Source organism: Jongsikchunia kroppenstedtii DSM 45133 (genome assembly GCF_000380485.1).
Taxonomy (GTDB): Bacteria; Actinomycetota; Actinomycetes; order Mycobacteriales; family Mycobacteriaceae; genus Jongsikchunia; species Jongsikchunia kroppenstedtii.
In genome coordinates, this window is the sequence record NZ_AQYG01000051.1 from 285,862 (window position 1) to 516,547 (window position 230,686).

The 230,686-nt window shown below is 67.8% G+C and carries 206 protein-coding genes, 2 tRNA genes, 1 other RNA gene, 4 pseudogenes and 1 riboswitch (2 of these 214 running past the window's edge); of the genes and pseudogenes, 83 read left to right on the top strand and 130 right to left on the bottom strand.

The genetic code is table 11. The features are described 5' to 3' along the window. Both G341_RS0119335 and glmS read right to left on the bottom strand, forming a co-directional pair. Nucleotides 1–1,120: the 5' portion of an NAD(P)H-hydrate dehydratase gene (locus G341_RS0119335; RefSeq protein ID WP_018180828.1), read on the bottom strand. Its footprint begins 290 nt before the window's first position; only the first 1,120 of its 1,410 coding nucleotides appear in the window; the start codon lies at nucleotides 1,118–1,120; the stop codon falls past the left edge of the window. 16 nt (nucleotides 1,121–1,136) lie between these two features. Then, on the bottom strand, nucleotides 1,137–2,999 hold the full coding sequence (gene glmS / locus G341_RS0119340; RefSeq protein ID WP_018180829.1) for a glutamine--fructose-6-phosphate transaminase (isomerizing): 1,863 nt from the start codon (nucleotides 2,997–2,999) through the stop codon (nucleotides 1,137–1,139). Nucleotides 3,000–3,080: 81 nt separating this feature from the next. Here glmS and G341_RS0119345 point away from each other — a divergent pair, with 81 nt between their 5' ends. Then, nucleotides 3,081–3,926 carry a dienelactone hydrolase family protein gene (locus G341_RS0119345; protein WP_026303913.1) on the top strand — a complete coding sequence of 282 codons (846 nt, stop codon included), beginning with the start codon at nucleotides 3,081–3,083 and terminating at the stop codon, nucleotides 3,924–3,926. A 1-nt stretch (nucleotide 3,927) separates the two neighbouring features. On the opposite strand, the gene G341_RS0119350 is transcribed toward G341_RS0119345, so the two are convergent. The 8 genes from G341_RS0119350 to G341_RS0119385 form a co-directional block, all read right to left on the bottom strand. Continuing rightward, nucleotides 3,928–4,266 carry a hypothetical protein gene (locus G341_RS0119350; RefSeq protein WP_018180831.1) on the bottom strand — a complete coding sequence of 113 codons (339 nt, stop codon included), beginning with the start codon at nucleotides 4,264–4,266 and terminating at the stop codon, nucleotides 3,928–3,930. Continuing rightward, entirely contained in the window at nucleotides 4,266–5,348 is a 1,083-nt protein-coding gene (locus G341_RS0119355) for a hypothetical protein (RefSeq protein WP_018180832.1), read from the bottom strand. The genes G341_RS0119350 and G341_RS0119355 overlap by 1 nt, the downstream gene beginning before the upstream one ends. Beyond that, a complete protein-coding gene (locus G341_RS0119360) occupies nucleotides 5,345–5,587 on the bottom strand; it encodes a hypothetical protein (protein WP_018180833.1) in 243 nt (80 codons plus the stop codon). The genes G341_RS0119355 and G341_RS0119360 overlap by 4 nt, the downstream gene beginning before the upstream one ends. A 149-nt stretch (nucleotides 5,588–5,736) precedes the next feature. Next, entirely contained in the window at nucleotides 5,737–7,089 is a 1,353-nt protein-coding gene (gene glmM, locus G341_RS0119365) for a phosphoglucosamine mutase (protein ID WP_026303914.1), read from the bottom strand. 29 nt (nucleotides 7,090–7,118) lie between these two features. Continuing rightward, nucleotides 7,119–7,625 carry a 30S ribosomal protein S9 gene (rpsI, locus tag G341_RS0119370; protein ID WP_018180835.1) on the bottom strand — a complete coding sequence of 169 codons (507 nt, stop codon included), beginning with the start codon at nucleotides 7,623–7,625 and terminating at the stop codon, nucleotides 7,119–7,121. Beyond that, a complete protein-coding gene (rplM, locus tag G341_RS0119375; RefSeq protein WP_018180836.1) occupies nucleotides 7,622–8,065 on the bottom strand; it encodes a 50S ribosomal protein L13 in 444 nt (147 codons plus the stop codon). Before rplM ends, rpsI begins: the two co-directional genes overlap by 4 nt. Before the next feature lie 184 nt (nucleotides 8,066–8,249). After that, nucleotides 8,250–9,512, bottom strand: a complete 1,263-nt coding sequence (locus G341_RS0119380; protein ID WP_018180837.1) for a type VII secretion-associated protein — start codon at nucleotides 9,510–9,512, stop codon at nucleotides 8,250–8,252. Then, nucleotides 9,509–13,504 (bottom strand): type VII secretion protein EccC, encoded by a 3,996-nt coding sequence (locus G341_RS0119385; RefSeq protein WP_018180838.1) that lies wholly within the window; start codon nucleotides 13,502–13,504, stop codon nucleotides 9,509–9,511. The genes G341_RS0119380 and G341_RS0119385 overlap by 4 nt, the downstream gene beginning before the upstream one ends. 60 nt (nucleotides 13,505–13,564) lie before the next feature. Between G341_RS0119385 and eccD the strand changes: the two genes are divergently transcribed. Genes eccD through nadE form a run of 3 tightly spaced genes read left to right on the top strand, consistent with a single transcriptional unit; the run spans nucleotide 13,565 to nucleotide 17,356 of the window. Then, nucleotides 13,565–15,073 carry a type VII secretion integral membrane protein EccD gene (eccD, locus tag G341_RS0119390; protein WP_018180839.1) on the top strand — a complete coding sequence of 503 codons (1,509 nt, stop codon included), beginning with the start codon at nucleotides 13,565–13,567 and terminating at the stop codon, nucleotides 15,071–15,073. Beyond that, nucleotides 15,070–16,458 (top strand): type VII secretion-associated serine protease mycosin, encoded by a 1,389-nt coding sequence (gene mycP / locus G341_RS0119395; RefSeq protein WP_051092878.1) that lies wholly within the window; start codon nucleotides 15,070–15,072, stop codon nucleotides 16,456–16,458. Before eccD ends, mycP begins: the two co-directional genes overlap by 4 nt. A 31-nt stretch (nucleotides 16,459–16,489) precedes the next feature. Next, complete coding sequence (gene nadE, locus G341_RS22645; protein ID WP_018180841.1) at nucleotides 16,490–17,356, top strand: ammonia-dependent NAD(+) synthetase; 867 nt, start codon at nucleotides 16,490–16,492, stop codon at nucleotides 17,354–17,356. On the opposite strand, the gene G341_RS0119405 is transcribed toward nadE, so the two are convergent. The 4 genes and pseudogenes from G341_RS0119405 to trhO form a co-directional block, all read right to left on the bottom strand. Continuing rightward, a complete protein-coding gene (locus tag G341_RS0119405; RefSeq protein WP_018180842.1) occupies nucleotides 17,316–18,227 on the bottom strand; it encodes an SDR family oxidoreductase in 912 nt (303 codons plus the stop codon). The genes nadE and G341_RS0119405 overlap by 41 nt on opposite strands. Nucleotides 18,228–18,769: 542 nt before the next feature. After that, nucleotides 18,770–19,657: pseudogene (locus G341_RS24225) on the bottom strand (N-acetylmuramoyl-L-alanine amidase); the annotation flags it as partial. A gap of 245 nt (nucleotides 19,658–19,902) precedes the next feature. Continuing rightward, nucleotides 19,903–20,925, bottom strand: coding sequence for a CobW family GTP-binding protein (locus G341_RS0119415; protein WP_018180844.1), 1,023 nt, complete (start codon nucleotides 20,923–20,925; stop codon nucleotides 19,903–19,905). Continuing rightward, entirely contained in the window at nucleotides 20,925–21,770 is an 846-nt protein-coding gene (gene trhO / locus G341_RS0119420) for an oxygen-dependent tRNA uridine(34) hydroxylase TrhO (RefSeq protein ID WP_018180845.1), read from the bottom strand. The genes G341_RS0119415 and trhO overlap by 1 nt, the downstream gene beginning before the upstream one ends. Before the next feature lie 32 nt (nucleotides 21,771–21,802). Between trhO and G341_RS0119425 the strand changes: the two genes are divergently transcribed. Further along, nucleotides 21,803–22,540 carry a hypothetical protein gene (locus tag G341_RS0119425; protein WP_018180846.1) on the top strand — a complete coding sequence of 246 codons (738 nt, stop codon included), beginning with the start codon at nucleotides 21,803–21,805 and terminating at the stop codon, nucleotides 22,538–22,540. Between the two features lie 101 nt (nucleotides 22,541–22,641). Further along, nucleotides 22,642–22,714 (top strand) — tRNA-Ala (locus tag G341_RS0119430). Between the two features lie 110 nt (nucleotides 22,715–22,824). On the opposite strand, the gene G341_RS0119435 is transcribed toward G341_RS0119430, so the two are convergent. Beyond that, the gene (locus G341_RS0119435) at nucleotides 22,825–23,787 is read right to left on the bottom strand and encodes an alpha/beta hydrolase family protein (protein ID WP_018180847.1); all 963 of its coding nucleotides are present in this window, start codon (nucleotides 23,785–23,787) and stop codon (nucleotides 22,825–22,827) included. After that, the gene (locus G341_RS0119440) at nucleotides 23,787–24,647 is read right to left on the bottom strand and encodes an ABC transporter substrate-binding protein (protein WP_245557061.1); all 861 of its coding nucleotides are present in this window, start codon (nucleotides 24,645–24,647) and stop codon (nucleotides 23,787–23,789) included. Before G341_RS0119440 ends, G341_RS0119435 begins: the two co-directional genes overlap by 1 nt. A gap of 93 nt (nucleotides 24,648–24,740) precedes the next feature. Here G341_RS0119440 and G341_RS0119445 point away from each other — a divergent pair, with 93 nt between their 5' ends. Beyond that, entirely contained in the window at nucleotides 24,741–25,361 is a 621-nt protein-coding gene (locus G341_RS0119445; RefSeq protein ID WP_018180849.1) for a flavin reductase family protein, read from the top strand. 6 nt (nucleotides 25,362–25,367) lie between these two features. On the opposite strand, the gene G341_RS0119450 is transcribed toward G341_RS0119445, so the two are convergent. Next, entirely contained in the window at nucleotides 25,368–25,985 is a 618-nt protein-coding gene (locus G341_RS0119450) for a hypothetical protein (RefSeq protein WP_051092880.1), read from the bottom strand. Between the two features lie 133 nt (nucleotides 25,986–26,118). Here G341_RS0119450 and G341_RS0119455 point away from each other — a divergent pair, with 133 nt between their 5' ends. After that, nucleotides 26,119–27,957, top strand: coding sequence for an FUSC family protein (locus tag G341_RS0119455; protein ID WP_081622619.1), 1,839 nt, complete (start codon nucleotides 26,119–26,121; stop codon nucleotides 27,955–27,957). Nucleotides 27,958–27,972: 15 nt separating this feature from the next. On the opposite strand, the gene G341_RS0119460 is transcribed toward G341_RS0119455, so the two are convergent. The 3 genes from G341_RS0119460 to G341_RS0119470 form a co-directional block, all read right to left on the bottom strand. Then, complete coding sequence (locus tag G341_RS0119460; protein WP_018180852.1) at nucleotides 27,973–28,728, bottom strand: MgtC/SapB family protein; 756 nt, start codon at nucleotides 28,726–28,728, stop codon at nucleotides 27,973–27,975. Between the two features lie 59 nt (nucleotides 28,729–28,787). Beyond that, entirely contained in the window at nucleotides 28,788–30,515 is a 1,728-nt protein-coding gene (locus G341_RS0119465) for an NRAMP family divalent metal transporter (protein ID WP_018180853.1), read from the bottom strand. 505 nt (nucleotides 30,516–31,020) lie between these two features. Then, nucleotides 31,021–31,190: riboswitch (M-box (ykoK) riboswitch) on the bottom strand. Nucleotides 31,191–31,251: 61 nt separating this feature from the next. Continuing rightward, nucleotides 31,252–32,784 (bottom strand): acyl-CoA synthetase, encoded by a 1,533-nt coding sequence (locus tag G341_RS0119470; protein WP_018180854.1) that lies wholly within the window; start codon nucleotides 32,782–32,784, stop codon nucleotides 31,252–31,254. Between the two features lie 224 nt (nucleotides 32,785–33,008). Between G341_RS0119470 and G341_RS0119475 the strand changes: the two genes are divergently transcribed. After that, nucleotides 33,009–34,481: an FAD-dependent oxidoreductase gene (locus G341_RS0119475; RefSeq protein ID WP_018180855.1), complete on the top strand. Its 1,473-nt coding sequence runs from the start codon at nucleotides 33,009–33,011 to the stop codon at nucleotides 34,479–34,481. A gap of 44 nt (nucleotides 34,482–34,525) precedes the next feature. Here the strand turns inward: G341_RS0119475 and G341_RS22650 are convergent, their stop codons facing one another. Continuing rightward, nucleotides 34,526–35,284 carry a DsbA family protein gene (locus G341_RS22650; protein WP_162140727.1) on the bottom strand — a complete coding sequence of 253 codons (759 nt, stop codon included), beginning with the start codon at nucleotides 35,282–35,284 and terminating at the stop codon, nucleotides 34,526–34,528. A 155-nt stretch (nucleotides 35,285–35,439) separates the two neighbouring features. Here G341_RS22650 and G341_RS0119485 point away from each other — a divergent pair, with 155 nt between their 5' ends. The 4 genes from G341_RS0119485 to G341_RS23885 all read left to right on the top strand — a co-directional run bounded on the left by G341_RS0119485 (nucleotide 35,440) and on the right by G341_RS23885 (nucleotide 38,385). After that, a complete protein-coding gene (locus tag G341_RS0119485; protein WP_018180857.1) occupies nucleotides 35,440–36,180 on the top strand; it encodes a VIT1/CCC1 transporter family protein in 741 nt (246 codons plus the stop codon). Beyond that, nucleotides 36,173–36,826 carry an alpha/beta hydrolase gene (locus G341_RS0119490; protein WP_018180858.1) on the top strand — a complete coding sequence of 218 codons (654 nt, stop codon included), beginning with the start codon at nucleotides 36,173–36,175 and terminating at the stop codon, nucleotides 36,824–36,826. Before G341_RS0119485 ends, G341_RS0119490 begins: the two co-directional genes overlap by 8 nt. Continuing rightward, nucleotides 36,823–38,091, top strand: a complete 1,269-nt coding sequence (locus G341_RS0119495; RefSeq protein ID WP_018180859.1) for an alpha/beta hydrolase — start codon at nucleotides 36,823–36,825, stop codon at nucleotides 38,089–38,091. The genes G341_RS0119490 and G341_RS0119495 overlap by 4 nt, the downstream gene beginning before the upstream one ends. Before the next feature lie 150 nt (nucleotides 38,092–38,241). Next, the gene (locus G341_RS23885) at nucleotides 38,242–38,385 is read left to right on the top strand and encodes a hypothetical protein (protein WP_155827078.1); all 144 of its coding nucleotides are present in this window, start codon (nucleotides 38,242–38,244) and stop codon (nucleotides 38,383–38,385) included. 21 nt (nucleotides 38,386–38,406) lie between these two features. On the opposite strand, the gene G341_RS0119505 is transcribed toward G341_RS23885, so the two are convergent. Genes G341_RS0119505 through G341_RS22655 form a run of 4 tightly spaced genes read right to left on the bottom strand, consistent with a single transcriptional unit; the run spans nucleotide 38,407 to nucleotide 41,147 of the window. Beyond that, nucleotides 38,407–39,255 carry an aldo/keto reductase gene (locus G341_RS0119505; protein WP_018180860.1) on the bottom strand — a complete coding sequence of 283 codons (849 nt, stop codon included), beginning with the start codon at nucleotides 39,253–39,255 and terminating at the stop codon, nucleotides 38,407–38,409. Next, nucleotides 39,252–39,896, bottom strand: coding sequence for a class I SAM-dependent methyltransferase (locus G341_RS0119510; RefSeq protein WP_018180861.1), 645 nt, complete (start codon nucleotides 39,894–39,896; stop codon nucleotides 39,252–39,254). The genes G341_RS0119505 and G341_RS0119510 overlap by 4 nt, the downstream gene beginning before the upstream one ends. Before the next feature lie 4 nt (nucleotides 39,897–39,900). Then, nucleotides 39,901–40,311: a VOC family protein gene (locus G341_RS0119515; RefSeq protein WP_018180862.1), complete on the bottom strand. Its 411-nt coding sequence runs from the start codon at nucleotides 40,309–40,311 to the stop codon at nucleotides 39,901–39,903. After that, complete coding sequence (locus tag G341_RS22655; RefSeq protein ID WP_018180863.1) at nucleotides 40,308–41,147, bottom strand: helix-turn-helix domain-containing protein; 840 nt, start codon at nucleotides 41,145–41,147, stop codon at nucleotides 40,308–40,310. Before G341_RS22655 ends, G341_RS0119515 begins: the two co-directional genes overlap by 4 nt. Before the next feature lie 61 nt (nucleotides 41,148–41,208). Between G341_RS22655 and G341_RS0119525 the strand changes: the two genes are divergently transcribed. Beyond that, on the top strand, nucleotides 41,209–41,559 hold the full coding sequence (locus G341_RS0119525) for a VOC family protein (protein ID WP_026303917.1): 351 nt from the start codon (nucleotides 41,209–41,211) through the stop codon (nucleotides 41,557–41,559). A gap of 6 nt (nucleotides 41,560–41,565) precedes the next feature. Here G341_RS0119525 and G341_RS0119530 read toward each other — a convergent pair whose 3' ends face one another. After that, entirely contained in the window at nucleotides 41,566–42,588 is a 1,023-nt protein-coding gene (locus G341_RS0119530) for a fused (3R)-hydroxyacyl-ACP dehydratase subunits HadA/HadB (protein WP_026303918.1), read from the bottom strand. A 210-nt stretch (nucleotides 42,589–42,798) separates the two neighbouring features. Between G341_RS0119530 and G341_RS0119540 the strand changes: the two genes are divergently transcribed. The 3 genes from G341_RS0119540 to nirD all read left to right on the top strand — a co-directional run bounded on the left by G341_RS0119540 (nucleotide 42,799) and on the right by nirD (nucleotide 50,032). After that, nucleotides 42,799–46,995, top strand: a complete 4,197-nt coding sequence (locus tag G341_RS0119540) for a bifunctional nitrate reductase/sulfite reductase flavoprotein subunit alpha (protein ID WP_018180867.1) — start codon at nucleotides 42,799–42,801, stop codon at nucleotides 46,993–46,995. A 122-nt stretch (nucleotides 46,996–47,117) separates the two neighbouring features. Beyond that, the gene (nirB, locus tag G341_RS0119545; protein ID WP_018180868.1) at nucleotides 47,118–49,640 is read left to right on the top strand and encodes a nitrite reductase large subunit NirB; all 2,523 of its coding nucleotides are present in this window, start codon (nucleotides 47,118–47,120) and stop codon (nucleotides 49,638–49,640) included. Beyond that, on the top strand, nucleotides 49,637–50,032 hold the full coding sequence (gene nirD, locus G341_RS0119550) for a nitrite reductase small subunit NirD (protein WP_018180869.1): 396 nt from the start codon (nucleotides 49,637–49,639) through the stop codon (nucleotides 50,030–50,032). Before nirB ends, nirD begins: the two co-directional genes overlap by 4 nt. Before the next feature lie 114 nt (nucleotides 50,033–50,146). Here nirD and G341_RS0119555 read toward each other — a convergent pair whose 3' ends face one another. From G341_RS0119555 to G341_RS0119575, 5 genes are all read right to left on the bottom strand, one after another. Further along, complete coding sequence (locus G341_RS0119555) at nucleotides 50,147–50,626, bottom strand: GNAT family N-acetyltransferase (RefSeq protein ID WP_018180870.1); 480 nt, start codon at nucleotides 50,624–50,626, stop codon at nucleotides 50,147–50,149. A gap of 142 nt (nucleotides 50,627–50,768) precedes the next feature. Continuing rightward, a complete protein-coding gene (locus G341_RS0119560) occupies nucleotides 50,769–51,473 on the bottom strand; it encodes a sirohydrochlorin chelatase (protein WP_018180871.1) in 705 nt (234 codons plus the stop codon). Then, nucleotides 51,470–52,618: a uroporphyrinogen-III synthase gene (locus tag G341_RS0119565; protein ID WP_018180872.1), complete on the bottom strand. Its 1,149-nt coding sequence runs from the start codon at nucleotides 52,616–52,618 to the stop codon at nucleotides 51,470–51,472. Before G341_RS0119565 ends, G341_RS0119560 begins: the two co-directional genes overlap by 4 nt. 80 nt (nucleotides 52,619–52,698) lie before the next feature. Further along, nucleotides 52,699–54,108: a nitrate/nitrite transporter gene (locus G341_RS0119570; protein WP_018180873.1), complete on the bottom strand. Its 1,410-nt coding sequence runs from the start codon at nucleotides 54,106–54,108 to the stop codon at nucleotides 52,699–52,701. Between the two features lie 94 nt (nucleotides 54,109–54,202). Continuing rightward, complete coding sequence (locus G341_RS0119575) at nucleotides 54,203–54,733, bottom strand: SRPBCC family protein (protein WP_018180874.1); 531 nt, start codon at nucleotides 54,731–54,733, stop codon at nucleotides 54,203–54,205. A 220-nt stretch (nucleotides 54,734–54,953) separates the two neighbouring features. On the opposite strand from G341_RS0119575, the gene G341_RS0119580 reads away from it, so the two are divergent. From G341_RS0119580 to G341_RS0119600, 5 genes are all read left to right on the top strand, one after another. After that, nucleotides 54,954–55,664: a hemerythrin domain-containing protein gene (locus G341_RS0119580; RefSeq protein ID WP_081622620.1), complete on the top strand. Its 711-nt coding sequence runs from the start codon at nucleotides 54,954–54,956 to the stop codon at nucleotides 55,662–55,664. A gap of 35 nt (nucleotides 55,665–55,699) precedes the next feature. Beyond that, on the top strand, nucleotides 55,700–56,590 hold the full coding sequence (sigJ, locus tag G341_RS0119585) for an RNA polymerase sigma factor SigJ (protein ID WP_018180876.1): 891 nt from the start codon (nucleotides 55,700–55,702) through the stop codon (nucleotides 56,588–56,590). 29 nt (nucleotides 56,591–56,619) lie between these two features. Continuing rightward, nucleotides 56,620–57,321, top strand: coding sequence for an NAD(P)-dependent oxidoreductase (locus tag G341_RS0119590; RefSeq protein ID WP_018180877.1), 702 nt, complete (start codon nucleotides 56,620–56,622; stop codon nucleotides 57,319–57,321). A 72-nt stretch (nucleotides 57,322–57,393) separates the two neighbouring features. Further along, a complete protein-coding gene (locus G341_RS0119595; protein WP_018180878.1) occupies nucleotides 57,394–57,723 on the top strand; it encodes an ArsR/SmtB family transcription factor in 330 nt (109 codons plus the stop codon). Then, nucleotides 57,723–58,421 carry a cation efflux transmembrane domain-containing protein gene (locus tag G341_RS0119600; protein WP_026303921.1) on the top strand — a complete coding sequence of 233 codons (699 nt, stop codon included), beginning with the start codon at nucleotides 57,723–57,725 and terminating at the stop codon, nucleotides 58,419–58,421. The genes G341_RS0119595 and G341_RS0119600 overlap by 1 nt, the downstream gene beginning before the upstream one ends. A 56-nt stretch (nucleotides 58,422–58,477) precedes the next feature. Here the strand turns inward: G341_RS0119600 and ssrA are convergent. Continuing rightward, nucleotides 58,478–58,847, bottom strand: a transfer-messenger RNA (tmRNA) gene (ssrA, locus tag G341_RS23620). Nucleotides 58,848–58,976: 129 nt separating this feature from the next. Between ssrA and G341_RS0119605 the strand changes: the two genes are divergently transcribed. The 3 genes from G341_RS0119605 to G341_RS0119615 all read left to right on the top strand — a co-directional run bounded on the left by G341_RS0119605 (nucleotide 58,977) and on the right by G341_RS0119615 (nucleotide 62,299). Next, nucleotides 58,977–59,216, top strand: coding sequence for a hypothetical protein (locus tag G341_RS0119605; protein ID WP_018180880.1), 240 nt, complete (start codon nucleotides 58,977–58,979; stop codon nucleotides 59,214–59,216). Nucleotides 59,217–59,273: 57 nt separating this feature from the next. Further along, a complete protein-coding gene (locus G341_RS0119610) occupies nucleotides 59,274–60,407 on the top strand; it encodes an SPFH domain-containing protein (RefSeq protein WP_018180881.1) in 1,134 nt (377 codons plus the stop codon). A gap of 68 nt (nucleotides 60,408–60,475) precedes the next feature. Continuing rightward, nucleotides 60,476–62,299: an alpha/beta hydrolase gene (locus tag G341_RS0119615; protein WP_018180882.1), complete on the top strand. Its 1,824-nt coding sequence runs from the start codon at nucleotides 60,476–60,478 to the stop codon at nucleotides 62,297–62,299. A gap of 59 nt (nucleotides 62,300–62,358) precedes the next feature. On the opposite strand, the gene G341_RS0119620 is transcribed toward G341_RS0119615, so the two are convergent. From G341_RS0119620 to G341_RS22665, 8 genes are all read right to left on the bottom strand, one after another. Continuing rightward, nucleotides 62,359–64,710, bottom strand: a complete 2,352-nt coding sequence (locus tag G341_RS0119620) for an MMPL family transporter (RefSeq protein ID WP_026303922.1) — start codon at nucleotides 64,708–64,710, stop codon at nucleotides 62,359–62,361. A 180-nt stretch (nucleotides 64,711–64,890) separates the two neighbouring features. Next, nucleotides 64,891–65,361 carry an SsrA-binding protein SmpB gene (smpB, locus tag G341_RS0119625; RefSeq protein ID WP_018180884.1) on the bottom strand — a complete coding sequence of 157 codons (471 nt, stop codon included), beginning with the start codon at nucleotides 65,359–65,361 and terminating at the stop codon, nucleotides 64,891–64,893. Nucleotides 65,362–65,402: 41 nt separating this feature from the next. Further along, on the bottom strand, nucleotides 65,403–66,353 hold the full coding sequence (gene ftsX, locus G341_RS0119630) for a permease-like cell division protein FtsX (RefSeq protein ID WP_018180885.1): 951 nt from the start codon (nucleotides 66,351–66,353) through the stop codon (nucleotides 65,403–65,405). 54 nt (nucleotides 66,354–66,407) lie between these two features. Further along, on the bottom strand, nucleotides 66,408–67,094 hold the full coding sequence (ftsE, locus tag G341_RS0119635; RefSeq protein ID WP_018180886.1) for a cell division ATP-binding protein FtsE: 687 nt from the start codon (nucleotides 67,092–67,094) through the stop codon (nucleotides 66,408–66,410). A 61-nt stretch (nucleotides 67,095–67,155) separates the two neighbouring features. Beyond that, nucleotides 67,156–67,551, bottom strand: a complete 396-nt coding sequence (locus G341_RS23890) for an Rv3103c transmembrane domain-containing protein (protein ID WP_018180887.1) — start codon at nucleotides 67,549–67,551, stop codon at nucleotides 67,156–67,158. Continuing rightward, the gene (locus tag G341_RS0119645) at nucleotides 67,548–68,504 is read right to left on the bottom strand and encodes a mechanosensitive ion channel family protein (RefSeq protein ID WP_018180888.1); all 957 of its coding nucleotides are present in this window, start codon (nucleotides 68,502–68,504) and stop codon (nucleotides 67,548–67,550) included. Before G341_RS0119645 ends, G341_RS23890 begins: the two co-directional genes overlap by 4 nt. Nucleotides 68,505–68,507: 3 nt before the next feature. Beyond that, on the bottom strand, nucleotides 68,508–69,626 hold the full coding sequence (gene prfB, locus G341_RS0119650; protein WP_018180889.1) for a peptide chain release factor 2: 1,119 nt from the start codon (nucleotides 69,624–69,626) through the stop codon (nucleotides 68,508–68,510). An 11-nt stretch (nucleotides 69,627–69,637) separates the two neighbouring features. Beyond that, nucleotides 69,638–69,997 (bottom strand): hypothetical protein, encoded by a 360-nt coding sequence (locus G341_RS22665; RefSeq protein ID WP_043452163.1) that lies wholly within the window; start codon nucleotides 69,995–69,997, stop codon nucleotides 69,638–69,640. An 88-nt stretch (nucleotides 69,998–70,085) separates the two neighbouring features. Between G341_RS22665 and hisN the strand changes: the two genes are divergently transcribed. After that, entirely contained in the window at nucleotides 70,086–70,880 is a 795-nt protein-coding gene (gene hisN, locus G341_RS0119660; RefSeq protein ID WP_018180891.1) for a histidinol-phosphatase, read from the top strand. A 27-nt stretch (nucleotides 70,881–70,907) separates the two neighbouring features. Beyond that, entirely contained in the window at nucleotides 70,908–71,567 is a 660-nt protein-coding gene (locus tag G341_RS0119665) for an MBL fold metallo-hydrolase (RefSeq protein ID WP_018180892.1), read from the top strand. 76 nt (nucleotides 71,568–71,643) lie between these two features. Here the strand turns inward: G341_RS0119665 and G341_RS22670 are convergent, their stop codons facing one another. After that, on the bottom strand, nucleotides 71,644–71,934 hold the full coding sequence (locus G341_RS22670) for a hypothetical protein (RefSeq protein ID WP_155827079.1): 291 nt from the start codon (nucleotides 71,932–71,934) through the stop codon (nucleotides 71,644–71,646). Between the two features lie 310 nt (nucleotides 71,935–72,244). Between G341_RS22670 and G341_RS0119675 the strand changes: the two genes are divergently transcribed. The 4 genes from G341_RS0119675 to G341_RS24325 all read left to right on the top strand — a co-directional run bounded on the left by G341_RS0119675 (nucleotide 72,245) and on the right by G341_RS24325 (nucleotide 76,873). Continuing rightward, entirely contained in the window at nucleotides 72,245–73,612 is a 1,368-nt protein-coding gene (locus tag G341_RS0119675) for an acyl-CoA dehydrogenase family protein (protein WP_018180894.1), read from the top strand. Beyond that, on the top strand, nucleotides 73,612–74,802 hold the full coding sequence (locus G341_RS0119680) for an acyl-CoA dehydrogenase family protein (RefSeq protein WP_018180895.1): 1,191 nt from the start codon (nucleotides 73,612–73,614) through the stop codon (nucleotides 74,800–74,802). Before G341_RS0119675 ends, G341_RS0119680 begins: the two co-directional genes overlap by 1 nt. Nucleotides 74,803–74,815: 13 nt before the next feature. Then, nucleotides 74,816–76,036, top strand: a complete 1,221-nt coding sequence (locus G341_RS0119685) for an acyl-CoA dehydrogenase family protein (RefSeq protein ID WP_018180896.1) — start codon at nucleotides 74,816–74,818, stop codon at nucleotides 76,034–76,036. 423 nt (nucleotides 76,037–76,459) lie between these two features. After that, complete coding sequence (locus tag G341_RS24325) at nucleotides 76,460–76,873, top strand: transglycosylase family protein (RefSeq protein WP_051092894.1); 414 nt, start codon at nucleotides 76,460–76,462, stop codon at nucleotides 76,871–76,873. Nucleotides 76,874–76,966: 93 nt separating this feature from the next. Here G341_RS24325 and G341_RS22680 read toward each other — a convergent pair whose 3' ends face one another. Next, the gene (locus G341_RS22680; protein WP_245557062.1) at nucleotides 76,967–78,421 is read right to left on the bottom strand and encodes an MFS transporter; all 1,455 of its coding nucleotides are present in this window, start codon (nucleotides 78,419–78,421) and stop codon (nucleotides 76,967–76,969) included. Between the two features lie 148 nt (nucleotides 78,422–78,569). Between G341_RS22680 and G341_RS22685 the strand changes: the two genes are divergently transcribed. From G341_RS22685 to G341_RS23245, 5 genes are all read left to right on the top strand, one after another. Further along, nucleotides 78,570–79,172: a TetR/AcrR family transcriptional regulator gene (locus tag G341_RS22685; RefSeq protein ID WP_155827080.1), complete on the top strand. Its 603-nt coding sequence runs from the start codon at nucleotides 78,570–78,572 to the stop codon at nucleotides 79,170–79,172. A 326-nt stretch (nucleotides 79,173–79,498) separates the two neighbouring features. Further along, entirely contained in the window at nucleotides 79,499–80,065 is a 567-nt protein-coding gene (locus G341_RS24330; RefSeq protein ID WP_018180900.1) for a transglycosylase family protein, read from the top strand. A gap of 196 nt (nucleotides 80,066–80,261) precedes the next feature. Beyond that, nucleotides 80,262–81,743, top strand: coding sequence for a flavin-containing monooxygenase (locus tag G341_RS0119710; RefSeq protein ID WP_018180901.1), 1,482 nt, complete (start codon nucleotides 80,262–80,264; stop codon nucleotides 81,741–81,743). 178 nt (nucleotides 81,744–81,921) lie between these two features. Then, nucleotides 81,922–82,647 (top strand): hypothetical protein, encoded by a 726-nt coding sequence (locus G341_RS0119715; RefSeq protein ID WP_018180902.1) that lies wholly within the window; start codon nucleotides 81,922–81,924, stop codon nucleotides 82,645–82,647. Nucleotides 82,648–82,677: 30 nt separating this feature from the next. Continuing rightward, nucleotides 82,678–83,475 carry a hypothetical protein gene (locus G341_RS23245; RefSeq protein ID WP_155827081.1) on the top strand — a complete coding sequence of 266 codons (798 nt, stop codon included), beginning with the start codon at nucleotides 82,678–82,680 and terminating at the stop codon, nucleotides 83,473–83,475. Between the two features lie 68 nt (nucleotides 83,476–83,543). Here G341_RS23245 and G341_RS0119725 read toward each other — a convergent pair whose 3' ends face one another. The 3 genes from G341_RS0119725 to G341_RS24070 are packed head-to-tail and all read right to left on the bottom strand — an operon-like array spanning nucleotide 83,544 to nucleotide 86,437. Further along, on the bottom strand, nucleotides 83,544–83,927 hold the full coding sequence (locus G341_RS0119725; RefSeq protein WP_026303923.1) for a VOC family protein: 384 nt from the start codon (nucleotides 83,925–83,927) through the stop codon (nucleotides 83,544–83,546). 54 nt (nucleotides 83,928–83,981) lie between these two features. Next, nucleotides 83,982–84,971 (bottom strand): zinc-binding alcohol dehydrogenase family protein, encoded by a 990-nt coding sequence (locus G341_RS0119730; RefSeq protein WP_043452022.1) that lies wholly within the window; start codon nucleotides 84,969–84,971, stop codon nucleotides 83,982–83,984. Between the two features lie 59 nt (nucleotides 84,972–85,030). Then, nucleotides 85,031–86,437, bottom strand: coding sequence for an NAD-dependent epimerase/dehydratase family protein (locus tag G341_RS24070; protein WP_081622621.1), 1,407 nt, complete (start codon nucleotides 86,435–86,437; stop codon nucleotides 85,031–85,033). 48 nt (nucleotides 86,438–86,485) lie between these two features. On the opposite strand from G341_RS24070, the gene pdxR reads away from it, so the two are divergent. Continuing rightward, complete coding sequence (gene pdxR, locus G341_RS0119740; RefSeq protein WP_026303925.1) at nucleotides 86,486–87,886, top strand: MocR-like pyridoxine biosynthesis transcription factor PdxR; 1,401 nt, start codon at nucleotides 86,486–86,488, stop codon at nucleotides 87,884–87,886. A gap of 1 nt (nucleotide 87,887) precedes the next feature. Here the strand turns inward: pdxR and G341_RS0119745 are convergent, their stop codons facing one another. Then, on the bottom strand, nucleotides 87,888–89,408 hold the full coding sequence (locus G341_RS0119745; protein WP_018180908.1) for a molybdopterin-dependent oxidoreductase: 1,521 nt from the start codon (nucleotides 89,406–89,408) through the stop codon (nucleotides 87,888–87,890). Nucleotides 89,409–89,522: 114 nt separating this feature from the next. Further along, the gene (locus G341_RS0119750; RefSeq protein ID WP_018180909.1) at nucleotides 89,523–90,104 is read right to left on the bottom strand and encodes a winged helix-turn-helix transcriptional regulator; all 582 of its coding nucleotides are present in this window, start codon (nucleotides 90,102–90,104) and stop codon (nucleotides 89,523–89,525) included. Between the two features lie 109 nt (nucleotides 90,105–90,213). On the opposite strand from G341_RS0119750, the gene G341_RS0119755 reads away from it, so the two are divergent. Then, entirely contained in the window at nucleotides 90,214–91,380 is a 1,167-nt protein-coding gene (locus tag G341_RS0119755; protein ID WP_018180910.1) for a thiolase family protein, read from the top strand. A 125-nt stretch (nucleotides 91,381–91,505) separates the two neighbouring features. Here G341_RS0119755 and G341_RS0119760 read toward each other — a convergent pair whose 3' ends face one another. From G341_RS0119760 to G341_RS0119770, 3 genes are all read right to left on the bottom strand, one after another. Continuing rightward, on the bottom strand, nucleotides 91,506–91,736 hold the full coding sequence (locus G341_RS0119760; RefSeq protein ID WP_018180911.1) for a DUF2630 family protein: 231 nt from the start codon (nucleotides 91,734–91,736) through the stop codon (nucleotides 91,506–91,508). A 159-nt stretch (nucleotides 91,737–91,895) separates the two neighbouring features. Further along, a tRNA-Met gene (locus G341_RS0119765) sits at nucleotides 91,896–91,969 on the bottom strand. Nucleotides 91,970–92,137: 168 nt separating this feature from the next. After that, nucleotides 92,138–95,158 carry a UPF0182 family protein gene (locus tag G341_RS0119770; protein ID WP_245557063.1) on the bottom strand — a complete coding sequence of 1,007 codons (3,021 nt, stop codon included), beginning with the start codon at nucleotides 95,156–95,158 and terminating at the stop codon, nucleotides 92,138–92,140. 116 nt (nucleotides 95,159–95,274) lie between these two features. Here G341_RS0119770 and G341_RS0119775 point away from each other — a divergent pair, with 116 nt between their 5' ends. After that, a complete protein-coding gene (locus tag G341_RS0119775) occupies nucleotides 95,275–95,889 on the top strand; it encodes a PPA1309 family protein (RefSeq protein WP_018180913.1) in 615 nt (204 codons plus the stop codon). A gap of 23 nt (nucleotides 95,890–95,912) precedes the next feature. Here the strand turns inward: G341_RS0119775 and G341_RS0119780 are convergent, their stop codons facing one another. After that, a complete protein-coding gene (locus tag G341_RS0119780; protein WP_018180914.1) occupies nucleotides 95,913–96,953 on the bottom strand; it encodes a PDZ domain-containing protein in 1,041 nt (346 codons plus the stop codon). Nucleotides 96,954–97,072: 119 nt separating this feature from the next. Here G341_RS0119780 and G341_RS0119785 point away from each other — a divergent pair, with 119 nt between their 5' ends. From G341_RS0119785 to G341_RS0119815, 7 genes are all read left to right on the top strand, one after another. Beyond that, nucleotides 97,073–98,524: a zinc-dependent metalloprotease gene (locus tag G341_RS0119785; protein ID WP_043452185.1), complete on the top strand. Its 1,452-nt coding sequence runs from the start codon at nucleotides 97,073–97,075 to the stop codon at nucleotides 98,522–98,524. 23 nt (nucleotides 98,525–98,547) lie between these two features. Next, nucleotides 98,548–99,546 (top strand): hypothetical protein, encoded by a 999-nt coding sequence (locus G341_RS0119790; RefSeq protein ID WP_026303927.1) that lies wholly within the window; start codon nucleotides 98,548–98,550, stop codon nucleotides 99,544–99,546. A 115-nt stretch (nucleotides 99,547–99,661) separates the two neighbouring features. Then, complete coding sequence (locus G341_RS0119795; protein ID WP_018180917.1) at nucleotides 99,662–101,017, top strand: ABC1 kinase family protein; 1,356 nt, start codon at nucleotides 99,662–99,664, stop codon at nucleotides 101,015–101,017. A 159-nt stretch (nucleotides 101,018–101,176) separates the two neighbouring features. Next, nucleotides 101,177–102,496 carry an ABC1 kinase family protein gene (locus G341_RS0119800; RefSeq protein WP_018180918.1) on the top strand — a complete coding sequence of 440 codons (1,320 nt, stop codon included), beginning with the start codon at nucleotides 101,177–101,179 and terminating at the stop codon, nucleotides 102,494–102,496. Between the two features lie 248 nt (nucleotides 102,497–102,744). Next, the gene (locus G341_RS0119805) at nucleotides 102,745–103,554 is read left to right on the top strand and encodes a hypothetical protein (RefSeq protein ID WP_018180919.1); all 810 of its coding nucleotides are present in this window, start codon (nucleotides 102,745–102,747) and stop codon (nucleotides 103,552–103,554) included. Next, nucleotides 103,551–104,243: a hypothetical protein gene (locus G341_RS0119810; protein ID WP_018180920.1), complete on the top strand. Its 693-nt coding sequence runs from the start codon at nucleotides 103,551–103,553 to the stop codon at nucleotides 104,241–104,243. The genes G341_RS0119805 and G341_RS0119810 overlap by 4 nt, the downstream gene beginning before the upstream one ends. Before the next feature lie 7 nt (nucleotides 104,244–104,250). Further along, nucleotides 104,251–104,895, top strand: a complete 645-nt coding sequence (locus tag G341_RS0119815; protein ID WP_018180921.1) for an Rv0361 family membrane protein — start codon at nucleotides 104,251–104,253, stop codon at nucleotides 104,893–104,895. A 144-nt stretch (nucleotides 104,896–105,039) separates the two neighbouring features. Here the strand turns inward: G341_RS0119815 and G341_RS0119820 are convergent, their stop codons facing one another. The 3 genes from G341_RS0119820 to G341_RS0119830 form a co-directional block, all read right to left on the bottom strand. After that, nucleotides 105,040–105,333, bottom strand: a complete 294-nt coding sequence (locus tag G341_RS0119820) for a WhiB family transcriptional regulator (RefSeq protein ID WP_018180922.1) — start codon at nucleotides 105,331–105,333, stop codon at nucleotides 105,040–105,042. 418 nt (nucleotides 105,334–105,751) lie between these two features. Beyond that, on the bottom strand, nucleotides 105,752–107,845 hold the full coding sequence (locus G341_RS0119825; protein WP_018180923.1) for an ATP-dependent DNA helicase UvrD2: 2,094 nt from the start codon (nucleotides 107,843–107,845) through the stop codon (nucleotides 105,752–105,754). A gap of 60 nt (nucleotides 107,846–107,905) precedes the next feature. Further along, nucleotides 107,906–108,361, bottom strand: a complete 456-nt coding sequence (locus G341_RS0119830; RefSeq protein ID WP_018180924.1) for a PaaI family thioesterase — start codon at nucleotides 108,359–108,361, stop codon at nucleotides 107,906–107,908. A gap of 56 nt (nucleotides 108,362–108,417) precedes the next feature. On the opposite strand from G341_RS0119830, the gene G341_RS22700 reads away from it, so the two are divergent. The 3 genes from G341_RS22700 to G341_RS0119845 all read left to right on the top strand — a co-directional run bounded on the left by G341_RS22700 (nucleotide 108,418) and on the right by G341_RS0119845 (nucleotide 110,326). Beyond that, complete coding sequence (locus tag G341_RS22700; protein WP_018180925.1) at nucleotides 108,418–109,011, top strand: TetR/AcrR family transcriptional regulator; 594 nt, start codon at nucleotides 108,418–108,420, stop codon at nucleotides 109,009–109,011. A 49-nt stretch (nucleotides 109,012–109,060) separates the two neighbouring features. Then, the gene (locus G341_RS0119840; protein WP_018180926.1) at nucleotides 109,061–109,336 is read left to right on the top strand and encodes a mycoredoxin; all 276 of its coding nucleotides are present in this window, start codon (nucleotides 109,061–109,063) and stop codon (nucleotides 109,334–109,336) included. Nucleotides 109,337–109,426: 90 nt separating this feature from the next. Beyond that, the gene (locus G341_RS0119845) at nucleotides 109,427–110,326 is read left to right on the top strand and encodes an undecaprenyl-diphosphate phosphatase (RefSeq protein ID WP_018180927.1); all 900 of its coding nucleotides are present in this window, start codon (nucleotides 109,427–109,429) and stop codon (nucleotides 110,324–110,326) included. Here G341_RS0119845 and G341_RS0119850 read toward each other — a convergent pair. The 3 genes from G341_RS0119850 to G341_RS0119860 are packed head-to-tail and all read right to left on the bottom strand — an operon-like array spanning nucleotide 110,323 to nucleotide 113,204. Next, nucleotides 110,323–111,207, bottom strand: a complete 885-nt coding sequence (locus G341_RS0119850) for an arylamine N-acetyltransferase family protein (RefSeq protein WP_018180928.1) — start codon at nucleotides 111,205–111,207, stop codon at nucleotides 110,323–110,325. The two genes, G341_RS0119845 and G341_RS0119850, sit on opposite strands and share 4 nt — an antisense overlap. Before the next feature lie 34 nt (nucleotides 111,208–111,241). Continuing rightward, the gene (nudC, locus tag G341_RS0119855; protein WP_026303929.1) at nucleotides 111,242–112,156 is read right to left on the bottom strand and encodes an NAD(+) diphosphatase; all 915 of its coding nucleotides are present in this window, start codon (nucleotides 112,154–112,156) and stop codon (nucleotides 111,242–111,244) included. 1 nt (nucleotide 112,157) lies between these two features. Further along, nucleotides 112,158–113,204 carry a potassium channel family protein gene (locus G341_RS0119860; RefSeq protein WP_018180930.1) on the bottom strand — a complete coding sequence of 349 codons (1,047 nt, stop codon included), beginning with the start codon at nucleotides 113,202–113,204 and terminating at the stop codon, nucleotides 112,158–112,160. Between the two features lie 98 nt (nucleotides 113,205–113,302). Here G341_RS0119860 and G341_RS0119865 point away from each other — a divergent pair, with 98 nt between their 5' ends. Continuing rightward, entirely contained in the window at nucleotides 113,303–113,683 is a 381-nt protein-coding gene (locus tag G341_RS0119865; RefSeq protein ID WP_043452192.1) for a DoxX family protein, read from the top strand. A 3-nt stretch (nucleotides 113,684–113,686) separates the two neighbouring features. Here the strand turns inward: G341_RS0119865 and G341_RS0119870 are convergent, their stop codons facing one another. Continuing rightward, nucleotides 113,687–117,064, bottom strand: a complete 3,378-nt coding sequence (locus G341_RS0119870) for an ATP-dependent helicase (protein WP_026303931.1) — start codon at nucleotides 117,062–117,064, stop codon at nucleotides 113,687–113,689. Then, on the bottom strand, nucleotides 117,057–120,482 hold the full coding sequence (locus tag G341_RS0119875) for an ATP-dependent helicase (protein WP_018180933.1): 3,426 nt from the start codon (nucleotides 120,480–120,482) through the stop codon (nucleotides 117,057–117,059). Before G341_RS0119875 ends, G341_RS0119870 begins: the two co-directional genes overlap by 8 nt. Nucleotides 120,483–120,556: 74 nt before the next feature. On the opposite strand from G341_RS0119875, the gene G341_RS0119880 reads away from it, so the two are divergent. Both G341_RS0119880 and G341_RS22705 read left to right on the top strand, forming a co-directional pair. Further along, nucleotides 120,557–121,351: an alpha/beta fold hydrolase gene (locus G341_RS0119880; protein ID WP_026303932.1), complete on the top strand. Its 795-nt coding sequence runs from the start codon at nucleotides 120,557–120,559 to the stop codon at nucleotides 121,349–121,351. 1 nt (nucleotide 121,352) lies between these two features. Next, nucleotides 121,353–121,667 carry an MGMT family protein gene (locus G341_RS22705; protein ID WP_018180935.1) on the top strand — a complete coding sequence of 105 codons (315 nt, stop codon included), beginning with the start codon at nucleotides 121,353–121,355 and terminating at the stop codon, nucleotides 121,665–121,667. Here the strand turns inward: G341_RS22705 and G341_RS0119890 are convergent. Continuing rightward, nucleotides 121,653–122,135 carry a MarR family winged helix-turn-helix transcriptional regulator gene (locus G341_RS0119890; RefSeq protein WP_051092882.1) on the bottom strand — a complete coding sequence of 161 codons (483 nt, stop codon included), beginning with the start codon at nucleotides 122,133–122,135 and terminating at the stop codon, nucleotides 121,653–121,655. The two genes, G341_RS22705 and G341_RS0119890, sit on opposite strands and share 15 nt — an antisense overlap. Before the next feature lie 80 nt (nucleotides 122,136–122,215). On the opposite strand from G341_RS0119890, the gene G341_RS0119895 reads away from it, so the two are divergent. Then, a complete protein-coding gene (locus tag G341_RS0119895) occupies nucleotides 122,216–123,172 on the top strand; it encodes a quinone oxidoreductase family protein (RefSeq protein WP_018180937.1) in 957 nt (318 codons plus the stop codon). A gap of 13 nt (nucleotides 123,173–123,185) precedes the next feature. On the opposite strand, the gene G341_RS0119900 is transcribed toward G341_RS0119895, so the two are convergent. Then, entirely contained in the window at nucleotides 123,186–124,043 is an 858-nt protein-coding gene (locus tag G341_RS0119900) for a TIGR02569 family protein (RefSeq protein ID WP_018180938.1), read from the bottom strand. A 184-nt stretch (nucleotides 124,044–124,227) separates the two neighbouring features. Between G341_RS0119900 and G341_RS0119905 the strand changes: the two genes are divergently transcribed. Continuing rightward, nucleotides 124,228–125,934 carry a purine-cytosine permease family protein gene (locus G341_RS0119905; protein ID WP_018180939.1) on the top strand — a complete coding sequence of 569 codons (1,707 nt, stop codon included), beginning with the start codon at nucleotides 124,228–124,230 and terminating at the stop codon, nucleotides 125,932–125,934. A 75-nt stretch (nucleotides 125,935–126,009) separates the two neighbouring features. On the opposite strand, the gene G341_RS0119910 is transcribed toward G341_RS0119905, so the two are convergent. From G341_RS0119910 to G341_RS0119955, 10 genes are all read right to left on the bottom strand, one after another. Further along, entirely contained in the window at nucleotides 126,010–126,663 is a 654-nt protein-coding gene (locus tag G341_RS0119910; protein ID WP_026303933.1) for an urease accessory protein UreD, read from the bottom strand. Between the two features lie 31 nt (nucleotides 126,664–126,694). Continuing rightward, nucleotides 126,695–127,375 carry an urease accessory protein UreG gene (gene ureG / locus G341_RS0119915; protein WP_018180941.1) on the bottom strand — a complete coding sequence of 227 codons (681 nt, stop codon included), beginning with the start codon at nucleotides 127,373–127,375 and terminating at the stop codon, nucleotides 126,695–126,697. A 33-nt stretch (nucleotides 127,376–127,408) separates the two neighbouring features. Further along, nucleotides 127,409–128,041: an urease accessory protein UreF gene (locus G341_RS0119920; protein WP_018180942.1), complete on the bottom strand. Its 633-nt coding sequence runs from the start codon at nucleotides 128,039–128,041 to the stop codon at nucleotides 127,409–127,411. A 10-nt stretch (nucleotides 128,042–128,051) separates the two neighbouring features. Beyond that, nucleotides 128,052–129,800, bottom strand: coding sequence for an urease subunit alpha (locus G341_RS0119925; RefSeq protein WP_018180943.1), 1,749 nt, complete (start codon nucleotides 129,798–129,800; stop codon nucleotides 128,052–128,054). Further along, complete coding sequence (locus tag G341_RS0119930) at nucleotides 129,793–130,104, bottom strand: urease subunit beta (protein WP_026303934.1); 312 nt, start codon at nucleotides 130,102–130,104, stop codon at nucleotides 129,793–129,795. Before G341_RS0119930 ends, G341_RS0119925 begins: the two co-directional genes overlap by 8 nt. An 8-nt stretch (nucleotides 130,105–130,112) precedes the next feature. Continuing rightward, complete coding sequence (locus G341_RS0119935) at nucleotides 130,113–130,415, bottom strand: urease subunit gamma (RefSeq protein ID WP_026303935.1); 303 nt, start codon at nucleotides 130,413–130,415, stop codon at nucleotides 130,113–130,115. Nucleotides 130,416–130,500: 85 nt separating this feature from the next. Then, the gene (locus G341_RS0119940) at nucleotides 130,501–131,976 is read right to left on the bottom strand and encodes an MFS transporter (protein WP_018180946.1); all 1,476 of its coding nucleotides are present in this window, start codon (nucleotides 131,974–131,976) and stop codon (nucleotides 130,501–130,503) included. 22 nt (nucleotides 131,977–131,998) lie between these two features. Then, the gene (gene moeZ / locus G341_RS0119945) at nucleotides 131,999–133,171 is read right to left on the bottom strand and encodes an adenylyltransferase/sulfurtransferase MoeZ (RefSeq protein ID WP_018180947.1); all 1,173 of its coding nucleotides are present in this window, start codon (nucleotides 133,169–133,171) and stop codon (nucleotides 131,999–132,001) included. Between the two features lie 94 nt (nucleotides 133,172–133,265). After that, complete coding sequence (locus tag G341_RS0119950) at nucleotides 133,266–134,276, bottom strand: DUF3152 domain-containing protein (protein WP_018180948.1); 1,011 nt, start codon at nucleotides 134,274–134,276, stop codon at nucleotides 133,266–133,268. Between the two features lie 75 nt (nucleotides 134,277–134,351). Beyond that, nucleotides 134,352–135,341, bottom strand: a complete 990-nt coding sequence (locus G341_RS0119955; protein WP_245557064.1) for an alpha/beta fold hydrolase — start codon at nucleotides 135,339–135,341, stop codon at nucleotides 134,352–134,354. Between the two features lie 97 nt (nucleotides 135,342–135,438). On the opposite strand from G341_RS0119955, the gene fasR reads away from it, so the two are divergent. Beyond that, on the top strand, nucleotides 135,439–136,059 hold the full coding sequence (gene fasR, locus G341_RS0119960; RefSeq protein ID WP_026303936.1) for an HTH-type transcriptional activator FasR: 621 nt from the start codon (nucleotides 135,439–135,441) through the stop codon (nucleotides 136,057–136,059). A gap of 47 nt (nucleotides 136,060–136,106) precedes the next feature. Here the strand turns inward: fasR and G341_RS0119965 are convergent, their stop codons facing one another. Beyond that, entirely contained in the window at nucleotides 136,107–136,349 is a 243-nt protein-coding gene (locus tag G341_RS0119965; RefSeq protein WP_018180951.1) for a DUF3107 domain-containing protein, read from the bottom strand. Between the two features lie 106 nt (nucleotides 136,350–136,455). Further along, on the bottom strand, nucleotides 136,456–137,124 hold the full coding sequence (locus G341_RS0119970; RefSeq protein ID WP_018180952.1) for a ferritin-like fold-containing protein: 669 nt from the start codon (nucleotides 137,122–137,124) through the stop codon (nucleotides 136,456–136,458). A 219-nt stretch (nucleotides 137,125–137,343) separates the two neighbouring features. Here G341_RS0119970 and G341_RS0119975 point away from each other — a divergent pair, with 219 nt between their 5' ends. After that, entirely contained in the window at nucleotides 137,344–138,969 is a 1,626-nt protein-coding gene (locus G341_RS0119975; protein ID WP_043452198.1) for a DEAD/DEAH box helicase, read from the top strand. A gap of 9 nt (nucleotides 138,970–138,978) precedes the next feature. After that, nucleotides 138,979–140,316, top strand: coding sequence for an Rv3212 family protein (locus G341_RS22710; RefSeq protein WP_018180954.1), 1,338 nt, complete (start codon nucleotides 138,979–138,981; stop codon nucleotides 140,314–140,316). On the opposite strand, the gene G341_RS0119985 is transcribed toward G341_RS22710, so the two are convergent. Next, nucleotides 140,277–141,062 carry a ParA family protein gene (locus G341_RS0119985; RefSeq protein WP_026303937.1) on the bottom strand — a complete coding sequence of 262 codons (786 nt, stop codon included), beginning with the start codon at nucleotides 141,060–141,062 and terminating at the stop codon, nucleotides 140,277–140,279. The two genes, G341_RS22710 and G341_RS0119985, sit on opposite strands and share 40 nt — an antisense overlap. A 48-nt stretch (nucleotides 141,063–141,110) precedes the next feature. On the opposite strand from G341_RS0119985, the gene G341_RS0119990 reads away from it, so the two are divergent. Next, on the top strand, nucleotides 141,111–141,710 hold the full coding sequence (locus G341_RS0119990) for an acid phosphatase (protein WP_026303938.1): 600 nt from the start codon (nucleotides 141,111–141,113) through the stop codon (nucleotides 141,708–141,710). On the opposite strand, the gene G341_RS22715 is transcribed toward G341_RS0119990, so the two are convergent. Continuing rightward, nucleotides 141,695–142,135, bottom strand: coding sequence for a hypothetical protein (locus tag G341_RS22715; protein ID WP_018180957.1), 441 nt, complete (start codon nucleotides 142,133–142,135; stop codon nucleotides 141,695–141,697). The genes G341_RS0119990 and G341_RS22715 overlap by 16 nt on opposite strands. Nucleotides 142,136–142,309: 174 nt before the next feature. On the opposite strand from G341_RS22715, the gene G341_RS0120000 reads away from it, so the two are divergent. After that, nucleotides 142,310–143,257, top strand: a complete 948-nt coding sequence (locus G341_RS0120000) for a diacylglycerol/lipid kinase family protein (RefSeq protein WP_018180958.1) — start codon at nucleotides 142,310–142,312, stop codon at nucleotides 143,255–143,257. 402 nt (nucleotides 143,258–143,659) lie between these two features. Beyond that, a complete protein-coding gene (locus G341_RS0120005; RefSeq protein WP_026303939.1) occupies nucleotides 143,660–143,914 on the top strand; it encodes a WhiB family transcriptional regulator in 255 nt (84 codons plus the stop codon). A gap of 98 nt (nucleotides 143,915–144,012) precedes the next feature. Here the strand turns inward: G341_RS0120005 and G341_RS0120010 are convergent, their stop codons facing one another. Together G341_RS0120010 and G341_RS0120015 are read right to left on the bottom strand one after the other, a co-directional pair. Next, a complete protein-coding gene (locus G341_RS0120010) occupies nucleotides 144,013–145,518 on the bottom strand; it encodes a sensor histidine kinase (RefSeq protein ID WP_018180960.1) in 1,506 nt (501 codons plus the stop codon). Between the two features lie 60 nt (nucleotides 145,519–145,578). After that, nucleotides 145,579–145,794 carry a biotin/lipoyl-binding carrier protein gene (locus tag G341_RS0120015; protein ID WP_018180961.1) on the bottom strand — a complete coding sequence of 72 codons (216 nt, stop codon included), beginning with the start codon at nucleotides 145,792–145,794 and terminating at the stop codon, nucleotides 145,579–145,581. A gap of 163 nt (nucleotides 145,795–145,957) precedes the next feature. On the opposite strand from G341_RS0120015, the gene G341_RS24445 reads away from it, so the two are divergent. Then, nucleotides 145,958–146,032 (top strand): 50S ribosomal protein bL37, encoded by a 75-nt coding sequence (locus G341_RS24445; protein WP_369758845.1) that lies wholly within the window; start codon nucleotides 145,958–145,960, stop codon nucleotides 146,030–146,032. A 79-nt stretch (nucleotides 146,033–146,111) separates the two neighbouring features. Here the strand turns inward: G341_RS24445 and rsrA are convergent, their stop codons facing one another. Beyond that, a complete protein-coding gene (rsrA, locus tag G341_RS0120020; RefSeq protein WP_026303940.1) occupies nucleotides 146,112–146,414 on the bottom strand; it encodes a mycothiol system anti-sigma-R factor in 303 nt (100 codons plus the stop codon). Between the two features lie 20 nt (nucleotides 146,415–146,434). After that, nucleotides 146,435–147,190: a sigma-70 family RNA polymerase sigma factor gene (locus G341_RS0120025; RefSeq protein WP_018180963.1), complete on the bottom strand. Its 756-nt coding sequence runs from the start codon at nucleotides 147,188–147,190 to the stop codon at nucleotides 146,435–146,437. Between the two features lie 99 nt (nucleotides 147,191–147,289). On the opposite strand from G341_RS0120025, the gene ybaK reads away from it, so the two are divergent. Both ybaK and G341_RS0120035 read left to right on the top strand, forming a co-directional pair. After that, nucleotides 147,290–147,781 carry a Cys-tRNA(Pro) deacylase gene (ybaK, locus tag G341_RS0120030; protein ID WP_018180964.1) on the top strand — a complete coding sequence of 164 codons (492 nt, stop codon included), beginning with the start codon at nucleotides 147,290–147,292 and terminating at the stop codon, nucleotides 147,779–147,781. A gap of 14 nt (nucleotides 147,782–147,795) precedes the next feature. Beyond that, nucleotides 147,796–148,755, top strand: coding sequence for a Leg1-related protein (locus tag G341_RS0120035; protein ID WP_018180965.1), 960 nt, complete (start codon nucleotides 147,796–147,798; stop codon nucleotides 148,753–148,755). A gap of 16 nt (nucleotides 148,756–148,771) precedes the next feature. Here G341_RS0120035 and G341_RS0120040 read toward each other — a convergent pair whose 3' ends face one another. Next, on the bottom strand, nucleotides 148,772–149,554 hold the full coding sequence (locus tag G341_RS0120040; RefSeq protein ID WP_018180966.1) for an SOS response-associated peptidase: 783 nt from the start codon (nucleotides 149,552–149,554) through the stop codon (nucleotides 148,772–148,774). Nucleotides 149,555–149,733: 179 nt separating this feature from the next. Here G341_RS0120040 and G341_RS0120045 point away from each other — a divergent pair, with 179 nt between their 5' ends. After that, a complete protein-coding gene (locus G341_RS0120045) occupies nucleotides 149,734–152,805 on the top strand; it encodes an MMPL/RND family transporter (protein WP_043452209.1) in 3,072 nt (1,023 codons plus the stop codon). Here G341_RS0120045 and G341_RS0120050 read toward each other — a convergent pair. The 3 genes from G341_RS0120050 to G341_RS22720 form a co-directional block, all read right to left on the bottom strand. Further along, nucleotides 152,771–153,355 (bottom strand): TetR/AcrR family transcriptional regulator, encoded by a 585-nt coding sequence (locus tag G341_RS0120050; protein ID WP_155827085.1) that lies wholly within the window; start codon nucleotides 153,353–153,355, stop codon nucleotides 152,771–152,773. The genes G341_RS0120045 and G341_RS0120050 overlap by 35 nt on opposite strands. A gap of 81 nt (nucleotides 153,356–153,436) precedes the next feature. Next, complete coding sequence (gene soxR, locus G341_RS0120055; RefSeq protein WP_018180969.1) at nucleotides 153,437–153,910, bottom strand: redox-sensitive transcriptional activator SoxR; 474 nt, start codon at nucleotides 153,908–153,910, stop codon at nucleotides 153,437–153,439. A gap of 1 nt (nucleotide 153,911) precedes the next feature. After that, nucleotides 153,912–154,997 carry an FUSC family protein gene (locus G341_RS22720; RefSeq protein ID WP_245557065.1) on the bottom strand — a complete coding sequence of 362 codons (1,086 nt, stop codon included), beginning with the start codon at nucleotides 154,995–154,997 and terminating at the stop codon, nucleotides 153,912–153,914. A gap of 161 nt (nucleotides 154,998–155,158) precedes the next feature. On the opposite strand from G341_RS22720, the gene G341_RS0120065 reads away from it, so the two are divergent. The 4 genes from G341_RS0120065 to rsgA all read left to right on the top strand — a co-directional run bounded on the left by G341_RS0120065 (nucleotide 155,159) and on the right by rsgA (nucleotide 159,727). Continuing rightward, entirely contained in the window at nucleotides 155,159–156,052 is an 894-nt protein-coding gene (locus G341_RS0120065; protein ID WP_018180971.1) for a LysR family transcriptional regulator, read from the top strand. Between the two features lie 142 nt (nucleotides 156,053–156,194). Continuing rightward, nucleotides 156,195–157,379, top strand: coding sequence for an NAD-dependent formate dehydrogenase (locus G341_RS0120070; RefSeq protein ID WP_018180972.1), 1,185 nt, complete (start codon nucleotides 156,195–156,197; stop codon nucleotides 157,377–157,379). A 57-nt stretch (nucleotides 157,380–157,436) separates the two neighbouring features. Then, nucleotides 157,437–158,735: a 3-phosphoshikimate 1-carboxyvinyltransferase gene (gene aroA / locus G341_RS0120075; RefSeq protein WP_018180973.1), complete on the top strand. Its 1,299-nt coding sequence runs from the start codon at nucleotides 157,437–157,439 to the stop codon at nucleotides 158,733–158,735. Beyond that, nucleotides 158,732–159,727, top strand: a complete 996-nt coding sequence (gene rsgA, locus G341_RS0120080; RefSeq protein WP_026303941.1) for a ribosome small subunit-dependent GTPase A — start codon at nucleotides 158,732–158,734, stop codon at nucleotides 159,725–159,727. Before aroA ends, rsgA begins: the two co-directional genes overlap by 4 nt. A 4-nt stretch (nucleotides 159,728–159,731) precedes the next feature. On the opposite strand, the gene G341_RS0120085 is transcribed toward rsgA, so the two are convergent. From G341_RS0120085 to G341_RS0120105, 5 genes are all read right to left on the bottom strand, one after another. Next, the gene (locus G341_RS0120085) at nucleotides 159,732–160,946 is read right to left on the bottom strand and encodes a fatty acid desaturase family protein (protein WP_018180975.1); all 1,215 of its coding nucleotides are present in this window, start codon (nucleotides 160,944–160,946) and stop codon (nucleotides 159,732–159,734) included. A 116-nt stretch (nucleotides 160,947–161,062) separates the two neighbouring features. Further along, nucleotides 161,063–162,325 carry a fatty acid desaturase family protein gene (locus tag G341_RS0120090; protein WP_018180976.1) on the bottom strand — a complete coding sequence of 421 codons (1,263 nt, stop codon included), beginning with the start codon at nucleotides 162,323–162,325 and terminating at the stop codon, nucleotides 161,063–161,065. A 94-nt stretch (nucleotides 162,326–162,419) separates the two neighbouring features. Then, nucleotides 162,420–163,538, bottom strand: coding sequence for a ferredoxin reductase (locus tag G341_RS0120095; RefSeq protein ID WP_018180977.1), 1,119 nt, complete (start codon nucleotides 163,536–163,538; stop codon nucleotides 162,420–162,422). A gap of 173 nt (nucleotides 163,539–163,711) precedes the next feature. Next, nucleotides 163,712–164,299, bottom strand: coding sequence for a DUF6912 family protein (locus G341_RS0120100; RefSeq protein ID WP_018180978.1), 588 nt, complete (start codon nucleotides 164,297–164,299; stop codon nucleotides 163,712–163,714). Further along, nucleotides 164,296–165,711 (bottom strand): wax ester/triacylglycerol synthase family O-acyltransferase, encoded by a 1,416-nt coding sequence (locus G341_RS0120105; protein WP_026303942.1) that lies wholly within the window; start codon nucleotides 165,709–165,711, stop codon nucleotides 164,296–164,298. The genes G341_RS0120100 and G341_RS0120105 overlap by 4 nt, the downstream gene beginning before the upstream one ends. A gap of 118 nt (nucleotides 165,712–165,829) precedes the next feature. On the opposite strand from G341_RS0120105, the gene G341_RS23900 reads away from it, so the two are divergent. Continuing rightward, on the top strand, nucleotides 165,830–166,306 hold the full coding sequence (locus G341_RS23900) for an Rv3235 family protein (RefSeq protein ID WP_155827087.1): 477 nt from the start codon (nucleotides 165,830–165,832) through the stop codon (nucleotides 166,304–166,306). Nucleotides 166,307–166,416: 110 nt separating this feature from the next. Here G341_RS23900 and secA read toward each other — a convergent pair whose 3' ends face one another. The 6 genes from secA to mtrA all read right to left on the bottom strand — a co-directional run bounded on the left by secA (nucleotide 166,417) and on the right by mtrA (nucleotide 175,206). After that, a complete protein-coding gene (secA, locus tag G341_RS0120115) occupies nucleotides 166,417–169,227 on the bottom strand; it encodes a preprotein translocase subunit SecA (RefSeq protein WP_018180981.1) in 2,811 nt (936 codons plus the stop codon). A gap of 181 nt (nucleotides 169,228–169,408) precedes the next feature. Further along, nucleotides 169,409–170,125, bottom strand: coding sequence for a ribosome hibernation-promoting factor, HPF/YfiA family (hpf, locus tag G341_RS0120120; protein ID WP_018180982.1), 717 nt, complete (start codon nucleotides 170,123–170,125; stop codon nucleotides 169,409–169,411). 291 nt (nucleotides 170,126–170,416) lie between these two features. After that, on the bottom strand, nucleotides 170,417–171,097 hold the full coding sequence (locus G341_RS0120125) for a ComF family protein (RefSeq protein WP_018180983.1): 681 nt from the start codon (nucleotides 171,095–171,097) through the stop codon (nucleotides 170,417–170,419). 55 nt (nucleotides 171,098–171,152) lie between these two features. Further along, complete coding sequence (locus G341_RS0120130; protein WP_026303943.1) at nucleotides 171,153–172,898, bottom strand: LpqB family beta-propeller domain-containing protein; 1,746 nt, start codon at nucleotides 172,896–172,898, stop codon at nucleotides 171,153–171,155. Beyond that, complete coding sequence (gene mtrB, locus G341_RS0120135) at nucleotides 172,895–174,532, bottom strand: MtrAB system histidine kinase MtrB (protein ID WP_018180985.1); 1,638 nt, start codon at nucleotides 174,530–174,532, stop codon at nucleotides 172,895–172,897. Before mtrB ends, G341_RS0120130 begins: the two co-directional genes overlap by 4 nt. Beyond that, the gene (gene mtrA / locus G341_RS0120140; protein WP_018180986.1) at nucleotides 174,529–175,206 is read right to left on the bottom strand and encodes an MtrAB system response regulator MtrA; all 678 of its coding nucleotides are present in this window, start codon (nucleotides 175,204–175,206) and stop codon (nucleotides 174,529–174,531) included. Before mtrA ends, mtrB begins: the two co-directional genes overlap by 4 nt. 51 nt (nucleotides 175,207–175,257) lie before the next feature. Between mtrA and G341_RS0120145 the strand changes: the two genes are divergently transcribed. After that, on the top strand, nucleotides 175,258–175,896 hold the full coding sequence (locus tag G341_RS0120145) for a dTMP kinase (RefSeq protein ID WP_018180987.1): 639 nt from the start codon (nucleotides 175,258–175,260) through the stop codon (nucleotides 175,894–175,896). On the opposite strand, the gene G341_RS22730 is transcribed toward G341_RS0120145, so the two are convergent. Further along, nucleotides 175,883–176,917: a hypothetical protein gene (locus tag G341_RS22730; RefSeq protein WP_018180988.1), complete on the bottom strand. Its 1,035-nt coding sequence runs from the start codon at nucleotides 176,915–176,917 to the stop codon at nucleotides 175,883–175,885. The two genes, G341_RS0120145 and G341_RS22730, sit on opposite strands and share 14 nt — an antisense overlap. Nucleotides 176,918–177,059: 142 nt before the next feature. On the opposite strand from G341_RS22730, the gene G341_RS0120155 reads away from it, so the two are divergent. After that, entirely contained in the window at nucleotides 177,060–177,617 is a 558-nt protein-coding gene (locus G341_RS0120155; RefSeq protein ID WP_222836613.1) for an Rv0361 family membrane protein, read from the top strand. A 134-nt stretch (nucleotides 177,618–177,751) separates the two neighbouring features. Then, a complete protein-coding gene (locus G341_RS23255; RefSeq protein ID WP_018180990.1) occupies nucleotides 177,752–178,573 on the top strand; it encodes an Rv0361 family membrane protein in 822 nt (273 codons plus the stop codon). Between the two features lie 198 nt (nucleotides 178,574–178,771). Here G341_RS23255 and ahcY read toward each other — a convergent pair whose 3' ends face one another. The 21 genes and pseudogenes from ahcY to G341_RS24450 form a co-directional block, all read right to left on the bottom strand. Then, on the bottom strand, nucleotides 178,772–180,250 hold the full coding sequence (gene ahcY / locus G341_RS0120165) for an adenosylhomocysteinase (protein ID WP_018180991.1): 1,479 nt from the start codon (nucleotides 180,248–180,250) through the stop codon (nucleotides 178,772–178,774). An 89-nt stretch (nucleotides 180,251–180,339) separates the two neighbouring features. Beyond that, complete coding sequence (locus G341_RS0120170) at nucleotides 180,340–180,984, bottom strand: TetR/AcrR family transcriptional regulator (RefSeq protein ID WP_043452034.1); 645 nt, start codon at nucleotides 180,982–180,984, stop codon at nucleotides 180,340–180,342. A 20-nt stretch (nucleotides 180,985–181,004) separates the two neighbouring features. Further along, complete coding sequence (locus tag G341_RS22740) at nucleotides 181,005–182,240, bottom strand: NAD(P)/FAD-dependent oxidoreductase (RefSeq protein ID WP_018180993.1); 1,236 nt, start codon at nucleotides 182,238–182,240, stop codon at nucleotides 181,005–181,007. Then, nucleotides 182,237–182,419 carry a rubredoxin gene (locus tag G341_RS0120180; protein ID WP_187329195.1) on the bottom strand — a complete coding sequence of 61 codons (183 nt, stop codon included), beginning with the start codon at nucleotides 182,417–182,419 and terminating at the stop codon, nucleotides 182,237–182,239. Before G341_RS0120180 ends, G341_RS22740 begins: the two co-directional genes overlap by 4 nt. A 27-nt stretch (nucleotides 182,420–182,446) precedes the next feature. Then, nucleotides 182,447–182,611 carry a rubredoxin gene (locus G341_RS22745; RefSeq protein ID WP_018180995.1) on the bottom strand — a complete coding sequence of 55 codons (165 nt, stop codon included), beginning with the start codon at nucleotides 182,609–182,611 and terminating at the stop codon, nucleotides 182,447–182,449. Between the two features lies 1 nt (nucleotide 182,612). After that, nucleotides 182,613–183,848, bottom strand: coding sequence for an alkane 1-monooxygenase (locus G341_RS0120185; protein ID WP_018180996.1), 1,236 nt, complete (start codon nucleotides 183,846–183,848; stop codon nucleotides 182,613–182,615). A 194-nt stretch (nucleotides 183,849–184,042) separates the two neighbouring features. Then, entirely contained in the window at nucleotides 184,043–185,536 is a 1,494-nt protein-coding gene (locus G341_RS0120190) for an APC family permease (RefSeq protein WP_018180997.1), read from the bottom strand. 126 nt (nucleotides 185,537–185,662) lie between these two features. Then, nucleotides 185,663–186,622 carry a cation diffusion facilitator family transporter gene (locus G341_RS0120195; RefSeq protein WP_018180998.1) on the bottom strand — a complete coding sequence of 320 codons (960 nt, stop codon included), beginning with the start codon at nucleotides 186,620–186,622 and terminating at the stop codon, nucleotides 185,663–185,665. A 166-nt stretch (nucleotides 186,623–186,788) separates the two neighbouring features. Continuing rightward, nucleotides 186,789–187,073 (bottom strand): WXG100 family type VII secretion target, encoded by a 285-nt coding sequence (locus tag G341_RS23935; RefSeq protein WP_018180999.1) that lies wholly within the window; start codon nucleotides 187,071–187,073, stop codon nucleotides 186,789–186,791. A gap of 40 nt (nucleotides 187,074–187,113) precedes the next feature. After that, on the bottom strand, nucleotides 187,114–187,440 hold the full coding sequence (locus tag G341_RS22750; protein ID WP_018181000.1) for a WXG100 family type VII secretion target: 327 nt from the start codon (nucleotides 187,438–187,440) through the stop codon (nucleotides 187,114–187,116). Nucleotides 187,441–187,534: 94 nt separating this feature from the next. Further along, nucleotides 187,535–188,299 (bottom strand): ESX secretion-associated protein EspG, encoded by a 765-nt coding sequence (locus G341_RS23260; RefSeq protein WP_081622624.1) that lies wholly within the window; start codon nucleotides 188,297–188,299, stop codon nucleotides 187,535–187,537. Beyond that, nucleotides 188,296–189,276, bottom strand: a complete 981-nt coding sequence (locus G341_RS23265; RefSeq protein ID WP_018181002.1) for a PPE domain-containing protein — start codon at nucleotides 189,274–189,276, stop codon at nucleotides 188,296–188,298. The genes G341_RS23260 and G341_RS23265 overlap by 4 nt, the downstream gene beginning before the upstream one ends. A 60-nt stretch (nucleotides 189,277–189,336) precedes the next feature. After that, the gene (locus tag G341_RS22765; RefSeq protein WP_018181003.1) at nucleotides 189,337–189,630 is read right to left on the bottom strand and encodes a PE family protein; all 294 of its coding nucleotides are present in this window, start codon (nucleotides 189,628–189,630) and stop codon (nucleotides 189,337–189,339) included. A gap of 8 nt (nucleotides 189,631–189,638) precedes the next feature. After that, nucleotides 189,639–190,892 (bottom strand): hypothetical protein, encoded by a 1,254-nt coding sequence (locus tag G341_RS22770; protein ID WP_018181004.1) that lies wholly within the window; start codon nucleotides 190,890–190,892, stop codon nucleotides 189,639–189,641. Then, on the bottom strand, nucleotides 190,889–191,200 hold the full coding sequence (locus G341_RS0120235; protein WP_018181005.1) for a type VII secretion target: 312 nt from the start codon (nucleotides 191,198–191,200) through the stop codon (nucleotides 190,889–190,891). Before G341_RS0120235 ends, G341_RS22770 begins: the two co-directional genes overlap by 4 nt. A 73-nt stretch (nucleotides 191,201–191,273) precedes the next feature. After that, a complete protein-coding gene (locus G341_RS0120240; RefSeq protein ID WP_018181006.1) occupies nucleotides 191,274–191,588 on the bottom strand; it encodes a YbaB/EbfC family nucleoid-associated protein in 315 nt (104 codons plus the stop codon). Next, entirely contained in the window at nucleotides 191,585–191,896 is a 312-nt protein-coding gene (locus tag G341_RS0120245; RefSeq protein WP_155827089.1) for a hypothetical protein, read from the bottom strand. The genes G341_RS0120240 and G341_RS0120245 overlap by 4 nt, the downstream gene beginning before the upstream one ends. Nucleotides 191,897–191,956: 60 nt before the next feature. Beyond that, nucleotides 191,957–192,571, bottom strand: a complete 615-nt coding sequence (locus G341_RS0120250) for a DedA family protein (protein WP_018181008.1) — start codon at nucleotides 192,569–192,571, stop codon at nucleotides 191,957–191,959. 122 nt (nucleotides 192,572–192,693) lie between these two features. Next, a complete protein-coding gene (truA, locus tag G341_RS0120255) occupies nucleotides 192,694–193,557 on the bottom strand; it encodes a tRNA pseudouridine(38-40) synthase TruA (protein WP_026303946.1) in 864 nt (287 codons plus the stop codon). 5 nt (nucleotides 193,558–193,562) lie between these two features. After that, a pseudogene (locus G341_RS22775) lies at nucleotides 193,563–205,631 on the bottom strand (non-ribosomal peptide synthetase); the annotation flags it as partial. A gap of 114 nt (nucleotides 205,632–205,745) precedes the next feature. Continuing rightward, nucleotides 205,746–206,960 (bottom strand): annotated as a pseudogene (locus G341_RS24450) (condensation domain-containing protein); the annotation flags it as partial. 366 nt (nucleotides 206,961–207,326) lie between these two features. On the opposite strand from G341_RS24450, the gene G341_RS0120265 reads away from it, so the two are divergent. The 5 genes from G341_RS0120265 to G341_RS0120285 all read left to right on the top strand — a co-directional run bounded on the left by G341_RS0120265 (nucleotide 207,327) and on the right by G341_RS0120285 (nucleotide 212,683). Continuing rightward, nucleotides 207,327–208,397: a daunorubicin resistance protein DrrA family ABC transporter ATP-binding protein gene (locus G341_RS0120265; protein WP_026303947.1), complete on the top strand. Its 1,071-nt coding sequence runs from the start codon at nucleotides 207,327–207,329 to the stop codon at nucleotides 208,395–208,397. After that, nucleotides 208,394–209,236, top strand: a complete 843-nt coding sequence (locus G341_RS0120270; protein WP_018181013.1) for an ABC transporter permease — start codon at nucleotides 208,394–208,396, stop codon at nucleotides 209,234–209,236. Before G341_RS0120265 ends, G341_RS0120270 begins: the two co-directional genes overlap by 4 nt. 87 nt (nucleotides 209,237–209,323) lie before the next feature. Beyond that, complete coding sequence (locus G341_RS0120275; RefSeq protein WP_018181014.1) at nucleotides 209,324–210,796, top strand: carotenoid oxygenase family protein; 1,473 nt, start codon at nucleotides 209,324–209,326, stop codon at nucleotides 210,794–210,796. A 25-nt stretch (nucleotides 210,797–210,821) separates the two neighbouring features. After that, nucleotides 210,822–211,988 carry a sensor histidine kinase gene (locus G341_RS0120280; RefSeq protein ID WP_018181015.1) on the top strand — a complete coding sequence of 389 codons (1,167 nt, stop codon included), beginning with the start codon at nucleotides 210,822–210,824 and terminating at the stop codon, nucleotides 211,986–211,988. 14 nt (nucleotides 211,989–212,002) lie between these two features. After that, the gene (locus tag G341_RS0120285; protein ID WP_051092884.1) at nucleotides 212,003–212,683 is read left to right on the top strand and encodes a response regulator transcription factor; all 681 of its coding nucleotides are present in this window, start codon (nucleotides 212,003–212,005) and stop codon (nucleotides 212,681–212,683) included. Here G341_RS0120285 and G341_RS0120290 read toward each other — a convergent pair. Beyond that, on the bottom strand, nucleotides 212,657–213,268 hold the full coding sequence (locus G341_RS0120290; RefSeq protein WP_018181017.1) for a TetR/AcrR family transcriptional regulator: 612 nt from the start codon (nucleotides 213,266–213,268) through the stop codon (nucleotides 212,657–212,659). The genes G341_RS0120285 and G341_RS0120290 overlap by 27 nt on opposite strands. Nucleotides 213,269–213,358: 90 nt before the next feature. Here G341_RS0120290 and G341_RS0120295 point away from each other — a divergent pair, with 90 nt between their 5' ends. Then, nucleotides 213,359–214,909 (top strand): MFS transporter, encoded by a 1,551-nt coding sequence (locus tag G341_RS0120295; protein WP_018181018.1) that lies wholly within the window; start codon nucleotides 213,359–213,361, stop codon nucleotides 214,907–214,909. A 24-nt stretch (nucleotides 214,910–214,933) separates the two neighbouring features. Here G341_RS0120295 and helR read toward each other — a convergent pair whose 3' ends face one another. Continuing rightward, nucleotides 214,934–217,138 carry an RNA polymerase recycling motor ATPase HelR gene (gene helR / locus G341_RS0120300; RefSeq protein WP_051092885.1) on the bottom strand — a complete coding sequence of 735 codons (2,205 nt, stop codon included), beginning with the start codon at nucleotides 217,136–217,138 and terminating at the stop codon, nucleotides 214,934–214,936. 114 nt (nucleotides 217,139–217,252) lie between these two features. Next, nucleotides 217,253–217,852: a TetR/AcrR family transcriptional regulator gene (locus G341_RS0120305; RefSeq protein ID WP_018181020.1), complete on the bottom strand. Its 600-nt coding sequence runs from the start codon at nucleotides 217,850–217,852 to the stop codon at nucleotides 217,253–217,255. A gap of 124 nt (nucleotides 217,853–217,976) precedes the next feature. On the opposite strand from G341_RS0120305, the pseudogene G341_RS22780 reads away from it, so the two are divergent. The 3 genes and pseudogenes from G341_RS22780 to G341_RS0120315 all read left to right on the top strand — a co-directional run. Then, nucleotides 217,977–218,882, top strand: a pseudogene (locus G341_RS22780) (flavin monoamine oxidase family protein); the annotation flags it as partial. Nucleotides 218,883–218,892: 10 nt separating this feature from the next. Further along, nucleotides 218,893–219,324, top strand: coding sequence for a flavin monoamine oxidase family protein (locus G341_RS24335; protein WP_281171121.1), 432 nt, complete (start codon nucleotides 218,893–218,895; stop codon nucleotides 219,322–219,324). Nucleotides 219,325–219,415: 91 nt separating this feature from the next. Beyond that, on the top strand, nucleotides 219,416–220,474 hold the full coding sequence (locus G341_RS0120315) for an alpha/beta fold hydrolase (RefSeq protein WP_018181021.1): 1,059 nt from the start codon (nucleotides 219,416–219,418) through the stop codon (nucleotides 220,472–220,474). An 81-nt stretch (nucleotides 220,475–220,555) separates the two neighbouring features. On the opposite strand, the gene rplQ is transcribed toward G341_RS0120315, so the two are convergent. The 7 genes from rplQ to infA form a co-directional block, all read right to left on the bottom strand. Then, complete coding sequence (rplQ, locus tag G341_RS0120320; protein ID WP_018181022.1) at nucleotides 220,556–221,137, bottom strand: 50S ribosomal protein L17; 582 nt, start codon at nucleotides 221,135–221,137, stop codon at nucleotides 220,556–220,558. 60 nt (nucleotides 221,138–221,197) lie between these two features. Next, the gene (locus tag G341_RS0120325) at nucleotides 221,198–222,253 is read right to left on the bottom strand and encodes a DNA-directed RNA polymerase subunit alpha (protein ID WP_018181023.1); all 1,056 of its coding nucleotides are present in this window, start codon (nucleotides 222,251–222,253) and stop codon (nucleotides 221,198–221,200) included. A gap of 86 nt (nucleotides 222,254–222,339) precedes the next feature. Then, on the bottom strand, nucleotides 222,340–222,945 hold the full coding sequence (gene rpsD, locus G341_RS0120330) for a 30S ribosomal protein S4 (RefSeq protein ID WP_018181024.1): 606 nt from the start codon (nucleotides 222,943–222,945) through the stop codon (nucleotides 222,340–222,342). Between the two features lie 25 nt (nucleotides 222,946–222,970). Continuing rightward, complete coding sequence (gene rpsK / locus G341_RS0120335) at nucleotides 222,971–223,378, bottom strand: 30S ribosomal protein S11 (protein ID WP_018181025.1); 408 nt, start codon at nucleotides 223,376–223,378, stop codon at nucleotides 222,971–222,973. After that, nucleotides 223,378–223,749, bottom strand: a complete 372-nt coding sequence (gene rpsM / locus G341_RS0120340) for a 30S ribosomal protein S13 (RefSeq protein WP_018181026.1) — start codon at nucleotides 223,747–223,749, stop codon at nucleotides 223,378–223,380. The genes rpsK and rpsM overlap by 1 nt, the downstream gene beginning before the upstream one ends. 185 nt (nucleotides 223,750–223,934) lie before the next feature. After that, a complete protein-coding gene (gene rpmJ / locus G341_RS0120345; RefSeq protein ID WP_005207978.1) occupies nucleotides 223,935–224,048 on the bottom strand; it encodes a 50S ribosomal protein L36 in 114 nt (37 codons plus the stop codon). A gap of 30 nt (nucleotides 224,049–224,078) precedes the next feature. Next, entirely contained in the window at nucleotides 224,079–224,300 is a 222-nt protein-coding gene (gene infA, locus G341_RS0120350) for a translation initiation factor IF-1 (RefSeq protein ID WP_005187701.1), read from the bottom strand. A gap of 246 nt (nucleotides 224,301–224,546) precedes the next feature. Here infA and dtd point away from each other — a divergent pair, with 246 nt between their 5' ends. After that, nucleotides 224,547–224,984, top strand: coding sequence for a D-aminoacyl-tRNA deacylase (gene dtd / locus G341_RS0120355; RefSeq protein ID WP_018181028.1), 438 nt, complete (start codon nucleotides 224,547–224,549; stop codon nucleotides 224,982–224,984). On the opposite strand, the gene G341_RS0120360 is transcribed toward dtd, so the two are convergent. Continuing rightward, nucleotides 224,981–225,436 carry a MarR family winged helix-turn-helix transcriptional regulator gene (locus G341_RS0120360; protein WP_245557067.1) on the bottom strand — a complete coding sequence of 152 codons (456 nt, stop codon included), beginning with the start codon at nucleotides 225,434–225,436 and terminating at the stop codon, nucleotides 224,981–224,983. The two genes, dtd and G341_RS0120360, sit on opposite strands and share 4 nt — an antisense overlap. A gap of 80 nt (nucleotides 225,437–225,516) precedes the next feature. On the opposite strand from G341_RS0120360, the gene G341_RS22785 reads away from it, so the two are divergent. Then, nucleotides 225,517–226,224, top strand: coding sequence for a hypothetical protein (locus tag G341_RS22785; protein ID WP_018181030.1), 708 nt, complete (start codon nucleotides 225,517–225,519; stop codon nucleotides 226,222–226,224). 36 nt (nucleotides 226,225–226,260) lie between these two features. Here the strand turns inward: G341_RS22785 and G341_RS0120370 are convergent, their stop codons facing one another. The 3 genes in view from G341_RS0120370 to G341_RS0120380 are tightly spaced (at most 7 nt apart) and all read right to left on the bottom strand, a layout consistent with a single transcriptional unit that may run on beyond the window. Then, the gene (locus G341_RS0120370; RefSeq protein ID WP_026303951.1) at nucleotides 226,261–227,688 is read right to left on the bottom strand and encodes a phytoene desaturase family protein; all 1,428 of its coding nucleotides are present in this window, start codon (nucleotides 227,686–227,688) and stop codon (nucleotides 226,261–226,263) included. A gap of 7 nt (nucleotides 227,689–227,695) precedes the next feature. Further along, nucleotides 227,696–229,567: a DUF3556 domain-containing protein gene (locus tag G341_RS0120375; protein ID WP_018181032.1), complete on the bottom strand. Its 1,872-nt coding sequence runs from the start codon at nucleotides 229,565–229,567 to the stop codon at nucleotides 227,696–227,698. A 1-nt stretch (nucleotide 229,568) separates the two neighbouring features. Further along, nucleotides 229,569–230,686: the 3' portion of a class I adenylate-forming enzyme family protein gene (locus G341_RS0120380; protein ID WP_018181033.1), read on the bottom strand. 367 nt of this gene lie beyond the right edge of the window; 1,118 of the gene's 1,485 nt are visible here — the last part of the coding sequence; its start codon lies beyond the right edge, outside the window — the gene reads right to left on this strand; it ends in the stop codon at nucleotides 229,569–229,571.

The window sequence follows — 230,686 nt, forward strand, 5'->3', positions numbered from 1 at the left end:
CGCCCCAGGCCTGCGCAAGATCGCGGGTCGCGGCGACGCGATCGTCCGGCGCCGATCCCGTCAGCCGCGCGAACTCGCCGGCATGCGGGGTGAGCAGGGTCGGGGCCGGGCGATCGCGAACCAGCTCCGGCTCCGCGGCGACCAGCGTCAGCGCATCCGCGTCGACCAGCACCGGGACATCGTCGGCCAACACCCGATGCAGCCGTTCGCGGGCGGCCTGGTCGGTCCCGGCGCCCGGGCCGATCACCCATGCCTGCACGCGACCCACGGAATCGAGATCATCGGCGCTCACCACCTCCGGGTGCGCCGAAACCACTTGGGCGCGCGCCGATCCCACGTACCGCACCATGCCCGAGGTCGCGGCGACAGCGGCACCGGTGCACAGGATCGCCGCCCCGGGATAGCGATCGGAACCGGCCACCACCCCGACGACGCCCTGGGTGTACTTGTCGTCGTCGGGTCGGGGCACCGGCCAGCGGGTCGCGATCTCGCCATCCGTCAGCCGCCGCAGGGTCGGTTCGGTCGCCTCGATTCCGATGTCCACCAGCGTGATTCGCCCGCACTGCACCGCGGCCAGGGCGTGCGCGTTGCGCAGCACCCCGAAGGTGACGGTGGCGGCGGCCCGCACGGCATTCGGATGCACGAATCCGGTATCGGCGTCAACGCCGGACGGCAGGTCGACCGCGACGATCGGGGCATCCAGTGCGGCAACCATTGTCGCCGCCGGCTCGCGCAGCGGGCCCCGACCCGAGAGCCCGACGATCCCGTCGACGACCAGATCCACCGGGCCGAGCTCAGCCACCACCCGACCGCCGGCCTCGGTGAACGCGGCGAGTCCGGCGGCGTGCGCCCGTTCCGGATTCAGCAGCTGGGCGCGCACGCGGACGCCCCGCCGCCGCAGGAAGGCCCCGGCGAACAGCGCATCTCCGCCGTTGTCGCCCGACCCGATCAGCAGGCCGACCGTGCGCCCGTAGGCACCGCCCGTGCGGTGGCGCAGTTCGGCGGCAACGACATCGGCGACCCCGTGGGAGGCCCGCCGCATCAACACACCGGAGGACAGCAGCGTTCCGGTCGCATGCTCGGCAGCGCGGATCCGGTCGGCCGAGAAGTAGTCGATCATCCGCGTCGCACCCGGACTATTCGACGGTGACGGACTTGGCGAGGTTGCGCGGCTTGTCGACGTCGTAGCCGCGGCTCTGTGCGAGCGCGGCGGCGAAGATCTGCAGCGGCACCGTGGACACCAGCGGCTGCAGCAGCGTCGAGCACTGCGGGATCTCGATCAGGTGATCGGCCAGCGGCCGCACGGCGTCGTCCCCGGATTCGGCGATGACGATGGTCCGCGCGCCGCGCGCCTGGATCTCGCGGATGTTGCTGACCATCTTCGAGTGCAGGACGGCGCGTCCGCTCGGCGACGGCATGATCACGATCACCGTCAGGTCGTCTTCGAGCAGCGCGATCGGGCCGTGCTTCAGCTCGCCGGCCGCGAAGCCTTCGGCGTGAATGTAGGCCAGCTCCTTGAGTTTCAGCGCGCCCTCGAGCGCCACCGGGTAGCCGACGTGCCGGCCGACGAACAGCACCGTGTTGACGTCCGCCAGCGACTGCGCGAGATCGCGCACCGCCGGACCGGTCTTGAGCACCTCCGCCACCGCGTCGGGCATCCGCTCCAGGTCGGCGTACTCCCGCGCGACCTCGTCGGGGTACTTGGTGCCGCGCGCCTGCGCCAGGGCCAGGCCGACCAGGTAGGTGGCGGCGATCTGCGCAAGGAAGCATTTCGTTGAGGCGACACCGATTTCGGGGCCAGCGTGGGTGTACAGGACCGCGTCGGCCTCGCGCGGGATCTGCGCGCCGTTGGTGTTGCAGATCGCCAGCACGAGCGCCTTCTGCTCCTTGGCGTGGCGCACGGCTTCCAGGGTGTCGGCGGTCTCCCCGGACTGCGAGATGGCGACGACCAGCGTCGACCGGTCGAGAACCGGGTCGCGGTAACGGAATTCGCTGGCGAGCTCGACCTCCACCGGCACCCGCGTCCAGTGCTCGATGGCGTACTTGGCCAGCATGCCGGCGTGATAGGCGGTGCCGCAGGCGACGACGAAGACCTTGTCGATCTCCCGCAGATCTCCGTCCGACAGCCGCTGCTCGTCGAGCACCACGCGGCCGTTCTCGAAGTGGCCCAGCAGCGTATCGGCGAGCGCCTGCGGCTGCTCGGCGATCTCCTTCAGCATGAAGAAGTCGTGGCCGCCCTTCTCGGCGGCCGCCAGATCCCAGTCGATGTGAAAAGGCTTGCCCTGCTGGCTGACTCCGTCGAAGTCGGTGATCGTGTAGTCGTCGGCGGTGATCACCACGACCTGATCCTGACCCAGCTCCACTGCGTCGCGGGTGTGCTCGATGAACGCGGCGACATCCGAGCCGACGAACATCTCGCCGTCGCCGACGCCGACGACCAGCGGGGTCGACCGGCGGGCGGCCACGATGGTGCCCGGATGGTCGGCATGGGTGAAGACCAGGGTGAACGCGCCCTCGAGCCGGCGCAGGACTGCGTACGCCGACCCGATGAAGTCGCCGGCATGCTCGCCGCCGTCGTATTCGAGGGCCAGCAGGTGCACGGCGGTCTCGGTGTCCGTGTCGGACGAGAACTCGATACCGGCCGCCTCGACCTCGGCGCGCAGCGGCGCGAAGTTCTCGATGATGCCGTTGTGCACCACGGCGGCCTTGCCGTCGGCAGACACATGCGGGTGCGCGTTGCGGTCGGTCGGCCGGCCGTGGGTGGCCCATCGGGTGTGCCCCATGCCAGTGGTCCCGGCGAACGATCCCGCCGGGTGCGCGGCCAGCGCGGCGTCGAGGTTCTCCAGCCGTCCGGCCCGCTTGTCGACCATGAGATGTCCGGAATCGTCGACGATCGCCACGCCGGCGGAGTCATAGCCGCGGTACTCCATCCGCCGCAGTGCCTCGACCACGATGGGCAGGGCATCACGCTTACCCACGTATCCGACGATTCCACACATCTGTCAGGCTTCTCCCTCGCAACCATAAGATCCGGCCTCCGGCCTGCCCGGCCGGTGCCGGATCAAGGGTACTGTCATGCCGTGGCAAGCACGAAAAAGCTCGTTTCACAGTTGTCCCGGAGCGGTCCGCACAAAGTTCTGCGCGGCGATATGGCGCTGGTCGGAGTGCCCGGATCGGTGTACACGCCGGCACGCGGCACCGATTTGCCCGGTTTCGCCTTCGGTCACGGTTGGATGACCTCCGCAGGCCGGTATGAGCGCCTGCTGCGTCACCTCGCGACCTGGGGAATCGTCGCCGCCGCGCCCAATACCGAGCGTGGTCCGCTGGCGTCGGATGCCGGCCTGGCCGCCGATCTGGACACCACGCTGTCGGTGATCAGCCAGACGCGCCTCGGCACCGGCGACATCACCGTGCACCCCGAGCGGCTCGCCATCGGCGGTCACGGATTCGGCGCTGCCGCCGCCGTCCTGGCCACGCACGGCGCCGCCGCTGCGGTGCAGTCGATCGCGGCGCTGTTCCCCGCGCCGGCCAGCCCGAATGTCGAGGTCGCCGCGACGGCCACCGATATTCCGGCCCTCGTGCTCGGCGCGCCCGGCGAACTCGACACCGTCTCCTGGAACCCGCTGCCGATGCGCACTTGGCTCGGCGACACCGCCACGCTGCGGGTGCTGCCGAAGGGCAACAGCCGCGGCATCGTCGAGGGCCGCAGCGCCGCCGACTGGGTCCTGGACACCGGCGGCGACAAGAAGGTGCAGGCGGCCGTCCGGGCCGTGCTGACCGGGTATCTGCTGGCCACCCTCACCGGCGACAAGCAGTACCGGCCGTTCACCGATCCCGAGGAGGTGTTGGGCGGCATCGCGACGCTCGACCCCGCCACGGTCGAGGACGACGGCCTGGACCTGTTCTCCCGGCTGCTCAAGAGCTGACCTATCGGTCGGTCAACCACCCGACACCGAATCCCGGCTCGTCCGGCGGCATCGCCTGCGGGATCGGCGGCTCCGGTTGTGTCGTCGTCTCGGGATGCGCCCGGGACGACTCATGCGGGCTCGCGGCCGCCGACTCGGCGGGCATCAGCACGCGCGGCATGACGGCACCGTCTCGCTCGGCCGCGGCGATGAGTTCCTCGCGCGCCGCCCGGCGGTCGACTGCGTCGGGCTCGCCTGATGCGCGGTGCCGGGTGAGCGCATCGCGATAGGAGCGGCAGGCGGCATCCACGGCATGCGCCGACCGACGAACTATCGCGTCGATCTGGTCGGTCGGCCGCATCAGCCGTCCCCGAGCAGCGCCAGACCGGATTCCGGCGCATCCTGCGGCTGCGGCGGAACAACCGGTGGCGGTGGTGGCGCGGCCGCTCCCGCCGGATCGGCGGGCGGTGGGCCCGGATCCGCTGGGCGGGGCTCTGATTCGGCATCGGCGTCCGGGTGCGCCGGGTGCGGATCGTCGGCGATCGGCTCGGGCGGCTGCGGACCCCCCTCGTTCGGCGTCGTCGCCCCGTCGGGCTCGTCTTGCCCAGGCTCGTCTTGCCCCGGCTCGTCTTGTTGCGGATCGGCCGTCGGCTCCGGCGCCAGCGCGGCCGCGGCTTCGATGCCCGCGCCGAAGACGGACGCGACGTTCTCGGCGATCGATCCGGCGGCGGTCGCGACATGCAGCGCCGCATCGAGTACCGCCAGCTGGCTGGGATACCCCGAATCCGCTGCAGGAGTATCTATCCCACGAGTCAAGCTCATGTTGACGCGATCCCGGAAGGGCGCGGTCGGCACGGCATGGAAGCCCGACATCGCGGCGGCCAGAATCGATCGCACGTAGTCGCGGGTGTCGGCGGCGCCGGTCGCGACCAGCTCGACCACCGACCGGATCTCCGCCGACCACGCATCGGCCTGCCGCTGTTCAACGTCGCCGTCGTCGAATGCCCTGCGCACCTGCGGGATCGACAGTCCTCCGATCCCGGTGACGTCGACGGCGCCCAGCCGTCGTGCCAGACTCGCCCGCACCTCATCGATCCCCGTAGCGGCCGCGGCAAGAGTGTCCGCGACCGCCGCGGCACGAGCAAGATCGGCCCGGGCCAGGGTCGCACCGCACGCCGCGCGTCGCGCGGCACCGGCACCGCCGCTCCCCGACCACGCGGCCGACAATGCGGCGGCGGCCAGTTCGAACGCCGCCGGCGGTGCCTGCGCCCCGGCGATCCGGGCGCGCAGCAGATCCGAATCCGCCTGCAGCGCAGAGGAGTCGACATCGACGCAATCCTTGAGGTCCCGCGCCAGCGCGTCCACGTCGGCGGTGCGCAGACCCAGCTCCGGCACTGACCGGGCGACGTCCGCGAGATATCCGATGACGGCGGCACCGGTCATGTCGACGACGTCCTGTCGACCGACTCGATCATCGCCAGGTCCGCTCCGAGCGTCTCCGCCAGAGATTCGGCCTCGGCGCGCATGCCATCGAGCATCGCGGCGACGCCATCGAGCGCCTCGCGGTAGCCCGCCGTCTGATCGACGAAGGCGGGGCCGCAGGAGCGGGGCCCGAATCGCGGAGACAGCACGGAGTCGCCATCGATCTGCCGACGCGCATCGGTAAGCGCGGCGACGATCACGTCTACGGCCGGCCTATCGACCGAGAGGAACTCCACACTCCATTGGACGTGCGGCCCCTCGCGACGGTTCCGCGCGATGATGCAGAGTTCCGGCGACGCTGCAGCTGATTGATCCGCTGCACGATGACCGGATCACGGCATCGAGAGAATCAGACCGTCAGATCGCCCGCGACCACGCCGGCGATCCGGCGCGCAACAGAATCGGCGTGATCGGTGGTGCCGGCCTCGACCATTACCCGCACCAGCTGCTCGGTGCCCGACGGGCGCAGCAGCACCCGGCCCCGATCGCCCAGCTCGGCCTCGGCCTCGGCGACCGCTCGCTGCACCTCGGCTGCGGCGGCGACCGCCGTCTTGTCCTTGACCGGCACGTTCAGCAGCACCTGCGGCAGCGCCTGCACGACCGATGCCAGCTCGGCCAGCGGCTTGCTGGTCTGTGCCATCCGCGCCATCAGCGCGAGGCCCGTGAGCACCCCGTCGCCGGTCGTCGCGTAGCGCGGGAACACGACGTGGCCCGACTGCTCGCCGCCCAGACTGTAGCCACCCGACCGCAATTCCTCGAGCACGTAGCGGTCGCCGACGGCGGTGGTGCGCAACGAGATTCCGTTCTCGCGCATGGCGATGTGCAGACCCAGGTTGCTCATCACGGTGGCAACCAGCGTGTCGTCGACCAGTTCGCCGGCATCCTTGGACGCGATCGCCAGGACGGCCATGATGGCGTCGCCGTCGACCACGTGGCCGTCGGCATCCACCGCGAGACAGCGATCCGCGTCGCCGTCATGCGCGAGGCCCAGATCGGCGCCGTGCTCACGCACCGCGGCCTGCACCTGGTTCAGATGCGTTGAGCCGCACCCGTCGTTGATGTTCAGCCCGGTCGGATCGGCATTGATCGCGACCACCGTCGCGCCGGCCGCGCGGTACACCTCGGGGCCCACCGCATGGGCTGCACCGTGGGCGCAATCGACGACCACCGTCAGCGAATCCAGTTGCGCCGGAACGCTGGCCCGCATGTGCGCCAGGTAGCGCGCGCGCCCATCGTCGACGTCATCCACGATGCGGCCGATGGCGGCACCGGTCGGACGCTCATCGGGCGTGCTCATCGCCTGCTCGATCTCGTCCTCGACGGCGTCGGCGAGCTTGTGTCCGCCGGCGGCGAAGAATTTGATTCCGTTGTCCGGCATCGGGTTATGCGATGCCGACAGCATGACGCCGAATGCGGCGTCGTAGTCGGCGGTCAGGAAGGCGACCGCCGGGGTGGGCAGCACGCCCACGCGCAATGCATCGACTCCCGCCGACGCGAGTCCGGCGCAGACCGCGGCTTCGAGCATCTCGCCCGAGGCACGCGGATCGCGCCCGACCACTGCCACGGGGCGAGTGGCCCCGGAAAGATGAGAGGCACCGACGAGTACGCGGGCCGCGGCATTCGCCAAGGCCATTGCCAGTTCTGGTGTCAGATCGGCATTGGCCAGCCCACGCACCCCGTCGGTGCCAAACAGTCGTCCCACTTGAAGAAAGCTCCCCGAAAGGCTCGGTATCAGCGCTTGCTGTACTGCGAAGCCTTACGGGCCTTCTTCAGGCCGTACTTCTTACGCTCGACGGCACGCGGGTCACGGGTGAGGAAGCCGGCCTTCTTCAGGGCCGGACGATCCTCGGGGGTGACCTCGACCAGCGCGCGGGCGATGCCCAGGCGCAGGGCGCCGGCCTGGCCCGACGGTCCGCCGCCGACCAGGGTGGCGTGCACGTCGAACGACTCGACGCGCTCGACGGTGACCAGCGGAGCCTTGATCAGCTGCTGGTGCACCTTGTTCGGGAAGTAGTCCTCGAGGGCGCGGCCGTTGAGCTTGAACTCACCCGAGCCCGGCATCATGCGGACGCGGACGACGGCCTCCTTGCGGCGGCCGACGGTCTGCACGGGGCGATCCAGCTGCACCGGCGGACGCGGGGCCGAAACGGTCTCGGCCACGGTCTCCTCGACGGTGTAATCGTCGGCGCCGACCTCAGCAGTGACCTCGACGGTCTCGTTCACTTCGTTCTCGCTCACTGGGCCACCTGCTTGATCTCAAAGGGAACCGGCTTCTGCGCGGCATGCGGATGATTCGGACCTGCGTATACGTGCAGCTTGCCGATGATCGCGCGACCCAGCTTGGTGTGCGGGATCATGCCCTTGATGGCGTTCTCCACCAGGCGATCGGGGCGACTATCGAGCACCTCGCCGACCGTCCGCGACTTGAGCCCACCCGGGTGCCCGGAGTGGCGGTACAGGAGCTTGCCGTCAAGCTTGTTGCCGCTGATGGCGACCTTGTCGGCGTTGATGATGATGACGTAATCGCCACCATCGACGTTGGGGGTGTACGTCGGCTTGTGCTTGCCGCGGAGCAGCGTTGCTGCCTGCACGGCGAGCCGGCCGAGCACCACGTCGCTGGCATCGATGACATGCCACGTACGCGTGATGTCACCGGCCTTCGGGGTGTAGGTAGGCACAGTCGTTTCCTTGCTGTTGCATTCTGCCGGTCCAGCGCGTGTCTGGGCTGACCCCGGCGACCAGCTGGGACCCGGGACCCGTGTGTGACACACACCAGCGGACAAGAGTACCGGCGAGGCCGCTGGCCAGTCAAAACGCGGGTCCGCCGGGGGCGAAACGCGGCTCCGCCGGGGGTAGAAAGCGCTACGCGGGGCCGATGACCAGCGACTCGACCGCCTGCTCGCATTCGTGGGCGATGTCGGCCGTCGATCCGGCCTGGCAGCCGACCGATACCTGCAGCCGGTCGCCGGTCAGCACGTACCAGTCCACCGGCCGTCCCGACCCGGACAGCTCGCGATATCCGATGACGTCCCGGGCGCCGACCCGCCGATGCTCGCGGAAATCCTGCACGTCGCCGCCGCCCCGCTGGTCGATCCGGGCGCGCAGGCTCGCGGCCACGGTCTGCTGGGTGGCACCGACGCGGATCGCGAACTGCATGACGGTGAGCCGCCGGTCGTCGGCCGGATCGGCGAAGGTCGTGCGCGGCCAGACCGCCGGACTGTCGCCAGTGCGCGGTTCGCGCGTCTGAGTCCAGCCCGCCGGGATGGCGAGCCGTACCCGGCCGATCGCCACCTGCTCGGCCGCGGGCGCCGCCGATGCGTCCGGACGGGCCGGGGCCTCGCCTCGGCGATGATCGACGATCGCCAGCCCGGCCACGAGTACCGCGGCCACGATCGCCGCGGCGGCCAGCGCGGGCACGATGCGCCGGATCCTTCGACGTCCGGCGTGGTCGGCCGTGGGCACCGGCTGGGGTTCCGAGGTGACCGTGCGCCGGTCCGCGCCGAACCGGATCAGCAACCCACGGTCGACCGGGATCACGCGCCCGACCACGGTCTCCTGCTCGACCAGCTCGACGGCCGCACGCACCACCTCCGGGTCGGTCGCGTCCACCAGCACGGCCTCGATGTCATCGGACACCGACGCACCGAGCAGCGACCGCAGCGCCGATGGATCCGACTGACCCGCAAGCGAGTTCACGATCTCCCAGCTGCCGTCGTGGCCGCGGACGGTATGCACGTCCACGCGATCATCGAACGCTTCGACGACCGCATACCGGCCGGCGACGGCACCCAGATGCGACCGGGCGATCGCGATTGCGCGCGGCACCACCTGCACGTCCGAGCCGAGGCGACCGGCCGACTCGTCGATGATGCTGCGGCGCAACGCTCCCCAGCTGCTCGGATAACTCACGACGATGGCATCGGCAGAGCGTGCCGAGCGATTCGGCAGCACGGACCGCAGACGATCGGTGAGGTCGGCCACCACCGATGTCGATGGGGGCGCATCGAGATACGGCCGGTCGATCCGGCCGATCACCGACTCCGATTCACGACGCCCCGCGGGCCCGCGAATCTCGTCGCGCGCCACATCGATGACGAGGACGCGCGCCGCCCCGCCCGCGCTCACTGCGGTGGCAGGTTGGTCACCTGCACCATGTCGGTGCGCCGCGACCGGCTGATCAACTGGCCCCGGCCCGGCGGCAGCGCCTGCATCCGCGTCCTCCCGAAGAGGTAGCCCTCGTCACGATCGCCACTCATCAGGAACGCGTCGCAGGACAGGTCCTTCAGGCGCGCGATGACCGGATCGAACATCGCCCGACCGGCGCCGCCGGAGCGTCGGGCCAGGATCAGATGCAGTCCGATATCGCGGGCCTGCGGCAGTAGATCCACCAACTCGCTCAACGGATTCGCGCGGTCGACGGCGACCATGTCGTAGTCGTCGACCACCACGAACACATCCGGTCCCGACCACCACGACCGCTCGCGCAGCTGCTCGGTGGTGACATCGTCACCGGGCAGCCGCGCCTGCAGGAACCGGCGCAGCTCGGCGACCATGGCCGCGAGCGTCGGCGCCGACGTCGCGTACCCGGCGAGATGATCGGAATCGATGGCGCCCAGCATCGTTCGCCGGTAGTCGACCAGGATGATCCGGGTGTCGTCGGCGCTGCCGTTCTCCACCAGACCGGCGACGATGGAACGCAGCAGCGTGGTCTTGCCATGCTCGACATCGCCGAGGATCACCAGATGCGGCTGCCCGGCGAAGTCCAGAACGACTGGCGCCAAGTCTGATTCGTCGAGACCGATCGCCACGCCGTGCGGCCTCAGTGCGTCCGGTGTCAGCCGGTCCAGCACCGCGGCCCGCGGAATGTCGCCGGCCAGGGTGCGCACCGCGGGCGCCTGCCGTCCCGGATACGCGGCGGCGACCTGTTCGACCGACCGTGCCAGGCCCGCGGCGACGGTCGTGGGGTCGTCATCCTCGTCCAGCCTCGGCAGCGCGACCAGCATGTGCATCTGGTCCGCGGTCAGGCCGCGACCGGGCCGGCCGCGTGGCACCGATTCGGCCGTCCGCCTGTTGATCTCGGAGTCGAGCGCGTCGCCGAGCCGCAGTTCCAATCGGGTCCCGAGGAGATCTTTGATCGCCGGCCGGATCTCCGCCCACCGAGCGGCCGTCACCACCACATGCACGCCATAGGACAGACCCTGCGACACGATCGCGTTCACCTGATCCTCGAGTCCCTCGAACTCGCCGCGGATGGTCGCCAGCCCATCGATCACCAGGAACAGATCTCCGAAGAGGTCCGACCGCTCCGCAGCGGGACCGGTCATCGCCGCTCGATACGCGCGGTAGTGGCGCATCGATTCGATCCCCAGCTCGGCGAATCGTCGCTCCCGGTCCCGGATCAGCCCGGTGACCTCGGCGATGGTGCGCCGCACCACATCGGGCCGATTCCGGGTCGCCACCGAGCCGACATGCGGCAACTCCGCCAGCCCGGCGAGGGCGCCGCCGCCGAAGTCGAGGCAGAAGAACTGGATCTGCTCCGGCGAATGCGTCGCCGCGGCCGCCATGATGATCGTCCGTACCGTCGATGACTTGCCCGACTGCGGGCCGCCGACGATGGCGATGTTCCCGGCGGCCCCCGACACGTCCAGCACCAGCCGATCGCGTCGCTGGTCGTAGGGCCGGTCGACGATCGCGACCGGCAGCTGCAGCGTGCCCGCATCGTGCGGGCCGACCAGGTCTCGCACGGTCGGCGAACTGTCCAATGGCGGCAGCCACACCTCGTGCGCGGCCGGACCCCGGCCCGCCAGCCGCGCGACAACCGTCGCCAGCACCGAGACCTCCGCCGCCTGGACCTCATTCGCCGAATCCGGCTGCGCCCGATCCGCATCCGGCTCATCGACCGGATCGACCGGAACGAACGATGCGGTGAACGGCTTCACCCGACCGGCCCCCGAGCGTCCCGGTGCCCGCGTTCCGTCGGACGAATCCGGGGCCCGGTACGGACCGGACACGTAACAGGTGTTGAACCGCACCGGCTCGGCCGAATCGCACTTCAGGTAGGCCGACCCGGGAACGCTGGGCAGGTGGTACGCATCGGGCACGCCCAGGACCGATCGGGATTCGTTGGCCGAGAATGTCTTCAATCCGATTCGGTACGACAGGTGGCTGTCCAGACCGCGCAGCTTTCCCTCCTCGAGACGCTGCGAGGCCAGCAGCAGGTGCATGTGCAGCGACCGCCCCAGCCGGCCGATCGCCACGAACAGCTCCGCGAAATCCGGCTTCTGCGCCAACAATTCGCTGAACTCGTCGACCACGATGAACAACGCGGGCAGCGGCGCCAATGGCGCGCCCTGCGCCCGCGCCCGTTCATAGTCGCCGACATTCGCATAGTTTCCGGCCGAGCGCAGCAGCTCCTGCCGCCGATTCATCTCCCCGGACAGCGCATCACGCATCCGGTCCACCATCACCAGCTCGTCCTCGAGGTTGGTGATCACCGCCGACACGTGCGGTAACGCGTCCAGCCCCAGAAACGTTGCGCCGCCCTTGAAATCGACGAGCACGAGGTTCAGCGCCTCGGACGAATGCGTGGTCGCCAGCGACAGCACCAGGGTCCGCAGAAATTCGGACTTCCCGGATCCGGTGGCGCCGATGCAGAGCCCATGCGGACCCATGCCGCCCTCGGCCGACTCCTTGAGGTCGATCTCGATCGCTGACCCGGATGCCGAATACCCGACCGGCACCCGCAGCCGTTCCCGCGGGCTGCGCTTGCGCCACAACCGTTCCGGATCGACCTGTGCCGGGTCGGCGACACCGAGCAAGCTGAACAATCCCGGGTCCACCGGCGCCGCATCCTGTTCGAGGTTGATCAGCGTCGCCGCGGTCGCGAGCCGGTATCGGGCCATCGCGCGGGCGAACGCCTCCGCCTCGGCCGCCGACACCTGATCCGGCGTGGCGAACTCCTCGACGCCGTACACGCTCCGCGCGCCCACGGATTGGTCTGCGACCACCAGTTGCAGCCCACGGCGGACCGCGACCCCGTCCGACGGCGCCGACAGGTCGACGATTACCACCGACTCCGTGCCCGCGTCCGCGATCAATCGCTCATCGCCGCCGACATGTCCGTCGTCGATGAATACGACCAGCAGCGCACGACCGGCCACCGGCGGCGCCGTCCGGCTGAAGCGGCCGCGTTCGTTGAGGTCGGATCCCAGGGCCGATTCCAACTCGGCAAGAGAGCGAAAGATCATGCGCGCGGCGCCGATACCGTCAGTGCGCGCCGGATCCGCCACGTGCGGGAGCCATTTCGTCCACGACCACTGGGGAGACTCCGGATCGTCGGTGACGATCGCGATCCGCAGCTGATCCGGGCCGTGAAAGGCGCACAGCTGCACGATCATCGAGCGGGCCAGCCGCCGGGTCGCGGCCGGGTCGCCCTCGACGTTGATGGCCGGGAACCCGCGCAACGAGATCGAGGTCGGCAGCCCGTGCACCACCGAGTGTGTGCGGATGAACCGGCGCATCGCCACCGCCGACACCGGCTCCACATCCTCGAGCGGCGCCGTCTCCGGCGGCAGTAGGCGGCTGGCGAGCCGATGGGACCCGATGCCTACCCGCACATGGCCGAAGTCCGCGTCGGCCGGCCGCCGCTCCCACATCCGCCGACCGCCGACGATCCCCGCGAGGGCCCGCGGATCGGGGTGACTCCATTCCAGCGCGGCACGCTGGGCCGTCCCGGTCTCGCGCACCTCGGCGCGGGTCTGGGTGAGGTAGCGAAGGTAGTCCTTGCGGTCCTCGTTCAGTTCGGCGGCCTTCTTGCCGCCGGTGGCCGCACGGCCGGCGAACATTCCGACCATCGACATCAGCATCATCATCGGGAACATCAGCATGAGCGGATTGGTCAGCAGCTGCCGTCCGCCCGTCGCGATCATCAGCGCGACCATGCCGATCACCGCGACCACCATCACCACCGGCATCAACCGGGCCAGGACGTTCGGCGGGATCACCCGCGGCACCTCCGGCGGTGCCTGGACCGGCACGTCCCCGCCCGGCATCGGCGGCGGCGCGATCCGCGGACGGCGCACGAATCCTTCGGTCGTCGCGAGTGGCACGTGTGTCATCCTGTTCGCTAGGCATGTCCGATTTGCCCTATTATTGCCTGCTGTCGCCGAAGGAGCGCAATGACCATCGCCAAGATGCCGAGCGAGTCCGTCGCCAGTGACGTCGGCGCCGATCGGGAACCCGCCGACGCACTCGTGCCCCGCTTGGCGCGCGTCACGGTGCTGGGCGCGACCCGCCAGGTCGATGTCGGGCTGCCGGCTGATGTGCCGATCTCGGCGATCATGACCGACCTCGTGCAGCTGCTGGAGCCGGCGTCCGGGGACGAGTCCGCGAGCGCACCGCACGAGATACGCGATCGCTGGACCCTCGGCAAGACCGGTCGCCAACCGCTGCCGGCTGGGCACTCCCTCGCCGAAAGCGGTGTGTGCGACGGCGATCTGCTGATGCTCCGCCCGGCCGACGCATCGACGCCGCCGCCGCTCTTCGACGACGTCATCGAGGCGGTCGCCGAGGTGAACGCCGCGCAGCACCGGGCGTGGACCGCCGATACCTCTCGGCTCGCCGGGCAGGTCTTCGGCGTGCTCGCGGCGCTCACCGGCGCAGCGGCACTGGCGCTGTATCGCCTGCACGCGCCGGCGGTCTGGCCCGCCGCGCCGGCGATCGTGGCCGTCATCGCATTGATCACGGCCGCGACGATCGTGGCCCGGCATTTCGATGATCGGGCGACGGGCACCGCGCTGTCGTTGGCCGCCGCCGTCTTCGCGGTGCCCGCGGGCCTCCTGGTCGTCCCCGGATCGTTTGGGGCCGAACATATCCTGCTGGCCGCAGCTTTGACGGCCGCCGTGGCCACGCTGTCGTATCGGCTCACGAACACCGATCCACTGACACACTCGGCGCTGATCACCGCGAGTTCGTTGATTGCGGTCGCCGCACTGATCCAGCTGTTCTGGCAGCCCGATTCGCCGGCGGCGACGGGCCCGCTGCTCGCCCTGACCGGCCTGCTGACGATCGCCGCCGCACCCCGACTGACGGTGCTCCTCGCCGGGTTGCCCACGCCGCCGGTGCCGACCACCGGCGAAGCGCTGGACCCGGCGGACATCGCACCGCGCCCGACCATCGCCGGCGTCGGCGCGGTCGGCGCGATGGTGCTGCCGGCCGCCGACGTCCTCGCCGACCGGGTTCAGCTCGGTCGGCGCTACCTCACCGGGATGATCGTCGGGGCGACCGCGGCCACCACGGTCGGCACCGTCCTGGTGGCGCCGCCCTGGTCGGCGCTGCGCTGGCCCGCAATCCTTTTCGCCGCCGTCATCGCCGCGATCCTGATGCTGCGCAGTCGCACGCACAGCGACCGGGTGCAGGCGGCCGCGGTGATCGCGGGCGGCAGCGCGGCCGCCTGTATCGTGGCGATATCGGTCGCGGCGACCTCGGCGGGATGGGCGCTCGGCGCGGTCACCGCGTCGGTGCTGATGACCGTCGCCGCGTTCATGTGCGGCGTCTGGGCTCCGACCCAGCAGTTCAGTCCGGTGATGCGGCGAGCCTCGGAGATCGCCGAATACGTGTTGATCGCGGCCGTCGTGCCACTGGCGCTCTGGGTGATGGATCTCTACCAGCTCGTCCGGGATCTGTGACGGCCGCTCGAAGGCTCGGTCGCCTCGGCCTCGCGACGCTCGTGGCCTTTGTCGCCGTGGGCGCCGCGCCGGCGCTGGCGGTCGAGCCGCCGATCATCGCGCCCGGAGCCCTGCCGCCCGGTGGCGCGGCCGCACCGCCGGAACCGACGGATCAGAAGCTGTTGTGCGCCAAGCCGACTACCGCGCCCGGCACCGACTATCTCGAACCGAGCCCGGGCCAGGCGATGCTGGAGCTGGCGACCGCGTGGAAGTTCAGCCGCGGCGCCGGACAAACAGTCGCCGTGATCGACACCGGCGTCACCCGTCATCCTCGCCTCCCCCGGGTGCAGCCGGGCGGCGACTACGTCTCCACCGGCGACGGGACGGCCGACTGCGACGGCCACGGCACTCTGGTCGCCGGCATCATCGCGGCACAACCGAGCGCGTCGGACGCGTTTGCGGGCGTCGCCCCGGACGCGTCGATCATCGCGATCCGGCAGACCTCGGCCGCGTTCGAGAAGCGCTCGCCCGCACGCGGATCCGAGTCCGGCGCGATCGGCACCGGCTACGGCTCGGTCCGAACGATGGCGTCGGCGGTGCTGCGCGCGGTCGAACTCGGCGCCACGGTCATCAACATCTCCGAGGTGGCCTGCGCCGCGGCCGGCACCGATCTGCGCGACCAATCCCTCGGTGCCGCAATCAGATACGCCTACGACCACAACGTCGTGGTGGTCGCGGCCGCCGGCAATCTCGGCGCCGACTCCTCCTGCGCCACACAGAACCCGCCCGCGGTCGCCGGCCACGGCTGGGATGCCGTCGCCACGGTCGCGAGCCCGGCGTGGTTCGCTCCGCAGCTGCTGACGGTCGGGGCGGTCGATTCCCGAACCGGCCGCCCGGCCGGATTCAGCCTGCACGGACCGTGGGTGTCGGTGGCGGCCCCGGGGACCGGGATCGTCAGCCTGGACAGCGCGCCCGGGTCCGGCCACCTCGTCAATGCCCAGCCCGGCCGCGACGGGTTGGTGACCATCGACGGCACCAGCTTCGCGGCACCGTACGTCGCCGGCGTGGCTGCGCTGGTCCGGGCGAAGTACCCCTCGCTGACCGCCGCCGAGGTGATCGACCGGATCACCGCCACCGCGCACGCGCCGGGCACCGGACGTGACGATGCGATCGGCTATGGCGTCATCGATGCCGTCGCGGCCCTGACCGACCAGATTCCACGCGAGCACCGATCCGACACCGCAGGCCGGGCGATCGACCCGCCCGCACCGGCGACCGGGAACGGCGGAGTCGCCCGCGTGGTCGCGATATCCGGCGCCGTCGGCTGTCTTCTCGCCGTCGTGGCCGCGGTCGCGATCTCGGCTCCCCGGAACCGGCGGCGGCGCCTGCGGCCCGACGAGTACTGAACCGCGCGGCAATGCGCCCTACTATCGGTCCATGAGCTCCCTGCAGTCCCAGATCATCGCCGAACTCGACGTACAGCCGACCGTCGACCCCGACACCGAGATCCGCCGCCGCGTCGACTTCCTCAAGGACTACCTGCGCGCCACCGGCACCAAGGGCTATGTACTCGGCATCAGCGGCGGACAGGACAGCACGCTGGCCGGCAAGCTCTGCCAGCTCGCCGCCGAGGAACTGCGGGCCGAGGGCGTCGACGCCGCGTTCGTCGCGATGCGACTGCCCTACGGCGCGCAAGCCGACGAACACGACGCGCAGATCGCGCTGCAGTTCATCGCGCCCGACGAGTCGATCGTCGCGAACGTGAAGCCGGGCGCCGACGCCACCGCCGCGGCAGCCGAATCCGCGATCTCCCAGGAGCTCCGCCAGCTCGTGCGCGGGAATGTGAAGGCCCGCGAGCGCATGGTGCTGCAGTACGCAGTGGCCGGGCAACGGTCGCTCCTGGTGGTGGGCACCGACCATGCCGCCGAGGCGGTGTCGGGCTTCTTCACCAAGTACGGCGACGGCGGCGTCGACCTGACCCCGCTCACCGGACTCACCAAACGCCAAGGCGCACAGCTGCTCCGGCATCTGGGCGCACCCGACTCGGTGACCGCCAAGGTGCCGACCGCCGACCTGGAGGACGACCGGCCGGGACTCGCGGACGAGGAGGTCCTCGGGGTCACCTATGCACAGATCGACGACTACCTCGAGGGCAAGTCCGTCGATGCGGCCGCGGCCGAGCGGATCGAGTACCTCTTCGTCACGTCGCGGCACAAGCGGACGGTGCCGGTGACGCCATTCGATTCCTGGTGGCGCGAAGGGGTCAACTCCGAGCCGAATCCAGTCCAGCCGACGCACGGCTGATCTGCGCCAGCTTGTTGAACCGGTTGTTCGCGACGCGCATCAGCACCTCGTAGGGCAGCGCGAACTTGCGCGCCCACCAGTAGCCGAAGCGGATATCGAACGAGGTGTACACCAGATAGTGATTCTTGGTCACGCCCTTGAGGATCGCCTTCGCCGCCTTCTCGGGTGACGCGGCGACGCGCAGGAACTGGCCGGTGGCCTTCTGCACCGCCTTGTTCTCCCGGTCGACCCCATAGATCTCGACCGTCTCGGCCAGCGGTGTCTTGACGGCGCCCGGGCAGACCAGCGAGACACCGATGTTGTGGCGGCGCAGGTCGAACCGCAGCACCTCGGACACGCCGCGGATGCCGAATTTGCTGGCGCTGTAGGCCGCATGCCACGGCAGCGCCAGGAGGCCCGCAGCCGACGAGACGTTGACCAGCTGGCCACCCTCGCCCCGCCTAACCATCTGCGGCACAAAGCTTTCGATGATGTGGATTGGGCCCATCAGGTTGACGTCGACCATCTTCTTCCACACGCGATGCTCGAGGGTCTCGACCGTGCCCCACGCCGAGACGCCGGCGATGTTCATCACCACGTCCATGACGCCGACCTCAGCGTCGACCTGCTGCGAAAACCGCTGCACCCATTCGTAATCCGACACATCGCCGGCCTGATGGAACAGCACGTTGCCACCGGCCGAGGTGATCTCGGCGACCGCGAGGTCGAGCCCGTCGGCCCCGATGTCGGTGAGCACCAGCTGCGCGCCCTGCGCGGCGGCGGCGACCGCGGTGGCCTTGCCGATACCGCTGGCGGCGCCGGTGATCAGCACCTTCTTACCGGCGAACGACTTCACCGGCGGTTCCATCACGAACAGGTCTTTGACTGACATATTCAGTGAGCCTACTCACACGCTGTGCAATAGGCCGTGCCGCGGCTCGGTCAGAACGGCAGTTTGCCGCCATTGAGCTGGTAGACGGCGACCAGCATCACCCGCAGGATCTGCGAGGTCAGGTCCTCGGCCTGCGCGAATCGTTCCGATCCCATGATCTTGTTGATGTCGGGAAGCTTCCCGGCCTGCAGACCCGGAATCGACGTCGGGATCGGCAGATTGGGCGCCTGCGGCGCCGCGGCGGGCTCGCGTCCGGGCACCTCGGTCACCGGCTGCGCGACCTTGTTCGTGGCGAACAGCTGGGTCACCATGCCGATCAGCTCGGACAGGTTCAGGTTGCTCAGTCCTGGGATGCCCGCCTGCTGCTGCGTGGTCGTGGTGCCCGGGGTCGTCGGCGTGGTGCCGGGGGTCGTCGGCGTGGCGCCAGGGCTGGTGGGCGTGGTGCCGGGGGTGGTGGGTGTCGTCGGCGCCGTGTCGGCCGATCCGGTGAGCTTGTTGATGATCGTGCCGACCGGGCCGTTGGTGATCGCGGCCAGCAGCGACGACGAGTCGGTGATCGGCGCGGTCGTGGTCGGCCCCGCGGCCTTGTCGCCGTTCAGGTAGCGGACGATGCCGTTGCTGATCGCCAGGGCGTACTTGACCTGGCCCTCCTTGCTGCCCAACGTCTTCGCCTCGGTCGGGTTCGAGAGGTTGCCCATCTCGATGAAGACATCCGGCACCTTCGTCAGGTTCACGCCCGCGATATCCGAGCGGGTCTGCAGACCGTCGTTCACACCCGCATAGTTCGCCGGGGTGAAGCCGGCGGCCTTGAACGAGTCGCGCATCGCCTGCGACGCCTTCAGGCCACCGGTCGACTGGACCTGATTGACGGTGGCATCCGGGATCGGCAGCTGCGGAATGATCATGTGGAATCCGCGGTGGGTGTTGTCGGCGCCGTTCGCCGTGGAGTCGGCGTGCACGCTGACGGCGACGTCCGCGTGCGCGGCACTCGCCGCCGCGGCCCGCTCGTCGACGCAGCCGCCCCAGCCGGTGTCATTGGGCCGGCTCAGCACGACCTTGGCGCCGATGCCCTCGAGCCCGGTCTTCACCAGCTGTACGACGTCCCAGTTGATGGTGTGCTCGGGAACGCCGTCGACGCTGGTCGCGCCGGTCGTCTGGCAATCCTTCTTGCCGCCGCGGCCGTCGGGAACCTGCTTGTTGAGCGCGTGCCCGTCGGTGCCGCCCTGATGCCCGGGATCCAGGAACACGGTCTTGCCGGCCAGGTTCGCCGGTGCGGCTCCGTTGGGGGCCGGGGCGCTGGTGGTCGGGGCGGCGGGCTTCGGCGCCGGTGTCGGGGCTGCGGTCGCCAGGATCGGCACCGTCACGGCTGCGCTGACGGCGATCGCGATCGCCCCCAGCCCGGTCATCTGCTTGGTCCTCCGGCGCATCATCTTCGGACGCACAGCACTCACCCCTCAAAACACTTTCGTCACATCAGTCACATTTGCAACAGCAGTAACAGTGAATCAGGCATCAGCACGATTGGAAAACCGCAACCAGTCATCTCGGCAAGCTGTTAGGAAGCTGTGACCCGGCAGCGCCCGGATTTTCTGTTGCTGTGGGGCGAGCACAGACAATAATTGCCGTTCGACCGCAGATTCCTGACAGAAAATCGGCCCTCAGCGCCGATAATCCCTCAGCGCCGATAACGCAGGAAGCCCAGCATCCCCTGCTCGTCCGGCGAGTCCCCGGCACCCTGCTGACACGCCGCGAGGCTCGCCCGCACCCCATCGACGTCGATCCCGGCCCCGATCACCACCAGCTGCGTCGACGCCGGCGCATCGCGGCCGGCATCGGCGACCGTGATGTAGCTGCCGACGGTCTGCACCAGGAATCCGTTGCCGTAGCCGGGCACGCCGACGCCGAGGAACCCCTTGACCCGCAGCACGCCCGCCGGCGGTTGTTCCAGCCACGCCGTCAGCCGTCGCGGGTCGAACGGGCGCGGATCGGTGAAATCGACGGATTGGTACTGCGCGTGCATATGGTCGGAGTGGTCGTCGCAATCGTGATGATCCGCGCCGAGCAGCTCGTCGAAGCCCAACTGCTCCCCCACCACCGGCGCGCGTTCGGGAACGTCCACCAGCATCGCCGGGTCGAGGTTGCCGTCGACGCACGCCAACCGCGGCGCCGTCGGATTGGCCTCCGCCGCAAAGTCTTCCGCGGCAGCGCATTGCTCGTCGGTCGCGAGATCGCTCTTGGTGAGCAGGATCAGGTCGGCGTGCCGCAGATGCCGCACGACACCAGGATGGCGCGCCGTCGTGTCGGCGAGCCCGACCATGTCGACCAGGTAGACCAAGCCGCCGTAACGGATTCGCGGACTGTCGGCACTGACGATCATCCGGATCAGTGACGCCGGTTCGGCGATCCCGCTCGCCTCGATCACCACCAGGTCCAGCTCCGCGCCGGATACCAAGGCGGACAACGCATCGGCGAGCTCATCGCCATCGACCGCGCAGCAGATGCAGCCGTTGGACAGACTCACCGACCGGTCGACCTGACCGGCCACCTGCAGCGCGTCGACGTTCACCGCGCCGAAGTCGTTGACCATCACGCCGATTCGCAATCCACGTCGGTTGCGCAGCAGATGGTTGAGCAGCGTCGTCTTGCCCGAGCCGAGATAGCCGGCGAGCACGACGACCGGTACTGACGATGCTGCCATCATGCGGCCGCGCAGTCCGGGCAGATGACGACCAGCTCGCGGCCGTCCGCGTCCGGATAGTTCGCCACATTGCGGGTGGCGCCACCGCAGCGGCTGCACTCCCCGACCACGGTCGCCTCGTCGGAGAAGTCGACGGTCAGCCGCCTGTCGAAGACATACAGCGAACCCTCCCAGAGCCCGCCGTCGCGGAACTGCTCGCCGTAGCGCACGATCCCGCCGTCGAGCTGGTAGACCTCCTCGAATCCGCGGGCGCGCATCAGCGAGCTGAGCACCTCACAGCGCACGCCACCGGTGCAGTAGGTGACCACCGGCCGCTTCTTGAGGTCGTCATAGACGCCGCCGTCGAGCAGGCCGACGAAGTCGCGGGTGGTGGTGACCGGCGGGCGCACCGCCCCCTTGAACCGGCCGATCTCGGACTCGATGGCGTTGCGGCCGTCGAAGAAGACCACGTCGTCACCGCGTTCGGCGACCAGCTCGTTGACCTGCTCCGGTGTCAGGCGTGTACCGCCGCCGACCACCCCGGTCTCGTCGACGACCACCTCGTCCGGCACGCCGAAGGTGACTATCTCGGGACGCACCTTCACGCTCAGCCGCGGGAAGTCGTCGCCCAGCCCGTCGGACCATTTGATGTCGGCGTCGGCGAACGGCTGGTAGGCGCGGGTGCCCTTGACGTAGCGTTTTACCGAGTCGATGTCGCCGCCGACGGTGGCGTTGATGCCGTGGCCGGAAATCAGGATGCGACCGCGCAGGCTGTTCGCCTCGCAGAGGGTGTGCTGCCACAGGCGGATGGCCTCGGGATCCGGCAGCGGAGTGAACACGTAAAACAGAACGATCTTGGGCACCACGGTGACCAGGGTAGAGAGCGGGTCGAACGGCGATGACAGGGCTGGCGATCAGATGGCTGCGACGGCCGCTCCGCGGTGCCGCGCTGGCGGCCGCCGGCATCGCGATCGCCACGACGATCACCGCCTGCGGCGGGTCGGATTCGGGCAGCGCGAATCTGTCCGAGCTGCCGCCGACCAACGAGCTCTCGACCGAGCAGCCGACACCGCCCACGACGACCACCCGGGACCAGTCGACGACGACGTCGCGCACCGACAGCGGCGGCGGCCCGACCATCCTGGAGTCGATCCGGTCGGCGAGTGATGTCGACAGCAGCCAATACCATTCGGGTGCAACAGGTCCCGATGCCACGATGCAGACCACGGCCCAATTCCATTTCGCCACGCCCAGCCTGGACGCGTCGTGCTCCTCGGTCAATGCCGACACCCCGACACTGATCTGCGTCGGCAACAGCGACGACGCCGGCGCGCGGTCGCCCGGTGGCACCGGCTGCCCGGTGGGCGCGGGCCACATTGTGGTGCTGACCACCTCCGGGGCTCAGCAGGGCGAATGCACCGACGCGGCGAAGGTGCTGACGCGCAGCCAGATCCTGCCGTACGGAAACTCCCTGTCATTCGGCGACTTCATCTGCGCCGCAGAGGTATCCGGCCTGTTCTGCCTGAATAACACGGCGAACAGCGGTTTCGAGATGTCCGACGGCAGCTACCGTTCGGTCCAGGGTTCGCAGCAGATGCCCGATGCCGACGTGCCGGAATCCACCGGCGGGAACTGAGCGCGCCGCACAACGAGAACTGGGCGCACCGCACCAATGCGATCGCGCCGCGCGATTTGGTCGCCTGTTCGCCGATGGTGTACTTTCGATCGAGCAATCACGGGGCTATGGCGCAGCTGGTAGCGCACCACACTGGCAGTGTGGGGGTCAGGGGTTCGAGTCCCCTTAGCTCCACCGAAAACCCGCTTCGACACAGGTCGGAGCGGGTTTTTTATCTTCCGGCGGCGGCGATCCGATCACCTGCCGCGGCGGCCTGTCCGTTTCCCTGCGTCCGGGCTTCGCCGTCACCTGCGCGCGGCGTCGTGCGCCGAGCGGCTGATGGTCTCCAGGACCAGCTGGAAGGTCGGCGCGGACGGGTCGACGATCGACGGATGATCTGCGCCCGCCACCAGCACGAAACGCGCATCGTCGCCGGCTGCCGTCGCGGCCTTCACATAGTTCTGCGACAGCACCGGGGGCACCACCGTGTCGCGCGAGCCGGCCATCGCGATCACCGGCATACTCCGGTCGATGTTCTGGATCGGGTCGACCGACGCATACCGATCGGGTACCTGCTGCGGGGTGCCGCCCAGCGCCCCGACGATGCGGTCGTCCCCCATCACCACCGCCTGTCGCATGTCCAGCGGGCCCGCCAGCGAGATCGCCGACGACGGATCGAACTTCGGATCGGCGCCGACTTCGTTGGCGTGCAGCCGGTCTCGGGTCCCGGCCCACATCGCCAGCTGGCCGCCCGCCGAATGCCCGACCACCACCGCATGCCGAGCGTCGATCGCCGGCACCGCTTCCTCGATCTCGGGCACGAAATCGAGTGCCGCGGCAACGTCTTTGAACGTGGTGGGCCAGCCGCCGCCGGAGCCGACACGGCGATATTCGATGTTGAGCACCGCCAGCCCACGCTCGGCGAGCCGCCGCGCGAAAGTCACGAAACTGTCCGCCCCGATCTGCGCCTGCCAGGCACCGCCGTGCACCAGGATCACCAGCGGCACCGACTGATCGGGCAGCTCCCCCTTGGGTAGGAACAGGTCGGCCCAGTTCTGTTTGTCGTCCCGGCTGCCGGTCGTCGTCGGATACAGATAGCGCACCGCATCGACATTCGACGAGGCGACGACTTTCGCGAAATCGCCTGCCGCACCGCCGGCGTCGGCCGGTCGCACGGTCGAGCCACCGGACCCGCCGCAGCTCGCCAGCCCCGCACAGACCGCGCCGACCACCAGCAGCCGTATCCCCGCGCGGCGTATACGCCGCATCAGCTCGTCGCCCCGTTGACGGTGGACGTGGTGATCAATCCGTCCTGCACGCCCCACTTCTCGGCGATCCTCTTGAGTTCTCCCGAGTCGATGAGGCGCTGAATCGATTCCCGCAAAAACGGCCCCAGTGGTGACCCCTTGGCGACGGGGAATCCATACGGCTCGGTGTCGAATGCGCGGCCGGCCACGGCGAGCCGGCCGGCGGACTGCTTGACGGCGTAGAGGATCACGGGCGAATCCGCCGACACCGCATCCACCTCGCCACGTTGCAGCGCCGCCTCGGCGTCGGTCTCGATATCGATGGGCACCACGACGATCGGCGCCTGACCGGCGATCCGGCAGGCCTCGCTCTTGGCCGGCAGCTCCGTAACCGCCTGCACCGTACCGGTTTCGGCGGCGACCCGGTTGCCGCAGGCATTGTCCGGATCGACATGGGCGCCGGCCCGCTGCGCCCACATCGTCCCCGCGCTGTAGTAGGTGACCATATCCACCTGCTGTTCACGGGCTTTCGTGTCGAACAGCGATCGCATCACAATGTCGAACCGGCCATCCGCGACACTGGGCAACAGGTCCGCGAAGGGTGCCTGACGGTAATCGACCCGCAGCCCGAGGTCCTTCGCGATCGCGTTGACCACGTCCACGTCGAATCCGACGAGTCCGCCTCGGGGGTCGAGGAATTCGTTGGGCGCATAAGGGGTGTTCGTGCCGACGATCAGGGTGTGCGTCTGTCCGACGCGCCCCGGCAGCGGCCGCGCCGTCGTCACCCCGGTCGGCGACGTCGACGAACTCGATGCCGCGGTCGGCGTCGATGACCCGCCGCAGCCCGCGACGACCAGGCCGACGGCCATCGCGACGGACACTCCGATGACGGTTCGCCGCTTCCGCGATCGGGCCACGCGCACCCCCTTCAACCACGGTCATCGTAGTCATCCGAGGCGCACCGCTATCGTCGAATGATGAGCCGCATCGACTTCGATCCCGCAGAGATCGGGCACGGTCAGTTCTATTCGCTGTTGACCTCGGTGGTCGTTCCTCGACCGATCGCCTGGGTCTCGACGCGGTCGGCTGACGGAACCGACAACCTGGCGCCGCATTCCTTCTTCACGGTGTCGTCCTGCGATCCGCCGATCGTGCAGTTCACCTCGATCGGACACAAGGATTCGCTGCGCAATGTCCAGGCCACCGGCGAGTTCGTCGTGTCCCTCGCGCCCGCGCCGCTGAAGACCGAGGTGAACGCGACGGGCACCGATTTCCCTTCGGACATCAGCGAATTCGATGCCGTCGGGCTGGAGCGCGAACCCAGCTTGCGGGTCGGTCCGCCACGGGTGGCCGCGTCGCCGGTCGCGCTCGAGTGCACGCTGCAGACCATCGTCTCGTTCGGCCGGGACACGGTCGTGATGGGACGCGTCGTACACGCCGTCGTGTCGGAAACGGCACTGCGCGACGGACGTCCGGCCATCGACCTGCTCAAGCCGATCTCGCGCCTCGGCGCCAACGAGTGGGGGCATCTGGGCGAGATCGAGAAGATCAATCGAATCGCGTATCGGGATTGGCCTGGCGCCTCCCCCGAATGACCTGGGTCAGCTGGAGCCCAGCGATCCGAAATTCACGATTCCCAGGTGCAGCGAACCGGTGTTGGTGTTGCACCCGGTGACGACGACCGATTTCGCCGGCACCCGGTCGGCGGTCTGCGGACCGTTGTTGATTCGGAACCACACGGTGTAGGTGCCGTTGGCCGACGGCGCCGGCGGAGCCGGGTTCGTGGCGGTGGAGACATCGATGGTCGCCGTCGACACGAACCCGTCGGGCTGTGCGTCGGACTTGTAGGGCACCCCGCTGCCCCAGGACGGCACCCCGGGCCCGAGCTCGGAATGCAGCGGCGGATCGCCGATCCACCGCGCGAACGGCCAGTTCGTCCCGGTGCTGGGGACCGTCCGCCAGGGCGGGGTGAAACTCGCCGGGTCCGATCCGTTTGCGGGCGCCGGGCCCTCCTGGTCGAACCACCAATCGGGTTGGTAGTACGGGGCATTCGTGTAGTTGGTCAGCGTGAACTGAACCTTGCAGTGGCCGAGCGCGCTCGCCTCCAGGGCCGTGCCCTTCGTCTGCGCACCCGCGACACCGGCACCGGTCATGATCCCGGCCGCGACAGTCGCGGCCGCCACCCCGACTCCCACTGCTCTCACCGTCATTGCGGTCATGGGTCCTCCTGCGTTTTCCGGGCGGGCGAGGTACGCGCCGCTACGAACGGTACAAGAGCATTCCGCCCAGATGGCGCGTTCGCGACAAAGCGAGTGGAACCGCTGCGGCGGTTGTCCGCAATAATTCAGGGCTATGGCACGCGGGTGGACATCGCAGCAGGTGCGGCCATTGATGCGGCGACTGCAGACCGCACTGCGCACCCGCTGGTTGGTCGGCGTCCGCGCCGCGGTCACGCTCGGCCTGCCGCTGCTGATCGGAGTCGCCGTCGGCCACGCCTCGTACGGCGCGATCGCGTCGATGGGCGCCCTCGCCGGATTCTCCGTCGGCACCTCCCCGTGGGCGTACCGAGCGAAAGTAATTCCGACGGTGGGTGCCGCGACGATGGTGATCGTGCCCGTCAGCGGGCTGCTGTCGGATATCGCCTGGCTCGCGATCATCTGGGTCGGGTTCGTGGCGGTCGTGGCCAGCTATGTCTGTCTGGCCGCGCACATGGGACCGCCGCGGGAGTACCTGATCGTGCTGACCGCCTTGGCCGGCACCGGAATCCCGGTCGACCTGGACGGCGCCCTCCGCGAGGTCTGGCTGGTCGCCGCGGGCGCGGCAACCGCGTGGTTGGTCGCGCTCGTCTTCACCCTCATCGATCCCGCGCCGTCCCCGGCCCGGCAGGCGGTCGACCAGGCGCAGGCGGCGGTCGCCGGGATCCTCCGCGCCGCCGGCACCGACGATGCGGCCCGCGCGCGACAGTCGGCGGTATCCGCCGTGCACGCGGCCCGGGTCGCGCTGCGTCAGACCGGCAGCCGCGAGGCCGCCGATCTCGCCGGTCGTCAGGCCGCCATCGAGGTGCTGCTCGCGACGACGCTGTCGATCTCCATCGAAAGCACCGAGCCGCTCGACCCGGCGGCGGCGAACGCGGTGCTGGCGAGTCCCGACGAACCCGCCGACACCGCCGGACTGCCCGCCCCGCTGACGACCGCCCTCGCCACCGCCCGGACGCTGAACAGGGGCTACGACGCCGAACCCGGGCCGCCCGCAACCGGTCTCGGACGACTGCTCGATGGCCTCGGTTCCCGCGACGTCGTGTTGCCGACCGCACTCCGGATCGGCGTCTCGGTGGCGATCGGCACCGCGGTCGGCCGGCTGCTCGGTCTCGAGCACTCCTACTGGGTCGGGCTGACCTGCGCCGCCGCCCTGCAGGCGAACAACGTCACGATGCTCTTCCGGCGTTCGATGCATCGCTTCGTCGGCACCGTCACCGGTGTCGGGCTGGCCGGCGCGGTGTTCGCGTTCAGCCCGACCGCCGCCGCGGTCGCGGTGGCGGCGACGATCGCGCAGCTGATCGCCGAGATCGTCATCGTCGCGAACTACGCGGTCGCGGTCACGTTCATCACCGTCATCGCATTGTCCGTCTACGACCTCGCCGCCCCGCACGCGCAGATCGGGTCGACCATCGATGCCCGGCTGCTCGACACCGTGATCGGCGCCGCCCTCGTCGTGATCCTTCGGATGCTGTTGTGGCCCAAGACGAACTCGACGCGGCTCCCCGCCGCTCGCGCCGACACCGTGCGATCGATCGCCGACGTGCTGCGCATCCGCTGGACCAGCGGCGACGACAACACTCATCGGGCACCCGGACTCGTGGCGGCCCAGCATCATCTGCAGGAGCGCCTGCTGTCGCTACGCACTCTCGCCGACGACGCGACCGCCGACCGGCTGCTCACCGCCGGGTCCCGACACGATCGGGCGGTGACCCTGGCGGTCGAAGACCTCGCCGATCTCGCGCTCAGCATCCCGACGGAGCGGCCGCTCCCGGCGGCCGACCAGGTGCACGCGCAGCTCGCCCAACTGAACTCGATCGCCGCGGCGCTGGAGGGACAGTCCGAACCACCCGGGCCGCCGAACTATCGGCTCGACGGCTTTCCGCGCACCCTGGCCGCCACCCGGGTCCTCAGTTCGGCGCTCGACGTGTCGTGATTGCCGGCACCGGCATCAGCGGTCGTCGGCGCGCCCCACGAACGGGAACAGTTGCCGCTCATCGGGTTCGACCGGCCCGTCGGTGACCTCCCAGCGCACGGCCGAGACCGCCGGCTCCATCGACAGCCGGCTGACCGCGGATTCCAGGAGCGAATCGTCCCGTTCGGCGGCGAGGAGCTTGGCCACGACCCGAACGCGGCCGTCATCAAGGTCGAAGGAACGCACCGACCGGAGCGCGAACTCGGGCCGGCTCACCGATTGCACCGTCAGCGCGCGTACGTGGGCTTCGGAGCTGTCGGCGGCCGTGACCTCGAACGCGTATTCGGCGGGCGGCTGCTCGCGACCCGCGGTGGACGGTTGATGATCCAGGAGTCGCGCGACGGGCCGGAGCACCAGGTTGGCGAGAACGATGGCGGCGGTGCCGAATACCGCGACCCAGTACATTCCTGCGCCGGACAGCGCGCCGACCGCGGCCGTCGCCCACAGCGTGGCGGCGGTGTTCAGTCCGGTGATGGACGCCCCCTGCTTCATGATCACGCCGGCGCCGAGGAAGCCGATGCCGGAAACTATCTGCGCCGCAACCCGAGTCGGGTCGGCATCATGACCGTGGATCGCGTCGGCGCCGACGATGACGAACAGTGCCGCGCCGACACTCACGAGCGCATTGGTGCGCAGTCCGGCCATCCGCGCGCGCCACTGCCGCTCGATGCCGATCACGGCACCGAGCCCGAGACCGACGGCCACCCGCGCGATGATCTCCCAGTTGTTCATATCGAAGTTCCGTTCTGCCACACGGCATCAGAGGGTGCATCAGGACATTGCCCCGGTCCTCAGGAAATTGCTTGAGCCACCTTGATTCCCACCATGACCACGGCGACGAGCAGGTAGCCGCGCAGCGCGATCATGCCGGCCGTGCGCAGGGGTGACCAGGCCGGCCGCTCGAGCGTGTCCAGCGCAGGCGTGCGCCAGGTGGCGCGTTCCTGCTCCAGCACTCGGCGATGATCTCGTCCATGCCGCGCCGACAATTCGATGTCGGCCAGTTGGTGCGGGTCGAGCCCACCCAGATCGCGGGCCGCGCCCACCGCATCATGTTCGGCCCGGCGCCGATCCGTCCGGCGCCCGGCGAACACGATCGCCGCACCGCCGGCGACTCCCACCGCTGCCCCGCCGACGAAGAACCACTCCAATTGCCGAGTGGTCACGTCGGGAAAGAGGGTGGCGACGGTCAGCGTCAACGACAGGAGGACCAGCGCCCACACGATCACTCCCGTGATGAGGTTCTGCACCCGCGAATTGACCCACGGCCCCAGCACCTGCCGGTCGTTGCAGAGCAGGGCGAGGAATACCGTGGCCGACGGCAGCAGCACGCCGGCCAGCGCCTGCACGGCCTGCGTCAGCAGCCCGAGCACATGGTCCGGGCTGAATGCGACCGCCGCCGAGATCCCCAGCAGCACGGCGTAGCCGACATAGAACAGCGGTGCCTGACCGACGCGCCAGTGCAGCGAATGCCGGCGGCCGAGGGTGTCGCCGACGGCGTACGAGGTGGCCAGTGCCACCGCGTTCGCCCCGATCAACGACGCGTCGAGAAGCAGGATCGCGAACAGCGCACCGGCTCCCTGCCCTGCATGCTCGGACAGCAGATGCGCTACCCGGCCGGCGTCGGTGAAGTCGCCGCCGGCGCCCCGCGGCAGTCCGAATGCGGCCGCGGCCATGATCGCGATCGCGCCGGCCATCACCACCACGATCCCCACGCAGAGGTCGATACGTTCGTACTTGATCCACTGCGGCGTCAGCCGCTTGTCGACGACGTTCGACTGCTGGAAGAACAGCTGCCAGGGAGCCACGGTCGTGCCGACGATCGCCACGATCAGGAGCAGCAGCTCGGTGTTGAGCCCGCCGGGGAACGACGGCACCAGACCGCTCGCGGCGTCGTGCACCGATGGATGCACCATGAACGCCAGCGGGAACATCACGATGTTGACGGCGATGAGCCCGAACAGGAAACGCTCCCAGCGCCGGAACGAGCCGCCGGCGACGACGGCGAACAGCAGCACCGCGGCCAACGGGATCGAGATCGCCCGCGGGACACCGAAATAGCTGAGGGCCAGCGACACCCCGATGAATTCCGTGACGATCGTCAGCGCGTTGACGATCAGCAGATCGCCGACGCTGAACGCGCCCCAGAACTTGCCGAACCGGCTGAAGATCAGCTTCGCGTGGCCCACGCCGGTGACGGCGCCGAGCCGCACCACCATCTCCTGGTTCACGTAGAGCACGGGGATCAGCAGCACCAGCGTCCACAGCAGCGCCATGCCGTAGTTCTGGCCGGCCTGCGCGTACGTCGCGACACCGCCGGCATCGTTGTCCCCGACCATGACGATGAGCCCGGGGCCGATCACCACCAGCAGCATGCGGAGCCGCTGCCAGGGCGACCGACCGGTGGTGGTCTCGCCGACCCGGATGGTGCCGAGGGCGCCCTCGATGTCACCGACGTGCGCGACATCCAGCACCGCGCCGGGCGCCTGATTCTTACGGGGATCGCTCTTGAAACGGGCCATCGAATTAGTCCTCTGAATAGCTGGCGAATGTCCGCCATTCGCGTGATAAAGGCATGCCGAATTACCGCTCGCCGAGATAGTCAGACGACGTGCGGAATGGAATTTTTCGGCATTGTTCGGTCCCGCCGAAAACGACGGGATTGAACGGCCGAAATTATGGGTTGAAAATCATGGGTTGATCAGTACCACCGGGTGCGGACATTGTGTGCGAATACGAACATGACGAATTCCCCTTTCGGGTGCTGCCGGTCCGCTGGCGGCCGACGGCAGCCGCTGGGGCGCTAAGCACTCCGACGGCGCTGTTCAGCAGCGCGAGGAACCGGGAACGACTGGTAGATCACCTGGCCGGGCAATCGACCCGGACTGGAATACGGACTGTCACCGGATGGCATTGGCGTCCCCACCTCCTCTCTGCCGAAGCACTCGTCGTCGAGACACGTCTCGATAGCCGCCAGGACCGGCGCGACAAGAGAGGGAGCCGCACCGACGCGTGCGCGGTGCGAATGGCGTACCCCTCTCGTCAGGGCTTCGGCACTGCATGACGTGATCCCATTCGGGAAGCCACTTCGGATCACCCCTTAATCCGGAGAGATCTGTCCTAACCCTGGGCGTCTCTCGACGTCGTCGGATCAGTGGCCTGTATTCATGCAGGAGCCTCACCTAGCGAGGTACTGACAACGACAAGTATGTACCTGCGCACAAACACTGTCAACTCGGCGGTTTTCGTGTGCAGAATTCAGGAATTCAGTTGGTCGCGCAATTGAAATTTGAGAACTTTGCCCGATGCGTTACGCGGCAACGCCTCGACGAATTCCAGTCGCAACGGCAACTTGTATCCGGCCAGCCGATCGCGGGCGAACTCGCGGAGATCATCGAGAGTCAGCGCCGCACCGGGCGCCAATGCCACCACCGCCGTCACCGCCTCGCCCCACTTGTCATCCGGCAGGCCCAGCACGGCGACCTCCGCGATCGCCGGGTGGCTGTAGAGCACGCTCTCCACCTCTGCCGGATAGACGTTCTCACCGCCGGTGATGACCATGTCTTTGACCCGGTCGACGACATAGACGTAGCCGTCATCATCCATCTGCCCGACGTCACCGGTGTGGAACCAGCCGTCGGCATCGATCGCCGCGGCCGTCGCGGAATCGTTCTGCCAGTAGCCGGCCATCACCTGCGGCCCGCGCACACAGACCTCGCCACGGCCGCCCGGACCGACCTGCTCTCCGGACGCGTCCATGAGGCACACATCCGACAGCGGCAGCACGTGATGTCCGGCCGCACCGATCCGGTCGGCCGACTCGTCGATTCCCATCACCAGCGCCAGCGGAGCCGTCTCCGTCAACCCGTACCCCTGCGCGAATACCACGCCGCGTTCGCCGTACCGACGCATCAGCGGCTCCGGCACCGGCGCGCCGCCACAGATCAAGAACCGCAGACTCGACATGTCGGCATCGTCGAACCCCGGCGTCTGCGCCATGAACAAGAACATCGCGGGCACGCCGAACATCGTGGTGATGCGGTCCTCGGCGATGTGCCGCAGGGCCTGCTGCGGATCGAATGCCGGCATCAGCACGACGTGACCGCCCTTCTGCAGCGTGACCAGTGTGGTGACGTTGAGCCCGCCGATATGAAAGAGCGGCGCACAGACGAGCGATACGTCGGTCGACTGGGTGTCGAAGCTGAGGAGCGAATTGACGTTGTTCCAGAAGAGGTTTCCGTGCGTGAGCATGGCGCCCTTCGGCCGCCCGGTGGTACCCGAGGTGTACATGATGACCGCGACGTCCTCAGCGCCCGGATGACGCGGCCGGGCGATCGGCTGAGCCGCCGCGAGCACCTCGTCGTAGCTCTCCCAGTCATCGACCCGATCGAGCGCGATGAACCGCGACACCTCGATCTGGCCACGAACCGAGTCGATCGTCGCGGCGAGCGCGGCATCGGCGATCAACGTCCCGGCGCCGGCGTCGCCGATGATGTAGGCGAGTTCCGCGGCCGACAGCCGGAAGTTCAGCGGCACGAAGATCGCGCCGACCCGACTGCACGCGAACAAGGTGATCAAGAACGCCGGATGGTTCGCCCCGGCGTAGCCGACCCGATCACCCGGACGAACTCCACCCGCTTCCAAGGCCGCGGCCAACCGGTCGATCTCGTCGGCGAATTCGCCGAACGTGCGCGTGCGCCCCGCAAAGGTCAGCGCCGGTCGGTGCGGGTTGATCGCGGCCCGTCGAACGATCCACGAACCGAGGTCGATCGGCGGCTGAACTGTCGGCATCGTCAGGGCTCCCGATTGTGTGGCGTCCTCGAACCCACCGCGAGCGGATGGACGACGAGGCACAGGTGTGGTCGCACGATAACCGCCGCGAGCACGCGACGTGCCCCGATTACCCGTCCCGCTGGGCGGACCATTGCCCTTCCCGCCCTCTCCGACATTCCTAGGTTGGGATCAGATCGCCGTAACCCGACGTGAATTCAGTTCGCCACGAAAGGACTTCATCCATGGCCACATCCGTCGACCACACCCCCGTCGACATCGTCGACATCGCGAACTTCGATCACGAGGCCGATGTGCTGGTGGTCGGATACGGCTGCGCCGGAGCGGCCGCCGCGTTGTCGGCCACTGCTTCCGGAGCCGAGACGATCCTGCTCGAAAAGCTCACCGGCGGAGGCGGTTCGGCGGCGCTGTCCGGCGGCGAGATCTGTCTGGGCGGCGGCACCCCGATCCAGCAGGCGTGCGGATTCAAGGACACCCCGGAGGCCATGGAGAAATTCCTGAACGCGGCGCTGGGTCCCGACGCGGACGCCGACAAGATCCACGCGTACAGCCACGGCAGCGTCGACCACTACCGGTGGCTGGTCGATCACGGCGTGCCGTTCAAGGAGTCGATCTGGGAATCGCCCACGTGGGTTCCGCCGACCGACGACGGCCTGATGTGGATGGGCGAGGGCGCCTACCCGTTCGCCGGCATCGCCGCGCCGGCCCCTCGCGGGCACCGGGTCACCTCGCCCGGGTTCGGCGGCAAGGTGCTGATGGACGTGCTCACCCAGGCCGTCGCGGCCACCTCGATCTCGGTGCACACCGACACCGGCGCGCTGCGGCTGATCACCGACGGCGATCGGGTGGTCGGACTCGTGGCCCGGCATTTCGCGAAGACCGTCACCTACCGAGCACGGAAGGGCATCGTCATCACGACCGGCGGGTTCGCCGACAACAAGGACATGGTCAAGCAGCACGCGCCGCAGCTGGTCGGGCTCGGCGTCACCAGTGATGGTGGCGACGACGGCAGCGGCATTCTGATGTCGCAGGCGGTACGGGCCGCCGTGCGGCACATGTCGGCCGGCCAGGTCGGCATCGCGCTGATCCCCGGAATGATGGTGCGCGGCATGATCGTCAACAACGTCGGGCAACGCTTCATCAACGAGGACGTCTACCCCGGCCTGGTCGGTCAGGCCGCGCTGTACAAACACGACCTCAAGGTGTGGGTGATCCTCGACGAACGCGCCTACGAGGCGGTCCCCGAGGCCGAAAGGTGGGGTGTCACTCCGCATTTCGTGGCGGAGACGGTGGCCGAACTGGAGGCCGAGCTCGGCATGCCCGACGGCGCCCTGCAGACCACCGTCAGTGAATACAACCGGCACGCCGCAGCGGGCGATGATCCGTACTTCCACAAGGCCGCCCGGTGGCTGCGTCCGCTCGAGGCCCCGTTCGCGGCGATCGACGTGTCGCGCGGCATGGCACCGCCCGAGTACGGCGACGCGACCGGCGGCGCCGCAGAGGTCTTCACGATCGGCGGCCTGCACACCACGGTCGACGGCGCCGTGCTCGATATCGACGGCCGGCCCATCGCCGGACTGTTCGCCGCCGGCCGGGCCACCTCGGGCCTGCACTCATGGGGCTACATCAGCGGTACGTCGCTCGGCGACGGCACCTTCTTCGGCCGCAAAGCCGGAGCCGCCGCGGCAGCGGGCTGATCGCCCGCCGACGCGGCGGCTCCGGTGCTCGGGTCTTGACCGACCTACTTGGTCAGCTCGGACAGCCAGTTCGGGTCGGACTGGTACTTGGTGTAGACCTTGCCCTGATAGACGACCGACGGGGTGCTGACGTTCGACGCCCCGAGGAGATCGCTCATCTGCTTGAGCGAGTTGCTCGCCAGCGTCATCGCGTCGGCGACGTTGCCGGAATCGAGCTGCTGCGTCGCGATCGTCTGCTGGGTGGCCGGGCTGGCGCCGACGCTCGCCGCGATCTGCGCCAACTGCTCGTTGGACAGGCCGTCGGCATTCGTCTCCGGCGGCTGCTGGTCGTACAGCTTGGTGTGGAAATTCAGGTACAGGTCGAGATTGTTCTCGGCGGCGACGGCCTTCGCGGCGCCCGCGGCGCGCGACGAGTACTTTCCGGACCGGTCCAGGAAGTTCACCATGTGATACCGAACGCTCAGCTTGCCGTCGTTGATCGCCTGCACGATCTGCTCGCCGTACTGCTTCTCGAACGACTGGCAGGCGGGGCACTGGAAGTCCTCGAACAGATCCAGCGTGGCCGCGGGGGTCGCCCCCGGCTTGACGGCCGTGTACAGGGTGGTCTGGGCGAGCTGGTCTTGCGGCAGCGACTTGCCGGACTTGTCCTTGTCACTCGCGACGATGCCGATCGCGATGACCGCGATCACCACGACGATCGCCAACCCGGCGAGCACGTACGTGACGACACTCGACGTCTGACGGGGGTTCTTCGCCCCCGCGCGCACCGGTTTGACCTTCTTGGGCACCTTGTTGTTGCTCACCGAACTCCCTCCACCGCGATGGATCTCGCGGCGTGCGTGTCGCCGCATGAATCTGTCGATCAGCCAGAGTACCGATCGCCCGAAATAGCCCGACGATTCCCGCCGTCGGCCCTGCGTGACGCGACCCGGTCGGACCTGCGTCCTACCATGAACCGGTGACCGCCTCCGATGCTCAGCCGCATCCCACCGACCGCGGTGAGGATGAGATCGGGCATACCCATGCGGATGTCTCCGGCGGCCGGCTCCGGGCGGCGACCTTCGGCGCTATGGACGGGTTGGTCACCAATCTGAGCCTGGTGGCCGGCGTCGGCGGCGCCGGCGCGGACAGCAGGACGATCATCCTCAGCGGTGTCTCCGGACTTGTCGCCGGCGCGTTCTCGATGGCCCTGGGCGAATTCACCTCGGTGACCACCCAGAACGAGCAGGTCGACGCCGAGGTCGCGGTCGAGCGGCGCGAGCAGGTCCTCCACCCGTCCGCCGAACTGAAAGAACTGTCCGAGGCCTTCGTCGAGATGGGCATGTCCGCCGATACGGCCCGACGAGCTGCCAAGGAGATCCACCGCGATCAGGACCGGGCCGTCAACCTGCATATGACCTACGAGCTCGGCCTGGACCCGCAGGACAAGCCGTCACCGATCGTCGCGGCGGTGTCATCGTTCTTCATGTTCTCGATCGGCGCGGTCTTCCCGCTGATCCCCTACCTGCTCAGCTTCGATTCCCTGCTCGCCGGGCTCATCGTCGGCGGGATCGGGTTGATCCTCGCCGGCGGGCTGGCCGCCCGGTTCACCAATCGGCCGGTCTGGCAGGGCGCGCTCCGACAGCTGGTGTTCGGCGTGATCGCGGCGGCGGCCACCTTCCTGGTCGGCTGGTTGATCGGAGTCCCCGCCGGTGGTTGATACCCGCAACTGCACCGACGATCGACAGGGCGCCACCGGAATCACCGCGGTGGTGCTCGTCCTTCCGGGCGGCACAGACTTCAGTTACCAGCCCTTCCGCCGGACGCAGGGCTCGGCGCTGCGGATGTACCCATTCACCTGGTCGCTGCGCGCCGCCACCGTCGGCCGGGCCGTGGTGCGTCAGGTGGAGTACCGCGTCTACGGCTGGAACGGGGGTCAGGCCAGCCCACTGCCGTACGCCCGGGCCGCGCTGGATCGCGCCAAGGCCGATCACCCGGGCGCGGACGTGATCCTCGTCGGGCATTCGATGGGCGGTCGGGTCGCGGCGCACCTCGCCGCCGATCCGGCGGTCAGCGGCGTCCTCGCGTTGGCCCCGTGGTGGCAGTTCGCCGACTGGCGGCACATTCATGACGAGGCACGGGTGCACGCGATCCACGGCACCGCCGACACCCGGACCTACGCGCATCGCACTCAGCGCGGCATCGCCGAACTCCAGGAACGCGGCGTCGCCGCCAGCTACACCGCGATCTCCGGCGGCGGCCACGCCATGCTCGACCACGTCGGCCAATGGCACGGCGACGCAATCCGTTTCGTCCGATCATTGCTGTCCCCCGACACCGCCCCGGGTCGGGCGTCCGAGCGGTGATCATCCACCTGCTCAGCGGCTGGTTCTTCCCGACCGTGCAGGCAATCACCCTGATCGCCCTGGCGTTCGCGATCGGCTGGCGCGATCGGCGATGGCAGACGGTGTGGCTGCCGGCCGCCGCCGCGATCGGCGTCGGCGCGGCGTGGATCACCTACTGGTATCTCGGCTCTCAGCAGATGCTTCCCGACACGGCGCCGCTGATCTTCTGGGTATGGGTGGCGCTGCTCGGTCTCGCCCTGGCAGTTGCGGTCTTCGGCTGGCCGAAGACGCGATGGTGGCGAAAGCTGCTGTCGGTCATCGCGATTCCGCTGACGGTCTTCTGCGTCGCGCTCGCGGCCAATCAGTGGACGGGCTACTACCCCACGATCGACCGCGCCTGGGACGGACTCGTGTCCGAGCCGCTGCCCAACGAGACCGAGGCGGCCCTGCTGGCTCCCCTGCGTGGGACCCCGCAGCCGCAGGGCCGCACGGTCCCGATCAATGTGCCGAATCCCATCAGCCACTTCAAACATCGCGTCGAGTACGTGTATCTGCCGCCGCAGTGGTTCACCGGTCCGACGCCGCCACGGCTGCCGGTGCTCGTGATGATCGGCGGGGTGATCACCGCGACCCAAGATTGGGTGCGCAGCGGCGGTGCGCTCGACACCGTCACCCGATACGCGCGGACGCATCACGGCGAGGCGCCCATCCTGCTGCTGATGGATCCGACCGGCGGCTACAACAACGACACCGAATGCGTCGACGGCCCGCGGGGCATGGTCGACACTCGGCTCACGAAAGAACTTCGGCCCTATGTGGTTTCGACCTTCGGCGCCGACCCCGCGGCCGCGGGATGGGGCGTCGTCGGCTGGTCGATGGGCGGCACCTGCGCCATCGGATTCGTCACCAAGCATCCCGATCTGTTCAGCACCTTCCTGGACATCTCCGGCGACATCGGACCGAATTCCGGGAACAAGCAGAAGACCATCTCCACGCTGTACGGCGGCAACGCGGCGGCGTGGGCCGCCAATGATCCGTCGACGGTGATGGCCGCGCATGGCCCGTATCACGGTGTGGCCGGCTGGTTTCAGACCGAGGGGCACTGGTCGCGACGGCTCGGCGGCTACGACTCGGCACAGATCAGAGCGACCAAACAGCTCTCCACGATCGCCGAACAGAACGGCATCACCACCGTCGTGCGCACCATGAGGGGCACGCACACCTGGCCGTTCGCCGGACGCGCCTTCGCCGACGCGCTCCCGTGGTTGATGCAGCGCCTGCAGTGATCTCGCGACTGATCGCGGACCTCGCCAACCCCGGGTCGCCGGGACTCCGTCAGCGGTATCGTCGCTGGGCATGGGCCTGTTCCGGAAGAAGTTGAAGGACGGTGTGCCCGCCACCGCGCTCGTGGTCGGGGTGTCCGGAGCGCGGCCGCCATGAACAACCCGCAGCCGGACGGCGTGCCACTAGGCTGGCCGGGGTCGGCGAGCCACGTCCGCATGGACATTCCGCCGGATGCGCCGATCGTGGTGATCGGGCAGGCGATGGGCGGTCCGGTGGGCGATCTGTCCGGAAACTAGCCGGTCAGCCCGAGATTCCGGTCAGCCCGGAATCCAGTCGAAGACACTCGGGTTCGGCCCGCGCCGACCGTCCTCGCCACGATCCAGCCCACTGATCGCGGCCATCGACTCGGCATCCAGCTCGAAGTCGAAGATGTCGGCGTTCTCGGCGATTCGCTTCTCGCTCACCGACTTCGGGAAGACGATGTGGCCCAGCTGGATATGCCAGCGCAGCACCACCTGCGCGGTCGTGCGTCCGACCCGGCCGGCGATCTCCGTGATCACCTGGTCGTCGAGCACGGCGCCCTGGGCGATCGGCGACCAGGCCTCGGTGGCGATCGAATGCTCCGTGCCGTAGTCGCGGACCGCCGCGTTGGCGAAGTACGGATGCACCTCGATCTGGTTGACGACCGGCACGAGATCGGTTTCAGCGGCCAGCCGTTCGAGATGGTCGACCTGGAAGTTGGAGACGCCGACCGACTTGACCAGGCCTTCGGACTTGAACTGCGCCAGGGCATTCCACGTTGTCGGGTAGTCACCGCCATACAGGGTCGGCAGCGGCCAGTGGATCAAAAACAGGTCGAGATAGCCGATATCCAGATCGTCGAGCGAGAGCTGGTAGGCCTCGCGCGCCTTGTCAGGCTCATGAAATCCGTTGTTGAGCTTGGTCGTCACGTAGATGTCGTCGCGGGGTACGCCTGACTCGCGGATCGCCTGACCGACTTCTTTCTCGTTGCCGTACATCTCGGCGGTATCGATATGCCGATACCCGAGTTCCAGTGCGGTCAGCACCGCGGCTTTCGTCTCGGCCGGCGGGATCTGAAAGACGCCGAAGCCGAGCTGCGGGATGGAGGTGCCGTCGTTGAGCGAGATATCAGGAATGGAAGTCACTCGGCCAGGGTAGGCGCGATCCGGCGTGCCGTCACGAGCCGAGCCGCGAACGGCTCCTTGGCGATCAGCGTGTGGATCGCGGCGGGCGCGATCTCGACCAGCTCCCAGCCGTTCGCCGCGGTGAACGCCGCGCGAATGTCGTTCTCGCCGATCGGATGCGGCCCGATCGGCCCTCCCAGGTCACTGAAGCACAGGATGTGCGCGACGGCTCCCGGGTCGGTGACCGACGCCAGACTGGCGGCGTAGCGCGGACGTTCGTCGGCGCCGAGGGTGTGCAGCAGTCCGCAGTCCAGGACACTGGCGAAACGCCGGCCGAGCGGAGCGAGGTCGAGGGCGTCGCCGTCGACGAATTCGATTGTCAGGCCCCGATCGGCGGCCACCGCCCGCGCCTTCGCCAGCGCGGTGCCGGCGACGTCCACCCCGACCACGTCGTAGCCGCGAGCGGCCAGCGCCATCGCGTGCTCACCGGTACCGCATCCCGCGTCGAGGACCGGCCCGACGAACGCGCCCGATTCGATGAGCGGCGCCAAAGACGGCTGCGGCGCACCGATCTCCCACGGTGCCGGGCCGTGGCGATACGAGTCGTCCCACGGCGGGTGGACCGCCTGCTCGCCGCCGGTCGGTCGGCGCGTCGCAGCCATCGTACTAATCCTGCGGTTGCTCGCCCGCGTAGCTGCCGAACGACCAGAGGTTGCCCTCCGGGTCCCGAACGGCGAATTCGCGGGAACCGTACTCGGTCTCCTCCAGCGGCCGGATCACCTCGGCACCGGCATCGACGACGCGGGTGTACAGCGCATCCGGGTCGGCCGTGACCACATAGCAGCCGGCCGTACCGGGAGCGAGCGCCCACCCGGTGTCCGGGCGATGGTCGCCGAGCATCACGCCGCCGCTGCCTTCCGGCCAATTCAGCTGTGCGTGAGCGACTTTGCCGGAGTCATCGCGATAGCAGGCGGCCTGTACGAAGCCGAACGTTCGCACGAGATAGTCGATGAGGGCGCTGGCATCGTTTGCGCGCAGCGTGTGAAACAGCGTGGGATTGGTTGTCATCGTTTTCATGCTCTCGATAGTTCACCGTCAACGGCCTCGGCGGCTTGAACGTTTGCGAACTCTCCGTGCAGCCAGCCCTCTTCACGCATCCAAGCGGTCGGAGCAAGGCCGGCGAATCGCCGAAACTCCCTGGTCAGATGCGGCTGATCGGCGTATCCCGCCCGCGCCGCCACATCCGCAAGAAATCCCTGAGCACCGTCCATGATCGATCGGCGGATCAGCGCCGTCGCGCGCTCGAACCGCATCAATTGGGCGACGGTCCTTGGCGAGCAACCGAACTCGGCTCGGAACAGCGTCTGCAGGCGCCGCTCGGAGAAGCCCACCTCCCGAGCCGTCGATGCCACCGACCACCCGCGTTCCAGCAATCGCCAGGCCCGCACGATTTCCGGCCGCGGCAGCAGATCCGGGTTCCACGCCGCGACCAGGTCGGCATGCAGAAGGTCGAAGGACTCGCTCCAGTCGGAGGTTTCGGTCATCCTCTGGTGCAGGCGCGCGGCACGGGAACCGAGCTGATCGAGCCCCGAGAACGTGCTGGAAACGATGTCCGACGTCGGTAGGCCGAACACGGCTCGGCTCGCCAGCGGATGTACCGCCAACTGCACTCCGGCCTGCGCAACCGGCGTCAGCACCGTCGACGCCTCGGTGTGCATCCCACCGAGCACGACCGGGTTCGGCGGCAGCCCATCGGTACACACACCATCGTCGCGACTGACGATGAACACCAGCTTCGACGACGGCAATCCGCGATGCACTCCGCCAGGATCGGGAGCCGACTGGTACCCGACCATCGAGGTGACGCCGGGCGGCAGGCGCCCGGCGACCACCATTCGGTCGACCTCATCCATACGTCCAGGCTAACGCCGGGGCCCGGTGGGGATGTCCGACTTAACGTCTACCGTGGCGATCATGACCACTACCATCGCGATGATCACCGTCGACGCCACCGATGCGCTCTCCCTCGGGCGCTGGTGGGCAACCCAACTCGGCGGCACCATCGTCGCCGAGAACGACGGCTGGTTCGTCGTCGTGCAGCTGCCGTCCGGGCAGGCGCTCGGGTTTCAGAAGGTCGACGATCCAACACCCGGCAAGAACCGCATCCACCTGGATCTGACCACCGACGGAGACCTGGCTGCGCGCGTGCGCGATATGGAAGCCGCCGGGGCGCGCAAGGTCGCCGAACGCGAGATGGGCGACCTCAGTTGGGTGACGCTGGCCGACCCGGCCGGCAACGAGTTCTGCGTCGCGGCCGGACACTGACCTCCGTCAGCTGAACTGCACGGTGGCAGTGCACCGACCGAAGACCCGCTTACCGTTCAGCGACGCACCGAAGACGATGACGCCTTGCTTGGTCTCCGGGTCGAGCGACTTGATCTTGCCGGTGTACTCGACCACCGCCGGTTTGGTGGGCGGCACATACACCGGGCTGGTGAATCGGGCCGACATGTCGTAGACCGCCGCCGGGTCGCCGACGAAGCTGGTGATGTATCCGGCCGCCGTCCCCATGGTCAGCATCGCTTGTGCCACAACAGTTTTCAGACCGGCCTTATCGGCCAGCTCATCGCTGTGATGAATGGGGTTCGGGTCGCCGGAGACGCCGACGTAGTTGATGACATCGCCGCGGGTGAAGGGCACCGATCGGCCGGGCAACTCCTGGCCGACCGTCACCGAGTCGAATGGGACGGCCGATGACGGACGCGGATGGTCGTCGGGAATCTCGGCGGCCTCGCTGCGCACCAGCGGCAGCCGGTGCTTGTCACCGCCGGAGAACATGATGTCGTCGATGATCTTCTCGACCTCGGGCGTCATTGTGTCGCCGTCGACCTGACTCGCGAGCGTGGTGTACGACTCCTGCATGACGCCCTTGTCCAGCTCGCGCACCACCGTCTTGACGGTGAACAGGTCAGCAGCACCGGCAACGGTGCGATAGGAGTCGAGCGATACGTCGCAGATCAGGCGGTCACCGCAGACGACCGGTTTGTGAAAAATGAGCCGCTGATCGACCTGCAACACCCCCTTCTTGAGCATGTTGCCCGGCAGCACTTCCTCAACCAGCTGGAACTGCGCTTTGGCACCCATGATCGCGACGATCGTCAGCGGGGCGAGCAATCCGGAGTACCCGGCGGCGCGCGCGGCCTCGTCCTCCCAGTGCGCCGGGTGGTCGTCATGCAGCGCCCGCGCGAACTCGCGGATCTTCTCGCGGCCCACCTCGTAATAGTCGGGGGTGGTGTACACGTTGCCGACGACCTGCTCGAGCACTTCTGTCGGCGTCAATTCCCCGGTAGTCATAAGGCCCGACGTTAGCGGACGAGGCCGCGGATTCTGTAATCAATGGAGGTACTGGGCGCCCCATATCCGCTCCGGCGCCGTCATCAGGCGGTTTCCGGAGTCATCGACGCCATTCTTCACACCGAATGTGACGGCCTGCATAGGCGCCGTTGACATCGCCGTAACCGTCTCCGACACCATCGGCAACACCCCACGCGTTGCATCGGGGGCGTGAGCGAGGCACGCGGCGACGCCGGGTCTCCGACGCGCGGCGTCGGCGGCGGCCCAGTGGTGGACGCGACCGTGGTGTCGACCGCCTGCGGCTACTGCGGGGTCGGCTGCGGGATGCGGTTGCATATCGACGGCGACACCGTCAGCCGCGCCTCCGGCGACCCCGACCATCCGGCGAACCGCGGCCGGCTGTGCACCAAGGGCAACACCACCGCGGACATGCTGCGGGCCGGCGGGCGCCAGAGCACCGCGCTGGTCCGGCAGCAGCGCGCCGCGCCGGCCGAACCCGCACCTCTCGATGCGGCGATCGACGGTGTCGCCGCCCGGCTCGCCGAAATCCGCGATACGCACGGTCCGGACGCGATCGCCCTCTACGTCTCGGGCCAGATGTCGCTGGAGGCGCAGTATGTGGCGAACAAGCTCGCCAAGGGCTACCTGCGCACGCAATGGATCGAATCGAACTCTCGCCTCTGCATGGCCAGCGCCGGTACCGGCTACAAGCAGTCGCTCGGCGCGGACGGCCCGCCCGGCAGCTATGACGATCTCGACCATGCCGACCTGTTCGTTGTGATCGGTGCCAATATGGCCGACTGCCATCCGATTCTGTTCCTGCGCATGATGGATCGCGTCCGGGACGGCGCCAAGTTGGTCGTCATCGATCCGCGCCGCACGGCAACCGCGGCGAAGGCCGACATCCACCTGGCCGTCCGGCCGGGCACCGATCTGGCGCTGCTGAACGGGCTGCTGCATCTCGTCCGCGAACTCGGCGGCCTCGACGAGGAGTTCATCGCCGCGCACACCGACGGCTGGGACGCGCTGGACGTCCTGCTCGACGACTACCCGCCCGCCCAGGTCGCCGAGCTCACCGGCATCGATGCGGATCAGCTCGTCGAAGTCGCCGAACTCATTGTCGCCAATCGTAATTGGGTGAGCCTGTGGACGATGGGCCTCAACCAGAGCACTCACGGAACCTGGAACACCAACGCCCTGTGCAACCTTCATCTGGCGACCGGGGCCATCTGCCGCCTCGGCGCCGGCCCGTTCTCGCTGACCGGCCAGCCGAACGCGATGGGCGGCCGCGAAATGGGTTACATGGGACCGGGACTGCCCGGTCAACGGTCCGCACTGGATGCGGCCGATCGGGAATTCACCGAGCAGCGGTGGAATCTGGCACCGGGCACGATCCGGTCCGAGGCCGGCTCGGGCACGATCGACATGTACCGGAAGATGGTCGACGGCGAGATCAAGGCTGCGTGGATCATCTGTACCAATCCCGTTGCCTCCGTGGCCAATCGAGCTGCCGTGATCGAGGGATTGCAGCGGGCCGAGCTCGTGGTGGTGCAGGACGCGTTCGCCGAGGTGGAGACCGCGGCCTACGCCGATGTCGTGCTGCCGGCCGCACTGTGGGCCGAGGCCGACGGCGTGATGGTCAACAGCGAACGATCGATGACGCTGTGCCGCCCCGCGATGCGCGCCCCGGGCGACGCCCTCCCCGACTGGGAACTGATCTGTCGGGTGGCCCGCGCGATGGGCTATGCGGAGGGATTCGAGTTCGCCTCCGCCGCCGAGATCTTCGATGAGATCGCGACCTTCCACAATCCACGGACCGGCTGGGATCTGCGCGGGGTGGACCATGCCCGGTTGCGCGGCGGACCGGTGCAGTGGCCGACGGCACCGGACGGCGACACCCGAAACCCTGTGCGCTACCGCAACACCGGAGTCAGCCAGGCATTGTTCACGGCGCCCGACGGTACGGTGCCCGAGCTCGCATTCCCGACGCCGAGCCGGCGTGCGCAGTTCCTCGCTCGCCCGCATATGCCGACCGACGAACTCCCCGACGACGACTACCCCCTGGTCCTGACGACCGGCCGGGTCGCGCATCAGTGGCACACCATGACCAAGACCGGCAAGGTCGCCAAGCTCAACAAGCTCAACCCGGCGCCGTTCCTGCAGCTGCATCCCGACGACGCGCAGCGCCTCGGCATCGCTCCGGGCGACCGGGTCGAGGTCCGGTCGCGTCGCGGACGCGCGGTGTTGCCGGCGACGATCGACGACGCCGTGCGCCCGGGAGTCTGCTTCGCCCCCATGCACTGGAACGACATATTCGCACCGGATGTCGCGATCAACGCGGTGACCAACGACGCGGTCGACGCTGATTCGCTGCAACCGGAATTCAAGGTCTGCGCCGTCGCACTGACCGCCCTGGAGCCGGAGGATCCACCGGCTTCCACCACTCCTCTGGACAAGCGAGGCGATACCCCCATGACCGACATCGGATCGAGCGCCGGCTCCCGGCCCATCGACGCATTCGCCGCCGCTCTCGGTCCGCTGCCCGCCCTGGTCGACCTGACCGATGACGAACGCACCTATGCCGCAGGGCTGCTCGCCGGGCTGCGGGCGCACCCGCCGACCGGCGAGGTTCCGGTGCTGCCCGCCCACACACCCTTGCGCGCGCCCGCCCGGGCCTGGCTCGACGGACTGCTCGCGGGGGTGTTCTCCCGCGCAACCGACGCGGAAACGGCCGGGGCAGAGCAGCTTTCCGTCGCCGAGTCAGCGCCCGCGCGCCCGACGGCGACCGTGGTGTGGGCGTCGCAGACCGGCACGGCCGAGGAATTCGCCGACGGTGCGGCCGACATGTTCGCCCGGCACGGGATCGACGCCCGGATCCGCCCGGCCGACCAGGTGTCGGTCGCCGACCTCACCGGCACCGTGCTGTTCATCGTCGCCACCACCGGCGACGGCGACGCCCCGGACAACGGCATCGCACTGTGGGATGCCCTGGCCGCCGCCGAGCCCGGCGACGTCGACGGACTCGAATTCTCGGTACTCGGCTTCGGCGATTCGTCCTATGCCGACTTCTGCGGATTCGCCCGCAAGCTCGACGCCCGGCTGGACCACCTCGGCGCCCACCGCATCCACGAACGGATCTCCGCCGAACCCGATTACGAAGAGACGGCAGCGAACTGGGTCACGCGGGTTTCCACGATCATCGCCGACGCCGATGCCGCTGCCGCACCCGACGCTTCCGGCGACCAGCAGGCGTCTGGCGGCGTTGTCTCAGCACCCGCGACTCCGGTGTACAACCGGCGAAATCCGTTGCACACCAGCATCATCTCGAATGATTCGCTGTGCCCGCCCGACGCGGTACGCGACGTCCGGTCCATCTCGATCGCATTGCCGTCCGGCAGCCTGGAGTACCGCGCCGGCGATGCACTCGGGGTGTGGCCGCGCAACAGCCCGGATACCGTCGCGGAATGGCTCGACCGCACCGGTCTGCCGGGCTTCACCCCGATAACTCGCGGCGAAGACGAGGTCCCGCTGTCGGAGGTCCTGCCCACGCTCGACATCACCCGCATCAGCCCCGACCTGCTGCGATTCATCCACCGTCACCACCCGACCGACGAGTTGGCCGCAGCGATCGACGATCCGGCGCATTTCACCCAGTGGACCTGGGGCCGCCAAGCGCTCGACCTGCTCGCCGCGTACCCGGTGGACGCATCGGTCGACGAGTGGGCGGCGTTGCTGAAACCGTTGACTCCACGGCTGTATTCGATCTCGTCGAGCCCGCTGGAAGACCCCGAACGGGTACAGATCACCACCAGCGTCGTGCGCTACGAGTCCACCACCGCCGCGGCCGACGGCGCCGTGCGCAGCGGCGTCTGTTCGGGACTGCTCGCCGGCCTCGAACCGGGTGCCCAGATCGAGGTCTTCGTGCAGCCCACCAAACACTTTCGGCCGCCGGAGGACCCGGACACCCCGGCGATCATGATCGGACCCGGCACCGGCATCGCCCCGTTCCGCGGGTTTCTCCACGAACGCGCGGGGCACCGGCACGAGGGCGACAACTGGTTGTTCTTCGGCTCCCGCCACCAGGATTCGGAGTTCTACTATCGCGACGAGCTGGCCGAGCTCGGCAATCGCGGCGTGCTCACCCGGCTGGACACCGCCTTCTCCCGCGACGGCGACTCCACGGTCTACGTGCAGGACCGGATCGCCGAACACGGCGCCGACGTATGGAAATGGATCTCCGCCGGCGCGCATGTCTACGTGTGCGGCGACGCGTCACGCATGGCCCGTGACGTGGACGAGGCCCTGCGCGGGGTGATCGCCCAGCACGGCGGCCGCAGCGAGCGCAGCGCCGCCGCCTACCTGCAGTCGCTGTCGGCCGAGCACCGCTACGTCCGCGACGTGTACTAGGGCCTGCCTCACTCCCGCGGATCGTTCGCTGTGAGAAAGGCGTGACAGCGCCGAAACTGCGGCTACGGCGACCGGCAACACAGCCTCCCTAGCGTGATGGACGTACGAAAGGAGCTGGTCGAATGAGCACACGATCCGTCGCGGTGATCGGACACGGGATGGTCGGGCACCGATTCGTGGAGGCCCTGCGGGCCCGGGATGTCGCCGACGAGTGGCGCGTCCTGGTCTTCGGCGAGGAGGCCGACGCCGCCTACGACCGCGTCGGACTGTCGTCCTATGTCGGCAACTGGGACCGCACCGAGCTCGCGCTCGCCGGCAACGACTACCCCGGCGACGATCTCGTCGAGTCCCGGCTCGGCACGCCGGTCCGTTCCATCGACCGGCACGGCCGTCGCATCGTCACCGACGACGGCGAATTCGGCTATGACGCACTGGTGCTGGCGACCGGATCCTACGCGTTCGTACCCCCGGTGCCCGGCCACGACCTCCCGGGCTGCCACGTCTACCGCACGCTCGACGACCTCGACGCCATCCGTATTGACGCGGAGCGGTCGCTGGCCGGCGACCCGGACGCGGTCGGCATCGTGGTCGGCGGCGGGCTGCTCGGCCTGGAAGCCGCCAACGCGCTGCGCAGCCTTGGAATGAAAGCCCATGTGGTGGAGGTCAATCCACGCCTGATGCCGCAGCAGATCGACGAGGGCGGCGGTGAACACCTCGCACGAATGATCGGCGCGCTGGGCATCGACATCTCGCTGAGCTCGGGCACGACCAGCATCGAGAGCACCGGATCCGGTCTCCGCGTCACCCTGAAGGACGAGTCGGCGGTCGACGCCGGCCTGCTGGTCTTCGCCGCCGGTGTGCGACCGCGGGACGAACTCGCCCGGGACGCGGGCCTGGACCTGGCCGAGCGCGGCGGCGTGCTCACCGACATCACCTGCGTCACTTCCGATCCCAACATCTATGCGATCGGTGAGGTCGCCGCCATAGAGGGTCGTTGCTACGGACTCGTCGGTCCCGGTTACGCCACCGCGGAGGTCGTCGTCGACCAACTCCTCGGCGGCGATGCCGGTTTCCCGGGCGCCGACATGTCGACCAAGCTGAAGTTGCTCGGGGTCGACGTCGCCAGCTTCGGCGACGCGATGGGCACCACCCCGGGCGCGCTCGACGTCGTCGTCTCCGATCCGATCGGCGGCACCTACGCCAAGCTCGTGCTGTCCGACGACGCGCAGACGCTGCTCGGCGGCATCCTGGTCGGCGATGCCTCCAGCTACGGCGTGCTGCGGCCGCTGGTCGGGTCGAGCTTGCCCGGCGATCCGGTAGCGCTGATCTCCCCCAACTCGGCGTCCGGCGGCGCGCAGATCGGCGTGGGCGCCCTGCCCGACGAGGCCCAGATCTGTTCCTGCAACGACGTTTCGAAGGCCACGCTGTGCTCGGCCATCGCCGACGGGGCCTGCACCGTGGCCGACCTCAAGGGCTGCACGAACGCCGGCACCTCCTGCGGCTCGTGCGTGCCGCTGCTCTCGCAGCTGCTGACCGCCGAGGGCGTCGAGGTCTCGAAGGCGTTGTGCGAGCATTTTTCCCAGTCGCGGGCCGAGTTGTTCGAGATCATCCAGGCGAGCGGCATCCGGACGTTCTCGGAGCTGATCGAGCGCTACGGCAACGGCACCGGCTGCGACCTGTGCAAGCCGACCGTCGCCTCGATCCTGGCGTCCACCAGCTCCGACCACATCCTCGACGGCGAGCAGGCCTCGCTGCAGGACAGCAACGATCACTTCCTGGCCAACATTCAGCGCAACGGCACCTACTCGGTGGTCCCGCGGGTGCCCGGCGGCGACATCACCGCCGAGCAGCTGATCCTGATCGGCGAAATCGCCCGCGACTTCGGGCTGTACACCAAGATCACCGGCGGCCAGCGGATCGACATGTTCGGCGCCACCGTCGACCAGCTGCCGGAGATCTGGCGCCGGCTCGTCGAGGGCGGTATGGAGTCCGGTCAGGCCTACGGCAAGTCACTGCGCACGGTGAAGAGTTGCGTCGGGTCCGACTGGTGCCGATACGGGCAGCAGGATTCGGTGCAGATGGCCATCGACCTGGAGCTGCGCTACCGCGGCCTGCGGTCGCCGCACAAGATCAAGATGGCCGTATCCGGTTGTGCGCGTGAGTGTGCCGAGGCCCGCGGCAAGGACGTCGGCGTGATCGCCACCGAATCGGGCTGGAATCTGTATGTCGGCGGCAACGGCGGCATGACGCCCAAGCACGCGCAGCTGCTCGCCTCCGATCTCGACTCGGGGACGCTCATCCGCTACGTCGACCGGTTCCTCATGTACTACATCCGCACCGCGGATCGACTGCAGCGCACCGCGCCGTGGGTCGAGGCACTCGACGGCGGCCTCGATCATCTGCGCGAGGTGATCATCGACGATTCCCTCGGCCTGGCAGCCGAATTCGAGGAGTCGATGAGCCAGCACGTGTCCGGCTACAGCTGCGAATGGAAAGGCGTCCTGGCCGATCCCGACAAGCTGGCCCGGTTCGTCTCGTTCGTCAACGCCCCGGAATCTCCGGATCCGACAGTCGAATTCGGCGAGAAGCAAGGCCGCAAGGTGCCGGTTCTCATCGGCACCCCCACCGTGAGGAGCACGCGATGACCAGCACTTTCAACCTGCACGCCTGGCGCAGCGACTGGACACCGGCGTGCGCGATGAGTCAGCTCGAACGGCTGCGCGGGGTGGCGGTGCTGCTACCAGACGGCGCGCAGGTTGCGCTGTTCCGGCTGGCCGACGACACCATTCGCGCGGTCGGCAACATTGATCCAATCGGTCGCGCGGCGGTGATGTCGCGCGGCATCGTCGGCGACCGCGGCGGCTTTCCGGTGGTGCAGTCGCCGTTGAAGAAGCAGGCGTTCAGCCTGCTCGACGGGCGCTGCCTCGATGCCGAGGGCATCTACATCCCGGTGTACGACACCCGGATCACGTTGGACGGCACCGTATTCGTCGCCAATTCGCCGGAGATCCGCTTCGGCTACCGCCGGCCCGCCTGACCCGCCGACCGGACACTCATGCACGCCGAGTGGACTCTGATGTGCGTCGAGTGGACCGCTAGTCGACCAGACACACAAGTCTCGGGGCCCACAGTCGTTCGAGCTCGCCGCCGATCACCGGATCCGTTTACTCATATGAACCAGCGCGTAGCCACCCGGAGTCGGAGTGCGATGCGTCTCCTGGAAACCGAATCTCGCGTACAGTCGCAGGTTTCCGAGGCTGCGCTCACCTGTAAATAACTGCAACACAATAACTTCGTCGGACAGCGACCCTTCGACGAGCTCAAGTAGCCGGCTTCCCAGCCCGCGACCTTGCATATCAGGAGCCACGATCAACCGCCCCAATTCGGCAGCGCGTGTGGTCGCCGGAAGCATGTGGACGCGGACCGCGGCCACAAGACGATCGGCTTCATCGCGCAACCCGAATGCCACCACATCGGCCCTGGACAGCTCTGCCGTCAGCTCATCGAACGATTGAACCAAAGGTGGCAGGTTCAGATCGTCGTGCGCTCGTGCTTCCGTCACGTACGCGGCACGCTGCAAAGTAAGCAGCTCGCCGGCGTCACCGGCTGACAATGTCACAACCGATTCCATGCGTGACGACTATTCCAGGCCGGATCGCACGAGACCACTCATTATGTCCAGTCGACGCGCATGACAGTCCAGTCGATGTGCATGAGGGTCCACTCGGCGGATATGAAGGTCCGGTCGACGGGCGTGAGCGTCCAGTCGACGGTCAGGCCGATGCGCGATCTCGATCGGCGAGACCCGCGTACCGCCGACGCAGGCACGCCAGTCGGATCACCGCCGGGTGCAACCCCAACGGTTCGCCGACGACGTCCGCGCCCGCATCCCGCAATCGCTGCTGAAAAAGGCCTTCCGCCAACAAGTATGACGCCACGGCCACCCGGCGAGCGCCGCGCATCCGCGCCTTCCGGACCGCGTCCGCCACCAGTGGATAGTCGGAGCCGGTGCCGGCCGCGAAGGCGATCGATACCCGATGACCCACGATCGCCGAGAGCATCGCGGCCGCCGCACGGACCTCGCCCTGCGCGTTGCGATCGCTGGTACCCGCCGCCGCCAGCACCACATGATCGCCCGGACGCCAGCCCGATTCGAGCAACCGATCGACCATCGCCCGGGCCAGTTCCGGCGACGGACCGAGAGCGTCGGTGACGGTGACATCCGGATGCCGCGATGTCACAACATGTTCGGGCACATCCACCCGCACGTGATAGCCGCTGGAGAGGAATGCCGGCACCAGCACGACCGGCTCGCACCCGAGACCCGCCAGCACTTCGTCGGGTCGCGGTCCCAGCACGTCGACGAATGCCACCGGAACCCGCTCGCCCAGGCGATCCGCCATCGCCGCGGCGAGATCGCCGATCATGCTGACGCCGTGCGGATTACGCGTGCCATGCGCCACCAGGAGGGTTCTCATGACGAGACCCCCGGGTCGTCGATCGCCAGGCGGTAGCCCCGCTTGACCGCGGTGGCCACCAGTTCCTTGACACCCAGGGAGCTGCGCAACCGCGCCACCGCGGCCTCGATCACATGCGGATCCTCTGCGCCGAGCGTCTCCAGCATCACCTCACGGGTCACGATCGCCCCGGGATCGCGGGCCAGCATCTTCAGCAGGACCAGCGAATTCGGCGTCAGCATGATCACCTCACCGTCGACCACGGCGCAGCCGGCCCGCACGCCGAGCCGATGGCCGGCGACCGCCAGGTCCGGGCGCAGCCGCGGCAGCTCGTCGCCCACGATGCGGGCCAGTGCACCCAGCCGCATCCGCTCGGGCCGCACGCTTTCCACACCGATCCGGTCGAGCGGCCGGGCCGTGACCGGCCCCACGCAGAAGGGCACCACGTCGGTCGTCAACGCCCGGTGCACCGAGTCCTTGAGCGCCATCGCGTCCGCCCGCATCAGGAAGGATGCGACGGCCGGCGCCGAGGTGAAGGTGATCGCGTCGACCGAACTCAACGCGACCTTCTCGACCAATGCGTCGAGCGCCTGCAGATCGGTCGGCGGTTCCCAGCGATATACCGGGATCGGCACGACGGTGGCGCCCCGCTCGGCCAGCGTGTCGAGGAAACCCGGGACCGGATCCCAGTCGTCGACCGCGCCATGCAGCTGCACCGCCACTCGGCGACCGCGCAGATCGTCGACGGTCAAGTGCGCCAACACTTCTTCGGATGATTCCGATGCCGGCGACCATTCCTCGCGCAGGCCGGCGGCCCGCAACGCACCCGTCGCCTTGGGTCCGCGCGAGATCACCCGCGCCCCGGCCAACGACTGCAGCAGCGGTTCCGCGACACCCCAGCCCTCGGCGGCCTCGACCCAGCCGCGGAAGCCGATCCCTGTGGTGGCGATCAGCATGTCGGGCGGAGTCGCGATGAGTTCCTCGGTCGCGGACCGCAGATGCACGTCGTCGGACAGGGGGACCATGTGGATGGCCGCAGCCGACACGATGTCCGCGCCGCGACGCTGCAGGATGGCCGCGAGTTCGTCGGCCCGGCGCGCGGCCGTGATCGCGACGGTGAATCCCGTCAGCACCGCCGCACTCGAAGCCGCATCCGCGCTGGTCATACCGTCACTTTCAGTTGAACGATGCACTCCAGCCCGATCGGCCACGCGCCGGTCGGGCTGGAGTGCCAGTTTAGTCGGCGTCATGCCTTGATCGGCTCCGCGGCCGGTTCGGGCACATCGACCGGTGCCGGGACGTCACCGGCCGGGATCCGGACGTAGATGCGCCAAGTGACCAGGGCCGCAACCACATAGAAGGCGCCGAAGGCCCAGAACGCCGCCGTCGCCGTGCCGTTGGCCAGATAGGATGCGCGCAGCACCAGGTTGATCGCCACGCCGCCGAGGCCGCCGATCGCGCCCGCGATGCCGATCACGGCTCCGGACATCGCCCGCGAATACGCCGCCCGCGCCGCCTCATCGCCCGGCATGGATCGGGCGGCGGCGTCGAAGATCGACGGGATCATCTTGTACACCGAGCCGTTGCCGAGGCCGCTGAGGATGAACAGCGCGATGAATCCGACGATGTAGAGGGCCAGGGTCGTGCCCGACGTGGCTTTGCCGGCCACCGTCCCGGTGCCCGCGAGCAGACCGGCGCCGGCGATCATGCCGACGAAGACATACAGGCTGATCCGGCCGCCACCGATGCGGTCGGCCAGCTTGCCGCCGAACACCCGGGCGATCGAGCCGAGCAGCGGGCCGAGGAAGGCGATCTGCGCCGCGTGCAGCGATGCCTGGGCCGCCGACTGTCCGCTCGACTGATACGAGATCTGCAGCACCTGGGCGAAGGCGAACGAGAAGCCGATGAACGAACCGAACGTGCCGATATAGAGCAGGGCCACGAGCCAGGTGTGCCGGTGCGTGAGCGCGGCGCGCATCGATGCGGTGTCGACCGACACGATGTCGAGGTTGTTCATGTAGCGCGAGGCGCCGATCGCCGCGATCACCAGACCGACCAGGTAGACCGCGCATACCCAGTACGGCTGCCGGTTACCCGCGACCGCGATCACCAGCAGGCCGATCAGCTGGATCGCCGGAACGCCGAGATTTCCGCCGCCGGCGTTGACCCCGAGCGCCCACCCCTTGAGCCGTTGCGGATAGAAGGCGTTGATGTTCGTCATCGACGACGCGAAGTTGCCGCCACCGACGCCGGTCAACGCCGCGCAGACCAGGTAGACCCACAGCGGCTGCCCCGGATTGGCCAACACGACAATGGTCGCCACGACCGGCACGACCAGCACGATCGCGGAGAAGATCGTCCAGTTCCGGCCACCGAACCGCGCGGTGGCCATGGTGTACGGCAGTCGCAGCACCGATCCGACGGCGGTCGCGGTGGCCGCGATCAGAAACTTGTCCCCGGCTGACAGGTGATACACCGACGCCGGCATGAATAGCACCATCACCGACCACAGTGACCACACCGAGAACCCGATGTGTTCGGCGATCACCGACCACACCAGATTGCGTCGGGCGATCGCGGCACCGCCGTTCTCCCAGGCCACACGGTCCTCCGGATCCCATCCGGTGATGGTGTGCTTGCTCGTTGCTGACGTCATCGGGGCTCCTTCTGCGGGGGCTGTCACCCACAGAAGTTAGGAATCGGACGTTGCACGGACCTGCGCAGGCGATTGCGCAGTCGTGAAATCACCCTCACGTCGGGTCGGTGATCGCAGTGAGCCCGGCCGGCATGGGCCGCCGGCAGGCCGCCGACTGCGCCGCGGCCGCGATCCCCGCCAGCGTCTGGCGCATGCCCGCACGCATGACCTCGGTGAACTCGATCTGACCGCCCATGTATTTCTCGGTCAGGTCCAGTGAGTAGTCCGAGATCCCGTCCGGCGCCTCGCGCCGCTGAACGAGTGTCACCGTGTCGCGGCCGGTCCCCTCGATGCGGAAGGACCACACCACCCAGTTCTCCTCGATCCGGAACGCGATCTCCCGATTCGGCTCGAATCGGACGACCGTGCCGTGCGTGGTCCAGGTCAATTCGCCATGCCGGTTGTGGTTGGTGAACGCCACGCCCGACTCGACCTCAGTGCGACCATCGGCGAGCCGTGTCGACTCGACCTGCGGGCTCCACTCGGCCAACCGGCGCACGTCCCTGATCAGCTCCCAGACCACGGAGGCCGGCGCATTGATGTCGACGCGCTCCTCGAGGAGCCGTTCATAGGCGATTTCCGTCATCTCGTCTCCACTCTCCCTTCATCTCCGTTCCTACAAGAACCGTCGTTCATAAGACAGATCGGCATCCCCGAATGTGACAACCCGGCATGCGGCAACCCGGCCCGCCGATCGCGTGCGGACCGCCCTGCTCTGACGTCTCGTCACACTCGCTCCGCGAGATACGTCCTTGGAGTGACGGCATTTCGCGGCCCGAGACCGGGCCCGCAGGAAGGGAGCTCAGATGCCCGACAAGACAGACGATCTCACTATGAATGGGCGCACCACGAATAACCGCGTCGAGACGCGTGCCGAGGCCTGGTCCCGGCGTGGCCGCAGCCGCGGGCAGGTGGACTTCATGATGATGTACGCGGCTCACGATGCGTTCGACCGCGACCTGCACCGGCTGCAGAACGCCACGACAACGCTGCCCGGATCGCGAAAGATCACCGACGAGATGCGTGCCACCTGGGCGATGTTCGCCGAACAGCTGCATATCCATCACCACGCGGAGGATGAGATCCTTTGGCCCCCAATCGAAGCCACCGCCGGCCCGGCCGATCGCGGCGTCCTCGAGAGCATGGAGCGCGAGCATGCCGTTCTGGATCCGCTGATCGACGCCGTGAACGCGGCCGTATCGGCCGGCGACTCGGCGGCCCTGACCGACGGACTCACAACACTCCGCCGCAGTTTGTCGGAACATATGGCGCATGAGGAGGATGCCGCGCTCCCACTGGTCGAGAAGCATCTCGGCCAGGCCGGATGGGACAACTTCGGCAAGCAGATCCGTACCCGCGTCGGCGGGCTCTCCGCGGCAGCCCGTTATCTGCCCTGGCTCGTCGATGGGGCGAATGATGATGTGCGGGCCTCGGTCCTGGCGATCCTCCCCCTGCCCGCCCGCGTTCTCTACCGGCGGATGTGGGAGCCGAAATACCGGAAGGCGGCCCACCTGTGAGACCGCGTTCATGTGAATCGATTGGTGGCAGCGACATGACGGACGATATGACCGACGACGGCATCTGGTTCGCCGAACAATTCGAGCAGCATCGGCAGCGGCTGCGCGCGGTCGCCTACCGAATGCTCGGATCGCTGACCGATGCCGACGACGCGCTGCAGGAGGCATGGATCCGCACCACCCGATCCAATGCGGGGACGATCGAGAACATCGACGGCTGGCTGGTCACCCTGGTCGGGCGAGTATGCATCGACATGCTGCGCGCCCGCCGCGCCCGGCCCGACCACCTCACCGGGACCTGGCTGCCCGAGCCGGTCGTCGGCGACGATGCGGACATCGGACCCGAACAGTCGGCGCTGCTGGCCGACTCGGTCGGGTTGGCGATGCTCGTCGTCATGGAGAGTCTGGAGCCGGACGAACGGCTGGCCTTCGTCCTCCACGACATGTTCGGGGTGCCGTTCGACCAGATCGCGCCGATCGTCGATCGCACGACGGTGGCGACCCGCCAGCTCGCCAGCCGCGCCCGGCGCCGCGTCCGCGGCAGCGCCCCGATGCCCGACGCCGATCTCACCACCCAGCGGCAGGTGGTCGACGCCTTCCTGGCGGCGGCCCGCGCCGCCGACTTCGAGGGGCTGCTGGAGGTGCTCGACCCGGACGTCGTCTTCCGCGTCGACGCCGGCACCCGGGCCGGACTCGTGCCCGCGTTGCTCACCGGTGCGTCCGATGTCGCCGAACATGCGGCGAACGTCGGGCCGCGCTTCGCGACGCTGTGCGAACCGGCACTCGTCAACGGCGCGATCGGCGTGGTCGCCAAGACCGACACCACCGTGATGGCCGTCGTCGGCATGACCGTCACCGCCGGCCGGATCACCGAGATCAACCTGGTCCTCGACGCCGACAAGCTCGCCCACGTATCGATCGACTGACCGAATCAACCACCCCAGAAGGTAATTCAATGAAACTCGTCATCTTCGGCGCGAACGGCGGCACCGGCCGCCACGCCACCGATCAAGCCCTGGCGGCCGGCCATCAGGTCGCCGCCGTCACCCGCCACCCGGAAGACTTCCCGATCGCCCACCCCGATCTCGATGTCGTCCAGGCCGACGTCTACGACAAGGAACAGGTCTACAAGGCCGTCGACGCCACGGACGCGGTCGTGTCGGCGCTGGGCGTCCCGTTCAGCCGGGACCCGATCACGATCTATAGCGTCGGCATCGCCAACATCATCGAGGCGATGCACCGGCACGGGATCCGGCGGATCGTCGCGGTCAGCTCCAGCGCGCTGGACCCGCGCCCGCACGCCGAGGGCGGCTTCATGATCAACCGCGTTATGCAGCCGATGATCACCCGGACCATCGGCAAGACCACCTATGCCGACATGGCCGCGATGGAACGCAGTCTCGCCGGCAGCAACCTCGACTGGACCGTGCTGCGGCCGTCGGGCCTCTTCGACACCGACGACGTCAGCGAGTACCGCCTGCAGGAAGACCACGCCGACGGCGTCTTCACCAGCCGCGCGGATCTCGCGGCCTGCCTCGTCGCCCAGGCCGGCGATGAGCGCTGGGTCGGTCGACGCGTCGCCGTCACCACCAGCGACGGCGCGCCGACGATCTGGCAGATGATCCGCCGCGAGGCCTTCGGCAGCGGCAACGCCTGACCACCGCGGGCCGAGGGCCCTGGCAACGATTCATGAGTTTCTGAATACAGATTCTTATGTACTATTGAGCTCATGCAGACGATCCTTGGTCACGATGCCCTCACCCGGTTCGGCCACGCGCTGTCGGACCGGACACGCACCCTGATCCTGCTGAGCCTGCGGACGCAACCCGGCTACCCCGCCGAGCTGTCCGAACAGATCGGAGTGTCCCGGCAGATTCTGTCCAACCACCTCGCCTGTCTACGCGGATGCGGCCTCGTGGTCGCGGTACCCGAGGGCCGGCGCAACCGCTACGAGCTGGCCGATCCCCGGATCGGGCAGGCGCTCGACGACCTGCTCGGCCTGGTGCTGGCGGTCGATCCGGCCTGCTGCGACGCGGCCGCGGCCGACGGATGCTGCTGATGGCAGCGCCGCTGACTCTCGGCCCGAGCCCCGCGCGCCGCGCCACCCTGTCCCGACGAATCCGCTGGTTCGTCGCAGCGACAATCTCGTACAACGTCATCGAGGCGGTGGTCGCGCTGTCCGAAGGGACCCGTGTGTCGTCTACCGCACTCGTCGGTTTCGGTCTGGATTCGGTGATCGAGGTCTCGTCGGCCGCCGCCGTCGCCTGGCAGTTCGCGGGTCGCGATCCGCAGGCGCGGGAGAAGGTCGCGCTGCGCGTGATCGCGTTCTCCTTCTTCGCGCTGGCGGCGTACGTCACCGCCGACTCGCTGCGAGCGCTGTTCGGACTCGGCGAAGCCCGGCACTCCGTCGTAGGCATCGTCCTCGCAGCCGCGAGCCTCGCGATCATGCCGGTGCTGTCGTGGGCGCAGCGGCGCGCGGGCCGCGAGCTCGGATCGGTGTCAGCCGTGGCGGATTCGAAGCAGACCCTGCTCTGCACCTACCTGTCCGCGGTCCTGCTGGTCGGCCTGGTGGTCAACGCGCTCTTCGACTGGTCGTGGGCGGATCCCCTTGCTGCACTGGTGATTGCGGTCATCGCCGTCCGGGAGGGCATCAATGCCTGGCAGGGCGACGCCTGCTGCGCAGCGCCGATCCGAGAACAGACCGCCACGGGGGCGGACGAATGCTCGTGCTGCGACGGCACCCGACCGCGCGACTGACGCGGCATCGAGAATGAGAAAGGCCCCCGATCCGGAATCCGGATCGGGGGCCTTCACGGTGGAGCTGCCGGGAATCGAACCCGGGTCCTTCGCCGTGTCAGTAGGGCTTCTCCGTGTGCAGTTCGCTATGTCTCTACTCGGATCTCCTGGTCACGCGAACAAGCCAGGATGACGATCCCAGTCGCTGTTAGATGTTCCGTCCGACTCCGCGACCGAGCCGGACGGTGAGCCCCCTGAATGATGCCGGGATCCGGGGCGGAGGCACACCCGGGCCGACAGACTAGCCTTGCTGCTTAGGCAGCGAGAGCGTAGTCGCGCTGATTCTTATCGGCGCTTAATTGGTTGCTGCGACGCTTACGGTGGTCTCTAGCCTGCACCGACACGCTTCCCCTACCTCAACGCACGCAGTCGAAACCGTTCAGCCCCGAGGAAGGTCCGGTCCCGAGTCGTCTCTCGACTTCTCGCGGCCGGACTCTCGATTCTACGCGATACACGACCGCGGTCGCATACCGATTTTGACTAGGCTCAAGGCACCGAAATCAACAAGGGGGCTAGGTGGCCGACGACGTACTGGGACTGACCGGAACGGTGATCAATCCGATCCGGTCCAAGGGCACGCCCGGCGAGATCCTGGTGGCATTCCGCGGCGGCAGCGAGACCTATATCGCCTACGCCGAGGAGCCGATAGCCGAAGGCGAATCGGTTCTCGTCATCGCCGTCCGTCCGGGCCATCAGGTCGATGTCGTCCCCTGGCCGGTCGACTCCGCGCTGCGAATCGGCTTGCTGGACAAGTAATCACCATCCGCCCACCAATGGTGGGCGCACAACCCGACCACACAACAGGAGTCCGCAATGTTCGGATATCACGTCCCCAATCCCGACCAGGCGATGCTGATCAGTGGCGCCAAGAGTCGCGGCGAAGAACCCTTCCGCGTCGTCGTCGGCCACGGCAAGTGGGTCATGCCGATATTCCGCAAGGTCCGGTTCCTCACCCTCGCCATGAACGAGGCGGAGATCCAGGAGCGCTGCGTCACCGGCCAGGGCATCCTGCTCGACGTGCGTGCGGTCATCGCGTTCAAGGTGGCCAACGACAACGCCTCCCTAGTCAACGCCGCCCAACGTTTCCTCTCCGAGCAGGAGAGCGAGATGTCCGTCCTCACCGGCCGAATCTTCTCCGGACACCTGCGGTCCATCGTCGGCTCGATGACCGTGGAAGAGATCATCCGCGAACGGCAACGCCTCGCCGACGAGGTGCTCAAAGCCTCGAAGATCGAGATGGGCAACATCGGCCTGCTGGTCGATTCGTTCCAGATCCAATCGATCGACGACATCAACCTCGGCTACATCGAGGCCCTGGCCGCACCGCACAACGCGGCGGTCAAACGTGACGCACAGATCGCCCAGGCGGCCGCGAATCAGGCTGCGGCGCAGGCCGAACAGGAGTCGATCCGCAAGCAGGCGGAGTTCGAGCGCGAAACCGCGGTGCTGCAGGCGCAATACAAGCAGGACACCGACCGCGCCCAGGCCGAGGCGTCCCAGGCCTATCCGATGGCCGAGGCGCAGGCCCAGCAGGCTGTCCTCGAACAGCAGCGGCTCCTGGCGGTCAAGCAGGCCGAGCTGCGCGAGCAGCAACTGCGGTCGGAGGTGATCAAGCCCGCCGAGGCCGAGGCCGAGCGGGTGCGCGTGCTCGCCAAAGCCGAGGCCGACCGCACCAAGATCCAGGCCGAGGCGGCGGCATCGTTCAACAAGATCGCGCTCGATCAGCAGCTGATTTCGCAACTGCCGCAACTGGTTCGAGAAGCGGCCGGCGGCCTGTCGGGCGCCAACCTGACGGTCCTCAACGGCCAGGAAGGCGTCAACGAGACGATCACCGGGCTCGTCGGGCAGGGTATGGCCGTCCTCGGTACGTTGCGCGAATCACTGGGTTCGGAAGCCACCGCCGACGATGCCGACCAATCGGAGCTGGAGCGGGGCGACCACACCTGATCCCTTGATGCCGGACGCATTTGGCCGCTGAGCCCTCCTGTCTCCCCGGCTGCGGCTATCGTCCACGCATGACTACCCAGCCATCCGACGGGGCGGACGAGCAGGTCGAGTCCGTTGACCCGCCCGCGGCACCCGATGCGTCGAGCCCGGAGGACGCCCCGACGGAAGAGTCGACCCCGGAGAACGCCGCGATCCAGGAGTCGACCCAGCCGGCCCAAACCCCCACGACCGCAAGCAGAGCGGTGCGGGCGCAGCGTTTCCTCGTCAATCAGCTGCGGCGGTTCTCGTATGCCGGCCTCGTCGTCGCCGTGCTGATGCTCTGGCTCTCGCTGACGCCGTCGCTGCTGCCCCGCGGCCCGCTGTTCCAGGGCGCGGTCAGTGGCGGCAGTGCCGCGATCGGCTACTGCGTCGGCGTCTTCCTGGCGTGGCTGGCGCGCTACATGGTCTCCCGCGACACTGCGTGGCCGCAGCCGCGGGCGCGGTGGTGGCTGGGGCTCGCGGCGGTGGCCGTGGTCGGCTGGCTGGTGATGCTGATCCTGCATGCGCAGTGGGAGGAAGAGCTGCGGCGCCTGATGGACATGGAACTGCAGACGTGGACGGTCTACCCGATCACGATCGTCATCACGCTGGTCGTGCTGTGCCTGCTGATGACGATCGGTCGGGCCTGGGCCGGCCTGATCCGCTGGCTCGTCCGCAAGCTCACGGCCGTGGTGCCGCCACGTATCGCCGCGGTGTCCGGTGCGGCACTGGTGGTGATCGTGACGATCTTCCTGGTGAACGGCGTCATCGTCAGCTGGGCGATGAACACGCTCAACAGTTCGTTCGCCGCCGCCAACGACGAGACCAAGGCCGCCTCGGTGGAACCGACCAGCCCCCTGCGCTCCGGCGGTCCGGGTTCGCTGGTCAGCTGGGACTCACTCGGTCGTGAGGGCCGGCAGGTCGTCGGGGCCGGTCCGTCGGTCCAGCAGTTGACCGACTTCAACCACACCCCCGCGATGGAACCGATCCGCGTATACGCCGGGCTGGACTCCACCGACTCGATCCGTGATCGCGCCGCGATCGTGGTCCGCGAACTGCAGCGCACCGGCGCCTTCCAGCGCAAGGTCATCGGGCTGGGCACCTCGACTGGTAGTGGTTGGCTCAATCAGTCGAGCATGGATTCCCTGGAATACATGTACAACGGCGACACCGCGATGGCATCGATGCAGTACTCGTATCTGCCGAGCTGGCTGTCGTTCATCGTCGACCAAAACCGGGCGCGGGCCGCGGGCCAGGCCCTCTTCGAAGCGGTCGATGCGCAGATCCGCCGGATGCCCGAAGCCGAGCGGCCGAAGGTGGTCGTGTTCGGCGAGAGCCTCGGCAGCTTCGGCGCCGAGTCCGCGTTCGGCACCATCCCGGACATCGCGGCGCGCACCGACGGCGCGCTGTTCAGCGGGCCCACATTCAGCAACGAGTTGTGGGAGCAGACGACTCACGACCGCGACCGGGGCAGCCCGGCGTGGTTGCCCATCTACGAGCACGGACAGCAGGTTCGATTCGTCGCCGAGCCCAAGGACCTCGCGCGGCCTGATGCCCCGTGGCCCGGTCCGCGAATCGTCTACCTGCAGCATCCGTCCGACCCGATCACCAACTGGACGCCACGGCTGCTGTTCAACGAGCCCGCGTGGCTCAAGGGATCCCGTGGCCGGGACGTGCTGTCGTCGATGACCTGGATTCCGATCGTCACCTTTTTGCAGGTGTCCGCCGACATGGCGGTGTCGACGTCGGTCCCCGACGGGCACGGACACTCCTACCTGGAAGGGATTCCGTACTGCTGGGCCGCGATCCTCGAGCCACCCGGCTGGACGGTCGAGAAGACCCAGCAGCTGGTTCCGCATCTGACCCGCGACTGAGAACCAGAAAGGCCCCCTTCATCGAATGATGAAGGGGGCCTTTCTAGTTCGGGCCGAACCTACGACTTCGCCGACTGGTAGGCATCCGATCTAGGATCCTGCTGCTGCGATGGCAGCGGAATCCTGCGGATGGCCTCGCCCTCGATATCGACGTTCGGCAGGATCTTGTCCAGCCACTTGGGTATCCACCACGCCCGATCGCCCATGACCGCGATCACCGCGGGCACCACGATCATCCGGACGATGAACGCGTCGAAGAACACCGCCGCGGCCAACGAGAAGCCCATCATCTTGGACACGGTCTCCGGCGAGAGCATGAACGCCGCGAACACGCAGATCATGATGACCGCGGCCGATGCGACGACACGCGCTCCATGTTTGTAACCGCTGATGACTGCTTCACGCGCGGTCATCCCATGGACATACTCCTCGCGCATTCGAGTCACCAGGAACACCTGATAGTCGATCGCCAGGCCGAACACCACGCCGATCAAGAAGATCGGGAGGAACGAGATGATCGACTGCGGATGACTGATGATGCCCAGGTGCCCCTCTTGGAAGATCGCGACCGTGGCACCGAAGGTGGCCGCCACCGAGAACACGAAGCCGAGAGTTGCGGTGAGCGGCACCAGGATCGACCTGAAAATGATCATCATGATGATGAACGCCAGACCGATCACGAGGATCAGGTACGGGATCAGCGCCGAACTCAGCTTGGCCGAGATGTCGGACATGATCGCGGTCTGCCCGCCGACGTGGATCTCGGTGCCCGCATCCTTGACGGCGCTTTCCTTGGCATAGTCACGGATCTTTTCGACCAAGTCGTGCGTCGCCGTGCTGCTCGGCGACTGCTGCGGAACCACCAGCAACAGAGCCGTGTTTCCATTGACGGCCGCGACCGCAGGCGCGCCCGCCACGTAGGTGGTGCCGCTGCTATTGGTGCTGTCGATGAAGCCGATCGCCTTGCCGGCGGCCGCCTTGACGTCGCCGGCCTCCTTGGCCTGCACAGTCACATAGAGCTCGCCGCCGTTGGCGCCCTCGCCGAACCCCTTCTGCATCAGGGCGATAGCGGGACGCTCGGCGTCGGAGGTGAAATCCATACCCAGCTTGAGACTGCCGATCGGGATGGCAACGATCGCCAGCAGGATCAAGAAGGCGATCGCTATCGGCAACGGGCGGCGGCCTTTGGTAATCGCAATGATGAAGCGGTGTCCGTTGGACTCCATCTCCTCCGGCTCGTCACCGTGCCGCAGGCCCTTCACTCGCGGCTTGAACGCGAACCGCCCGAAAGCGCCGAGGAGGGCCGGGATCAACGTCAAGGCGCCGAGCACCGCGATCAGCACGGCCACACCGGCGCCGCCACCCATCTGACCGACGAACGGGATACCGACGACGTTGAGCGCGACCACCGCGATGATCACTGTCAAGCCCGCGAAACACACTGCGGTTCCGGCGGTTCCGACCGCACGACCTGCCGCCGATTCGCGATCCGGATCGACGTTGAGCTCACTGCGATACCGCGACACGATGAACAACGCATAGTCGATCGATACCGCGATTCCGAGCATCATGATGATCCCGGTCGCACTCTCGTTCATGTTGAAGATGCCGGCGCCAAGCGTGACCAGCTGCATCGACAGCATGACCCCGACAATTGCTGTGATGATCGGGATGAACGCGGCGATCAACGCGCCGAACGCCACGATCATCACCACGAAACCGGCGATGAAGCCGATCGCCTCGGACGCCCCCTGCTGCTGCACCTGCATCAGCGCGCCGGTCGCCTCGACTTGGAGTCCGCCGACCCGATGCTTCTTGAGCACGTCCTTCAGGTCGTTCTGCGCCCCGATTTTCAGATCTTCCGGATGGGTCACCTGATTGACCTCGATGAGGCCCACCTTGCCCTTGTTCTCCCCGGATTGACTCATCACCGCCGCGTCATTCGGGTGAGCGAGCGGGCTCGCAACACCGGTCTCCCCTGACGGAGCGCCATAGATGTACGAGTTGATCTTGGTCAGATCAGCCTCGGCCGCAGCGCGATCCGCCGGGTTCTTCGCATCCGCGACCTTCTTCTTCGCGTCTTTGAGTTCGTTCTGATAGCTGGGCATGTTCTGCAGGTCCCGGACCAGACCGTCCAACTCCGAACGGTGGTTGGCCAGACCGTCCTGCGCGAATACCACCACGCTCGTCGACGACTCGCGCGATTTCTCGTTGTTCGCGGGGAACTCTTGCTTGATGACAGTCATCGCCTTGCCGCCGTCGGTGCCGGGCAGCTCGAAGTCCTTGGAGAACTTCGGATTGAATATGCCGACCAGGCCGAACACCACGACGAGTAACGCGACCCAGGCCGCGATCACCCACCACTTATGTCGAAACGAGAACCGGCCGAGCCGGTACAACAGCAGTGCCATCAGTTTCCTCTCATCATCACCATCGGCCATGACCGATTTCGGTGTCGTCGATGACGTTACGGCAGCCTAACGACAGCGGCCATCCACGCATCAACGCCAAGCGTTGACTGTTCGAATAGATTGACTGGGCGAGCCGCTCGAATTCATCGCGAGATCTCCTCGGGCGGCCGACGCCCGCTCCTACATGCCCTTGACCCGCCGCCCCAGCTCGCGAGTGACCTCGCGCTGAGCGGTGCGTCGTGCCAGATCCTGGCGCTTGTCGTGCGCCTGTTTGCCGCGCGCGAGTGCCAATTCGACCTTCACCTTGCCATCGGTGAAATACATCGACAGCGGCACCAACGTCAGATTTCCATCCCGGATCTTGCCGATCAGGCTGTCGATCTCACGACGGTGCAGCAGCAGCTTCCGGGTACGCCGCGGCGCGTGGTTCGTCCACGACCCGTGTCCGTACTCGGGAATGTGCAGCCCGCGCAGCCAGACCTCGCCGTCGTCGACGGTCGCGAACGCGTCGACCAACGACGCCTTGCCTTCACGCAGCGACTTCACCTCGGTGCCGACCAGCGCTACGCCGGCCTCGTAGGTGTCGAGGATGGCGTAGTTGTGCCGCGCTTTGCGGTTGGTCGCAATCGGCTTGCGGCCCTTCTCTTTCAACTACTTCCCCTCTGACAACTCGCGACCGACCGGTGCGGACGTCAATTCCGCACGTAGACCCGCAGCGTCGCATAACCGGTGACGGCGGCCAGCGCAGCACCGACGATCACCAACCACGGGGACACAAACAGTACGTCGGTGTCGGAGATCTTGGCCAGGATATTAATGCCGTACAGATCCTTGAGCGCGTTGTCGAACAGCACCGTCTTGGCCGTGAACAGGCCCGCGATCGCCAATATCGAGCCGATCACCGACGCGAACACCGCCTCCAGGAGGAACGGCAGCTGTGTGTACCAGCGCGTCGCACCGACCAGCCGCATGATGCCGACCTCGGTGCGCCGGGTGTATGCGGCCACCTGAACCGTGTTGGCGATCAGCAGCACCGCCGCCACCGCGAGGACCAGCGCGATGGTGAACGCCGCGTTGCGCACGCCGTCCAGCACGCTGAAGATCCGTTTCACCAGATCACGCTGATCGAGCACCTGGTCAATCGCGTTGCGCGGGTCGCCGGCGGCGAATGGCTGCGCGGGGTCGGGTTGTTTGTCGGGCTGCAGCTGGTCGACCAGCGGACCGAAGTCGTCGGCCGACTTGGCACGCACTCGGAACGAACCCGGGAACGTATCCGGGGTCAGCAGATCGCGCATCTCGGGCTGATTGACGAACGTGCGCGTCTTGGCATCGTTGAGCGCCTCGGCCGGGCTGATGTATTCGACGCGGGTGACGCCGGGCATCGACTCCAGCTTCGACTGCAGCGCGGTGCATTCCTGGGCGCGGCAGTCCGGGTCCTTCAGGGAGAGGTCCATCTTGACGAAGACCTGCATCTCCACCCGGGACAGGAAGATCTTCTGGCTCTTGTCGGCCATCTGCACCACCAGCAGCCCCGCACCGAACATGCCGAGGGTGATCGCCGTGGTCAGAATCATCGCCACCGTCATGGTGATGTTGCGGCGGAAGCCGTTGAAGACTTCGCTGAAAATGAAGCTCGATCGCATGCGCTTGCTATGTCCTTATATCGGGGCAGTCGTGAGCGGACGGGTCGGGCGGGCTCAGCCGAGTCCGTACACGCCGTGCTGGTCGTCGCGTACCAGGCGGCCGCCACTGAACTCGAGTACTCGCCGCCGCATCGAATCGACGATATGGGCGTCATGAGTCGCCATCACCACGGTCGTGCCGCGGCGATTGACGCGATCGAGGACATCCACGATCTCCTCGCTGGTCTCCGGATCGAGGTTGCCGGTCGGCTCGTCGGCGAGCAGCAGCAGCGGCCGGTTCGCGATGGCCCGCGCGATCGCGACGCGCTGCATCTCGCCGCCGGAGAGCTCGTTGGGCATCCGGTCGGATTTACCCGACAACCCGACGTAGTCGAGCACCTCCGGCACGACCCGCTGAATCATGCTCCGGGGCTTCCCGATCACTTCCAGTGCGAATGCCACATTGTCGGCGACCGACTTCTGCTGCAGCAGCCGGAAGTCCTGGAACACGCAGCCCATCGACTGCCGCAGCTTCGGGACCCGACGCCCGGGCATCTTGTTGACATGGAACTGGCCGACGTAGATGTCGCCGGCGGTGGGCTTGTCCTCCTTGAGCAACAACCGGAAGAACGTCGACTTGCCGGACCCCGAGGGTCCGATCAGAAAGGCGAATTCGCCCTTGTCGACCTGGAGGGACAGGTCACGCAACGCGGGGCGGGCGGACGCCTTGTACTGCATGGTGACGTTCTGGACGCTGATCACGGCACCCAATAGTACTGACGAATCCGGGTGCTTCCGGGAGGTGCGCCTGCGGCGATGCGCGTCAGGGAATCCTCGGCACCGACGGCAGGCTAAAGCCTGGTGGCAACTGGAACGGTCCGGGCGGCGCAGGACTGCTCGAGGTCCCCGACTCATCCGGCATAGAGGTGGGCGCAGTCGACGCCGAGGAACTGGTCGTGGGCGTGCTCGACGACGATGACGTGGTCGGCTTGCGCCGGGTGGTGGTCGTCGGTTCGGTCGTCGGCTCGGTCTCCGTGGGGCGCGGCCGTTGCGCGAAGCGCTCGGCAGCAGCCTCTCGGGCCTTGGCCTCGTCCTGCTTCTGGTAGTGAGCAGAGGCCTGCCCGTACGCGAGCATCAGACCGATGAACACGACGATCAGCAGCAGCGTCGTGCTACGCATCCGGCCACCGAACACGGTGCGGGGAATTGTCACCTTCATCGGCCCGCCTCACTGGCGTCTTCGCCGCGCAGCGACGGCGACGACGACACATCCGGACTGACACTCGTGGTGGTGATCGCGCTGCCGGGCGCCAGCGCGATACCGGCCCGACCGAGCGCACGGATGATCCTGGTCCGCAGCGCACGACTGACCTCGAACTGCTTGCCCGGCAGCGTTCGCGCCACCAACCGCACCGTCACCTGATCCACCTCCACATCGATCACCCCCATGGTGGTCGGAGCATCCAGCAATAGCCGCTTGAGCTTCTCGTCGTCGAAGGCCTGCTCCCCCACGTCATGCAGGAGATCGGTGACCCGACCCACGTCGACCCCGGACGGGAACGGGATGTCGACGACCGCGCGAGCCCAGTCCTTGGACAGGTTGGTGGCCTTGACGATCTGACCGTTCGGGATGGTGATCACCTCGCCGTCGGACGAACGCAGCTTGGTCACCCGTAGGGTGACGTCTTCGAGCGTGCCCTCCGCCTCCGTGCCGCCGGTGACGGTCAGTTGCACGACATCACCGAAGCCGTACTGCTTCTCGGTGATGATGAAGAAGCCGGCGAGGAGGTCCTGCACCACCCGCTGCGCACCGAAACCCAACGCTGCACCCAGGACCGTTGCCGGAGCGACGAATCCGCTGATCGGCACGCCCATCTGATGAATGATGTTGAACGCGGCGATGGTGCAGATGATCGCGATCGCCACCCAGGCGGCCACTTGCGCGAGGGCGTGCCGGTGCTTGGCCGCCTCGGTCCGGACGAGGTCGTCGCTGGCCGCGAAGTCCTGATCGATGTGGCCGGTGATCCGGTCGACCGACCAGCGCACCACCCGGATCGCAAGGATCGAGCCGACGACCCACAACACGATCAGCAGGCCCGACGTCAAGAGCCAGCGAGTCCAGCCCAGCGTGCCCGCCGGACTGCTGAACGAAAGCGCCGTAATTGAAGTCACGGCTTAAACGTTCTGTTCCTGCGCCATCCGCCATCGGATGCCGGACTCGATGAACCCGTCGATATCGCCATCGAGAACGGCCGACGGGTTGTTGACCTCGTACTCGGTCCGCAGGTCCTTCACCATTTGATACGGATGCAGCACGTAGGACCGCATCTGGTTGCCCCACGAGGCGTTGCCGCCCGAGCCGAGCTCGTCGAGCGCGGCCCGTTCCTCCTGACGCTTGCGCTCGAGCAGCTTGGCCTGCAGCACCTTCATGGCGGCGACCTTGTTCTGCAGCTGACTCTTCTCGTTCTGGCAGGTGACCACGATCCCGGTCGGGATATGTGTCAGTCGCACCGCGGAGTCGGTGGTGTTGACCGACTGCCCGCCCGGGCCGGACGACCGGTAGACGTCCACGCGCACTTCGTTTTCCGGGATATCGATGTGGTCGGTGGTCTCGACCACCGGCAGCACCTCGACCTCGGCGAACGACGTCTGGCGGCGGCCCTGGTTGTCGAACGGGCTGATGCGTACGAGGCGGTGCGTCCCCTGCTCCACCGACAGCGTTCCGTACATGTACGGCGCCTTGACGGTGAACGTCGCCGACTTGATGCCGGCCTCTTCGGCGTAGGAGGTGTCGTAGACCTCGACCCCGTAATCGTGCTTCTCCGCCCAGCGGACATACATCCGCATCAGCATCTCGGCCCAGTCGGCCGCGTCGATACCGCCTGCGCCGGAACGGATATTGACGACCGCGTCGCGCTGGTCGTACTCGCCGGCGAGCATCGTCTTGACTTCCATCGCCTCGATGTCGGCGCGCAGCGTCGCCCGCTCGGCATCGGCATCGGCAAGGGCCGCTTCCTGATCGGCGCCCTCTTCGGCCTCGGCCAACTCATAATGGACCGGCATGTCGTCGAGGCGCTGGCGGAGCTCGGTGACGCGCCGATACTCGGCCTGCGCGTGCGACAGCTCGCTGGTGACCTGCTGGGCGTGGTCCTGGTCGTTCCACAGCTCCGGGTCGGCGGCCTGGTGTTCGAGCTCGTCGATCCGTCGCCGCAGCTCCTCGAGATCCAGCACCTTCTCCACCGTGGTAAGGGTGCTGTCGAGGTTGTCGAGGTCGGATTGAACGTCAGGATGCACGATCAACCAGGCTACCCGGCGGCTCCCGGCTGCAAAGCCGCGCGCCAGGTGGTCTCGGCCTTACCGGGCTTGTAACTCACCGGCAGCTCGTCGCCGACCCGCGGCCACGTCTGCATCTGGCCGACGATGTAGGTGCCGTACACCTCTGTCGGCGCGGTCTCCGGGCCCAGGATCGTGCCGGAGAGGGTGCAGAACATCTGACCGTTCTTGTCGGGCTCGGCCGGCCGGTCGGCGACGCCGGTGACGGTCAGCGTCCCCTGCACCATGCCGACCGACGACCCGCCCCCGAATGGGTTGCGGCCACGGAACTGCATGAACATGGCGATCGCCGCGACGATCAAGACCACCAGCAACACAATCGAGAACAGCATGTCGATCCGCCTCCCATGTCCGATTACGTCCAGGCTACTGATGCCCGCGCCGATCGCGGCGAGTTCGACGATCAGTACCGTGTGGACCATGTCGACCCCCGCGCCGATCGCCACTGACCTCGAACTGGCCCTGACGCTGGCCGATCACGCCGACACCATCACCTCGGCCCGGTTCGGGGCCCTCGATCTGAAGATCGACAGCAAACCCGACCTCACCCCGGTGTCCGATGCCGACCTCGCGACCGAGACGGCCCTGCGCGAGCTGCTGGCGACGAGCCGGCCCGACGACGCGATCCTCGGCGAGGAGTTCGGCGGCGACGTCGAGCTGACCGGCCGGCAGTGGGTGATCGATCCGATCGACGGCACCAAGAACTTCGTGCGCGGCGTTCCGGTGTGGGCGACGCTGATCGCGCTGCTGGTCAACGCGGTGCCCGTGGTCGGCGTCGTCTCCGCGCCCGCCTTGTCACGGCGGTGGTGGGCATCGGCCGGCGCCGGCGCGTTCACCCGGTTCGGTTCCGAGGATCCCCGCCGAATCATCGTTTCCGATGTGACCCAGCTGGATTCGGCGAGCCTCGCGTTTTCCAGTCTCTCCGGCTGGGCCGCCCGCGGCATCCGCGACCGATTCATCTCGCTGACCGACGACGTCTGGCGGGTCCGCGGCTACGGCGACTTCCTCAACTACTGCCTGGTGGCCGAGGGCGCGGTCGACATCGCCGCCGAACCCGAAGTCTCGTTGTGGGACCTGGCGCCGCTCGACGTTCTGGTCCGCGAGGCGGGCGGCGAGTTCACCAGCCTCGACGGGGTCGCCGGGCCAGGTGGCGGCAGCGCGGTTGCCAGCAACGGGCGACTGCAGACAGTGGTGCTCGACCGTCTGGCCCCGTAAGCGGGCCGCCCGGCGCATAATCGGGATATGCACCTCACGCACTTCGGCCATTCCTGCGTTCTCGTCGAAATCGACGGCACCCGAATCCTTTTCGACCCGGGCACGCTGTCGTCTGGTTTCGAGCAGCTGACCGATATCGATGCGATTCTGGTGACCCATCAGCATCCCGACCATGCGGACGTGGCCCGGCTGCCTGCGCTCGTCGCAGCCAACCCGGGTGCGCAGCTGCATTGCGATCCGCAGACCGCCGCGCAGCTGGCCGAGCTCGGCACCGCGGGCGAGTGGCAGCCCGCGCATCCGGGTGATCAGTTCGACATCGGTCCCGTACACGTGCGGGTGACCGGGGGCGACCACGCGGTGATCCACCCCGATATCCCGATCATCAACAACGCCTTCTACCTGCTCGACACCGCGGCGCAGCGGGCGGCCTTCGGGCATCCCGGTGATTCGCTGTTCGTGCCCGACGAGCCCATCGACGTGCTGGCCATCCCCGCTGCGGCGCCCTGGCTGAAGATCAGCGAATCGGTCGACTACCTGCGGGCCGTCGCTCCCCGGGTCGCCGTGCCGATTCATCAGGCCGTGCTCTCGCCGCCCGGTGTCGCCATTCACCACGGCCGGCTCGCCGAGATGAAGCCCGCCCCGACCACCTTCGTCGACTTCACCGACGGCAATCGCGTCGAAGTCTAGTTATCACAGGACCCGGCAGACCGGTCATCTGCCGGACGGGTAGATCGTCGGCCCTGCCTACTGGGCGCGGGACGGCTCAGCGTTGCTGAAGCACGTTGCCATAGTCGTCGACCGTGAGAATCACGGTCTTTCGCTGGTTCAACACAGTGACAACCACCCACACCGGCGTCCACAGAAAGACGGTGATCAGGGTGAGGATCAAATGGAGCAAGTGGTTCGTGTTCTTACCTTTGACCAAAACTGCTTGGTAGTCAGATTGAGACTCGACCCGCCAACCGCCGGCCGCAACCTCCCTGCTGATGCTCTGCGCCAGCGCAGCTTTCCGCTGATCCGGGCTGGCAGCTGACGGAAGGTTCATTTCAGACATGAATGAAATCGCTCTCTGAGCCAGCGACGGCTCCATCGGAATGCGATCCGGGTCAAATTAGCACAACGTGTTGTGCAGTCTGCGACCGACTTCGCGCCGCGGCGCCGATCAGAATGCGCCCGCGGCGAGGAGCCGGTTTCCGCGATCGATACCGCACCGACACGGCCGCAATATGCGAGCTCTGCCGACCGAGTGATGGGTCGGTAGTGACATCATCCTTACCGCGGAGTAAGGTCGTTCTTACTGCCGAGTAAGTTCGGCTCTAGCGACTCCGCTAGACCCCCGTTCCGACGAGAAACAGCTGGTGAGAATGAGTACTGACACCGAGCCCCGCGACACCTCCGCGGTAGGCAAGAACCCCCGGAAACTGACCCCGATCGGCGCGGCCATGCGCGTGCTGACCACGGTCACCGGTTCGGACCTCGCTCAGAAGTACAACCTGGCCGAGCCGATCAACCGCGTCGCCTTCCAGGGCACCAAGACCGGCTTTCAGGCGCTCGGCGCCGCGAACCGCGCCTTCAAAAAGGTCCAGGGCGACAGCGCCCCCAAGCGTCTGTCGACCGGTCCGAAGGATCTGTTCGACCTGACCCCGGACGACGAGCAGCAGATGATCGCCGAGACGGTCAAGGACTTCTCGACCGAGATCCTGCGCCCCGCCGCCTACGATGCCGACAACGCCGCGGCCGCGCCGGAGGACATCCTCAAGCGCGCCGCCGAGCTCGGCATCACCATGGTCAACGTCCCCGAGGAGTTCGACGGCGCCGCCAGCTCGCGCGGCGTGGTCACCAACGCGCTGGTCGCCGAGGCGATGGCCTACGGCGACATGGGCCTGGCCCTGCCGATTCTGGCGCCGTCCGGCGTCGCCGCCACGCTCACCCAGTTCGGCTCAGACGGCCAGCAGAAGACCTACCTGCCCGACTTCGCAGGTGACAACGTGCCGCAGTCGGCCGTCGTGATCGCCGAGCCGCGGCCGCTGTTCGACGCCTTCGACATCAAGACCAAGGCCACCCGCGCGCCCAGCGGCTACCTGCTCAACGGCGTGAAGTCGTTCGTGCCGGCCGCAGGCAGCGCCGAGCTGTTCATCGTCGGTGCCGTGCTCGACGGCCGTCCGGCGCTGTTCATCGTCGAGTCCGACAGCAAGGGCTTGGTCGTCGAGGCCGACCCGAGCATGGGCGTGCGCGCCGCAGGCCTCGGCCGACTGCTGCTGAACGACGTGTCGGTGCCAGCCTCGGCGCTGCTGGGCGAGTCCGAGGGCGACGCCGCCTTCGCCGCCTACCGCGACGTCGTGCGGCTGTCCCGCCTGGGCTGGTCGGCCCTGGCCGTGGGCACCTCGCAGGCTGTACTCGACTACGTGATCCCCTACGTCAACGAGCGCGAGGCGTTCGGCGAGCCGATCTCGAACCGGCAGGCCGTGGCGTTCATGGTCGCCAACATCGCGACCGAGCTGGAGTCGATCCGCCTCGTCACCCTGCGCGGCGCGGCCCGCGCGGAGCAGGGGCTGTCGTTCGCCCGCGAGGCGGCTCTGGCCCGAAAGCTGTGCGCCGACAAGGGCATGCAGATCGGCAGCGACGGTGTGCAGCTGCTCGGTGGCCACGGCTTCACCAAGGAGCATCCGGTCGAGCGCTGGTACCGCGATCTGCGGGCCACCGCCATCGGTGAAGGCGTTGTCGTTCTCTGATGACTATCAACCTGGAGCTTCCGGAGAAGCTGACGACACGGGGTGAGGCACTGCATGCCTTCGCCGAGAACGCATTCCGGCCGATCTCACGCAAATACGATCGGCAAGAACATGACAAGCCCGTCGAGCTCGATCAGTTCGCCGAACTGGTCGCGGCCAACCGCAACAGCGCGAGCGGCGAGAAGTCGGACAAGCCTAAGAAGGACGGCACCGTCAACGGCGCCAACATGGTCGGCGTGCTGACCGCCATCGAAATGGCCTGGGGCGACGTGGGTCTGATGCTCGCACTGCCCGGCCGCGGCCTGGGCAACGCGGCGATCGATGCGGTCGCGAACGAGGAGCAGCTCAAGGAGTACGGCTCGGTATACGCCGCGATGGCGATCACCGAACCCGGCTTCGGCTCCGACTCGGCGGCGGTGTCGACCACCGCAACCAAGGACGGCGACGACTACATCATCAACGGCGAGAAGATCTTCGTCACCGACGGTTCGCGCTGCAGCCACATCGTGGTGTGGGCGACGCTGGACAAGAGCCAGGGCCGCGCGGCGATCAAGAGCTTCGTGGTGCCGCGGGATGCCGAGGGCGTCACCGTGGTTCGACTCGAGCACAAGCTGGGCATCAAGGCGTCCGACACGGCGGCGATCCGCTTCGAGGATGTCCGGGTGCCGGCCACGGCGCTGCTCGGTTCGCCCGAGATCGACACCAAGAAGAGCTTCAGCGGTGTCATGCAGACCTTCGACAACACCCGCCCGGCCGTGGCCGGCATGGCGGTCGGAGTCGCGCGGGCGGCGCTCGAAGAGTTGCGAAAGGCTCTGGAAGAGGCCGGGGTCGAGATCGATTACGACACCCCGATCAACAACCAGACCGGTGCGGCGGCGGAGTTCCTGCGCTTGGAGGCCGACTACGAGGCCTCGTATCTGCTCGCGCTGCGCGCAGCGTGGATGGCCGACAACAAGCAGCCGAACTCGACCGAGGCGTCGATGTCGAAGGCCAAGGCCGGACGCACCGTCACCGATGTCACCACTCGCGCAGTGGAATTGCTCGGCTCGCTGGGGTACTCCGAAGACCTGCTGGTCGAGAAGTGGGCCCGCGATTCGAAGATCCTGGACATCTTCGAGGGCACCCAGCAGATCCAGAACCTGATCATCGCCCGGCGCATCCTGGGCAAGCCGAGCTCCGAGCTGAAGTAGGGAGGAAGCGAACATGCCTATCAATCTTGAGCTTCCCCGCAAGCTGCAACCGACTATCGATCAGGCGCATGCCGCGGCAGCGCAGATCTTCCGGCCGATCTCCCGCAAGTACGACCTGGCCGAGCACGAGTACCCGGTCGAGCTCGACACGCTGGCGAGCCTGTACGACGGCCTCGCGGCCACCGGCCAGGCCGGTGCCGGCGCCGACGGCGGCCGGTCGCACAAGCCGAGCAAGCCGCAGGCCGAGGGTGCGGTGTCGAACGGCGGCAACATGCAGGCCGCGCTAAACGCACTCGAAGTGTGTTGGGGCGACACCGGTTTGCTGCTCAGCATCCCCTACCAGGGCCTGGGCAACTCCGCGATCGCTGCGGTGGCGACCGATGAGCAGCTGAAGATGCTCGGCAAGGTGTGGGCCGCGATGGCCATCACCGAGCCCAGCTTCGGCTCCGATTCGGCGGCCGTGACGACGACCGCCACCCGCGACGGCGATGACTACATCATCAACGGCGAGAAGATCTTCGTCACCGCGGGTTCGCGCGCCACGCACATCGTCGTGTGGGCGTCGGTGGATCGCAGCCTCGGCCGCGCGGCCATCAAGAGCTTCGTCGTCCCCCGTGACAGCGAGGGTCTTACGGTCGTGCGGCTCGAGCACAAGCTCGGCATCCGCGCTTCCGACACGGCGGTGCTGCGCTTCGACAACGTCCGGGTCTCCAAGGACCATCTCCTCGGTTCCCCCGAGGTGGACGTCAAGAAGGGCTTCGGCGGCGTCATGCAGACGTTCGACAACACCCGCCCGCTGGTGGGTGCGATGGGCGTCGGCGTCACCCGGGCGGCGCTGGAGGAGCTGCGAAAGCTGTTGGAGGAGGCCGGAATCGAGATCGACTACGACCGCCCGCCGGCCTTGCAGCATGCGGCCGCGGCGGAGTTCATCCGGATGGAGGCCGACTACGAGGCCGCCTATCTGCACGTGATGCGCGCCGCGTGGATGGCCGACAACAAGCAGCCGAACTCGAAGGAAGCGTCGATGGCCAAGGCCAAGGCCGGTCGCACAGTGGTCGACGTGACCACGAAGTCGGTCGAGCTCGCCGGGTCCGTCGGCTACTCCGAGCGCACGCTGATGGAGAAGTGGGCCCGCGACTCGAAGATCCTGGACATCTTCGAGGGCACCCAGCAGATCCAGAACCTGGTGATCGCTCGCCGGGTGCTCGACAAGAGCAGTTCCGACCTGAAGTAGGCGTATCCGAAGGTCCGCATCGGCCCCGTCGCGAGTTCTCGTGACGGGGCCGATCGTTGTCTGCAGCCCCTCCCCTCCCGCCGTCCCCATGCCCCTCAGGCGACCCGATGTGCACTCCCGGGGACAGCACCGAACTCACGCGCGCATGCGTCACTTGAGGCAACAGTAATACGGTCAAATCCGGCGCAATTTGTGTGATTCAAGTCACATATTGCAAATTATTTTCGAGCCATTTTGAATGCCGAATTACAAATATGTAATTCATCATTGCGTATGCCTTGAGCTGCCTACTTGGGAAATATGCCATCGGTGCGCACACTCGTCCGCGGCGCCATCCGACGGATTCGGACATCACGGTTCGGTATACAACTCCGCGTTTCGTTCCGTACCGTGCTGCGCAGTTCACGAAAGGAGCTGTGCGACATGGAAAAACACCAGGGCGCCAGGGGACGGCCAGCTCGCACGACGGTGCTGCGCACCGCACTCGCCGGCGTTGCCATCGCCGCTCCGCTCGCGTTGGCGACACCGGCGACGGCGTCAGCCGCCGTGCATAACTGGGACGCGGTCGCCCAATGCGAGTCCAGCGGCAACTGGGCGGCCAACACCGGCAACGGCTTCTTCGGCGGCCTGCAGTTCACGCTCAGCACCTGGCAGGCGTACGGCGGCGTTGGGAATCCGGCCGACGCGTCACGCGCCCAGCAGATCGCGGTGGCTGAACGAGTCCTCGCCGGCCAGGGCGTCGGCGCGTGGCCGGTGTGCGGCAAGTACCTCGGCGACCCGGGCCTCGGCAGCCTCGACCTCGGCAGCCTGCTCGGCGGCCTCGACTTCGGCAGCTGACCGACACCGAACGCCGTTCGGACACAATAGACTTCGGCCCCCGCCCGCGACGATCCGCGGGCGGGGGCCGAATTCAATCGCCAACCGGCAGGCTCAGCCGACCAGTTCCAGCTCGCCCGATTCCTCGACCTCGACCTCCTCGGCCTCCGGACGGTCGCCCTGGGTGAGGAACATCAGCAGCATGCCGGCGATCAGGATCACCCCGGCCACCAGGAACGCGGTCTGCGTGCCGGCGGTGAAGGCGTGCGTGGAACCCGCGCCTCCCCCGGCCGCACCGAACACCGCGACCAGAACCGCCAGCCCGAGCGTGCCACCGAGCTGCTGCATTGTGTTGACCAGGCCGGATGCGGCGCCCGAGTCCTCGGGCGCGACGCCCGCGAGAGACGCCGTCGTGAGCGACAGGAACGAGGTCCCACCGCCGAGACCGATGAGGATGAACGGCACCACGATCGACGCATAGGACGTGCTCGTATCGATTCCGGACAGCCAGAGCATGCCGACGGCGGCCAGGCCGAACCCGACCATGAGCAGCATGCGTCGGCTGAACCGGCCGACGAGATAGCGCGCCGACAACTGGGTGGACGAGAAGACGGCCGCAGTCATCGGCAGATATGCGAGACCGGTCATCAACGGGCTGAACTTCATGACGTCCTGCATGAACTGCGTAAGGAAGAACATCATGCCCATCATCCCGGCGACCATCACCAACCGGCCGGCGAAGGCCGACGACCGAGAAACGTTGGCGAACAACCGAAGCGGCGTGATCGGCTCGGCGGCATAGCGTTCGTTGACGACGAAGCCGACCAGCAGGGCGGCGCCGACCAGCAGCGCCGTGATGGTCACCGGCTTCGCCCAGCCATTGGACGCTGCGTTCACCAGCCCGTAGACGAGCGATCCGATGCCCAGCGTGGACGATGCCGCGCCGATGAAGTCGAACCGCTTGCTGGCCCGGCCGGTCGCCGGGAGCGCGATGGCGCCCAGCAGCAGCACCAGCAGACCGATCGGCACGTTGACGTAGAAGACCCAGCGCCAGTCGAGCGCCTGGACCAGCGTTCCGCCGAGCACCAGGCCCAGCGAGAACCCGCCGACCGAGACCGCGGTGAAGAGGCCCATCGCGCGGTTCCGCGGTCGGCCCTCCGGGAACATGGTCATGAGCAGCGCCAATGCGGCCGGCGCGGCGACCGCGGCGCCGATCCCCTGGACCGCACGCGAGGCGAGCAGCATCGCCGAATCGGTGGCGACGCCGCCGACCATCGAGGCGACTACAAACAGCGACAACCCGGCCAAGAAGGTTCGGCGACGTCCCAGGATGTCGCCCATCCGCGCGCCGAGCAGCAGCAGGCCGCCGAACGTCAGAGTGTAGGCGTTGAGCACCCACGACAGATTGGCCGACGAAAAGCCAAGCGCCCGTTGGATATCAGGCAATGCGACGTTGACGATGGTGGCGTCGACGACGACCATCAGCTGGCAGCCGAGAACTGCCGCCAGCGCGAGAGCCGCAATGCGCTGCGGGGTCAGCACACCGCTGGCGCCCCGCAATGAAGACATGGATAAGGAAGGAAGGGACATGTACGGCTTCTCCTATGGTTCGGAGTAGACTCGTGGACAGAAACGGAAGCTTCCTCCAGTTACAATACGGAGGTAGCCTCCGGTTTGCAATAGTTCACTTGGTATTGGCACGTCAGGAGGGGTGACGATGGCCCGGTCGGCGACAGAGTCGGCATCCACGTCGGGCGGATCGGCGCCGAAACCGCGGGCGGACGCCCAGCGAAACCGGGCCAAGCTCATCGGCGCCGCCCACACCGCATTCACCGAGACCGGCGTGAATGCCCCGCTGGAGAAGATCGCACAGAGCGCCGGGGTCGGCATCGGCACGCTCTACCGCCACTTCCCCACCCGCGCCGACCTGGTGCAGGCGGTATACGCGCAGTATTCGTCCGAGTTGGCCGATGCCGGCGAGGCGGCGATGCGCACCGAGACGCCGGATATGGCGCTGCACAAGCTGTTTCGGCTCTTTCTGGACACCGCGCAGACCAAACGCGGAATGAAAGAGGTCATCCTTGCCGAGGTCGGCCAGGATGCACCGGTCTTCACTCAGGCCCGCGAGCGCACCCGCGCGGTCTTCGATCAGATCGTGTCCGCCGGCCAGACCGACGGACTGTTCCGCGATGACGTCTCCGCCGATGACGTCCACAAGATCATCGCCGGACTCACGATGACCTGCGCCTCCGACGCCACTCCGGCCGATCTGGACCGGATGGCGACGATCATCGTCGACGGTTTGCGCGTTCCGCGCTGAATTCGATCCCGACATTTCGGGTGATGAATTCGTGGTGGGGACCACAAAAACCTCGTGTTCCTGCTCACAAAGATCATTCACTATGTAGTGCTTGCAATTGCGAGCGATTGGGCGGCTGAGCTGGGGTTCTAGCGCCCGAAACGGACATTTTTCACCGTTATCAGACCGAGATCTTCGGCCCTGAGCGATGTGCGACAACGATTTTCGTTCCGTAGCGTCTGCCGCGGTCCAGAACACGACCGTCGAACGCCACGCCGCGACGCTACTCGTCCAGCGGCGAAGGGGAGGTGCCCCGCCACGGCGGTCATGCGAAAGGAACGAAGGCTATGAACAAGAACGCTCCGAAGCTGAGCAAGAACACCAAGCGCGTTGCAGTGCTGTCGGCCCTTGCCGGCGCCGCGGCGCTTCCGGCGCTGGCTCTCGCCACCGCGCCTGCTCAGGCCGCCGGCCACAACTGGGACGCAGTTGCCCAGTGCGAGAGCGGCGGCAACTGGGCGATCAACACCGGCAACGGCTACTACGGCGGCCTGCAGTTCTCGCAGAGCACCTGGAGCGCCAACGGCGGTTCGGGCAGCCCGGCGAACGCGTCGCGTGAAGAGCAGATCCGCGTCGCCGAGAACGTGCTGAACACCCAGGGCCCCGGCGCCTGGCCCGTGTGCGGTTCGCGCCTGGGCAGCGGCGAGTCCTACGCCGCCACCACCCCGAAGGCTCCCGAGGCTCCGGCCGCGCCCCAGAACCACGACTACGTCGTGGGCCAGGGCGACGCCCTGGGCACCATCGCCGCCGCGCAGAAGGTCGGCCTCCCGGCCCTGCTCGACGCCAATAAGGATCTGGTCCAGCACCCGGACACGATCAACATCGGCACTAAGATCGTCATCCCGGCGGCCAAGTAAGCCCCGGCTGACACCAGACCAGCACGCACTGGCGACTGTGCCCGCGCTCCTATTGGAGCGCGGGCACAGTTGTTTCTACGGTCATTGCCTGCTTCTACAGTCATTGCCGCCGGCGGACCAGCCGACAGATATATATGTGTCGAACCGTCACAGAAAACTCTAGACACCCTTGTTGACTGGACGTACAATAAGCGTCATGACTGCACAATACGACGCGGTAATCATCGGAGCCGGATTCGGCGGCATGGGTGCCGCTATCCAGCTCCAGGAGCTGGGCCTGCACAATCTGCTCATCCTCGACCGCGAGGACGACCTGGGCGGCACCTGGCACGTCAACCACTACCCCGGACTGGCCGTGGACATCCCGTCCGCCGTCTACTCCTATTCCTTCGAGCCCAACCCGTACTGGTCGCGCCTATTCGCACCGGGGTCCGAGCTCAAGAAGTACGCCGAGCACGTCGCCGATAAGTACGGCCTGCGCAAGTACATGAGGTTCGGCGTGGTGGTCAACGGCGCACGCTGGGACGCGGAGCATGACCACTGGGTGGTCTCCACGGCCGACGGCGACACCGTCACCGGCACCTACCTGCTCACGGCGACCGGCTTCCTGTCGCAGCCGAGGATGCCTGATATCGAGGGAATCGACACCTTTGCCGGCAAGGTCATCCATACCACCAAGTGGGACAACGACTTCGACCCCAAGGGCCGCAGGATCGGTGTCATCGGCACCGGCGCCACCGCGGTGCAGCTGATTCCGGAGCTGGCCAAGTCGGCGGCCGAACTCACCGTGTACCAGCGCACCGCCATCTGGGTGGTGCCGAAGATGGATGCGCATGTGCCCGGATTCGTCCGGCAGTTGTTCGCGCGGGTCCCGCAGACACAGAAGGCCGCCCGTAAGGTCGGCGGCACGGTGCTCGAGGCGATCATGGTCGGCGGCGTCCTGCACTTCCGCCAGTTCAAGGTGTTCAACCGCGGCGCCGCGGCGGCCGCCAAGGCGCATCTCTACGCGCAGGTCCGAGATCCCAAGGTGCGCAAAGCTTTGACGCCCGACTACGACTTCGGATGCAAGCGGCCGACCTTCTCCAACACCTACTTCCGCACGTTCAACAAGCCGAACGTAAAGCTGGAATCGACATCGATCGCCCGCGTCGAGCCGGACGGTATTGTGACGACCGACGGCAACAAGATCGAGATCGACACCCTGGTGCTGGCCACCGGCTTCAACCTGTGGGAGGCAAACTTCCCGGCCATCGAGGTGATCGGTCGCGAGGATCGGAATCTCGGAAAGTTCTGGCGGGACAACCGTTTCCAGGCATTCGAAGGCATCACTGTGCCGAAGTTCCCGAACTTCCTGAGCCTCAACAGCCCGTACAGCTACAGCGGCCTGTCGTACTTCGACACCATCGAATCGCAGATGCGGCACGTCAAGCGGCTGTTCCAGGAGATGCAGCGCCAGGGCGCCACCACGTTCGAGGTCACCGAGGCCGCCAACACCGACTTCCTCGACCGGATGACCCGCAAGCTGGACGACTCCGTCTTCATCCTCGGCAGCTGCGAGACCTCCCGCAGCTACTACTTCAACCAGCACGGCGAGGCCACGCTGCTGCGTCCGACCTCGACGGCGTCGGCCTACGAGGAGCAGGGGACCTTCCCGCTGGAGGCGTACGAGATCGCCTGACCTACTGGGAACGTGACGCATACAGGGTGCGGTGGACATAACGTCCGCCGCACCCCGTATTAGTCATGGCCCCAGCACTTCCCGGGACGAGTCCCGGGCTGATTGGGTTCGTGGTCGATTCGGGCTCAGGCTGATTCAGCCACGCTCGCCGCTCCGACGAATAGCCGGACTCGACAGCGTGAAGTCGAAGTCGTCACTGACAGCGGTGTCGCTGACCAGCGATTCGCAGCCCCCCGCAAGCTCCGGCGCCGCCGCTACGCAGGTTCTCCAAAAATCGGTTCGCATTGTCGGACTCGTCAGCTATACCGATCACAACCAATTCAGCGAAGACAAGGGGCAACCGATGAGCGAATGGGATGCGCACGTGCACTGCACGTGCTTCCTTGACGGCTTGACGAGCGCCCCGCCATATCCGCGATCTGAACTCACCGTCAACCGATTCGGCGTCGTCACCCTCCTGCACAGCCACGACCACTCCGAAGACCCCGAGGATCTCTGGTGCTGGCGCGTTGGCATGACCGCAGACGGAGCCGACGCACCGCAGCCATGTCGCCACGACAACATGAAACTGGTCGATGAGATCTTCTACTGGCCTGGCAGCGTTACTCACGTCGGCCGCTACCCAGCCGCCGAGAGTCTCATTCGCGACCTGGGACTCAGCCGACTCGATGCAGCGATCCACCGGCCGGCCAACTACGACTTCGCGTCCGGCGGTATCTGGATGTATTCAACGGAAGCCGCCGAGTGCTTGGATGAGCTGCACCGACTCGTCAAGATGCCGCTTGAGGGAATCGGCAACGAGCGAACCTTCATAGATGCGCTGGAAATCTTGTTGCCAGCTGCTGTCGAAACCAGCAACCCGATCATCTGCCACTACAACGGCGTCGCAGATGATGCGTGGTGAACAGAGAACTCCCAAGTCGACTGCGGAAGAATGAAACCACCGATTGAGCCACCAGTAACGCGCGACAAAGTGCGCGAACTCACGAAGCGGTGGGCATACGAGCCATCCACCGTAGGTGAATATCTTCACGAAGGCTTCAATAGCGACCCGGTATCCGGAGGATTCGCGTTCTCGTGCGATCGGGGGCTGGTCATCGCGAGTACCGGCGGCAGTTGCATCTGGTCCGGCATCACCGGAGATGTTGCAGCGCAGCATGATGCGATCGACGAATTCTGGCGCAAGCAGCGGCACAAAGATCGTCCGCTCGCCATCGATCAGGTCAGTGTTTGGCACCGGGCTGCAATCGGAGCGCTCGTGCAGGGGCTCCCCTCCGTCGCCGACCTGCCAGAGCACGAGCGCGAAGCTCTACCTGATCTTCCACGCGCTGAGGGACTTCTGATTGTGCTGCGCGGAACGCTACGCCGGGTCGAAAGTGCACCGACCGAGGCGGCCGCCCTGCGAATTCTGGCGGCCGACGACTGGCTGCTCAATACTCCAAGCGAGGCACTGGCCGCGCACCCGTGCCCGCTTTGCCAACGACTGGCACTCGGATCGAGCGTTGGACGTGTCGAGGTGTGTGATCGTTGTGCGCGGCACGCGCGGTGCTGCGACAACCGGCTCGTCGCTGGATCAAACACGTCCCTGTTCGGCGGCTTCATCGCGGTGCACGTGGACGACAAGACTCCCTGTGATCAGGTCACTAGAAACGGAATCGTGTACATAGACAACAAGGTCTGCTGCATGGGCGAAGAACGCATCGGCGGCGTGTATGTCGCGTACGAAACCTAGGTCCGGACGGCATGGAGTTGGACGCAAACTCTCTTGCCTTCAGCCCGACGACTTCGCACACACTGCGGTCAGGGCCGGTTCAGCTGCCAGGACACGCCGAACCTGTCATTGACCCAGGCGAACGCCGTCGAGAACCCGTAGTTGTCCAACGGCATGAGCGTGCCGCCGCCCTCACCGAGCGTGGCGACCAACCACTCCAGTTCGGCACGCTCGGTGACGTCGACGAACAGCGAACTCGACGGTGTGAAGTCGAAGTCGTGACTGACAGCGCTGTCGCTCACCAGGATTCGCAGTCCCGCGAGCTCCAGCTCCGCCAGCATGATCCCGGACCCCGGCGCCGGATGCGGCGTGGACGACACCACCCGACTACCGGGGAACGCCGAAAGATAAAGCTCGATCGCCGATGCGGCAACGCCCCCCTGAAACATGAGAAACGGTCGAATGGCTGCCATGGTTGCGGACACTACGACGCGCGCCCAATACGGGCAACCCGGGCCGGTGACCGGTTAGGTCACCAGCACCGCGGCTCCACTGAACCTGCCGAACTTGAGGTCCCGCAGGGCCCGGTCGGCGGTATCCAATGAGTAGGGGTGGGTCGTGAGATGCAGCGGATGCTGCGCGGCGAACGCCAGGAATTCCCGGGCGGCCGCGCGCGTGTTGGACGTGACGCTGCGAAGCTGACGTTCGCGGAACAGATGTCGCTGGTAGTTCAGTGGCGGCACGTCGCTCATGTGGATCCCGGCGACGGCCAGCGTGCCGCCGGCGTCGAGGGCTTCCAGCGCCGGCAGCACGAGATCACCCACCGGCGCGAACAGGATCGCCGCGTCGAGCGGTTCGGGCGGCGGGTCTGCGGCACCCTGTGCCGACGCGGCACCGAGATCGAGGGCCAGCTGCCTGGATGCGGCATCCCGGGTCATCACATGCACCCGGGCGCCCCGATGGATCGCGACCTGCGCGGTGATGTGCGCGCTTCCGCCGAAGCCGTAGATCCCCAGGACACCGCCGTCGGGCAGCTCCGCCCGTTGCAGCGCGTGGTAGCCGATGATCCCCGCACACAACAGGGGCGCGACGTCGACATCGGTATAGCCATCCGGCAGCGGCAATGCATAGGCGGCCGGTACGACGGCGTACTCGGCGTAACCACCATCGAAATCCCAACCGGTATACCGTGATTCGGGACAGAGATTCTCGGCGCCGCGTCGGCAGTATCGGCAGACTCCACACGTATGCCGCAGCCAGGGAATGCCCACGCGCTGGCCCACGACGAAGTCGCCGGCCGGGCTCACCACCTCGGCGACCACTTCATGCCCCGGGACCACGTGATCACGATGAACCGGCAGATCCCCTTCGACCACGTGCAGGTCGGTCCGGCACACCCCGCACGCCAGCACCCGCACCGATAACTCGCCTGCCGCCGGCCGCGGCTCTGGCGCAGTTCGTAATACGACCGGCGCGCCGTCGACCGGCCCCGGCGTCGTCACCATCCACGCTTTCATCAGATGTCCCTCGGCTCGTCAACACAGCGTTCCGTAGACACCATTCTCGAACAGCGCGGCTATCGAATGCTGCTGTTCCGGACGGACGCACCCAGAGAACCACCTTCACGTCGCCAAGGCGACGCGGGAGCGTCTCGCCCGGACAGCACCATGATCGCCACCCCGGCGACCATCTGCGCGGCAAGCAGAACAAGGCTGGCGACCGCATCGCCCGTGGTCGCGAAGTGGTGATGGTGCACGGCATGGAAGACGAGATGGGGTACGGCCTCGATCGCCGCGATCAGCCCCATGGCGAGCAGCCAGCCCTGTCGCCCGATCACGGCCGCGACCACCCCGGCGACGCCGGCGGCCAGATAGAAGCCGCCGAGGTCCGTGATCAGATGCTCGTTGTAGGGCGGCTCCGACAACGCCCAGTGCCGACCGAAACCTGGGAACTGCTGATACCAGTTAGACGGCGCGAGCGTGGCCCAGCAACCGATGGCGCAGAAGAAGATTCCGATGATGGCCGCGAGTGCCCGGGCCAGCATCAGCAGACGCCCGGGTTGCCATAGGTCGGCCGTTGCGCGCCAACCGTCACGCGCATTCGGATAGACGGGCCGCCAGCCGGTCGCGTCTTTGAATCGCTGATTGGAGACGCGCTGCGAGCGCATCACCGCCGCCATGTTCTGACCGGCGAGCCCGATCAGTCGACCCGGTGCGCCGATCAGCGGGCGGCGACCCACGGCATCGGAGATCGCCTGGCCGTAATCGTGTTTCGTCATCGGCTCGTCGTCGACGACGTTGTAAACGCCCGCCCCGGCATCCAGCGCGGCGACGACCGCCCGGCCGGCGTCCACGAGATGGATCGGCGAGAAATACCCGTCCGGCGGTCCATACACGACGCGCACCCCGGCTTTCGCCATCGTCAACATGTCATTGTTCTGACTGGAACCGGGGCCGTAGAACAGCCCGAACCGAAGCACCACGCCAGCACCACCGGCCTCAGTGAATCGACGGATAGTGTTCTCCGACAGCGGGGTTGATTCGACGACCGGATAGATCGCCATCGACACATCCTCCGTGATGGGGTCGTCGCGGGACGGATAGGCCAACGCGATCGATTCCTGGATGACGCGTCCCACCCCGGCCGCGAGCGCGGCGTCCACGACCGCAGTGGTCCCCTCGGTTCGGATACGCGCGTTGTCACGCCACGCTCGGGCGAACGGATAGGCAAAGGTCGACGGGATCGCGGTCGCCAGATTGACGACGGCGTCGTGCCCCTCGAACGCCCGTGTCATGCCGTCGACGTCGAAAATCGACACGAACACCGGCACCGCACCCATCTCCGCGACCACTCCGGCCTTCTCTCGGGTGCGTACCATCGCCGAGACCTGATGCCCTGCCTCGATCAACGCCCGCACCGCGTGCGGTCCGATCGCGCCGGTAGCACCGGTGACAAACACTCGCTTCGCAGTTCGATCTGGCATACGCAGGAACGCTACCGAGACACCGGGCCACGATTAGGCTCCACATTCATGACAGTTTCGGGTACCACTTCAGGACCGGAAGTGCTCGTCGAGATCGACCGTGGCAGCGCCGAGCCGCTGCATCGACAGTTGACCGCCGGTCTACGGGACGCAGTCCGCTCGGGCCGCCTCGCACCGACATCGCGAATGCCGTCCACGCGGGTACTGGCGGACGATCTCGGAGTGTCGCGGCGGCTCGTGGTCGAGGTCTACACACAGCTGATCGCCGAAGGCTTCCTGACGAGCGCACATGGCGCCGGAACCTTCGTCGCCGACATCGACACGAACACGCACGCCGAGGCCGCGGACGACCATCACGTCACCCGATACGAGGTCGACTTCGGCACCGGCCTGCCCGACCTCCGAAGCTTCCCCCGAGACCGATGGTTGCGGGCGTTGCGGCACGGACTGTCGCGGCTGCCGTCCGAATCACTCGGATACGTCGCACCGCAGGGACTCCCGGACACCCGGCAGGCGATCGCCGGCTATCTGCAGAGAACCCGCGGGATCGCCGCGGATCCGGGCCAGATCGTACTGTGCTCCGGCGCGACGCAGGGACTGGGACTGTTGGCACAGGTGCTGCGCGAGCGCGGCGATGGCACCATTGCGATGGAGGAGCCCGGCTTCTGGCTGCACCGGATCGTCCTACGCCGCAATGGAATCGACCCGCTTCCCCTGCCCGTCGACGATCACGGATTCGATATCGCGGCGCTGCGCGCGAGTCCGGCAAGAGTGGCGCTGACGACGCCGGCACACCAATGCCCTACCGGCGTCGTCATGACGGCGCAGCGACGGGCCGACCTGCTGGACTGGGCGCGCGACGGCAATCTGATCATCGAGGACGACTACGACGCCGAATATCGCTTCGACCGCAGACCGATCGGGGCGCTGCAGGGGCTCGCCGCCGACCGAGTGATCTGCATGGGCACCGCGAGCAAGACGCTCGCGCCGGGTCTGCGGATCGGGTGGCTGGTCCTACCGCCTGCGCTGGTCGATGCGGTCACCCTCTCGAAAGGTATTGCAGACAGCGGAAACTCGGTCATGGACCAGGTTGCGTTCGCGGAACTGCTCGACTCGGGCGACTACGATCGGCACCTGCGCCAGATGCGGCGCAGATACGCGTCGCGGCGGAGTACCTTGCTCACGATGTTGGGCGAGCACCTGCCTGCGGCCACGGTGTCAGGAGCGGCCGCGGGCATTCAGCTCGCCGCCGTGTTCCCCGATGGATACGACGTCGAAGAACTCGTACGACGGGCCGCCACGTCACGAGTGCACGTCGAATCGACGAGACCGTTCTACGCGCACCGGGCCGGCGCACCTCCCGGGCTGCTCCTGAACTACGCCAACGTGACCGAGTCGCAGATCATCACGGGCATGACGATTCTCGGCCGCATCGCACGCCAGCTGTGATTCAGGCGTCCACCCGCACAACCTTTTTCGGATAGCCGCTCGCACCGTCGGGCACCGGGTCGGCGGTCTCACTGGTCTGCGTGACGCCCGTCCCGTCGGTCGCCCGAGCCACGATCGTGTGCGTCCCCTTGCCGGCCTGCCACGGCAGCCACCATTGCCGCCAGGTGTCGATCGAGTATTCGGGCGCGAGGTTCGCGGTCTGCCAGGCGCCGCCATCGATCTGCACCTCAACGGTTTTGATGCCGCGGTGCTGCGCCCACGCGGTTCCGGCGATCACCTGGGTACCGCCGCCGACCCGCGCGCCCGACGACGGCGAGTCGATGCGGCAGCCGGTCTTGATCGGCCCCAGCGCCGACCATCCCCGATCGGTCCAATAGGCGGTCGCCTTGTCGAAACTCGTTATCTCCCAGTCGGTGACCCATTTCGTCGCTGATACGTAGCCGTACAGCCCGGGGACCACCTGCCGAACCGGATAGCCGTGCTCGGTGGGCAGCGGCTGACCGTTCATCGCGACGGCGAGAATGGCATCGCGGCCGTCGATGAGGGTGGAGATCGGCGTGCCGGCCGTCCAGCCGTCCACGCTGCGCGAGAGCAGCATGTTGGCGCCCGGCTGCACGCCCACCGAATCCAGAATCGGCTTGATCGGGATGCCGGTCCATACCGCATTGCCGATCAGGTCGCCGCCGACCTCGTTCGACACGCAGGTGAGCGTGACCGCTCGCTGCACCGCGGCCATCGACACCAGGTCGTTCCAGGTGATGGTCCGCGGCCGATCGACCATGCCGTGGATCTTGAGCCGCCACTCGCCGGTCGTCATCTGCGGCACCTGCAGCGCGGTGTCGATCCGGTAGAAGTCGCCGTTGTCAGTGACATACGGAACCGCGCCGCGCACATTGACGTCGGGCGGAATCGGCGGCGCCGGCGATTGCGGCACCGGCAGGCGTAGCGTGCGTCGATCGGCCGCCAACTCCGCACTCCGGTCGACCAGCTTGCGACCCAACGCGTACGCGCCGGCCGATGCGGCGGCGAGAATCCCTGCAGCGGCGAAGAATCGCCGCCGGCTGAGCTCCGGGTCACCGGAGTCGATGACGCCGGCGACCGGCCGGTAACCGAGTAGCAGCCGTAGCACCACCACCCCGACCACGCCGCCCAGCAGCGACGGCCAGACGAATGCCCCCGTCGACGTCGGCCGACTCATCGCCGTCACCGCGCCGAATATCGCGAAGGCCGCGATGATCGCCGATCCGATCGGGCGGCCATTGCGCTCGACCGTCCCGGCGAGGGCCGACAACACCGCGACGAGCACCGCCAGGCAGGCGAACAGGAAGGCCTTGTCGTCGGTGCCGAAGTTGCTGATCACCCATTCCCGCACCCCGGACGGAGTGCGATCGACGACGGCGCTGCCGACCGCGTAGAACGGCGCCGAATCCCGGCCGACGCCCGCAGCAACCAACTGGCCGACGGCCAACGCGACCGCCGCAGCGATCCAACCGGCGAGAACCCGCCGCATGCCCTGCGTCACCTCAACCAGTGTCCTCTTCGCGGCGGCTGCCAGCCGAATTATGACAAGCACGTAAGGAGTGCCCGACCATGCCACTACCGAACGTCCGCGGCGGGTCGCAGGCGCCCGGTCGGTTCAGAGGCGGTGTGCCCGACTGCGCGCGAGGATGTACTCCTCGTCTTTCAGGCGCACGGCAGCCTCGTCCACTGCGACGTCGTGTCCCGCGGCGCACCGCACAACCGCGGACAGCGGCGCGTCGCAGTCTCGGTGGACCAACTCGATCCCGGTTCGATGATCGTCGCCGAGCGACTCGCCCCATTCCATGAGCGCGACCACGATCGGGAACAGCTTGCGACCGCGCTCGGTCAGCACGTATTCGTTCCGGGTGCGCTGGCCGGCCTCGCGGTATGGACGCCGCGCCACAATGCCGTCGTCATGAAGCTGCTTGAGCCGCCCGGCAACGACCGCCTCACTCAGCCCTGTGCGGCGGGCGATCTCATCGAACTTCGTGCCGCCATAGAGCAATTCGCGTATGACGAGCATTGCCGATCGAGTACCGATCAGATCCAACGCCCGCTCGATGCGGCACCACCCCTTGGACGGCCATCGATCCCGGTCGGCAAACGCACCCAGGCGCTCCAACACGTCATTCGACTGCGCCGCGTCGACCTCGGCCGCACCCGGATCGGGAGCCGCGGTTCGTTTGGCATCGCTCATACCCAGACCCTACCTGGCTTTACCTTTCAGTAGTTAGAGCGTAGATTCTAACTATGGTTTTCCTTAGCCAGGGAATCATCGGTGATCCAGTCACAGAGAGGCAGTAGCCATGACAAGCGCATACATCGTCGACGCGGTCCGCACGCCAGTCGCCAAGGGCAAGCCCGGCGGCGCATATTCCGACATACATCCGGTGGACCTGCACGCCCACACGCTCGCAGCTCTCGTCGAACGCGTCGGCATCGACCCGGCCGTCGTCGATGACGTCATCAGCGGGGCGGTCGGCCAGGTCGGCGAACAATCGGGCAACACCGCCCGCTGGGCGGCACTCGGCGCCGGCTTCCCCGAATCGGTGCCCGCCGTCACGGTCGACCGCCAGTGTGGGAGCTCGCAGCAGGCACTCCATTTCGCGGCGCAGGGCGTGATCGCCGGGGCCTATGACGTCGCCATCGCCTCGGGCATCGAATCGATGAGCCGCATCCCGATCGGCTCGCAGTCTGAGGGCAAGAACTTCCGCGGCAACCGCGTCGATGCGCGCTACGACAACGGCCTTGTCCCCCAAGGCATCAGCGCGGAGCTGATCGCTGACCGGTGGCAGCTGTCACGCTCCGAGTTGGACGAATTCGCCGCCGAGTCGCATCAGCGGGCGGCTCGGGCATGGAAGGACGGATTGTTCGACTCGCAAATCACGATGGTCAACGACCTCCGTACCGACGAGACCATTCGGCCCGAGTCGACGGCCGAGACGCTCGCCGGTCTGCGGCTCGCCTTCAAGAACGACTTCTGGGCGCAGCGGTACCCCAACCTCGACTGGCGCGTCACCGCAGGCAACAGCTCGCCGGTCAACGACGGCGCGGCAGCGGTCCTCATAGCGAGCGATGCAGCTACGGCACGCCTCGGACTGACACCCCGCGCCCGGGTGCAATCGTTCGCCGTGGCCGGCGACGATCCGGTATTCATGCTCACCGGCATCATTCCGGCGACGCAGAAGGTGCTGGCCAAGGCGGGGCTCACCGTCGACGATATCGACGTGTTCGAGGTCAACGAGGCCTTCGCGTCGGTGGTGCTCGCTTGGCAACGAGAGATCGGCGCGGACCTTGCGAAGGTCAACATCAACGGCGGCGCTATCGCGATCGGCCATCCGCTCGGCGCCTCGGGCGGCCGCCTGATGACCACGCTGGTGAACAACCTCGAACAGACCGGCGGACGCTACGGCCTGCAAGTGATGTGTGAGGCCGGCGGCCTCGCCAACGCGACCATCATCGAAAGGCTCTGAGCAACAGTAGTTGGTCGGAGCCGCCTGCCGCGGTGGCCGCAGTCGGTGAGCTCTGGTCCTCCAGTCGTCCGGTGCCCGCCGGATACTGCCTCCGTGCGGAGGCCAGGAATCGTCGCCGCTACCGGCTACTGGAGATACGACTCCACGTCGCCGGTCGTCCGGGCCTGCGCGTGGTCCGGGTTCTCCCCGAATTCCGTGCGGGCCCGGCGCTGCCGGAGCAGATCCCAGCATTGGTCCAATTGATTCTCAAGCGTTCGCAGTCGCTCGTGCTGATCGGCCGTGGCACCGCTCTCGCGGAGCTGATGCTCTTCGGCGACCAGTGCGTTGATGCGGTCCAGGACTGACTTGTCTTCCATGACGCTCCTCCGCGACTCGACTGCGCTGCCTTTGCTGGGCTGCCCTTTGCAGGTTAGATCCATTCGCGGCCGGACGTCGGGCCTCGCGGGATTCCAGTCCTCGGCCCCGACACGAAAAACTCAGGCCCGGAGGACGAATCCTCCGGGCCTGAGACCTAGTAGCGGGGACAGGATTTGAACCTGCGACCTCTGGGTTATGAGCCCAGCGAGCTACCGAGCTGCTCCACCCCGCGATGGTGAACGCAACATTACCGGCGAGAAGCTCTGTGATGCAAATCGATTGATCTACGTCACTTTTCGGGCCGTTCGCCGCTGGTCAGGCCCATAAATAAAGGCGAGGCCCGCGTCGTAACGCGGGCCTCGCCTCATGATCCAGGCCTCGTTGCCGGCCTGATCGGCACTTACTTGTTGACCAACCCCTCGTAGTCGCTCGTCGCAGCCTTGAGGTCGGCCTGCGCCTTCGCCATTCCGGTGTAGTCACCGTTCTGCTGCGCCTGCTGCAACGCGTCGAGAGCGCTGTTGATCCGACCGATCACGGCGGTCAGCTGCGGGCTGGCCGCCACCCCGGCACCGCCACCGGGCGCCGGGGTCACCGGCGCAGGCGGCTGCACCGGCTGCGGAGTCGGTTGGTTGGTATTGCCTTGCGGCTGAGTCGGATTCTGGTTCGGCAACGGCGTGGTCGGGTTGATGCCGACCTGCTGCAGGGCCTGAGCGACCGTAGAGGCGTATCCCAACGCCCACGGGTTGTTCTTGCCGCCGCCTGCGTAGTACCGCATCAGCACCCGGTACAGCTGCGGATAGGTGGCGGTGCCATTGGCCTTCACATACATCGGCAGCACGTTCAGGATCCCGTTGTCCCCCACCGGCAATGTCAGCAGGTTGCCCCAGATGATCTGGCCGGTGTTCTCCAGGTTCTTCCGGTCGGCATTCACTGCCAGAGACGGATCGCTGGGCGTCGTCATCGCCGCGAACGACTGCGTGGGGCCGTCCGTCTGCGTGCCCACGGTGCGAATCGTGAACTGTCCGTAGTCCGCCGGATCCGACCCGACCGAGATCTGCGAGGCCATGAAGTCCCGCCGCAGCGCGTTCATCGCCGAACTCAGCTGGAACTGCGCCTTCCCGCTCTTCGGATCAGAGGCGATGTAGTAGTACGGCGGCTGATCCAGATTCGCCGGATTGTCCGGCTGCGTCGGATCGGCGGGCACCGACCAGAAATCGTTGCCGCGGAAGAACGTCTGCGGATCCGACACGTGGTACTTGGCCAGCAGCGCCCGCTGGATCTTGAACAGATCCTCCGGGTATCGCATGTGGTCGAGCAGTTGTGGATTCTTGTCCAAATCCGATCGCGGCTTCACCGAACCCGGGAACACCTTCATCCAGGTCTTCAGCACCGGATCGGTGTTGTCGAACTGATACAGCGTCACCTTGCCTGTGTACGCGTCGACGGTCGCCTTGACCGAGTTACGTACATAGGACACTTGACGATTCGTCTGTGTCCTGCCGGTCTGCCCCTGATTCAGCTCCTGCGCGTCGGCCGTCGCATCCTGCAGCGACATCTTCTGCGCATACGGGAACTGGTCCAACGTGGTGTACCCGTCAACGATCCACTGGATCTTGCCGTCGATCACCGCCGGGTAGGTCTTCGAATCGACCGTCAGCCACGGCGCCGCCTTCTTGACGCGATCGCGAGGGTCACGGTTGTAGAGCAGCTTCGAGTCCTTGTTGATGGCCCCCGACAGCAGGAAGTTGCGTTCGGTGTACTTGACCGCATACGCGAACCGGTTGAACCAATTGTTCAGCGGCACACCGGTTCCGCCGTCGTAGGTGAAGGTCTGGGCACCGTTGTCGTATTCCTTCTTCTCCCCGTTCGGCGCCCCGACGATGGCGTAGTCCGGACGGACCTTGGCGATCAACTCGCCGAAGTAGATGCGCGGCTGCTTCACCTGAATGGGCGAATCCTGATAGCCGGGCTTGCCGATCGTGTCCAGGTCGCTCACCAGGAAGTTGGGCTTACCACCGATCTGCTGGCTGTTGCCGTTGTTATCGGTCGTCGACTGATCGACCTGATTGGCCGGCGCCGCGATGAACCCGTCGCCATGGGTGTAGACGGTGTGCTTGTTGATCCAGTTCTGCTGATTGGCAGCGAATCTCGTTGGGTCGAGTTCACGCACCGAGACGACGTAGTCGCGCAGGGTGCCGTTCTGGTCCCGGTAGCGGTCGAGCGACATCTGCTGCGGGAATCCGTAGAAGTTCTCGTTCTGCTCGAGCTGGGTGAACGCGTCCGACAACACATTCGGGTCCAGGATCCGAATGTTCGAGAGCGTGGCGTTGTCGTTGTTCACCGTCTGGGTATTGGCTGGATTGGTGCCCCAGTCGGTGATCGTGTTGATCTTGTTGTCGGTGATTCCGTACGCCTGTTTCGTCGCATCGATGTTGCGGCCGATGTACTCAGCCTCCTTGGCCGCGGCGTTCGGCTTGACCGAGAACTGTTCCAGGATCAGCGGCCAGCCGACACCGATCACCAACGCCGACAACAGCATCAGCACCGTCGCCAGCGCCGGCACCCGCAGATCGCGCAGCACGATGCCGGCGAAGAAGGCGACCGCGCAGATGATGGCGATCGACATCAGGATCAGCTTGGCGGGCAGCACCGCGTTGATGTCGGTGTAGCCGGCGCCGGTGAAGATCGACTGCTTCCGGGTGCTGGACAACAGGGTGTACCGATCGAGCCAGTACGCGATCGCCTTGAGAATCAAGAAGATTCCGGCGGTCGCGGCGAGCTGGATCCGGGCCGCCTTGGTAAGCGTTCCACCGCGACCGGCCAGCCGGATACCACCGAACACGTAGTGCGTCAGCAGCGCGAACAGGAATGCGACCACCGTCAGCACGAAGAGGAAGTTCACGATGAAGCGGTAGAACGGCAGATCCCAGGCATAGAACCCGGCGTCCAGGTGGAACTGCGGATCCTTGTAACCGATGGTCGTCCCATGCAGAAACTTCTGCACGATGGCCCAATTCCCTTGCGCCACCAGGCCGGCGATGAGTCCGACCAGCACGACCGGACCCCAGGTGAACCAGCGCAGATGCCCCATCACCACCGCGCGGTAGCGCGCGATCGGATCGGCCGGCCCGTTGGCCGGCACGAATACCGGCCGCCAACGGAACGCGAAGAACAGTGACGCGAAGACGATCGCCCCGGCGATGATGCCGGTGATCACGAACAGCCAGATCCGCGTCCAGATGATCTTCGTGAACACGTCCTGATAGTTGAGGTCCTTGAACCACAACCAATCGGTGTAGATGGCCAGCAGACGCGGACCGACCAGCAGGATGATCAGGATCGCGACGGCGACCCAGATGAGAATCTTGCTGCGACGCGACAGTTTCGGCATGCCTTCTGGACCGCGAATACCCACTGTCATCCCTTCGGAAAATCACTGATCGCCGGACCACTGTGTCCGTATTCTGAACACTCTACTGATAGCCGGAACGAGCCGGCCCGGCGAACGAAACGCATGGGCACCCGACGTGCGGCACAATGACTGCCGTGACCGGTCTGCACGCTTCCCCTGAACTCTCCCCCGACGCACTGGGCAGTGCCGTGCGCGAGGCTGTCGAGTTCACCGATGCCGGCGGCTGGGGCCAGCCGGCGCAGCTGTTCGCCTTGGTATCGACCGCCCTGCTACGCGATACGCAGCCCGAGTGGGCCGACTCGCTGGACTCGTCCGAGCTGACCGTCATCGAGCAGGAACCGCTGCCGGTATCACCGGAGAGCGGGCTCGCGGAGCTCGAACACGTATTGGGCACCACCGCCTGGCCCGAGGCCGTCGCCGGATGCGCGCTGGTCCAGGAGATCCTCGTGCTGCCGCCGGCTGCGGAGTCGGCGCTGGATGAGGCACTGGCCCCGGTACTGGCCGACCCGGATGCCGCCGATGCCGCCGCGCGGGAGGCCGCCCATTCGCACCCGGACGCACGCCGCGCCCGGCTCGCGATCGGCGCCCTGCGCAGCGGTCACACGCTGGCGGTCATGCAGTTGCAACCCACCGATGACGAGGGGGACGACGACATCGAGCTGCTGCAGCATCGCGATCTCGCACCGAATCTCGTTGCCGCACTTGCAGCCACGCTGGACAACCCTGCAAACGAGGACTGACCGGGCGAGCCCATGGCAGCCGGCTAGCAGCTCGGGGCGGCCTTCCCGGTGGTGATATCGCCCAGCCCGGTGATCGCATCACCCAGGTTGTTCACCTTCAGCAGGGTCAGCCCGGCGGGCTTGTCGGACTTCGCCTCGGCGCAGTTGTCGGCGGGCACCAGGAAGTTCGTGGCACCGGCATCGCGGGCGGCCCGCATCTTGTGCGTGATGCCGCCGATCGGCCCGACGTCCCCGTCCGGGTCGATGGTGCCCGTGCCGGCGATGAACTTGCCGCCGGTCAGCTCCCCCGGGCTGAGCTTGTCGATGATCGCGAGCGTCATCATCAGGCCGGCCGACGGTCCGCCGATGTCGCCGACCGAGATGTCCACCGTCAGATTCGGATCGGCGCTGCGATCCTCGACGCCGATGCCGAGCATCGCCTTCTTCTTGTCGTCGGGATTGGCTGCGAGGGTGATTGTTTCCTCGAGATCGGCCCCGCCGCGGCGCACCCCGACCGTGACGGTGGATCCGACGGGCCGATCGCTGACGGCGGCGCGTAGTGCCGTCGAGTCGGCCACCGGCTGACCGTCGACAGTGCGGAGCTCGTCATCGACCCGTAGCTTGCCGTCGGACGGACCCGGGCGCTGGACGGCCGCGACATAGGCGGCCACCGGCCGATGCAGGTAGCGCAGGGCGGCGATCACCGCCGACTGCTCGGACCCGGCCATCTGCTGCTTGTTCTGCTGATCGTTCTCCTCGCGGGTCTGGTCGGGCGGATAGACCAGTTCGCGCGGCTCGAGCGAGTCGCTGCCGGAGAACCATTTGCCGAGCGCCTGGAAGAGCGTCAGGTCGTCGGTGACCGACACCGTGGTCAGGTTGAGATGTCCGGTGGTCGGGTCGACCTCGGCGCCCTCGATGCGGACGACCTGATGACCGCCGTACTCGCCGAGGGTGTTGACCGTCGGTCCCGGGCCCTCGCTGACGTATGGCACATGCACGCTCGCCCCGACGACCATGAAGACCACCAACAGCACCAACGACGCGGTCAGCGTGACTACCCGGCGGTCGGTGGCCTTCAACTTCACCCGGCCAGCCTAGCGACCGCCGCCGCAGAGGCTTGCTCGCGCTGCGCCGAGAGCGAACGCCGCTGGTCGCGCCGGTCGAGCCAGATGTCGCCGGCTCCACCGAGCGGTACGGTTGTTTCATGAGTGACCTTCCCTTCGGATTCTCGTCGTCGTCCGATGACGATGACGACGACAAGCGCGGCCGGAAGCCCTCGGGCGATTCCGGGGCCGGTGATCCGTTCGGCCTGGGTCCGGGTGGGCCCGGGGCCGGCGGTGGCTTCGATCCGAGCCAGCTCGGGCAGATGCTTTCGCAGCTCGGCCAGATGCTGAGCGGCATGGGCAGCGGCATCGCCGCCGGCAATCAGGGCGAGCCGGTCAACTACACGCTGGCCTCGCAGCTGGCCCGCCAGCAGATCGGCAAGCACAAGCCGGTCGGCGCGGGCGAGATCTCCGCCGTCACCGATGCGGTGCGGCTGGCCGAGACCTGGCTCGACGGCGTCACCGCGCTGCCCGCGGGCGCGCAGACGATCACCGCGTGGACGCCGGTCGAATGGCTGGAGAAGACGCTGCCGACGTGGAAGCAGCTGTGCAATCCCGTCGCCGAGCAGCTCTCGGGCTCGATCTCGCAGGGCATCGCCGAGGTTCCCGGCGAGGCGGCAGAGATGGCCGGTCCGATGATGGGCATCCTGTCATCGATGGGCGGCATGGCATTCGGCAGCCAGCTGGGCCAGGGACTCGGGATCCTCGCGAAGGATGTGCTGAGTTCGACCGATATCGGCCTACCGCTCGCCCCCGAGGGCACCGCGGTGCTGATGCCGGAGGCGATCGCCGCATTCAGCGACGGGCTGGATCTGCCGGCGCAGGAGATCATCGTGTTCCTGGCCGCCCGCGAGGCCGCGCATCTGCGGCTGTTCAGTCACGTTCCGTGGCTGCGCGGACGTCTCATCAGCACCGTGCAGGAGTACGCGCGCGGCATCCGGATGGACTTCTCGGGGTTGACCGAGGCGGTCGAGAACATCGACCCGACGACACTGTTCTCGGATCCGTCCAAGCTGGAAGAAATCATGCAGCAGCAGGGATCGATGTTCGGCCCGCAGACCACGCCCGAGCAGCAGCAGGCCCTGGCCCGGCTGGAGACTCTGCTGGCCCTGATCGAGGGCTGGGTCGAATCGGTGGTTCGGGCGGCCCTGCACGACCGCATCCCGAGCGCGGACGCCCTCGCCGAGACCATCCGCCGACGACGGGCCAGCGGCGGGCCGGCCGAGCAGACCTTCGCCAATCTCGTCGGGCTGGAGCTGCGGCCGCGCAAGCTCCGCGAGGCCGCTGCGCTGTGGGACCGCCTCGTCGAGGCCGGCGACGTCACCAGCCGCGACGCCGTGTGGGCCCATCCGGACCTGATCCCCGACGCCCGCGACCTCGACAACCCGGCCGCGTTCATCGACCGCAACATCGGCGGCGACAGCTGGTCGGCCGAGGATCTCGATGATCCGATGGCCGCGTTGGAGAAGACGATCGCCGACGAAGAGCGCAAGCGCAAAGACGACGGCGAGAACGACTCGGACACGAAAGACCAGGGCGGAACCGCGGAGTAAGTCCGGCACGTCCCAGTGGCGTGATGACTCACGCCCTCGCCGGCCCGGAGGCCACCGATACGCGCCCCGGCTCCCCGGACGGCGAACCCTCGCGCCACGAATCTTCCTCAGGCGCAGGTGCTCTCGATCCGGCACCGATGCTGAGCGCAGGCGCGCCGCTGCTCACCAGGTCGGGCGGCCGCATCCAGATCGGTTGCGACCCCGATCGCGCCGTCATCGTCGAACCGCCCGGCTGGGTGGAGGCGTCGGCGCTGCATGATCTCCTGCATTCGCTGCGGGTGCCGCGCGGCGCCGCGGAGGTGACGGCCGCGGCGATCGATATCGGGCTGCCGGCCGAGGCATTCACGACGCTGCTCGACCAACTGGTCTCGGCCGATCTCGCGTCGCGGCCGACGCCGGCGAGCCGACGAGTCTCCCGAAAGTTCCGGGTACGGCTGCACGGCGGCGGCCCGATCGCCGACGGACTGGCCGGATCGCTGCGGTCGGCGCATTTCGCCGTCGAGACGTCCCGCCGACGTCCCAACACAGGTTGGAGCGGTGTCGGCATGTGGCACGGCGGGCTGGTCGTGTTGACGGACGCACTGGTTCCCGATCCCGCCCTGGTCGCGACCCTCATGCGGCATCGGACGCCGCATCTGGTCGCCCGGATGCGCGATGACGTCGGGATCGTCGGCCCAATGGTGCTGCCGGGGCTGTCCAGCTGCCTCGCCTGCGCCGATCGGTACCGGCATGAGCTCGACGCCGACTGGCCGTTGATCGCCGCGCAGCTGGTCGGGCGGACGGGCAGCGGCACCACGGCGACGCTCGCCGCGACCGTCGCCTTCGCCCACGCGCAGATCGAGCATGTTCGCGACGCCTGGCGACGGGGCGGACCGCTTGCCGCGCACTCGGATTCCGCGTCCACCGACGCAGCTCCGCGCCCGCCGGCGACTGTCGATCAGACGATCGAACTCCGTACGTCGTCGCCGGAAGTACGCCGCCGCTCCTGGCCGCCACATCCATTGTGCGACTGCCATTCCTGATCGATGCCCTGATCGACGGGCCGAAGCGGACCGCCGTCCGCACAGGACGCTCGCCTCGATTCCCGGATACCACCGGTACCAGCTACTGTGACGGTCGAACAGATTGGAGCCCGCCTTGCCGAAGATCACTGAGGGTGCTGGACGCCGCAACGCGAAACTGGCCGCGATCCCGCTCGGGCTGGCCGGCCGTGCCGTCGCGGGTGGCGCCAAGCGCCTGGCCGGCAAAGACAAGGACGAGGTCCAGCTGGAACTGCTGGAGAAGACCGCCGAGCAGCTGTTCGACGTGCTCGGCGAGCTCAAGGGCGGCGCCATGAAGGTCGGCCAGGCGCTCTCGATCTACGAGGCCGCCATCCCCGAGCAGTTCGGCGAGCCGTTCCGCGAGGCCCTCACCAAACTGCAGGCCGAGGCCCCACCGATGCCCGCCAAGAAGGTCCACCAGGTCCTCGACCAGCAGCTCGGCACCAAATGGCGCGAGCGCTTCCAGGACTTCGACGACACCCCCGCCGCGTCCGCCAGCATCGGCCAGGTGCACCGGGCCACCTGGTCGGACGGCCGGGCCGTCGCCGTCAAAGTGCAGTATCCCGGCGCCGACCACGCCCTGCGCGCGGATCTGAAGACCCTGCGCCGCATGGGATCCCTTATCGAGAAGCTGGTGCCGGCCGCCGACGTCAAGGCGATGGTCGACGAGCTGATCGACCGCACCGACGACGAGCTCGACTACCAGTCGGAGGCGAGCTACCAGCGCCAGTTCGCCAAGGCCTACGCCGACGATCCCGATTTCTATATCCCCAAGATCATCGCCAGCTCACCGAAAGTCGTTGTCTCCGAATGGGTCGACGGCACGCCGCTGTCGAAGATCATCAGCGGGGGCACCCAGGAGCAGCGCGACGACGCCGCCGCCAAGATGTCGATCTTCGAGCTCAGTTCTCCGGTGCGCGCCGGGCTGCTGCACGGCGACCCGCATCCCGGCAACTTCCGGATCATGCCGGATGGTCGGTTCGCGGTTCTCGACTTCGGCGCCGTCGGCAGCTATCCCAATGGGCTGGATCCGATCATCGGCAAGATCTTCGGCCTGGCCCGCGACGAGAAGTACGACGAGCTGCGTGAAGCGCTCGAAGAGGGCCACTTCATCCCGCCGGACTTCCACGGCCGGATCAGCACCGAGGAGATGGTCGCGTTCCTCGGGTCATACACGGAGCCGCTCAAGTACGACGAGTTCCACTTCACCCGCGAGTGGCTGCAGGACATGTCCAACGTCAGCACCGACCCGGACAACGTCATGCAGGGCTACAAGCTGGTGCGGAATCTCAACGCTCCCAAGGAGTACGTGATGCTCGGCCGGGTGCTGGCCGGATGCGTCGGCATCGCCGCGCAGCTCGAGGCCAACATCCACTATCACGATATCGCGGCCGCGTGGATCCCCGGATATTGCGACGAGGTCAAAGACCCGAAGTACTTCCCCGCCGCCTGAGCCGGACCACCCGGCAGGGCGCAAACCCCACCTGCAACGACGAACCCCACTCGATTTCGGGTGGGGTTCGTCGTTGCAGGTGGGGTCTGTGCACCGCATGGGCGGCGCCGGCCGCTCAGGCTCGTCACCTAAGATTCCAGTGAATCTCTAGGAGGATTGGTGGCGAAGATTACCGAGGGCCGCGGCCGTCGCAACGCCAAGCTGGCGAGCCTGCCGTTGGGTATGGCCGGCCGTGCCGTCGCAGGTGGTGCCAAGCGCCTGGCCGGTAAAGACAAGGACGAAGTCCAGGCGGAGCTGCTGGAGAAGACCGCGCAGCAGCTGTTCTCCGTGCTGGGTGAGCTCAAGGGCGGCGCCATGAAGATCGGGCAGGCGCTCTCGATCTACGAGGCCGCCATCCCCGAAGAATTCGGCGAGCCGTTCCGCGAGGCCCTCACCAAACTGCAGGCTGAGGCCCCGCCGATGCCCGCCAAGAAGGTCCACCAGGTCCTCGACCAGCAGCTCGGCACCAAATGGCGCGAGCGCTTCCGTGAATTCAACGACGAAGCGGTGGCCTCGGCGAGCATCGGTCAGGTGCACAAGGGCGTCTGGTCCGACGGCCGCGAGGTCGCGATCAAGGTGCAGTATCCCGGCGCCGACCACGCCCTGCGCGCCGACCTGAAGACGCTGTCGCGGCTGTCGGGTGTGCTGCAGAAGCTGTCGCCCGGCACCGACGTCAAGACCATGATGGACGAGTTGATCGCCCGCACGGAGGATGAGCTCGACTACGTCTCGGAGGCCAACTACCAGCGGCAGTTCGCCAAGGCCTTCGACGGTGATCCGGACTTCTGCGTTCCCAAGATCGTCGCGAGCGCACCGAAAGTCGTTGTCTCCGAGTGGGTCACCGGCACCCCGCTGTCGAAGATCATCAGCGAGGGCACCCAGGAGCAGCGCGACAACGCCGCCTTCAAGATGGCGCTGTTCGAGTACAGCTCCCCCGCCCGCTGCGGGCTGCTGCACGGCGATCCGCATCCCGGCAACTTTCAGCTCCTCGAGGACGGCCGCTTCGCCGTCCTCGACTTCGGTGCCGTGGGCCTGTACCCCGACGGTCTGCCCGAATACATCGGCAAGGTCTTCCGGCTGGCACGTGACGACGATTACGACGCCCTCCGCGATGAGCTGGTGGCGTCCAACTTCATCCAGCCGGGATTCGAGGATCGGGTATCGACCGAGGATCTGGTCGCCTTCTTCGCGCCGTACGTCGATCCGCTGAAGGTCGATTCGTTCCACTTCACGCGACGCTGGCTGCAGAAGATCACCTACGCATCCACGGATGTGAACGGCGACGTCTACAAGACCTCGCGATACCTGAACACGCCCAAGGAGTACGTCATGGCGCTGCGCGTGATGGCCGGCTGCGCCGGCATCGCCGCACAGCTCGACGCCACCGTGCACTACCAGGACATCATGCGCGAATGGATCCCCGGCTACGCCGACGAATGAGTTTCTTCCCGCACTGACTCCCAGCACTATCGAGAATTCGCCGAACAACTGTCGTTCAGGGGAACGACAGTTGCATTGACCTGCGCTTTTCGCCGTTCTTACGATCTTTATCGATCGCCTCGTGACCACGGAACGCAAGAAAAGCAGGTCCTGTTTTGGAACGTCGAATACGCGCAATAGTCATCGCACTATGCGCCGCCCTCTTATTACTCGTCAGCCCGTGGACAATTGCGTCGGCAGCCCCCGGTGTGCCGGCCGGGCCGCCGTCGACCGATCCGTGCGCCGCGCAATTGCAGGCGGCGAACGATCTCGAGGGTCGAATAGACGCGCACAACGCGCAGCCGCACACCTTCACGCTGCCGGATCAGCAGGGTGCCTACGACGCCTACAACAACGAGGCGCGGCAACTCAACTCCGAGAAGGACGCGGCCGTCGCCAATCTGAAGGCATGCGGCGACGCGGTCAACAAACTTCTCAACAACGGATCCGTCAAGCCGCCGACCCAGGACCGGATCAACAAGATACAGGACGGAATCGACTCCATACCCAGCGGATTCAAGCCACCCGCGACAGCACCTAAACAGGGTGGCGTCGTGACGGTGATGCCAGAGCTGAAGCCGCTGTGGCGCGCACTCCGCTCGGGAAATCCCGGCACCACCCAGTCGATCGGCAACGTTCCGTTCCAGGGAAAGACCTGGCCGCAGACCGGAACGCCCAACCCCGTCTACCCCGCGGGCAGCGGACAGACGATTCCGGCCGGCAGGTTCGGCAATCCCGCGGTATCCGCCGACCATATTGTGCCGATCGCCGAAATCCTGTATTTGCCGGGGTTCCTGAAATTGCCACCGGCTTTGATGTATCAGGTAGTGCGGGCCCCAGTGAATCTGCAATGGCTTTCCAGTCTGGAGAATTCGATAAAGTCATCCGGCTCCGCCGCCCGGATTTTGGGCGCCGACACGCAATGGATTCAAGAGCAAGGCAACCTGCAGAATTCACTCAGAGGCCAGTTGACGGATCTTATCCAGCAGCTCCTGAAAACGTTAGGATCGCAGCCATGACAGTGACCGACCAGGAAATCGTCGAACAGCTCGAGGTTTATGGCCGGCAGCCGGCCGAAATCCTGCCGGTCGGGCAAAGCGCAACCGACCTACCGAGCCCGTGGCGGCCGATCGCCGCAGCCGAGCAGGCGCCGGCACGCATCGAGTCCGCGCTCGGTTTGTGGAACGAGGCTTTCCTCGCGATGATCCCGCGTACGGCGGAATTGTTCCGAACCGAACTGGTCGACGTCCGCGTCGCCCGCCGCGACGGCGAATACCTGCTGTTGTACATCGTGGAGCACTACCCGGACACCCCGCACCGCGAGGTCCGCGTCTGGGTGGGCGGCCAGCCCGACCCCGGCGGTGCCGTCCCGGAACTCTGGGACTGTGTCCCGGCCGCGCTGCGTGAGTTTCTGCAGACCGTGCATGGCGGCCTCACCGCCGCCGACCGGGAAGCCTTCGGCCCGCAGGCGCCGCGCTATCTCCAGACACTCGCCGAGATTGCCGGGGCGCCCGACGGGATCCCCGGCTGGGACTACGAGCCCGACTCGACCCGATTGTTACTCATCGCCACCGACGGCGGCGCCGACTGCTGCGTGTCACCGGACCTGCCGGAAGGCGAGGGCGTCCTGATCTACCAGGGCGACGAACCCGATCCGCCGCAGCCAGTCGGCTTGCTGCTCGACGAGATCATCGACGCCACCCTTTAGGACGACCATGAACACCAATCAGCTACCGGACAATTGGAACGTGCCGCCCGGCGCCATTCCCGGACCGCCGCCGATGCGTCCGGCATCCGGACCGTGGCCTCCGGCGCCGTCCGGACCGGGCTACGGACCCCAGTGGGGGCCGACGCCGCCCCCGCCGCCGGGCTATCCGCCGACCGGGTTCATGCCACCCGTCCCCGGTCCACCGCCGCCGCCGAATGCCGGTCGCCGGCGCCGCCGGATCGTGCTGGCCGCGATCGCCGTGCTCGTCGTCGCAGGCGCCGCTACCGGCACGACACTCTTCCTGATGCGCGATCACGGGAGCAGTAACCGGGCCGAGATCACGCGGGTGGCAAATCAATTCGCGGACGCGACCAACACCGGCGACGTCTCGAAGATGACTCCCCTCATGTGCAGCGCAGAGGCGCAGGCGCTGCAGGACAGCTCCGACGACGTCGATCCGGCCGACCTGCCGGACAAGCCGGAGCCGCGGCTGCAGTTCGATGTCAAGCAGGTACAGGTGAAGAACGATCTCGCGGAAGCGACGATCTCCTTCCCCAAGACCGGCAAGACGACCGAGGTCTACTTCCGTAAGGAATCGGGCGACTGGAAGGTGTGCGCGCCGGTCGAACAACAGATGAAGCAGGCCGGATAACTGAAACAGACCGGATAACCCGCGGCCAACCTCCAACCTCCGCCAGACGCAGAACGACCCCAGCCGAATCGGCTGGGGTCGTTCCCCTCTCGCCATCTCTTGGCGATTCACCATCCCGGAGCGGGTCCCTGTGTGCGCCGGATGTCATGCGGCGACTGGATTCTTCCGAGGGCGACCACGCGGCCGCTTGCGCGCGATGATCACGCCCTGCTCGAAGATCTCGCCACCCCACACGCCCCACGGCTCGGCACGATCCAGTGCGGCACTGAGGCATTCATTGCGGAGCGGGCAGTCGACGCACAGCGCCTTGGCCTGCTCCAGCAGGACCGGGTTCTCGGCGAACCAGAGATCCGCGTCAACCTCCCGGCAGGGGATGCTGTTGCGTGATACCAGGTTCGCCCTAGTACACGACTCGCTGTTGCTTTCTACGGTCATCATTGCGGGTCCTCCACTGGTTTGTTCCATCTCGGGTCTGTGGTGGCGATACCCGGGGCCGGTGGGGTTCGTGTGCGACGTGATCGATGGTCGTTCCACGAAAAAGGCCACGGGTTTCGCCGGTGCGAATTCCGTGGCCTCGAAAGCGATAGTCCGTCAGATCGGACTGCGAGTACGCACGGGATTCGCGGGTGGCGTGGCTGCATGAGCGGCTCGTGCCGACGGCTCGCACCAGGTATGGGCAGCGGCGTCGGCTACAGCTGCGTCACGCAACTGACCGGCGAAGATCATCTTGCTGTTCACTGCTCCACTCCTTCCTGATGTCGAACGCTTCCACGATTGGCGGCGCCTGGGCGATGAGACCAGCCGCCAGCCCGTGCTGACGATGATTACTTTAGGGAAGAGTCACTGGAGACTCAACCTATTTTTGACCTGCGGTTTTGATGAGATCCAAGAGCTCGGCTCCGTACTGGTCCAACTTCTTGGGCCCGATGCCGGGGATCTTGACCAGCCCGGGCACATCCTGCGGCGCCTGCTCGGCGATTGCGGTGAGAGTGTTGTCGGAGAACACCACGAAGGCCGGCACCTTCTGCGCTTTCGCCTGACCCGACCGCCATTCCTTCAGGGCCAGCAGCAGCTCCTCGTCGAGATCGGACGGGCAGCTCTCGCAGCGGCCCAGCAGCGAGGCCGTCTTCCCGATCAGCCGTTTGCCGCACACCCGGCAGGTCGGCGCCGAACGCGTCCGCTTCGGCGGCTGCGCCGCCATCGACGCCGGCGAGTCGTCCGGCACCAGCTCGATGAGGAATCGGGACCGTCGCCGCCCGCGTCGGCCGCCCTCGTTGCGCGCCAACGCCCACGACAGCTGCAGATGTTCGCGCGCACGGGTGACACCGACGTAGAGCAGCCGCCGTTCTTCCTCGATCGCGGCGTCGTCGCCGAACGATTGGGTGATCGGAACCGAGCCGTCGACCAGGCCGACGAGGAATACCGCATCCCATTCGAGGCCCTTGGCCGCGTGCAGCGACGACAGGGTGACGCCCTGCACCGTCGGCGGATGCCGCGCCTCGGAGCGGGTGACCAGCTCGGCCGACAGTTGCTGCAGCGTCAACGCGGGCTCGTGCTCGATCAACTCGTCGGCGAGATTCTCCAAGGCACGCAACGACTCCCAGCGCTCGCGCGCCTTCGCGCCGGCCGGGGACTCGTCGGTGAGGCCCAGCGGCACCAGGATCGCCTTGAGCACCGTCTTCACGTCGGCATCGGCCGGCAGATCGTCGCGGCCCGCGGCCTGCTGGACCGAGCGCATCGCCTGCCGGATCTCGGTGCGCTGGAAGAACGCCTCGCCGCCACGCACCTGGTACGGGATCCCGGCGGCGGTGAGCGCCTGCTCATGGGCCTCGGACTGGGCGTTGACGCGGTACAGGATCGCGATCTCCGCGGCCGGAACGCCCTGCCCGATAAGCCGTTTCACCGATCGTGCCACCGCGGCCGCCTCGGCCGGCTCATCATCGAACTCCGCGAAATACGGTTCGGGACCCGGCGGACGCTGACCGATCAGCTGCAGCCGCGTGCCGGCGATCCGCCCACGCGCCGCGCCGATGGTCCGGTTGGCCAACGACACCACCTCGGGTGTCGAGCGGTAGTCGCGTTCGAGCCGGACGACCGTCGCATCCGGGAAACGCCGGGAGAAATCGAGCAGATACTTCGGGCTGGCGCCGGTGAACGAGTAGATCGTCTGGTTGGCATCGCCGACCACGGTCAGGTCGTCCCGCTCGCCCAGCCACGCATCGAGCAGCCCCTGCTGCGCCGGCGTCACGTCCTGGTACTCGTCGACGACGAAACACCGGTACCTGTCCCGGAATTCGGCAGCGACGGTCGGATTGTCGCGCAGGATGCCCGTGGTCATCAGCAGCAGATCATCGAAATCGAGCAGGTAGTCCCCGTCCGGGGACCGCTTGAGTTCCTCATAGGCGGCGTACACCCGGGCGACCTGCGCGGCCGGGAACGGCGTCTCGCGGCGATTGCGTTCGGCGGCGGCCACATAGCCGTCGGGCCCGATCAGCGATGCCTTCGCCCATTCGATCTCCGATGACAGGTCGCGCAGCGTCTCGGTGGAGGTGCCCAGTTCGGCGAGCCGGGCGGCGCGGCCGACCACCGGAAACTTGTTGTCCAGCAGCTCCCAGCGGGAATCGCCGATCGCCTGCGGCCAGAAATACCGAAGCTGCCGGCGGGCTGCGGCGTGGAAGGTCAACGCCTGCACCGCGTCCGATCCCCCGCCGATGCCCAGGGACCGCAGTCGGGTGCGCATCTCGCCCGCGGCGCGCGCGGTGAACGTCACGGCCAGCACCTGCGAACCCCGAACATGGCCCGACGACACCAGGTGCGCGATGCGTCGGGTGATGGTGCGCGTCTTGCCGGTGCCGGCGCCCGCCAGCACGCAGACCGGGCCCCGAGGGGCCATCACCGCGGCGAGCTGCTCGGGGTCAAGGTCTGCGCCCGCCCCCTCGGGCGATGTCATGCCCCCAGTATGACAATCGGCTCCGACAGGGTCGCGCCGGTCGCCCGCTTGCGAACCGGCCTACTGCTCCGACGACTGCGCGCGACCGGCCGCGCGAATGGTGCCCTGCGCATGTGCGCAGTCGGTGCGCTCGCCGGCGGCGCCGACCGAGACGATCCGGCAGCGGCAGACGGCCATGCGTTCGGTGTGGTCGATGACCTCCGCGATGGCCAGCACCTGCGGCCCGGTGACCGGCCGCAGATAGTCGAGGGTCATCCCCGCGGTCAGCACGTTCGGGCCGAGCACGCTGCCGCCGGCGAAGGTCAGGGCGTTGTCGGCGAGATAGCCGATCATGCCGCCGTGCAGGTACCCGTGCTGCTGCCGGTGATGATCGGCCATATCCAGCCCCAGCGTGGCGGATCCGGAACCGAATTCGACCATCCGCGCGCCCACGAAGACGCTGAAGGGCTGGGCCGCCAGCACCTTCGCCGCGAAGTCGAGCATCGCGTCCGCATCCGTACCGAGTTCGGTGGTCATCACATCCTCCTTTTTAGAGATTACTCTCTAATAAAAGCTACCCTACTCTCATGCCCATGGGTCGGCCCACGAAATACGACGCCGCCGCCATCGTCGCCGCGGCCTCGGCGATCGCGGGCGAGGGCGGACCTGATGCGATCACCATGAGCGCGGTCGCGACCCGGCTCGGCGCCCCGAGCGGGTCGATCTATCACCGATTCGCGAGCCGTGCCGCGTTGCGCGGAGCCGTCTGGCTGGATACCGTCACGTGCTTTCACCAGCAGGTCCTCGACGTGCTCGACGAACGCCGGCCGACCGAGAGCGCGCTGCGGGCGGTGCGCGCGACCATCGAGTTCTGCCGCACTGACGCCGATCGCGGCGCCGTACTGCTCGCCGGGCGCGCGGCGTTCACTCCGGACGACTGGCCGGCGGAAACGCTCGACGCCGTCATCGACTCGGACCAGACGTTCTTCACCCGGATCTCGGCAGTGGCGCGCGGCGTCGCGAAGGAATCCGGCGTCGACAAGCAGCTGGTGTATCTGGCGATCGTGGATCTGCCGTATGCGGCCGTCCGGCGGCACCTGAGCTCGCATCGACCGATTCCTCCCGGTCTTGCCGATGTGGTCGCGGACGCCGCCACCCGCATGCTGACACCTCGGCCCGCCGAGTAGCCGGTCACACCGCGGGCGGATCGGGAACAGCCCCTAGCCACGTGATGTTATGGACGACATGAGCGAGAATCCGACGTTGACCCAGAATCCGACGTTGACCATGTACACCACCACCTGGTGTGGCTACTGCAACCGCCTCAAGGCGGGCCTGAAGACCCTGGGCGTCACCTGGGACGAGGTCAACATCGAAGAGGATCCCGCGGCCGCCGACTTCGTCGGGAGCGTCAACGGCGGCAACCACGTCGTTCCGACCGTCAAGTACGCCGATGGCACCACGGCCACCAATCCGTCGATCGCAGATGTGCGCAAGAAGCTCGCCCTCTGACCCTGCCGCGGTAGCGGATATATGCCCTCAACTGGTCATATGCGGCACGCAAAGTTGCCGCTCGACTGACCGATCCCGCATTGTGTCGGGGTGTCGACACTGACCTATGCGCAGTCCGTCGTTCTGGGTGCCCTGCAGGGCGTCACGGAACTCTTCCCGATCTCCAGCCTCGGCCATTCCGTCCTGGTTCCGGCGTGGATCGGGGGCGCGTGGCAGCAGTTGGTCACCGAGGGCGATTCCAAGAACGGCACGCCGTTTCTGGCGTTCATCGTGGCGTTGCATGTCGCGACCGCGTTCGCGCTGCTGTGGTTCTACTGGCGCGACTGGGTCGATGTGATCGGCGCATTTCTCACGACGTTACGCACGCGGCGCATCGAGACATCGTCGCAGAAGCTTGCGTGGATGATCATCGTCGCGACCATTCCCGTCGGCATCGTCGGGCTCGTACTGGACAAGCCGCTTCGCGAGCTATTCGCGAAACCCCTTGCGGCCGCGATCTTCCTGACGATCAACGGCCTCGTCCTGGCGACCGTCGAGATGCTGCGACGACGATCGGCGGCGCTCGTCGAGGCCCGGCCGTCGTGGGACGATCCGCACCACGACCGCGAGATCACCGCGCTCAGCTTCCCGGAGGCCGGTGGCATCGGCTCGCTGCAGATTCTCGCGTTGTTCGCCGGCATCAGCCGCTCCGGTGTCACCATCGTCGGCGGGCTGTTGCGCGGGCTCAATCACGAGGACGCCGCCAAGTTCGCGTTCATGCTGGCCACGCCGGTGATCCTGGCCGCCGGCGTCCTGAAGATCCCCGAGCTGGCCGGTCCGCAGGGGGACGGCATTCACGGGCAGATCATCGTCGGCGCGGTCGTGGCATTCGTCGCGGCCTTCGTGTCCGTCAAGTTCCTCACGAAGTTCTTCACCACCCGAACGCTGACCCCGTTCGCGATCTACTGCCTGGTGGCCGGGATCGCGTCGGTGATCCGCTTCGCGGTCTAGCGTTCCCCGCCGGCGAACAGTCGAGCGGACACCGCGGCGATCGCCTCGGGCGACGCGTCGATGTGCAGCTCATCGAAGGCCGCGCGCAGGTCGTCGGCGCCGGCAAGCGTCCGCTTGTCGACGGCCCCCGCGGACCGACGCCGGAACACGGTGTCGGCAAGCGTGATTCGGGCGCCCTCGGTCGCGAGCGCCGCCATCAGAGTGCCCGTGAACGGCGACGCCGGCGACGTGGAGACGAACCAGTTGGCGACCGCCACGTCCCCCGCGGCGACCGGCGACAGATCGAGTGTGTACAGGCTGCGCCACGACCGCTCGCCGTCGACGACCAGCTGCAACTGCAGCACCAGGTCGGCGTCCGGCGCTGCGTCCGAGTGCACTCCGGCCTCGGCCGGCGACACCACGCGATAGCGGTCATGCGGGGTCGACTGCACCGCACCGCGATCATCGAGGTCGATCGTGCCGGTCGGCGTCATGCCGCCGTTCCCGGGATCCACCAACAGGTTTCGCCCGCCGAGCGTCACGATCGTGACGAAATGCGTGCGGGTACCCGGCGCGCTGCCGGGTTCCGACAGCACCCGGCCCCAGGCGCCGCGAACCGCGAAGCCCAACTGCGGCAATACCGCCTGCAGCAGCGTCGCATGCTCCATGCAGTACCCGCCGCGGCGCGGGCCGCCGTCGACCGCGCCGAGCAGCTTGTCCGCCACCGCATCCGGGTCCAGATCCACCGCACCGTCCGGCGACGGACCCGGCGCGTAGCTCGTCACATTCTCGAACGGGATCGCCTCCACATGCAGGCGCAGGAACTCGTCGAGCAGGGCGCGGTCGGGCGTAGGGGTGCCGCGGTAGCCGATTCGGCGCAGGTAACGCTGTACATCCGTCATGGCCGCGAGGTTACGACCTCAACCGATGTTGAGGTCAAACGGCGGTGAACGCCCAGGAGCGGATCAGCATATGGGCGATAGAGACGTTGCCCGGCAACAGCAGCCCGCTGTCAGGTACTGAATCACCCGGCCGCCACTCGCGCCCGGCCTCGAGCGCCTCGACCACCTGCGAACGCTCGAACCACTTGGCGTCTTCGATCTCTCCGTCGCGAAAGTCCAGCGGCTCAGCGGGATCAGCCTGCGCCTCGAAGCCCAGCATCAGCGATCGCGGAAACGGCCAGGGCTGGCTGCCGAGGTATCGCGGGTTTCGCACCCGCACCCCGACCTCCTCGTAGACCTCCCGGATCACACACTGCTCCAACGACTCTCCCGGCTCGACGAAGCCGGCGAGGGTCGAGTACCACCCCTCTGGCCACACGGACTGCCGCCCGAGCAGCACTCGATCGGCACCGTCATGCACGACCGTGATGATGGCCGGGTCGGTGCGCGGATACTCCTCCGCGCCGTCGGCGCCGCGACGCACCCAGCCGGCGTGCCCGATCGTGGTCGCCTCCCCGGTGACCGGCGAGAAGGCCGCGGCCGCATGCCAATTGAGTATCCCCAGGGCGGTGGCGAGAAGGCCGGCGTCCTCGCCGGACAGTCGGCCGCCCGCGCGCCGGGCGTCCGTCGCCGGGCCGTCCAGCTCGTCGACCCGCATCGCCCACAGATCGCCGGACGCGCCCAGCCCGAGGAAGACCGCTTCGGTCGGCGGCTCCTCGGCGATGTCGGCGGCGCGGGTCCAGCGCAGCTTGCCGTCGTCGACGACGAAGCCGCCGTGCTTGTCGACCAGCAGCACCTCGGCGCTCGCCCAACCGGCTCGTAAACGCTCGACGTCATCGCGCAGCTCGTCGGCCCGGTCGAAGGTCGCGCGGGACAGCATCGGCGGATCGATCAGCGTGAAATCAGCCATCTCACATGCCTCCTCGCCGGACATAGAGCAGCCGGTCGCCTTCTTCGATCGAGTCCACGTCGTGCACGCGATGCACCGAGCCGCCGCGCACCACCGCGAGCACCATGTCGCCGGTGTGACGCGGGGAGCCGCCATATTCGGTCGGTTCGGCATCGCGCTCGCCGATGCCCAGGCCGTCCTCGGGCGACAGGAGATCCTCGATCACCTCGACGACGGACGGCGTCGAGGTGGCCAGGCCCAGCAGTCGGCCGGCGGTCTCCGCCGACACCACCACCGAGTCGGCGCCCGACTGCCGCATCAGATGGGTGTTCTCGGCCTCCCGCACCGCGACGACGATCTTCGCCTTGGGCGCCAGTTCCCGCGCCGTCAACGTCGCCAGGACGGTGGTGTCGTCGCGGTTCGGCGCGATGACGATCGACGCGGCCTGTTCGACGCCGGCCAACCGCAGCACATCCGACTTGGTGCCGTCGCCGCGCACGGTGACCAGTCCGTCGCGCTCGGCGGCGTCCAGCTCGGTCTGATTCGGATCGACGACGACGATGGAGGTCGGCTTGGCCCCGTCGCCCAGCATCGCGTCGACCGCGGTCTTGCCCTTGGTGCCATAGCCGATGATGATCGTGTGATCGTGCACCTGTGACCTCCAACGTCGAATCTTCGCGGCCTGCCGCGACCGTTCGGTCAGCACCTCCAGCGTGGTGCCGACCAACGTGATCAGGAAGAGCACCCGCAGCGGCGTGATCAGCAGGACGTTGATCAATCGTGCCTCGGGCGTGAACGGGGTGACGTCGCCGTAGCCGGTCGTCGAGAGCGACACCGTCGTGTAGTACGCGGCATCGAGGAACGACAGGTCGTTGTCCTGCACATCGCGATATCCGGATCGATCGGCGTATACGATGAGCATCGCGGCGAACAGGATGCCGAGCGCCAGCAGCACCCGGCGCAGGACCGCCCGCCCGGGACTGATCGCCGTGCCGGGGATCCGCAGCGTCCCCACCAATGCATATGCCGGTTCGCTGGTGATGCCGTCTCGCCACCGCCGCCGTGCCATGCGGCAAACCCTATCGCGAGACCGCGGAGCGCAACCACGACCGCGCCACTGTGTGGACTCGGCGGCGGCGACGGCGCCGATACGGCAGGGTGGACACCATGCGCAACGATCAACTCGCTCGTGGAATGGGTTTCGCTCTGGTCGGCATGGGCACGACGCACATGGCGGTGCCGGAGCCGTTCGACTATCTGATCCCGGATGAACTGCCGCTGTCCAAACGCACCTGGACCGTCGCGTCGGGGGTCGCAGAACTGGGTGTGGGCACTGCCCTGGTGATCCCGCGGACCAGACGTCTGGGCGCCCTCGCCGCGGTGCTGCTGTTCCTCGGAGTGTTTCCGGCGAACGTCAACATGGTGCGGCTCTGGAAGGACAAGCCCCTGCCGATGCGGATCCTGGCGTGGGCCCGCCTACCGCTGCAGATCCCGATGATCTGGGCGGCGCTGCGCGTCTACCGAGACCCGGCTCTGCGGCCCGAGTAACGGCTACGGCGTGCGCGTGCCGCGCAACAGGTCTGCCAGCTCCGCACGATCGGGCAGATCCGTGGGTTCCACGGTGAGTTCGGCCCGCACGTAATGGAATCCCGCCCGCACCGTCTCGATCGGCGCACCCGTCAGCTCCGACCAGGCCACCCGGTAGGCCGCCAACTGGATGTCGACGGCTTTGCGGCCCTTCTCGGTCGGCGGCGCGCCGGTCTTCCAGTCCACGACGAACCAGCCCGTCACGCCGGTCGCAGGGTCCGGCTCGGCGAATACCGCGTCGATCCGGCCGCGAATGATGGTGTCGCCGATGACCGTTTCGAACGGCACCTCCACCTCGCTGGGGCTTCGCGACGCCCACGGTGAGGCCAGGAACTTCTCCTGCAGCTCCGCCAGGTCGGCATCCGAACCGTCCGCCGCGTCCGCCGCACCCGGCAACTCGTCCAGATCCAGCAGCCGAGTAGCGCCGAATCGTCGCTCGATCCAAGCGTGGAACGCCGTGCCGCGGCGGGCCAACGGATTCGGCTTGTACGGCAGCGGCCGTCGGAGCCGCCGGGCGAACGCCTGCTCGTCGGAGTCCAGCTCGACCATCTGACTGACCGAAAGGTTTTGCGGCATCGCGATTTCCACCCGGCGGTCGATGCCGCGCTCACGTTCGGCGAGCAGCACCTCCAGCTCCGACTCCCATTCGGCGATGAGCGGGTCGGCGGCCGGGTCGGCCGGATCGGCGTTCGCATCGAACAGCGTCGGCTCGCCGCTCGCCTGCTGCGCGGCCAGCACCAGGGCCGCGCCGGTGGCGACCGGGTCCCGTCGCGGGCCCAGGCCGTCCGGCGGCCAGTGCTTCGCGATCACCTTGGCCGCCAATGGATTCTCGGCACCCTCGGTCGGATCCGGACACCAGTCGTGGATGACCAGACCGGACTCATCGCCCATTCCCTCGTCGACGGCCTCCCTGTCTGCGAGGAGTTGCTCGACGATGCCGTGCAGTTCGACCAGGAACGGCGACGGGCCCCGCGGCTTGGCCGACCCGTCGCCCCACTGATGCCCGGAGATCAGCAGCGCATCCTTGGTACGGGTCAGCGCGACGTACAGCAGCCGCCGATCCTCTTCGAGCTTGCGCTGCCGCAGCGCTTCCTTGTGGTCCTCGATCGCGTCGTCGAGCTGCTTGCGATCGCTCAGGTTCCGCAGATCGATCGGCGGGAATCCCTCTCCCCCCAGATGATCCGCGAGGTCGCCGCGCAGCTCGGGCGGTAGTTCGCGGGCGCTGCCGAGCCAGGTGCCGTCGGCCTTGCTGCTCGGGAAGACGCCCTTTGCCAGGTGCGGCAGCGCCACCACATCCCATTCGAGCCCTTTGGCCGCGTGCACCGTGAGGATCTGGACGCGATCACCTGTCGGCTCGATCTTGCCCGGCTCCAAGCCCTTTTCGATGACGACCGCCGAATCCAGGAAGGCCAGCAGACCCGGCAGGGTGGCCCCGGACCGGCCCGCATAGTCGGCGACATAGGTGGCAAAAGCGTCGAGATGTTCTCGGCCCGTGGTGTTTCCACGCATCCGGCGGGCCCGGACCTGTGCCTCGACGGCCACCCCGCTGACCCGCTCGACCTCGGCGACCAGCTCGGGCAGCGGGATGCCGATGCGACCGCGAAGCCGTTCGATCTGCCCGCCCAGCAGGGTGATCCGGCGATAGCCCTCCGGCGAATACAGCGATGGCGGCCCGGGATCGGCCAGGGCATCGCCCAGGCCGGCGCGGTCGCTCACGTCGGCTGGGATCGCCGCATCCAGCGCCTCGGCCAACTGCTCGGTGGTGGTCAGCGCCGACGACCGACCGGCGAACTCGAGGGCCGCCAGATCCGTGGCGCGGCGCCACAACGCGGCCAGATCATGCGCACCGATCTGCCACCGCGGCCCGGTGAGCAGCCGCATCGCCGCGGTGCCGGCCATCGGGTCGGCCATCAGCGACAACGTGGCGACGATGTCGGCGACCTCAGGGACATGCAGCAGCCCGCCGATGCCGACGACCTCGACCGGGATGCCGCGGCGCTCGAGGGCAGCGGCCAGCGGCGCCGAATCCTCGTTGCGGCGCACCAGGATCGCCACCGTCGGGGGTTGCCGACCGGCATCCTCGGCCGCCCGGTAGCGCGTCGCGACCTGGTCCGCACACCACTCGCGCTCGTCGTCGACGGTCTCGGCGAGCATCAGGTCGACCGTGCCGGCCGGGGCATCCGGGCGGGGCCGCAGGGTGCCGACCGGTACGCCGCGCGACCGGAGTTCGGCCGACGCCTCGTTGGCGATGTCGAGCGCATGCCGGGCATTGCGCCAGCTGGTGAGGAGCTCCAGCCGCCGCGCCGGCGAACCGTCGCTGCACCGGAAATCGGTCGTGAAACGCGGCAGATTGGCCGCCGACGCGCCGCGCCAGCCGTAGATCGACTGGATCGGATCGCCGACCGCCGTCACGGCGGTGCCGCCGGTGAACAACTGCGACAACAGGATTCGCTGCGAATGCCCGGTGTCCTGGTACTCGTCCAACAGCACCACGCGCGCGGCAGCCCGCTCGGCCGCGGCGACCTCCGGATGCTCGCTGACCAGCCGCGCGGCCAGCGACATCTGGCTGCCGAAGTCCAGCGACGACTGCGCACGCATCTGCGCGCCCAGCTCGACCACCAGCGGGATCAGCGCCCGCCGCTCGTCGATGACGGCCTGGATGTTCCGCAGCTTCTGCGACGGCCCGCCGCGCTGGCCCTTGCCTTTCGGCAACGTGTCGATCAGCTCGTACAGGTCGGACCCCGCCGACGCGAGGTCGTCCAGATCTACCATGTGCTCGGCGATTTCGCCGTACAGCTTGAGGATCGATTCGGTGACGCCGCTCGGCGTCTTCGGCGTCTGCAGGCCCCGGTCCCAGTTGGCCACCACCGAGAACGCCAGCTGCCACAGCTCGGTCTCCGACAGCAGCGTCGACGTCGGCTCCACCGGCAGCAGCAGCCCGTAGTCGGCGACCAGCCGGCCGGCGTAGGCGTGATAAGTGCTCACCAGAGGATCCGAGCTGCGGATGCGAGTGCGCACGACCCCGTCGGGATCCCAGCGCCGCATCGCCGGCGCACCCGCCAGCATCGACAGGCGCCGGCGGATGCGCGCGGCGAGTTCCTGGGCGGCCTTGCGGGTGAACGTCAGTCCCAGAATCTGATCCGGGTCGACGAAACGGTTGGCCACCAACCAGACCACCCGCGAGGCCATGGTCTCGGTCTTGCCGGCACCCGCCCCGGCGACCACCAGCATGGGCTCCATCGGCGCCTCGATGACGGCGATCTGCTCGTCGGTCGGCGGCGGAAGGCCCAGTGCTGCGGCCAGTTCCGCCGCGGGCACAAGCGACCGCGCGGGCTCAGTCATCGGTGACCGTCCGCCCCGCCAGCTGCGCCGGGCAACTGGACTGCAGCCCGCAATGCCCGCATCCGGGATTGACCGCCGCGACGAATCCCGGTCCGATGCTGGCGATTCCGGCCGCGCGAACCTGTGCGGTCTGCGTCGCCAACTGTTCGGCGTCCAATGGCGACTGCTGCCGGACCGCGGCACCGGTCTTCTGGTTGGCGTTGTTGACGTACACCAGCTGACCGCCGCCCGGCGGCCCGGACACCCCGGGAACCCCGTCGAGAGCCAGGGCGAGCTGATACGTCGCGAGCTGCGCATGCGTGGTCGCCTGTTCCACCGAGATCGTCGTCTTCGCCGTCTTCACATCGATCACGACCGGCCGACCGGCACTGTCGCGTTCGAGCCGGTCGATGCGTCCGCGCAATCGAATCGGCGGCGCATCTACGGTCTGCACGTCCGGGTCCTGACCGTCCTCCCCGGCGGCGACGATGTCCACCGGCCCGGCCGGCACCACCGCCTCGACGTCGACCTCCACGCCGGTCTCGGTGAGCGAGTCCCGCGAGAGCCGCAGCCAATCCCGGAAGTTGGTCAGCATCGCGTCGGTCCGCGCCAGCTCCGAGTCGGAGAACCATTGCGCCCCAACGTCGATGTGATCCCATACCCGACGCAGTGCCGCGGCGACCTCGTCGGGCGGGATGTTGCCCGCGACCGCCTGGACGAGCGTGTGCACCAGCGTGCCGGTGACCGCGGGCTGGCTGTCGCCGTCGCGGCCGCCGAAGCGTTCGAGCATCCAGCGCAGCGAACACGTCGACAGCACATCGACCGCGGACGGCGACAGGGTCACCGGACCCGATCCGCTCCACAGCGGCTGGGACGTGCTCGGACCGGCGAGGCCGTACCAATCCACCGGATGCGCGCCCGGCACCTCCGCGTCGGCCAGCCTGGCCAGCAGGCGGGCCGCCGCCTCCTGCCGGGGGGTCGGCATCGCGCCGGGCTCGATCGACACCACCTGCGACCGGAGTTCGGCGATCAGCGACGGCAACGACAGGGTGCGGCGCACCCCGGGATCGAGTTCGATCTCGGATTCGATCGGCGGGTCGTCGCCGTCGGTATCGGGATCGCGTCCGTCTCCCAGGCTCGCGACGATGCCCGCGAGTTCGCCGACGAACCTCGACGGCGCGTCCTCGCCGCCGCCATCGTCGACCGCAGTGACCAGCAGCTGCCGCCGGGCCCGGCTGCAGGCCACGAGCAGCAGCCGGCGTTCCTCGGCCAGCGCCAGCGCCGAGCGCGACACCGTGCCCAGCGCCTGCTCGTCGATACCGTCCAGCAGGTCCACCAATTGCGTTGTGCCCAAGATGCTTCCGCGGCTGCGCAGGCTCGGCCACAGGCCGTCCTGGACGCCCGGCACCGCCACCACGTCCCATTCCCGCCCGGTCGCGGCGTGCGCCGACAGCACCGTCACCGCGTCCGTGCGGGCGGCGGCGGTTGCCGATTCGCCGGGGATCTGCAGTTCATCGAGATAGCTGACGAATCCGTCGAGCCGCGCCGCCGGCAGGCTGTCGGCGAAGTTCGCGGCCGCGTCGAACATCGCGAGCACGGCATCGAGGTCGCGGTCGGCCTGGTCGCCCGCCGCACCGCCGCGCAGTGCACTACCGGCCAGCCGTCGCTCCAATTGCGTTGCCTGCCAGGTCGACCACACGATGTCCTCGATACCGCGCCGCTGTTCCTCGGCCCGGCGGGCGGCATCGATCACCCGGCGCACGGTCTGGATCGGCGTGCGCTCGAAATCGGTGAGCTCGGCCAGATAGCCGGCGTCCGCCTCCGCAGCGGCCAGCAACTCGATGAGCACCGCGGTGCTGTCCCGCGGCTCCTGCCCGGCCTCGGCCCGTGCCGACTCGACGCGCCGGATCGCACGCCGCAGTCGACGCATCGCCGCGGGGTCGGCCCGGCCGATCGGCCCGGTGAGCAGGTCGGTGACCTGATCGGCATCGAGCGGCCCGGACACCGCCCGCAATGCCAGCAGCAGCGCCGCCACCAGCGGCTGCCGCGCGATCGGCAATTCGGCCGCCGGTGTCGTGAGCGGCACTCCCGCCGACCGCAGCGCCCGACGCAGCGGGATCATCGCCCGCGGCACGGACCGCACGATCACGGCCATCTCCGACCAGGGCACGTTGTGATAGAGGTGCGCGCGGCGCAGCAGATCCGCCACCGCGGTCGCCTCTTTGGCCGTCGACGAGAGCACCTTCACGCCGACGCCGGACTCACCGATCGGCTCGGGCCCCGCCGCGTCCGCGACGCGGTTGCGGCGCGCCCCGGGCAGCCGGGCGGCGATCGACTGCCCCACCCTGTTCAAGGTCGGACCCGACCGGAAGTTCGTGCCGAGGAACAGATCTCGGGTCGCGTCGCCGGTGTCCAGGTCGTTGAGGAATGCCGCGCTGGCGCCGCGGAATCCGTAGATCGACTGGTCGGCGTCGCCGGTGATCACGGCGATGTCCGCACCGACGCCGACGCGCCGGATGAGTTCGGCCGCCTGCGGATCGAGATGCTGCGCGTCGTCCACCAGCAGGCAGCGAAGGCGGCCGCGCTGGGCGGCGAGCAGGTCGGGGTCGGCCGCCAAGGCATCGAGCGCGGAGCCGATCAGTTCGGCCGCGTCGACGGCCGGCGCGGTGGCCTGCGGCGCCTGCCGGCCGACCGCGCCGCGCAGCAGCGTGCTCTGCTCGTAGACGCGCCAGGCCTTGCCGGCGGCCTCCCACTCGGGCTTTCGATGCTTGCGGCCCAACGCGATGAGCTGCTCCGGACCCACCCCGCGCTCGGCGGCGCGCATCATCAGGTCGCGCAGCGCCTGTGCAAAACCGTTGGTGCCCAACGCCGGACGCAGATGCGGCGGCCAGTACCGCGCACCGTCGTCGATATCGCCCGCCAACAACTCCCGCAGGACGGCATCCTGCTCGGACCCGGTGATCAGCCGCGGCGGCGGGTCGTCATGCGCGACCGCACGCAGTCGCAGCACCGCAAAGGCGTACGAGTGGATGGTCCGCACCAACGGTTCCCGGGCCGACAGGGGCGCCGAACGGCCTCCGGCCTCGGGGGGCCGGCCCCGGTCCGCGCCGCCGAGCATCCCGGCACTGATCCGGGCTCGCATCGCCGCCGCCGACCGGCGGCTGGCGGTGAGCACCAGAATCGACTCCGGATCGGCACCAGCCGCGAGCCGGCTGGTGACGATGTCGACGAGCAGGCTGGTCTTGCCGGTCCCCGGGCCGCCGCGCACCCGGTACGGCGCCCACTGTGCGCCCGCGCCCGACCGTGCCGCCGACTCCGCATCGGGGTCGGCGGGAGCCAGCAGCGCGGCGATCTCGGCGGGCCAGCGTCGCGCCGGCTCGGGTACCGGCGGCTCGCGCACGAGATCGATGCGCACCGGCTTGCGAGGCGCGTCGGTCATTCGTTCATGCAATCACGAGCCGCCGACAGGACACGGCCCGACACCGCGGGTCCGCCGTACGGCACCATGGGTCGGTGCGCGCATTGCATGTGGAGACATTCGGTCCGGTCGACGGTCGGCCCGTGGTCGCGCTTCACGGACTGACCGGGCACGGTCGACGCTGGCACCGACTGGCCGCCGATTTGCCCGAACACCGGATCATCGCCCCCGACCTGCTCGGCCACGGGCATTCGCCGTGGGAGCCGCCCTGGCATCTGGAGGAGCACATCGACGCGCTCGCGCCGCTGGTCGATGAACTCGGCCAGGCGCCGATCGTGGTCGGCCACTCGTTCGGCGGATTGCTGGCCGTGCATCTCGCCCGGCGGGTGCCCGTGCACGCGCTGGTGCTGCTCGACCCGGCGATCGCGGTGCCCGGCACCAAGGTGCTGCCGGGCGCCACGCACACCGTCACGCATTGGACGATGCGGGACGCCCAGCATGCCCGCGAGGTGAAGCGCGCCGAGTCGTGGTGGGAGGTGGCCGACGAACTGCTGGACGTCGAGATCGACCAGCACCTGATCGACTACGCCGACGGCCAGCCGACCGCCGAGAGCGACGAGGCCGACGGTGTCGGCTGGCGGGTGTCGGTCGCCGCAACCGCCGGGATGTTCGGCGAGCTGTGCCGGCCGTTCCCGCTGCCGCCGCCCGACGTCCCCGTACATCTGGTCCAGGCCCTGAAGGTGCAGCCGCCCTATGTGTCCGCCGACTTCGTCGCGGCACTGGCCGCCCAACAGGGCGACCGGTTCACCATGCATGAAATCGATTGCGACCACATGGTTCCGCTCGCCCGGCCCGAGTTGGTCGCCGACCTCGTCACCCGGGTCGGCTGAGATGGCGGCCGTCTCGGACGCGGATGTCGAGCGGGTGCGCGGATTCGTGGCCGCGATTCCGCCGGGACGCGTCGCGACCTACGGCGATCTGGCCGAACTCGCCGGACTGTCCAACCCGCGGATCGTCGGCTGGATCATGCGCACCGACAGCAGCGATCTGCCCTGGCACCGGGTGATCGGCGTATCCGGCGCGCCCGCAACGCATCTGCGCGAACGCCAGCTCACCGAGCTGCGCGCGGAAGGCGTCCCGATCCGGGACGGCAAGGTGCGGATGCGGATCGCGCGACTGTCCGCCGAGGAGCTATCGAGACTCTGACCCGTCGCCGGCCAGCGGATCGCCTTGCACCGCCTGCATCCGCTGTAGCAATAGCTGCAATCGCTGGCGGTCAGTTGCATTCAGCCTGTCGGTGACCGGGCGGAGTGCACCCGCTATCTCGCCACGGGCCCGCTGTGCCAGCACGGCCCCTTCTTCGGTGATGACGACATCGACCGCGCGACCGTCGTCGGCATTGCGCATGCGCTGCAGCAACCCACGTTTCTCCGCACGGCTGACCAGTCCCGTCATGCTGGATTTGTCGAGACCGAGATACTCGGCCAGTTCGGTGATCTTCAGTCGTCGATCCCACAGGATCGCGAGCACCCGCAGCAGTGTGGGCGACAAATCATGCTCGGCGCACACCTGATTCAGCACCGTCATCGTCGTAAAGGCGTTCTGCACCAGGCCATCCACCAGGTCGTCATGGGCAGGTGGGCGGGTTCCAGCCTTCCGATTCGATTTCGTCATGGCCACAGCCTACTTGACCTAGTTGGTAATACCACCTATTTTTAGTTTGTACTACCACCCAATTACTCGAGGAGCTCCCGATGAAAGCCGCAGTCGTCACCGCCTTCGACAGCCCACCTCGGTACAGCGAAATCCCCGCACCGATCCCCGGCGACCGCAACGAGATCCTGGTCGATGTCATTGCAGCGGGCCTGCATCCGCGGGTGCGCTCGCAAGCCGACGGTTCGCACTACACCAGCACCGGCGTGCTACCGCTGGTCCCGGGGATCGACGGCATCGGTCGGGACTCCGAGGGCGGTCTGCGCTATTTCATCCTCGACGACACGAACCACGGCTCTATGGCAGAGCAGACCGTCATCGACACTCGACGCAGCTTCCCGCTGCCCGAACACGCCGACACGATCGCGGTGGCCGCAGCGCTCAATCCGGCGATGGCATCGTGGATGGCCCTGCGCCGACGAATCGACTTCAGCCTAGGACAGCGCGTTCTGATACTCGGCGCGACCGGCAGCAGCGGCCGGATGGCCGTCCAAGTGGCACGACGGCTGGGGGCCGGTCAGATTGTCGCCGCCGCGCGCAATGCCGACCTGCTCGAGGCGCTTCCCGGACTCGGCGCCACCGACACCGCGCAACTCGACGACGGAGACCAGCTCGGCCGGGCCGCCGGGGAGGTCGACGTGGTACTCGACTTCCTGTGGGGCGAGCCCTCCGCGAATGCCATGATCTCCGTCCTGACCGCACGACCCGATCGCGGCAAACCCCTGTCGTGGATCCAAATCGGTTCCGTCGCCGGACCAACCGCGCCCATCCCGTCGGCCGCACTGCGGTCCAGTCGACTGCAGATCGTCGGCAGCGGGCAGGGCTCCCTCGAGCGCGGCGACTATCTGGAGGAACTCCCCCAACTGGTGCGGGAAATCGCTGATGGGCAGTTCGTCATCGACGCGAAACCGATGCCGTTGGCAGAGATCGGACGGATCTGGACCACCCCGGGCGGCACACGACGCATCGTCATCACACCCGCCGCACGCCGATCCTGATCGGTCAGTCGGCCTAGACGGTCAGCCGGATCAGGTCGGTCGCCCGCTGGAGGCCGACGAGCGCCCCCGACGACGACCGGGGATGCAGCGCGTGCACGGCCAGCCGGAATATCAACGCCCGCAACAGCATCTGCGGCCACTCCGGCATCTCTTCCCACCGTTCGATGAGCGCATCGTCGGCGCCGCCCCAAGCGAGGGCGTCCACCACGACCACCGCAGCGGCCCAGGATGCCGGGCGCCAGTACGGGGTGATGTCGGTGATCCCGGGGGCCGCGCTCCCGGCGAACAGGACCGAACCGAAGAGGTCCCCGTGCACCAGCTGCGATTCGATGTCGACCTTGCGGCGCAGCGTTGCAAGCGTTTTCACCATCTCCATGCTGGTGACGCCGTCCGGCGAGGTCGGCTGATCCATCCCGGCCGCCCGGGCGGTCTTCAGCGGAACGTCCTCCCACGCGGCACGATCGGCCGCGACGAACACGTCGACGTCGGTATACGGCGGGCCGGGCTGCTGCTGCAGAAACCGCGGGCGCTCCAGATCGGCGGTCGCCTGATGCAGCCGATTGGCCATCAGGACGACCTCGTCGTGCCGGGGTTCGGGCGATCCCGCGATGTAACTGTCGGCGCGCCACCCGCTCACCACATACCGGCCGTCGGTCGATCGGACGGGACGGGCGATCCGGAGGCCGTCGACATACAGGTCCTCACGCACGGTCGCGGACCACGCCGCGCGAGCGTGATCGGGCACCTGCGACAGCACCACCTCGCCGAATCGCCATCCGCCCGACCAGTGATCGCCGAGCTCGACGGGCTCATCCTCGTCGAGCCCGAAGGTCTTGATGACATGCTCCGGGGGCAATTCGGCGTCGGTCACGAGGACAGACTACCGAGGTGACGGCCCGGTTCCGGGGAGCCGACGCCGATGACGTCGCAGTGGATCGTCAGTTCGGCGAATAACCGGCAATACGGGTAAACAGCGTAAATACCCCCTGGATCCATTTACCGAGCCGAAACACAGACGCACATTCGCAGACACACCGCGCTCCTACTTTTCTCGCATGTCGCAAACACTCGAATCAGCCGCGGTCGGTGATGGCCGCGAATCCTCAAAGGCAACGGCGCCGGCCGGCGCTACTGCGCAATCCCGATCCCGGGAGACGCTGGAGGACTACACCCTGCGGTTCGCGCCCCGGAGCTACCGGAAGTGGGGGCCGGCGGTCGTCGCCACCTCCGCGCTGGGCGGCATCGCCTATCTGGCCGACTTCTCCATCGGCGCCAACGTCGGCATCGCGAACGGCACCGGAAATGCCTTGCTGGGCATCGGCATCTTTGCCGTGGTGATCATGCTGACCGGCTACCCGCTCGCGTTCTACGCCGCGCGGTACAACATCGACCTGGATCTCGTCACCCGCGGTAGCGGCTTCGGCTACTACGGCTCGGTCGTCACCAACGTGATCTTCGCGTCGTTCACGTTCATCTTCTTCGCCCTTGAGGGCTCGATCATGGCGCAGGGCCTCAAACTCGGCCTGCACATACCGCTCTGGCTCGGCTATCTGATGTCGACGGTGCTCATCATTCCGCTGGTGATCTACGGAATGAAAGCCCTTGCCAAGCTCCAGGTCTGGACCACGCCGCTGTGGCTGGTAATGATGGTCCTCCCGTTCGCCTACCTGGCCATCAGCCATCCGTCCTCGTTCAGCACGTTCATGTCGTTCTCCGGCGGCACCGACGCCAAGGCCGGCCACGGCGTCAGCTTCGCGGGCACCATGCTCGCCGCCGGCGTCTGCCTGTCGCTCATCGCCCAGATCGCCGAGCAGATCGACTACCTGCGCTTCATGCCGCCGAAAACCCCGGAGAACAACCGCAAATGGTGGACCGCCGTGCTGCTGGCCGGCCCCGGCTGGGTGATCTTCGGCGCCATCAAGCAGATCATCGGACTGTTCCTCGCCGTTTACCTCATCGCGCACACCGCCTCCGAGGCCGGCGTCGCCAACCAGCCCGTGCATCAGTTCCTGGCCATCTACGACGACTTCCTGCCGCACTGGCTGGCCCTGACGCTGGCGGTGATCCTGGTGGTCATCAGTCAGATCAAGATCAACGTCACCAATGCCTACTCGGGATCGCTGGCGTGGACCAACAGCTTCACCCGCGTCACCAAGACCTACCCGGGCCGACTGATCTTCATCGTCATAAACGTGGCAATCGCCTTGGTACTCATGGAGTCGGACATGTTCAGCTTCCTGAACAACCTGCTCAACTTCTACGCCAACTGCGGCATCGCCTGGATCGTGGCGGTCGCCTCCGACATCGCGATTAACAAGTACCTGCTCAAGATCTCACCGAAGGTGCCGGAATTCCGCCGGGGCATGCTCTATTCGGTGAACCCGGTCGGCTTCGTGTCGGTGATCGCAGCGGCCGGACTGTCGATCCTGGTGTACTTCCACGTGTTCGGCGATGCGCTGCAGCCGTATTCGCCCATCGTCGCCGCGGTCCTGGCGCTGGTGCTGCCGCCGGTGCTGGCCATCGCCACCAAAGGCAAGTACTACCTGCGGCGCACCGACGACGGCATCGATCTGCCGATGTTCGACGAATACGGCAACCCCAGCGATGCCACGCTCACCTGCTGCGTGACCGGACTCGAGTTCGAGCGCCCCGACATGATCGCGTCGGCCAAGCCCGGACCGAACGGCGAAAAGCAGTACATCAGTTCGCTGGCGCTGTCCTGCGACAAGACCGGCGAGCACGTGCTGCCGGCGCAGACCTAGTCACCACCTAGGGGCCCTGAAACCCTGACCACGCAGGCGACTGATCCCGAATAAGGGGTCAAAACCCCTGAGCGGTCAGGGTTTCAGGTTTTCTGGCTTCAAGGTCTTCGCGAGGCTACAGCTGAGCGTCCCGCCGCCGGCGAGTGCCATCCGCACGAAATCGCCGGCCACCTCGACCGGCCGCTCGTCGGGAAAACACAGCTCGGACGTCAGCGCGCGCGCATCCGACAGCCGGTCCCCCGCACCGCCGAGACAGACCTGGTGCCGCAGCAGCGGTTCGCCGGCCACGTCGACCGTCATCCGGCCCGACCAGCTACCGCCGGCCTCCCCACTGCGGCCTACCTGAATTCGTTCGGTGATCCGCAGCGACGCAGTCGCCGCCAGCTCCGCGTTCACCGTCGAATTGTGTTCGGCGCCGTCCGCGATCACGGTCGGCAACGGGTCGAGCAGCAGCCGGGAGCCCTCCCCCAACCGGATATTCCAGGTCGAGGATGAGCGGGGTTCGTCGCGGCCGGGCAGCGCCAGCATCGCGGCCACCGAATGCACCGCGAGCTCGGCGCCGTCCGCCACATCGATACCGATCTCGATGACGTCGCCGCCGAGCGGTGTCGCGGCCGCCGACACCAGATGCACCGTGTTCGGCCCGGTCTGCCGGACGGCGATCCCGCCGTCGGCCCGGATGACCGGCCGTCGACCGACGAATGCGCTCAGCGCCACAAATGTTTTCACGTCACCGGTTCTCGCTCCGCGCCGCCGATCGTCAGTTCGCCACCGACGCGAGCTGCTCGCGGACCCAGCCGACGACCTCGGTGGCGGCCGGGTCGTCGGTCAGCGAGGTCAGCGCCGTACGGCGGCCATCGCGGACCTTCGCGGCATCGTCTCGCATCACCTGCAGGCTGGCCCCGACGAAGGGCGCCAGGTCGGTCTTGTTGACCACCAGCAGATCCGAGTAGGTGACGCCCGGTCCGCCCTTACGGGGCACCTTGTCGCCGCCAGCGACGTCGATGACGAAGATCTGCACATCGATGAGCCCACTGGAGAAGGTCGCTGTCAGATTGTCGCCGCCGGACTCGACGAGGATCAGATCGAGCGGCGGATTCGCGGCCACCAGATCGTCGATGGCGTCCAGATTCGCGGTGATGTCATCGCGGATCGCCGTATGCGGGCAGCCGCCCGTCTGCACAGCGGTGATGCGCTCATCCGGCAGCACGGCGTTGCGGCGCAGGAAATCCGCATCCTCGGTGGTGTAGATGTCGTTGGTGAGCACCGCGACCGACAGTTCGTCGCGCAGCTGCCGGCAGATCGCCGCGACCAGCGCCGTCTTGCCGGAGCCGACCGGCCCGCCGATACCGATGCGCAGCGCCTCCCCCGGCTCGCGGACCCTCTTGGGCCGGTCCAGGTCGTGCGAATGCGGTTGCCCGTCGATGAGATGCGGTGGCATACCGAGCCTTTCTCTCGTTAGCGGTTTCTGTCTTCAGGAGGCGAAGAGCGGCATGTCCTGCCGCACATGTTTCTCGGCGAGGATGTCCAGCAGCGGATCCGACAGGTCCGCCAGCCCCTCGCAGGCCCGCGTGGCGACCGCATCGCACCGCGGCGCCAGCTCGATCCCGATGGCGGCCACGGCCGCCGGATCAAGTCCCAGCAGCCGTTGCGCGGCGGTCGCCGAGCTGGTCATCGTCGTATACACCAGGACGCCGGCGCACTGCGCCGCGTCCAGACCGCTGACTGCGGCCACAGCACCGGCGATCACCGGCAGATGCGGTTTCGCCGGCATCACCGACCAGTCATGCTGCGGCCAGACCGTTTTCGCCAGCCGCGCCATGCCGCGCCCCTGCGCGCGCGAGGCGTCCCGAGCCGCAGCGGACGGCGTCCGGGCATCCATCTCGGTATCGGCGCGCGCCGGCGTCAGCACCCCGCGGGCGACCGCCACCGCGACCGATGCCCCGACCAGGCCTGCGGTGTCGATACGCCGAATGAGAAAGTCGCGCACCGTGTCCACGTTGCGCACCAGTCCATCGGCGATGGCCTGCTCGATACCGCCGGAATGCACGTGACCGCCGACCGGCAGCCGAGAATCGGCGAGCGTCAACATCATTGCCAGGTTCATCGCGAATCACTCAGAACAGGAAGTAGCGCTGCGCCATCGGCAGCTCGGCGACCGGCGGCTGGTCCCAGACGTCGCCGTCTATACGCACTGTGAAGGTGTCCGGGTCCACCCGAATGTCGGGCATCGCATCGTTACCGGGCATGTCGGCCTTGGTCAGCCCGCGCACATTGCCGACCGGCGACAGTCGCCGCGCCAACCCGAGTCGATCGGCCAACCCGTCGTCGAGCGCCTGCTGCGCAACGAAACTCACGGACGCGGCGGCCGCCACCGCCGGCGCCGCGCCGAACATCGGGCGCGGCAGCACCGGCTGCGGCGTCGGAATCGAGGCGTTGGCGTCACCCATCGCGGCCCAGGCGATCGCGCCGCCCTTGAGCACGGCGTGCGGACGCACGCCGAAGAAGGCCGGTTCCCACAGCACCAGGTCGGCGAGCTTGCCGGGCTCCACCGAACCGACCTCGTGGTCGAGCCCGTGGGCGATCGCCGGGCAGATCGTGTACTTCGCGATGTAGCGTCGAACCCGATTGTTGTCCGCGGCAGTATCTCCCGCGAGCGAGCCGCGCTTGGCCTTCATCACGTGCGCGGTCTGCCAGGTCCGCATCACCACCTCGCCGATGCGCCCCATCGCCTGCGAGTCCGATCCGATCATCGAGATCGCGCCCATGTCGTGCAGCAGGTCCTCGGCCGCGATGGTGGACGGCCGGATCCGGCTCTCCGCGAACGCGAGATCCTCGGGCACCGAGGGATTCAGATGATGGCACACCATCAACATGTCCAGATGCTCGTCGAGGGTGTTCACAGTATGCGGCCGGGTGGGGTTGGTGGAGCTCGGCAGCACATGCGGCTGCGCCGCGACCGTGATGATGTCCGGCGCGTGCCCGCCGCCCGCGCCCTCCGTGTGATACGAGTGAATCCCGCGGCCGCCGATGGCCCGCAGTGTCTCCTCGACGAAACCCGCCTCGTTCAGCGTGTCCGAGTGCAGCGCCGCCTGCACCCCCGATTCATCGCAGACCCGCAGGCAGGCATCGATGGCCGCCGGGGTCGACCCCCAGTCCTCGTGTAGCTTGAAACCCGAAGCGCCGGCGCGTAATTGTTCCCACATCGACTCGGCGCTGACCGTGTTGCCCTTGCCGAGCAGCGCAATATTGACGGGCCAGCCATCGGTGGCGGCCAGCATCGACGCGAGATGCCAGGCGCCCGGGGTGACCGTCGTCGCCTTGCTGCCCTCCGCGGGACCGGTCCCGCCGCCGACCAGCGTGGTGATGCCCGATCCGATCGCCTCATCCAGGATCTGCGGGCAGATGAAATGCACGTGACAGTCGATGGCGCCGGCCGTGACGATCCGGCCGTTGCCGCTGATCACCTCCGTGCCGGGGCCGATCACCAGGTCCGGATGTACGCCATCCATCGTGTCCGGGTTGCCGGCCTTGCCGAGCGCCACGATCCGGCCGTCCCGAATACCGATGTCGGCCTTGATGATTCCCCAGTGATCGACGACCACCGCGCCGGTGATCACGGTATCCGGAGCACCCTCGGCCCGGGTGGCGCGGGCCTGGCCCATCGATTCGCGGATCACCTTGCCGCCGCCGAAGACGGCCTCGTCGCCCGCCAGCCCGGAATTCGGTCCGCCGCAGCGGTCTTCGGTGACCTCGATCAGCAGATCCGTGTCCGCCAGGCGGATTCGATCGCCGACCGTCGGACCGTAGAGCTGTGCGTAGCGTTCCCGGGAGAGCCGGGAACCGCCGGTCGATCCGCTAGTCATCGAGCGCTCCCGTCGCGGGCAGGGCGATGCCCGGGACGACCCGCGCCCCGGCGATCGGCACCAGTGATACCTGCTGCGCGATACCGGGTTCGAAACGCACCGCGGTACCCGCCGGAATGTCGAGACGGTAGCCGTGCGCGGTGACCCGATCGAATTTCAATGCGGCGTTGGCATTCGGGAAATGCACGTGGCTGCCGACCTGCACGGGGCGGTCGCCGGCGTTGACGACCTGCAGCCCGATCACCGGCCGACCCGGATTCAGTTCGATTTCGCCTGCGGCGGCGATGATTTCACCGGGAATCATCTGCATCCTCACGGGATCGGGTGATGCACGGTCACCAACTTGGTGCCGTCTGGGAACGTCGCCTCGACCTGCACATCGGCGATCATCGCCGGCACGCCGTCGAGCACGTCGTCGCGGGTGAGGACCTCGCGACCGCTGGTCATCAGTTCGGAAACGCTGCGACCGTCACGGGCGCCCTCCAGCACATGATCGGTGATGATCGCGATCGCCTCCGGGTGATTGAGCCGCAGGCCGCGCGCCCGCCGACGGCGCGCGAGCTCGGCTGCATACGACAGCAGCAGACGCTCTTGTTCGTGCGGAGTCAATCGCATGAGCAGCGACTCTACCAGCGCAAACGCCATGCTTCAGCGCGAGCGTAAGCGCCCGGGCCCGGCGCCTTCCCGATCCGTCGGCAACTCAGCGCGGATGTGTCGGCCCGGCCGTCTCGAGCGGCGGCGCCTCCGCCGCGCAATTGACTTTGCATTGCGGCTCAGGAGCTTTCGCCCGAGATGCCGCATCCGGATTACGGACGCCCACCGCGGAGATCACCGCCGACACCGCCATCAGGGCCGCACAGACCCACACGCCGCGGCCGAATACGATGTCGAAACCCGATCCCAGCGCATTGCGGGCGGCCGATCCGGCTACCAGCGGCAGCGCGGCGATCGCGATCAACCCGGCGGCGCGCGCCACCGCGTTGTTGACGCCACTGGCGACCCCGGCATTCTCGACCGGCGCGGCCGCCAGGACCGTGGCGGTCAGCGGGGCGACCAGCAGTACCATCCCCACCCCGAGGATCAGCACCGCGGGCAGCACGTCCGTCCAATAGTTCGTCGACGGGCCGATCCGCAACATCATCAGCACCCCGGCCGCGGATATCAGCGGGCCGACCGAGAGCGGGATCCGGGGTCCGATCCGCTCGGTGAGCTGACCGGAACGCGCCGAGAACAACAGCATCAGAATGGTCAGCGGGACCAGCGCGGCACCCGCGACGAGCGCCGAAAAGCCCGCCACCAGCTGAAGTTCCATGCCCAGCAGAAACATGATTCCGCTGAGGGCTGCGTAAATACCGAAGGTGACGACGTTCACCACCGAGAACTGGCGGGAGCGGAAGATCGACAGCGGCAGCATCGGATTCGGCTCTCGCCGCTCGAGCCACACGAAGCCCACCGCCGCCACCACGCCGATCACGGCCGCGGCCGCCACGGTCACCGACCAGCCTTCAGCGGCCCGGATCAGCGCATAACTGATGGCGCCGAGCGAGACTGCACCGACCGCGGCTCCCGCGATATCGAACCGGCCGTGCGCGCCGGGGTCGCGATTCTCCGGGACATGCCTGGCCGCCACGGCCACGGTGATGACGCCGAGCGGCAGGTTGATCAGAAACGCCCATCGCCAGCCGGGTCCATCCACCAGCCAGCCGCCCAGGAAAGGACCGATCGCGGCCGCAATGCCGCCGAGCCCCGACCAGGCCCCGATCGCCCGCGCGCGTTGGTCTTCGGCGAAGGTCGCCTGAATGATGGCCAGCGACCCCGGCATCAGCAGCGCACCGCCAATGCCCTGCAGGGCCCGCGCGGCAATGAGCATCTCGGCGTTCACCGCGACGCCGCACAGCAGCGACGCGATCGAGAACCACACCGCGCCGATGATGAACACCCGTCGGCGGCCATAGCGATCGCCGAGCGCGCCGCCCAGCAGGATCAGCCCGGCCAGCGTCAGCATGTATGCGTTGAGCACCCACTGCAACGACGCCAGATCGGCATTCAGAGAGCGGCTGATCCTGGGCAGGGCCACGTTGACGACGGTGCCGTCCAACATGGTCATTCCCGACCCGAGAACCGTGGTCAGCAGAACCCAACGGCCTGTGCCGCTGGTGACGGTGAGCCCGGCCATGTCTGCCAGTAAACCGTGTGAACTAGTAAACCGGGAGGTCCTTGTCGACCTGCTGCGCCCAGGCGACGACGCCGCCCTGCAGATGGGTCGCGTCCGCGAACCCCGCCTGCTTGACCGCGGCGAGCGCCTCGGCCGACCGGATCCCGGTCTTGCAGTACAGCACCAGCGGGCGGTCCTGCGGCAGCGTCTCCAGCGCCGCTCCGGACTCGATGGTCCCCTTGGGCACCAGCGTCGCCCCGTCGATACGGACGATGTCCCATTCGGCCGGTTCGCGAACATCGATGAGCGCCAGGTCTTCTCCGGCATCGAGACGTTGCTTCAACTCGGCCGGGGTGAGCGTCGATCCGACCGCGGCCTCGACACCCGCCGCGGAGACGACGCCGCAGAACTCGTCGTAGTCGATGAGCTCGGTGATCGGCGGCGCCTCGGGATCCTTGCGGAGCTTGATCGTCCGGTAGGTCATGTCGAGCGCGTCGTACACCATCAGCCGCCCCAGCAACGGCTCGCCGGTGCCGGTGATGAGCTTGATCGCCTCGGTGCCCATGATGGATCCGATTGACGCGCACAGGATTCCGAGGACTCCGCCCTCGGCACAGGACGGCACCATGCCAGGCGGCGGGGGCACCGGATACAGGTCACGGTAGTTGAGTCCGCGACCGTCGGGCGCGTCTTCCCAGAACACCGAGGCCTGCCCCTCGAAGCGGTAGATGGAGCCCCACACGTACGGCTTGTGCGCCAGCACCGCGGCATCGTTGACCAGGTAGCGCGTGGCGAAGTTGTCGGTGCCGTCGAGGATCAGGTCATACTGCTCGAACAGTTGCACCGCATTCTCGGCTTCGAGCCGGAACTCGTGCAGGTTGACCGTCACCAACGGATTGATCTCGGCGATCGAGTCGCGGGCGCTCTCGGCCTTCGGACGGCCGATATCGGACTGGCCGTGGATGACCTGCCGCTGCAGATTCGACTGGTCGACCTCGTCGAACTCGACGATGCCGATGGTTCCGACACCGGCCGCAGCCAGATAGAGCAGGGTCGGCGAGCCCAGTCCGCCCGCACCGATCACCAGTACTCGCGCGTTCTTCAGACGTCGCTGACCGATGACGCCGATATCCGGAATGATCAGGTGCCGGCTGTACCGGGCCACCTCGTCGCGGGTGAGTTCGGCCCCTGGCTCGACCAATGGCGGCAACGACATCTCGCACTCCTGAAATCAACGGACAGGCAGTACAACCGAATCACCCGCTGTCACATTCCTGTCGGGCGGCGAGTTCCGGCCGGTAGGCGTCAGCTCAGCCGTTCGGGAAGGGCCAGGGATTCGGCTTGCAGACGAACGACGGATCGCCGCCCAGGCCCGGATCCAGCTTCTGGACCTCCTGGTTGTCGACGCCGAACGACTGCTCCATCATCACCGGGGCCAACGCGCCGTTCGCCGGGCACGGCTGATGATGGGCGTAACCGATGCCGTGCCCGGTTTCGTGGTTGACCGCGTATTGGCGGTAGCTGAGGGTGTCGCCCTGATAGGCGACGGCGCCGCGGACCCAGCGCGCCTCATTGAGCACCACCCGTACCTCCGGCGGGTAGTAGCAGGACGATTCGAGTTTGATCTCGTCGCCGCACAGTTCGCGGGTGGTCGCCGGCGACACCAGCGTGATGTGCAGGTCGGCGGGCTGACCGCCCGCGACGCGACGCAGCGACACCTTGCCGTCGTGCGTCCAGCTCTTCGCGCTCGACAGCGTCGCCTCGACCATGCTCGCGAACGCCTGATCGCCGCCGAAGTCGGGCGCGTTCAGGCCGTTCTCGACCTCGACGGTGTACGTGTACAGTTGGCCGCCGGTCCCGACCTGCTTTCCGCCGCCGGCGACCAGCGGGACGATGTGATACGACTTCGCGCCGGCCTCGGTGAAGGGCGGGCCGTCGGGCAACGCACCGCTGGGCAGTGCTGCCGGGTTCACCGACACCGTCGGCGCGCCGATCGGGGTCTTGGCCGTCTTGACGTTGGAGTCGCGCAACTCGGTCGACGGCAACGCATCCTGATGCCCGCCCTTGTCGCTCTTCACCGATGCGACGATCAGCGCGATCGTCAGAACAATCAGAACCGGGATCGCATAGGCGCGCCAGCCGTAGGTCGCGACGAACCGTCGCACGGGTCCCCGTCTGGTGGGTCCGGGATGCGCCGAACGATCCGATCGGGGGCGGCCCTCGTTGACCGCGGTGGGATCCCAGTGCGCGCGTAGCGGCTGGTCGGACGGCGGCCGCGAGCGTTCGCCCGGGTCGGTCCGGACACCGGCAGGGCGGTCCACATCGGCAGGCTGATCCGCACCGGGACCTGAGTCCGGGTCCGTGGGCCCACCGGGGTTTGTCACCCGTTCACCTTCTCACAGGTCGGGCACCTTTCCACGGAGCCGTATGCCGATGTGTCGGCATATCTCGTGGGCCGTCTCCTCGGGCATCTCCATCTGGCTCACGTGGCCCGCGTCCGAGAACATCACCAGGCGCGCGCCCGGGATCATCCGCACCACCTTGGGCGCGATCTCGGCGCTGACCAACAGGTCCTGGCTGCCCCACAGCACCAGCGCGGGCACCCCGATGCGGCGGGCGCGGCTCCAGTGATCGCGGCCGCCGTTCCACGCCCAGCTGGCGACGAGCGTCGCGAAGCTCGAGGCGAGCGCATCGGCCGCCCAGGCCATCGCCGATCGGTCGACCGCGTGCTCGACCGCCTGCCGGATACGCACCGCGCCGAGCCGCTCCGGCGTCACCATGATCTCGCGGAGCGTCTGCATCACCTGCAGCTCCGGACGCCGGCTCCCGAGATAACGGAATGCCGCGGGGCCGGCCGTCGGGATCTTCGCCAGCCCGAGTGGCAAGAAGGACAGCCGCCGCAGTCGCGGCCGCATGTCCGGGTAGGCCGGCGAGATCAGCGTCAGCGTCCGCACCAGGTCCGGCCTTTCCTGGGCCACCCGTGCGCAGACGACACCGCCGAGCGAATTCCCGATCAGATGCACCCCGCCGACCGCCCCGCCCGGGCGTGCCTGCACGTGCTCCAGATAGCCGATCACCGCACGCATCTGGGTCCGCAGCGAGTAGTCGCCGCCCGACGGCGGATCGGAATACCCGAATCCGGGCAGGTCGATCACGTGCCCCGCCACTACCGGGTCGAGAATCTGTCCGAGATCGGTCCAATTCAGCGACGACCCGCCCAGCCCGTGGACGTAGACGGCGGTCCCGCCGGGCCGCGCCCCGTCGTCCGCACCGGTCCGGCGGACGAACAGACGAAAGTCTCCCACCTGCTGATACGTTCCCGGCGACGGATCGGTGGTGCGGTCGAGCGGGGCAAGGTCGATGGCGGACGCGTCGGCCACAGTCACCCCATCAGGATGCCGGATCGGACGTATCGCCGCAGGCCGCCCATTCTGCGGACCCAGGCCATCGGCCCGCGCCGGTCCGGCGGGTAACGTTCTCGGCATGACTTCGTCGACCGGTCGCGCGCCCGCTACCCGGATGCCGCGCAGCGCCCGGCGTCGGCAACTGCTGGATGCCGCCAGCGACATCTTCGTCGAGCGCGGCTTTCACTCGGCCGGCATGGACGAGATCGCCGTACACGCCGGCGTCAGCAAACCCGTTCTGTACCAACACTTCCCGGGCAAGCTCGAGCTGTATCTGGCCGTCCTCGACCTGCATGCCGAGGGCCTGGTCAACGGCGTGGTGACGGCCCTGAACGCCACCACCGACAACCGGCAGCGGGTGTCCGCAGCCGTGGGGGCATTCTTCGAATTCATCGATTCCGACAGCCAGGGCTACCGGCTGATCTTCGAATCGGACGCGCTCGACCCCGCCGCGATCCGACGGGTCGAAAGCGCGATCGAGGCCTGCGTCGATGCGGTCTACGGCCTGGTGCTGCACGACTCGGGCCTGGATCCGCATCGGTCCCGCATGCTGGCGGCCGGTCTGGTGGGCGCCAGCCAGGTCAATGCCCGCTACTGGATCGATGCCAACCGGCCGATCAGCAAGAACGAAGCGATCTCGTCGACCGCCGCGCTGCTCTGGGGCGGCCTGTCGCACGTGCCGCTCCAGCCCACCGACTGAATCACCGCGTCGGCTGAATCACCGCGTCGGCGGGCGGAGCGGTTCGGCTACCCGCCCGAGATCGAGCCGAAGCCCACGCGCCGCGACTCGCTGGCGCCGACCTCGATGTACGCGATCTTGGTGACCGGCACCAGCAGCCGGGCGCCCTTCTCATCGGTGAGATGCAGCAGCGACTCGTTGCCCGACAGCGCCGTCTCGACCGACTTGTGCACCGCGTCGGCGGACTCCTCGACACGGATGGTCAATTCCCTTGAGCTGTCGCTGATTCCGATCTTGACTTCCACGGTCACGAGCTACTCCTGTCACGTTCGAACGATTGAATTACAGGCTAGTGCAGCGCTGCCCGGCACCGAGCGCGCATCCGCTACCGGCGAACACCGAGCAGCCGCGCGCCGATCAGGCCAGGCCGAGATCGCGCATCCGGGCGTCGTGACGCCCCTGGATCGACTCGAAGAACTCGGCCAGCCGATTCAGGTTTCCCGTATCGCCGGTGAAGAGCAGCTCGGCGAGTTCCTCGCGCGCGGCCAGGACGTGCTGCGCCTGCGTGATCGCCTCGCCCAACAGGCGCCGCGCCCACAGCGTCAGCGGCGACTTCAGCAGCGGATCGGCCGTCACCGCCGCGCGTACCTCGTCGATCGCGAACTGCGACGACCCGGTCTCGGCCATTACCTCCTGAACGATGCGCTCGGCATCGGGCGGCAGGACATGCGCGATCTCCAGATAGAAATCGGCGGCCAGACCGTCGCCGATATAGGCCTTGATCAGCGCTTCCAGCCAGCTGTTGGGCACCGTCGACTGGTGGTATTGCGCGAGCACCGACTCGTAGCGCTCGACGGCGGGGACGACGGCGACCCCGCGGCGCTCCAGCTCATCACGCAGCACGTCGAAATGCCGCATCTCCGACGCCGCCATGGACGCGATCGCGACCCGACCCGCCACGGTCGGCGCCATTCCGGCCTCGTCGGTCAGGCGGTAGAACGCTGCCAATTCGCCGGCGGCGAGCAGCGAGAACAACTCGGCGATTCCGGGATGGTCGGCTGACAACGGCGCGGCCTCAGATGACATGCCCGCAGTGTAATGGGCGGGACATATAGACTGTGCTGCAGCCGAGACGAGTTTGCACCGGCTGAGATATTTGTGCGCGCACCGCGCGGCCGTCAATCCACGGCCCACGGCCGCGACCAACTGACGGCGTACTCCCGAGACCTCCACGTTCTCCAGACACCGAAGTTGGTTGAGGTCTGCCTGACATTCGTGCGCGCGAGACACACGAAAGGCACGACCATCACCACCCCCGAAAACAACACCACCGACGCGCAGGGCGACGACCTGGTCCAGACCACGACCGTCGACGACGGCCACGTCTCTCCCACTTTCGCCGAGCTCGGTGTCCGCGACGAGATCGTCCGCGCGCTGCACGACGACGGCATCACCCACACCTTTGCCATCCAGGAACTGACGCTCCCGCTCGCCATGGGCGGCGACGACCTCATCGGTCAGGCGCGCACCGGTACCGGCAAGACCCTCGGCTTCGGCGTGCCGCTGCTGCAGCGGCTGGCCGGGGCCGCCGACGACGAGGGCCTGTTCGACCTGGACGGCACGCCCCGCGCCCTGATCGTCGTGCCGACCCGCGAGCTCTGCATTCAGGTCACCGACGATCTGGAGACCGCGTCTGCCCACCTGCCCATCCGGGTGACCGCGATCTTCGGCGGTCGCCCATATGAGGGGCAGATCGCCGATCTCAAGGCCGGGGTCGACGTCGTCGTCGGCACGCCGGGTCGCCTGATCGATCTCGCCAACCAGGGCCATCTCATCCTCGGCAAGGTGCAGATCCTCGTCCTCGACGAGGCCGATGAGATGCTGGATCTGGGCTTCCTCCCGGACATCGAGCGCATCATCGCCGCGCTGCCGGATGCCAAGCAGTCGATGCTGTTCTCGGCGACCATGCCCGGACCGATCGTCACCCTGGCGCGCAGCTTCCAGAAGCACCCGACCCACATCCGCGCCGAGCACGTCGACGATTCCGCGGTGCACGAACGCACCACGCAGCACGTCTACCGGGCGCACGCCCTGGACAAGGCCGAACTGGTCGCCCGCATCCTGCAGGCCGAAGGCCGCGGCGCCACGATGATCTTCACCCGCACCAAGCGCACGGCGCAGAAGGTGTCGGACGATCTGGTCGAGCGCGGCTTCAAAGCCGGTGCGGTACATGGCGATCTGGGACAGATCGCCCGGGAGAAGGCGCTCAAGGCGTTCCGTTCCGGCGGCATCGACGTGCTGGTCGCGACCGACGTCGCCGCCCGCGGCATCGACATCGACGACGTCACCCACGTCATCAACTACCAATGCCCCGACGACGAGAAGACCTATGTGCACCGGATCGGCCGCACCGGTCGCGCCGGCCGCACCGGCATCGCGATCACCCTGGTCGACTGGGACGAGTTGCACCGGTGGGAGCTGATCGACAGGGCACTCGAACTCGGTATGCCCGAGCCGGCCGAAACCTATTCCAGCTCGGCGCATCTGCGCGAGGAGCTGAACATCCCGGAGGGTGCCACCGGCCGCCTGGTCGCGCCCAGCGCGGGCGACGGACAGCGTTCGTCCCGCGGTCGGCGCGACGGCGACGAGACCCGGGTTCGTGCGGGCAGCGGCAATCGCCCGAAGAGCGATCGGTCGCGTCGGCGCACCCGGGGCGGCCGTGCAGCCGGCGACGGTGCCGCGAGCACGGCCACCGAGGGCACAGCCACAGAGAGCGCTGGAAGCAGCGCCGACTCCGCGGCCGGTTCGGGCAATGCTGCGGCGACCGGCGATCAGCCGGCCCGCCGTCGTCGGCGCCGCCGCAAGCCGAAGTCGGCCGGATCGGCTCCGGCCGTCGAGCAGTCGTCGGGCGCAGAATCGGCCGGCGAGTAGCCACCGTCGATGCTCAAGCCGGAGCGACGCAAGCCGGTCGACCTGATCGTCACCGCGATCATTCTGCTGGTCATCGTCGTTGTCGGCGTGGCGATCTGGGCGACCAGCCCGGTCCGGGAGACCACTGAGTCGGTCGCCGGTACCTCCATCAACCCCGCCCCGCCCGCGACGGCGGCCCCGGCCGGTGTCGAAGTCGCGTGGACCGCTCCGGCGACGGCCGTGGACGTTGCCGACGGCCTGGTGATCACCAGTAAGGGCAATACCGTCGCCGGCCACGACCCCGCCGACGGTCGCGTGCTGTGGCACTACCGGCGCGATATCCCGTTGTGCGGCTTGGTCGCCCGGTCGTCGTTCGGCTTCCCCACCGGCGGGTCCGATTCGTATGTCGTCGCCGCCTTCCGCAACAGCCGCGGTTGCGGCGAGGTGACCGCGCTGCGAGCGCGCGACGGATTCCGCGGACCCACCCGATCCAGCCTGGCCGACAAGTCGGTCACCCTCAGCTCGGACGGCGATCTCGTTCTCTCGCAAGGTGATACCCGCCTGGAGGCATGGCGCAGCGACCTGGTGCGCACGATCGAATACGGCCGGGTGCAGGCGCCGGTCAACCCCGACAGCCAGCCGGAGTGGGAACGAGGCGGCCGATGCACACTGCTGTCGTCGGCAATCAATTCCGGGCGGCTGGCGGTCATCGAGCGCTGCCCGCGCGACGCCGGCTACCGGCTGAGCATCCTGGCCGCGTCCGGACAGGATGACGACAAGCCCGAGCCCTACAGCTCGACCGTCATCACCAGCGGGACGAATACCCCGCCGCCGCAGATCATCGCGGTCGCCTCCACCGGAGTCTCGGTGTTCGTGCCCGCAGGCTCGACCGTCGGCGACACCGCCCCGGCGGTCGCCAACTTCGGTATGGACGGCCACCGGACGACCGCGGCCACCGTCGAGGCCCCGGCGAACGTGCCGGCCGGCAACCTGCCGCACACCTCCGGCGGACTGGTGATGTTCTGGACCGGACAGGCCACGGTCGTACTCGACGCGACGACCCTGGCGGTGAAATTCCAGACCCCGGGCGCCACCGGCACCGGGGTCGTGATGGGAACCGACCTCGTCCTGCCCACCGTCGGCGGTTTCAGCGTGCATGACGCGGCCACCGGAGCGCATCGTGCGTCGATCCCCTTCGGCGCCAACACCAACGCGGCGACACCCGTGGTCCTGCGGGCTGTGGGATCGTCGATCGTCGAGCAATCCGGTGACACCGTCACGGTGCTGCGACCGCGTCCGGCGCCACCGCAGGCGACGGCCGGTCCGGCTCAGCCCTCGAGCGTGACCAGCTCCGCTCCGGACCAGTAGCGGCTCAGGTTCGCGGCCAGTTCGCGGTAAGCCTCGGCGCCCTTGTTCTTGCGGCCGGCGAGGACCGTCGCACCCGAGGCCGACGCCTCGGCAAACCGGACGGTGCGCGGCACCGGCGGGCTGAGCACCGGCAGGTCGTAGCGATCCGACACGTCGGCCAGCACGTCGCGGCTGTGGGTGGTGCGCGAGTCGTACAGCGTCGGAATCGCGCCCAGCAGATCCAGATCCGGGTTGGTGATCTGCTGCACCTCGTTGACCGTGCGCAGCAGCTGACCGACGCCGCGGTGCGCCAGCGTCTCGCACTGCAGCGGCACCACGAGCTCGTCGGCGGCGGTGAGCCCGTTGAGTGTGAGCACCCCGAGCGACGGCGGGCAGTCCAGCAGCACGATGTCGTAGTCGTCGGCGATCTCCGCCAGCGCGCGCTTGAGCGCGTACTCCCGACCGGGCCTCATCAGCAGCAGCGCTTCGGCGCCGGCCAGGTCGATTGTGGCGGGCAGCAGAGTCACCCCGTCGGCCGTCTCCAGGAGCGCGTCGCCGATCTCCGCCTCACCGAGCAGTACTTCGTGCACCGACACCGAGAGCTTGTCGGGGTCATGCCCGAGCGAAAAAGTAAGGCAGCCTTGCGGATCCAAGTCGACGACCAGCACTCGCTTGCCCTCGGCGCTCAGCGCGGCACCGATCGAAGCCACCGTGGTGGTCTTGGCGACGCCACCCTTTTGATTGGCCACAGCTAGCACACGACTCATACCGACACCCTAGGGGACTGCATTACTGTCGACGCGGTGAGTGGACGACTGATTGTGATCCGGCATGGCGAGACCGCGTGGTCGCTGGCCGGCCGGCATACCGGAACGACCGACATCGATCTCACCGAACGCGGTGCCGGGCAGGCCGATTCGCTGGCCGCTCCCCTGCTGGAGCTGCGGCCGGTCGACCCGCTGGTGCTGTCGTCACCGCGGCATCGGACGCTGGCCACGCTCGAGCGCGCCGGCCTGTCGGTCGAGCGGATCGACGATCGCCTCGCCGAATGGGACTACGGCGATTACGAAGGTCTCACCAGCGCGCAGATCCGGCAGGACCGACCGGACTGGACGATCTTCACCGACGGCGCCCCCGGCGGCGAGTCCGTCGCGCAGGTCACCGCCCGGGTCGACGGCCTGCTCGCCGAAATCGCGCCGACGATCGCCGCCGGCCGGGATGTGATCGCGGCCAGCCACGGTCACCTGTCCCGCGTGCTGATCGCCCGATGGTTGCGCCAGCCGGTGACCTTCGGCGCCAGCCTGTCGATGCTGCCCGCATCGATGGCCGTGCTGGGCACCGATCACGGCGGCGTCGCGCAGCTGTCCGCGCTCGGCATCACCGGCTATGCCAGCGCGGGCTATTCCGGCCGCTGACCGTCCCGGTCGCCGCCATCGGAGTCCCGGCCGGCGTCGCCATCTGCGTCCTCGGCGTCGGGCGCCGGGCGCGCATCGGGGGCATACGCCGCAGACAGCCAGCGCAACGAAGACGGGCTGAACAGCAGGCCGAGCGTCAGCACCACGAAGATGATCAGCGGGATGCCCGCCCACATCCGGTGACTGTCGAACGCCAGCGAGTAGCCGAACGGGATCAGCAGGATCTGCGCGATGACCGCGATCGCCCGCCCCCAGCGGCGGCCGCGAAACAGCGCGAACCCTCCCGCGAAGACCGCGCCGCCCATGATCACGAACCAGGCGGCCGTTCCGTAGCCCGAGGTCACGTGCTGGTCCTGACCGGCGATTGCCCGGATCACCAGCACGACGGCGACGATGATCGCCACCGCGCCCTCGAGGGCGACCATCGCGCCCGCCCGTCGCACATTGACGGGGATGGATGCGCGGTCGGACCGGCTGGGGTCGATATCGGGGCTGCTCGGCACGCACACAGGGTATCCGCGGTGCCGGGGCCGCCTCTGCGGCCCTCGGCCGCGCGTGGATTGTGTGGTCATGCCCGGTTCACCGTAGGCTGACCTCCCGTGCGCGCGATGTTGATCGTCAACCCGTTCGCGACCTCCACTACTGATGCCGGTCGCGACGCGCTGGCCAATACCCTCTCGTCCCGGTTCGACCTGACCGTCGAGGTGACCACCCATCGGGGCCACGCCGGCGAACTCGCCGCCCGCGCCCGCGACGAGCAGTATTCCGCGGTGATCGTGCACGGCGGCGACGGAACCGTGAACGAGGTCGTCAACGGGCTGCTCGGGCCGCCGAGCGCGCCCGTGTCCGACAACACCGCCCTGCCGGCGATCGCGGTGGTCCCCGGCGGCAGCGCGAATGTGTTCGCCCGCGCCCTGGGCATGGAAGCCGACCCGCTGCGCGCCACCGGCCAACTCGTGGAGCTGCTGGAGCAGTCGGCCCGCCGCCGCGTGAGCCTGGCCTACACCGATGACCGCTGGTTCCTCTTCAACGCCGGCGTCGGCACCGATGCCGCCGTCATCAAGTCGATTGAGCGGCAACGCAATTCCGGCAAGAAGGCGACGCCGGCCCGCTACTTCGCCACCACCCTGGCGTGCTTCTTCGCAGCCGCGCGCCAGCATCCGACCGTGACGGTCACCGTGCCAGGCGAGGCGCCGATGCAGGCCGCGTACTACGCCTTCGTCTCCAACACCAGCCCGTGGACGTACCTGGGATCGCGCCCGGTGAACACGAACCCGGGAACCACGTTCGACACGCGCCTGGGCGTCTTCGCTTCCAAGTCGATGAGCGTGTGGCGCAACCTGCCGCTGGCCGCGCAGATGCTGCGCCACGGCGCCGACCCGCGCGCGGGCCACATCCTGCGCGCCGACGACGTCGATTCGGTGCTGATCGAATCCGACCAGCCGATCGACATGCAGATGGACGGCGAATATCTCGGCGTGCGGACCCGTCTGGAGTTCGGCACGGCACCCGCGGTGCTGGACGTTGTCGCACCCAAAACGGACTGAATTTTCGCGGTTCGCCGCATCGATCCTGGTCAGATGACCCAGTTCGCAGAACCGTCGTTGCGAGACGCTGTCTCATCCGCAACATCCGTACCGCGCGCCCCTAGAACCGCAGGTCTAGGAACATTTTTTCAGTTTCGAGATGCGCGCCGCGCCGCAGAGTAGTACAACAAGCTGTGGCCTGTTTCACTGCCCCCCTCTCAGTGACTTTGCCCACGTATGTATCAAAGACCATTGACTTGTTCTGGATTCGTGAAAGCATTCACAAGCAACACCGCGGAAACATCGCACGCCGCGGAGATGAACGAGCAGTTAAACACCAAGTCGCCGGCGGCGACCGGCAGCCCACGCGCCCAGCGCGATGACGGCCGCCCGCCTGTGAGAACGAAACGAGGAGCACACGAAATGGACTGGCGCCACAACGCAATCTGTCGCGACGAAGACCCGGAACTGTTCTTCCCTGTGGGAAACAGCGGCCCGGCCATCGCGCAGATCGCGGACGCGAAGCTCGTGTGCAACCGTTGCCCGGTCACCGCTGACTGCCTCGCCTGGGCACTGGAGTCCGGTCAGGACGCCGGCGTCTGGGGCGGCATGAGCGAGGACGAGCGTCGCGCGCTCAAGCGCCGCAACGCCCGCAGCCGTACGCGCAGCGCCGTCTGACCGACAGACCAAGCAAACGACACCCGGCGGATCGGATCCGCCGGGTGTCGTCGTTTCTGGGCCGGAAACCGGCCGCAGCATCAGAGCGGGACCCGGACCTAGTGCAGGGGGACCGTCAGCACCGCATCGGTGCCGCCGTCGACCCCGCCGTGCAGCTGCAGCGTTCCGGACAGCTCGATCTTGACCAGCGTGTGCACGATCTGCAGCCCGAGCCGATCCGAGCGCTCCGGATCGAACCCCTCCGGCAGCCCGATTCCGTTGTCGCGCACCGTGACCACCAGCTTGCGGGTGCTCCGGTCGGCATCGATCTCGACCAGTGCCGGTGATCGCGTTCCAGCCGCCGCGTCGTCGAACCCGTGCTCGATGGCGTTCTGGATCAGCTCGGTCAACACCATGACCAGCGGCGTGGCCAGTTCCGACGGCAGCACGCCCAACTGCCCGACGCGCCGGACCTGAGCGGGCGTGCCCGACGGCGCGGCGACATCAGCCATCACCGGGACCAACTGGTCGACCACCGCATCCAGGTCGACCTGCTCGTCGACGCTCGCCGACAGCGTCTCGTGCACCAGCGCGATCGAGGCGACCCGGCGCACCGCCTCCTCCAGCGCGAGCCGGGCCTCGGCATTGCCGGTCCGGCGGGCCTGCAGCCGCAGCAGCGCGGACACGCTCTGCAGATTGTTCTTCACCCGGTGATGGATCTCGCGGATCGTCGCGTCCTTGCTCAGCAGCGCCCGGTCGCGGCGTTTCACCTCGGTGACGTCGCGGATCAGCACCAGGGCACCGGCCGGGGTGTGATGCGGCGTCAGCGCGATGGCCCGCAGCAGTGCGCTCGCGCGGCGCGCATCGACCTCCATCCGCATGCCGCCCGCCGACGAGGTGCCGGCCACGGCGTCGCGGATCATCTGCTCGGCGTCGGCCGATTCGAACGGGTCGGTGAGCACCTGGCGGGTGATGTCGGCGAGGTTCTCCCCCGGCAGGTCGGCGGACCAGCCGAGGCGGTGATAGGCCGACAACGCGTTCGGGCTCGCATAGCTGACCGAGCCGGCGGCATCGACGCGGACGAACCCGTCACCCACCCGAGGGGTCGACAGGCCCTTGGGGTTCTCCTCCGTGCCCGGAAACCGCCCCTCCGCGATCATCTGGCACAGCGCGTCCGCACTGTCCTGGTAGGCCGATTCCAGCGGCGACGGCGACCGCAGGTGGCTCAGCGCCCGCACACGGGTCAGGACGGCGATGACCGCGGGTTCCGCCGATTCCTGTGGCGACCGGACCGGCACGGACTCCCAGCGCACGGCGATGTCGCCGAGCCGGCGTGCCTCGTGGTCCCGCAGCCGTTCACCGGACTCCCAGGTACGGGCCACCGCATCGCCCGCCGACTCCGGCAACCGGCTGCCGACGAGGTCGGCCGGGAACACCGTGGTGGCCGTATTCGGACGGCCCTGGGCCACGCAGACGAATGAGTGCCCCGCTGGCACCCACAACTGCAGGTCCGCGAAGGAGAGATCGGCGACGAGCTGCCATTCGGCGACGAGTCGCTGCAGGTGATAGGCATCCGCGCCGGACAGTTCGGTGTGTTCCGCGAGCAGCTCGGACAGGGTCGACATGAGGTGAATGATGCCCTTCGGGACCGGAGAGTGCCCTTCGGGACTGCGGGACGGCGCGGGTCAGCCGATGACGGCGATGAGGTGGCCGGCCTGGATGACGTCGCCGACCTTGACGTTCACGGAGGTGATGGTGCCGGGTTCTTCGGCGAGAACGGGGATCTCCATTTTCATCGATTCCAGGAGCACCAGGCTGTCCCCGGCGGCGACCTGCTGACCCTCGGCCACCTGCACCTCGAGGACGCTCGCGACGATTTCCGCCAAGACCTCTTCTGCCATCTTCGACCCTCCGTTGCCGGACCCGACGTGACCAGCCGTCGGCGTCGGTGCAGATGTCAATTTATCCCAAGCACCCTTATTTTTCCTGGACCCCTTGCGCGTGGGAGAATGAGCGATCGCGAGCAGTACATGCGAGTAGACCGCCCAGCAGAAGGAGATCGCCATGGGTAAGCGCGGCCGCAAGAAGCGGGCACGGAAGAAGAACGCAGCCAACCACGGCAAGCGTCCCAACGCCTGACGACAGTTCGTCTGTCCGAATCGAAAAGGGCCGGATCCCCGTGGGATCCGGCCCTTTTCGATGCCCGCGACTCGATCCGCTACTGCTGCGGATCGGTGCGGGTGATGATCGTCGTCTGCTGACGGATCTGGATGCGCAGGCGGTCGCGCAGGCCGTCGGGTGCCGCATCGCCGCCGCATTTGCGGCCGATCAACGCCTTGAGCTCCGACTCGATCCCATAGTGCGCGAGGCACGGCTGGCACGAATCGAGGTGCTGTTGCAGCCGCGCCTTGGCCTCCGGCGCGCATTCGCCGTCGAGCATGAGCCAGATGTCGGCCATCACGGCCGAACAGTCGAGCTGTACCTCGGCGTCGTCGCCTACGCCTGAATCCTTCTTCTCCATGCCCCCTGCGCTGTTCGTGCTCACTGTGCGCTCTCCTGTGCCCGCTCACTCCGATTGAATCCACGCTCGGCCGCGACATCGGCGAGCAGTTCACGCAGCTGCTTACGGCCGCGATGCAGTCGCGACATCACGGTGCCGATCGGCGTGTCCATGATCTCGGCGATCTCCTTGTACGGGAGTCCCTCGACATCGGCGTAGTACACCGCCATCCGGAATTCCTCCGGCAGCTGCTGCAGTGCGTTCTTGATGTCGTCGTCCGGCAGCGCGTCGAGCGCCTCGATCTCCGCCGAGCGCAGGCCGGTGGAGGTGTGCTCCGCCGTGGCCGCGAGCTGCCAATCGGTGATCTCGTCGGTCGGATACTGGGCCGGCTGCCGCTGCTTCTTGCGGTACCCGTTGATGTAGGTGTTCGTCATGATGCGGTACAGCCAGGCCTTGAGATTGGTGCCCGCCTTGAACGACCCGAACGCGGAGAACGCCTTCGCGTAGGTCTCCTGCACCAGGTCCTCGGCGTCGGCCGGGTTGCGCGTCATCCGGAGCGCGGCGCCGTACAGCTGATCCAGCAACGGCAGCGCATCCCGCTCGAAGCGGGCACCGCGCTGCGCCACGGTCTCGTTCTCCTGGTCGACGACAGTCTCCGCCGCCCCGATCTCCGGTCCACTGTCCGCCAGATCGCTCTCAGTCACGGAGCTCCCTTCGTAGCCGCGATCGATCCAGACTACCGCCGGGCGGGTGGGCCGGCTGTCGGGCGTGACGTCACCGGTGGGCCGCTGCAGCACAGCTGTTGGTGTGGACATGCCTCCTATAACCACGGGCCCGCCGCTGTTGTTCCGGGTCACGCACGGCCGTTGCGCGGGCCGTTCCCGGTGATCGATAGCGTGATCGGCGTGCCCGCCACACCCGCCATCGCCGCCGCGACCGCCGCCGGGATCGTCCACACCGTGCACAAGTACCGCCACGATCGCCGCGCGTCGTCCTTCGGCGACGAGGCGGCCGAACACCTGGCGCGCGAGCTGGGCACCGATCCGCGGCAAATCTTCAAGACGATCGTGCTGACCACCGGCTCGCAGCTGGCGGTCGCGGTCGTGCCGGTGCCCGACCGGGTGTCGACCAAGGCGGTGGCCGCGGCGGTCGGCGCGGCCCGCGCCGAACTCGCCGACCCGCAGCAGGTGCAGAAGGTCACCGGGTACGTCCTCGGCGGCGTCTCACCGCTCGGCCAGAAGCGGCGGCTGCCGACCGTGATCGACGAGTCGGCGCTGACCTGGCCGACGGTGTTCTGCAGTGCCGGACGCCGGGGTCTGGAGATCGAGCTCGCACCGGTGGATCTGGTGTCATTGACCGACGCGATCGTGACGCCGATCACCGCATAGGCGAGACTGCCTGCATGGCCCCCGACTACCCCGCCCCCGCCGAACTGTCCGGACTATCGCTGCACGCCAGCTGGACCGGCGCGCCCGAGCCGGGCGACGCCTTCGATCCGTGGGCGTTCGATGATCGGATGGCGACCTACCGGGAACTGATCACGGCCACGGGCCGCCGACAGCAGTTCGGCGCCGACAACCGCCGGAACCCGCTGTGGGGTTTGATGTTCCAGCATCAGTGGCAGTTCGACACCGACCGGCTCGGCCTCGACTGCCGCGACACCCGCCGGATCGATCCGGACGCCGGCTGGGGATTCGGCAACTACACGCTCTCGGTGGTGCCGTGGCTGGGCGCGGTCGCCGCGCGCGTCGTCCCCGACCGGGAACTGGCGGCACCGGCCAACAGCCGGTTCGAATATGTCGGCGGCGGCACGGCTTCCATGCGGGCCATCCCTGCGGCCTATGCACCGGGCATAGCGGCGTGGCACCACTACTTCGCCGCGGTCGACGGCTTCACTGGCGGCGACGACGAGCCGCTGCGCATGAAGCTCTGGGCGGCTCACAAGGTCTGCCTGGACGTCGCCTCGGCGACACTGCGCACCATCTCGCCGGCACCGTATTCGCCACTGGAGCTGTCGTTCTTGCAGGGCTGGTGCCGGATGGTCGATTACCTGTGGGCCGCCGCCTGGCCCACCGATTTCGATTTCATGTCCGAGTACGGCCTCGACGTGCTGCCCGATCAGCTGCTGATCGACTCGACGCGTGACCTGCCGCCTCGGGTGCGCGGCAACGTGCGCAACGTGATCGGGCTGGCCACCCTGCCCGACCGCCGCTACGCCTTCAATCTCGCCCTCTGGCGCCGGGCCATGCGGACCCGCTCGGCGCGGCAGCGGGTGCTGCCGATGCTGGATGCGATCTTCAACCCGAGCCTCGACAACGCCGGAGACATCCTGCGGCTGCTCGGCTATCTCGCGCGGCCGTAGCGCATTCGCGGAGTCGTCAGAGCAGCGTCTCCTGCTCCCCCAGCGGCTCCACCCGATCGATCAGCTCCGGACCGTTGTTGCGGACGCTGTTCACCAACGCCGACACCGGGCGGATCTCGATGGCCTCGGCGAGCGCCGACGACGGCGCCGCCAACAGCTCCGGGTCGGCCGGGTGGTCGGGATCGAGCCAGGCGTCCCATTGCTCAGCCGGCATGATGAGCGGCATGCGGTCGTGCACGAACTGCAGCGGGCCGACCGAGTCGGTGGTCAGGATCGTGCAACTGAGCTTCGGCGGATCGTCTTTCGCGCCTTCGGCTTTCGAGTGCCAGCTGGACCACAGGCCCGCCATGAACAGACGGGTGCCGTCCTTGGGCGACATGTAGTAGGCCTGCTTCGGCGGTTTCGTGGCCCCGGCATCGCCGATAGGTCGCCACTCGTACCAGCCGTCCATCGGCACCAGCAGCCGTCGGCTCTTGACGGCATCCCGGAATGATCGCATGGTGACCGCAGTCTCGGCGCGGGCGTTGAACATCGGCGCACCTTTGCCGAACTCCTTGGCCCAGAACGGAACCAGGCCCCAACGCATCTCACGGATCCGTAACACCGGGTCGTCGTCGGGATGCTCCCGGGAGTGGCGCTTGACCACGGTCATCACACTCCGCGTCGGCCCGACGTTGTAGTCGGCACCGGAGGAGGCAGAGGGCCCCTTGTCCAGGGGTTGGGGCGCCACCTCATTCACCGCATCCAGCTCGGCCGCCAATGCCGCCGGGTCGGTGGTCACCGCGAAACGTCCGCACATGCCCCGAGGCTAGCGCCCGACACCGACCGGCGGCGGGGCCGTGGCTCGAGCGACGGCTCACTCACGAACCATGCCATCGATCATTGACAAGGTTCGGCACCGCCGCTTACTCTCCACGAAGTTCTATGCACGGTGCATAGAACTGGATGCGGCGGCTCGCCGCGGATTCGAGGACGACCATGCATGGCGGATCGGCGATACTCAGGGGCATCGGCCGCTTCACGGGCCGCTACGCCTGGTGGATCATCGCCTTCTGGATCGCGCTCGCCGGCGTGCTCAATGTCGCGATCCCCCAGCTCGAGCAGACCGTATCCAAGCATTCCGCGCCCTTCCTGCCCGGCGACCTGCCCGGCAACGAGACGCTTCGGCAGATGTCGAAGGACTTCGGCGCGGCACCGTCGTCCGCCGTCGGCAGCATCGTCATGTCGGCGGATCGGCCGATCTCGCACCAGGACGATGCCTACTATCAGCGGCTGGTCGGCAGCCTGGTCGCCGACCACGACGCCGTCGCGTACGTGCTCGACATGTACGGCAAACCCGCTACCCGAGAGGTCGCGCTCAGCCCCGACAAGCAGGCGATCAATCTCGTGGTCGCGGCCCAGGGCGACGTCGGATCAACGCGCGCGCATCAGAGCACGAACGACATCCGCGACCTGATCCGGCAGGCTTCGCCGCCGCCCGGTCTCACCGTCAATTTCACCGGTGCCGCACCGACCCTCGCCGACGTGTTCCACTCGATCGACGTCTCGCTTCTCGTGATCACCGCGGTCTCGGTGGCGCTCATCACGATGCTGCTGCTCGCGGTCTACCGCTCGGTCGCCGCCGCGGGTGTCGCACTCGCCACGGTCGGCATCAGCCTCGCGGTCGGTCGCGCGGTCCTGTCGGCACTGGGCGCCAGCGATCTGCTCACCGTCTCCAACTTCACGATCGCCCTGGCAACCGCAATGGTGCTGGGCGCGACGACCGACTATGCGATCTTCCTCATCGCCGGCTATCACGAGTCGAGACGCCGCGACCGATCGGTCGGCGGAAGCGTCACGGCCGCGATCGATTCCGTCGGCGGCATCATCATCGCCTCGGCACTCACCATCGGGGCCGCCGGGATCTCCATGGCCTTCACCAAGATCGGCATGTTCAAGACCGCCGGTCCACCGATCGCGATCGCGATCGCCCTATCGCTCCTGATCTCCCTGACGCTGCCACCGGCCCTGATCACGGTGCTCGCGCGACGCGGACTCCTCGAACCGAGGCCATCGACCGAACGGCGCTGGCGCCATACCGGCGTCCGGATCGTGCGCCGCGCGATACCGCTCGCGATCGCGAGCCTGGTCGTGCTGATCGCCCTGTCCGCCGTGCTGTTCACGTTCCGGATGAACTTCGACGAGAACCGCGCCCAAGTCCACGACACCGACAGCAAACGCGGCTACGTCAATACCGAGAACCATTGGCATGCAAACGAAGCCGCCCCCGAATACCTGCTGGTTCGGTCCGACCACGACATGCGGAACACCGGCGACCTCGCGGCGCTCGAGTTGATGGCGAACGCGGTCGCGCAGGTGCCCGGGATCGCGTACGTGCGCTCCATCACCCGCCCGGACGGCATTCCGGTCGCCGAATCCGCGACCGGATATCAGACGAATGTCATTGGCGGACAGCTCGGCTCGGCGCATGAGCAACTGTCGGCGGCGTTGCCGCAGCTCCAGCAGCTGGCGTCAGGGGCGCGCCAGCTCGACGACGGCGCGGCGGCGGCCGCGGCGCAGCTTCCGGCGCTGACCGCGGGGACCGACCAGGTGGTAGCCATGGCCGGCAACGTGCTGGATTCGTATTCGACGGCCGAACGGATCGTGAATGCGTTGAGTTCGGGCACCTCCACGGTGCCGCAAGCGGTGGCCGATCTGCGCGCCGGCACCGACGGACTCGATCGAGTCCTGGCACAGGTCCGGACGAGCAGCGATCGGATGACGGGTGCCCTCGCGAACATCGACTCGGTATTCGCACCGCTCACCTCCGCCCAGCCCGCGCCGCAGTGCCTGATCGACCCGCAATGCATGCGGGCCCGCACGGCGTATCGCGATCTCAACGCCGCGACCGGCGGCCGCGCCGGGCAGGCCCTGGCCGCCGCCGCGACGGCGGCTGCGGCGCCGGCCTCCGCGAGTTCATTGGCTGCGGCTCTGCCCGACATGAGACAGGGGCTGGCCGGACTGCAGCGCCTCATCGACCAGATGGGCGGCCAATCACCGGATCAGATTCGGGCACAGCTGAATCAGCTGACCGACGGGATGAACCGGCTCACCGACGGCATGCGGCAACTGTCGTCCGGGCTGAATCAGGTCCGCGCGGGCACCGATCAGATGGCCGCGATGACCACCAAGCTCAATTCGGGACTGGGGCTCGCCTCCGACTATCTGACGACCATGTCCGAGCACACCACGACCGGACCCGGCCGCGGCTTCTATCTTCCGCCGCAGGCACTTTCCGACGCCCGGTTCGTCGACGGCGCCAAGCTGCTGATGTCGCCGGACGGCCGCAGTGCGCGAATGATGGTGGTGTGGAAGATCAATCCGTACAGCGCCACCGCGCTCGACCGAGTCGGCTCGCTCGCGACCGCCGCGCACCGCGCGGCCACCGGGACCGTGTTGTCCGACGCACACGTCTCCACCACCGGCCTATCGACGTTGTCGGCACAGATGCGCGACCAGGTGGTGCGTGACTTCGCCGTGTTCGCGGCGGTCGCGATCGTCATGGTGCTGCTGATCCTGATATTGCTCCTGCGTTCGCTAGTGGCGCCGCTGATCCTGGTGGGCACCGTGATCCTGTCGTTCGCAGCGGCGGCAGGCCTGTCGACGCTGTTGTGGCAGCACGTCATCGGCATCAATCTCGACTGGTCGGTACTGCCGGTGTCGTTCATGGCACTGGTCGCGGTCGGCGCGGACTACAGCATGCTGTTCGCCGCCCGCATTCGCGAGGAATCGAAGGACGGCATGATCCGCGGCATCATTCGCGGGTTCGGCAGCACCGGCAGCGTGATCACGACCGCCGGGCTGGTGTTCGCCGTGACGATGTTCGCCCTCACCACCGGCAGCACGTTCAATCTGATCCAGATCGGATCGACGATCGGGATCGGGCTGCTGCTCGACATCACCGTCGTCCGAACGATTCTCGTCCCCGCCGCGGTCGCTCTGCTCGGCGACCGCATCTGGTGGCCCGCCCGACGGATCAGCCCCGACGGGCCGCCGCCAGCGCCGCAGTGAGCCGGTCCTCCAGTTCGACGCCGACGACTTCGAGTGGCTCCAGGCTGCGCGCCGCACGGCACATGATGATTGCGCCTTCGATGGATGCGACCGCCAGGGTGGCGACCCGGTCGGCCTCTGCGTCGGGCACCCCGGACCGGCGCAGAGCCGCGGCGCACAGCGATTTCCATTCGCCGAAGGTCGCCGCGACGAGTTCCAGCAGCTCCGGGTCGGCGGTGGTGCCGCTGACCGTCACCGCCGCCACCGGGCAGCCGGCGTGAAAAACGCTGCCGGACAACATTTCTTTCCACACCCCGATGAATGCGCGCAGTCCCTGCGTCGGCGGCAGTTCGGACAGTCCGGCGACGACCGACGTCATCGCCTCGGCCGCCATCTCCGCCGCCTCGCGCACGATCTGGTCGCGACCGCCCGGAAAATGGTGATACACCGATCCGCGCGGCGCATGGCTGCGGCTGAGCACGGCGTCCACGGTCACGCCACCCGCGCCGCCCTCGTGGATTAGTTCGATGGCGGTGCCGAGCATGCGGCGCCGAGTGTCTCCACGCGCCACCGAAGCCTCCTCGCCTAGAAATACCGAAGATATGCTACGTGCATATCCGCCGCCGTATTGCGGACTTCGGAACGACTCCCTTCAGGCCGACTCGTCGACCAACGGATCGAAGATCCGCTGCGGTCCGGCCGCATGGTCGCCGAGTTCGTCCTTCGGGTTGGCCAGTACACAGGTCGACAACGACAGGCAGCCGCAGCCGATGCAGTCGGTGAGATTGTCACGCAGCCGCGTCAGCTCCTCGATACGTGACGTCAGATCGGTCTCCCAGGACTTCGATAGTCGCGCCCAATCGCGACGCGTCGGCGTGCGCTCGGCCGGCAGTTCGTCGAGTGCCCGTTTGATCATCGCCAGCGGGATGCCGACGCGCTGCGAGATCCGGATGAATGCCACCCGGCGCAGGACATCGCGGCTGTATCGCCGCTGGTTCCCGGCGGTGCGGCGGCTCGAGATGAGCCCCTGCCGCTCGTAGAAATGCAGCGCCGACACCGCGACGCCGCTGCGGTGGGCCAACTGCCCGACCGAGAACTCGCGAACCTGCACCGTCATGGCGCCCATGCTACGAGCGCACGGAACGACCGGCGTGACACCCGACGCGCGCAGCGCCGTCGGCAGCCGTTTCGGCGGCCGCCGACGAGCAGCCGCGCCCGCGCACCAGAACGGCGACCACGACCCCGGCGGCCACGCCGATCAGCGTGTCCAACCCGCGATAGCCCACCAGCTGCATCGGGTCGGCCGGATCGGCGAGCTCGCACATCAACATGATCAGCGGCGTGAAGAACCCGATGGCCACGGCATAGTGCCGGGCCATGAAGAGCTCGGTCGGGAACAGCAGCGCGACCATCAGCGCCGCGAGCGCCCACGGCGGCAGGTCCGCGGCGAGGACCGCGGCAGTCAGGACGAGCCCGGCACACGTCCCGGCGACTCGATGACCGGCCCGGGACAGCACCGGGCGGATCTCGCCGGCGGCGGGTCCGCCGATGCCGATGACCGCTAGGGGCACGGCGGCCGAGGCCATCGCCCAGTTCGCGTGGGCGAAGCCGAGGAAGACGCCGACGCCACCCGCGGCGGCGATGGCGATGCCGTATCGGGTCGCATGCACCCACGCTCCCGGCGGGACTCCGCACGACGCCGGTCGATCGTCGCGGCTGCCCGGCACACCGACCGCCCCGATCACGACGGCCAGAGCCGCGGTTGCCGCACAGATCGCGAGGGCGACAACGGGGTCGACCACACCGGCCGGGACGACGGCGGTCGCGCCGAGCGCGAACAGGAAGAAGAACGGTCCCGCCGGGCGCAGCCCGCACGCGTCCGCCACCACCGAACCCGCCATCGCGAATCCGATCTCGACGACGACCAGCACCCACGTGGGCACCGCCAGGTTCGACAACGACACCCCGACCGCGACGCCGACCGTCAGCAGGACGGCCGCCTGCATCTGATGCCGCCGCCGCAGGCGCGCCGTCTCACCGCGTCCGTACATCCCGGCAAACGCACCGAACACCGCGAAGATCATCAGCTCGGGTCGCCCGGTCGTCAGCAGCACGGTTGCCGGGGCCAACAGCCCGACGGCCACCCGCAGCGCGTGGAAGTGGTCCTGGCCGTCGGGCCGCAGCGCGGGGCGCGCGCGATTCCCTCGGTCCACCGGCCCACTCCGCTTCTCGCTCGATTCTCCGAATGCCTTCGGTATCGACATCCGGGCCGGTCGGCCGGCGAACCCATCGTCAACCGCCGGTCGGCCGCCCGTCCAAGACGGAACATCGTCGTGTTGATAGGCACGGCCTATCACCCGTGGTAGAACGGGTCATGCTGTTTCGTCAGCTCGAATACTTCGTCGCGCTGGCGCGCGAACGACACTTCGCCCGCGCGGCCGCCGCCTGCTATGTCTCGCAGCCGGCCCTGTCGGAGGCGATCCGCAAACTCGAACGCGAGCTGAAGGTGCCGTTGGTCGTGCGCGGATCGAGCTTTCAGGGCCTGACCCCCGAGGGCGAGCGCCTGGTGATCTGGGCGCGCCGGATCCTCGCCGACCGCGACGCGCTCGAAGACGAGGTCACCGCGATGCGTGTCGGCCTGACCGGCGAGTTGCGTCTGGGGGTGGTACCCGCCGCGGCCACCCGCGTGGCACTCCTCGTCGACCCGTTCTGCACCGAACACCCGCTGGTGCACGTGCGAGTCGACGCCGGACTGCGCTCGGCCGACATCGTCGACCGGATCCGGCGTTTCGAACTCGACGCCGGCCTCGTCTACACCGACGGCATCGACCTCACCGGGCTCGAGATCACCGAGCTGTACGAAGAACGACACGTCCTCGTCGTGAGCGCTGCACTGCTTCCCGACCACGGACCGATCGGCTGGACGGACGTGGCCGCGCTGCCGATGTGCCTGCTGCACAAGGGAATGCGGGGACGGGATCGGGTCGACGAAGCCGCGCGCGAACATGACGTCGCCATCGTCCCCCGTCTCGAGACCGACTCGGTCGCGACCCTGCTGGCCGCGGTCGAGACCGGCCGATTCGCCAGCATCGTGCCGGCGGGCTGGTTCGCGGTCACCCGGCCGCCGCGCGGCACTCGCGTCCTCGAACTCGACGGCGCCGCACTGCGCGCGCCGGTGGCGCTGGTCCGCGGGGCCGGCGAGCCGGCCCCGGTGCTGGCGCGGGCGTTCGAGACCACCGCCCGGGCCGTGCCACCGGACCGCCGCTGACCAGCGGTGATCGACGTCGCCTATCCGCCGGTCGGAATTCGGTCATAGCCCATCCGCGGCCACCCGACGCAGACTTGAAATGCCTACGAACAGAAGGCGTTCCGGCGGCCCATCACGCCGCCACTCTACGAAGGAGTGATCAATGGCGAAGATCCTGTGCGTGCTCTACCCCGACCCGGTGACCGGTTATCCGCCCGTCTACGCCCGCGATTCGATCCCGACGATCGCCGCGTATCCGGACGGCCAGACGGCGCCGTCGCCGTCGGCGATCGACTTCACGCCCGGAGAACTGCTCGGCTGCGTATCCGGCGAACTGGGACTGCGCACATACCTGGAGGCCGCCGGCCACGAACTGGTCGTCACCTCGGACAAAGACGGACCCGACTCCGTCTTTGAACGAGAACTGCCGGACGCCGATGTCGTCATCTCCCAGCCGTTCTGGCCCGCATACCTGGATGCCGATCGGATTGCGAAGGCCCCCAAGCTCAAGCTCGCGCTGACCGCCGGGATCGGTTCGGACCATGTCGATCTCGACGCCGCCATCAAGCACGGCATCACCGTCGCCGAAGTGACCTTCTGCAACAGCATCAGCGTCGCCGAACACGCGGTCATGCAGGTCCTCGCGCTGGTGCGCAACTACCTGCCGTCGCATCAGTGGGTGGTCGACGGCGGATGGAACATCGCCGACTGCGCGGAGCGGTCCTATGACCTCGAAGGGTTCGACGTCGGCGTGATCGCCGCCGGGCGCATCGGGCAGGCCGTGCTGCGACGGCTGCAGCCGTTCGACGTCAACCTGCACTACTTCGACACCCGACGGTTGCCGGAGGAGCTCGAGAAGGAGCTCGGCCTCACCTACCACCCGGATGTTCATTCGCTGGTGCGGTCGGTCGACATCGTCGATATCCACGCCCCACTGCACCCGCAGACCTACCACATGTTCGACAGCAACATGATCAACTCGATGCGCCGCGGCTCCTACATCGTCAACACCGCCCGCGCCGAGATCATGGTTCGTGACGACGTCGTCTCCGCGCTGAACAGCGGCCAGCTGGCCGGCTACGCGGGCGACGTCTGGTATCCACAGCCGCCGGCGCCCGACCACCCGTGGCGCACCATGCCGCATGAGGCCATGACGCCGCACATCTCGGGCACCTCGCTGTCAGCCCAGGCCCGATACGCGGCGGGTACCCGCGAGATCCTGGAGTCGTTCTTCGCACAGCAGCCGATCCGCGACGAGTACCTGATCGTCGAGGGCGGTGCCCTCGCCGGCACCGGCGCCAAGTCGTACACCGCCGACGGCAAGGCCAGTCCCGGCAGCGGCAGCTGAGTCGATTCCGTTGCGGCGTCGGCCCGGCGCCGCAACGAGACGTGAAAGACTGGGGGCGTGCAACTGTGGAACGCGCCGGTGGCGCCCGGGCCGATCGAGGCAGAAGTCGATGTTCCCGGATCCAAGTCCATCACCAACCGGGCGCTGATCCTGGCCGCGCTCGCGGACGGCCCATCGACCCTGACCGGCGTGCTGCGCAGCCGCGACACCGATCTGATGCTCGACGCGCTGAGCGCGCTCGGCGTCGGCGTCCACCCCGCCGACGGCACGCAGGGCACCACGATCACCATCGCCCCCGCGCCGCTGCACGGGGCGACGGTCGACTGCGGCCTGGCCGGCACGGTGATGCGATTCCTGCCACCGGCCGCCGCCCTGGCGACCGGCACGGTCGACTTCGACGGTGACGAACAGGCCCGCACCCGCCCGCTCGGCACCGTGCTCGACGCGCTCCGCGGACTCGGCGTCGCAGTGACCGGCAATGGCCTGCCCTTCCGGGTCGAAGGCACGGGCGCCGCCGATGGCGGCGAGGTGACCATCGATGCGTCCGCATCGTCGCAGTTCGTCTCCGGCCTGCTGCTGTCCGCCGCCCGGTATCGCCGCGGAATCACGGTGCGGCACAGCGGCAAACCGGTGCCGTCGATGCCGCATATCGAGATGACCGTCGACATGCTGGAGACCGCCGGAGTCCGCATCGACACCGCGACCCCCGACGTGTGGGCGGTGGCCCCCGGACCGATCGCCGCCGTCGACTGGGTGATCGAACCCGACCTGTCCAATGCCGCAGCATTTCTCGCGGCCGCGGTCGCGACCGGCGGCACCGTGCGCGTACCCCGCTGGCCCGAGCGCACCACCCAGCCGGGCGCGCAAATCGTCGACGTCTTCCGCGAGATGGGCGCCACCGCAACACTTGTCGACGGGCTACTGTCGGTCACCGGCGGCGGCACCATCGGCCCGCTCACCCGGGACCTGCGCGATATCGGCGAACTCACGCCGACCATCGCCGCGCTCTGCGCGATCGCCGACGGCGTCTCCGAACTGTCCGGCATCGCCCATCTGCGCGGACACGAGACCGACCGGCTCTCCGCGCTGTCGACCGAGATCAACCGGCTCGGCGGCGACTGCACCGAGACGTCGGACGGGCTCCGCATCGTCGGTCACGGGCGCAGCGGCCTGCACGGCGGCACCTGGCTCAGCTACGCCGATCATCGAATGGCCACCGCCGGAGCGCTTCTCGGCCTGGTCACCGCCGACGTCGCTATCGAGAACGTCGCCACCACCGCGAAGACACTGCCCGACTTTCCCGCCATGTGGGCGGCAATGGCAGGGCGTGCCGACACCGATGAGGCGCAGCCCTGAGCCCACGCGAGTACGACGAGACCGATGTCCGGGTGCGACCGGGCAAGGGCAGCCGTCCGCGCACCAAGAACCGTCCCACCCATGCCGACGCCTCCACCGGCATGGTGGTGTCCGTCGACCGCGGGCGGTGGGGCTGCGCTCTCGACGGCGACCCCGACAGGATCATCGTCTGCATGCGCGCCCGCGAACTCGGCCGCACCCCGATCGTGGTCGGCGACGAGGTTTCGGTGGTCGGCGATCGCAGCGGCAAGACCGATACTCTGGCCCGTATCGTGCGCGTCGCGGATCGGCGAACAGTGTTGCGCCGCACCGCCGACGACACCGACCCCTACGAGCGGATCGTCGTCGCCAACGCCGACCAGCTGCTGATCGTCACCGCGCTGGCCGACCCGCCGCCGCGGACCGGCTTCGTCGAGCGCGCCCTGGCCGCGGCCTATGTCGGCGGCCTGACCCCCGTGCTGTGCCTGACGAAATCCGACCTGGCCGATCCGGCCGAGTTCACCGCGGCCTTCGCCGATCTCGACCTGCCGGTGATCCTCGCCGGGGTCGCCGATCCGCTCGCCGCAGCGCAGTCCACCCTGGCGGGCAAGGTCACCGCTTTGATCGGCCATTCCGGCGTCGGCAAGTCAACACTGGTGAACCGTCTTGTGCCCGAGGCTGATCGCGCGACCTCGGCGGTATCGGCCGTCGGCAAGGGCCGGCACACCTCCACGCAGTCGCTGGCGCTGCCGCTCCCCGCGGACGAGGGCGGCTGGGTGATCGACACGCCCGGCATTCGGTCCTTCGGTCTGGCGCACGTGTCGCCTGACGATGTGGTCCAGGCGTTCGACGACCTGCGCGACGCGATCGACGAATGTCCGCGGGGCTGTACGCATCTCGGGCCGCCCGCCGATCCGGAATGTGCGCTCGATCGACTGACCGGGCATGCCCATCGGCGCGCGATGGCGGTACGCGGCCTGCTCGCCTCGCTCTCCGCGGCGCCGACCTATTAGCTGACTACCGAGAGCGTCGGCGGCGAAGTTCTTTGGCGCGGGCCTTGGCATCCGCGATCGCCGTCTTCAGGCCACGCCGTGGAGCGATGCCGCGGAACCTCAGCTCCGAGGCGGTCTCCGGCGCATCGTCGGCAGTCGCGGTGAGGAACCGGTCAGGCAGGGCAAGCTTGCCGATGGTGCGGAACGACTGCCAGTACTGCACCAGGATCGGCCCGGTGGTGTACGGCAGGTCGTACTTGTCGCAGAGCTGCCGCACGCGGATGCCGATCTCGGCGTAGCGGTTGCTCGGCAGGTCCGGATACAGGTGGTGCTCGATCTGGTAGCAGAGGTTGCCCGACATGAAGGCCATCGTCGGCCCCGCATTGAAGTTCGCGGTGCCGAGCATCTGGCGCAGGTACCACTCCGCGCGGGTCTCGTTCTCGACGTCCTGCTCGGTGAATTTCTCCGCGCCGTCGGGAAAGTGGCCGCAGAAGATCACCAGGTAGGCCCATAGATTGCGGACCAGATTCGCCGTGAGGTTCGCCTTGATGGTCGATCGCCAGGCCGGCCCGGACAGCGCGGGGAACAGGACGTAGTCCTTGCCCAGCTGCCGAGCGATCTTCTTGCCGAACTTCTTGACCTCCGGGCCCGCCTCATCCCACGGCTTGCGGCCCGCCACCACATCGGCGAGCTCGAGGTCGTGCAGACCGATGCCCCACTCGAATGTCGTTGCCAGGAACAGGTTTCCGACCGGCTGGATCAGCCGCTTGGGCTGCCACTGTTCGTCCCGGGTGACCCGCAGCATCCGGTAGCCCACGTCATGGTCCATGCCGACGATGTTCGTGTACTTGTGGTGGACGACGTTGTGCGAATGCTTCCAGTGGTCCGACGCGCAGACCATGTCCCACTCCCACGAGGAGGAGTGGACCTCGGGATCGTTCATCCAGTCCCACTGCCCGTGCATCACGTTGTGCCCGAGCTCCATGTTCTCGATGATCTTCGACAACGAGAGCATGGTGGTGCCGGCCAGCCAAGCCAGGCGATTCTTGCTGCCCAGCAGCGCGACCCGACCACCGACCTCGAGCAGCCGCTGTGCCCGGATGGTGTTGCGCAGATACCGGGCGTCGCGTTCGCCGCGATCCGACTCGATCTCCCGCCGCAACGCGTCCAGCTCAGCACCCAGGGCCTCGACGTCCGCCTCGGTGAGGTGGGCGTATTCCTTGATGTCAGTGATGGCCACGCGCTGGCTTTCGGTCGGTACGGGTGTCTATTCGATTGTCCAATGCGCTGGCGATTTAGAGCAACCGTCCAGTAGCCGCGGCGCGTGCGACCGTCGTCACAGCACGCCCGCAGGCATCACACCGACGCGCGAACGCTCCGGCGATCCCGCACCCGCGCGATCGCGGTCCGCAGGCCCTTGCGCCGACCGGTGACCGGATCGACCGTCGACACCAGCCGCTCCTCGGCGTGCGTCTTGAACCGCGCCTCGGACGCGGTCTCCGGCGCGTTGTCGGCCGTGTCGGTGAGGTACTTGTCCGGCAGCGACAGCTTCGCGATGGTCCGCCACGACTTGGCGTACTGCACCGGGAACGAGCCCGTGGTGTACGGCAGGTCGTACTTGTCGCACAGCGCCTGCACGCGGATGGAGATCTCCGGCAGCCGGTTGCTCGGCAGATCCGGGAAGATGTGGTGCTCGATCTGGTACGACAGGTTGCCACTCATGAAGCCGAGCACGGGGCCGGCCTTGAAGTTGGCGCTGCCCAGCATCTGGCGCAGGTACCACTCGCCCTGCGTCTCGCTGTCGACGTCCTGCTTGGTGAACTTCTCGGCACCGTCCGGGAAGTGTCCGCAGAAGATGACCGCGTTGGTCCACACATTGCGAATCACGTTGGCCAGCAGTGCCGCAGTGATCGCCTTGCGCACCGAGCGCCGCGACCGGGTAACACCGCCGACGAGCGCCGGGTAGGCGACGTAGTCCTTGGCGACCTGCTTGCCGATCTTCTTGCCGACGTCGCGCAGATCCTGCTGGAACTTCTCTTTGTCGTGCTTGCCGGCCGCGACCTTGCCCAGCTCCAGATGCTGGATCGCGACGCCGTATTCGAACGCCAGCGCCAGTAGCAGATTGTAGGCCAGGTTGCCGTAATAGAAAGGGCGCCAACGCTGGTCACGGGTGACGCGCAGCAGGCCGTAGCCCACATCGTCATCCATGCCCAGCACGTTGGTGTACTTGTGATGGATGTAGTTGTGGGTGTGCTTCCAGTGCGCCGACGGGTCGGTGTTGTCCCATTCCCAACTGGTGGAATGGATTTCGGGATCGTTCATCCAGTCCCACTGCCCGTGCATCACATTGTGGCCGAGCTCCATGTTGTCGATGATCTTCGAGACACCGAGGGTCACCGCACCGGCCCACCACATCTTGCGTTTGCCGGCGCCGAAGATCATGGCGCGCCCGGCGAGCTCCAGCCCGCGGTGCAGCCGGATGGTGTTGCGGATGTAGCGCGCATCGCGCTCGCCGCGGTCGGCCTCGATGTCGCGACGGATCGCGTCGAGCTCGGCACCCAGCGCCAAGACGTCAGCCTCGGTGAGATGCGCGTATTCGGGAATATCTGTGATCGCCACTCGAACTCCTGCCCCCGGTCATGCTTACCTACGTAAGCGTAGGTTACGTGACCGTAGGTTATCTAGTCGGTGCGGCCCAAATCACAGATCCGGACTAAACGTCCAGCGTGCAGTCACCCGCCGCGATGCTGATGCAGGTCTGCACGCGTTCGCCCTCAACATGTTCGGCACCGTTGCGCAGGTCGCGGACGGCCCCCTTGCTGAGGGTCACGACACAGCTCTGACAGATGCCCATCCGGCAACCGAACGGCATCTGCACACCCACGCGCTCGCCCGCTTCGAGCAGGGTGGTGGCGCCGTCGACCTCGGCGGTGCGGTCGGTGGCCGCGAAGGTGACCGTGCCGCCGGCGGCGCCGACCGCGCCGCGTTCCAGGACGAACTTCTCGATATGCAGATGATCCGCCGCGCCGGCCTGCTCCCACTGGCGACCCAACGCATTCATGAACGCCGGCGGGCCGCAGGCCCACGTCTGCCGCTCGGCCCAATCGGGGCACAGCTCATCGATCTTCGCGTCGTCGAGCTTGCCGGCGGCCCTGGTGAATTGGCGATGCAGGATGATCATGCCCTGGCTCTCGAATCGCTCCAGCTCCTCCGCGAACATCACGTCGAGGGCCGTGGGTGCCGAATGGATCAGCACGATATCGGTGTGCTGCCGCCGACGCTCCATGGTCCGCAGCATCGACATGATCGGCGTGATGCCGCTGCCGGCCGTGATGAAGAGCAGCTTGGCGGGCAACGGATCCGGCAGTACGAACTCGCCCTGCGGCGCCGCCAGCCGCACCACGGTCCCCGGGCGCAGGCCGGTCACCAGATGCTCGGATAGGAACCCCTCGGGCATCGCCTTGACGGTGATCGAGATCGTCTTGTCCGCGCCGCCGTCGTGCACTGGTGCGGACGTCAACGAATACGACCGCCATGTCCAGCGGCCCTCGATCAGCACGCCGATGCCGATGTACTGACCGGGCTGATAGTCGAACGAGAAGCCCCACCCCGGCTTGATCACGAGCGTGGCCGAGTCCGCAGTCTCCGGCCGCACCTGCACGACCTTGCCGCGCAGCTCCCGGGCCGACCACAGCGGGTTGATCAGGTGCAAGTAGTCGTCGGGCAGCAGCGGCGTGGTGATCCGGGCGGCGGCGGCGCGGATCACGTTCACCGACGGGTGCCGGGCGGCGACACCGCGCACCGGATCCTCGAATCGTTCGCGCCACCCCATGACCGGCCTCCTTGTGCGAGCTCTTTTCGCTAACCTACGGTTCCGTAGGTTTTGGCGGTAGGTTAGCGGATTCCGAGCGGTTCCACCAAGACGAGTGCGCTGACCGCAGCGGGCCGATCAGTCCGTGGTCAAGACGCTGACACCGAGAGAGAATCCCCCGCCGGCCCGTCGCGTCAGAGCAGTTCCACCAGGAACGGCAGCTCCTGTGTGGCGAACCAGGCAAGGTCGTGGTCGTCGGCATCGCCGATCGCGAGCTCGGCGTCTTCGTCGCCGAGGTCGGCCGCATCGATCAGCTCGATTGCCCGCGCGATCACCGGTTCCGCCTCGGCCCCGTCGACCAGCACCGAGACGATCTGTTCGCGCGAGACCGCACCGGCGATCTTCACGACCGCGGCATCGAGGTCCGGGCGCGGGTTCGCTTCGTCGACATCCGCAACGACCACCACGCGCCGACGCGCGAACGCGGCCGCCGCTGCCGCGGATTCGTCCGGCTCGGACGCCGGATCCTCCGCATCGGTGTCCGCGCTGGTCGCGCCCTCGATCGCCAACAGCCGCAGCGAGGCCCGCGCCGCGTCCCGCTGCGCGACCTCGGCGAGTTCTTCGTCGTCGCCGGCGGCATAGGCCTCTCGCAGTGCCGCGGTGACCGCGAAGGCGGTGCCGCCGAGGACCGGGATCTGGTCGGTGTCGACCAGTGAGGTCACGATCCGCAGCGTGGACGGGATGTATACGCGCTGTGCCCCGGCCGAATCTCCGTCGCTCATTTGCGTGCTCCCGCCACCAGCTCGTCGAAGGACTCGGTCAGATAGTCCGTCATCACGCCCAGATCCCACATCGCGGTGCGATCGGCGTTGAAACCGAAGTGGATCTCGCCGTCGTAGGTGGTCACGCCCACCGACAGCGCCCGGTCGGGCACCCGTACCGGCACCGGCACGATCGCCGCAATCCTGTTGCCCGCCAGGTATTGCGGCGACACCGGCCCGCGCGCGATGGTGATGGGCAGGTTGAACGACCGGCGCGACATCGAAGCCGCCGCCCGCGCACTCATCGCGTGGAAGGTTGCTGGACCGACCTCGTAGTTCAGCCAGGACTCCGCCGATCCCGACGACATCCGGCGCGGCGAGCGGGCGTGTCGCTGAGTCAGCTGGGCGACCTGCGAGAGCCGCACCAGCGCATTGGGTTCGCCGACCGGGAGGTCGGTGACGAACCCCTGCAGACCACCGGCCGCCCACTCGGTCTCCCGGGCCGGCGGCACATTCTCCGGAAAAGCCTTGAGCGGCACCAGCGCCCGGACGCTGACCGTCTGATCGAGCGTCTGGTCACGCGACAGCAGCCACCGCCGCAGCGCGCCGGCGATCGTCGCCAGCAGGACGTCGCTGACGCTGCAACCGAATTGTTCGGCCACCTCGCTCGCGTCGGCACCCGAACAGGTGGCGACCGTGAAAAGACTTGTCCCGGTGGTGGACCCGTTCAGTGGACTGCGCGGTGCGGTGCCAGTAGCGAGCTGCATGACCGACCCGACCCGCCGCGCGGAATCGGCGACCAGCCCGCCGACCGCACCCACCGGCCCCGACGATGCGCGGACCCGGTCGAGCATCTCGAGCGGACGCACGAGTGCATCGCCCACGGCGCCGACCATCAACTCCGCCCGACCGGGTTCGCGAGCGGGCAGCCACAGGTCCTCGGGCAGCTCCGACGGCTGGCGCGCGTCATCGACGATCACCTGGTTGATCTCCAGGGCATCGTGCCCCGATACCAGGGAACGATGCGTCTTGGTGAGCACGGCGAGCCGGTTCTCGCGGAGCCCCTCGACCAGATACATCTCCCACAGCGGACGGCCCGGCTCCAGCGGCCGGGACATCAGCCGCGCGACCAGGTCGTGCAGCTGCTCATCCGACCCCGGCTCGGGAAGCGCCGAACGCCGAACGTGATAGGTGATGTCGAATTCGGCGTCGTCGACCCAGACCGGTCGGCCGAGGCCGAGGGTGATCTCGCGAATCAGCTTGCGATAGCGCGGGACGAGTTGCAGCCGGGACTCGACGGTGCGCAGCAGTTCCTGGTAGTCCAGGCCGCCCTCGCGCCGGTCGACGATCAGCAGCGATCCCACCTGACTGCTGGCGCCCCGGTCGTCCTGGTAGTAGAAGACCGAATCCTGCGGCGAGAGTCGGGTCACCATCGGCACCCGCCTGCCCGCCGGTCCCCACCGGTCGTCGCCCCTGCGTCGGGAACCGTTTCGGGCGTCGCAACGTCGAAACCGATATTCCGCATGTTGACAGCCTAGGGCAGGAGGTTCGATGTTTCTGAGGTCCGCCCCCGTCTGCGAGCCACCCATCGACGATGGCGCCGCAGTTCAGCCGCGTCCCGTGACCGCGCGGGGCCGCCCGCCGAGTGTGCCGGCCGTCGGCATGGATGCGCGACGCACCCCCGCCGATCCGCAGGTGCGGGAATTCGCCTGCATAGCAATGACACTGGTCCTCGAGGCGCTCGACCGGCGACGTCCGGCCGCCCAGCTGGCCCGGCTGCTGTCGCCGTCGACCATGTCGGTCGTCCGCAGCCTGGTCGCCGGCCATGCCCCGGGCCAGCCGCGGGCATCCACCCTGCGGGTCCACACCCAGGCGGCCCCGGACGGCGGCGCCGAGATCTATGCGACGTTCGCCCGGGGTCCACGGATCCACGCCATCGCCGGCCGCGTCGAGCCACGGCCGCCGACGACCCACCAACGCGGCCGCCCTCTACCGGCCTACGTCGTCACAGCTTTGGTCACGGCATAAGCAATTCCCGCGAGTCCGATGTGCGCAGGGCAAGGCGGAAGGAGGGCGGCGATAGCGAAGCTATGCCGACCGACTGACAACGCCGCCCTGCGTGCATCGGGCCGCGGGAATTACTTCCTGCGCTTGGACTTCGGTGGCTTCTGTCCCCCGCCGCTCTTGGTGCGGGCGGCCGCGCGGCGCTCCCGGCGGGTGCCGGAGGTGACGGCCGACGCATTGTCGGTGCGCGACTGGGCGTTGCCGCTCTCGCTGGGGCCGCTATAGGTCAGCGCGTCGTTCGAGTCGGCGCCCACTCCCCGGGCCCGCAGTGCGGCCGGCGCGGCCGAACCGTTGGTGGCGGCAGTCGCCGCGGCCAGCGCGTTCTCTTCGGTGGGCAGCGGCGCCGGAGCCGCCGGAGCCTGCGGCTGTTCGGCCGGCTGCTGCACATCGATCTGCACGTTGAACAGGAAGCCGACGGTCTCCTCCTTGAGTCCTTCGAGCATCCCGGCGAACATGTCGTAGCCCTCGCGCTGGTACTCGACGACCGGGTCGCGCTGCGCCATCGACCGCAGGTGGATGCCCTCGCGCAGGTAGTCCATCTCGTAGAGATGGTCACGCCACTTGCGGTCGAGCACGCTGAGCAGAATCGTCCGCTCGAGCTGCCGCATCGATCCCTCGCCGGCGATGCCGTCGATCTCGGCCTCGCGCTTGGTGTACGCCTCCTCGGCGTCGGCGACCAGGGTTTCCTTGAGCTCGTCAGCCGAGATGTCGTCCCGCTCGCCGAACTCGTTCTCCCCCATCACCTTCTTGGGATCGAGCTCGATCGGGTACAGCGTCTTGAGTGCGGTCCACAGCTGGTCGAGATCCCAGTCCTCGGTGTAGCCCTCGGCGGTCGCCCCGTCGACGTACGCGCTCACGACATCGTCGAGCATGCCGACGACCTGCTCGCGGTGATCCTCGCCCTCGAGGATCGTCTTGCGCTCGCTGTAGATGACCTTGCGCTGCTCGTTCATCACCTCGTCGTACTTGAGGACGTTCTTGCGGATCTCGAAGTTCTGCTGCTCGACCTGCGTCTGCGCGCTCAGGATCGCCTTGGTGACCATCTTCGCGTCGATCGGGACGTCGTCGGGCAGGTTCACCCGGTTCATCACTGACTCGAGCATCGCGCCGTTGAACCGGCGCATCAGGTCGTCGCCGAGCGACAGGTAGAACCGGGACTCGCCCGGGTCGCCCTGACGGCCCGAGCGGCCGCGCAGCTGGTTGTCGATACGCCGCGACTCGTGGCGCTCGGTGCCCAACACATAGAGGCCGCCGGCGGCGATCACCTTCTCCGCGTCGGCATCGGCCTCGGCCTTCACCGACTCGAGCACCTCGTCCCAGGCCGCCTCGTACTCTTCGGGAGTGTGCACCGGGTCCAGGCCCGCCTTGCGCAGCCGGATGTCGGCGATGATGTCTGGGTTTCCGCCGAGCACGACGTCGGTGCCACGACCCGCCATGTTGGTGGCCACGGTGACCGCGCCGGGCCGACCGGCCTCGGCGATGATCTGCGCCTCCTGCTCGTGGTACTTCGCGTTGAGCACGTTGTGCGGGATGCCGCGGCGCTTGAGCTGGCGCGACAGGTACTCCGACCGCTCGACGCTGGTGGTACCGATCAGGACCGGCTGGCCCTTCTCGTGGCGCTCGGTGACGTCATCGACAACCGCTGCGAACTTCGCCTCCTCGGTCTTGTAGATGAGGTCGGTCTGGTCGATGCGGATCATCGGCTTGTTGGTCGGGATCGGCAGCACGCCCAGCTTGTAGATCTGGTCGAGCTCGGCGGCCTCGGTCTCGGCGGTACCGGTCATGCCCGACAACTTCTCGTACATGCGGAAGTAGTTCTGCAGCGTGATGGTCGCCAGCGTCTGGTTCTCGGCCTTGATCTCGACGCGTTCCTTGGCCTCGATCGCCTGGTGCAGGCCCTCGTTGAAGCGGCGGCCATCGAGCACACGACCGGTGAACTCGTCGACGATGAGCACCTCACCATTGCGGACGATGTAGTCCTTGTCGCGCTCGAAGAGCTCCTTGACCTTGATCGCGTTGTTCAGGTAGCTGACCAGCGGCGAATTGGCCGCCTCGTACAGGTTGTCGATGCCCAGCTGGTCCTCGACGAACTCGACGCCGGCCTCGTGCACGCCGATCGTCTTCTTCTTGATGTCCACCTCGTAGTGGACGTCCTTCTTCATCAGCGGCGCCAGCCGCGCGAACTCGGCGTACCACTTGCTGGACGAGTCTGCCGGTCCGGAGATGATCAGCGGGGTCCGGGCCTCGTCGATCAGGATCGAGTCGACCTCATCGACCACCGCGTAGTGGTGGCCGCGCTGCACGAGTTCTTCCAGCGAATGCGCCATGTTGTCGCGCAGGTAGTCGAAGCCGAACTCGTTGTTGGTGCCGTAGGTGATGTCGGCGGCATAGGCCTCGCGCCGGGAGTTCGGGTCCTGGCCGGTGAGGATCACCGAGGTGCTCAGCCCCAGGAAGCGGTGCACACGGCCCATCCACTCCGCGTCGCGCTTGGCCAGGTAGTCGTTGACTGTGACGACGTGCACGCCCTTGCCCTCGAGGGCGTTGAGGTAGGCCGGCAGCACACAGGTGAGGGTCTTGCCCTCACCGGTCTTCATCTCGGCGATATTGCCGAAGTGCAGCGCCGCGCCGCCCATGATCTGGACGTGGAAGTGCTTCTGCGACAACACACGCCACGCGGCCTCGCGGGCCACTGCGAACGCCTCCGGCAGCAGGTCGTCGAGGGTCTCGCCGTCGGCCAGCCGCGCCTTGAACTCGTCGGTCTTGGCGTGCAGCTCACCGTCGGTCAGCTTCTCGGTTTCGTCCGACAGGGCCTCGACCTGGTTGGCGATGGCATCCAGACGCTTGACCATCCGGCCTTCGCCGAGCCGGAGCAGCTTGTTGAGCACGCGCGTTCCCTACTTTGTTCTGGGCAATGAAGTACGCGACCATCCTACGGGTGCCTGACCTGCCGACCACAGGTCGGTGAGGTGTGGACCACAGTCCGTCTGTCGCCGGGGCACGGCCCGATCCACCTGCGAACACGGCGAAGGCCGTGCCCGCGGCGCGAGCACGGCCCTCATCGTGGCGTCAGCCCAGGCGGATCAGCCCGTAGTCGAACGCATGCCGTCGGTACACGACCGACGGCTTGTCGGACTCCTTGTCATGGAAGAGAAAGAAATCATGGCCGACGAGTTCCATCTCGGTGAGGGCGTCATCGACGGTCATCGGAGTCGCGGGATGCTCCTTGGTGCGGACGACCTGTCCGGGTCCCACGGCCTCGGGCAGATGCACCTCCCATTCCTGCTGGGCGGCCGTGCCGGCATCCGGCAACGCCTCGGGTGCCGTGGCCTCAGACACCGACACGGGGGTACGCAGGCCGTGGTGCACGCGACGGCGATCCTTGGTCCGGCGCAGCCGGGACTCCAGCTTGCTGATCGCGTTCTCCAGCGCGGCGTAGAAGTTCTCGGCCCGGGCCTCGGCCCGGACCACCGGTCCCTTGCCCCGCGCGGTGATCTCCAGACGCTGACACACCTTGGACTGCCGACGGTTGCGTTCGTGGAGCAGCTCCACGGTGAATCGGAAGATCGTCGGATCGAACCGTTCCAGCCGCGAGATCTTGTCCGCCACGTGGACCCGGAAATGTTCCGGAATCTCCACGTTCCGGCCCTCGAAGATCAGCTCCGCCGTGGGACTCGCGAGTTCCTCGGGATCGGCCGCGACACCGGCCGGTCGAACGAACGCTGATTCGTCGTCGAGATCCTCGGAGTACTTGGCTCCCTTTTTCTTTGTAACCGTTGCCGACACCGGCGTACCTCCTGTCGTAGGGGTCTGTGTGTGGGGCTTGGGGAACCCGGACCCTCGCCCGGGGTTAGTTCGAGACGACCTCACCTCCCGGACGGCCCCGAACCCACCTGGATCGACGTCATCAGCGACGAAATGTGCAGGTGGCTCGGGATACGACGGACTGAATCTGTTGCCCCCGACGCTAGTCCGCCGCCTACGGGTTCGCCACGTTTTCGTCATCAACATTTCATTTCATGACCGTGACGTTCAGCGACACCGCTGCGGTCGTCCGGGCGGCCCCGGAAACAGCCATCAGGCGCCCGCGATCACCAGCACGGCATCGACCACGACCCCGGCAGCCGCCAGCACCGCGACCGATTCCGCGGCGGTCGCGCCCGTCGTCAGCACATCGTCGACGAGGACGGCGACGTCTTCCCCGGGGCGCGGCATCGGGGTCGACCGGTCCCGCACGAGCCGCACCGAACCGGACAGGTTGGCGCTGCGCTGCGCGGCACTCAGCCCGGCCGAGTCCCGCGTGAGCGCCCGGGTGCGCAGAATGGCCGCGACACGGACGCGGGACCCGAGATGGTCGGCCGCGCATCGGCACACTGCGGTCACCGGATCACCGCCCCGCCGGCGGGCCGCCGCGAGCCGGGTCGGCGCCGGGATCAGCCGCAACCGGGATCGGTCGGGCAGCTCCGTCCATCGATGCAGCTCGACCAGTCCGAAGGCCAGGGCCTGACCCAGCGGGTCGGCGAGATCGCGGCGGCCGTGTTCCTTCAGCGCGATGATCGCCTCCCGGTGCGGTCCGCGGTATCGGCCCAGCGCCCACGCGGTCACCGGCAGCGGTACCCGCGGCGTCAACTCGACCGGCACATCGGCAAGCGCCGCCGCGCAGCGCCCGCACCACGGCGCGCCGGGCCGGCCGCAGCCGCCGCAGAGCTCCGGCACCATCAGATCGGTGAGTGCGGCCAGCGGCCGCCACGTGGTCATGCCGATAGGACGTCCGCGGCCCCGCATCGGTGCCGCGGCTCCTGATCCGATACGGCTAGCTCGGCAGCACCGGGATCGCGGTCGCCCCGGCCGTGCCCGCGACCTCGGTCCAGTACTGATCCTGCTGGGTGGTCGCGAAGTCCAGACGCTGCATCGCACGAGCGTCGGCCGCATAGACCGTTCCCGACGACGCGACGATCGCCCGCACCGGCGGCGTCAGGTTGCCGGTAGGGAGGGCAATGGGCTGTGAGCCGTCGATGCTGATCGTCTCCACTGCCTCGTCCGCCGAATCCAGGGCCACGACCAGCTGGGTGGGCGTCTGCCAGCTCAGCGACAGCGCCGAACTGTTGATCGCCGGCGCCATCAACCGCGCCGCGCCGATCGATACCGCCCCGCTGGGCTGGCGATTCACCACCGCCAGGACGATCTTGCCGCCGACGATCAGCGCCACCCGCGAACCGTCCGGAGACAGCTGCAACTCGGTGATCGGGCCGGAGATCAGGCCGTGGATGGTTCCCGGATCGATCGAGTCGACACGGGTCGAGCCGCCTGACGCGTCGACCGTCATCCGGCGAATATCGTTGCCGCCCAGCACGATCCACACGGTGTCGTCACCTACGCCAAATGATGGCCGGGACATCGCGGGCCCTTCGGCGACCACGGAACCATAGCCGCCGTACGGCCCGACCAGCAGGTGCTGGGGCGCCGGCGCCGGCCCTTCCTGGGTGACCGCGGCGATCCGTTTCCCGCTGCGCGACAGCTGTGCCGACACGAGGCTGTGCGTCGTGCCGAACTCGCCAGGGATCGGCGTGATCCGGCCGTCGCGAACCGTTCCGAAGGCACCGCCGGCCACCGCATGCAGCCCGATCGACGGGTCCGGTCCGGCGTTCGGATCGAACTGGGCCAGATCGGTGGTCCGCCAGCCGGACGCGTACTGACCGTCCAGCGGCGAACCGTCGACGTTGATCTCGTACGGCCCCGCAATGCCGGCTCCGCTGAGGGTCCAGACGATCTGCGCCGCCAGCAGGGTGCGGTCGGCATCGGCGACCTCGGACAGGTCGATGCGGATGCCGCCGCCACTGATCGCCTCGGTGGGGCGCCGCAGCGTGGCACCGGCCGGGAATTCATTGGTCACGGCGCCGGTCAGGCTCGGGTCGGGACCCTGAATCAGCATGGACAGCAACATGTCCGCGGGCGGCGACGTCCCCACATACAGCCAGCGCGGATCGACCACCAGCCGGTGGTCGGCCGGGTCCGCGAAGTACAGGTTGTGCGTCACATAGGAGGCGCTGAACTGGCTCGCGTCCATGATCGCGCCGGACGGCAGTGCGCCGTCGATGCGCCAGTCCTCGCCGGAGCGCACCAGCGCCAGGGTCGACGTCGAGGTCCCCGACTGCGCGGTCAGCTGACCGTCCGGCGCCAGCTGACCGATGAGCCGGCCGCTGACCTGAACCGTCAGCTGCCGGTCCGTTCGGTTGTCGGACAGCACGTTGATATCCGAGAGGATCGTCGCCGCGCCCTGATCGTTCCAGCCGGCAGCGGCGGCCGGCGTGAGGAACTCCCGCGCCGCCGCATGCCGTCCGGTCGGGTCGGCCGACGCCTTGAGGAACGCCCGCACCAGCGATTCCGGTGTCATCCCGGATTCGGGTCGCGGCACCGAGGTGGTCATCCGCTGCCGACCCAGCGTGCCCAGCGGACGCGGACTGGAGTCGGTCGGGATCGCCGCGCATCCGCCGACCACGAGCACCGTCAGCACGAGCGCCAACGGGCACAGCAGGCTCTGGGCCATTGGTCGCCTCATGACTGCTCATCCTCGGATGCTTCGCGCGTCGGCTTGCGCCCTGGCGGCTTGAGCGGGAGCGGACTGCCGAGCACCTTGTGACCGCGCACCAGCGGCAGAGTGAGCCGGAAGCTGGCACCCTCGCCCGGCTCGCCCCACGCCTCGAGCCGCCCCTGATGCAGCCGCGCGTCCTCCAAACTCATCGCGAGGCCGAGGCCGGTGCCGCCCGAACGCCGGAACCGTGACGGATCGCTGCGCCAAAACCGGTTGAACACCAGTTTCTCCTCCCCCGGGTTCAGCCCGATTCCCCTGTCGCGCACCGTGATCGCCACTGCGTCACCATCGGTGCGCATGGTCAGGGTCACCGGCTTGCCCTCGCCGTGGTCGATGGCGTTCGCGAGCAGATTGCGCAGCACACGTTCGACCCGGCGCGGGTCGACCTCTGCGATCACCGGCTGGGACGGCAGGTCCAACACCAGCTTGGTGCCGGACTCGCTGGCCAGGTGTCGCACCGTCTCGACGGCCGCGTCGATCGGCACATTCATATCCAACTTCTCGGCGGCCAGTTCGGCCACTCCCGCGTCATGTCGGGAGATCTCGAGCAGCTCACCGAGCAGCGTCTCGAACCGCTCCAGTTCCTTGTCGAGCAGCTCGACGGACCGCTTGAGCACCGGCGCGAGGTCGTCCCGGGACTCGAACAGCACGTCGGCGGCCATCCGCACGGTGGTCAGCGGGGTGCGCAGCTCGTGGCTCACGTCGGAGGTGAACTGCCGTTGAAGCGAGCCGAATTCCTCGAGTTGGGAGATCTGCTTCGACAGGCTCTCGGCCATGTCGTTGAAGGCGATCGCGAGCCGGGCCATGTCGTCCTCGCCGCGCACCGGCATGCGCTCGTCGAGCCGGCCGTCCGCGAAGTTCTCCGCGATGCGGGAGGCCGACCGGACGGGCAGCACCACCTGCCGGGAGACCAGGATCGCGATCGCCATCAGCAGGCCGAGCAGCACCAGACCGCCGGTGAAGATGGTGCCGCGCACCAGCGACACGGTGTTCTGCTCGTTGTCGAGCGGGAACACCAGATAGAGCTCCAGACCGGGGATCCCGGCGTTCGTCGGGGTGCCGATGATCAGTGCCGGACCGCTCTTGCCGTCGCGGCCGGGGACCGTTGCGTAGCGGTACGCGATCTGCCCGGTCGAGACCATGCGCCGCAGATTCGCCGGGATATCGGAGACGGGCCCGACGCCGGTCGCCGGCTGCGTCCCGCCGCCCTGAACGAGCAGCACGGTGTCGAAGCTGCCGACCGCGCCGGAGCTGCCGCCCGAATCGTTGCGGTCGGTGAGCACCGACCGCGTCTGCTGCAGCCGGTTGACGAGCGTGGTGCTGGCATCGGCACCGGTCAGATCGCGTTCGACCGCGATGCGGGTGCGGTCGATCTCCTCGGTGGCCGCCTTGAGCTTGGAGTCGAGCAGTCGATTCGCGATCTGGCTGCTGAGGACGAACGCCAGCACCAGCAGCACGATGAGCGACAACAGCAACGTGGACACGACCACGCGCAACTGAATGGAGCGGCGCCACAGGTGGGCCAACGCGCGGCCGACTTTCCCGAGGCGGCGCATCGGATGCCAGGATCGGTCGATCCGGCGCCGACGGGAACCGATCACGGAGGCCCGGCTTTGTAGCCGACCCCCCTCACCGTGAGCACGACCTCGGGATTCTCGGGATCCTTCTCGACCTTGGCCCGCAGCCGCTGCACGTGGACGTTGACCAGCCGGGTGTCGGCCGGATGCCGATAGCCCCACACCTGTTCGAGCAGCACGTCACGGGTGAACACCTGACGCGGCTTACGGGCCAGCGCGACCAGCAGATCGAACTCCAACGGCGTCAACGAGATCCGCTCGCCGTTGCGGGTGACCGTGTGGGCCGGCACATCGATCTCGACCGGACCGATCGCCAGCATCTCGGCCGGCTCGTCGTCGGTGCGACGCAGGCGGGCGCGGACGCGCGCGATCAGCTCCTTCGGCTTGAACGGCTTGACCATGTAGTCGTCGGCCCCGGACTCCAGGCCCAGAACGACGTCGACGGTGTCGGACTTCGCGGTCAGCATCACGATCGGCACGCCCGAGTCGGCGCGCAGCACGCGACACACATCGATCCCGTTCATCCCCGGCAGCATGAGGTCGAGCAGCACCAGATCCGGACGGACTTCACGCACGGCAGTCAGCGCCTGCGTGCCGTCACCGACGACGAACGGCTCGAAGCCTTCGCCGCGCAACACGATCGTGAGCATCTCGGCCAGCGCCGCGTCGTCATCGACCACCAGAATGCGGGGTTTCATGCTCCCAATTGTGACGCTTCGAACTGCTGAGACGCGGTTACTATCACCGGCGTGTCAGTACTGATTGCCGTCGAGGGCCTCGACGGAGCCGGCAAACGCACCCTCGTGCAGGCGCTCGTCGACCGCTGGGAGCAGACCGGCCGTTCCGTCGCGACGCTCGCTTTCCCTCGGTACGGGCGCTCGATCCATGCTGATATCGCCGCCGAGGCGCTCCGCGGCGAACACGGCGATCTGCGCTCGAGCGTCTACGCGATGGCGATGCTGTTCGCGCTCGACCGCCGGGACGCCGTCGACGAATTGACGGCCGCCCGCGCCGGCGCCGACATCGTCATCCTCGACCGGTACGTCGCCTCGAATGCCGCCTACAGCGCGGCGCGGGCGACCGAAGCCGCCGACGGCGCCACGGTCGCCTGGGTGGCCGACCTCGAGTTCGACCGCTTCGGGCTACCGGTTCCCGACCACCACCTGCTTCTCGATGTCGGGGCCGAGCTGGCCCTGGCCCGCGCACAGTCGAGGGCCGCCACCGAGCCCGGCCGCGAACGCGACCACTACGAGCGCGACACCGATCTGCAGCATCGCACCGCCGCGGTGTATTCGGAACTGGCGCAGTCGAATTGGTTCTCGCCCTGGATCGTCGCGGGCGCCGACACCGACCCGGCGACGCTGGCCGACCGCCTCATGCGTTCGTAGCGCTCCCCGTCGACCCGGCGTCATCGGCAGCCGGTGCGGCCGCACGCCGGCGCACCGAATCCACCAGCCGGCCGGACCGCGGAATCAGCTGGGCGGTCAGTGCCACCAGCAGCCCCGCACCGGCCAGCACGGCCAGCACCATCCACACCGGGTCCACGATGGTGTCGAAGACCGCGCTCGCCGCGGGCCTGGGCATCACGGCGTCCGGGACATGCCGCAGATATTGCTGACGGCCGATCCAGAGCGCCACGGCCAGGACCCCCATCGCCACCGCCAGACTCCACCCGAGACCCGCGAGCATCCGCAGTCGACGCCCGCCGATCGCCAGCACCGCCAGCGCCAGCGCCACCCACGGGAGGACCGGCGCCGCGCGCATCACCGGCTGCACGATCGACTGCGTACGCCGCAGCGCGGGGGATTCGGCGATGACGAACGTCCGATTGACCTGCGGAATGTACTGCGCGTAAGGGAATCCGCCGGCGGCGAGTCGGTCCTTGGCCGCGGCGACCACCGGACCCAGCTGCACGCTGACGGTGCCGTCGTCGCCGGCCTGCACCGTCGAATGCCGACCCGTCAGGATGTCGACCACATGCGGATGCGCCTGCCGATTGGCGGCCGCCCACACCGATATGAACTGGTCCGACGTCACCACCGCAGCAACCGCCTGGCGAATCGTCGACTGCGCCTGCGCGGTCGCCCGCCGCGTCGCCGCATCGGCCGCGGCACCGGTGGCCGGCTGCGGGGCGTTCGGCATCGCGCCCGACGCCGACTGCAGGGTGCCCGCGACCCGATCGTGCAGATTCGTCTGCGTCACAACCGTATCGGTGGCCACGGCGATGACGTAGTCCTGGATTGCCGGATCGTCGGCCAGCGATGTCATGGCGGCGACGTAGTGATCGGTGTCGAGCAGCCGGTACCGCACGAACCCGGTGGCGACGGCCACGATCGACACCGCCGCGAATGCCACGACTAGCACCCAGGCCACCGCCTGCCGCGCCCGGCTTCCCCCCGAGTTGTCCATGGCGATAAGCCTGCCCTCCCGGACGCCCGCTGTCCCGCGGTCGGCGAGATGTCACGACAAGGTGGAGGGCCGGACTCAGTTCGGGTGTCGGCGACGCGCCCTGCCCCGTTTCTGCAGCTGATCGGCCGAATACGGCGATACCGTGAGCACACGGATTTCGCCGACGGCGGGGGTGCCCATGACCCACTTTCTACCGACGTCGCGCGCCGCGCACCTGATTCCGCCCGCCGCCGGACGCATGCTCGACCGGTTCCGGCAGCACTATCGACTCGGCGCGCTCAGCCTGATTCTCGCCGCCGTCGCCGCCGCGATGGTGGCCGTGCCGTTGGCATCACTGGCGATGCGCCCGGCGCCGGCCGGACCCGCCACCGAGATCCGCTCGACCGTCAACGCGCAGGTCGCCGCGATCAATTCCGGCAACGGCGCGGCGTTGGCCGAGACCTATTGCGCTGCATTGCAACCCGAGATACGGGCGATCTTCGCCGCGCACCCGCTGGCGCAGACGGTGCCTGCGGGCGCCGGCCTCACCGTGCAGTCGGTCACCGACGTCACCGTCTCGGGCAATACCGCGACCGCCCTGGTGCGCCTGTCGGGCTCGCCGACCAGTGCCCTGATGACGCCGCGCGACGGCCAGCTCAATGCGTTCGTGCACGAATCCGGCGGCTGGAAGCTGTGCCTGCTCCCCACGGCCGCGGTATAGCGTCGCCGAAACTCCTGCCCGACCCGGGCGAAAGCGACGCGACGCCGGGTATTGTCTACTCGCCCGTCGCATCTGTTTGCGAACGCACTGGACGTCAATCACCGAACGACCGTCACTGACCGCCTGGAGCACCGATGAGCTACCCGCCGAACGACCCGAACAACCCCGAAGGCTGGCCCGGACAGGGGCAGGGCCAACCTGGTCAGGGCGGTTGGGAGGATCCGACGACCCAGCACAACCCGGGCGGCCAGTACCCGCCGCAGGGCGGCCAGACCCCCGGTGGCTGGAACCCGGCGACCGGCGGCCAGTACCCGCAGGGCACTCCGGGATACCCCCAGCAACCCGCGTACGGCACACCCGCGTACGGTGCCGCGGGATACGACCCCAACAACCCCTACGCCGCGGGCGGCTACGGCACCGGTGCCCCACCGCCTCCGCAGGGACCGAAGAAGAACACCGGCTGGATCATCGGCATCTCCATCGGCGCCGTCGTGGTGATCGTGCTGGCGGTTGTCCTCGGCATCATGCTGACCAAGGACAAGTCGGACAAGACCGCGTCGCCGGCGTCGACGACGACCAGCTCGGAGTCGACCGACCAGTCGACGACAACCTCCACCGACAGCAGCGCATCGGACGACTCGGAGATCGAGAACGTCATCCACCAGTACCTCGATGCGCTCGTCGACGAGGACTGGGCGAAGGCCCGCAGCGTCTCGTGCGCCTCAAACGACGAGCCCGACACCATGAGCAGCAGCGCGGCGAACAACTCGAACTACTACGTCAAAAAGATCGTCGTCAACAACATCAGCGACATCCAGGTGCAGCCGGACCGCTCGTCGGCCACCGCTTCGGTGTCGGTGACACTCACCGACGACGACCAGTCGTCGAACAGCGGCTACTGGGACGCCCGCATGCAGCGCACCGGCGGCGAATGGAAGCTCTGCTCAATTAATTAGTCGACTGATACGCGAAGGCCCCGAACCCAATGGTTCGAGGCCTTCGTCGTTACAAGCGATTTCCGCGACAGGGACTCCCGCGACAGGGGATTCCCGCGCGAACGATGTGTTCGGGGCAAGGCGGAGGCCGATCCGCAATAGTGCGGTCCTATGCGGATCGGCCGACAACGCCGCCCCGGGCGCATCGGGCCGCGGGAATCAGTAGCGGTAGTGCTCGGGCTTGTAGGGGCCTTCGACGTCGACGCCGATGTACTCGGCCTGGTCCTTGCTGAGCTTGGTCAGCGTGCCGCCCAGAGCCTCGACGTGGATGCGCGCGACCTTCTCGTCCAGGTGCTTGGGCAGCCGGAAGACCTCGTTGTCGTACTGGTCGTTCTTGGTCCACAGTTCGATCTGCGCGATCACCTGGTTGCTGAAGCTGTTGCTCATCACGAACGACGGGTGCCCGGTGGCATTGCCGAGGTTCAGCAGCCGGCCCTCGCTGAGCACGATGATGCTGTGCCCGTCCGGGAAGATCCACTTGTCGACCTGCGGCTTGATGTTGACCCGGTGCATGCCGTCGGCGCTCTCGAGCCCCGCCATGTCGATCTCGTTGTCGAAGTGGCCGATGTTGCCGAGGATGGCCTGGTTCTTCATCGCCTTCATGTGCTCGAAGGTGATGATGTCCTTGTTGCCGGTCGAGGTGATGACGATGTCGGCGTCGCCGATCGCGTCATCGACGGTCACCACGTCGAAGCCGTCCATCAGGGCCTGCAGCGCGTTGATCGGGTCGATCTCGGTGACCTGCACGCGGGCGCCCTGCCCGGCCAGCGACTCCGCGCAGCCCTTGCCGACGTCGCCGTAGCCGCAGATCAGGGCCTTCTTGCCGCCGATCAGCACGTCGGTGCCGCGGTTGATGCCGTCGATCAGCGAGTGGCGGGTGCCGTACTTGTTGTCGAACTTGCTCTTGGTGACCGAATCGTTGACGTTGATCGCCGGGAACACCAGCTCACCGGCCGCGGCGAACTGGTAGAGCCGCAGCACGCCGGTGGTGGTCTCCTCCGTGACACCCTTGACGCTCTCCGCGATGGCAGTCCATTTGCCTTTGTCGGTCTCGAATCGCTCGCGGAGCAGATTCAGGAAGACCTTGTACTCGGCCGAGTGGTCGTCTTCCTCCGGCGGCACGACGCCGGCCTTCTCGAACTGCGCCCCGCGCAGCACGAGCATCGTGGCGTCGCCGCCGTCATCGAGGATCATGTTCGCGGGCGCCGGCTTGCCGTCGACGTCCGGCCAGGTCAGCATCTGTTCGGCGGCCCACCAGTACTCATCGAGGGTCTCGCCCTTCCACGCGAAGACCGGTACGCCCTTGGGCTCCTCCACCGAGCCGTGCGGGCCGACGACCACCGCGGCCGCGGCGTGGTCCTGGGTGGAGAAGATGTTGCAGGACGCCCAGCGGACCTGCGCGCCGAGCGCCACGAGCGTCTCGATCAGCACGGCGGTCTGCACCGTCATATGCAGCGAACCCGAGATGCGAGCGCCCTTGAGCGGCAACACATCTGCGTATTCGCGGCGCAGTTCCATCAGGCCGGGCATCTCGTGCTCGGCCAGATCGATCTCCTTGCGGCCGAATTCGGCCTCCGAAAGATCGGCGACCTTGAAGTCGATGCCGTTGCGGGTGTCGGCTACCGGGGCCGTACTCATCAATTAACTCCTGGATATGTTTGTTCGCTCGCGAGTAGTCCGCAGCCCAGGCTATCGGACCAGCGTGTGCGCCCTTCGGCCACCGCGAGTCACGCCGGCCGGATGGCGACCTCGAGCGCCGGGGCGAAGAGCGTCGCCAGGTCGTCGGCCACATCCCGGTCGCCCTCAGGCGGCATTGCGACGAACGACAACGCCATCCGCACGATGGCCCGACTGATCCGGATCGCGTCGGACTCGCTGAGGTGGGCCCACGAGCGTTGCAGGAGCTCGGTCAGCCGGCTGCTGGACCGGGTGATGATGGGGCCCGAATCAGTGGTGATCAACCGCAGCAGATCCGGTTTCGCCTCACCCGTCTGCAGCGACTGGATCAGCGGGTCGGACGCCGACGCCGCGAAGAAGTCGGAAAACGCCTGCATCAGAGCCGGTTTCACGCGACCCTCGTTCTGCTCGATCGCGCCGGCGACGGTGTCGACGAGTTGATCGGCCAGCCGCAGGGCGTAGGCCTGGGCCAGGCCCTGGCGTGACTTGAACTCGTTGTAGACCGTCTGTCGGCTGACCCCTGCGGCGGTGCCGACATCCGACATCGTCACGGCCGACCAGGTCTTCGTGAGCAGCAGATCGCGCATACCGTCGAGCAGCGAATTGCGCAGGAGTGCCTTCGAAGCCTCCGCGAACGGGATCTGCCGTGTCACGGCCGGGGCCGAATTCCCCGCCGCACCCCCAGAATCGGTCATACGTCTGAGGGTACTGGTGCTCATCGGGCCGCGGCCGTCACGGCCACGTCGTCGCGAGCCGCGTCCGACAGCCGCTCGACCAGCTCCGCCTTCACCGCACGCGCCACCGGCGGTCGCCCGATCGCGACCGCGCCGGTCAATTCGCCATCGCGCAGGAACCGGATCACCGCGTCCCCCGCACTCGGGTCGCCCTCGACCTGCGCCTCGTCTGACGCTTCCGGCCAGCCGACGAACTGCAGGTTCACGCCGAACTGGATCGTCCAGGCATGCGGCACCAGCGGTGCCGGCATGTGATCATCGCCGGCCAGTTCCGCCGCGATCGCCGCGCCCGCGGCCTTGCCCTGATCCTGAGCCGCGAGCCAGTGCTCGGCGCGGGAGCGACCGCCGAAGGGGCTGAGCACGGACGCCGCGTCACCAGCCGCGTAGATGCCGACGGTCGATGTCGCCTGCCGGCCGTCCACCTCGATACCGATGTCGGACACCGCGATTCCTGCGGCGGCCGCCAGCTCGCTGTTGGCGCGCACACCGATCGCCGCGACGACCAGATCGGCGGCGCGGGTCTGCCCGTTGGACAGGGTCACGGTCGCGCCGTCGACGCTCGCGATGGACGTTCCCAGCTGCAGATCGACGCCGTGTGCGCGGTGCAGGTCCGCCAGGACCGCACTCACCTGACGCGGCAACCGGGGCGCCGGCCGATCCGCGGTGTCGGCGACCGTGACGTCGATTCCCTTGTCGCGCGCCGATGCCGCCAGCTCCAGGCCGATCAGCCCGGCGCCGACGATGACCACGGCGCCGCCGCGCTCGGCGATCTCGGTCAGGCGCGCCTGCAGGGCAAGCGCCTCGTCATGGGTGCGCAGTGTTGTCGCGGCCACGTTCGCAATGGCATGCGGGCGGGCCCCGGTGGCCAGCAGCACTGCGCGGTAACCGATCTCGTCGCCCGACTCCAGACGCACGATACGTCCGTCGGTATCGATCGACGCCACCGCCGACTCGGACCGGATCTCGATGCCGCGATCGGCCCAGTATTCGGCGGCGCGGAGCCGGATCCGCTCCGGACTGAGATCGGCGGCGAGGATGTCCTTGGACAATGCGGTCCGCCGATACGGCAGCCCCGGCTCCGCACCCAGCACGATGATCGGCCCGGCGAATCCCTGCGCCCGTACGGTTTCCGCGGCGGTGATGCCGGCGATCCCGCTACCGACGACCACCACGGCCTCGGAGACTCCTCCCGCGGCAGCGGCGGATCCGGTCGTCATGACCGGGCCACCTCGACCATCTCGAAGTCGGCCTTGGCCGCACCGCAATCGGGGCAGCTCCAGTCGTCGGGGATGTCGTCCCACCGGGTGCCGGGCGCGATGCCGTCCTCCGGCCAGCCCTGCTCCTCGTCGTATTCGAAACCACACTGGGCGCAGCGAAACAGTTTGTAATTCATGATGATTCCTCTTCGTAGTCGGAGTTCGGATCAGCTGGCGGGCTCGAAGTCGAGCTTCTCGCGGACGCCGCAGTCTGGACAGCACCAGTCATCGGGCACACTCGCCCAACTGGTGCCGGCCGGGAAGCCTTCGCGCGGAGCGCCTTTGGCCTCGTCGTAGACGTAATCGCATACCGGGCACTGGTAGGTCGCCATGTCAGGCCCCCTGACTGCTTGCGACGGTGCCGTACTTGGCCAGCAGCTCGGCCTCCTTGCCCGGCTGCAGGTTCGCCCGAGTCAGGTCGCCCTCGTAGTGCTCGACCACGCGGTGGTCCATCACCTTGCGCCACACCGGCGGGAAGTAGGCCAGGCCGATCATGCTGGCGTATCCGCTCGGCAGGTTCGGCGCGCCGTCGAAGCTGCGCAGCGTCTGGTAGCGGCGGGTCGGGTTGGCGTGATGGTCGCTGTGCCGCTGCAGGTGGTACAGGAAGATGTTGGTCGCGATGTGATCGGAGTTCCAGCTGTGCTCCGGACGGGCCCGCTCATACCGGCCCGACTCCAGTCGCTGCCGCAGCAGGCCGTAGTGCTCCAGGTAGTTCACCGTCTCCAGCAGCGAGAAGCCGTAGATGGCCTGGATCACCAGGTACGGCAATACCTGCCAGCCGAAGATCGCCGCCAGGGCGCCCCACAGCACCACCGACATCAGCCAAGCGTTCAAGACGTCGTTCTTGACGTTCCACACCGACTTGTCGAGCCGGTTCATCCGGGTCTTCTCCAGTTCCCAGGCGCTACGCAGGCTGCCGAAGACGCTGCGCGGCAGGAAGGACCAGAAGGTCTCGCCGAACCGCGAGCTGGCCGGGTCCTCGGGCGTCGAGACGCGGACGTGGTGGCCGCGGTTGTGCTCGATGTAGAAGTGGCCGTAGAAGGTCTGCGCCAGAGTGATTTTCGACAGCCAGCGCTCGAGTTCGTCCTTCTTGTGGCCGAGTTCGTGCGCCGTGTTGATCCCGATGCCGCCCATGGCGCCGATCGAGAGCGCGAGGCCGATCTTGCTCACGACGCCGAGGCCGCCGTCGATGCCCATCCAGGACAGATCATCGGAGGTCCACAGGTAGCAGGCGTAGATCAGGCTGGCCAGCTGGAACGGGATGTACAGGTAGGTGCAGTAGCGGTAGTACTTGTCGTTCTCAAGCTGTTCCATCACCTCATCCGGCGGATTCTGGCCGTCGGGTCCGAAGAAGATATCGAGGATCGGCAGCAGGATGTAGAGAAGGATCGGCCCGATCCACCAGAACACCGGCGAGACGACATCCCAGCCGAGGGCGTTGAAGCCGGCGATGAGTCCCGTGGCGATGAAGATCGCGGTCGGCGGGATCAATCCGAGCAGCCAGAGGTGTCGCTTCTTGTCGCGCCACTGCACCGCTTCCGGGGCAGCGTCTGCAGATAGTGAACTCATTTCAATGCATCTCCTTCGTCAAGCCACATTGCTTCGATGTGGCTTTACGTTAGATCGATTTTAGTCTTGTGTCTATACATTGAGCTTGATTTGTAAAGTTCAGAACGGACGGTACGGCTCGACAATGTGAGTTTGCGCACGTCAGAGCCCCAGAGGGTGCAGAAAATTTCCCGTCGGACGACGGCCCGGAACGGTCAGGCCGCGGGTGTCGGAGCCCGGTCCGGATCACGCTCGCGGCGGGCCAGCACCGAATGCCGCATGCTGTAGCCGAAGTACAGGACCATGCCGATGGCCATCCACACCCCGAACCGGATCCAGGTCAAGGCGGTGAGGTTCAGCATCAGCCACAGGCAGGCGGCGATCGCCAGGATCGGGATGAGCGGCATCCAGGGCACGGTGAACCCGCGCTTGAGATCGGGGCGACGCACCCGGAGGATCCACACACCGGCGGCGACGAGCACGAAGGCGAACAGCGTGCCGACGTTGACCATCTCCTCGAGTCGATTGACCGGGAAGACGGTCGCGGCGATCGCGACCAGCAGACCGACGATGAGGGTGATGCGCACCGGGGTCCCGTTGCGGTTGGTCTTGGCCAACTGCCGCGGCAGCAGGCCGTCCCGCGACATCGCGAACAACACGCGGATCTGGCCGATCACCAGCACCATGACGACCGTGGTCAGGCCGGCGAGCGCGCCGAGGGAGATGAGTTTCTCCGCCCAGCCCAGACCGACGATGTGGAATGCGGTCGCGAGAGTTGCCTTGTCTTTGCCATGTGTCTTGAGGTCGGTGTACTTGACCATGCCGGTTACCACCAGCGTGGTCAGCACATAGAGCACCGTCACGATCCCCAACGAAGCGAAAATGCCTCGGGGAACATCCTTCTGCGGATTCTTCGTCTCTTCCGCAGTCGTGGCGACGATGTCGAAACCGATGAAGGCGAAGAACACCACCGACGCGGCGGCCAGCATGCCGTAGACGCCGTAAGAGCTCGTGCCACCGCCGGACATCAGCTGGAAGAGTGAGCTGTCCGCCCAGGCGCCCTTGGATCCGGGTTCGCTCTTCGGGATGAACGGGCTGTAGTTGCCGGTCTTGATGTAGAACGCGCCGACCACGATGATGAAGATGACCACGGCCACCTTGATCGCGGTGATGACCGCGCTGACCGTGGACGAGAGCTTGACGCCGATGGCGACCACGCCGGTGACGGCACCGATGACGATCAGTGCGCCCCAGTCGATGTCGTGTCCGCCGACCCTCGAGACGCCTCCGGAGAACCCGAACAGCTGGCCGAGATACAGTGACCAATTCTTGGCGACCGTCGCCGCGCCGACGGCCATTTCCAGGATCAGATCCCAGCCGATGATCCAGGCGGCCAACTCACCGAACGTCGCGTACGAGAACGTGTATGCCGAACCGGCGACCGGCACCACCGAGGCGAACTCGGCGTAACAGAGCGCGGCGAGTGCGCAGGCGACCGCTGCCATCAGGAAGGCGAGCGATATCGACGGGCCCGCCTTGTCGCCCGCCTGCGATGCGGTCACGGAGAAGATACCGGCGCCGATGACCACCGATACGCCGAACACCGTGAGGTCGCGCCACGTCAGGGCTTTTCGCAGCCGGGTGCCCGGCTCGTCGGTGTCCGCGATCGACTGCTCGACGGATTTGGTGCGGGTCAACGGATTGCTCATCACGGCGCTCCTTGCACGATCGACGGACAGGCACGGCACCGTCGCCGACTGACCACGACCGTGCTGCGCACGAAGTTAGTCCAGCCGGGCCGCTGCCGCCGTGGAAACGCGGCAACGATATGGGTGTCAGCTGCCGCGGGGCGCCGGCTCGTCGACCGTGCCCGGCCGGTCGTCTGCCGACCGATCGATATCGGGCTCGAGATAGATCACCCGCGCCGACGGGATCCGCGCACGCAGCGCCGCCTCGGCGCCATCGATCGCGACCGCGATATCGCGCGCCGAACTATTCGGCGCGACGGCCACTTTCGCGGCGACCAGCAGCTCCTCCGGTCCCAGGTATTGCGTCTTGAGGTGAATCACCCGATCGATGCCCGCGGCGCCGCCTAGAGCGTGGATGACCGTCGCCTCATCCGCATCGGTGACGCCCTCGCCGATCAACAGACTCTTCATCTCGATGATCAGGATGGTCGCGATCACGCCGAGCAGAATGCCGATCGCCAGCGTGCCGATGCCGTCCCAGATCGGATCGTCGGTGAGCACCGTCAGGCCGACACCGCCCAGCGCGAACACCAGGCCGAGCAGGGCGCCCGTGTCTTCGAGTAGCACAACCGGCAGCTCCGGGCTGCGAGAGTTGCGGATGAAACCCCACCACGACGCGTCTCCCTTGAGCGGCTTGGATTCCCGGAATGCCGTGGCAAAACTGTAGGACTCCAGGCAGATGGCGACGAGCAGGATCACGATCGCCACCACCGCCGACTCCAGATGGTGCGGATGCCGAATCTTGTTGATGCCCTCATAGATCGCGAACAGCGAGCCCAGCGCGAAGATCACCAGCGCAACGACGAACGAGTAGAAGTAGCGGTCCCGGCCGTACCCGAACGGATGCAGGCGGTCGGCCTGGCGGGCGGACCGCCGCTGCCCCACAAGGAGCAGGCCCTGGTTCGCGGTGTCGGCCACCGAGTGCACGGCCTCCGCGAGCATCGACGACGATCCGGTGATTCCGAAACCGACGAATTTCGCGGCGGCGATACCCGCATTGGCGGACAACGCGGCGATGATCGCCTTCTTCGATCCTTCTGCCGACACTGCGACTCCTCATCCATCCGGCCACTGGCACCACCCGCAGGGTCGATCCGACCTGCGAACCACCCATATCCGACCGCAGGAGACTAACCCACGTCTCACCGGTCGTGGTCCCGGCCGGAGCGTCCCTGTGGGCGCACCCGGCCGGAACTCACGGATCGGCGGGTCGTCAGGAGCCGAACGATCGCGCCGACTGCACGTCCGCCCGCCGCATCGCATCGTTGGCCTGCGAGACGGCGTTCGCCAGCCGATTCAGCAGATCGGACGAGTCGCTGAACTGACCGTCCCACTTCTGCTGCTTCGCCTCCCATGATTCGTTGCCGGAACCCTGCCAGTGGGCGCGGAGCCCGGCGAGGCTGTGGTGCAGATCGGCGCGCAGCTCTCCTAGCCGATTGGCACCCTGATGCAGGTCCGCGACGAGCATGTCGATGCGGCCGTGGTCGTACTTGATCATGTGGTCCTCCGTGGAATTGTGGGTATCGGTTGGTCGGTGCTCAGCCGAGCCGCAGCACGCCGCCTGCCGGGGCGATGGAGAAGCCGCCGCCCGCCTCGTCCTCTGCGCCGTCGAACCCGCGGAACGACGACCCGAGCGCGTTCTCGATCTCGGCCAGCACCGCGTTGAGCGCGCGTGACTCGTCATCCCAGGCCTGCTGCGCCTCGGCGAACTTCGTCACCGCGGTGCCCATCCACGCGGTCCCGACGACCTCGGCGACATCCCGATTGACCTCGCCGAGCGTGCCGCGGATCTGCTCGACGACCGCGTCCACCGCCTTCGCCGCCTGCAATCCCTCCGCGGTGTCGACATTGACTGTTCCGGACATGATTCCTCCCTCATTTGTTCGGCATCGGCCCGATGTCGGGCCGGCCTATGGTTCCTGCGACGGCGACGACAGGATCGTCGCGCTCGACGGTCGATCAGGGATCGTCGTCGAGGGTTTCGATGAGCGACGCCAGCGCCTGACGCAGCCGCTGGCGGGTGCCGGTGGCGAATGTCGTCCACAGCACGCGATCCGGGCTCAGGCTGGGGCCGGCGATGACCCGGCCGGCCGGCGTCTCGAGTACCACCACGGCCGCCGGCGACACCGTCGTCGATCCGTCGACCGTGCGGACGACCACGATCTCGGTGTGCCCCGAGCACGCCCCCATGGCGCTGCCGAGCATCACCGCGTCCCGACCGGGAACGCCGCATGCGTACAAGGCATCGACATAGTCGTCGGCGAGCTCTGCCGCGGCGAGCCGGGCGGCCAGGTCGGCGATCGGGGCGCGAACCGGGCGCAGATCGGCCGCCACAGTGTCGCCCAGCAGCCCGACCACCGCGCCGGCGACCGCATCGATACCGGCCGGCAATTGCTGCAGCCGAACGGTCCGCCCTTCGCGGACCGCGAGCGACGACGCCTCGCCGGTGACGACCGCGCATGCGCGGATCGGGTCGGCGACGGCGACCCGGATCACGAAACACAGCTCCGGCCGATCGAGCCGCGCGAGCAGCTCGGCGAGGGCAGGCTCGCAGGGCTCTGGAACATCGGGAGTGTCGTGATCCGTTGCGTGCCGGTCGCTTTCGACCACCGCCGACACCGGCAGATCGAGCACGGCCGGCCAGGTCTGCACCCCGAGCGCAGCGCCGTGACCCACCAGCTCATCGACACACAGGCTCCAGCTGCCCACCGGGGCCATACTCATGTGATCGCCCTTTCGACAGGATCGGGCAGTCGCAGCAGCGCACCGGACCCCTGGTCCGTGCGATCGACCTCGTCCCAACTGGTCGGTGCGGCAACCGAATCCGCCCACACCGCGAGATCGGCATCCGGCCCGGCCAGCGAGTCGGTGACGACCGCGCCCACCCGCGGCGGAGTCGACGGCCGCTCCACCGGTATGGCGGATCCGGCTGCCATCGGCACGATCGGGAGCGCCGGGTCGGCCGGCGCGGGCGCAGCCGAGATCTGCGTCGTCGCGGGCGCGGCAGGCACGACGGACGACGCCGGCGTCGTGGCGGCGTAGGCCGCCCGCGGCCCCGGAGTCGACACGGACACATGCGGATTGACGGCCCAGACGGCGCCGGCCGATCCGGATCGACCACCCGCTCCGACGGGACTGTTGACCGGCGGTCTGGCGGGCGGGCGGTGTGGGGGCATCGCCACCGCGGTCGGGTGGGCAAGTTCAGACGACGCGGTCTCATAAGCCTGCATGGCCCGGACCGCGCGCTGGTGCTGATCGCCGACGGTCCGGTCGAGCGCGGCTCCGGCACCCAGTAACGCGCCACCGAGCGCACCGCCCGCCGCCGTCATCGACTGTCGCAGCGCGGCGGTGGCCGCGATCTCCGCCGGGTTCGGCATGGCCAGCAGGGCGACCGTGGTCGCGGCCGACTGCCCCTGCAGACGTCGGGCCATCAGCCCCGCCGACTCGGCGAGCCGGTGCAACCACGAGACGAGGGCATCGCCGTCGGACAACACCGCCGCGGCGACCGGCGCGTCCCAGGAGAGACGCATCCGGTCGAGCAGTCGCCGCAGCTCGTCACCGATCGCCGCGGCCTCGATGGCGATCTCGCCCCACGACAGACCCGCTTCCACCAGCGGCGACACTCCGGCACCCCGGCCGAGATCCGTTGCCAGCCGCTCGGTGGAGCGGGCCGTCCATTGAACGCCGGCGAATCCGGACATGTCACCTCCTTCGGTCGATTCGATTGCGCGGCAACGCTCGTGCCGCACGGGTCGGCGGGTTCAGGGCGAATCGAGATCGTCGGCGGCGGCGTAGTTGCGGCTGCCTGCGGCGACGACGCCCGCGAGGTCGCGCAGGCGTTGTGCACCGGCCCCGGCCGCTCCGTCGAGCGACTCCGCACCCGCGTTCACGTTCTTGGCGACGGCGACCGACACCTCGTCGGCACCCGCCGCCGAGACGACCAGCGTGTGCGACGCCCGATCGCGCAGCGCATCCACCCGCCGCGCGAGCCGTCCCAGCTCTCCTGCCGCCGACTCCATCTCCGGAAGGTCGACGCGGGTGTGGTTGTGCGACATCGTTTTCCCTATTCGTCGGATGTGTCGGCATGCGTGACAGCGGCCGCGCCGGGACGGCTCGGCGACTCGTCGCCGATCACCGCCGGTGCGGCGGCGCCCATCTCGCCGACGATCTCTCGGCCATTCGGCGCGGTCGTCAGGTAATCGGCGGCCTGGTGTCGTTGTTCTGACGCGCCGGCGCCGCGTGCGGTTCCCGTCGCACCCATCGGCAGATAGCCGGTGCCGACCGCCCCGCCGGCGGCCGCGACCCGACCGGCCGGGACCGCGTCGACCGGCTGACCCAGCGCGGCGCCGGGCGTCCGCGCGGACAGCGGGGCCCGCGGGGCAACGTGAGCGCCGACGCCACCACCCGCACCGGCCCCGCCCAGTCCCGCAGCCGCGGTGGACGCCGGCAGCGCGGTCATCCCTTCGGCATCCGACGAACCGCGGTCCGACAGGTCGGCAGCGGAAACAGTCCGGCCGGCAGCGGTCTGCGCCGCCTGAGAGCCCAATGCAGACAACGGTTTCCTGAGTCCGTCGAGCAGCGCGTTCGCGATCGCGAACGGCGATGCTCCCCCGCTCGGCGCTCCGCTGATCGGGATCGGCGCACCCGCGGCCGCGACGCCGGCGGTCGGCGCGGCCAGCTGCGCCCGGGTCGCGACCACGATCGCCGTCGCCTCGGCAAGCCCGTCGGCCGCCGCGCCCAGGGCGAACGCCTGGCCGGGCGGGGTCAGCAAAGCCGGCCCGGCCCCGGCGATCAGTCCGGCCGTCTTGATCACCACCCCCTGGACCGCCGCCAGCCCCGCGCCGACGATCGCCGCCGCGGCCGCGGTGTTCGCGCGAATACCTGTGGCCTGGGTCCCGAGCGCCGCCGAATCCGCCTGCGCCTGAGCGCTGGTCGCCGTGTTCGCGATGGCTCCCTGCCCCGACCACAGGCCGTCCAGCGCCTGCAGCGCCGCCGACCCCATCGACATCGACAGATCGAGCGCCTGACTGATCCCTTCCAGGAACGCCGTCGGGTCAGTGCCTGCCGAGCCGAGATCGCCCGTGCCGAACCCGCCCAGCAGGTCGGTGATGGGCCTGATCAGCTGTCCCACATCGATCGTCGGCAACGGCGGCAGGCCCGGCAGCGGCGGCAGCGGCGGCACTTGCGGCAGTGGCGGCAACCCGAGGCCGGCCAGGATCTGACTCACGGGAGTGTCGAGCACCGGTCCCAGCGGACTCGCGTGCAGCAGCTGATCCACCGTCGGGTCCGCGGGCAGTGCGGCGACACCCTCGGTCATGCCAGCGTGACCGGGCTCGAGAAGCCGACACTGTCATCGGTGGCGCGATAGCGAGCCGCCGAGGCGAAGGCCGCGGCCGACGTCCCGGCATGCACCGCCGCCAGCTGCCCCACCGCAAGAAGGTGATTGGCCTGCGCCGCCGCGTAGGCGGCGAGATATTCCTGCCCGATCAACCCGAAGACGGGTGCCAACTGTGCGACCTGCGCGACCGCGTCCACCGACCCGGCGCCGGCGACCGCCACCGACATCGCCGCCGCCGCGTCGGCGAAGCCCTCGATCGCCGCGGGAACGGCAATCACCTCATTCATCCGGCCTCCCACCCTGTTCCGCGATATTCCGAACGTTGGACGCAGGCGGAGGGCCGTTCGGTTCCATCGCCGGTTACTCGGTGCGGGTCAGCTCGGTCAGCTCGTCGTTGAACTGCGTGATCAGCGCGGCTCGCCGAGCGAAGGCCTGGGCGGCCGCCCGCGCGGCGGTCGCGACGATGACGTCGCCGAGGACCGCCGGATCGACCGTGCGAGCGCTATCGGCAAACGTCAATCCCGTCAGCGCGCCCTGGCCGTCGACCGTGGCGGTCACATGGCCGCCCGGGCACGTCGACGTCGCCGATATCTGGGACAACTGTTCCGACGCGCCCCGCAAACAGTCGAGCTGCCGCCCCGCCCGCTCGAGCAGCTCGTCCATCGATGCCGTCACAGTCCACGCATCCAGGTCTCGCGGCCGCCGGATTCCACATCGTCGGCCAGCTCCGCCGCGGCCAGATCATCGGCCGTGGCCAGCCCCATCCCGGCGAGGACCTCAGCGGGCACCCCCGCGTCGGCCAGCTCCGCCCGGCGATTCACCTGCTCCTGCAACCGGGCGCGCCGACAGGCCTGCAGGATCTCGGCGGCGATCGCCTGCGGGTGCGTGCGCAGTCCGTCCGCGTCGATGCGGACGTCGGTCGGCAGCCCCTGGTCGGTGGTGTCGACCGACACCCAACCGGTCCTGGACGTCACAGTAGGCATGGGTCCCCGTTCCTTAATCGGACATATCGGGCACCACCGTAGCCGAGACCGTGCCCGCCGTCAGGACGTCACGTCGGTCCGTCGCCGCCAGCGCCGGAGCAGATGCCAGGCGGTCGGGATCACGATGGTGAGGACGGAGGCGATCATGAAAAGCTCGATGTTGTTGCGTATCAGCGCGATTCCGCCGAGGTAGTAGCCCAGCAGAATGATGCCGGCCGCCCAGACGATACTGCCGGCAGCACTGAATGCCGTGAACATCCGGTGTCGCATCCCGCTGAATCCCGCCACGACCGGCGTCAGGGTGCGCACGATTCCGATGAACCGCGCAAAGAACACCGTGAGCGGACCGAATCGGTCGAAATATCGCTGCGTCTGCGCAAGCGGTTCCGGGCCGATCATCCGCGCCACCCGACCGCGCAGCGCGCCGGTGCCGAGTCGTCGTCCGATGAAGTAGCCGCATTGATCGCCGGCCATCGCCGCCAGCGGCACCACGACGCACGGCACCCACAGCGGCGCATACGGGTCCGGTTGCGCCGCAAGAATTCCCGCAGTGAATAGCAGGGAGTCCCCCGGGAAGATGAAGCCGACGAGCAGACCGGTCTCGATGAAGATCAGCACGCACAGCCCGATCAAGCCACCGGCGGCCATGAACGATTGCACGTCGAACGGGTTCACCCGACCAACGCTACCGCCGCGATTCGGACACTTCACCCGCCGCCGGTTGCGGCACAGCAGGATTCACCGGCTCGTTTCCCACGGTTCACTAAGGCCTCGGTTCACCAAGTCAGCGCCGGCAGTCAGCAGCAGCCGGGCTTACGAACATCGCGGGTGGTCGCATTCCGCGAGGCCAACTCCGCGGCCGGCGGATAGTCGACGCCGACCAGACAGAGCCCGCGGGCCTCGGCGACCGGGACCCGGCTCGACCGCTCCCGCTCGGCTAACAGGCCCGCACACCAGTCCACCTCTCGCCGCCCGTCGCCGACGGCCGCCACCGCGCCCACCAGCGACCGCACCATCGACCAGCAGAACGCATCCGCACTGACCCGGGCGATGAAGACCGAATCCTCCTGGCGCCAGGAGAAGTCCTGCAGATCCCGAATCGTGGTGGCGCCCTCGCGATGCCGACAGAATGCCGCGAAATCGTTCAGTCCAAGCAGCGCGGTGGACGCCGCCCGCATTCGCGACAGATCCAGCGGCCGAGTCCAGGTCGCCGTGTCGCGGGCGCGCAGCGGCTCCGCGCCGAACGGCGCTGTGGTCAAGCGGTATTCGTAATGCCGCCGCAGCGCGGAGAAACGCGCATCGAACTCGGGCGGCGCGATCGCGGCGGCCCGCACCCGCACGTCATCGGGCAGCATCCGGGCAAGTCGCCGGACCAGATTCGCCGGGTCGCCGGCGATCGACCGCGTGTCCAGGGTCGCGGCGCCGACATCGAAATGCGCGACCTGCCCGCTCGCGTGGACTCCCGCGTCCGTGCGGCCGGCGACGGTCAGCCGGATCGGCTCGCGCAGGATCGTGCTCAATCGGTCCTCGAGGTCGCCGCAGACCGTCCGGCGGCCCGGCTGGGTCGCCCAGCCGGCGAAGTCGGTGCCGTCGTACGCGATGTCGAGTCGCACGCGGGTGATCGTCGGGTCCTTTCGTCGGGCTCGATCTGGCCCGTCCAGCGTAGTCAGTCCAGGTCGGATCGGTCCCGTCGGTCATCGGACGCGTCCGCATCACGCTGCGCCAGGTATTCATCGATGGCGCCCGCGTAGCTCTCTACGTTCTGCGGCAACAGCATCAGCGGATGCGAGCAGGCCACCGTCAACTCGCGGATCGGGCCGCCGATCCGGCCGACCCAGTCGCTTACCGCAGGTGCCTCGGACGGACGGGCCTTCGCGGACACGAACATCGCCTCCCGCTCGTACCGCCGCGGTCGCCACCGCGCGGCCAGTCCGGTGGCCTCCGTGAAGGTCGCGTGGACCGCGCCGAACTGCTGACGGTCCAGGTCGGCCAGCGGCCCGCCCAATCCGGTCACCGCGCGCCAGGCATCGTCAACGGATGGTTCGCCGGACCGCGTGTCATGGTCGATGCCGAACTCACGCAGCAACTCACCGACCGACTGCCCCTGCTGCAGTGCCGGTCGATCGGCGATCACGTACGTATCGAGCAGGATCAATGCACCCGGCTCCACACCCGCGGCGGCCAGTGCGGCCGCCATCTCCTGCGCGATCAATCCGCCCAGAGACCAGCCCAGCAGATGATAGGGCCCGACCGGGTGGCGCCGTCGAATCTCCGCGAGATAGAAATCGGCAAGAGCGTCAACAGATTTCGCCGCGGCGACCACCGACAACTGGGGATGCTGCAGCCCGATCACAGGACGTCGCGGATCCAGATGCGGCAGCAGCGCGGTGTAGCTCCACGCCAGGCCGATCGCGGGCGGCAGCACGAATAACGGAGCCAGCGCCGCATCGGAGCCGCCGCGCAGCGTCAACAGCGGCGCCAGTGCGCTGTCGGGCGACGCCGCCGATAGTTCGCGGGCCAGCTCCGCCGGAGTCGACGCCGCGAACATGGCGGCTACCGGGACCGAACGGTCGAGCACTGTTCGCAGCCGTTCCGCGACGGCGGTCGCCGTCAACGAGGTGCCGCCGAGATCGAAGAAGCTGTCGTCCGCCGACACCTCCGCAATCCCGAGGACCGCGGCGAAGGCGTCCGCGATCTCGCATTCGAGGCCGGGTGCCGGCGCACGTCCCGGCGCCAGCGGCTCGGGAATCGGCAGCGCGCGGCGGTCCAGCTTGCCGGCCGGCGTCAGCGGGATCTCGTCGAGCATCGTCACTGAGGCCGGAATCATGTGTCGTGGTAGCCGCGATAACAGCGCGGCGCGGATGGTTCGGCTCGACAGGGAGCTCCAGGCCGCGGGCACCGCATAGCTGCGCAGCACCGGCTGGCCGGCAGACTCGTCCACCACGGTGACCGCGAATTCGATCTCGGGCAGTGCCAGCAGCGCATCCTCGACCTCGCCGAGCTCGATCCGGAATCCGCGCACCTGCACCTGGTGGTCGCTACGCCCCAGGTAAGTCAGCGTCCCGTCGGCATTCGGCCGCACGATGTCGCCGGTCCGGTACATCCGCGTGCCGGCGAAGGCGGCGCCGGCCGCCGGTGGCGTGGCGACGAACCGTTCGGATGTCAGCGCGGCCCGCCCCTGATAGCCGCGGGCCACCTGCGGCCCCAGCAGATACAGCTCCCCCGCGACCCCAATCGGCACCGGGTGCAGCCGATCGTCCAGCACCAGCACGGCGGCACCGGCCACCGGCTCGCCGATCGAGATCGGCGAGTGTGCACTCAGCCGAGCAGCCGTGCCGAAGATCGTCGCCTCCGTCGGCCCGTACAGGTTGATCACCGTGCGGCGGGGACTGTCGGTGCCCGATCCGCCGGCCCACCGACGCACGACCTCTCGTGCACAGTCCTCGCCGCCCATCGCCAGGGCGCGCAACATCGGCACGGCGGCCGGGTCCATCCCGGCCACGGCCGCCGGCGTGATGAAGGCGTGCGTCACTCGGTGCCGGTCCATGAACCGGGACAGCTCTGCCCCGCCGTACACATCCGTCGGCGCAATCACCATCGTCGACCCGCCGGCCGCGGCCAACAGCAGTTCCAGCACCGAGGCATCGAAACTGGGGGATGCGAATTGCAGTACCCGCGAAGTGATCCCGGGCCGCATCCGCTCACGCAGGGTGTCGCGCACCGCGATCAGGCCGCGATGCGAGACCAGTACCCCCTTGGGGCGCCCGGTCGAGCCCGACGTGTAGATGGTGTACGCCCGCTGATCGAGCCGGATCGGAAGACGTTCCGTCGCGGTGATGGGATCACCCGGCAACGCGGACAATTGGTCGATGACGCCTGGCTCCGTCAGATCGAGTACAGGGAGTCCCGCCGTCGTCGGCAGCGCTTCGGTGCCGTGCGTGATCACCAGTCCGACTCCGGAATCGGTCAGCATGTGCTCGATCCGGTCGGCCGGATACCGCGGATCGACCGGCAGAAACGCCGCGCCCGAACGAATCACGGCCCAGGTGGCGATCAGCCCCTCGGTCGAACGCGGCATCGCGATCGCGATACCCGCCTCCGCGCGCGCGTGACCCTGACGGATCAGCAGGCGCGCCAAGCGATTCGACCGGATGTCAAGATCGCGATAGCTGAGCGAGTCGTCATCGGTGAGCACCGCGAGCCCGTTCCGGTTGAGGTTCACGGCCTCGTCGAGCAGATCCGGGAACACGGCCTGCGCAGCCCCTTCCGGCCCGAGCGCCGGGCAGAAGGCGGACGTCTCGGCCGGATCGGCAAGGGCGATGTCGCCGATCGGCAGATCCGGCCGCCGCACCAACTCGGCCAGCACGCGGATCAACCGTCTCGCCAGCGCCAGCGCATCCGCGCCGCGATACCGGTCGGCGGCATATGTCACTGCGACCGACGCCGCCCCGGCCTCCGCCGCCAGCCCGGTGACCGTGAACTGCAGATCGAACTTCGCTGCGGCGGACGGTAGTTCGTCCATCGTCACGGTCAGTCCATCGACTACCGGAGCGGCTCCGTCGACCAGCGCGGCACCGAATTCGTGCATCGACAGCATCACCTGGACCAGCGGCGGCCGACCTGGACGACGCACCGGATTGAGGGCCGCCACCACCTCGTCGAACGGCACCGCCTGGTGATCCCAAGCATCCAGATCGGCATCGCGTACCGCAGCGATCAGATCGTCGCCCAGCATCGCCGGATCGACGGCGGTCCGCAGGGCGAGCGTGTTGACGAACATACCGACGACTGACCGGAACCTCGGGTCGGCGCGTCCGGCGACGGGCGTACCGACGACGATGTCGCGGCCGGCACCCATGCGGCACAACAGAATCGCCAGGCCCGCATGCACCACCGAGAACGGCGTCGTCGACGACCGTCGGGATCGGTCGAGCAGATCGGCACACAACCCGGCGTCGATCGGCACGGTCACCGTGCGGGCTCCGGCGTCACCGGTGTCGGCGCCGATCGACGGCACCGTGCATTCGACCGGGACATCCTTCAGCACCACGCGCCAATGATCGAGATCCGCATCGGACCGCTGCTCGGTCATCGCCAGGGCGTAGTCGCGGTATCCGATATCGCCCTCCGCCCAGGGCTCCGACCGACCCGACATCCGTTGCCGATAGGCCTCGACCAGGTCGGTCAGTAACACCGGCATCGAACCGCCGTCCGCCGCGATGTGATGGATCACCAGCACCAGCAAGTGCTCATCGTCGCCGCGCCGGACCAGCGCTGCGCGCAATGGCGCCTCGCTGCGCGGATCGATGGACAACGAAATAAATTCGCGCACATACTCATCCACGTCGATCCGGGTCGCGTCGAGCACAGGCAGCAGACCGACAACCTGCCCGGGATCCTCGATGATGTGCTGAATCGGCGCACCGTCCCGCATCGGCAGCATCGTGCGTAACGCGGCATGGCGAGCGACCACGTCCACCAGGGCGGCGCGCAGGAGGTCTGCGCGCAGCGGTCCGCGAAGGACGAGCGAGAACGGCATGTTGTAGGACGGATCTTCCGGATCGGCGGCGGCCAGTGCCCACAACCGGCGCTGCACCGGTGCCAGCGGAATCGGCCCCGTGGAAATAGGATCCGGCAACGGCTGCGCCTGCGTCACGCCGACGTCACCCAGCAGCAGCGCCAGATCGGCGATCCGTGGATGATCGAACACATCCCGCACGCGCAGGGGCGAGCCGGCATGGCACCCGTTCAGCGCGCTGATCAATCCGGTGGCCTGCAACGACGTCCCGCCGACGGCGAAGAAGTCGTCGTCGACCGACAGCGCGGCCTGCGGCACCCCCAGCACCTCGGCGAGCGTATCCACCACAACCCGTTCCGCCTGCGTTCGCGGAGCGCGGCCCTGCGCACCCATGGCGACCAGGACCGGATCCGGCAGCGCGCCGACATCCAGTTTTCCATTGGGGGTCAACGGGATCCGGTCGACCTCGGTCACCGAGGCCGGCACCATATGCCGCGGCAGTCGATCTCGCACATGACCGATCAGTTCGACCGGGTCGAGCGCACCGGCCGCCGGCACCGCGTAGGCGACGACGGCGGCATCGCCCCCCGAACCGTGCACCACCGCGGTCGCGTAGGCGACCGAGTCGTGATCGGTGAGCGCCGAAGCGATCTCGTCGAGCTCGATCCGGAAGCCGCGCACCTTGACCTGATTATCGGTGCGGCCGTGGTACACCAGCTGGCCCGACTCGTCGCGGTGCACGATGTCGCCGGTGCGGTACATCACCGTGCCCGGATCACCATGCGGCGCGGCGATAAATCTCGTGGCCGTGAGACCGGCCCGGCGGTGGTAGCCCTGCGCGACGCCGGGACCGCACAGATACAGCTCGCCCGGCACATGCGCGGGCACCGGGCGCAGCCGACGATCGAGGACCAGCGCCACGCAGTCCCGTAACGCCCGGCCGATCGTGATCGGCTGTCCGGCAACGATCTCCGCCGCCGTACTGACCGCTGTGACCTCGGTGGGACCGTAGACGTTGAGGTATCGCCGCCCCGGCGCCCATCGCCGAACCAGCTGCTCGGGCGCGGCCTCGCCGCCCACACCGAGCGCCACCAGCTTCGGCAACTCGCGGTATGCCGCGACCGCCAGCGCCGACGGGGTCACGAACGCATGCGATACCCCGGACTCCGCCAAGAAGTCGACCAACTCGTCGCCGCCATAGATCGTGGGCGGCGCGATCACCATCGTCGCGCCGGCGCCGAACGCGAGGACGAACTCGAGCATCGCCGCGTCGAAACTCGGCGAACTGAAATGCAGTGTCCGGCTTCCCGGACCCACGCCGTACCGCTCGCGCAACGATTCCGTCAGAGCTGCCAGGCCGCGGTGGGACACCGCCACGCCCTTCGGCATTCCCGTCGACCCGGACGTGTAGATCAGATAGGCGGTGGTGTCGAGGCGACGGGCGCGCAAGCCGCGCGGCAGCCGCTCCGGGATCGCGTCGAGTTCGCCAACCGTCACCCAACAGGTCACGATATCGTCGGCGCCGCTGGCCGATTCGTGCCCCGCGCCGCGGATTCCCAGGTGCACGCCGGCATCGATCAGCATGTGCCGGCGCCGATCGGCCGGGTACCGCGGATCGATCGGCAAGAACGCCGCGCCGACGAGGGCCAGGGCCCAGACCGCCGTCACCGATTCCACGGAACGCTCGATCGAGACCGCGACCACCGTGCCCACGCCGCATCCCCGCGCCGACAATGCCTCGGCCCACCGGCGGGCACGCCGGTCGATCTCGGCATAGGTCATGGTTCGCGCGCCATCGTCGACGGCCACCGCATACGGATACCGCGAGACGCTGGCCGTCAGGATGTCGGCCAGATGGCGCGGGGCCACCTGCCCTCCCGGGACGACCGCCGCCGCGTCCGGTTCGGCCGTCAGCCGATAGTCATCGATGCGGCGGTCTGGGTCGTCGGCCACTTCTTCGATCAGTGTGCGGAACTGGTCCGCGAGGGCCGTGATCTGCTCGCGGCAGAAGATATTGGTGGCGTAGATGAACCGCAGATCGTCGCCGTCCACGCGCAGTTCCAGATCGAACCGTGCGGCACCGGTCTCCAGCTCCATCGCCGTCACCGACAGCCCGTCCAGCGCGATCTCCGCATGCACATGCTCGTCGAACGCCAATACCACCTGGAACACGGGATGGCGACCGTCGCGGGGCGGATTCAGTTGCGCCACCAGCGTTTCGAACGGCATATCGGCCTGCGTCAGCGCCTCGACATCACGGCGACCGACGTCGGCGAGCAGTTCCCGGAAGGTCATCGAGCCGTCCACGGGGGTGCGCAGCGCGACCGAGTTGACGAACATTCCGACGACACCGGCCAGCTTCGGATCGGCCCGGCCCGCGACCGGCGTGCCGATCACGATGTCGCTGCCGTGCCCGCGCACTTGGACGTCGGGATCACCATGCAGCCGATGCAGCAACGCCGCCAGCACCGCATGCAGGGTCATGAAACCTGTTGCGTGGCCGCCCGCATGCGCGGCCACGCGATCACGTGTTCCGGACGGCAGCGCCAGTACGACGCTGTCGGCTCGCGAATAGCCGTGCGCGAGGCGGTCTCCCGAGCCGATGAGAGCCGGGGTCAACGGTAACGATCCGAGTTCGGACCGCCACCAGTCGGCGAGCTCGGCCAGCCGTGTGTTCGGCTGCACCGACCCGTCCACGGACAGCCCGAGCATCCGCGCCTGCCATTCGAGGTAGTCGCGGTAGCTCACCGGCAGCGCCGGCAGGCCTGGGTCGGCACCCGCGTGCACCCTGCGGTAGGCGGTCGCGATGTCCTGAGCGAGCGGCGACATCGACCATCCGTCGGCGGCGATGTGGTGCACGACGATGGACAGCCGGTGATGCTCGGGGCCGAGGCGATGCAGCGCGGCCCGCATCGGTAGTTCGCGCGTGAGGTCGAAGCCAGCGGTCGCCAGGTCGTCGACCGCCGCGCGCCACTGCGACTCGGCGATCGGGATAGCCTGCAGCTCGGGAGTATCCGTGGCCGACCGCACGTCCAGCACCGGTCGGCCGTCCCGCTCGGGGTACACCGTCCGCAACGGTTCGTGTCGATCCACGGCAAGCCGCAACGCGGTCGACAGCGCCGCGACATCCAGCGGGCCGGTCAGGTCGAGCGCGAACGCGATGTTGTAGTCGCCGGTCGATGCCAGCTGGTTGAGGAACCATAGCTGCGCGCCGGCGGGGCCGGGCGTACGGCGATTCTCCCCGAGTCCGCCGCGCAACACCGGCGCCGACGACTGCTCCCCGGTGCCCGGCTCGGCCAGTCGGGCCAGCCCCGCAACCGTCGGCTGGGCGAACAACGCGCGCACGGCGATACGGTTGCCGGACAACGTTTCCAGCCTTCCGGCCACCTGGGTCGCCAGGAGTGAATTGCCGCCGAGTTCGAAGAAGTCGTCGTCGCGACCGACCAGCGCGACGTCCAGCCCGAGCTGCTCGGCCACGATCGCCGCGGCCTGTCGCTCGAGCTCGGTGCGCGGAGCGACGTAGACGGACCGCGATTCGGTGGGCCAGACGGCGTCCGGTTCTGGCAACGCCCGCAGATCGACCTTGCCCGCCCGCGTCATGGGGATGGCGTCGACCACCATCACCGCCGACGGAACCAGATGCCGCGGCAGCTTCTCGGCAACCCGATCCCGCAGTCCGTGCGAATCGACGCCGGACGCCGGATCAGCCAGCGTCACATAGGAAACCAGCCGGGCCGAGGCACCCGTGCCTGCCGCAACGGTGACGGCGCCACCGACCGCCGGATCGGCCAACAGTGCCGCATCGACCTCCGCAGGCTCGATCCGGTGGCCGCGGATCTTCACCTGCATGTCGGCTCGGCCCCAATACTCGAGCTCACCGGAGCCGTTCCAGCGCACCAGATCTCCGGTGCGATACATGCGATCACCTGCCGCTCCGAAACGACTGGCGACGAACCGGCTGCTGGTGAGCGAATGATTGCCGTGGTATCCACGTGCCAGATGCGATCCGCAGATGTACAGCTCGCCGAGAACGCCGGGCGGTACCGGCTGCAGCCGCTCGTCGAGCACCACCACCTCTGCTCCACGAATCGGGTTCCCCATCGAGATCGGGCCACCGGATATCAACGCCGGAGACAGCGTCGCCATCACCGTGGCTTCGGTCGGTCCGTAGGCGTTGTGCAGCGCCACCGCGGCCGACCACTGCCGAACCGCCTCGGGGTTCGGATGTTCGCCGCCGATCACCAGCACTCGGAGCCCCGGCGCCTGGTCCGGGCCGAATGTTGCAAGAAGAGAAGGGGTCAGAAACGCATGGGTGATCTGCTGCTGGGCAATGAATTCCGCGATCTCGCGACCACCCAGGAGGGAGGCGGGAGCGAGATGCATGCACGCCCCTGCACCGATCGCCATCGTCATCTCCAGGACCGACGCGTCGAAGCTCGGCGACGCGAAATGCAGCGTTCGGCTGTCCACGGTGATGCCATACCGCTCGATCTGCTCGTCGGCGAGATCCACCAGGCCCCGATGGGTCACCACCACACCTTTCGGGCGTCCGGTCGTGCCCGAGGTATAGATCAAGTACGCCGGCTGGTGCACATCGAGCCGGGCCGACCGCTCGGACTCGGCGATCGCGACCGATCGCCGATTCCGCTGCGCGATCACCGTTTGTGGATCGTCCACGACGATCGTGCGGACACCGGCCAGCTGCGGATCGCTGGGGGCGTCGGTGATGACGAGTTCGGCCGCCGAGTCCGTCACCATGAACCGGACGCGGTCGGCCGGATAGCCCGGGTCCACCGGAAGCCAGGCCGCACCGGTGCGAATGACGGCCCATGCCATCACCATCCACGCGGCGCCTCTCGGCAGCACGATCGCGACGGTCCGCTCCGGACCCGCACCCGCCTCGATCAGCAGTCGAGCCCACCGATTCGACTCACGATCGAGTTCCCCGTAGCTGTATCCGCCGCCCGCACACGCCAGCGCCGGCCGCAACGGTTCCGCAGCCGCTGCATCCAGCAGCTCGGTCAGATGCATCGCGGATCGCGCCGCCGCTCCTCTGGCCGGGACCAGGGCCGCGCGCTCGCCGTCGGTGAGCAGCGAGACGTCGCCGATCTGCACAAACCGGTCCACGCAGAGCGCATCCACGAGCCGAACCAGCCGATCACCCAGCCCCTGCACCGTGCCCGGATCGAACAACGCTGTGGCGTAACGGATCTCCAGATCCAGCCCAGTCCCTTCGCCCCCCGTCCCGAAGCGCTCGGCGAAGGTGAACTGCAGATCGAACTTGGTGCGACCGGTATCGACCGGAGCCGCGACTGCGGGTATCCCTGCGAAGTCGAACTCGATCGCCGTGTGGTCCTCGACGGCCATCGAGACTTGGAAGAATGGTGCGCCGCCCGCCGCGCGGTCGGGATTCAGCTCCGTCACCAACCGGTCGAACGGCAGATCGGAATTGTCGAACGCCGCGAGGTCCGCATCGCGAATGCGCTCGATCAATGCGTCGAACGTGTCCGTCTTATCCGCGTGCGTCCGCAGCACCACGGTGTTGACGAACATGCCGATCAGGCCGTCGATCTCGGCGTCGCCACGGCCCGATACCGGCGTCCCCACGGCGATATCCGACGACCGGCACACCATCCGCAATAGGCTGACGACCGCCGCATGCAGCACCATGAACAGCGTCGCGTCGGTGGCGCCCGCGATCTCCCTGAGTCGCCGCTGCCTGGCCACACCGAGCGGAATCCGCACCGTCGCACCGGAATCGGTGGTCGACCGACCGCGCGGCCGGTCGTACGGCAGCTCCGTGGACTGCGGAATGCCGGACAGCGTGTCACGCCAGAAGTCGAGTTGCTAAGCCGCGGCCGAGCCGGTCCCATTGTCCGCGAGCCAGCGCTGACGCTCCGCACTCACCTGCGGGTAGCCGATCGCCATCGGCGCCCAGTCGGGCGCGTGACCGTCCCGACGCGCCGCGTAGGCGGCGGTGAGATCGGCCGCCAGCGGCGGCAACGACCACCCGTCGGCCGCGATGTGATGCAGGACGACGATGAGTGTCGCGTTGCCGGGGCCACATCGGTCGAGGCGGACCCGGATCGGCAGATCCGTGGCGAGATCGAAGAGCAGATCGGCGAATTCGCCGACAGGTGCCGCCACTCCGGGCTCGGTCACCAGCAACGGGACCATGTCGGCGGTGGGTGTCACCAGCCGTTGCACCGGGCCGTTCGGCCCGTCGGCGACGATGGTGTGCAGCGGCGCATGCCGGGCCACCACATCGTTGACGGCGTCGGCCAGCGCCGCGGCGTCCACCCGACCGCGCAATTCGATCGTGAACGGAATGTTGTAGCCAGCCGCGGCGGCCGGATCCATCTGTGTGGCCAGCCAGATCCGGTACTGCGCCGGCGACAGCGGCACCGGCTGATCGGGGGCGCCCGCAGCCGCCCCGACCGGCGGCGCCGCTTCGTCGCACACCCCGTCGACGCCGGCCTCTCGGAGTAACCGCGTCACCCCGGCAGCCGTGGCACCGTCGAAGATCGTGCGGATCCCGACCCGAACCCCCGTGCGCCGCGAGATCCGCGCGGCGATTCTCGTGGCCGCCAAGGAATTCACGCCGAGATCGAAGAGCGGCGCCGCCATCGAGATCGGCTCGCTGCCGAGAACGTCGGCGATCGTGTCGGCGACCAGTTGCTCGACGTCGTCCGTCGGGGCGACGTCGTCGTGCCGATCGCGCGGCTCCGGCACCGGCAGCGCGCGCCGGTCGAGCTTGCCGTTGGTCGTCACCGGCAGTGTGTCCAGCACCATGATCGCCGTGGGGATCATGTGCTCGGGCAGCTGCGACGCGAGTCCGGCCCGCAGCACCGATTCGTCAAGATCATCTGCTCCGCAGACATATCCGACGATGATCGACCCACTGCTGAACACGTCGTCGCGCACGATCGCCGCGGCCGACCGAACGCCCGCTTGCCGGCCGAGTACCGCCTCGATCTCGCCGAGTTCGACGCGCTGCCCCCGGATCTTGACCTGAGAATCGCTGCGCCCCAGGTATTCCAGCGAACCGTCCGGTCGGCGGCGCACCAGGTCGCCGGTACGGTACAGGCGCTCACCACTGCCGAACGGATCCGCGACGAACCGCGAGGCGGTCAGGCCGCCGCGCCGGCTGTAGCCCCGCGCGAGCTGCACCCCGCCCAGATAGAGCTCGCCGATCGCGCCTCGCGGCTGCGGGCGCAGCATCCGGTCGAGCACGAGGGTCGAGGTGTTCCACACCGGCAATCCGATCGGTATCGGATCCCTGCCCGCGCGGCACCGATCGTGGAATGTCACGTCGACCGCCGCCTCGGTCGGGCCATACAGGTTGTGCACGGGTGCGTCGCACAGCGCCGCGATCGCGCCGACGGTCGAACCCGGCAACGCCTCGCCGCTGGTGATGATCTGTCGCAGCGAGGCCAGCGCGGTACGCGCATGCGGATCGTCGACGAGCGCCTCGGCGAACGCCGACAGCATCGAGGGGACGAAATGCGTTGTGGTGACCCGGTGCTCGACGATCACCTGGCGCAGATACCACGCGTCCCGATGGCCATCCGGGGTCGGCACGACGAGCGCCGCGCCGGTCATCAGCGGCCAGAAGAATTCCCACACGGATACGTCGAAGGTCGCGGGCGTCTTCTGCAGGACCCGATCGGCCACGTCGATCCGGTATCGCGACTGCATCCACAGCAGGCGATTGACGATCGAACGATGCTCGATCACCACGCCCTTGGGCATCCCGGTGGAGCCGGACGTGAACAGAACGTACGCCGGATTGTCCGGACGCGGCCGGCGCGGCGGCTCCGCACTCTCCGGGTCGGCGCCCGACTCCAGCTCCCCCAGTGTGGCTGTCGGCACGTCCGGCAGGTCGGCGCCCGCGGTGTCGGAGACCAGCACCAGCGCCGGGCCGGCCGAACTCAGGATGTGGGCCAGCCGGTCCGTCGGCTCGTCGGGATTGATCGGCAGAAACGCCGCGCCGGCAGCCACGATCGCGTGGATCGCGACGATCTGATCAATGCTTCGCGGAATCATCACGCCAACAATCGATTCCGAACCGATACCGCATCGGTCGAGCCGACCGGCGAGCGCGCGGCTCCGTCGATGGAAACTGCGATAGTCGAGCTGGGCCCCGCCGGCCACGTCGATCAGCGCCGGGGACGTCGCGTGCGTCGCCGCGGCGGCGTCCAACAGGTCGACCAGGCTCACCGCCGGAACGTCCTGCGCCCGGCCGCGCGTCCCGATGCTGGTGTCACCCGGCATCGGCAGCCGGGCAGCGGCGCTGTCGACCGCGGCATCGCTGAACACCCGGAGGAAGTCGGCGAACTGCCGGTGGTGCATCTGCACCTCGTCCGCCCGGTACACCGCCGGGTTGGCCTCCAGATCCAACCGAATCCCGCCGAAGGTCTCGTAGACGTTCAGCGACGCGTCCTCGACCGGGCCCGTGCCGAGAATCTTCAGTTCTCCTGTGATGGAACCGAAATCGAGCGAGTCGAAGAAGAGCATCACGTTGACCATCGACCCGAAGAAGCCGCGGTTACCGGTCGCGGCGCCCAGCACCGACGCGGTGATGTCCTCGTGCCGGAACTCCTGATGCTTGACCGCGCCCTTGATGTCCGCGTTGACCGCGGTGACGAATTCGCCGACCGTGGTGGCGTCGTCGAACCGCGCCCACAGTGGCAGCACGTTCGACCGGAGGCCCGCGGAGGTCCGCAGCACGGGCCGGTTCCGCACCGCCACCGGGAGGCTGACCATCACGTCTCGCCGATCATTGATCCGCGCCAGGTACAGCGCCCAGGCAGCGGACACGACCGACGCGGTCCGGACCGAATGCCGCTCTGCACAGCCGCGGACCGCCGCGACGGCATCGGAACTCAAATCCATCGAACACACTTCGGCCACCGAGCGGGCCGGCCCCGATCGCAGTGACAGGGAGGACGCTTCCGGTGCTTCGGCGAAGTACCTTGTCCAATAGTCACGATCGGCCTGCAGCTGTGGCGATCCGCGATATTCGATATCGAATGCGGCGATGTCGGCCGCGGTGGCCATGTCGATGCCCGGGGCCGGTTCGTCCCGCATCTGCGCCGCATACCGCTGCGCGACGCGCACCATCGAGAACATCCCGCCGTACCCGTCGAACACCAGGTGGTGCGACCAGAGGTACCAGATGTAGTGATCAGGGCCGAGTCGGAGCAGGTGCGACTGCAGCAGCGGGTCGTCGAACAGATCGGTGGGCGCCGATCGATGTTCGTCCATCCACGCGAGCGCGGCCACCCGCGGCTGGGCGACCGAGGTGAAGTCGTGCACCGACAGCGCGGTCACCCGACCGCGATCCACCGCGATCAATGGCTCGTCGTCGCCGTTGGCCACGAGACGTTGCTGGCCCGACTGGGTTTCGTGCGCGACCGCCCTGCCTACCCGGTCGAGCAGATCTGCATCGATCTCTCCATGAAATTCCACGTAAGCGGCGACGGTCATCGACGCTTCCGGATTGACTTGCAGCGCATAATAAATCGCACGCTGCGCCGCGGTCATCGGTAATGCCGGGCCCACCTCTTCATCGGTGGAAATGCATGAATCCGGCACAGAACGGCTGCCGGGGACCTCGAGATGGGCGGTCAACCCTCACCCTTTCGCTTACAGAACTAAGCGCGCAGCTCCCCGACAGATCCCGACCGCGGCTTCTTAATTTAGACGGTTGTTCAGTTTCTCGCCATGAGCCGGGCACGAAATGGTTTGCGCCCCAAACGAGCTCACGCCCGACTATGCCATGCTACGTTAGCGGGACACCACGTCCTCCTGGTTTTGGAGAACACGTCAGGACTTTTCGCCCTGAATATTGACGTCCGGCCGGGTCGGGCCGAACTCGGACGCACGGTGCACGGTTGCGACGAGGGCGAGATGAATCAAAAACCAACAATCGTCACCGGCATCGGCAAGATCTACGGCCGAGGCGCGCGCGCCGTGCATGCGCTGACATCCGTCGATCTGGATATTCCACCCGGCAGCATCCATGGAGTTCTCGGCCCCAACGGCGCCGGCAAATCGACGGCGGTGCGCATCATCGCGACCCTGCTGAAGCCGACCACCGGGACCGTATCGGTCGCCGGAGTCGACGCGCTCAAACATCCCCGGGACGCCCGCAGCCTGATCGGATTGTCCGGTCAGTACGCCGCGGTCGACGAGAACCTCACCGGGCGCGAGAACCTTCGAATGGTGGCGCGGCTCTACGGGTTTCGCGGACGGTCGATCGCCGCGCGCAGCCAGGAGCTGATCGATCAGTTCCGGCTGAATGAGTTCGCCGACCGCCGCTCGGGGACGTATTCGGGCGGTATGCGACGGCGGCTGGACCTCGCCGCCGCGCTCATCGCCCGGCCACCGCTGGTCATCCTCGATGAGCCGACGACCGGGCTGGACCCGCGAAGCCGCCAGGAGATGTGGGACGTGATCAAGACCCTCGGCGACGACGGCGCAGCGGTCCTGCTCACCACCCAGTATCTCGATGAAGCGGACGAACTGGCGCATACCCTCTCGGTCATCGACCATGGTCGAGTGATCGCCGAGGGCACCCCCGGAGAACTCAAGGAATCGGTCGCCGCGACGTCCGTACGGATTCAGATCGCCGCCTCGGACCGGACCGAGGACGCCGCCGAATTGCTCCGACCGCTCGCCAATTCGGGCAGCGTGGACGTCGACGGCGACACCGTGACATTCGCCGCGTCGGGCGGCACCGAGTCGATGGTCGAGGGCATCACCACGCTCGTCTCCGCGGGGATCGGCGTCCGCGACGCCCGGGCCCAGGAACCCTCCCTCGACGACGTGTTCTTCGCGGTCACCGGCAAAGCCCCGGTCGCCGACGACGAACCCGCCGAACCCGTGCAAACGACCAAAGCCGCTACTGAGACAACAGAACCGGTTTCCGCGGACACCGAGCCGGCCTCGGACACCACGACCTCGGCGGTGACGCGATGACCGCCGGCGTGGCCGACGAGGTCGTCTACCCCGGCCCGCGCAAGGGCGGCCCGATCGAGTTCGCGGTCGACTGCGGCGTGATGACCTGGCGAAACCTGTTGACGATCATCAGGATTCCGCAGCTGCTCCTCGGCGCCACCGTGCAACCGCTGATGTTCGTCGTCATGTTCTCCTACGTCCTGGGTTCCACGCTCGGCGGCGACGACTATCGGCAGTTCCTGATCCCCGGGATCTTCGCTCAGACGGTCGCGTTCAATGCGGCGTACACCGCCATCGGGCTGGCGACCGACACCAAGCGCGGCATCATCGACCGCTTCAAGTCGCTGCCGACCGCACGGATCGCTCTCGTCGTCGGCCGCACCACCAGCGACCTGGTGATCAATATCGTCGGCCTGGCCATCATGACCGGCGTCGGCTACGCGATCGGCTGGCGGATCCACGGCGGCGTCGCCGACGCCATCGGCGCCTATCTGCTGGTGCTGTTGTTCGGTTATGCGATCTCCTGGGCCGGCGCGGTGATCGGCCTGCTGGTCGACACGGCCGAGTCGGCGCAGGCGGCGATGATGATCTTCGTCTTCCCGATCGCATTCATCTCGTCCGCATTCGTCGCGTCGGCCAAGCTCCCGGCACCACTGCGGTTCATCGCCGACTGGAACCCGATGACGTCGGTGGCCCGAGCTCTTCGCGAGGCGTTCGGCAACCCGATCTCACCCAACCCCGCGGTGGTCGAGCCGCATACCTGGGCGTCGGCCCATCCCGCGCTGTACACGGTCATCGCATCGATCGCGCTGATCGCGGTGTGTTCGCAGCTGGCCGCGGCCGCCTTCGCCCGCCGCTGAGCACGCCGCCTGTCAACCGTTCGATGGACAGCCGGATTCCGCCGAAAGAGGCTCGCACGCCGGCCCGGCGCGGAGGAAGCTGAAGTCATGACCAGCACCGAGACCCGCCGCCCCTCGCCCAATCGGTATCTCGCCGGCAACTTCGCACCGGTTGACGTCGAGCACACCGAGTTCGACCTCTCCGTCACCGGCACGATCCCCGACTACCTGGACGGTCGCTACCTGCGCAACGGACCCAATCCGATCGAGGCCGACCCGGCCACCTATCAGTGGTTCCTCGGCTCCGGCATGGTCCACGGCCTGCGCCTGTCCGGCGGCAAGGCGCAGTGGTATCGCAACCGCTGGGTCCGCTCGGCCGACGTCTCGCAGGCCCTCGGCGAGGAGCCGATCGGTCCGACGAACGGTCCCGGAATGGAGTTCGGTGCCAACACCAACGTGATCGGGCATGCCGGCCGGACGCTGGCGATCGTGGAGGCGGGGGCCCGCTGCTACGAGCTGACCGACGAACTGGACACCATCGGCTCGATCGATTTCGGCTGCGGCCTGGCCGGCGGCTACACGGCGCACCCCAAGCTGGATCCGGCGAGCGGCGAACTGCACGCGGTCAGCTACAACCCCTTCCGCGGCAACCGGGTTCGCTACACCGTGACCGGAGTCGACGGCGCGATCCGCCGTAGCGTGGAGATTCCGATGACGTCGAATCCGATGATGCATGACTTCTCACTGACCGAGAACTACGTCGTCATCTACGACCTGCCGGTCGTCTTCGATCTGCGGACCGCGGGCGGCCCGAGTGCGCTGATGAAGGCCGCCACCCGGATGACGAATATCGGGCTGCCCAAGCGAGCGGTCGGCGTGGCCACCCGAATGATGCGGCACATGCCGATGGACAAGATGGGTTTGCCGTACAGCTGGGACCCGAATCATCAAGCCCGACTGGGAGTGCTCCGTCGCGAAGCCGATCCATCGACGATCCAGTGGTTCGATATCGATCCCTGCTTCGTCTATCACCCGATGAACGCGTACGAGCGTCAGACCGAATCCGGCACCGAGATCGTTCTCGACGTCGCACGCCACGATCATGCCTTCAAGGGCGTCGCCGAGCCGATCCAGTCCGAGCCCACCCTGGACCGGTTCACGGTCAACCTCGGCACGGGCGCGGTGACGCAGACTCGGCTCGATGATCGGGGCCAGGAGTTCCCGCGCGTCGACGAGCGTCTGATCGGCCGGCCGCACCGGTACGGCTACACCGTCGGATTCAGCGGCAGCGATCCCGCCGGCGATCAGCCCGAGGCGGTCGTGAAGCACGACCTGCACCGGCAGTCGACGTCGGTGCGCGGCTTCGGTCCCGACCGGGAGCCGAGCGAGTTCGTCTTCGTCCCGGCCTCCCCCGATGCCGCCGAAGACGACGGCGTGGCAATGGGATTCGTCTACAACAAGCTCACCGACACCAGCGATCTGGTGCTGCTCGATGCGCAGACACTGGACACAGTGGCCGAAATCGCACTGCCAGGCCGCGTCCCGAACGGGTTTCACGGCAACTGGATTCCGGCCGATTAGCCCGGCCGGCCTCTACCATCAGCACATGGCGTCTCCGGTCCCGCCGTTGTGGCACTCCCGCTTCTGGATCTGGGATGTCTATCTGATCGCCGGCACGATCGTCGCGGTCGTGATCGTGCTGCTGTTCCCCGATCGCGCCGATACGCGGCCGCTGATCGCCGCCGGCCTGCTCGTCGTGCTGGTCGGCTGGCTGATCGGTTTCGGACTGTCGCAGTCGGCGACACAGCGCGGCGGTACGCGCCTGACCGTCTTCCTCTGTGGCGCAATGCTTCTCATCGTCATTGCGATGGCACTGACGCCGACCGCATTCGGTGCACTGCCGGTCGCCTATCCGCTGCTGTTCATGTCGCTGACGACACCCCCGGCCGTCGTCGCCACCGTGGCGATCAGTGTTGTTCCGCTGCTCTCGCAGCTCGCCTGGTACGGCTCCGACGGCCGGGATCTCGCGATCACCGCCGCGCTCACCGGGATGACCGTGGTCATCAGTCCCATGATCGGAATCTGGGTGCGATCGGCGATCGAGCAGGGCCAGCGGCTGGAGACCGTCACCGCCGAGCTCGCGTCGTCCCGAGCGGAGGCGGCCCGGTTGGCCCACGAGGCGGGCACGACCGCCGAACGCAGCCGACTGGCCCGCGAGATCCACGACACGTTGGCCCAGGGATTCACCAGCATCGTGACGCTGTCGCAGGCCGCGGACGCCAGCTGGGACACCGACCCCGACACCGCTCGCGCCCAGGTCCGACTGATCGAACAGACCGCACGCGACAACCTTGCCGAATCGCGCGCCCTCGTCGCCGACCTGTCTCCCGCGCCGATCGCCGACACCTCGCTGGCCGATGCACTGCGGCGCCTCGGCGAGCGGCATTACGCCGAAACCGGTGTTCCCGTGACGGTATCGGCGGCGTCGGCCCCGCTGCCGACCGCGATCGAGGTGGTGCTGCTGCGTTCGGCGCAGGAGGCGCTGGCCAATGTCCGCAAGCACGCGCAGGCCACCGATGTGGACCTGATGCTGTGTCAGAGCGCTGGCGGTGCGCGGCTGACCGTACGGGACAACGGGATCGGGTTCGACGCGCCCCGACCCGGGTACGGGCTGGCCGGAATGCGACACCGGGTGGAACAGGTCGGCGGCAGCATGCGGGTCGACTCCACCCTCGGCGCGGGGACGCTCGTCGAGGTGGAGGTGCCGGCATGACCGACGATTCACCCATGACCGACGGGACCGACAGGACCGACGGGGACCGCGCTGCGATCCGGGTCCTCATCGTGGACGACCATCCGATGGTGCGTACCGGGCTGCGCGGCATGCTCGCCGGCGAATCCGATATCTCCGTTGTCGCCGAGGCGGATTCCGGACGCGGCGCGATCGATGCCGTCGACCGTGAACCCGTCGACGTCGTCCTCATGGATCTGCGCATGCCCGGCGGCGACGGTGTCGAGGCCACCTCGGCGATCCTCACCCGACACCGGTCGATCGCGGTCGTGGTGGTGACGACCTACGATTCCGACGCCGACATCGTGCGGGCGGTCGAAGCCGGCGCCGCCGGGTACCTCCTCAAGGACAGCTCCCGATCCGAACTGGCCGATGCGATCCGGGCCGCCGCCCGCGGCGAGACCGTGCTGGCGCCGTCGGTCGCCGGCCGACTGCTGCGCCACGTGCGCGAACCCGCACCGAAGCTGTTGTCCGGCCGCGAGATCGATGTCCTCGCACTGGTCGCCGACGGTCGGACCAACGCAGAGATCGGCCGACGACTGCACATCACCGAGGCCACCGTGAAGACGCATCTGCAGCGCGCCTTCACCAAACTCGACGTGTCCGACCGGACCGCCGCGGTGACCACCGCGATGCGACTCGGGCTGCTGTCAGCCGGTCGCGGCGACCCCGCGTGAAATCATGTCCAGCGTCTGCTCGTAGATCCTGCCCCAGTCCCGCACGTTGTCGTGCGCCGGTGCATCGATCTCCAGGCTGACCGCGCCGTGCACGGCCGACCAGATCGCGATCGTGAGCTCGAACGAGTCGATGTCGCGGATCGCACCGGCACGCTGACCGAACACCACGACATCGGTCAACGCGCTCAATGCCGCATAGGCGATCTCGACATCGGGAACCACATCGGACGCGAACATCAGCCCGTACAGATTCGGCGAGTCGATCGCCAGCTGCCGATAGCGGATTCCCGTGGTGCGCAGCCGATCCAGCGGGTCGTCCTCATCGGCACTGGCGATCGCCTCCCGCAGGTGCACGAACCCGTCGGTCACCACCGCACTCAGTAGCCCGGCCTTGCCGTCGAAGTGGTTGTAGACGCCCATCGGCGCCACACCGGCCTCGGTGGCGACCGCGCGGACGGTCAACCCCGCAGCGCCATCCCGACGCAGCACCCGATGCGCGGCCTCGATCAGCGCACCGCGCACGCTGCCGGCCGGCGCCCGCTTGCCGCGCTGCTCGGCCCGGCCCGAACTCTGCTGCTCATACATCGGATCAGTTGTACCCCGAATCGGTGTTGACAGCTGTAGAACGTTGTTCTACTTTAATGGAACATTGTTCTACAGGACTTGGAGGTTCCGATGCTCGCGAATCCGAATCGGTGGGTCGCCCTCGGCGTGCTCTGCCTGGCGGAACTGCTGGTGATGGTCGACAACACGATCGTCAACGTCGCGCTGCCGACCATCTCGCGCGATCTGTCCGCGAGCACCACGGGCCTGCAATGGGTGGTCGACGCGTACACCCTGGCCTTCGCCGGGCTGCTGCTCGCGGGCGGTTATGTCGGCGACCGGTACGGTCGCCGACGGGCGCTGCTCGCCGGCATCGCCGCATTCGGCGCCGTGTCCGCGGTCGCCGCCAGCTCCACCTCGCTGGGCGAACTCATTGCGGCCCGCGCCGCGCTCGGCGTCTTCGCCTCGCTGGTGTTCCCGGCGACGCTGGCGTTGCTGACCAACCTGTTTGCCGACGCGAAGGAACGCGCCGCCGCGGTCGGCATCTGGGGCGCCACCTCCGGCGTCGCCATCGCGATCGGGCCGGTGCTGGGCGGCGCACTGCTCGAACACTTCTCCTGGTCGTCGGTGTTCTGGGTCAACGTGCCGTTCGCCATCGTGGTGGTCGCGGCCGTACTGATCGCCGTGCCGGCCGACCGCGGCGGCCACGCCGCGCCGTTCGACGCCCTCGGGGTGCTGCTGTCGATCGCCGGAGTGTCGCTGCTGGTGTACACCGTGATCGAGGGACCGCACCGGGGCTGGTGGACCGCGTCGACCGTGCTCGGATTCATCGGAGCGGCAATTGTTCTCGCCGCTTTCGTGATGCGCGAGCTGCGCACCCCGCATCCCATTCTCGACGTCCGGCTGTTTACCAACCGGCTGTTCGCCACGTCGTCCGGAATGATCGCGATCGCATTCTTCAGCCTCTTCGGCTTCATCTTCCTGATCACCCAGTACATGCAGGCCGTCAAGGGCTACGACCCGCTCGAGGCCGGTGTCCGCACGCTGCCGTTCGCGATCGTGGTCGCGGTGGTGTCGCCGCTGGCAATCGTCGCGGCGCGGTGGATCGGTGCCGGCATCACCGTCGGAATCGGATCGGGCCTGATGTCGATGGGATTCGCAGTGGCACTGACCGCGGACCGCGGTGCGTCCTACTGGGGACTGATTCTGCCCTCGATGTGCCTGATGGCCGCCGGGCTGGCCCTCATCCAGGGACCGGCGACCAGCATCATCATGGACTCGCTGGAGCCGCACCAGGCCGGTGCCGGGTCGGCCGTCAACGACACCACCCGGGAGATCGGCGGAACACTGGGTGTCGCGGTGCTCGGCTCGGTGCTGGCGTCGCTGTACGGCACCCAGGTCGACTCGCGACTGGCCGGGCTGGGCCTGCCCGCCGATGCGGAGCACGCCGCCCGCACCTCGGTGATGGCCGGAGTCGAGGTGGCACAGCGTGTTCCGGGTCAGGCGGGTACCTTCGTCCTGCATGCGGTGCAGGACTCGTTCGTCGACGGCCTGCACCGGGCACTCTGGGCGGCAATCATCGTCACCGCGATGGGCGTGCCGACGGCCTGGACGCTGCTGCGCACCCGTCGGCAACCGGCCGTCGAGGCCGCCGCCGGCGAGCGCGAACTCGTCGACGCCTGACCATTCCCTGCGGATTCAAGTGCGTCAGGTCAGGATCACCAGCTCGCGCGTCGCGCGGGTCATCGCGACATATCGATCGGCAGCCCCGCTCACGCCGTCGCCGAAGTCGTCCGGCCGCACCAGCACCACCAGATCGAACTCCAATCCCTTCGCCAGCCGCGGCGTGAGCGACCGCACCCGCTCGGTCGACCCGAACTCCGGATCGCCGATGACACAGGCGATTCCGTCGCCGGGGCGGGCCAGGAACTCGTCGACGACATCCCGCAGCTCGGCGACGACGCCGCGGCGCACCGGCACCCCGTTCGCGCGGATCGAGGTCGGCACGTTGGCGTCGGGGATCGCCGCGCGGATCACCGGTTCGGCGAATGCCATCACCTCTTCGGGCGTCCGGTAGTTGATGGAGAGGGTGGCCATCTCGACCTGTTCCAGCCCGATGCGCCGCAGCCGCTGCTCCCAGGACTCCGACATGCCGTCGGTGGCCTGCGCGCGGTCGCCGACGATGGTGAAGCTCCGAGACGGGCAGCGCCGCAACAGCATCTGCCACTGCGCGTCGGTCAGCTCCTGCGCTTCGTCGACGACGATGTGGCCGAACGGTCCCGCCAGCTGATCCGGCTCCAGCGTGTCGATCGCGGCGCCGCCGTCGATCAGGATCTCCTGCAGATCCCATTGCCGCAGCATCGGCATCAGCCCCTCGCCGTCGTCGAACTCGTTCGCCGCCAACAGATCAGCCGTGACGTCGGCCCGTCGTCGCGCTTCCGCGGCCAGCTCCGTCTCCCGGCGATGCTGCCGGCGGACCGATTCCGGATCACCGATGCGCTGCCGGGCGGCATCGAGCAGCGGCACGTCCTCGACGGTCCACGCCGTCGGCTCGTCGCGCTGAAGCGCGCGAACGTCGTCGGGGCTCAGCCATGGCGCGCACTTGCGGAGGTACGCCGGCACCGAGAAGAGGTCGCCGACGACGTCCGCGGCCTCGAGCAGCGGCCACGCCTTGCCGAACACCGCGGCGAGTTCGTCGTTGCGCCGCAACGCCTGCCGGACCTGCTCGGCCGACGCCTCGCCGTCATGCTTGTCGACCAGAATCGACAACAGCTCGTCCCAGACGACCGCCCGCGACTCGTTGTGCGACATCCCGGGTTCGGCCGCCTCGAAGGCGATCGCCCAGTCAGCCGGGGTGAGTTCGACATCGGCCCAGTCGCTTTCGACGATCAGCGCCGTGGTCGGCGGTTCCTCGTAGAAGCGCACCGCGGGCTCGATCGCGGCCAGCAGCCGGGCGTCCGCCTTCAACCGGGCCACCGACAGATCGCGCTCGACGCCGGCGGCCGCCCCCTCGGCGACCAGCTCGCGCAGCGTGCAGGTGCGCACCCCCTCCTCCCCCAGGCTCGGCAGCACGTCGGCCACATATGCCAGGTACGGGCGATGCGGCCCGACCACCAGCACCCCGCCGCGCCGATCCGACAGCCGCGGATCGCGGTAACGCAGGTAGGCGGCGCGGTGCAGCGCGACCACCGTCTTGCCGGTGCCGGGACCGCCGTCGACGACCAGCGCGCCGCAGGAGTCCGCGCGGATGATCGCGTCCTGATCGGCGGCGATGGTGCCGAGCACGTCCCGCATACGCGGCGACCGATCGGCGCCGAGGCTGGCGATGAAGGCCGACTGATCGTCCAGCGCGGCGGCGTCGCCGACCGAATCGTCGCCGAGCGCGAAGGACTCGTCCCAGTAGTCGGTGATACGCCCGGCGGTCCACCGATAACGCCGTCGGCTGGTCAGCCCCATCGGGTCGCCCAGGGTGGCGCCGAAGAACGGCTCGGCCGCCGGGGAACGCCAGTCCAGCAGCAGTGGCTCGCCATCGGCATCGGTCAGCCCGAGCCGGCCGATGTAGGCCACCGAGCCGGTCGCCGAGTCGACCATCCGGCCCAGGCACAGATCGATGCCGTACCGCTGCAGTGTCCGCAATCGCGACGTCAGCCGATGCACCTCCATGTCCCGGTCCATCGCGGCCTGTCCGGTCCCGCCGGGCGCCTTTCGCTCGTCATCCAGTCGGGCGGTCAGTTCGGCGATTGACCGGTTGAGGCTGGTCGAGATCGCCGCGAAGCGCCGCTCATCGGCGGCGATCAACTCCGGTGTGGATTTCGCGGCCAATCGGGCGGGTAGATCAAAACAGCTGTCAGGCAATGGGTTCGCCAAGAAATCAGTCCTCCCCGAGGCCGCAGTTCGACCTCGGCGGGCCATTCTGCCCGCCACCCCGGGTCTTGCGGCAAGCCCCGGGGTCCGCTATATCTTGAAAGTGGAAGGGGTTGTTCTACCCCGATCTCCAATGACCCAAAGCGATCTCCGGTTCTCGAACTAGGCCCGGGTCAGGCTGACGAACGAGTCGATGAGCGCGTCGAGGTTCTCGCGCGAGCGCGTCTGGTTGGGATCGCAGACGTGCTGGAGGATCAGGCCATCGATTCCGGCGAGGATGATGCGCGCCAGTTGACCGAAGGGCACGCGGCAGGTTTCGCCGGCGTTGTTCGCGGCGAGCTGGCACCATTCGGCGATGACATTGGCGTAACGCTCGTACTGCCAGCGGGCGAGTTCCTCCTGCCCGGCAGCGCGGAGCGAGTAGACCGTCAACTCGTACTGCATGAGCTGGTCACCCCAGTGCTGCTCGTCGACGAGCTGGGTCCAGAAACTGGTGAGCGCGGTGCGGATGGCGTGTTCGAGTCCATGTTCCGCGTCCGCAAGAGCCCGTAGGACCTCTGCGATCTCATCGACCACATCCTCGATGACGGCCCGCAGCAAGAGCTCCTTGCCGGGGAAGACGTACTGCAGAGTGCCGAGCGGTACACCCGCCTCAGTCGCGACGGCTCGCAGCGATGTCTTAGCCACCCCCGTCCGAGCCAGCACGCTTCGGGCCGCTCTGATGAGTTGCCCGCGGCGCACGGCGGCTTCCACGTAGGCCATCGAACTTCCTTTCAGTCGCTTGACTGAAATTTTGCCATAAGCATTGACGAATACCGTGCTGGCACGCACACTGGGGCTCTCAGTCATACGACTGACTTTCTCGCAAAATTCGAAGGACCAGCGAATGAACGACGTCATCATCATCGGAGCCGGCCTCGCCGGTCTCAGCGCAGCACGCACCCTGGTGGACGCCGGCCGGACAGTCACTGTGCTGGAGGCACGAGATCGCGTCGGTGGACGCACCCAGGGCGGCGTCATCGAGGGCGCGCCGGTCGAACTCGGCGGGACCTGGCTGGGCGAGGGACACACCGAGATGTATGCCCTCGTGCAGAGGCTCGGGCTGGCAACCTTCCCCACGTGGAACGACGCAGGCAAGCTGCTGCTCGACCTCGCAGGCAAACAATCGCGACTGGGCAGCCAGAAGGGCGCCACCCCCAAGCTCAACCCGATCGCCCTGGTCGACCTGGTGCAGGGACTCGCACGTTACGAGAAGCTCGCCCGCACAGTCGATCCCGCGACCCCCTGGACCCATCCCAAAGCTGCCGAACTCGACGGTCAGACATTCGAATCCTGGATCCGCCGCAACCTGAAGACCGCCACGGGCCGTTCGTATTTCCGGGTGCTCGCCGAGGCCCTCTACTCGGCCGACTCCGCCGACCTGTCCCTCCTGCACACGCTCTTCTACACCGTGAGCAACGGCGACCTGGAGACGCTCGTCTCTACCGACAAGGGTGCCCAGAAGGATCGGGTGGTCGGCGGTTCGGTCCGCGTGTCGGAGCGCCTCGCCGACGGGCTCGACGTCCGCGTCAACAGTCCAGTCGCATCGGTTGCGCAGGACGCGGACCACGTCACGATCACCACGCGGACCGGCGAGGCGTTCGTCGGCAGCCGGGTCATCGTCGCGGTCCCGCCCGCGCTGGCCGGACGCCTCCACTACGAACCGATCCTGCCCGCCTGGCGCGACCAGCTCACGCAGAAAATGCCCGCCGGCACCGTCATCAAGTGCTTCGCCGCGTACCCGAAGCCATTCTGGCGCGACAGTGGTCTCAACGGCCAAGCCATCTCCGACCGCGGGCCCGTCAAAGTCACCTTCGACGTCTCGCCGCCCGGGGGCGGAGGTCGGCCTACTGCTCGGCTTCGTCGAGGGCGGAGAGGCGCGGCGATGGCAGCGGCTGGCCGGCGAGCCCCGGCGGCGTCAGGTTCTCGACTGTTTCGCACGCTACTTCGGACCCGAGGCCGCCCATCCCACCAGCTACCTGGAAAAGGATTGGAGCGCCGAAGAATTCACCCGCGGCTGCTACGGCGCCCACTTCGCTCCCGGCGTCTGGACCAGCTATGGCGACATCCTGCGCGAACCCATCGGCCGCATCCACTGGGCCGGCGCCGAATATGCCATCGAATGGAGCGGCTACATGGAAGGCGCAGTCCGGTCCGGCCGTGCGACCGCAGCCGAAGTGCTGGCGGCCCCGTGAAACGAGTGGGTTAATGGTCTGAAACATCGGGTGCCCCACGGTCCACGGCGCGCTTGACTCGGAGGAGTACTTCGCTGCCGAAGGGGTCGCCGTGAAGCATTTGTCAGCACCGCCGCTCGATCGCCCGCGTACCGTGCCCGATCCGCCGCCGGTCCGCATCGCGTACCGCACGATCCACGGATACCGCCGGGCATTCCGCACGGCCGGCTCCGGTCCGCCGCTGCTGCTGATCCATGGCATCGGCGACAACTCGTCGGCGTGGGAGCCCGTCATCTCGCTGCTCGGCCGCCGGTACACCGTGATCGCCCCGGACCTGTTGGGCCACGGGCTCTCCGACAAGCCGCGCGCCGATTACTCCGTCGCCGCCTTCGCCAACGGGATGCGAGATCTGTTGCAGGTCTTGGGAATCGATCGGGTGACGATCATCGGTCATTCGCTGGGCGGCGGCGTGGCGATGCAGTTCTGCTATCAGTTCCCGCAACAGATCGAGCGGCTGGTACTGGTCGCCGCGGGCGGCGTGGCCCGCGACGTCAATCCGATGCTGCGCCTCGCATCCCTGCCGGCGATCAATCAAAGCCTGATCGCGCTGCGGATTCCGGGGGCCATCTCCGCGGTGCGGGCGGCCGGCCGCATCGGTTCTCGATTGCCCGCCGGACCGCTGCCGCCGGCACTGGCACCGCAGCGGCTGCTCATCGATCACGTCGACCTGTCGCGGGTGCTGTCCGAGCTGGCCGATCCGACCGCGCATGCCGCGTTCACCCGCACCCTGCGCGCCGTGGTCGACTGGCGCGGGCAGGCGATCACCATGCTCGACCGGGCCTACCTCACGCAACGGCTGCCAGTGCTCATCGTGTGGGGCGACGCCGACTCGGTGATCCCCTACGAGCACGCGCTACTGGCGCATTCCGCCATCCCGCATTCCCGGCTGGAGACCTTCCACGGCAGCGGGCATTTCCCGTACCGCGACGAACCCGCCCGCTTCGCGGAGCTGGTGCACAACTTCATCGCCCGCACGGTGCCCGTGCGGTTCGATCCGGAGCACTGGCGCGCGATGCTCACCGACGGCGCCCATCCGGAGGATCTGGATACCAGTAGCGTCGACACGGAGGCGCTGTGGGCGGCCCTGCACTCGGAATCCAACGCGACATAGCGCGAGCGGCTCGCCCAAAAAGTCAGTGCCCCGGATCCGTAGGGATCCGGGGCACTGACTGGAGTTGTCTAGGACGACGACTTACTTGTCGCCCTTGTCGTCCTCTTTGTCCTCGTCCACCAGCTCGGTGGCCGCGGCAGCGCTCGACTCGTCGGTGACCGCCTCGGCGACCTCGTCGGCGTTCTCGACCGCCGCATCCGACGCCTCAGCCTCGACCTCGGCGACGACGTTCTCGTCGGCGGCCTCGGCGGCCTGCTTCTTCGAAGCGGCGGCGCGGGTGGCGCGGTTGGCTTCAGCCGACGCGGTGCCACCGCGGACCAGCTCGATCACGGCCATCGGGGCGTTGTCGCCCTTGCGCGGCAGCGTCTTGATGATCCGGGTGTAGCCGCCGTCGCGATCGGCGAACGACGGGCCGATCTCGGCGAACAGCTTGTGGACGATGTCCTTGTCGCGGATCACCTTCATCACCTGACGACGGTGCGCCAGATCGCCGGCCTTGGCGTGGGTGATGAGCTTCTCGGCGTACGGCCGCAGCAGCTTCGCCTTCGCTTCGGTGGTGGTGATACGGCCGTGCTCGAACAGCGACGTGGCCTGGTTGGCCAGGATCGCCTTCTGGTGCGAGGCCGACCCGCCGAGGCGGGCCCCCTTAGTGGGTCGTGGCATTTCTCTGTCTCCCTAGCAATTTCACGTCTCCCGACGTGAATGATGTTTTCTGTCAGCTCGTCAGAGCTGTTCGGTCTCTGCGTAATCCTCGCCGTCACCGGCGTCGGAGAAGGAAGCGTCGTCGGTCCAGGTGCCGGTCGCGACGTCATAGCCGGCGACCTGCGACGGATCGAAGCTGGCCGGGCTGTCCTTGAGGGCCAGGCCCAGCGAGTGCAGCTTGACCTTGACCTCGTCGATCGACTTCTGCCCGAAGTTGCGGATGTCCAGCAGGTCCGACTCGGTACGAGCGACCAGCTCGCCGACCGTATGCACACCCTCGCGCTTGAGGCAGTTGTACGACCGGACGGTGAGCTCCAGGTCCTCGATCGGCAGGCTGAACGAGGCGATGTGATCGGCCTCGGCCGGCGACGGGCCGATCTCGATGCCCTCCGCCTCGACGTTCAGCTCACGGGCCAGACCGAACAGCTCGACCAGGGTCTTGCCGGCCGAGGCCAGCGCGTCCCGTGCGGTGATCGAGTTCTTGGTCTCCACGTCGAGCACCAGACGATCGAAGTCGGTGCGCTGCTCGACGCGGGTGGCCTCCACCTTGTAGGTGACCTTGAGGACCGGCGAGTAGATCGAGTCGACCGGGATCCGGCCGATCTCGGCACCACTGGCCTTGTTCTGGACTGCCGGAACGTAGCCGCGGCCGCGCTCCACAACCAGCTCGATTTCCAGCTTGCCCTTGTCATTCAGGGTGGCGATGTGCAGATCCGGGTTGTGCACGGTGACACCGGCCGGCGGCACGATGTCGCCCGCGGTGACCGCTCCCGGACCCTGCTTGCGCACGTACATGGTCACCGGCTCGTCCTCCTCGGACGAGACGACCAGGCCCTTGAGATTCAGGATGATGTCGGTGACGTCTTCCTTCACTCCCGGGACGGTGGTGAACTCATGCAGCACACCGTCGATGCGGATGCTGGTGACCGCCGCGCCCGGAATGGACGACAGCAGCGTGCGCCGCAACGAGTTGCCCAGGGTGTAACCGAATCCCGGCTCCAACGGCTCGATGACGAACTTGGAGCGGTTCTCCGCCAACACCTCTTCGGACAGGGTGGGTCGCTGTGAAATCAGCATGTGCTTTTCTTCTCCTTTGGCCGACCGCTATTTGACGGCCTCGAGGGTGGACCAACCGGCTTATGCCGCTTGGCTTCTCAGATGGATTACTTGCTGTAGTACTCGACGATGAGCTGTTCGGAGAGCGGAACGTCGATCTGCGCGCGCTCGGGCAGGCTGTGCACGAGGATGCGCAGGGTCGACGGAACCACCTGCAGCCAGGCCGGCACCACCCGATCGCCCTGGATCTCCCGGGCGATCTGGAACGGAACGGTCTGGAGCGACTTCGGCCGAACGTCGATGATGTCGTACTGCGACACGCGGTAGCTGGGCACGTCCACCTTCACACCGTTGACGGTGAAGTGGCCGTGGCTGACCATCTGCCGCGACTGACGACGGGTACGGGCCAGGCCGGCGCGGTACACGACGTTGTCCAGACGGGTCTCGAGCAGCTTCAGCAGCTCGTCACCGGTCTTGCCGGAACGACGGTTGGCCTCTTCGTAGTAGCGAGCGAACTGCTTTTCCATGACGCCGTAGGTGAAGCGAGCCTTCTGCTTCTCCTGCAGCTGGAGCAGGTATTCGCTCTCCTTGATCCGGGCACGGCCGTGCTGGCCGGGCGGGTACGGACGACGCTCGAACGCCTGGTCTCCGCCGATGAGATCGACGCGCAGACGACGCGACTTACGGGTAGCAGGTCCGGTATAGCGAGCCATAGTTAGTTACCTCTTCCTTTCCTGCTTAGACGCGACGCCGCTTGGGCGGACGGCAGCCGTTGTGCGGCTGCGGGGTGACGTCGGAAATGGTGCCCACCTCCAGGCCGGCGGCCTGCAGCGAGCGGATTGCGGTCTCACGGCCCGAGCCCGGGCCCTTGACGAACACGTCGACCTTCTTGACGCCGTGCTCCTGCGCCTTGCGGGCGGCGTTCTCGGCGGCCAGCTGCGCGGCGAACGGGGTGCTCTTGCGCGAGCCCTTGAAGCCGACGTGACCCGAGCTGGCCCACGAGATCACGTTGCCCTGCGGGTCGGTGATCGAAACGATGGTGTTGTTGAACGTGCTCTTGATGTGCGCGCTGCCGTGCGGGACGTTCTTCTTCTCGCGACGACGGGTGCCCTTCTTGGGGCCGGTGCTGCGTGACTTAGGAGGCATTACTTCTTCTTCCCGGCGATGGTCTTCTTCGGGCCCTTACGAGTGCGGGCGTTGGTCTTGGTGCGCTGACCGCGGACCGGCAGACCACGACGGTGGCGCAGACCCTGGTAGCAACCGATCTCGATCTTGCGACGGATGTCGGCCTGCACCTCGCGGCGCAGATCACCCTCGACCTTGAGCTCGCTGCCTTCGATGTAGTCGCGGAGCTTGGTCAGATCGTCGTCCGACAGATCCTTCGCCCGCAGGTCACCGCTGACCCCGGTGGCCGCAAGAATCTCGTGCGACCGGGTACGGCCGATGCCGTAGATGTAGGTAAGCGCAATTTCCATGCGCTTCTCGCGTGGCAGATCCACGCCCATGAGACGTGCCATGTGGCAGTTTTCCTTCTCAATCTTTCAGAGGTCTGCTCCCCGTCCGTCCTTCCTCTGCGGAAGGCCCTGGCCTCTGGTCCAGGGGTAGGCGGTCACTCGTGTGCGGCCGCTGGTGCTGGGAGTTGCATCAATCTTTATTCAGTTGTGTTGCTTGCGGTTACAAGCGATCTGTGCGGTGTGGGAGATCAGCCCTGACGCTGCTTGTGGCGCAGGTTCTCGCAGATCACCATGACCCGACCGTTACGGCGGATCACCTTGCACTTCTCACAGATCGGCTTGACGCTCGGCTGGACCTTCACGTCGTGCCTTTCGATATTTGAGAGTGGGTCTTACTTGTAGCGGTACACGATGCGCCCACGACCGAGGTCGTACGGCGAGAGCTCCACCACCACGCGGTCCTCCGGGAGGATTCGGATGTAGTGCTGGCGCATCTTGCCACTGATGTGCGCGAGCACCTTGTGGCCGTTCTCCAGCTCGATTCGGAACATCGCGTTAGGCAAAGGCTCAACCACGCGGCCTTCGACCTCGATGGCGCCATCCTTTTTTGCCATTGCCAGTCCTGTCACCTATCTGATTCGGGTACCGTCATGGCGCGCGCACGCCGCTACCCGCGTGATCAGCTGAACTGCTCCAGAACTGGGCACGAAAGCACCGGCGCGATACGCACCGTTGCTCAACTTTACGCGTGTTTACGACCAGATCCAAACCGCCCAGATGCCGCCCGACCTGCAGCGCAGTTCGATGCGACGCCGCACACGACGCCACCGGGTGACGATGGCACTAGTAGGGTCAGCCGAATGCGTGCCGTCGTTCAGCGAGTCACCCGCGCCGAGGTCGTCGTCGACGGCGACATCGTCGGCCGATTGCAGCTGGACGACGGCGCACAGGGCCTGGTCGTCCTGATCGGCGTCACCCACGACGACACTGCCGCGCAGGCCCACACCCTCGCCGACAAAATCTGGCGGATGCGGATCCTCGACGACGAGCGCTCGGCCTCGGATGTCGCCGCACCGATCCTCGCGATCAGCCAGTTCACGCTGTACGCGAACACGGCGAAGGGGCGCCGACCGTCGTGGAATCAGGCCGCCCCGGGCACCGTGGCCGAGCCGCTGTTCGACGAATTCGTGGCCGCGCTGCGCGAGGCCGGTGCGACCGTGGCGACCGGGCGATTCGGCGCCCACATGCAGGTCGACCTGGTCAACGACGGCCCGGTGACCATCACCCTCGAGATCTAGCCGGACCGATAGCCCGGGTGCACCTCGGGGTCCAGGCCCGCCGCCGCGGCCAGTTTCGTCAGCAGGGCTCCCAGCTCCGACACTTCGGCGTCCGTGAGCGCGGCGGTGACGTCCTGCTCATGCGCCATCCCGACCTCCCGTAACGCGGCCATCGTCCGCTGACCGTGTTCGGTCAGCGCGAGCTCATGATTCCGCCGATCGGTGGCGCTGCGCCGGCGCACCACCAGATCGGCCGCGGTCAGCCGATCCATCAGCGCGACGATCCGGCTCGGCCCCACCCCCAGGCGCTCCGCCAGATCGCGCTGACTGATCCCGGGGCTGAACGCGATGATCCGCAACGCGCCGGCATCGGCCGGCGTGATCCCCAGCTCACCGACGCGCTCGGCGAACCGGCGCGCCGCGACGGTGCCGAGCTGGGTCAACAGGAACGCGATGCGCGGGCGGGGTTTCACGGTTGACAGCATACTGCATCGAGTGAATGATTCATGACATGAATGATTTAGCAACTGAATCAACCGTCCGTCCTCGTCGCGTGCGTCCCCGCGGGCCGCATCCCGGTGCGATCGCCGTCGTCGCCTTCGCGCTCACCGTCATGTCGATCGCCATCCCGGCGGCGAACGGCGGCGTTCCGATATCGCCGTTCGACTCCGCGTCCTCGGTCGTCGACCACTACCTGAACCACGGGCTAGCTACCCGTCTCAATGGCTTGTTCCTCTTCCTCGCGAGCGTGCCCACCGGCATCTTCGGGGCCGCCGCGGTCAGCCGAATGCGACAGGACGGCATCCGGGTACCCGGTACCGCGATCGCCTACTTCGGCGCCATCACCGCGTCGGTCTGCCTCGCGACATCCGGTTTCGTCCAGTGGGCGCTCGGCGAAAGCGCAAGCGCCGCAGACACATCGATGATCAGGCCGCTGGCCTACCTCGGATTCGCGCTGGGCGGCGTCGGCTACGCAGGCGGACTCGGCCTGCTCATCGCCGGAATCGCCGTGCCGATGCTCGTCGTCCGCGCGGCCCCGCGCTGGTACGGCGCCCTCGGCATGGTGATCGCGGTGATCGCCGAGCTGGGCTTCCTGGCCCTGGTCGACAAGGACCTGGCCTTCGCCCTGCCCATCGCACGCTTCGGCGGCTCGCTCTGGCTGATCGGCGCCGGATTCATCATCGCCGCCGGACGATTCCGCCGGCCGCGGACCGGACCGGCCGCGCGGGCCCGTCGCGACAACGCCGACACCACAACCTGATTCGCGGCGCCCAGGAAACCGCGTTGCCGGCCCTGCTCACACCAACCGGGCCAACGCAGCCTGCGCCGCATTGAAGCCACCCATCCCGTGCACCCCGGCCCCCGGCGGGGTCGCGGCGGAACAGAGGTACACCCCGGGCACCCCGAGCGAGTAGGGATCGGCGGCCAGTCGCGGCCGCAGCAGAATCTGCCGCATCGTGTTGGCGCCCGCACTGATGTCACCACCCACATAATTCGCGTTGTAGGCCTCGAACTCCGCCGGACTGCGGGTGGATGTCGCGATGATCCGATCCCGAAAGCCCGGCGCGAACCGCTCCACCTGGCCGATGATCGCCTCCGTGGCGTCACCCGAATAGCCATGCGGCACATGCGCGTACGCATAGATCGGATTGGTGTTGCCGCTCGATCGGCTCGGGTCGAACAGATACTGCTGGCCCAGCAGCACGAACGGCTGGTCGGCCATCTCGCCGCGCACAGTCCCAGCCTCGATCCGGGCGACCTGCTCCGCCGAGCCGCCCAGGTGCAGCGTGCCGGCCCGCCGGCAATCCTCGTTGCGCCAGGGGATGTCACCCTCGATCGCGAAGTCGACCTTGAATGCCGCCGGTCCATACGTATAGCGGGTGAGACCCCGGCGCACGCGGCCCGGCAACCGATCGCCGACGATCTCGAGCGCCCCGGCCGGTGCGGTATCCAGGATGACCACGTCCGGCCGCTCGCCGATCAGATCGCGAAGCATCTCCAAGGACGTCACCCGGGTGCCCGTGATGACCTTGCCGCCCAGCTCGGACAGCGTCGCCAGCAGCGCACGGGTGATCGCCTCGGTGCCGCCCTCGGCCACCGGCCAGCCGACCGCGTGCGCCGCCGCCGCCAGCATGGTGCCGACCGAACTGCTCAGCGGCCCGTCGAGCCGGTTGAAGGCGTGCGCCGCGACACCCATGAACAGCGCCTTCGCCGGGTCGTCGGCGAAGCGGCGGACGGCCAGCGTCGCGGGCAGCACAGCCTGTAAACCGAACCGGCCCAACGTGATCGGATGCCGCGGCAGATGTGTCATGGGCTGGAAGACCTCGGCGATCAGATCGTCGAAGTTGCGTACCGCCGCGCCGAACATACGGTTCCAGCCCGCCGCGTCCGCACCGAGTGACTGCACTGTCAGAGCGGGATCGCGTCCGGCCAATCCCGCACGCCCGTCGTCCAACGGGTGGGCGAGATCGATCTCCGGCCACAGCCAGCGCAAGCCGTGCCGCTCCAGACCGAGCGACGCCAGGTATGGCGACGCGACCCCGGTCGGGTGAAAGGCGGCGCACTCGTCGTGCAGCACCCCGGGCACGGTCAGTTCGCTGGTGCGGGTACCGCCGCCGGGACGGTCATACGCCTCGACCACCGTGACGTCGATACCCGCCTGAGCGAGCCGGACGGCGGCGGCAAGCCCGTTGGGCCCGCTGCCCACGACGACTGCAGTACTCATGACTCCATCATCCGATCTCGGCGGTACGGCCGGTCAAGGGGCCGCCGGTGAGGGTGTCCCGGCGCACGAATCCGGGCGCGGTCCAGGAGACGTCCAGCGGGATCGGACCATTCGGCAGCCACGGCTGCTCCGCCGTGCAGTCCTTGACGCTCCAGGCACCCCGTTCGACCACGCCCAGCGCGGCATCGATCACCCGGTAATGCTGCGGCGTGCCGGTCTTCCACGGCGTCGCCTGCGACTCGCAGTAGGCGACTACCAGGTCACCCGGCTGCAGGTGGAGCCGCTTCTGCACCGCCGCGATGAGCCGCTCGTCATGCAGGTGACCATCACCGAAGTTCCACCCGAGGATCGTGTTGCAGACGAACTCGCCCTCACGCACCTCACGGGTGTCGATGTCGTCGAGATGCTCGAAGAGCACCGACAGCAGGCCACGCCCCTGGCTGTGCATCGATCGCCAGCCGACTGCCTTCTGCATCGTCATGTCGGCCTCGTCCCGGGTATACGGCGTCGGCGCCATCCGCTGCAGCTGATCGATCTGACTCTCCACCAACGGAAGTTCGTTCAGACGTGCCTCGATGCCCGGCCGCATGGCCCACACGGCCGATGCCCAGTTGCCGGCGTACTGCCGCATCGACGGCAGGAAGGAGACCAGGTCCGGACGCAGGTTGCCGACGATCGGGCCGGCGAGCCCGAGCGCGAACACCGGGATCAACAGCCACGGGGTGTGGACGTTCCAGATGTTGTAGGTCGACGCCTCGAAGCCGTGCCCGAAGCCGCCCCACAGCACGATCGCGATGTATCCGAAGTAGACGTTCCACTCCAACGGCACCGCGAGCGGGAACGTCGAGGTGATGAAGATGTGGAAGACCAGCATCGCGATGGCGAGGATCCGGGCCGCGTCATTGTTGCTGACGACCAAGAGCGCCAACGGGATTGCGATCTCGACCGCGGTGCCGGCGATGTGCGCCATGAACCACGCCAGCTTGCTCGGACGCAGATCGTCCGGGACGGACCGGTAGTGCAGCCTCTTGATGAAGTTCGGCTGTCCCGGGCTGTTGGAGATCATCGGCGGGACCACGTTGATGAAGTGCTCCCCCAGTTTGGACACGCCCGCGCCGACCCAGACGATCACGATGATGATCTTGAAGACGACGACCATGTCGACGAAGTCGCCTGCCGTGGCACCGCCCCGGAGCACGACGGCCCCGAGGATGGCCGACCACAGCATGATCGGCAGGTATTGCTCGGATCGGCCGGCCAGGAAGATCACCTTGTCGCGCAGGCCCATCAGCGGCATCGTGATCAGGATCGGGATGAATGCGTAGGCCGGAATCAGCTCCTGCGCAGTCGTTCCCGCCGGGACGGCGGACACCGGGACAGCGGTGACGACGAGCGGATAGATCAGGCTCGCCAGCACTGCGATATACAGCGCCACGTCGAACCCCGTGCGGGTGTCGCCGCCGGTGAGCGGAACACGCTTGCCCCACGGCGCCATTCGAATGGTTCCGGGCCGCAGCCAGTAGCGAATGTTGCCGAGCATCGGCGCGAAATGGCCGCACAGCGGTCCGAATGCGCCGCCGAGTCCGATCACCTCCAGGAGCATCAGCCATATCGCCAGCTTCTGGTAAACCACGATGTGGTTGAACCAGGTGCCGGGGTCGGTGAAGTGGACCGTCGATGTCGTCCAGGACGTGATCGCCAGTCCGACAGCGAAATACAGGCCGAGCATCTTGAGGATGTAGACCACGTGCAGCATCCGCGGGGTGTTGAATCCCTCGGTCACCCAGGTGCTGCTGAGTACCCGAACGCGCTCGCGCAACGGCAGTGCGAGCACCGCGGCGGGCGCCATCGGCTCCGGCGCCGGTTTGAAGAATCCCATGTCAGATTCCTTGTGTGAGAGAGGAAGTGGTGGTTGTAGAAGCCGCCAGCCGACGCAAGGACGGCTTATCGATCTTGCCGACGGGGTTCTTCGGCAACGCGTCGAGAATCGTGATCTCGGCGGGGACCTTGACCTTGGTGAGAAGTTCCGCGCAGGCCGCTCGGAGGTCCTCGACGGTCACCGACCGCTGCGGGTGCCGGGCGACATAGGCGACGGGCACCTCGCCATACGTCGGATGCGGCTGCCCGACCACCGCCACATCCATGACCGCGGGGTGATGTGCCAGAACGGCTTCGATCTCTTTCGGATAGATGTTCTCGCCGCCGCGGATGATCATGTCCTTGATGCGGTCGACGATGCGCAGATATCCGTCCTCGTCGAGGATTCCCACGTCGCCGGTGTGCAGCCACCCGCCGCGCAAGGTTTCGGCGGTGGCCTCAGGACGGCCCAGGTAGCCCTGCATGACGTTGTCGCCTCTGATGACGATCTCGCCGCGCTCCCCCGCGGGCGCCAGGGAGCCGTCGGGCGTCATGATTCCGATCGTCTGGCCAGGCAGCGCGATTCCGACGGTGCCGACTTTGCGCGGCCCATCGAGCGGGTTCGCCGTTGCCACACAGGTGCATTCGGTGAGCCCGTAGCCTTCGAGCAGCGGGAAGCCGAACCGTTCCTCAACCCCGCGCAGCAGTTCCTCGGACGCGGGCGCGGCGCCGCAGATGGCGAATCGGATCGATGACGTATCGGCGACGGTCTCGGGCGGCAACGACAGCAGATGCGAATAGATCGTCGGCACCGCCGAGAAGTAGGTCGGCCGCAACGTCTGCACCGCGCGGAGGAACTCCGTCGGGTGGTAGCGCTCCAGGATCGACAGCTGACCACCGCCGCGCATCGTCGCCAGAAAGCTGACGCAGATGGCGTTCATATGGAATAGCGGGAGAACAAGCAGGCAGTGATCATCCGCATTCAGATGCAGTGCGCCGTCCAGCATCGAGGTCATCGCGGTGATGTTGCTCTGGGTGAGGATCACGCCCTTCGGCTTGCCGGTGGATCCGCTCGTATAGATGAGCAGCGCGACGTCGCTCGCCTCGACCGGGGCCGGCGGTACTCCGTCCGGGGCAATCC

Coding starts and splice junctions, on each gene's coding strand:
- rpsD (WP_018181024.1), bottom strand. CDS start 222,945: ATGGCTCGCTATACCGGACCTGCTACCCGTAAGTCGCGTCGTCTGCGC.
- G341_RS0119840 (WP_018180926.1), top strand. CDS start 109,061: ATGGACGACATGAGCGAGAATCCGACGTTGACCCAGAATCCGACGTTG.
- G341_RS0119580 (WP_081622620.1), top strand. CDS start 54,954: ATGCCCGACAAGACAGACGATCTCACTATGAATGGGCGCACCACGAAT.
- sigJ (WP_018180876.1), top strand. CDS start 55,700: ATGACGGACGATATGACCGACGACGGCATCTGGTTCGCCGAACAATTC.
- G341_RS0119685 (WP_018180896.1), top strand. CDS start 74,816: ATGCCTATCAATCTTGAGCTTCCCCGCAAGCTGCAACCGACTATCGAT.
- G341_RS0119350 (WP_018180831.1), bottom strand. CDS start 4,266: ATGCGGCCGACCGACCAGATCGACGCGATAGTTCGTCGGTCGGCGCAT.
- G341_RS0119680 (WP_018180895.1), top strand. CDS start 73,612: ATGACTATCAACCTGGAGCTTCCGGAGAAGCTGACGACACGGGGTGAG.
- G341_RS0119935 (WP_026303935.1), bottom strand. CDS start 130,415: ATGCGATTGACTCCGCACGAACAAGAGCGTCTGCTGCTGTCGTATGCA.
- G341_RS0119870 (WP_026303931.1), bottom strand. CDS start 117,064: ATGACTGAGCCCGCGCGGTCGCTTGTGCCCGCGGCGGAACTGGCCGCA.
- rpsM (WP_018181026.1), bottom strand. CDS start 223,749: ATGGCACGTCTCATGGGCGTGGATCTGCCACGCGAGAAGCGCATGGAA.
- G341_RS22655 (WP_018180863.1), bottom strand. CDS start 41,147: ATGGATGAGGTCGACCGAATGGTGGTCGCCGGGCGCCTGCCGCCCGGC.
- dtd (WP_018181028.1), top strand. CDS start 224,547: ATGCGTGCCGTCGTTCAGCGAGTCACCCGCGCCGAGGTCGTCGTCGAC.
- G341_RS0119525 (WP_026303917.1), top strand. CDS start 41,209: ATGACCACTACCATCGCGATGATCACCGTCGACGCCACCGATGCGCTC.
- G341_RS0119560 (WP_018180871.1), bottom strand. CDS start 51,473: ATGAGAACCCTCCTGGTGGCGCATGGCACGCGTAATCCGCACGGCGTC.
- G341_RS0120375 (WP_018181032.1), bottom strand. CDS start 229,567: ATGGGATTCTTCAAACCGGCGCCGGAGCCGATGGCGCCCGCCGCGGTG.
- G341_RS0120275 (WP_018181014.1), top strand. CDS start 209,324: ATGACCAGCACCGAGACCCGCCGCCCCTCGCCCAATCGGTATCTCGCC.
- G341_RS23255 (WP_018180990.1), top strand. CDS start 177,752: ATGAGCTACCCGCCGAACGACCCGAACAACCCCGAAGGCTGGCCCGGA.
- G341_RS0120270 (WP_018181013.1), top strand. CDS start 208,394: ATGACCGCCGGCGTGGCCGACGAGGTCGTCTACCCCGGCCCGCGCAAG.
- G341_RS0120290 (WP_018181017.1), bottom strand. CDS start 213,268: ATGTATGAGCAGCAGAGTTCGGGCCGGGCCGAGCAGCGCGGCAAGCGG.
- G341_RS0120305 (WP_018181020.1), bottom strand. CDS start 217,852: ATGGCCTACGTGGAAGCCGCCGTGCGCCGCGGGCAACTCATCAGAGCG.
- G341_RS0119435 (WP_018180847.1), bottom strand. CDS start 23,787: ATGCGGCGTATACGCCGCGCGGGGATACGGCTGCTGGTGGTCGGCGCG.
- glmS (WP_018180829.1), bottom strand. CDS start 2,999: ATGTGTGGAATCGTCGGATACGTGGGTAAGCGTGATGCCCTGCCCATC.
- G341_RS0120265 (WP_026303947.1), top strand. CDS start 207,327: ATGAATCAAAAACCAACAATCGTCACCGGCATCGGCAAGATCTACGGC.
- G341_RS0119455 (WP_081622619.1), top strand. CDS start 26,119: ATGGCACGCGGGTGGACATCGCAGCAGGTGCGGCCATTGATGCGGCGA.
- G341_RS0120045 (WP_043452209.1), top strand. CDS start 149,734: ATGCATGGCGGATCGGCGATACTCAGGGGCATCGGCCGCTTCACGGGC.
- rplQ (WP_018181022.1), bottom strand. CDS start 221,137: ATGCCACGACCCACTAAGGGGGCCCGCCTCGGCGGGTCGGCCTCGCAC.
- infA (WP_005187701.1), bottom strand. CDS start 224,300: ATGGCAAAAAAGGATGGCGCCATCGAGGTCGAAGGCCGCGTGGTTGAG.
- G341_RS0120245 (WP_155827089.1), bottom strand. CDS start 191,896: ATGCCTACTGTGACGTCCAGGACCGGTTGGGTGTCGGTCGACACCACC.
- G341_RS0119575 (WP_018180874.1), bottom strand. CDS start 54,733: ATGACGGAAATCGCCTATGAACGGCTCCTCGAGGAGCGCGTCGACATC.
- G341_RS0119470 (WP_018180854.1), bottom strand. CDS start 32,784: ATGCCGACAGTTCAGCCGCCGATCGACCTCGGTTCGTGGATCGTTCGA.
- fasR (WP_026303936.1), top strand. CDS start 135,439: ATGACTTCGTCGACCGGTCGCGCGCCCGCTACCCGGATGCCGCGCAGC.
- G341_RS22715 (WP_018180957.1), bottom strand. CDS start 142,135: ATGGTCGCCCTCGAGGGCGCGGTGGCGATCATCGTCGCCGTCGTGCTG.
- G341_RS0119850 (WP_018180928.1), bottom strand. CDS start 111,207: ATGACGGATGTACAGCGTTACCTGCGCCGAATCGGCTACCGCGGCACC.
- G341_RS22710 (WP_018180954.1), top strand. CDS start 138,979: ATGCTCAAGCCGGAGCGACGCAAGCCGGTCGACCTGATCGTCACCGCG.
- G341_RS0120065 (WP_018180971.1), top strand. CDS start 155,159: ATGCTGTTTCGTCAGCTCGAATACTTCGTCGCGCTGGCGCGCGAACGA.
- G341_RS0119890 (WP_051092882.1), bottom strand. CDS start 122,135: ATGACGAAATCGAATCGGAAGGCTGGAACCCGCCCACCTGCCCATGAC.
- G341_RS0119755 (WP_018180910.1), top strand. CDS start 90,214: ATGACAAGCGCATACATCGTCGACGCGGTCCGCACGCCAGTCGCCAAG.
- rsrA (WP_026303940.1), bottom strand. CDS start 146,414: ATGGAGAAGAAGGATTCAGGCGTAGGCGACGACGCCGAGGTACAGCTC.
- G341_RS22705 (WP_018180935.1), top strand. CDS start 121,353: ATGGCGGCCGTCTCGGACGCGGATGTCGAGCGGGTGCGCGGATTCGTG.
- G341_RS0120105 (WP_026303942.1), bottom strand. CDS start 165,711: ATGGTGACCCGACTCTCGCCGCAGGATTCGGTCTTCTACTACCAGGAC.
- G341_RS0120005 (WP_026303939.1), top strand. CDS start 143,660: ATGGACTGGCGCCACAACGCAATCTGTCGCGACGAAGACCCGGAACTG.
- G341_RS0119710 (WP_018180901.1), top strand. CDS start 80,262: ATGACTGCACAATACGACGCGGTAATCATCGGAGCCGGATTCGGCGGC.
- G341_RS0120070 (WP_018180972.1), top strand. CDS start 156,195: ATGGCGAAGATCCTGTGCGTGCTCTACCCCGACCCGGTGACCGGTTAT.
- G341_RS22740 (WP_018180993.1), bottom strand. CDS start 182,240: ATGACGACCGGATCCGCCGCTGCCGCGGGAGGAGTCTCCGAGGCCGTG.
- G341_RS0119610 (WP_018180881.1), top strand. CDS start 59,274: ATGTTCGGATATCACGTCCCCAATCCCGACCAGGCGATGCTGATCAGT.
- G341_RS0120100 (WP_018180978.1), bottom strand. CDS start 164,299: ATGAGCGACGGAGATTCGGCCGGGGCACAGCGCGTATACATCCCGTCC.
- G341_RS0119985 (WP_026303937.1), bottom strand. CDS start 141,062: ATGAGTCGTGTGCTAGCTGTGGCCAATCAAAAGGGTGGCGTCGCCAAG.
- mtrA (WP_018180986.1), bottom strand. CDS start 175,206: ATGAAACCCCGCATTCTGGTGGTCGATGACGACGCGGCGCTGGCCGAG.
- G341_RS0119620 (WP_026303922.1), bottom strand. CDS start 64,710: ATGGCACTGCTGTTGTACCGGCTCGGCCGGTTCTCGTTTCGACATAAG.
- G341_RS0119615 (WP_018180882.1), top strand. CDS start 60,476: ATGACTACCCAGCCATCCGACGGGGCGGACGAGCAGGTCGAGTCCGTT.
- G341_RS0120040 (WP_018180966.1), bottom strand. CDS start 149,554: ATGTGCGGACGTTTCGCGGTGACCACCGACCCGGCGGCATTGGCGGCC.
- G341_RS0119785 (WP_043452185.1), top strand. CDS start 97,073: ATGAGTGACCTTCCCTTCGGATTCTCGTCGTCGTCCGATGACGATGAC.
- G341_RS0120285 (WP_051092884.1), top strand. CDS start 212,003: ATGACCGACGGGACCGACAGGACCGACGGGGACCGCGCTGCGATCCGG.
- G341_RS24070 (WP_081622621.1), bottom strand. CDS start 86,437: ATGCCAGATCGAACTGCGAAGCGAGTGTTTGTCACCGGTGCTACCGGC.
- G341_RS23900 (WP_155827087.1), top strand. CDS start 165,830: ATGTTTCTGAGGTCCGCCCCCGTCTGCGAGCCACCCATCGACGATGGC.
- G341_RS0120370 (WP_026303951.1), bottom strand. CDS start 227,688: ATGAGTACTGCAGTCGTCGTGGGCAGCGGGCCCAACGGGCTTGCCGCC.
- G341_RS0119530 (WP_026303918.1), bottom strand. CDS start 42,588: ATGACTACCGGGGAATTGACGCCGACAGAAGTGCTCGAGCAGGTCGTC.
- G341_RS23260 (WP_081622624.1), bottom strand. CDS start 188,299: ATGAGTATGGCCCCGGTGGGCAGCTGGAGCCTGTGTGTCGATGAGCTG.
- G341_RS0119810 (WP_018180920.1), top strand. CDS start 103,551: ATGACAGTGACCGACCAGGAAATCGTCGAACAGCTCGAGGTTTATGGC.
- G341_RS0119815 (WP_018180921.1), top strand. CDS start 104,251: ATGAACACCAATCAGCTACCGGACAATTGGAACGTGCCGCCCGGCGCC.
- G341_RS0120325 (WP_018181023.1), bottom strand. CDS start 222,253: ATGCTGATTTCACAGCGACCCACCCTGTCCGAAGAGGTGTTGGCGGAG.
- G341_RS0119425 (WP_018180846.1), top strand. CDS start 21,803: ATGACAGGGCTGGCGATCAGATGGCTGCGACGGCCGCTCCGCGGTGCC.
- G341_RS0120190 (WP_018180997.1), bottom strand. CDS start 185,536: ATGAGCAATCCGTTGACCCGCACCAAATCCGTCGAGCAGTCGATCGCG.
- G341_RS0120170 (WP_043452034.1), bottom strand. CDS start 180,984: ATGACCGATTCTGGGGGTGCGGCGGGGAATTCGGCCCCGGCCGTGACA.
- ftsX (WP_018180885.1), bottom strand. CDS start 66,353: ATGCGATCGAGCTTCATTTTCAGCGAAGTCTTCAACGGCTTCCGCCGC.
- G341_RS0119600 (WP_026303921.1), top strand. CDS start 57,723: ATGGCAGCGCCGCTGACTCTCGGCCCGAGCCCCGCGCGCCGCGCCACC.
- G341_RS23885 (WP_155827078.1), top strand. CDS start 38,242: ATGAACAACCCGCAGCCGGACGGCGTGCCACTAGGCTGGCCGGGGTCG.
- G341_RS0119515 (WP_018180862.1), bottom strand. CDS start 40,311: ATGAAAACGATGACAACCAATCCCACGCTGTTTCACACGCTGCGCGCA.
- G341_RS0119665 (WP_018180892.1), top strand. CDS start 70,908: ATGCACCTCACGCACTTCGGCCATTCCTGCGTTCTCGTCGAAATCGAC.
- G341_RS0120010 (WP_018180960.1), bottom strand. CDS start 145,518: ATGTCGACCCTGTCCGAGCTGCTCGCGGAACACACCGAACTGTCCGGC.
- G341_RS0119750 (WP_018180909.1), bottom strand. CDS start 90,104: ATGAGCGATGCCAAACGAACCGCGGCTCCCGATCCGGGTGCGGCCGAG.
- G341_RS0119905 (WP_018180939.1), top strand. CDS start 124,228: ATGTCGCAAACACTCGAATCAGCCGCGGTCGGTGATGGCCGCGAATCC.
- G341_RS0119860 (WP_018180930.1), bottom strand. CDS start 113,204: ATGGCACGGCGGCGGTGGCGAGACGGCATCACCAGCGAACCGGCATAT.
- nadE (WP_018180841.1), top strand. CDS start 16,490: ATGAGCTCCCTGCAGTCCCAGATCATCGCCGAACTCGACGTACAGCCG.
- soxR (WP_018180969.1), bottom strand. CDS start 153,910: ATGGGCGCCATGACGGTGCAGGTTCGCGAGTTCTCGGTCGGGCAGTTG.
- G341_RS0119925 (WP_018180943.1), bottom strand. CDS start 129,800: ATGACTAGCGGATCGACCGGCGGTTCCCGGCTCTCCCGGGAACGCTAC.
- moeZ (WP_018180947.1), bottom strand. CDS start 133,171: ATGTCGTTGCCGCCATTGGTCGAGCCAGGGGCCGAACTCACCCGCGAC.
- G341_RS22680 (WP_245557062.1), bottom strand. CDS start 78,421: ATGTCTTCATTGCGGGGCGCCAGCGGTGTGCTGACCCCGCAGCGCATT.
- G341_RS0119865 (WP_043452192.1), top strand. CDS start 113,303: ATGCGCAACGATCAACTCGCTCGTGGAATGGGTTTCGCTCTGGTCGGC.
- G341_RS0120280 (WP_018181015.1), top strand. CDS start 210,822: ATGGCGTCTCCGGTCCCGCCGTTGTGGCACTCCCGCTTCTGGATCTGG.
- G341_RS0120015 (WP_018180961.1), bottom strand. CDS start 145,794: ATGGCAGAAGAGGTCTTGGCGGAAATCGTCGCGAGCGTCCTCGAGGTG.
- G341_RS0119445 (WP_018180849.1), top strand. CDS start 24,741: ATGATGAGCCGCATCGACTTCGATCCCGCAGAGATCGGGCACGGTCAG.
- G341_RS0119675 (WP_018180894.1), top strand. CDS start 72,245: ATGAGTACTGACACCGAGCCCCGCGACACCTCCGCGGTAGGCAAGAAC.
- G341_RS0120125 (WP_018180983.1), bottom strand. CDS start 171,097: ATGACCACGTGGCGGCCGCTGGCCGCACTCACCGATCTGATGGTGCCG.
- G341_RS0119725 (WP_026303923.1), bottom strand. CDS start 83,927: ATGGCAGCCATTCGACCGTTTCTCATGTTTCAGGGGGGCGTTGCCGCA.
- G341_RS0119590 (WP_018180877.1), top strand. CDS start 56,620: ATGAAACTCGTCATCTTCGGCGCGAACGGCGGCACCGGCCGCCACGCC.
- G341_RS22750 (WP_018181000.1), bottom strand. CDS start 187,440: ATGTCCGGAACAGTCAATGTCGACACCGCGGAGGGATTGCAGGCGGCG.
- G341_RS0119450 (WP_051092880.1), bottom strand. CDS start 25,985: ATGACCGCAATGACGGTGAGAGCAGTGGGAGTCGGGGTGGCGGCCGCG.
- G341_RS0119510 (WP_018180861.1), bottom strand. CDS start 39,896: ATGGCTGCGACGCGCCGACCGACCGGCGGCGAGCAGGCGGTCCACCCG.
- G341_RS23265 (WP_018181002.1), bottom strand. CDS start 189,276: ATGTCCGGATTCGCCGGCGTTCAATGGACGGCCCGCTCCACCGAGCGG.
- G341_RS22685 (WP_155827080.1), top strand. CDS start 78,570: ATGGCCCGGTCGGCGACAGAGTCGGCATCCACGTCGGGCGGATCGGCG.
- G341_RS24325 (WP_051092894.1), top strand. CDS start 76,460: ATGGAAAAACACCAGGGCGCCAGGGGACGGCCAGCTCGCACGACGGTG.
- G341_RS0119825 (WP_018180923.1), bottom strand. CDS start 107,845: ATGACATCGCCCGAGGGGGCGGGCGCAGACCTTGACCCCGAGCAGCTC.
- G341_RS0119405 (WP_018180842.1), bottom strand. CDS start 18,227: ATGTCAGTCAAAGACCTGTTCGTGATGGAACCGCCGGTGAAGTCGTTC.
- G341_RS0119355 (WP_018180832.1), bottom strand. CDS start 5,348: ATGACCGGTGCCGCCGTCATCGGATATCTCGCGGACGTCGCCCGGTCA.
- G341_RS22745 (WP_018180995.1), bottom strand. CDS start 182,611: ATGGCGACCTACCAGTGCCCGGTATGCGATTACGTCTACGACGAGGCC.
- G341_RS0119730 (WP_043452022.1), bottom strand. CDS start 84,971: ATGAAAGCGTGGATGGTGACGACGCCGGGGCCGGTCGACGGCGCGCCG.
- G341_RS22730 (WP_018180988.1), bottom strand. CDS start 176,917: ATGGACAACTCGGGGGGAAGCCGGGCGCGGCAGGCGGTGGCCTGGGTG.
- G341_RS0119895 (WP_018180937.1), top strand. CDS start 122,216: ATGAAAGCCGCAGTCGTCACCGCCTTCGACAGCCCACCTCGGTACAGC.
- G341_RS0119555 (WP_018180870.1), bottom strand. CDS start 50,626: ATGGAATCGGTTGTGACATTGTCAGCCGGTGACGCCGGCGAGCTGCTT.
- G341_RS22770 (WP_018181004.1), bottom strand. CDS start 190,892: ATGACCGAGGGTGTCGCCGCACTGCCCGCGGACCCGACGGTGGATCAG.
- G341_RS0119820 (WP_018180922.1), bottom strand. CDS start 105,333: ATGATGACCGTAGAAAGCAACAGCGAGTCGTGTACTAGGGCGAACCTG.
- G341_RS0119775 (WP_018180913.1), top strand. CDS start 95,275: ATGACTGCCGTGACCGGTCTGCACGCTTCCCCTGAACTCTCCCCCGAC.
- G341_RS0119570 (WP_018180873.1), bottom strand. CDS start 54,108: ATGACGTCAGCAACGAGCAAGCACACCATCACCGGATGGGATCCGGAG.
- G341_RS0119790 (WP_026303927.1), top strand. CDS start 98,548: ATGACTCACGCCCTCGCCGGCCCGGAGGCCACCGATACGCGCCCCGGC.
- G341_RS0119385 (WP_018180838.1), bottom strand. CDS start 13,504: ATGACACACGTGCCACTCGCGACGACCGAAGGATTCGTGCGCCGTCCG.
- G341_RS23245 (WP_155827081.1), top strand. CDS start 82,678: ATGAAACCACCGATTGAGCCACCAGTAACGCGCGACAAAGTGCGCGAA.
- pdxR (WP_026303925.1), top strand. CDS start 86,486: ATGACAGTTTCGGGTACCACTTCAGGACCGGAAGTGCTCGTCGAGATC.
- rpsK (WP_018181025.1), bottom strand. CDS start 223,378: ATGCCTCCTAAGTCACGCAGCACCGGCCCCAAGAAGGGCACCCGTCGT.
- G341_RS0120185 (WP_018180996.1), bottom strand. CDS start 183,848: ATGAGTTCACTATCTGCAGACGCTGCCCCGGAAGCGGTGCAGTGGCGC.
- nirB (WP_018180868.1), top strand. CDS start 47,118: ATGAGCACACGATCCGTCGCGGTGATCGGACACGGGATGGTCGGGCAC.
- G341_RS0120130 (WP_026303943.1), bottom strand. CDS start 172,898: ATGAGGCGACCAATGGCCCAGAGCCTGCTGTGCCCGTTGGCGCTCGTG.
- G341_RS22765 (WP_018181003.1), bottom strand. CDS start 189,630: ATGTCGCACAACCACACCCGCGTCGACCTTCCGGAGATGGAGTCGGCG.
- G341_RS0120235 (WP_018181005.1), bottom strand. CDS start 191,200: ATGAATGAGGTGATTGCCGTTCCCGCGGCGATCGAGGGCTTCGCCGAC.
- G341_RS0119770 (WP_245557063.1), bottom strand. CDS start 95,158: ATGACAGTGGGTATTCGCGGTCCAGAAGGCATGCCGAAACTGTCGCGT.
- hisN (WP_018180891.1), top strand. CDS start 70,086: ATGTCGACCCCCGCGCCGATCGCCACTGACCTCGAACTGGCCCTGACG.
- nirD (WP_018180869.1), top strand. CDS start 49,637: ATGACCAGCACTTTCAACCTGCACGCCTGGCGCAGCGACTGGACACCG.
- G341_RS0119830 (WP_018180924.1), bottom strand. CDS start 108,361: ATGACCACCGAACTCGGTACGGATGCGGACGCGATGCTCGACTTCGCG.
- G341_RS0120295 (WP_018181018.1), top strand. CDS start 213,359: ATGCTCGCGAATCCGAATCGGTGGGTCGCCCTCGGCGTGCTCTGCCTG.
- helR (WP_051092885.1), bottom strand. CDS start 217,138: ATGGCCCGCCGAGGTCGAACTGCGGCCTCGGGGAGGACTGATTTCTTG.
- G341_RS24330 (WP_018180900.1), top strand. CDS start 79,499: ATGAACAAGAACGCTCCGAAGCTGAGCAAGAACACCAAGCGCGTTGCA.
- G341_RS0119460 (WP_018180852.1), bottom strand. CDS start 28,728: ATGAACAACTGGGAGATCATCGCGCGGGTGGCCGTCGGTCTCGGGCTC.
- G341_RS22670 (WP_155827079.1), bottom strand. CDS start 71,934: ATGTCTGAAATGAACCTTCCGTCAGCTGCCAGCCCGGATCAGCGGAAA.
- ureG (WP_018180941.1), bottom strand. CDS start 127,375: ATGCCACCGCATCTCATCGACGGGCAACCGCATTCGCACGACCTGGAC.
- G341_RS0119595 (WP_018180878.1), top strand. CDS start 57,394: ATGCAGACGATCCTTGGTCACGATGCCCTCACCCGGTTCGGCCACGCG.
- G341_RS0119875 (WP_018180933.1), bottom strand. CDS start 120,482: ATGACCGACGCGCCTCGCAAGCCGGTGCGCATCGATCTCGTGCGCGAG.
- G341_RS22700 (WP_018180925.1), top strand. CDS start 108,418: ATGGGTCGGCCCACGAAATACGACGCCGCCGCCATCGTCGCCGCGGCC.
- G341_RS0119970 (WP_018180952.1), bottom strand. CDS start 137,124: ATGTCATCTGAGGCCGCGCCGTTGTCAGCCGACCATCCCGGAATCGCC.
- G341_RS0119465 (WP_018180853.1), bottom strand. CDS start 30,515: ATGGCCCGTTTCAAGAGCGATCCCCGTAAGAATCAGGCGCCCGGCGCG.
- G341_RS0119415 (WP_018180844.1), bottom strand. CDS start 20,925: ATGGCAGCATCGTCAGTACCGGTCGTCGTGCTCGCCGGCTATCTCGGC.
- nudC (WP_026303929.1), bottom strand. CDS start 112,156: ATGGCTGATTTCACGCTGATCGATCCGCCGATGCTGTCCCGCGCGACC.
- ahcY (WP_018180991.1), bottom strand. CDS start 180,250: ATGAGTACGGCCCCGGTAGCCGACACCCGCAACGGCATCGACTTCAAG.
- G341_RS0119920 (WP_018180942.1), bottom strand. CDS start 128,041: ATGAACCTGGCAATGATGTTGACGCTCGCCGATTCTCGGCTGCCGGTC.
- eccD (WP_018180839.1), top strand. CDS start 13,565: ATGACCATCGCCAAGATGCCGAGCGAGTCCGTCGCCAGTGACGTCGGC.
- G341_RS0119475 (WP_018180855.1), top strand. CDS start 33,009: ATGGCCACATCCGTCGACCACACCCCCGTCGACATCGTCGACATCGCG.
- G341_RS23935 (WP_018180999.1), bottom strand. CDS start 187,073: ATGATCAAGTACGACCACGGCCGCATCGACATGCTCGTCGCGGACCTG.
- G341_RS0119940 (WP_018180946.1), bottom strand. CDS start 131,976: ATGGCCGGGCTCACCGTCACCAGCGGCACAGGCCGTTGGGTTCTGCTG.
- G341_RS0120035 (WP_018180965.1), top strand. CDS start 147,796: ATGGCCCCCGACTACCCCGCCCCCGCCGAACTGTCCGGACTATCGCTG.
- G341_RS23890 (WP_018180887.1), bottom strand. CDS start 67,551: ATGAAGGTGACAATTCCCCGCACCGTGTTCGGTGGCCGGATGCGTAGC.
- G341_RS0119760 (WP_018180911.1), bottom strand. CDS start 91,736: ATGGAAGACAAGTCAGTCCTGGACCGCATCAACGCACTGGTCGCCGAA.
- G341_RS0119565 (WP_018180872.1), bottom strand. CDS start 52,618: ATGACCAGCGCGGATGCGGCTTCGAGTGCGGCGGTGCTGACGGGATTC.
- G341_RS0120095 (WP_018180977.1), bottom strand. CDS start 163,538: ATGGGGTGGCGCGAACGATTCGAGGATCCGGTGCGCGGTGTCGCCGCC.
- G341_RS22665 (WP_043452163.1), bottom strand. CDS start 69,997: ATGCTGTTCTCGATTGTGTTGCTGGTGGTCTTGATCGTCGCGGCGATC.
- G341_RS0119930 (WP_026303934.1), bottom strand. CDS start 130,104: ATGATTCCCGGTGAAATCATCGCCGCCGCAGGCGAAATCGAACTGAAT.